The sequence below is a fragment of the Ruegeria sp. CJ3 genome, from assembly GCF_056536725.1.
On sequence record NZ_JBQFQE010000004.1, the window covers coordinates 167934 to 394961 of the forward strand.

The 227028-nt window shown below is 61.1% G+C and carries 214 protein-coding genes, 1 tRNA gene and 1 riboswitch (1 of these 216 cut by a window edge); of the genes, 113 read left to right on the forward strand and 102 right to left on the reverse strand.

Translation table 11 applies throughout. From position 1 onward, the window contains the following. The first annotated feature begins 60 nt into the window (after window positions 1-60). A complete protein-coding gene (locus ACR0J1_RS09160) occupies window positions 61-756 on the forward strand; it encodes a CDP-alcohol phosphatidyltransferase family protein (RefSeq protein WP_480732527.1) in 696 nt (231 codons plus the stop codon). Here the strand turns inward: ACR0J1_RS09160 and ACR0J1_RS09165 are convergent. From ACR0J1_RS09165 to ACR0J1_RS09200, 8 genes are all read right to left on the reverse strand, one after another. Next, complete coding sequence (locus ACR0J1_RS09165) at window positions 753-1220, reverse strand: hypothetical protein (RefSeq protein ID WP_480732526.1); 468 nt, start codon at window positions 1218-1220, stop codon at window positions 753-755. The two genes, ACR0J1_RS09160 and ACR0J1_RS09165, sit on opposite strands and share 4 nt — an antisense overlap. A gap of 76 nt (window positions 1221-1296) precedes the next feature. Beyond that, window positions 1297-1752 (reverse strand): methylated-DNA--[protein]-cysteine S-methyltransferase, encoded by a 456-nt coding sequence (locus ACR0J1_RS09170; protein ID WP_480732525.1) that lies wholly within the window; start codon window positions 1750-1752, stop codon window positions 1297-1299. A gap of 135 nt (window positions 1753-1887) precedes the next feature. Continuing rightward, window positions 1888-4797, reverse strand: a complete 2910-nt coding sequence (ileS, locus tag ACR0J1_RS09175) for an isoleucine--tRNA ligase (RefSeq protein WP_480732524.1) — start codon at window positions 4795-4797, stop codon at window positions 1888-1890. Window positions 4798-4962: 165 nt separating this feature from the next. Next, the gene (locus tag ACR0J1_RS09180) at window positions 4963-7650 is read right to left on the reverse strand and encodes a DUF2339 domain-containing protein (RefSeq protein WP_480732522.1); all 2688 of its coding nucleotides are present in this window, start codon (window positions 7648-7650) and stop codon (window positions 4963-4965) included. A 122-nt stretch (window positions 7651-7772) separates the two neighbouring features. Continuing rightward, the gene (locus tag ACR0J1_RS09185; protein WP_480732520.1) at window positions 7773-8483 is read right to left on the reverse strand and encodes a VIT1/CCC1 transporter family protein; all 711 of its coding nucleotides are present in this window, start codon (window positions 8481-8483) and stop codon (window positions 7773-7775) included. Between the two features lie 54 nt (window positions 8484-8537). Continuing rightward, window positions 8538-9527: a YcjF family protein gene (locus ACR0J1_RS09190; RefSeq protein WP_480732519.1), complete on the reverse strand. Its 990-nt coding sequence runs from the start codon at window positions 9525-9527 to the stop codon at window positions 8538-8540. Next, window positions 9520-9975, reverse strand: coding sequence for an N-acetyltransferase family protein (locus tag ACR0J1_RS09195; RefSeq protein WP_480732517.1), 456 nt, complete (start codon window positions 9973-9975; stop codon window positions 9520-9522). The genes ACR0J1_RS09190 and ACR0J1_RS09195 overlap by 8 nt, the downstream gene beginning before the upstream one ends. Further along, complete coding sequence (locus ACR0J1_RS09200) at window positions 9972-11387, reverse strand: YcjX family GTP-binding protein (RefSeq protein WP_480732515.1); 1416 nt, start codon at window positions 11385-11387, stop codon at window positions 9972-9974. The genes ACR0J1_RS09195 and ACR0J1_RS09200 overlap by 4 nt, the downstream gene beginning before the upstream one ends. Before the next feature lie 108 nt (window positions 11388-11495). Here ACR0J1_RS09200 and truA point away from each other — a divergent pair, with 108 nt between their 5' ends. Then, window positions 11496-12263: a tRNA pseudouridine(38-40) synthase TruA gene (gene truA / locus ACR0J1_RS09205; protein ID WP_480732513.1), complete on the forward strand. Its 768-nt coding sequence runs from the start codon at window positions 11496-11498 to the stop codon at window positions 12261-12263. A gap of 2 nt (window positions 12264-12265) precedes the next feature. Here truA and ACR0J1_RS09210 read toward each other — a convergent pair whose 3' ends face one another. The 4 genes from ACR0J1_RS09210 to ACR0J1_RS09225 all read right to left on the reverse strand — a co-directional run bounded on the left by ACR0J1_RS09210 (window position 12266) and on the right by ACR0J1_RS09225 (window position 15931). Next, window positions 12266-13177 carry a nickel/cobalt transporter gene (locus tag ACR0J1_RS09210; protein ID WP_480732511.1) on the reverse strand — a complete coding sequence of 304 codons (912 nt, stop codon included), beginning with the start codon at window positions 13175-13177 and terminating at the stop codon, window positions 12266-12268. Further along, entirely contained in the window at window positions 13162-13809 is a 648-nt protein-coding gene (locus ACR0J1_RS09215) for a DUF1007 family protein (RefSeq protein ID WP_480732509.1), read from the reverse strand. Before ACR0J1_RS09215 ends, ACR0J1_RS09210 begins: the two co-directional genes overlap by 16 nt. 70 nt (window positions 13810-13879) lie before the next feature. Then, complete coding sequence (locus ACR0J1_RS09220; protein ID WP_480732507.1) at window positions 13880-14680, reverse strand: thioesterase family protein; 801 nt, start codon at window positions 14678-14680, stop codon at window positions 13880-13882. A gap of 15 nt (window positions 14681-14695) precedes the next feature. Further along, on the reverse strand, window positions 14696-15931 hold the full coding sequence (locus tag ACR0J1_RS09225) for an acyl-CoA dehydrogenase family protein (RefSeq protein ID WP_480732505.1): 1236 nt from the start codon (window positions 15929-15931) through the stop codon (window positions 14696-14698). Between the two features lie 125 nt (window positions 15932-16056). Here ACR0J1_RS09225 and ACR0J1_RS09230 point away from each other — a divergent pair, with 125 nt between their 5' ends. After that, a complete protein-coding gene (locus ACR0J1_RS09230; protein ID WP_480732503.1) occupies window positions 16057-16992 on the forward strand; it encodes a 2-hydroxyacid dehydrogenase in 936 nt (311 codons plus the stop codon). 3 nt (window positions 16993-16995) lie between these two features. Here ACR0J1_RS09230 and ACR0J1_RS09235 read toward each other — a convergent pair whose 3' ends face one another. Beyond that, on the reverse strand, window positions 16996-17352 hold the full coding sequence (locus ACR0J1_RS09235; RefSeq protein WP_480732501.1) for a hypothetical protein: 357 nt from the start codon (window positions 17350-17352) through the stop codon (window positions 16996-16998). A 175-nt stretch (window positions 17353-17527) separates the two neighbouring features. Here ACR0J1_RS09235 and ACR0J1_RS09240 point away from each other — a divergent pair, with 175 nt between their 5' ends. The 3 genes from ACR0J1_RS09240 (at window position 17528) to ACR0J1_RS09250 (ending at window position 19830) form a co-directional block, all read left to right on the forward strand. Beyond that, window positions 17528-18361: a bifunctional allantoicase/(S)-ureidoglycine aminohydrolase gene (locus tag ACR0J1_RS09240; protein ID WP_480732499.1), complete on the forward strand. Its 834-nt coding sequence runs from the start codon at window positions 17528-17530 to the stop codon at window positions 18359-18361. A gap of 103 nt (window positions 18362-18464) precedes the next feature. After that, complete coding sequence (locus tag ACR0J1_RS09245) at window positions 18465-18788, forward strand: hypothetical protein (RefSeq protein ID WP_480732497.1); 324 nt, start codon at window positions 18465-18467, stop codon at window positions 18786-18788. 55 nt (window positions 18789-18843) lie between these two features. Then, on the forward strand, window positions 18844-19830 hold the full coding sequence (locus ACR0J1_RS09250; RefSeq protein ID WP_480732495.1) for a type I glyceraldehyde-3-phosphate dehydrogenase: 987 nt from the start codon (window positions 18844-18846) through the stop codon (window positions 19828-19830). 91 nt (window positions 19831-19921) lie between these two features. Here the strand turns inward: ACR0J1_RS09250 and ACR0J1_RS09255 are convergent, their stop codons facing one another. Both ACR0J1_RS09255 and puuE read right to left on the reverse strand, forming a co-directional pair. Continuing rightward, complete coding sequence (locus ACR0J1_RS09255; RefSeq protein WP_480732493.1) at window positions 19922-20407, reverse strand: ureidoglycolate lyase; 486 nt, start codon at window positions 20405-20407, stop codon at window positions 19922-19924. Beyond that, on the reverse strand, window positions 20404-21822 hold the full coding sequence (gene puuE / locus ACR0J1_RS09260; RefSeq protein WP_480732492.1) for an allantoinase PuuE: 1419 nt from the start codon (window positions 21820-21822) through the stop codon (window positions 20404-20406). Before puuE ends, ACR0J1_RS09255 begins: the two co-directional genes overlap by 4 nt. Window positions 21823-21987: 165 nt before the next feature. Between puuE and uraH the strand changes: the two genes are divergently transcribed. Further along, complete coding sequence (gene uraH / locus ACR0J1_RS09265; protein WP_480732490.1) at window positions 21988-22344, forward strand: hydroxyisourate hydrolase; 357 nt, start codon at window positions 21988-21990, stop codon at window positions 22342-22344. A 102-nt stretch (window positions 22345-22446) separates the two neighbouring features. On the opposite strand, the gene ACR0J1_RS09270 is transcribed toward uraH, so the two are convergent. After that, on the reverse strand, window positions 22447-23361 hold the full coding sequence (locus tag ACR0J1_RS09270) for a LysR family transcriptional regulator (RefSeq protein ID WP_480732488.1): 915 nt from the start codon (window positions 23359-23361) through the stop codon (window positions 22447-22449). A gap of 96 nt (window positions 23362-23457) precedes the next feature. Here ACR0J1_RS09270 and ACR0J1_RS09275 point away from each other — a divergent pair, with 96 nt between their 5' ends. From ACR0J1_RS09275 to ACR0J1_RS09285, 3 genes are all read left to right on the forward strand, one after another. Next, on the forward strand, window positions 23458-24681 hold the full coding sequence (locus ACR0J1_RS09275; protein WP_480732486.1) for a urate hydroxylase PuuD: 1224 nt from the start codon (window positions 23458-23460) through the stop codon (window positions 24679-24681). 124 nt (window positions 24682-24805) lie between these two features. Beyond that, window positions 24806-26611, forward strand: coding sequence for an autotransporter assembly complex protein TamA (locus ACR0J1_RS09280; protein ID WP_480732484.1), 1806 nt, complete (start codon window positions 24806-24808; stop codon window positions 26609-26611). After that, on the forward strand, window positions 26611-30690 hold the full coding sequence (locus tag ACR0J1_RS09285) for a translocation/assembly module TamB domain-containing protein (protein WP_480732482.1): 4080 nt from the start codon (window positions 26611-26613) through the stop codon (window positions 30688-30690). Before ACR0J1_RS09280 ends, ACR0J1_RS09285 begins: the two co-directional genes overlap by 1 nt. 17 nt (window positions 30691-30707) lie before the next feature. On the opposite strand, the gene ychF is transcribed toward ACR0J1_RS09285, so the two are convergent. Beyond that, window positions 30708-31805 carry a redox-regulated ATPase YchF gene (gene ychF / locus ACR0J1_RS09290; RefSeq protein WP_480732480.1) on the reverse strand — a complete coding sequence of 366 codons (1098 nt, stop codon included), beginning with the start codon at window positions 31803-31805 and terminating at the stop codon, window positions 30708-30710. A gap of 202 nt (window positions 31806-32007) precedes the next feature. Between ychF and ACR0J1_RS09295 the strand changes: the two genes are divergently transcribed. From ACR0J1_RS09295 to ACR0J1_RS09325, 7 genes are all read left to right on the forward strand, one after another. Next, the gene (locus tag ACR0J1_RS09295; RefSeq protein ID WP_480732478.1) at window positions 32008-32493 is read left to right on the forward strand and encodes an acyloxyacyl hydrolase; all 486 of its coding nucleotides are present in this window, start codon (window positions 32008-32010) and stop codon (window positions 32491-32493) included. A gap of 80 nt (window positions 32494-32573) precedes the next feature. After that, window positions 32574-33365 carry a tryptophan synthase subunit alpha gene (gene trpA / locus ACR0J1_RS09300; RefSeq protein WP_480732477.1) on the forward strand — a complete coding sequence of 264 codons (792 nt, stop codon included), beginning with the start codon at window positions 32574-32576 and terminating at the stop codon, window positions 33363-33365. 164 nt (window positions 33366-33529) lie between these two features. After that, window positions 33530-34696, forward strand: a complete 1167-nt coding sequence (locus tag ACR0J1_RS09305) for an alpha-hydroxy acid oxidase (RefSeq protein ID WP_480732476.1) — start codon at window positions 33530-33532, stop codon at window positions 34694-34696. A 255-nt stretch (window positions 34697-34951) separates the two neighbouring features. Then, window positions 34952-35611 (forward strand): 50S ribosomal protein L25/general stress protein Ctc, encoded by a 660-nt coding sequence (locus ACR0J1_RS09310; protein ID WP_480732474.1) that lies wholly within the window; start codon window positions 34952-34954, stop codon window positions 35609-35611. 131 nt (window positions 35612-35742) lie between these two features. Then, window positions 35743-36426 (forward strand): aminoacyl-tRNA hydrolase, encoded by a 684-nt coding sequence (pth, locus tag ACR0J1_RS09315; protein WP_480732472.1) that lies wholly within the window; start codon window positions 35743-35745, stop codon window positions 36424-36426. A 73-nt stretch (window positions 36427-36499) separates the two neighbouring features. Next, the gene (locus ACR0J1_RS09320; protein WP_480732470.1) at window positions 36500-37663 is read left to right on the forward strand and encodes a serine hydrolase domain-containing protein; all 1164 of its coding nucleotides are present in this window, start codon (window positions 36500-36502) and stop codon (window positions 37661-37663) included. Window positions 37664-37672: 9 nt separating this feature from the next. Then, window positions 37673-38041, forward strand: a complete 369-nt coding sequence (locus ACR0J1_RS09325) for a DUF2237 family protein (RefSeq protein ID WP_480732468.1) — start codon at window positions 37673-37675, stop codon at window positions 38039-38041. Here the strand turns inward: ACR0J1_RS09325 and ACR0J1_RS09330 are convergent. The 9 genes from ACR0J1_RS09330 to ACR0J1_RS09370 form a co-directional block, all read right to left on the reverse strand. Then, on the reverse strand, window positions 38038-38667 hold the full coding sequence (locus ACR0J1_RS09330; RefSeq protein WP_480732466.1) for a class I SAM-dependent methyltransferase: 630 nt from the start codon (window positions 38665-38667) through the stop codon (window positions 38038-38040). The two genes, ACR0J1_RS09325 and ACR0J1_RS09330, sit on opposite strands and share 4 nt — an antisense overlap. A gap of 48 nt (window positions 38668-38715) precedes the next feature. Further along, window positions 38716-39963, reverse strand: coding sequence for a tryptophan synthase subunit beta (trpB, locus tag ACR0J1_RS09335; protein WP_480732464.1), 1248 nt, complete (start codon window positions 39961-39963; stop codon window positions 38716-38718). Window positions 39964-40034: 71 nt separating this feature from the next. Beyond that, window positions 40035-40679, reverse strand: coding sequence for a phosphoribosylanthranilate isomerase (locus tag ACR0J1_RS09340; protein WP_480732462.1), 645 nt, complete (start codon window positions 40677-40679; stop codon window positions 40035-40037). Between the two features lie 9 nt (window positions 40680-40688). Then, the gene (locus ACR0J1_RS09345) at window positions 40689-41039 is read right to left on the reverse strand and encodes a lipopolysaccharide assembly protein LapA domain-containing protein (protein WP_480732736.1); all 351 of its coding nucleotides are present in this window, start codon (window positions 41037-41039) and stop codon (window positions 40689-40691) included. 7 nt (window positions 41040-41046) lie between these two features. Then, window positions 41047-41331: an integration host factor subunit beta gene (ihfB, locus tag ACR0J1_RS09350; RefSeq protein WP_008758048.1), complete on the reverse strand. Its 285-nt coding sequence runs from the start codon at window positions 41329-41331 to the stop codon at window positions 41047-41049. A 271-nt stretch (window positions 41332-41602) separates the two neighbouring features. Beyond that, on the reverse strand, window positions 41603-43279 hold the full coding sequence (rpsA, locus tag ACR0J1_RS09355; protein WP_480732460.1) for a 30S ribosomal protein S1: 1677 nt from the start codon (window positions 43277-43279) through the stop codon (window positions 41603-41605). Between the two features lie 267 nt (window positions 43280-43546). Next, window positions 43547-43837 (reverse strand): DUF6525 family protein, encoded by a 291-nt coding sequence (locus tag ACR0J1_RS09360; protein WP_480732458.1) that lies wholly within the window; start codon window positions 43835-43837, stop codon window positions 43547-43549. Window positions 43838-43990: 153 nt separating this feature from the next. Beyond that, on the reverse strand, window positions 43991-45673 hold the full coding sequence (locus tag ACR0J1_RS09365; RefSeq protein ID WP_480732457.1) for a tryptophan halogenase family protein: 1683 nt from the start codon (window positions 45671-45673) through the stop codon (window positions 43991-43993). A gap of 186 nt (window positions 45674-45859) precedes the next feature. After that, window positions 45860-46399, reverse strand: coding sequence for a hypothetical protein (locus ACR0J1_RS09370; RefSeq protein WP_480732455.1), 540 nt, complete (start codon window positions 46397-46399; stop codon window positions 45860-45862). 218 nt (window positions 46400-46617) lie between these two features. On the opposite strand from ACR0J1_RS09370, the gene ACR0J1_RS09375 reads away from it, so the two are divergent. Next, complete coding sequence (locus tag ACR0J1_RS09375; protein WP_480732454.1) at window positions 46618-47094, forward strand: YHS domain-containing (seleno)protein; 477 nt, start codon at window positions 46618-46620, stop codon at window positions 47092-47094. Window positions 47095-47124: 30 nt separating this feature from the next. On the opposite strand, the gene ACR0J1_RS09380 is transcribed toward ACR0J1_RS09375, so the two are convergent. The 4 genes from ACR0J1_RS09380 to ACR0J1_RS09395 all read right to left on the reverse strand — a co-directional run bounded on the left by ACR0J1_RS09380 (window position 47125) and on the right by ACR0J1_RS09395 (window position 50823). Further along, entirely contained in the window at window positions 47125-47739 is a 615-nt protein-coding gene (locus ACR0J1_RS09380) for a (d)CMP kinase (protein WP_480732452.1), read from the reverse strand. After that, entirely contained in the window at window positions 47736-49082 is a 1347-nt protein-coding gene (aroA, locus tag ACR0J1_RS09385; protein ID WP_480732450.1) for a 3-phosphoshikimate 1-carboxyvinyltransferase, read from the reverse strand. Before aroA ends, ACR0J1_RS09380 begins: the two co-directional genes overlap by 4 nt. Before the next feature lie 68 nt (window positions 49083-49150). Next, complete coding sequence (trmB, locus tag ACR0J1_RS09390; RefSeq protein WP_480732448.1) at window positions 49151-49861, reverse strand: tRNA (guanosine(46)-N7)-methyltransferase TrmB; 711 nt, start codon at window positions 49859-49861, stop codon at window positions 49151-49153. Between the two features lie 98 nt (window positions 49862-49959). Next, window positions 49960-50823 (reverse strand): hypothetical protein, encoded by an 864-nt coding sequence (locus ACR0J1_RS09395; RefSeq protein WP_480732447.1) that lies wholly within the window; start codon window positions 50821-50823, stop codon window positions 49960-49962. A 122-nt stretch (window positions 50824-50945) separates the two neighbouring features. Between ACR0J1_RS09395 and miaB the strand changes: the two genes are divergently transcribed. The 7 genes from miaB (at window position 50946) to metK (ending at window position 58579) form a co-directional block, all read left to right on the forward strand. Further along, a complete protein-coding gene (gene miaB, locus ACR0J1_RS09400) occupies window positions 50946-52265 on the forward strand; it encodes a tRNA (N6-isopentenyl adenosine(37)-C2)-methylthiotransferase MiaB (protein WP_480732445.1) in 1320 nt (439 codons plus the stop codon). Between the two features lie 210 nt (window positions 52266-52475). After that, window positions 52476-53189: an outer membrane protein gene (locus ACR0J1_RS09405; protein ID WP_480732444.1), complete on the forward strand. Its 714-nt coding sequence runs from the start codon at window positions 52476-52478 to the stop codon at window positions 53187-53189. Window positions 53190-53318: 129 nt separating this feature from the next. Then, entirely contained in the window at window positions 53319-54341 is a 1023-nt protein-coding gene (locus ACR0J1_RS09410; RefSeq protein ID WP_480732442.1) for a PhoH family protein, read from the forward strand. A gap of 42 nt (window positions 54342-54383) precedes the next feature. Next, the gene (ybeY, locus tag ACR0J1_RS09415; protein WP_480732440.1) at window positions 54384-54878 is read left to right on the forward strand and encodes an rRNA maturation RNase YbeY; all 495 of its coding nucleotides are present in this window, start codon (window positions 54384-54386) and stop codon (window positions 54876-54878) included. Window positions 54879-54914: 36 nt separating this feature from the next. After that, window positions 54915-55799: a hemolysin family protein gene (locus ACR0J1_RS09420; protein ID WP_480732439.1), complete on the forward strand. Its 885-nt coding sequence runs from the start codon at window positions 54915-54917 to the stop codon at window positions 55797-55799. Then, window positions 55796-57322 (forward strand): apolipoprotein N-acyltransferase, encoded by a 1527-nt coding sequence (gene lnt, locus ACR0J1_RS09425; RefSeq protein WP_480732437.1) that lies wholly within the window; start codon window positions 55796-55798, stop codon window positions 57320-57322. The genes ACR0J1_RS09420 and lnt overlap by 4 nt, the downstream gene beginning before the upstream one ends. A gap of 21 nt (window positions 57323-57343) precedes the next feature. Further along, window positions 57344-57392, forward strand: a riboswitch (SAM-SAH riboswitch). Between the two features lie 5 nt (window positions 57393-57397). After that, the gene (metK, locus tag ACR0J1_RS09430) at window positions 57398-58579 is read left to right on the forward strand and encodes a methionine adenosyltransferase (RefSeq protein WP_480732435.1); all 1182 of its coding nucleotides are present in this window, start codon (window positions 57398-57400) and stop codon (window positions 58577-58579) included. A 99-nt stretch (window positions 58580-58678) separates the two neighbouring features. On the opposite strand, the gene ACR0J1_RS09435 is transcribed toward metK, so the two are convergent. Both ACR0J1_RS09435 and irrA read right to left on the reverse strand, forming a co-directional pair. Beyond that, the gene (locus ACR0J1_RS09435; protein ID WP_480732433.1) at window positions 58679-59476 is read right to left on the reverse strand and encodes a phytanoyl-CoA dioxygenase family protein; all 798 of its coding nucleotides are present in this window, start codon (window positions 59474-59476) and stop codon (window positions 58679-58681) included. Between the two features lie 94 nt (window positions 59477-59570). After that, a complete protein-coding gene (gene irrA / locus ACR0J1_RS09440) occupies window positions 59571-59990 on the reverse strand; it encodes an iron response transcriptional regulator IrrA (RefSeq protein WP_480732432.1) in 420 nt (139 codons plus the stop codon). Window positions 59991-60178: 188 nt separating this feature from the next. Here irrA and fabA point away from each other — a divergent pair, with 188 nt between their 5' ends. The 4 genes from fabA to ACR0J1_RS09460 are packed head-to-tail and all read left to right on the forward strand — an operon-like array spanning window position 60179 to window position 63011. Beyond that, entirely contained in the window at window positions 60179-60688 is a 510-nt protein-coding gene (gene fabA / locus ACR0J1_RS09445; protein ID WP_480732430.1) for a bifunctional 3-hydroxydecanoyl-ACP dehydratase/trans-2-decenoyl-ACP isomerase, read from the forward strand. 48 nt (window positions 60689-60736) lie between these two features. Beyond that, complete coding sequence (fabB, locus tag ACR0J1_RS09450; RefSeq protein WP_480528332.1) at window positions 60737-61966, forward strand: beta-ketoacyl-ACP synthase I; 1230 nt, start codon at window positions 60737-60739, stop codon at window positions 61964-61966. A gap of 5 nt (window positions 61967-61971) precedes the next feature. Further along, the gene (locus tag ACR0J1_RS09455) at window positions 61972-62763 is read left to right on the forward strand and encodes an enoyl-ACP reductase FabI (protein ID WP_480732428.1); all 792 of its coding nucleotides are present in this window, start codon (window positions 61972-61974) and stop codon (window positions 62761-62763) included. 59 nt (window positions 62764-62822) lie between these two features. Next, on the forward strand, window positions 62823-63011 hold the full coding sequence (locus ACR0J1_RS09460; RefSeq protein WP_480732426.1) for a hypothetical protein: 189 nt from the start codon (window positions 62823-62825) through the stop codon (window positions 63009-63011). A 12-nt stretch (window positions 63012-63023) separates the two neighbouring features. On the opposite strand, the gene ACR0J1_RS09465 is transcribed toward ACR0J1_RS09460, so the two are convergent. Next, the gene (locus tag ACR0J1_RS09465; RefSeq protein WP_480732424.1) at window positions 63024-63452 is read right to left on the reverse strand and encodes an FKBP-type peptidyl-prolyl cis-trans isomerase; all 429 of its coding nucleotides are present in this window, start codon (window positions 63450-63452) and stop codon (window positions 63024-63026) included. Window positions 63453-63577: 125 nt separating this feature from the next. Here ACR0J1_RS09465 and ACR0J1_RS09470 point away from each other — a divergent pair, with 125 nt between their 5' ends. From ACR0J1_RS09470 to ACR0J1_RS09510, 9 genes are all read left to right on the forward strand, one after another. Further along, window positions 63578-64264 (forward strand): haloacid dehalogenase type II, encoded by a 687-nt coding sequence (locus ACR0J1_RS09470; protein WP_480732422.1) that lies wholly within the window; start codon window positions 63578-63580, stop codon window positions 64262-64264. Then, window positions 64264-65091 (forward strand): alpha/beta fold hydrolase, encoded by an 828-nt coding sequence (locus ACR0J1_RS09475; protein WP_480732421.1) that lies wholly within the window; start codon window positions 64264-64266, stop codon window positions 65089-65091. Before ACR0J1_RS09470 ends, ACR0J1_RS09475 begins: the two co-directional genes overlap by 1 nt. Next, window positions 65088-66062 carry a threonine ammonia-lyase gene (locus tag ACR0J1_RS09480; protein WP_480732420.1) on the forward strand — a complete coding sequence of 325 codons (975 nt, stop codon included), beginning with the start codon at window positions 65088-65090 and terminating at the stop codon, window positions 66060-66062. Before ACR0J1_RS09475 ends, ACR0J1_RS09480 begins: the two co-directional genes overlap by 4 nt. A 60-nt stretch (window positions 66063-66122) precedes the next feature. Beyond that, entirely contained in the window at window positions 66123-66920 is a 798-nt protein-coding gene (pcaD, locus tag ACR0J1_RS09485; protein ID WP_480732418.1) for a 3-oxoadipate enol-lactonase, read from the forward strand. Window positions 66921-66922: 2 nt separating this feature from the next. Next, the gene (locus ACR0J1_RS09490; protein ID WP_480732416.1) at window positions 66923-67636 is read left to right on the forward strand and encodes an alpha/beta fold hydrolase; all 714 of its coding nucleotides are present in this window, start codon (window positions 66923-66925) and stop codon (window positions 67634-67636) included. A 57-nt stretch (window positions 67637-67693) separates the two neighbouring features. Beyond that, on the forward strand, window positions 67694-68893 hold the full coding sequence (locus ACR0J1_RS09495) for a TCR/Tet family MFS transporter (RefSeq protein ID WP_480732415.1): 1200 nt from the start codon (window positions 67694-67696) through the stop codon (window positions 68891-68893). An 82-nt stretch (window positions 68894-68975) separates the two neighbouring features. After that, entirely contained in the window at window positions 68976-70070 is a 1095-nt protein-coding gene (locus tag ACR0J1_RS09500) for a Zn-dependent alcohol dehydrogenase (RefSeq protein WP_480732414.1), read from the forward strand. A gap of 18 nt (window positions 70071-70088) precedes the next feature. Beyond that, complete coding sequence (locus ACR0J1_RS09505; protein WP_480732412.1) at window positions 70089-71321, forward strand: mandelate racemase/muconate lactonizing enzyme family protein; 1233 nt, start codon at window positions 70089-70091, stop codon at window positions 71319-71321. 111 nt (window positions 71322-71432) lie between these two features. Further along, window positions 71433-71720 carry an ArsR/SmtB family transcription factor gene (locus ACR0J1_RS09510; RefSeq protein ID WP_480732735.1) on the forward strand — a complete coding sequence of 96 codons (288 nt, stop codon included), beginning with the start codon at window positions 71433-71435 and terminating at the stop codon, window positions 71718-71720. Window positions 71721-71725: 5 nt separating this feature from the next. Here the strand turns inward: ACR0J1_RS09510 and ACR0J1_RS09515 are convergent, their stop codons facing one another. Beyond that, window positions 71726-74722 (reverse strand): cyclic nucleotide-binding domain-containing protein, encoded by a 2997-nt coding sequence (locus ACR0J1_RS09515; protein ID WP_480732734.1) that lies wholly within the window; start codon window positions 74720-74722, stop codon window positions 71726-71728. Between the two features lie 213 nt (window positions 74723-74935). On the opposite strand from ACR0J1_RS09515, the gene ACR0J1_RS09520 reads away from it, so the two are divergent. Further along, entirely contained in the window at window positions 74936-75325 is a 390-nt protein-coding gene (locus ACR0J1_RS09520; RefSeq protein WP_480732733.1) for a DUF3307 domain-containing protein, read from the forward strand. Between the two features lie 3 nt (window positions 75326-75328). Here ACR0J1_RS09520 and ACR0J1_RS09525 read toward each other — a convergent pair whose 3' ends face one another. Further along, window positions 75329-75787: an Lrp/AsnC family transcriptional regulator gene (locus ACR0J1_RS09525; RefSeq protein WP_480732732.1), complete on the reverse strand. Its 459-nt coding sequence runs from the start codon at window positions 75785-75787 to the stop codon at window positions 75329-75331. Between the two features lie 145 nt (window positions 75788-75932). On the opposite strand from ACR0J1_RS09525, the gene ACR0J1_RS09530 reads away from it, so the two are divergent. After that, entirely contained in the window at window positions 75933-79313 is a 3381-nt protein-coding gene (locus tag ACR0J1_RS09530) for an indolepyruvate ferredoxin oxidoreductase family protein (protein ID WP_480732410.1), read from the forward strand. On the opposite strand, the gene ACR0J1_RS09535 is transcribed toward ACR0J1_RS09530, so the two are convergent. The 6 genes from ACR0J1_RS09535 to ACR0J1_RS09560 all read right to left on the reverse strand — a co-directional run bounded on the left by ACR0J1_RS09535 (window position 79310) and on the right by ACR0J1_RS09560 (window position 86503). After that, a complete protein-coding gene (locus tag ACR0J1_RS09535) occupies window positions 79310-80614 on the reverse strand; it encodes an NAD(P)/FAD-dependent oxidoreductase (RefSeq protein ID WP_480732408.1) in 1305 nt (434 codons plus the stop codon). The genes ACR0J1_RS09530 and ACR0J1_RS09535 overlap by 4 nt on opposite strands. Then, on the reverse strand, window positions 80601-81284 hold the full coding sequence (locus ACR0J1_RS09540) for a TetR/AcrR family transcriptional regulator (RefSeq protein WP_480732407.1): 684 nt from the start codon (window positions 81282-81284) through the stop codon (window positions 80601-80603). The genes ACR0J1_RS09535 and ACR0J1_RS09540 overlap by 14 nt, the downstream gene beginning before the upstream one ends. After that, window positions 81285-82826, reverse strand: coding sequence for a trimethylamine methyltransferase family protein (locus ACR0J1_RS09545; RefSeq protein WP_480732731.1), 1542 nt, complete (start codon window positions 82824-82826; stop codon window positions 81285-81287). It abuts the gene before it with no gap. Window positions 82827-82828: 2 nt separating this feature from the next. Next, window positions 82829-85231, reverse strand: coding sequence for a GcvT family protein (locus ACR0J1_RS09550; RefSeq protein WP_480732406.1), 2403 nt, complete (start codon window positions 85229-85231; stop codon window positions 82829-82831). 78 nt (window positions 85232-85309) lie between these two features. Then, the gene (locus ACR0J1_RS09555; RefSeq protein ID WP_480732404.1) at window positions 85310-85939 is read right to left on the reverse strand and encodes a glutathione S-transferase family protein; all 630 of its coding nucleotides are present in this window, start codon (window positions 85937-85939) and stop codon (window positions 85310-85312) included. A 66-nt stretch (window positions 85940-86005) separates the two neighbouring features. After that, complete coding sequence (locus ACR0J1_RS09560; RefSeq protein ID WP_480732402.1) at window positions 86006-86503, reverse strand: class I SAM-dependent methyltransferase; 498 nt, start codon at window positions 86501-86503, stop codon at window positions 86006-86008. A 232-nt stretch (window positions 86504-86735) separates the two neighbouring features. On the opposite strand from ACR0J1_RS09560, the gene ACR0J1_RS09565 reads away from it, so the two are divergent. From ACR0J1_RS09565 to ACR0J1_RS09585, 5 genes are read left to right on the forward strand one after another with little or no spacing between them, the layout of a single operon-like run. After that, window positions 86736-88508 carry an ABC transporter ATP-binding protein gene (locus tag ACR0J1_RS09565; protein ID WP_480732400.1) on the forward strand — a complete coding sequence of 591 codons (1773 nt, stop codon included), beginning with the start codon at window positions 86736-86738 and terminating at the stop codon, window positions 88506-88508. Then, a complete protein-coding gene (locus tag ACR0J1_RS09570) occupies window positions 88501-90414 on the forward strand; it encodes an ABC transporter substrate-binding protein (protein WP_480732398.1) in 1914 nt (637 codons plus the stop codon). Before ACR0J1_RS09565 ends, ACR0J1_RS09570 begins: the two co-directional genes overlap by 8 nt. 14 nt (window positions 90415-90428) lie before the next feature. Further along, window positions 90429-91457, forward strand: coding sequence for an ABC transporter permease (locus tag ACR0J1_RS09575; RefSeq protein WP_480732396.1), 1029 nt, complete (start codon window positions 90429-90431; stop codon window positions 91455-91457). Next, window positions 91454-92608 (forward strand): ABC transporter permease, encoded by a 1155-nt coding sequence (locus ACR0J1_RS09580; RefSeq protein WP_480732395.1) that lies wholly within the window; start codon window positions 91454-91456, stop codon window positions 92606-92608. The genes ACR0J1_RS09575 and ACR0J1_RS09580 overlap by 4 nt, the downstream gene beginning before the upstream one ends. Then, entirely contained in the window at window positions 92605-93960 is a 1356-nt protein-coding gene (locus ACR0J1_RS09585) for a CoA transferase (protein ID WP_480732394.1), read from the forward strand. Before ACR0J1_RS09580 ends, ACR0J1_RS09585 begins: the two co-directional genes overlap by 4 nt. An 86-nt stretch (window positions 93961-94046) precedes the next feature. Here ACR0J1_RS09585 and ACR0J1_RS09590 read toward each other — a convergent pair whose 3' ends face one another. Further along, a complete protein-coding gene (locus ACR0J1_RS09590; protein ID WP_480732392.1) occupies window positions 94047-96425 on the reverse strand; it encodes a mechanosensitive ion channel domain-containing protein in 2379 nt (792 codons plus the stop codon). A 352-nt stretch (window positions 96426-96777) separates the two neighbouring features. Here ACR0J1_RS09590 and ACR0J1_RS09595 point away from each other — a divergent pair, with 352 nt between their 5' ends. From ACR0J1_RS09595 to ACR0J1_RS09630, 8 genes are read left to right on the forward strand one after another with little or no spacing between them, the layout of a single operon-like run. Continuing rightward, entirely contained in the window at window positions 96778-97992 is a 1215-nt protein-coding gene (locus tag ACR0J1_RS09595) for a glycosyltransferase family protein (protein ID WP_480732390.1), read from the forward strand. Continuing rightward, on the forward strand, window positions 97989-99239 hold the full coding sequence (locus ACR0J1_RS09600; RefSeq protein WP_480732389.1) for a glycosyltransferase family 4 protein: 1251 nt from the start codon (window positions 97989-97991) through the stop codon (window positions 99237-99239). Before ACR0J1_RS09595 ends, ACR0J1_RS09600 begins: the two co-directional genes overlap by 4 nt. Further along, on the forward strand, window positions 99239-100315 hold the full coding sequence (locus ACR0J1_RS09605) for a glycosyltransferase family 4 protein (protein WP_480732387.1): 1077 nt from the start codon (window positions 99239-99241) through the stop codon (window positions 100313-100315). Before ACR0J1_RS09600 ends, ACR0J1_RS09605 begins: the two co-directional genes overlap by 1 nt. Further along, window positions 100312-100896 (forward strand): histidine phosphatase family protein, encoded by a 585-nt coding sequence (locus ACR0J1_RS09610; RefSeq protein WP_480732386.1) that lies wholly within the window; start codon window positions 100312-100314, stop codon window positions 100894-100896. The genes ACR0J1_RS09605 and ACR0J1_RS09610 overlap by 4 nt, the downstream gene beginning before the upstream one ends. Further along, window positions 100893-102035, forward strand: a complete 1143-nt coding sequence (locus ACR0J1_RS09615; RefSeq protein ID WP_480732384.1) for a glycosyltransferase family protein — start codon at window positions 100893-100895, stop codon at window positions 102033-102035. Before ACR0J1_RS09610 ends, ACR0J1_RS09615 begins: the two co-directional genes overlap by 4 nt. Beyond that, entirely contained in the window at window positions 102032-102799 is a 768-nt protein-coding gene (locus tag ACR0J1_RS09620) for a polysaccharide deacetylase family protein (RefSeq protein ID WP_480732382.1), read from the forward strand. Before ACR0J1_RS09615 ends, ACR0J1_RS09620 begins: the two co-directional genes overlap by 4 nt. Next, on the forward strand, window positions 102796-103272 hold the full coding sequence (locus ACR0J1_RS09625) for a class I SAM-dependent methyltransferase (RefSeq protein ID WP_480732380.1): 477 nt from the start codon (window positions 102796-102798) through the stop codon (window positions 103270-103272). The genes ACR0J1_RS09620 and ACR0J1_RS09625 overlap by 4 nt, the downstream gene beginning before the upstream one ends. Window positions 103273-103295: 23 nt before the next feature. After that, window positions 103296-103979 (forward strand): DUF1045 domain-containing protein, encoded by a 684-nt coding sequence (locus ACR0J1_RS09630; protein WP_480732378.1) that lies wholly within the window; start codon window positions 103296-103298, stop codon window positions 103977-103979. A gap of 145 nt (window positions 103980-104124) precedes the next feature. On the opposite strand, the gene ACR0J1_RS09635 is transcribed toward ACR0J1_RS09630, so the two are convergent. Beyond that, entirely contained in the window at window positions 104125-104529 is a 405-nt protein-coding gene (locus tag ACR0J1_RS09635) for a VOC family protein (RefSeq protein WP_480732376.1), read from the reverse strand. Between the two features lie 351 nt (window positions 104530-104880). Between ACR0J1_RS09635 and rpe the strand changes: the two genes are divergently transcribed. Beyond that, entirely contained in the window at window positions 104881-105570 is a 690-nt protein-coding gene (rpe, locus tag ACR0J1_RS09640; RefSeq protein WP_480732374.1) for a ribulose-phosphate 3-epimerase, read from the forward strand. Window positions 105571-105717: 147 nt separating this feature from the next. Here the strand turns inward: rpe and ACR0J1_RS09645 are convergent, their stop codons facing one another. Further along, the gene (locus tag ACR0J1_RS09645) at window positions 105718-107811 is read right to left on the reverse strand and encodes an FAD-dependent oxidoreductase (protein WP_480732372.1); all 2094 of its coding nucleotides are present in this window, start codon (window positions 107809-107811) and stop codon (window positions 105718-105720) included. Window positions 107812-108044: 233 nt separating this feature from the next. On the opposite strand from ACR0J1_RS09645, the gene ACR0J1_RS09650 reads away from it, so the two are divergent. From ACR0J1_RS09650 to ACR0J1_RS09690, 9 genes are all read left to right on the forward strand, one after another. Continuing rightward, window positions 108045-108863 (forward strand): cyclase family protein, encoded by an 819-nt coding sequence (locus ACR0J1_RS09650; protein WP_480732370.1) that lies wholly within the window; start codon window positions 108045-108047, stop codon window positions 108861-108863. Between the two features lie 191 nt (window positions 108864-109054). Continuing rightward, window positions 109055-109273, forward strand: a complete 219-nt coding sequence (locus tag ACR0J1_RS09655; RefSeq protein WP_480732368.1) for a hypothetical protein — start codon at window positions 109055-109057, stop codon at window positions 109271-109273. A gap of 191 nt (window positions 109274-109464) precedes the next feature. Further along, the gene (gene pcaF / locus ACR0J1_RS09660) at window positions 109465-110667 is read left to right on the forward strand and encodes a 3-oxoadipyl-CoA thiolase (protein ID WP_480732366.1); all 1203 of its coding nucleotides are present in this window, start codon (window positions 109465-109467) and stop codon (window positions 110665-110667) included. Window positions 110668-110682: 15 nt separating this feature from the next. Beyond that, on the forward strand, window positions 110683-111675 hold the full coding sequence (gene paaA, locus ACR0J1_RS09665; protein WP_480732365.1) for a 1,2-phenylacetyl-CoA epoxidase subunit PaaA: 993 nt from the start codon (window positions 110683-110685) through the stop codon (window positions 111673-111675). A gap of 18 nt (window positions 111676-111693) precedes the next feature. Beyond that, on the forward strand, window positions 111694-111978 hold the full coding sequence (gene paaB / locus ACR0J1_RS09670; RefSeq protein ID WP_480528288.1) for a 1,2-phenylacetyl-CoA epoxidase subunit PaaB: 285 nt from the start codon (window positions 111694-111696) through the stop codon (window positions 111976-111978). Further along, a complete protein-coding gene (paaC, locus tag ACR0J1_RS09675) occupies window positions 111978-112736 on the forward strand; it encodes a 1,2-phenylacetyl-CoA epoxidase subunit PaaC (protein ID WP_480732362.1) in 759 nt (252 codons plus the stop codon). The genes paaB and paaC overlap by 1 nt, the downstream gene beginning before the upstream one ends. Window positions 112737-112817: 81 nt before the next feature. Beyond that, entirely contained in the window at window positions 112818-113279 is a 462-nt protein-coding gene (paaD, locus tag ACR0J1_RS09680) for a 1,2-phenylacetyl-CoA epoxidase subunit PaaD (RefSeq protein ID WP_480732360.1), read from the forward strand. Between the two features lie 14 nt (window positions 113280-113293). Next, window positions 113294-114364: a 2Fe-2S iron-sulfur cluster-binding protein gene (locus ACR0J1_RS09685; protein WP_480732358.1), complete on the forward strand. Its 1071-nt coding sequence runs from the start codon at window positions 113294-113296 to the stop codon at window positions 114362-114364. Window positions 114365-114377: 13 nt separating this feature from the next. Further along, the gene (locus tag ACR0J1_RS09690; protein ID WP_480732356.1) at window positions 114378-115136 is read left to right on the forward strand and encodes a Phenylacetic acid catabolic protein; all 759 of its coding nucleotides are present in this window, start codon (window positions 114378-114380) and stop codon (window positions 115134-115136) included. Window positions 115137-115139: 3 nt separating this feature from the next. Here ACR0J1_RS09690 and ACR0J1_RS09695 read toward each other — a convergent pair whose 3' ends face one another. From ACR0J1_RS09695 to paaG, 5 genes are all read right to left on the reverse strand, one after another. Then, window positions 115140-115349 (reverse strand): hypothetical protein, encoded by a 210-nt coding sequence (locus tag ACR0J1_RS09695; RefSeq protein WP_480732355.1) that lies wholly within the window; start codon window positions 115347-115349, stop codon window positions 115140-115142. A 68-nt stretch (window positions 115350-115417) separates the two neighbouring features. Next, window positions 115418-116014 carry a TetR/AcrR family transcriptional regulator gene (locus ACR0J1_RS09700; protein ID WP_480732353.1) on the reverse strand — a complete coding sequence of 199 codons (597 nt, stop codon included), beginning with the start codon at window positions 116012-116014 and terminating at the stop codon, window positions 115418-115420. A gap of 22 nt (window positions 116015-116036) precedes the next feature. Further along, window positions 116037-117344 (reverse strand): phenylacetate--CoA ligase PaaK, encoded by a 1308-nt coding sequence (gene paaK, locus ACR0J1_RS09705; RefSeq protein WP_480732351.1) that lies wholly within the window; start codon window positions 117342-117344, stop codon window positions 116037-116039. A 17-nt stretch (window positions 117345-117361) separates the two neighbouring features. Continuing rightward, window positions 117362-117790, reverse strand: a complete 429-nt coding sequence (gene paaI, locus ACR0J1_RS09710) for a hydroxyphenylacetyl-CoA thioesterase PaaI (protein WP_480732349.1) — start codon at window positions 117788-117790, stop codon at window positions 117362-117364. Between the two features lies 1 nt (window position 117791). After that, entirely contained in the window at window positions 117792-118577 is a 786-nt protein-coding gene (gene paaG, locus ACR0J1_RS09715) for a 2-(1,2-epoxy-1,2-dihydrophenyl)acetyl-CoA isomerase PaaG (RefSeq protein WP_480732347.1), read from the reverse strand. Window positions 118578-118756: 179 nt separating this feature from the next. On the opposite strand from paaG, the gene ACR0J1_RS09720 reads away from it, so the two are divergent. The 9 genes from ACR0J1_RS09720 to ACR0J1_RS09760 all read left to right on the forward strand — a co-directional run bounded on the left by ACR0J1_RS09720 (window position 118757) and on the right by ACR0J1_RS09760 (window position 127679). Next, entirely contained in the window at window positions 118757-119776 is a 1020-nt protein-coding gene (locus tag ACR0J1_RS09720) for a TRAP transporter substrate-binding protein (RefSeq protein ID WP_480732346.1), read from the forward strand. Between the two features lie 55 nt (window positions 119777-119831). Continuing rightward, the gene (locus ACR0J1_RS09725; protein ID WP_480732344.1) at window positions 119832-120335 is read left to right on the forward strand and encodes a TRAP transporter small permease; all 504 of its coding nucleotides are present in this window, start codon (window positions 119832-119834) and stop codon (window positions 120333-120335) included. Then, window positions 120335-121687, forward strand: a complete 1353-nt coding sequence (locus tag ACR0J1_RS09730; RefSeq protein WP_480732342.1) for a TRAP transporter large permease — start codon at window positions 120335-120337, stop codon at window positions 121685-121687. Before ACR0J1_RS09725 ends, ACR0J1_RS09730 begins: the two co-directional genes overlap by 1 nt. Window positions 121688-121713: 26 nt before the next feature. After that, a complete protein-coding gene (gene paaZ / locus ACR0J1_RS09735) occupies window positions 121714-123738 on the forward strand; it encodes a phenylacetic acid degradation bifunctional protein PaaZ (protein ID WP_480732341.1) in 2025 nt (674 codons plus the stop codon). Window positions 123739-123781: 43 nt separating this feature from the next. After that, complete coding sequence (locus tag ACR0J1_RS09740) at window positions 123782-124585, forward strand: PaaX family transcriptional regulator C-terminal domain-containing protein (RefSeq protein ID WP_480732339.1); 804 nt, start codon at window positions 123782-123784, stop codon at window positions 124583-124585. Window positions 124586-124675: 90 nt separating this feature from the next. Next, entirely contained in the window at window positions 124676-126148 is a 1473-nt protein-coding gene (locus ACR0J1_RS09745; protein ID WP_480732337.1) for a flavin-containing monooxygenase, read from the forward strand. After that, entirely contained in the window at window positions 126148-127119 is a 972-nt protein-coding gene (locus tag ACR0J1_RS09750; protein WP_480732335.1) for an alpha/beta fold hydrolase, read from the forward strand. The genes ACR0J1_RS09745 and ACR0J1_RS09750 overlap by 1 nt, the downstream gene beginning before the upstream one ends. An 83-nt stretch (window positions 127120-127202) precedes the next feature. Then, window positions 127203-127279: transfer RNA gene (locus tag ACR0J1_RS09755), tRNA-Met, on the forward strand. A gap of 205 nt (window positions 127280-127484) precedes the next feature. Next, entirely contained in the window at window positions 127485-127679 is a 195-nt protein-coding gene (locus ACR0J1_RS09760) for a hypothetical protein (RefSeq protein WP_480732333.1), read from the forward strand. A 25-nt stretch (window positions 127680-127704) separates the two neighbouring features. Here the strand turns inward: ACR0J1_RS09760 and ACR0J1_RS09765 are convergent, their stop codons facing one another. From ACR0J1_RS09765 to ACR0J1_RS09785, 5 genes are all read right to left on the reverse strand, one after another. Further along, entirely contained in the window at window positions 127705-128511 is an 807-nt protein-coding gene (locus ACR0J1_RS09765) for a hypothetical protein (protein ID WP_480732331.1), read from the reverse strand. A gap of 216 nt (window positions 128512-128727) precedes the next feature. Next, window positions 128728-129855 carry a Hint domain-containing protein gene (locus ACR0J1_RS09770; protein WP_480732329.1) on the reverse strand — a complete coding sequence of 376 codons (1128 nt, stop codon included), beginning with the start codon at window positions 129853-129855 and terminating at the stop codon, window positions 128728-128730. Window positions 129856-130046: 191 nt separating this feature from the next. After that, on the reverse strand, window positions 130047-133349 hold the full coding sequence (locus ACR0J1_RS09775) for an error-prone DNA polymerase (RefSeq protein ID WP_480732327.1): 3303 nt from the start codon (window positions 133347-133349) through the stop codon (window positions 130047-130049). Next, on the reverse strand, window positions 133349-134881 hold the full coding sequence (locus ACR0J1_RS09780; protein ID WP_480732730.1) for a Y-family DNA polymerase: 1533 nt from the start codon (window positions 134879-134881) through the stop codon (window positions 133349-133351). The genes ACR0J1_RS09775 and ACR0J1_RS09780 overlap by 1 nt, the downstream gene beginning before the upstream one ends. Then, a complete protein-coding gene (locus ACR0J1_RS09785) occupies window positions 134784-135479 on the reverse strand; it encodes an ImuA family protein (RefSeq protein ID WP_480732325.1) in 696 nt (231 codons plus the stop codon). The genes ACR0J1_RS09780 and ACR0J1_RS09785 overlap by 98 nt, the downstream gene beginning before the upstream one ends. Before the next feature lie 215 nt (window positions 135480-135694). Between ACR0J1_RS09785 and ACR0J1_RS09790 the strand changes: the two genes are divergently transcribed. Continuing rightward, window positions 135695-136102, forward strand: coding sequence for a hypothetical protein (locus ACR0J1_RS09790; protein ID WP_480732324.1), 408 nt, complete (start codon window positions 135695-135697; stop codon window positions 136100-136102). 9 nt (window positions 136103-136111) lie between these two features. On the opposite strand, the gene ACR0J1_RS09795 is transcribed toward ACR0J1_RS09790, so the two are convergent. The 5 genes from ACR0J1_RS09795 to ACR0J1_RS09815 form a co-directional block, all read right to left on the reverse strand. Then, entirely contained in the window at window positions 136112-136357 is a 246-nt protein-coding gene (locus ACR0J1_RS09795) for a MoaD/ThiS family protein (protein WP_480732322.1), read from the reverse strand. Beyond that, the gene (locus tag ACR0J1_RS09800; protein ID WP_480732320.1) at window positions 136350-138605 is read right to left on the reverse strand and encodes a xanthine dehydrogenase family protein molybdopterin-binding subunit; all 2256 of its coding nucleotides are present in this window, start codon (window positions 138603-138605) and stop codon (window positions 136350-136352) included. Before ACR0J1_RS09800 ends, ACR0J1_RS09795 begins: the two co-directional genes overlap by 8 nt. Further along, complete coding sequence (locus ACR0J1_RS09805) at window positions 138605-139084, reverse strand: (2Fe-2S)-binding protein (protein WP_480732319.1); 480 nt, start codon at window positions 139082-139084, stop codon at window positions 138605-138607. Before ACR0J1_RS09805 ends, ACR0J1_RS09800 begins: the two co-directional genes overlap by 1 nt. Before the next feature lie 3 nt (window positions 139085-139087). Next, the gene (locus ACR0J1_RS09810; protein WP_480732317.1) at window positions 139088-139948 is read right to left on the reverse strand and encodes an FAD binding domain-containing protein; all 861 of its coding nucleotides are present in this window, start codon (window positions 139946-139948) and stop codon (window positions 139088-139090) included. Window positions 139949-140076: 128 nt separating this feature from the next. Then, window positions 140077-143289 carry a reductive dehalogenase gene (locus tag ACR0J1_RS09815; RefSeq protein ID WP_480732315.1) on the reverse strand — a complete coding sequence of 1071 codons (3213 nt, stop codon included), beginning with the start codon at window positions 143287-143289 and terminating at the stop codon, window positions 140077-140079. 77 nt (window positions 143290-143366) lie between these two features. On the opposite strand from ACR0J1_RS09815, the gene ACR0J1_RS09820 reads away from it, so the two are divergent. Next, window positions 143367-144269 carry a LysR family transcriptional regulator gene (locus tag ACR0J1_RS09820; RefSeq protein WP_480732313.1) on the forward strand — a complete coding sequence of 301 codons (903 nt, stop codon included), beginning with the start codon at window positions 143367-143369 and terminating at the stop codon, window positions 144267-144269. Here ACR0J1_RS09820 and ACR0J1_RS09825 read toward each other — a convergent pair. Further along, window positions 144260-145111, reverse strand: coding sequence for a LysR substrate-binding domain-containing protein (locus ACR0J1_RS09825; protein ID WP_480732312.1), 852 nt, complete (start codon window positions 145109-145111; stop codon window positions 144260-144262). The genes ACR0J1_RS09820 and ACR0J1_RS09825 overlap by 10 nt on opposite strands. 104 nt (window positions 145112-145215) lie before the next feature. Between ACR0J1_RS09825 and ACR0J1_RS09830 the strand changes: the two genes are divergently transcribed. After that, window positions 145216-145917, forward strand: a complete 702-nt coding sequence (locus tag ACR0J1_RS09830) for an SDR family oxidoreductase (RefSeq protein ID WP_480732310.1) — start codon at window positions 145216-145218, stop codon at window positions 145915-145917. A 3-nt stretch (window positions 145918-145920) separates the two neighbouring features. Here the strand turns inward: ACR0J1_RS09830 and ACR0J1_RS09835 are convergent, their stop codons facing one another. Genes ACR0J1_RS09835 through ACR0J1_RS09845 form a run of 3 tightly spaced genes read right to left on the reverse strand, consistent with a single transcriptional unit; the run spans window position 145921 to window position 150457 of the window. Continuing rightward, complete coding sequence (locus tag ACR0J1_RS09835; RefSeq protein WP_480732308.1) at window positions 145921-147192, reverse strand: NAD(P)/FAD-dependent oxidoreductase; 1272 nt, start codon at window positions 147190-147192, stop codon at window positions 145921-145923. A 41-nt stretch (window positions 147193-147233) separates the two neighbouring features. Continuing rightward, window positions 147234-148268: an ACP S-malonyltransferase gene (locus tag ACR0J1_RS09840; RefSeq protein ID WP_480732306.1), complete on the reverse strand. Its 1035-nt coding sequence runs from the start codon at window positions 148266-148268 to the stop codon at window positions 147234-147236. Further along, the gene (locus ACR0J1_RS09845) at window positions 148265-150457 is read right to left on the reverse strand and encodes a dehydrogenase E1 component subunit alpha/beta (protein ID WP_480732305.1); all 2193 of its coding nucleotides are present in this window, start codon (window positions 150455-150457) and stop codon (window positions 148265-148267) included. The genes ACR0J1_RS09840 and ACR0J1_RS09845 overlap by 4 nt, the downstream gene beginning before the upstream one ends. A gap of 171 nt (window positions 150458-150628) precedes the next feature. Between ACR0J1_RS09845 and ACR0J1_RS09850 the strand changes: the two genes are divergently transcribed. Further along, on the forward strand, window positions 150629-151519 hold the full coding sequence (locus ACR0J1_RS09850) for a LysR substrate-binding domain-containing protein (protein WP_480732303.1): 891 nt from the start codon (window positions 150629-150631) through the stop codon (window positions 151517-151519). A 1-nt stretch (window position 151520) separates the two neighbouring features. On the opposite strand, the gene ACR0J1_RS09855 is transcribed toward ACR0J1_RS09850, so the two are convergent. Continuing rightward, window positions 151521-152273: a nuclear transport factor 2 family protein gene (locus ACR0J1_RS09855; protein WP_480732301.1), complete on the reverse strand. Its 753-nt coding sequence runs from the start codon at window positions 152271-152273 to the stop codon at window positions 151521-151523. A 215-nt stretch (window positions 152274-152488) separates the two neighbouring features. Further along, entirely contained in the window at window positions 152489-153646 is a 1158-nt protein-coding gene (locus tag ACR0J1_RS09860; RefSeq protein ID WP_480732299.1) for an acyl-CoA dehydrogenase family protein, read from the reverse strand. Between the two features lie 194 nt (window positions 153647-153840). Here ACR0J1_RS09860 and ACR0J1_RS09865 point away from each other — a divergent pair, with 194 nt between their 5' ends. The 5 genes from ACR0J1_RS09865 to ACR0J1_RS09885 all read left to right on the forward strand — a co-directional run bounded on the left by ACR0J1_RS09865 (window position 153841) and on the right by ACR0J1_RS09885 (window position 161581). Further along, window positions 153841-154473 carry a pyridoxamine 5'-phosphate oxidase family protein gene (locus ACR0J1_RS09865; protein WP_480732297.1) on the forward strand — a complete coding sequence of 211 codons (633 nt, stop codon included), beginning with the start codon at window positions 153841-153843 and terminating at the stop codon, window positions 154471-154473. A gap of 105 nt (window positions 154474-154578) precedes the next feature. Next, window positions 154579-157053, forward strand: coding sequence for a heavy metal translocating P-type ATPase (locus ACR0J1_RS09870; protein WP_480732295.1), 2475 nt, complete (start codon window positions 154579-154581; stop codon window positions 157051-157053). Next, window positions 157050-157439 (forward strand): Cu(I)-responsive transcriptional regulator, encoded by a 390-nt coding sequence (cueR, locus tag ACR0J1_RS09875; protein ID WP_480732293.1) that lies wholly within the window; start codon window positions 157050-157052, stop codon window positions 157437-157439. Before ACR0J1_RS09870 ends, cueR begins: the two co-directional genes overlap by 4 nt. 93 nt (window positions 157440-157532) lie before the next feature. Next, a complete protein-coding gene (locus ACR0J1_RS09880; protein WP_480732291.1) occupies window positions 157533-158405 on the forward strand; it encodes an NAD(P)-dependent oxidoreductase in 873 nt (290 codons plus the stop codon). A gap of 110 nt (window positions 158406-158515) precedes the next feature. After that, window positions 158516-161581: an aminotransferase class III-fold pyridoxal phosphate-dependent enzyme gene (locus tag ACR0J1_RS09885; RefSeq protein ID WP_480732289.1), complete on the forward strand. Its 3066-nt coding sequence runs from the start codon at window positions 158516-158518 to the stop codon at window positions 161579-161581. A 46-nt stretch (window positions 161582-161627) separates the two neighbouring features. On the opposite strand, the gene ACR0J1_RS09890 is transcribed toward ACR0J1_RS09885, so the two are convergent. Together ACR0J1_RS09890 and hemP are read right to left on the reverse strand one after the other, a co-directional pair. Then, complete coding sequence (locus tag ACR0J1_RS09890; protein WP_480732287.1) at window positions 161628-162104, reverse strand: hypothetical protein; 477 nt, start codon at window positions 162102-162104, stop codon at window positions 161628-161630. Then, complete coding sequence (hemP, locus tag ACR0J1_RS09895; protein WP_480732285.1) at window positions 162101-162268, reverse strand: hemin uptake protein HemP; 168 nt, start codon at window positions 162266-162268, stop codon at window positions 162101-162103. The genes ACR0J1_RS09890 and hemP overlap by 4 nt, the downstream gene beginning before the upstream one ends. Before the next feature lie 216 nt (window positions 162269-162484). Here hemP and gph point away from each other — a divergent pair, with 216 nt between their 5' ends. Further along, window positions 162485-163156 carry a phosphoglycolate phosphatase gene (gene gph / locus ACR0J1_RS09900; protein WP_480732284.1) on the forward strand — a complete coding sequence of 224 codons (672 nt, stop codon included), beginning with the start codon at window positions 162485-162487 and terminating at the stop codon, window positions 163154-163156. Window positions 163157-163361: 205 nt separating this feature from the next. Here the strand turns inward: gph and ACR0J1_RS09905 are convergent, their stop codons facing one another. From ACR0J1_RS09905 to ACR0J1_RS09915, 3 genes are all read right to left on the reverse strand, one after another. Next, window positions 163362-164534 (reverse strand): acetate/propionate family kinase, encoded by a 1173-nt coding sequence (locus tag ACR0J1_RS09905; RefSeq protein WP_480732282.1) that lies wholly within the window; start codon window positions 164532-164534, stop codon window positions 163362-163364. After that, on the reverse strand, window positions 164534-165919 hold the full coding sequence (locus ACR0J1_RS09910) for a bifunctional enoyl-CoA hydratase/phosphate acetyltransferase (RefSeq protein WP_480732281.1): 1386 nt from the start codon (window positions 165917-165919) through the stop codon (window positions 164534-164536). Before ACR0J1_RS09910 ends, ACR0J1_RS09905 begins: the two co-directional genes overlap by 1 nt. A 77-nt stretch (window positions 165920-165996) precedes the next feature. Beyond that, complete coding sequence (locus ACR0J1_RS09915; protein ID WP_480732279.1) at window positions 165997-167265, reverse strand: cytochrome-c peroxidase; 1269 nt, start codon at window positions 167263-167265, stop codon at window positions 165997-165999. 15 nt (window positions 167266-167280) lie between these two features. Between ACR0J1_RS09915 and ACR0J1_RS09920 the strand changes: the two genes are divergently transcribed. Beyond that, window positions 167281-167751 (forward strand): tetratricopeptide repeat protein, encoded by a 471-nt coding sequence (locus tag ACR0J1_RS09920; protein WP_480732278.1) that lies wholly within the window; start codon window positions 167281-167283, stop codon window positions 167749-167751. A gap of 30 nt (window positions 167752-167781) precedes the next feature. Here the strand turns inward: ACR0J1_RS09920 and ACR0J1_RS09925 are convergent, their stop codons facing one another. From ACR0J1_RS09925 to ACR0J1_RS09950, 6 genes are read right to left on the reverse strand one after another with little or no spacing between them, the layout of a single operon-like run. Beyond that, a complete protein-coding gene (locus ACR0J1_RS09925; protein ID WP_480732277.1) occupies window positions 167782-168843 on the reverse strand; it encodes a TRAP transporter substrate-binding protein in 1062 nt (353 codons plus the stop codon). Window positions 168844-168863: 20 nt separating this feature from the next. Then, complete coding sequence (locus tag ACR0J1_RS09930) at window positions 168864-170153, reverse strand: TRAP transporter large permease (protein WP_480732276.1); 1290 nt, start codon at window positions 170151-170153, stop codon at window positions 168864-168866. Continuing rightward, window positions 170154-170741 carry a TRAP transporter small permease gene (locus ACR0J1_RS09935; protein WP_480732274.1) on the reverse strand — a complete coding sequence of 196 codons (588 nt, stop codon included), beginning with the start codon at window positions 170739-170741 and terminating at the stop codon, window positions 170154-170156. 53 nt (window positions 170742-170794) lie between these two features. After that, window positions 170795-171310, reverse strand: a complete 516-nt coding sequence (locus tag ACR0J1_RS09940; RefSeq protein WP_480732273.1) for a flavin reductase family protein — start codon at window positions 171308-171310, stop codon at window positions 170795-170797. Further along, a complete protein-coding gene (locus ACR0J1_RS09945) occupies window positions 171310-172200 on the reverse strand; it encodes an aldo/keto reductase (RefSeq protein WP_480732272.1) in 891 nt (296 codons plus the stop codon). The genes ACR0J1_RS09940 and ACR0J1_RS09945 overlap by 1 nt, the downstream gene beginning before the upstream one ends. Beyond that, complete coding sequence (locus tag ACR0J1_RS09950; RefSeq protein WP_480732270.1) at window positions 172200-173354, reverse strand: LLM class flavin-dependent oxidoreductase; 1155 nt, start codon at window positions 173352-173354, stop codon at window positions 172200-172202. Before ACR0J1_RS09950 ends, ACR0J1_RS09945 begins: the two co-directional genes overlap by 1 nt. 91 nt (window positions 173355-173445) lie before the next feature. Between ACR0J1_RS09950 and ACR0J1_RS09955 the strand changes: the two genes are divergently transcribed. Then, window positions 173446-174171: a GntR family transcriptional regulator gene (locus ACR0J1_RS09955; RefSeq protein ID WP_480732269.1), complete on the forward strand. Its 726-nt coding sequence runs from the start codon at window positions 173446-173448 to the stop codon at window positions 174169-174171. A gap of 12 nt (window positions 174172-174183) precedes the next feature. Continuing rightward, on the forward strand, window positions 174184-175281 hold the full coding sequence (locus ACR0J1_RS09960; protein ID WP_480732268.1) for a Gfo/Idh/MocA family protein: 1098 nt from the start codon (window positions 174184-174186) through the stop codon (window positions 175279-175281). Window positions 175282-175309: 28 nt separating this feature from the next. On the opposite strand, the gene xylB is transcribed toward ACR0J1_RS09960, so the two are convergent. Then, entirely contained in the window at window positions 175310-176746 is a 1437-nt protein-coding gene (gene xylB, locus ACR0J1_RS09965) for a xylulokinase (RefSeq protein WP_480732266.1), read from the reverse strand. A 119-nt stretch (window positions 176747-176865) separates the two neighbouring features. Here xylB and ACR0J1_RS09970 point away from each other — a divergent pair, with 119 nt between their 5' ends. From ACR0J1_RS09970 to ACR0J1_RS10005, 8 genes are all read left to right on the forward strand, one after another. Beyond that, window positions 176866-177891: a LacI family DNA-binding transcriptional regulator gene (locus ACR0J1_RS09970; RefSeq protein WP_480732264.1), complete on the forward strand. Its 1026-nt coding sequence runs from the start codon at window positions 176866-176868 to the stop codon at window positions 177889-177891. Between the two features lie 95 nt (window positions 177892-177986). Further along, window positions 177987-179291, forward strand: a complete 1305-nt coding sequence (locus ACR0J1_RS09975; RefSeq protein WP_480732262.1) for an ABC transporter substrate-binding protein — start codon at window positions 177987-177989, stop codon at window positions 179289-179291. Window positions 179292-179399: 108 nt separating this feature from the next. Beyond that, window positions 179400-180266 carry a carbohydrate ABC transporter permease gene (locus ACR0J1_RS09980; RefSeq protein ID WP_480732261.1) on the forward strand — a complete coding sequence of 289 codons (867 nt, stop codon included), beginning with the start codon at window positions 179400-179402 and terminating at the stop codon, window positions 180264-180266. 12 nt (window positions 180267-180278) lie between these two features. Then, entirely contained in the window at window positions 180279-181109 is an 831-nt protein-coding gene (locus ACR0J1_RS09985; protein ID WP_480732259.1) for a carbohydrate ABC transporter permease, read from the forward strand. A gap of 12 nt (window positions 181110-181121) precedes the next feature. Further along, the gene (locus tag ACR0J1_RS09990) at window positions 181122-182126 is read left to right on the forward strand and encodes an ABC transporter ATP-binding protein (RefSeq protein ID WP_480732257.1); all 1005 of its coding nucleotides are present in this window, start codon (window positions 181122-181124) and stop codon (window positions 182124-182126) included. After that, a complete protein-coding gene (locus ACR0J1_RS09995) occupies window positions 182123-182896 on the forward strand; it encodes an L-iditol 2-dehydrogenase (RefSeq protein WP_480732255.1) in 774 nt (257 codons plus the stop codon). The genes ACR0J1_RS09990 and ACR0J1_RS09995 overlap by 4 nt, the downstream gene beginning before the upstream one ends. Beyond that, complete coding sequence (locus tag ACR0J1_RS10000) at window positions 182896-184410, forward strand: mannitol dehydrogenase family protein (protein ID WP_480732253.1); 1515 nt, start codon at window positions 182896-182898, stop codon at window positions 184408-184410. The genes ACR0J1_RS09995 and ACR0J1_RS10000 overlap by 1 nt, the downstream gene beginning before the upstream one ends. A gap of 256 nt (window positions 184411-184666) precedes the next feature. Next, window positions 184667-185281 (forward strand): HEAT repeat domain-containing protein, encoded by a 615-nt coding sequence (locus ACR0J1_RS10005; RefSeq protein ID WP_480732251.1) that lies wholly within the window; start codon window positions 184667-184669, stop codon window positions 185279-185281. 6 nt (window positions 185282-185287) lie between these two features. On the opposite strand, the gene ACR0J1_RS10010 is transcribed toward ACR0J1_RS10005, so the two are convergent. Next, a complete protein-coding gene (locus ACR0J1_RS10010; protein WP_480732249.1) occupies window positions 185288-186361 on the reverse strand; it encodes a hypothetical protein in 1074 nt (357 codons plus the stop codon). Between the two features lie 75 nt (window positions 186362-186436). Between ACR0J1_RS10010 and ACR0J1_RS10015 the strand changes: the two genes are divergently transcribed. Together ACR0J1_RS10015 and ACR0J1_RS10020 are read left to right on the forward strand one after the other, a co-directional pair. Next, window positions 186437-187138 (forward strand): hypothetical protein, encoded by a 702-nt coding sequence (locus ACR0J1_RS10015; RefSeq protein WP_480732248.1) that lies wholly within the window; start codon window positions 186437-186439, stop codon window positions 187136-187138. Beyond that, window positions 187135-188193, forward strand: coding sequence for a hypothetical protein (locus ACR0J1_RS10020; RefSeq protein WP_480732246.1), 1059 nt, complete (start codon window positions 187135-187137; stop codon window positions 188191-188193). Before ACR0J1_RS10015 ends, ACR0J1_RS10020 begins: the two co-directional genes overlap by 4 nt. 379 nt (window positions 188194-188572) lie before the next feature. On the opposite strand, the gene ACR0J1_RS10025 is transcribed toward ACR0J1_RS10020, so the two are convergent. From ACR0J1_RS10025 to ACR0J1_RS10060, 8 genes are all read right to left on the reverse strand, one after another. Beyond that, window positions 188573-189082: a nuclear transport factor 2 family protein gene (locus tag ACR0J1_RS10025; protein WP_480732245.1), complete on the reverse strand. Its 510-nt coding sequence runs from the start codon at window positions 189080-189082 to the stop codon at window positions 188573-188575. A gap of 60 nt (window positions 189083-189142) precedes the next feature. Next, window positions 189143-190096 carry an alpha/beta hydrolase gene (locus tag ACR0J1_RS10030; protein ID WP_480732244.1) on the reverse strand — a complete coding sequence of 318 codons (954 nt, stop codon included), beginning with the start codon at window positions 190094-190096 and terminating at the stop codon, window positions 189143-189145. A 113-nt stretch (window positions 190097-190209) separates the two neighbouring features. Then, window positions 190210-191013, reverse strand: coding sequence for a helix-turn-helix transcriptional regulator (locus ACR0J1_RS10035; protein WP_480732242.1), 804 nt, complete (start codon window positions 191011-191013; stop codon window positions 190210-190212). Window positions 191014-191295: 282 nt separating this feature from the next. After that, window positions 191296-192774 carry an aldehyde dehydrogenase gene (locus ACR0J1_RS10040; protein WP_480732241.1) on the reverse strand — a complete coding sequence of 493 codons (1479 nt, stop codon included), beginning with the start codon at window positions 192772-192774 and terminating at the stop codon, window positions 191296-191298. 8 nt (window positions 192775-192782) lie between these two features. Further along, complete coding sequence (locus ACR0J1_RS10045; RefSeq protein ID WP_480732239.1) at window positions 192783-193817, reverse strand: LLM class flavin-dependent oxidoreductase; 1035 nt, start codon at window positions 193815-193817, stop codon at window positions 192783-192785. A gap of 3 nt (window positions 193818-193820) precedes the next feature. After that, window positions 193821-194741, reverse strand: coding sequence for a flavin reductase family protein (locus ACR0J1_RS10050; protein WP_480732238.1), 921 nt, complete (start codon window positions 194739-194741; stop codon window positions 193821-193823). Then, window positions 194738-195517, reverse strand: a complete 780-nt coding sequence (locus ACR0J1_RS10055) for an alpha/beta fold hydrolase (protein WP_480732236.1) — start codon at window positions 195515-195517, stop codon at window positions 194738-194740. Before ACR0J1_RS10055 ends, ACR0J1_RS10050 begins: the two co-directional genes overlap by 4 nt. After that, a complete protein-coding gene (locus ACR0J1_RS10060; protein WP_480732235.1) occupies window positions 195489-196091 on the reverse strand; it encodes an amino acid synthesis family protein in 603 nt (200 codons plus the stop codon). The genes ACR0J1_RS10055 and ACR0J1_RS10060 overlap by 29 nt, the downstream gene beginning before the upstream one ends. Window positions 196092-196197: 106 nt before the next feature. Between ACR0J1_RS10060 and ACR0J1_RS10065 the strand changes: the two genes are divergently transcribed. Beyond that, window positions 196198-197043, forward strand: a complete 846-nt coding sequence (locus tag ACR0J1_RS10065) for a LysR family transcriptional regulator (protein WP_480732233.1) — start codon at window positions 196198-196200, stop codon at window positions 197041-197043. Between the two features lie 93 nt (window positions 197044-197136). Here ACR0J1_RS10065 and ACR0J1_RS10070 read toward each other — a convergent pair whose 3' ends face one another. The 8 genes from ACR0J1_RS10070 to ACR0J1_RS10105 form a co-directional block, all read right to left on the reverse strand. After that, window positions 197137-197571 (reverse strand): hypothetical protein, encoded by a 435-nt coding sequence (locus ACR0J1_RS10070; RefSeq protein ID WP_480732231.1) that lies wholly within the window; start codon window positions 197569-197571, stop codon window positions 197137-197139. Window positions 197572-197674: 103 nt separating this feature from the next. Next, window positions 197675-197965 (reverse strand): hypothetical protein, encoded by a 291-nt coding sequence (locus tag ACR0J1_RS10075; RefSeq protein WP_480732229.1) that lies wholly within the window; start codon window positions 197963-197965, stop codon window positions 197675-197677. A 142-nt stretch (window positions 197966-198107) separates the two neighbouring features. Beyond that, window positions 198108-198272, reverse strand: coding sequence for a hypothetical protein (locus ACR0J1_RS10080; protein ID WP_480732228.1), 165 nt, complete (start codon window positions 198270-198272; stop codon window positions 198108-198110). 431 nt (window positions 198273-198703) lie between these two features. Next, on the reverse strand, window positions 198704-199849 hold the full coding sequence (locus ACR0J1_RS10085) for an ABC transporter permease (RefSeq protein WP_480732227.1): 1146 nt from the start codon (window positions 199847-199849) through the stop codon (window positions 198704-198706). Continuing rightward, complete coding sequence (locus ACR0J1_RS10090; RefSeq protein WP_480732225.1) at window positions 199846-200772, reverse strand: ABC transporter ATP-binding protein; 927 nt, start codon at window positions 200770-200772, stop codon at window positions 199846-199848. The genes ACR0J1_RS10085 and ACR0J1_RS10090 overlap by 4 nt, the downstream gene beginning before the upstream one ends. Beyond that, the gene (locus ACR0J1_RS10095; protein ID WP_480734517.1) at window positions 200769-201731 is read right to left on the reverse strand and encodes an HlyD family secretion protein; all 963 of its coding nucleotides are present in this window, start codon (window positions 201729-201731) and stop codon (window positions 200769-200771) included. The genes ACR0J1_RS10090 and ACR0J1_RS10095 overlap by 4 nt, the downstream gene beginning before the upstream one ends. Window positions 201732-201841: 110 nt before the next feature. Beyond that, window positions 201842-202732 carry a haloalkane dehalogenase gene (locus ACR0J1_RS10100; RefSeq protein WP_480732221.1) on the reverse strand — a complete coding sequence of 297 codons (891 nt, stop codon included), beginning with the start codon at window positions 202730-202732 and terminating at the stop codon, window positions 201842-201844. Beyond that, window positions 202692-203126 (reverse strand): GFA family protein, encoded by a 435-nt coding sequence (locus tag ACR0J1_RS10105; RefSeq protein WP_480732219.1) that lies wholly within the window; start codon window positions 203124-203126, stop codon window positions 202692-202694. The genes ACR0J1_RS10100 and ACR0J1_RS10105 overlap by 41 nt, the downstream gene beginning before the upstream one ends. On the opposite strand from ACR0J1_RS10105, the gene ACR0J1_RS10110 reads away from it, so the two are divergent. Next, entirely contained in the window at window positions 203075-203386 is a 312-nt protein-coding gene (locus ACR0J1_RS10110) for a TetR family transcriptional regulator C-terminal domain-containing protein (RefSeq protein ID WP_480732217.1), read from the forward strand. The two genes, ACR0J1_RS10105 and ACR0J1_RS10110, sit on opposite strands and share 52 nt — an antisense overlap. A gap of 320 nt (window positions 203387-203706) precedes the next feature. Here ACR0J1_RS10110 and ACR0J1_RS10115 read toward each other — a convergent pair whose 3' ends face one another. From ACR0J1_RS10115 to ACR0J1_RS10125, 3 genes are read right to left on the reverse strand one after another with little or no spacing between them, the layout of a single operon-like run. Then, on the reverse strand, window positions 203707-204303 hold the full coding sequence (locus ACR0J1_RS10115) for an amidohydrolase family protein (RefSeq protein WP_480732729.1): 597 nt from the start codon (window positions 204301-204303) through the stop codon (window positions 203707-203709). 3 nt (window positions 204304-204306) lie between these two features. Next, window positions 204307-204579 carry a hypothetical protein gene (locus ACR0J1_RS10120; protein ID WP_480732215.1) on the reverse strand — a complete coding sequence of 91 codons (273 nt, stop codon included), beginning with the start codon at window positions 204577-204579 and terminating at the stop codon, window positions 204307-204309. Next, window positions 204576-205589 carry a nuclear transport factor 2 family protein gene (locus ACR0J1_RS10125; RefSeq protein WP_480732214.1) on the reverse strand — a complete coding sequence of 338 codons (1014 nt, stop codon included), beginning with the start codon at window positions 205587-205589 and terminating at the stop codon, window positions 204576-204578. The genes ACR0J1_RS10120 and ACR0J1_RS10125 overlap by 4 nt, the downstream gene beginning before the upstream one ends. A gap of 153 nt (window positions 205590-205742) precedes the next feature. On the opposite strand from ACR0J1_RS10125, the gene ACR0J1_RS10130 reads away from it, so the two are divergent. The 16 genes from ACR0J1_RS10130 (at window position 205743) to ACR0J1_RS10205 (ending at window position 221257) form a co-directional block, all read left to right on the forward strand. Next, entirely contained in the window at window positions 205743-206789 is a 1047-nt protein-coding gene (locus ACR0J1_RS10130; protein WP_480732213.1) for an ABC transporter ATP-binding protein, read from the forward strand. Between the two features lie 75 nt (window positions 206790-206864). Beyond that, window positions 206865-208076, forward strand: coding sequence for an ABC transporter substrate-binding protein (locus tag ACR0J1_RS10135; protein WP_480732211.1), 1212 nt, complete (start codon window positions 206865-206867; stop codon window positions 208074-208076). Between the two features lie 66 nt (window positions 208077-208142). After that, on the forward strand, window positions 208143-209165 hold the full coding sequence (locus tag ACR0J1_RS10140) for a carbohydrate ABC transporter permease (protein WP_480732210.1): 1023 nt from the start codon (window positions 208143-208145) through the stop codon (window positions 209163-209165). 1 nt (window position 209166) lies between these two features. Continuing rightward, complete coding sequence (locus ACR0J1_RS10145) at window positions 209167-210321, forward strand: carbohydrate ABC transporter permease (RefSeq protein ID WP_480732209.1); 1155 nt, start codon at window positions 209167-209169, stop codon at window positions 210319-210321. A 4-nt stretch (window positions 210322-210325) separates the two neighbouring features. Beyond that, on the forward strand, window positions 210326-210856 hold the full coding sequence (locus ACR0J1_RS10150) for an ester cyclase (RefSeq protein WP_480732207.1): 531 nt from the start codon (window positions 210326-210328) through the stop codon (window positions 210854-210856). A gap of 11 nt (window positions 210857-210867) precedes the next feature. Next, entirely contained in the window at window positions 210868-212199 is a 1332-nt protein-coding gene (gene hisD / locus ACR0J1_RS10155) for a histidinol dehydrogenase (RefSeq protein ID WP_480732206.1), read from the forward strand. Continuing rightward, window positions 212196-213248, forward strand: a complete 1053-nt coding sequence (locus tag ACR0J1_RS10160; RefSeq protein ID WP_480732204.1) for an ester cyclase — start codon at window positions 212196-212198, stop codon at window positions 213246-213248. Before hisD ends, ACR0J1_RS10160 begins: the two co-directional genes overlap by 4 nt. Continuing rightward, a complete protein-coding gene (locus ACR0J1_RS10165) occupies window positions 213248-214012 on the forward strand; it encodes an SDR family NAD(P)-dependent oxidoreductase (RefSeq protein ID WP_480732202.1) in 765 nt (254 codons plus the stop codon). Before ACR0J1_RS10160 ends, ACR0J1_RS10165 begins: the two co-directional genes overlap by 1 nt. Then, window positions 214012-215055 carry a LacI family DNA-binding transcriptional regulator gene (locus ACR0J1_RS10170; RefSeq protein WP_480732200.1) on the forward strand — a complete coding sequence of 348 codons (1044 nt, stop codon included), beginning with the start codon at window positions 214012-214014 and terminating at the stop codon, window positions 215053-215055. The genes ACR0J1_RS10165 and ACR0J1_RS10170 overlap by 1 nt, the downstream gene beginning before the upstream one ends. Continuing rightward, the gene (locus tag ACR0J1_RS10175) at window positions 215052-216041 is read left to right on the forward strand and encodes a nuclear transport factor 2 family protein (protein WP_480732198.1); all 990 of its coding nucleotides are present in this window, start codon (window positions 215052-215054) and stop codon (window positions 216039-216041) included. The genes ACR0J1_RS10170 and ACR0J1_RS10175 overlap by 4 nt, the downstream gene beginning before the upstream one ends. Before the next feature lie 144 nt (window positions 216042-216185). After that, on the forward strand, window positions 216186-217145 hold the full coding sequence (locus ACR0J1_RS10180; protein WP_480732196.1) for a cupin domain-containing protein: 960 nt from the start codon (window positions 216186-216188) through the stop codon (window positions 217143-217145). Then, a complete protein-coding gene (locus ACR0J1_RS10185) occupies window positions 217142-217744 on the forward strand; it encodes a class I SAM-dependent DNA methyltransferase (RefSeq protein ID WP_480732194.1) in 603 nt (200 codons plus the stop codon). Before ACR0J1_RS10180 ends, ACR0J1_RS10185 begins: the two co-directional genes overlap by 4 nt. 10 nt (window positions 217745-217754) lie before the next feature. Then, complete coding sequence (locus ACR0J1_RS10190) at window positions 217755-218879, forward strand: cobalamin-independent methionine synthase II family protein (RefSeq protein ID WP_480732192.1); 1125 nt, start codon at window positions 217755-217757, stop codon at window positions 218877-218879. Continuing rightward, a complete protein-coding gene (locus ACR0J1_RS10195; protein WP_480732190.1) occupies window positions 218876-219571 on the forward strand; it encodes an alpha/beta fold hydrolase in 696 nt (231 codons plus the stop codon). Before ACR0J1_RS10190 ends, ACR0J1_RS10195 begins: the two co-directional genes overlap by 4 nt. Next, the gene (locus ACR0J1_RS10200) at window positions 219568-220263 is read left to right on the forward strand and encodes an RraA family protein (protein ID WP_480732188.1); all 696 of its coding nucleotides are present in this window, start codon (window positions 219568-219570) and stop codon (window positions 220261-220263) included. Before ACR0J1_RS10195 ends, ACR0J1_RS10200 begins: the two co-directional genes overlap by 4 nt. Window positions 220264-220924: 661 nt before the next feature. Further along, window positions 220925-221257: a hypothetical protein gene (locus tag ACR0J1_RS10205; RefSeq protein WP_480732186.1), complete on the forward strand. Its 333-nt coding sequence runs from the start codon at window positions 220925-220927 to the stop codon at window positions 221255-221257. A 205-nt stretch (window positions 221258-221462) separates the two neighbouring features. On the opposite strand, the gene ACR0J1_RS10210 is transcribed toward ACR0J1_RS10205, so the two are convergent. From ACR0J1_RS10210 to ACR0J1_RS10230, 5 genes are all read right to left on the reverse strand, one after another. Beyond that, window positions 221463-221903, reverse strand: a complete 441-nt coding sequence (locus ACR0J1_RS10210; protein WP_480732184.1) for a VOC family protein — start codon at window positions 221901-221903, stop codon at window positions 221463-221465. A gap of 437 nt (window positions 221904-222340) precedes the next feature. After that, window positions 222341-224155, reverse strand: coding sequence for a BCCT family transporter (locus tag ACR0J1_RS10215; protein WP_480732182.1), 1815 nt, complete (start codon window positions 224153-224155; stop codon window positions 222341-222343). A 78-nt stretch (window positions 224156-224233) separates the two neighbouring features. Further along, entirely contained in the window at window positions 224234-225244 is a 1011-nt protein-coding gene (locus tag ACR0J1_RS10220; protein ID WP_480732180.1) for an Ldh family oxidoreductase, read from the reverse strand. A 12-nt stretch (window positions 225245-225256) separates the two neighbouring features. Further along, complete coding sequence (locus tag ACR0J1_RS10225) at window positions 225257-225886, reverse strand: DUF3726 domain-containing protein (RefSeq protein ID WP_480732178.1); 630 nt, start codon at window positions 225884-225886, stop codon at window positions 225257-225259. Beyond that, window positions 225883-227028: the 3' portion of a hypothetical protein gene (locus ACR0J1_RS10230; protein ID WP_480732176.1), read on the reverse strand. Its footprint extends 540 nt past the window's final position; 1146 of the gene's 1686 nt are visible here — the last part of the coding sequence; the start codon falls outside the window, past its right edge — the gene reads right to left on this strand; its stop codon occupies window positions 225883-225885. Before ACR0J1_RS10230 ends, ACR0J1_RS10225 begins: the two co-directional genes overlap by 4 nt.

The following is a 227028-nucleotide window of genomic DNA, read 5'->3' on the forward strand; positions in this document are numbered from 1 at the left end:
AATGTCCCATCCCGGCCTTTTTACTTTGCATCTGCGGCGCGCTTGGGTCATGACACGCCCATGACACTCCGCTTCAAAGCTCTTTCCGTTCATCTCTTTACCGCCACGGGCGCTGTCTTTGCCATGCTGGCCATGCTGGCCGCCGTCGAGGAAAAGTGGAGCCTGATGTATCTCTGGCTGGTGGTCTCATTCGTGGTTGACGGCATCGACGGGCCACTGGCGCGGCACTATCACGTCAAGCAAAACGCCCCCGAGTTCGATGGCGTGCTACTGGACCTGATCATCGACTATCTGACCTATGTGTTCATTCCCGCCTTTGCCCTGTTCAAATCGGGCCTGATGGATGGCTGGACGGGCTGGTTCGCCATCATCGTCATCACCTTTGCCAGCGCCATGTATTTCGCAGATACGCGAATGAAAACAAAGGACAACTCATTCTCAGGCTTCCCCGGCTGCTGGAATATGTTCGTGATCGTGATCTTCGCGCTCGAGCCCAATTTCTGGGTCATCCTGCTGCTGGTGACGTTGCTGTCGCTGGCGATGTTCCTGCCCCTCAAGTTCATCCACCCGGTTCGCACCGAACGCTGGCGCACATTGTCGCTTCCGGTGGCCTTCGCCTGGACGTTCTTCGCTGGATGGGCCGCTTGGGTGGATTTCCATCCCGAAAGCTGGGCCCATTGGGGGCTGGTCGTCACCAGCCTTTATCTGGTCTCCGCCGGCATCGCGCAGCAGCTGATCCCAGTACGCCGAGCCTAGAGGACTTCTTCGACCTCGAACTCGGTCCCGTTATGGGTGAAGACATCCCCCTCCTGCAGACCGGCCATCGCCAGATAGATGGGGCTCTGGGTTGAAATGCCCATATATGTCTTGCCGTCCACCTCAAACCGCGAGGTCGAGACACAGACCACAAAGCGGCGGTTGTTGAACCTGATCACCGCACCGGGCTGCACGGTGTCGGTCAGACTGAAATCCGTGTTCTCGATCACATCGATCTTGGCGTGATGCGCCTGCACGGGCGCGTCGAACGCTGCTGCCAGATCGGCATTTTCGCGCGACGCGGCGATATCGTCCTTGTCATGCCCTTCCCGGTCGTCCAACTGGGAATCCCTCAAAAACGCATCATAATGCGCTTGCGCAGTTGCCAGTTCCTGTTCTTCCAAAGACATCAAACGATCAATGATGGTTTTCTTGCGGGCGGCGGAGGCGGTCTGACCGGTCATGCAATCTGGTCCTTCAAATTCTGTATTTTGTATAGGTTGGGGCTGCGCCCGGCCGATTGCAACAGCTATTTGCGGATCAGATCAACAGGCCAGCGGCTCCTTCATGGCGCAACAGGGCCACCTTCGTCTCGACCCCGCCCGCCCCTGAAAACCCGCCAAGACCCGTGGCAGACAACACCCGATGGCACGGGATGATCACGGGGATCGGATTTGCGCCACAGGCTTGCCCGACCGGCTGCGCGGGCTGGCCCAACTGCTTCGCGATATCCCCATAAGTCAGCGTGTCGCCGAAGGGGATGGCATACATGATATCGCAGACCCGTTGCTGAAACGCGGAACCCGCAACGCGATATGGCAGATCGAACCGCTGCAGCCGCCCTGCGTCATAGGCGCCCAACTGCGCCGCCGCCTCACGCAACAAAGCCGTCGCGCGCCCCTCATCCCGGCCATTCCAGACCAAGCGGGTGATGGCACCGTCATTTTCCTCGACGCCAAGACGTCCGAACTGCGTATCCACCGCGATCATAGGCATGAAAGCACGGTGGCAGATGCATCACGGCCCCTGCAACCCGAATCCTGACGATCCATCCTTCATCTGGCCAAAAATATCCCGGAGCGCGAGGCAGAGCCTCGCAAAAGCCCAGCCACACGCGCTCCCGGCGGCGATTTACCCCAATGCCTCATCGCAACGCCCGCACACCCCGTCATGTGCATGGCGGCCCACGTCGGGCAGGATTTTCCAGCACCGCTGGCACTTCGCACCTTCGGCCTTCTCGAACACCACAGCAATGCCTTCGATCTCGGGCACGCGGAACGCTTCGGCCGGAGCCGGGTCGCCGGTGACCGTTAGACCCGAGGTGATACACAGATCATCCACATCAAACGTCGCCAGCAGATCGCGGGTCTCGACATCCTCGACATGGACGATCGGGGCTGCTTCAAGGCTGGACCCGATCACCTTGTCCTGACGCTGCACCTCCAACGCGGCAGTCACAGCGCGACGAACGCGGCGCACTTTGGCAACGGCCTCTTCCATCTGGTGATGACGCCAGTCGGCGGGCGTCTCAGGGAAGTCCACCAGATGCACCGAACTGTCATCGCCGGGGAACCGCTCAAGCCAGACCTCTTCCATGGTGAAGACCAGAACCGGCGCCAGCCATGTGGTCAGCCGGTGGAACAGGATGTCCAGCACGGTCCGTGCCGCGCGGCGGCGCAGGCTGTCACCATCGCAATACAACGCATCCTTGCGGACGTCGAAATAGAACGACGACAGATCGACCGTGGCAAAAGTGAACACGGCGCTGAACACGCCTTGGAAATCGAACGAGGCATAGCCTTTGCGCACCTGCTCATCCAACTCGGCCAGACGGCTGAGGACCCAGCGTTCCAGACGCGGCATATCCTCGGGCGCAACCCGGTCTTCCTCGGTGAAGTCGGCCAGCGAGCCCAGCATGAACCGCATGGTGTTACGCAGACGGCGATAACTGTCAGCGGTGCCTTTCAGAATCTCCGGCCCGATCCGCTGGTCGGCGGTATAGTCGGTCTGCGCCACCCACAGCCGCAGGATATCAGCGCCGTATTGCTTGACGACCTCTTCCGGCACGATGGTATTGCCCAGCGATTTGGACATCTTGTTGCCCTTGGCATCCAGCGTGAAGCCATGGGTCACCACGTTGCGATAGGGCGCACGGCCCTTGGTGCCACAGGCCTGCAGCATGGACGAATGGAACCACCCGCGATGCTGGTCGGTGCCTTCCATGTAGACGTCGGCGATGCCGTCCTCGGTCCCGTCTTCACGGTCGCGCAGAACAAAGGCATGGGTGGAGCCTGAGTCGAACCACACGTCCAGCACGTCAAACACCTGATCGTAGTCCTCTGGGTTGACGATACCGTCGAGGATCGTTTCCTTGAACCCATCGGTGTACCAGATATCCGCGCCGTCCTTTTCGAACGCCGCCTTGATGCGCGCGTTCAACTCCTCATTGCACAGCAGGTAATCTGCGTCGGTCGGCAGAGCGCCTTTCTTGGTGAAACACGTCAGCGGCACACCCCAGGCGCGCTGGCGCGACAGGACCCAGTCCGGGCGCGTTTCGATCATCGAATACAGACGGTTGCGACCGGTCTGCGGCGTCCACTTGACCAGCTCGTCGATGGACCGCAGGGCACGTTCGCGGATGGTGTCCCCCATCTCGCCCATGCCATCGTCCAGCTTGCGGTCCACGGATGCAAACCACTGCGGCGTATTGCGGTAGATGATCGGAGCTTTCGAGCGCCACGAATGCGGATAGCTGTGCTTGATCTTGCCCCGCGCGAGCAGTCCGCCAACCTCGGCCAGCTTGTCGATGATCGCCTTATTCGCGTCACCCTCGCCACCCTTTCGGGACAGGATGTATTTGCCACCAAAGAACGGCAGATCAGCGCGGAACGAGCCATCGTCCATCACATTGTAGGTGATGACCTGCTCCAGCATCCCCAGATCACGATAAAGCTCGAATTCCTCCATCCCGTGCGACGGCGCACAGTGAACGAAGCCGGTGCCTTCGGTGTCGGTCACAAACTCAGCGGCGCGGAAGTCGCGGATATCGTCCCATTCGCCATTGCCACCTTCGGCCCCGGCCAGCGGGTGGGTCAGCTGGATCTTGGCCAGATCCTCCTGCGTGACGTCACACAGGCGTCGGTACATGGAGTCGTCCAGACGCGCGCGGGCAAACACATCCGCCGCGCGGTCATCGGCCAGCAGATAGCGTTCACCGATCCGCGCCCAGCATTCCTCGGGGCGGCCGGTAACTTCATAGAGTCCGTAGGAAATATCCTCGCCATAGACCACAGCCTTGTTCGAGGGCATGGTCCACGGAGTCGTCGTCCAGATCACCACATAGGCATTGTCCAGTGTCACATCGCCAGTGTTCACAACCTTGAACTTTACCCAAACGGTAAAGCTTTCCTTGTCGTGATACTCGACCTCAGCCTCGGCCAGAGCGGTCTTTTCAATGGGCGACCACATCACAGGCTTTGAGCCCTGATACAAAGTCCCGTTCATCAGGAACTTCATGAACTCATCCGCGATCACCGCCTCGGCGTGATAGTCCATGGTGATGTAGGGATCGGGCCAGTTGCCAGTGATGCCCAGACGCTTGAACTCTTCGCGCTGGATATCGATCCAACCCTCGGCGAATTTGCGGCATTCCTGACGGAAATCGACGATGTTCACCTCGTCCTTGTTCTTGCCCTTCTTGCGGTATTGTTCCTCGATCTTCCACTCGATGGGCAGACCGTGGCAGTCCCAGCCCGGCACGTAACGCGCGTCGTGGCCCATCATCTGGTGGGAGCGTACGATCATGTCCTTGATGGTCTTGTTCAGCGCGTGGCCGATATGCAGGTGACCGTTCGCATAGGGCGGGCCGTCATGCAGGGTAAAGGGCGTGCGGCCCTCTTTCTCGCGCAGGCGGTCGTAAACGCCGATCTTTTCCCAGCGCTCCAGCCATGCAGGTTCGCGCTTGGGCAGGCCCGCGCGCATGGGGAAATCGGTTTTGGGCAAGTTCAGCGTGTCTTTGTAGTCAGGTGTCTCGGCGCACATTGGGGGCGTCCTCAGGATGGTCTTGTCGTCATGTGGATCGAAGCGGTCAGTGCGATATCTCAAGCACCTTTGCCCGGCGTCTCGTGGTATCAGAGCGCCGGGGATATAATTCGAATAATGATGGCCAAACGGTCATGCATGGCCGCGCTTATAGGACGCCCGCCCCTAATGGTCCAGAGGTTCTGACCCTTGCGGCAAATGGCGCAGCTTGGCCCAACGGTTGAGCCACGCCAGACCCGCCAATGCCAGCCCCAATGCCAATAGTGAGAATACTCGGATCAGCCCGCCCAGACCCGCAATGTCGATCAAAAACACCTTGGCCACCGCCAGCCCGATCACCGCCAGTCCGGCCTTTCGCATCAGATCGGACCGACGGGCCAGCGACTGATAGAACAGCGCGGCCCCGATGACCAAAAGGGTAAGGGTATATGTGTAAAGCTCGGGCTGGGTGACGCCGTTGCCTTCGAACATTCCGCCCGCGCCCTGCCAGACATGCCGGATCGCCAGACCAAGCCAGACAGCGGCCAGGGTTGCGGCGACTGCATAACTGATCCGCCGCAGCAATACCGGCATCGAACCGATGCGCCATGCCGAGAAACCGATGGCCAATGCGGGCAGAAGATAGGCCACCGCAAGCGTGTTCACGACCGGCGGCCCCAGCACCGGGTCGGTGAGCGGATTGATCAGCGGATTGGCTTCGGACAGGGCCTGCGCCAACCGGGCGATACCGTGTGCCGCGAAGAACCCGGCCAGCAGATAGCGCGCATAGTTCAGCTTGCCGCCGAGTTCGAACCTCTGGACCTGCGCATAGGCCAGCAGCAGCCAGATGACCGCCAGCAGGCCCAACCCCCAATGGCTGTCCTTGGCCCCGCCTTCGCCGAACCCTTCAAGCCACCGCAGCAACAGCAACGACAGCAGGATGCCCGCCGTCGCCCACGCAGCACTTTCCAAGAGCAGCGTGGCGATGGGGCGAGTCAGCGGTTTCAGAAGCATCCAGCCCGCGACGAATCCAATCACGGCAGCGGCATAGACCAGCACCATCTCGGCCAGAGGCGCGTCATTGGCCCAGTCCAAGCCCGGATCCAGAACCAGCCGAACGGTTACGGTGAACACTCCGGCCCAAATGAACCAGCTCATCGGTGGCAGATCAAAGCGCCGATCCAGCGCGGCGGCCACGACGATCATCACAGTCAAAGCCACGGTCAGGGCCGCCGAACTGAGCAAGATGATGCAAGCAAAGCTGAGGCAGGACAGCGCCGACAGCGTCGCCAGCGAGGGCCTCATTCGGTCGTCGCCATCCACACGCGCAAACCGTTCAGCCAGAACCACCATCATCGCCCCAAGCGCCACGGCATGCAGCGCCCAAGGGTAAGCCCCGATCACCGCTGCCGGATGCCAGCCGACCTCAAGCGCGATGGCAAGCAGCGGCGCGAACAGGGCCGAGGCCCCGGCCCAGACCACGCCATAGCGCCCGCCTTGAAACGCGCGCCACGCAGCAAGCAAAGAGATCAGTGCGCCCAGCGCCACCAGCATCGTGACGATCATGGGGAAATCCGCCTCGGCCGTTTCGGCGTAGGTGTCTGCGAAGGCGCGCACCGCCGCGCCATAGTCCAACCCGTGCACCAGTACGAACCAGATCAGGCCCAGCGCAGGCATCACCGCCACATCCTGCAGCGCCTGCGCGTCCTTCGCCCAGATGATCAGCGCCAGCGTCAGCCCGGCCAGCAGCGCAACGCCCAGCCAGAATTCGCTTGTCGAATCCGCCCAGTGAATCGACAGGATCACCGAACTGGCCGCAACGGCTGCAAAGGCCAGCCGTGCTGGGAATTCGGGCCAAGGGTCGCCTTTCTTCCGACGGATCATCTGCGTGATCGTCGGACCAGACTGGTCGGGCAAGATACGCCGCACCGGGATCGCGATGGCGATCAGCGCGAAGGCCGTGATGCAGGTCAGATACGCGGGCTCGGTCAGCGGCGAGGACAGCACCAGCAGAAACGCCGCGCTGTAAGCTCCGACAAGGGTCAGGACGGAAATCCACGCCCAGCGCCGAACCGTGTCGATGCCCAGCCCCAGTACCGCGATCACGAAGAAATAGCCGTAAAGCCACGTCGGATCGTCCGAGGACCCACCCACGACGAACGGAGCAGCGAAGGCTCCTATCAGGCCCACCGCCGCCAAAAGCGGGCCGTGGAACCAGCCCAGAACCAGTCCAAACAGGGCCACCAGAGCCATGCCGCTCAGAGCCACCTCAGGGCCGATCAGGCCGTATAGCTGGCGCGCGGCCAGAATGGCCCCGAACAGGGTCACCAGCCCCGCCCCCGAGAAGACCGAGGGTAAATAGGCCGTGGCCGCGTCTTGGTCATCACCGAAGCGGCGGCGCACGATTTCTCCGGCAACGATCAGCGCCGCACCAAATCCCAGCGCCGCAAGCACCCGAGCGGTCGGCGGCAGCAAGCCGTTTTCGACCCCGTATTGCACCAGAAAAATCCCCGCCAGAGCCAGCGACAGCGCAGAGACCGCATAAAACCAGTTTTCGCGCAGCCACGCGGCCAGCGCGGCGAACCGATCCTCGCGCAGGACGATGGCGGCGGGCGGATCGTCGGGGGTGGTCTGTGGCTCTTCGACCGGGGCCTCGACCTTGGGTCGCGACGCCCACGGCCCCTGCTTGGGCTCTGCGGCCACGGGCTCTACCGGGGCGGTGTCGTTGGCGGGGGCCTCGGGCGCTTGCCCCGCCAGCTGACGCTCAAGCTGTTCCACGCGTTTGCGCAGGCGCGACTGGCCGACCAGCAACACAACGATCGAGACGGGAATGGCCAGCACAATGAGGCCGACGAGGACAAGCAAGGATTCCAACCGAAACCTCCGGACAGTGATGGGTTAGAAATACGCCCCTCAAGCGCAGGTTAACAGTCTGGAAATCCAGATGGATATCGTGTGTTGCCGGGATCGTTCTCAATGGGGTTTGGGACGGTTCATCAGGGATGGAATAGAGACCCGACCCAATAGGCGATGGCCGCCGCGGCACCTCCGATCAGCAGGGTTTCTCCGCCCGACCGCCACCACGGCGCAAGAGACCAGCGGCTTTTCATCGCGCCGATGGCGAAGAACACACCTGCGGTCATCCAGGCCGACAGGGTGAACGCATTCTCCATCGACAACAGGAACGGCAGCAACGGGATCATTCCGGCAACCAGAAAGGCAAAAAACGTCGCGAGCGCAGCCTTCAACGGGTGTGGATCGACGCTGCCCAGCCCGTATTCGCCCTCGATCATCAGGTCGATCCAGTTGTCGTGGTTCGAGGTGATCTCATCCGTCGCCTCGTCCAGAACGTTGCCCGACAGGCCTTTTTGGGCAAGGATTTCGCGCACTTCGTCGCGCTCACCGTCCGGATACAGGCGGATATGCCTCTCTTCGATGGCGCGGATACGGTGGATGTTGTCCAGTTCAGCCTTAGTGCCGGAATAATTGCCAGCCGCCATCGAAAACCCGTCGGCCAGCACATTGGCCAGCCCCAGCGCCACGATGATGAAGGGAGACAGACCTGCCCCGGCCACCCCGGCAACGATCGCGAAGGTCGTGACCGAGCCGTCGATGCCGCCATAGACCACGTCGCGCAGAACACCGCGCCCGGGCGGGGCGTTGATCCGTTGTAGGATCTCCTGCTGGCTGTGGCCGTGATCGGTCATGGCTGGCTCCGCCCTGTTTATGCAGGACGGGGCCAGTTGGCGCTTTGTGCCAGATCAAGTCTTGGAGAACAGCCCGCTGAGCGCCCGTTTGATCATACCCCGGGTCGAGGGCTTGTGGCGTTTCGAAAACGGCAGGGGCCGGCAGACCTCCATCGCGGCAACACCGACCCGGGCGGTGAGCGCGCCATTCACCAGCCCCTCGCCAAAACGGCGCGACAGCTTGCTGAGGACCGAACCGCCCAGAATGGGTTCCAACAGATCGTCGCCGACAGCCACGGCACCGGTGGCAACCAGATGCACGAACACAGCGCGGGTCAGGCGCCAACTGCCCAGAAAACCCGCGCGTCCGCCGTAGATTTCCGCGATGCGCCGGATCATCCGCAGCGAACTTGCCAGCGCCGTCGCGACATCCGCCAGCGCCAGCGGGACCAGAGCCGTCACCGTCGCGACCTGCCGGGCTGCTGCCTCGACCTCGCGGCTGGCGGCGGCGTCCAGCGGGGCCAGAAGCTCGTCTTCGGCCAGAGTAAGAAGCGTCGAGGCGTCGAATTGTTCGCCCATCCGTTCTTTCAGGCGGTCACGGCCCCAGCGGGTTTCGTCGCGCCCCTGATAGAAGGCAATCAGGCGGTTTGTGACGGTGCGGGCCTGTGACAGGTCTTCGCCCGCCAAGGCAGTATCGGCCGCGCGGCGCAAGCCGTCGACACGGGACAGACGGCTGATCGCGGCCAGTTCACGCAGCGCAATGATCAGGACAACCAGCAACAGCGCGGCGATCAGACCGGTGACAATCCATCCCAGAATGGGTGCACGCTCCAGCAGAGATATCGCGAAATCCCAAGCCGCGACTGAGACCACCGCTCCAACAACCGCCAGCGCCAGACCCCAAAACCAGCGCGACAGCGCAGAGGGTTTGCGGGCCGCAAACCGAACCGCCGCTTGCATCGCCTGCCCCTGCGGTGGCGCAACATCCGGCACGGGCGGCGCAGTCGACACGTCAGCTGCGGGCGCGTCGTCTTCCAGATCAATCAGCACAGGGCCTTTAGCCATCGACCGCCTCCTCGCGCGTCCAGATATATTTGATATCCGGCAGGTTTTCGTCATTCTCGGACCCGTCGCCTCGGGCGACCTCGACAAAGCCGTTGCGTTCATAGAACCGGCAGGCGGGGTGATTGGCCTGAAACGCAAACAGGCTCAGCTCGGACCGCCGCCCTTTGGCATGATCCAGCAAACGCCGCCCGATCCCCTGCCCGCGCGCCGGGGCCGCCAGATAGAGCGAATGCACCTCATCCCCGTTCAGCGCCAGAAATCCTATCACCTGACCCGGCATCTCGGCCACGGTTACCCAGCCGAGATCGATCATCCGGCCACAAAACGCGATGGTTTCAGCCTCGGTATGCAGTTCCGGCATCCACTCGTTTTCGCGGGCGAACCCATGCAGAATTGCCCCCGTGGTTCCGGCATCGGTACTGCGCGCAGGGCGAAGGATCACTGTCACAGCCGATCTCCGATCAGAAACTGCGCGGCCCGATCCAGCCTAATATGCGGGGGGCCGTCGCCGGGGTTCAGCGTCAGATGCGCCGGTGCGAATGCCATGTTGCCATAGTCCTCACCCAGCCAACCATCAGCCCCGTTGCGCGCGGGGCCCAGCAAATGAGCGGGGTCCTCCGGCAGCTCGCCGGGATAAAAGGCCGCCTGTTTGCCGCCGTCCAACAGAGTGCCGCGCACACAGGGCAAATCGACCCCGCCATGGCTGCGCATCTCTTCGGTGGTGGTGCGCAGCGAGGCCAGCGACAGGGCCGCCGTTTCCGCCCCGGCAAAGCTGGCGCGGTCGCGCGCGTCGCGAGTCAGCGCTTCGATGATCGCCGTCAACCGCGGGTGCTGCAGGTGGTGCAGGTGGTCGGCTTTGGTGGCGGCGAACAGGATACGCTCGACCCGTTTGCCCAGCAGCAGCCTGTTCAGCCACGCGTTGCGGCCCGGGCGGAAGGCCGACAGGATATCACCCATCGCGCGGCGCATATCCTCGACCGCTTGCGGGCCTTTGTGGATCGCACCCAGCGCATCGACCAGAACGATTTGCCGGTCGATCCGGGCAAAGTGATCGCGGAAGAAGGGTTTGACCACTTGTGATTTATAGGCCTCATACCGCCGCTCCATCTCGCGGTGCAGCGAGCGACGGTGCGATGCCTCGGACACCGCCAACGGCGCAAAGGTCAAGACGGGAGACCCGGCGAGGTCCCCCGGCAGAAGGAACCGACCGGGGGTGCAATCGTAGAACCCGGCCTCACGCGCGGCGTTCAGATAGTCGGTAAAGCTGCGGGCAAGATTTTGGGCCAGCGGTTCATCATGTGCGGCGGTTGGATCCGCCGACTGCGCCTGCGCCAGATACGCCTCGGCCTCTGGACGCTTCGCAATATGTTCGAGCGTGCCCCGCGACCAGTCGTCGTAAGATTTGTCCAGCAAGGCCAGATCCAGCAGCCATTCACCGGGATAGTCCACAATGTCCAGATGCAGCGTGCGCGGACCCTGCAGACCTGACAGCAAGCCCGCAGGCTGCACCTTGAAGGAAAGGCGCAGCTCGGACACCGCGCGCGTGCTGTCCGGCCAATGCGGTGCGGGACCGGTCAGCGCGGACAGGTGCGTTTCGAAATCGAACCGGGGCACGGTGTCGTCGGGCTGCGGCTGCAGAAAGCTGGCGGTGATCCGCCCCTCTTGCTGCGCCACCAATCCGGTCATACGCCCTCGGTCCAGCAGGTTGGCGACCAGAGACGTGATGAACACGGTCTTGCCCGACCGCGCCAATCCGGTGACGCCCAGCCGGATGACCGGCTCAAAAAACGTCTCGGACACGCGGTCGCCCACGGATTCGACCCCGCGCACCAGACTGTCTGCCAAGGATGAGATGACCAAGCTGTCGCCCCGCTTTTGTCGTTTGACCCAAGATAGGTAGCGGTCGCAGGACATGCCAGCGTTTTCGCCCCTCTTGCCCGCCCGCCCAAGGCGCGATACCAGCGACCCATGCCCAGATACGCGCTGAAAGTCGAATACCAAGGGGAACCGTTCGCCGGGTGGCAGCGGCAGAAAGAGCTGCCCTCAGTCCAGGGCGCGATCGAGGCTGCGTTGTCGCGGATCGAGCCCGGAGACCATACCATCGCCGCCGCCGGTCGCACCGATGCGGGCGTACACGCGCTGGGGCAAGTGGCGCATTGCGATCTGGTCAAGGACTGGGACCCGTTCCGCCTGTCCGAGGCGTTGAACTATCACCTCAAGCCGCAGCCTGTCGCCATCGTCAAAGCCGCACGGGTCGACGATGACTGGCACGCCCGCTTTTCAGCGCTGGAGCGGCAGTATCTATTCCGCATCCTGATGCGCCGCGCGCCTGCGACCCATGATCAGGGGCAGGTCTGGCAGATCAATCATAGGCTCGATGTTGCGGCAATGCAGGCCGGGGCCAATATGCTGATCGGGCGGCATGATTTCACCGCCTTCCGTTCATCCATCTGTCAGGCCGCCAGCCCGGTCAAAACGCTGGATGAATTGCGGGTGGAACAGGTTCAGGGCTTCTCGGGCCCCGAGATCCATTTCCACGTTCGCGCCCGGTCGTTCCTGCACAATCAGGTGCGCAGCTTTGTCGGCACGTTAGAACGCGTCGGTGCCGGGGCATGGACGCCAGAGGATGTGCGAGACGCGCTTGAGGCGGCCAACCGCGCGGCCTGCGGGCCGGTCTGCCCGCCGCAGGGGCTCTATCTGGCGCGGGTCGGGTATCCTGAACCGGTGTTTGGCTAAAGTCACACTGCCCGCAGCAACAGGCCGCTTGCGATCACCGCAATGATGAGGCCGGCGACAAGTTCGATGGTCGGGGCCAGTACCGAGGCAAAGCGCGTGGCCGAGGCCGAGGCCAGCAATCCGCCGCGCAAACCGAAGGACGTCCAACCGACCAGAGTGGTTACGGTTGCCGTGCCCAGCGCCATGGCGAAGGCTCCAGCGATGCCGACCATGGCGATGCCCATCTGCCAAGTCAGGATCAGGACGAACAACGCCCCGGTGCAGGGGCGTGCGGCGATGCCTGCGATCAGGATCAGCGCCTCACGCAGGCTGCCGACCTGAGCGGCCTCTTCGGCGGTCGGACCGTGCCGGTGGCCACAGTCTGAGCAGGTTCCGTGGTCGTGATCATGGTGGTGATGTGCATGCGATGTCTGGCTTTTGTGACGCCGCGCGAAGCTGCGCAGCGCGCGAAAGATCAGCCAAAGGCCGATGGCAGCAATCGCACCATAGCTGATCGGGGCCATGACCTGTTCGGTCGTGCCCACCAACGCCTCGCGCGACATCTGGAACACCAGAACCCCCGCATAGACCAGCACAACCGCAGTCACGGCCTGCCCGAGGCTGGACAGGACGCTGATCGCAGACAAGCGCCAGAACGCGACGCGGCGGCCCAGACCGTAGCCGCCGATCAGAACCTTGCCATGGCCGGGGCCGATGGCGTGGAAGAACCCATAGGCGAAACAGACGGTCAGCAGGGTCGCGATGGCCTCGGGCTGTTGGGCGCGGGCGGCGCGCAGGGACCGGGCGATCTGGTTTTGGAATTCTCGTTGCTCGCCGGCCGCCCATGCGGCCAGATGGTCAAACCCGCCGCTGCCCCAGAACCACAGCAGCAAACCACAGGCAATGGCGACGGGAACGATCAGGTACCGGGACATGAAAGCCTGATCTCGGTTGCAAATTTCTCACCGACCAGAGGGATATCGTTTTCCTCAAGGTCATAGTCCGCGTCCAGCGTCCGCAGGAAGGCCTGCATCTGTGCCAGTTCGGCGTCAATATCCGGGTCGCTCCGCTCGATCTGACAGACAGCGGGTCCCGAAACGGTCACGGGGCGGGTCACCTCATAGGCGGTGTAAAAGCTTTCATCGAAGGCTTTAATCGACAGGGCGTTGGCGGGGATCGGTGCGCCCTCGACCGCGCGCAGATGGGTGGTCACGATGCGCGCGTCCTCGGTTGTGGCCTGTGGCTCCAACGGACCCGAGAGGGGGACCACCGTATCGCCCATGCGAATGACCAGATCGCCGTTATACCCTTCGACCCATTGGGCGTCGAAACCGCCCAGAAACTGCTCTTCCGAGGCGGTCAGGACACCATCGCCATCCTGATCCAGACGCATGTCTTCCAGAACCAGCAACGAGTAGAACTCATCATACGCCCAAGTCACACGGACATGGGTCAGGTTGCCTGCGTCGTCGACGATGAACTCCAACCCGGTGTCGATGAACACATGGGGGTGGGCCAGAGCCGGAAGCGGCAGGCAGCAGGCAAGCAAAGGGACAATCCAGCGCATGACGCGAAGATAGGGTGCGCGGCGTGTGTCGGCAATCCAATTGCACGCGATCTTGCAGAAACCTGCCGCCTTAGCCCGGCGGGAACAGAACCAGCGTCTGCAGCGCCGTCCCCACTGGCCCCCGCGTATCAAACAGCACCGACTGGGACATCCCGATCCCCGAGGGCTGCCAGTGCGAAATCGACTCCGAGGCAAGCCAGTCTGAGACCGGCTCACGGTGAATTTGCACCGTCAGGTCGGTGTTCATGAACCCCATCTCACGGGTCGGCGCATTCCACGAAATGCCATTGCCGCAATCCGCCAGTGGGCAAAGCGCCTGTATCGGCGATGGCTCTTCGCCTTCCAGCAAGGCAGGCGTGCGCATCCAGACCGTCTTGGGACCCGCGCCCTGATTGCCCCCCTTGGGATATGCGATCTGCGAATGATGAGCGAAGCCGGGCAGATCGTGGCGCATCTCGCCGATGGGAAACGGGCCGTCGACCACATCCTCAATCCGTGGCGCTGGCAGATCGACATTGGGCACATTACCAAGGGTCTTGCGCACCATGTGCATCGTCGTGGCCGTGGCGCAGAGCGTATCATCCAGATCATGCACAGTGACCCGCGTGGTGGCGAGCGTCTTGGTGTGGCGGGTGGTCTCTGCCGCGACCCGCAGTCCGGCCAGCGGCAGCGGGCGCAGCAGATCGACCGTCAAACGGGTCAGCATCTTGTCGGGGCCGACCTCGGTTTCTGCCGCCCGCACGATCAGGCCGCTAACCGGCCCTGCATGGCAGTGATCGGCAGACCAAGGTCCGCGCGCCGGATCATTGCCGACAAACACGCCTTGGGCGTTCTGATGGAAATAGGCCTGCCCCAATACATCTGGTGTCATCCTGATTCCGTCGCCTCAGACCTTTTCCTGCGTGTATTTTTTCAACTCGGCCCGCGCGATTTGACGGCGGTGCACCGCATCCGGCCCATCCGCCAGCCGCAAGGTGCGCACATGGGTCCACGCAATCGCCAGCGGGGTGTCCTGACTGATCCCCTGAGCACCGAACATCTGCACCGCCTCGTCGATCACTTTCAGCGCCACCCGAGGGGCCACGGTCTTGATCTGACTGATCCACGGGGCCGCCGCCCGTGCATCGCCCTGATCCATGTACCACGCCGCCTTCAGGCACAGCAGACGGGCCATTTCGATCTCCATCCGGCATTCGGCGATGATGTCGTAATTTGCGCCCAGCTGCGCCAGCTTCTTGCCGAAGGCCTCGCGCTGCAGCGATCGCTTGCACATCTGCTCCAACGCAGCTTCGGCCTGTCCGATGGCGCGCATACAATGGTGGATGCGCCCCGGCCCCAATCGACCCTGCGCGATCTCAAACCCGCGCCCTTCGCCCAGCAGGATGTTTTCCGCCGGAACCCTGACGTCGGTGAAGCGGATGTGCATATGCCCATGAGGCGCGTCGTCATGACCATAGACCTCCATCGGGCGAAGTACCTCGATCCCCGGCGTGTCTGCAGGCACCACGATCATCGACTGGCGCTGGTGCTTGGGCAGATCTTCTCCGCCCGTCTTGACCATCACGATATACACCTTGCAGCGCGGATCACCCGCCCCCGAAGCCCACCATTTCTCGCCGTTCAGAACGTAGTGCTCGCCATCCCGCACGCATGACATGGAGATATTGGTGGCATCAGACGAGGCCACATCCGGTTCGGTCATGAGATAGGCCGAGCGAATCTGACCCTCAAGCAGCGGCTTCAACCATTGCTCTTTCATGGCGTCCGACCCGTAGCGTTCGAACACTTCCATGTTGCCCGTGTCAGGGGCCGAGCAGTTGAACACCTCGGCCCCCAGCGGAGTCTTGCCCATCTCTTCTGCGAAATAGGCGTATTCAACGGTGCTGAGGCCAAAGCCCTTGTCGCTGTCGGTCAGCCAGAAGTTCCAAAGACCCGCCGCCTTGGCTTTGGTCTTGAGCCCCTCAAGGATTTCAGTCTGACGCGCGGTATATTGCCAGCGATCGCCTTTGTTGATCTCGGCCTGATATTCCGCCTCAAGCGGCATGACCTCATCGCGGATCATGTCGGTCACACGCTGCAGTAGGGCGCGGTTCTCTTCGCGCAGTCCGAATGTCATGGTCATGAAAATCCTCCCCGCCGTGACGCGCCGGCCTTTACCTTCGCGCAAAGGATGGCTTAGCTGCACGCAGGCTGTCCAGTTGCGTGACGGCACGTCACTTGGACAAAATCAACGAAGGAGCTGCGCATATGGCGTTGTTGGTGGATACGGGCCACTCGGGTTGGCTGACAAACGAAGACATAGCCAGCGAAATCCGAAAGCACGATCCTGCAGCCGATGTGCGCACGCCCGAGACCATTGGGGATGCTGGCCAGATCACGATGGTTGCGGTGTCGGCCCTGCGGGCGGACCTTCCCCAGCGGCTGCCCAATCTGCAGCTTGTCCAGAAACTCGGGGCCGGGGTCGAGACCATTGTCAGCCACCCCAACCTGCCCGATCATGTCCGCGTGGCCCGCCTGAAACCCGATGCCCCGGCGCAGGGTATTGCAGAATGGTTTGTCGCCTACATCCTGCGCGCCCAGCGCCACATGCCGCAATACGAGGCCGCGCAAGCCCGCGCCGAATGGGCCCCTCAGGCCCCTGTCTTCACGCCCGACACCGTGGTCGGCGTTCTGGGGCTCGGCCACATCGGCGGACGCACCGCCCAGATGCTGCGCGCTGTGGGATTTCAGGTCATGGGTTGGAGCCGGTCCCCCAAACACTTCGACGGGGTCACCTGCATGCACGGCGATGACGCGCTGCCCCAGATGCTGGGCCAATGCGACTATGTTTGCGCCATCCTGCCCTCAACCCCTGCAACGGTGAACCTGTTCGACGCGCCGATGCTTGCGGCGATGAAACCCGGCAGCCATTTGCTGAACGCCGGTCGCGGCGACCTGATTGATGAGGCCGCGCTGATCACGGCGCTGGACCAGGGCTCACCCGCGCATGCGGTTCTGGACGTCACCCGGCAGGAACCGCTGCCCGCGGACAGCCCGCTCTGGCAACATCCTGGCGTCACGATCACACCGCATGTCTCGGGCTGGCATCTGGGCGAAGCGCTGTCCGACGTGGCCGAGAATTTCCGCAGGCTGCAATCCGGTGCCGCACTGTTGCACGAGGTCAACCGGCAGCTCGGCTACTGATCCTTAGGGGGCCAGCAACCAATTGCCATCGGCAGTCTTGCATCGGCGCGTCCGGATATCGCGGCTTTCGCCGGAGCCCTCGGGCTGGATAACATGCTGCAGGATCACGCAATTCCCCTGCACCTCCTGCACCCGGATGGTCCCGTTCGAACCGGTATCGTCATTAACCCAGTCCCGCTGTTGCCCGACCGCGGGCGCACCCGCGCTCAGCAACGCATTGGACGCGGCGTTCACCACTTCGAAATCGGCGGGGGTCAGCCCCATCTCGGCAATGATTCGTGAAATCGGCTTGGCCTGAGCGACCCCGCTGACGCCAAGGGCCAGCGCGGTGGCCAAAATAACAGAAATCCGGGCTTTCATGAGCGCCTCTCTGAGCTGAAATACATTTGCTCTCAAGGATATACCTCTGCGCGACCGCGGCCAAGCCCCTGCCGTCCACCTTCAAAATATCCCGAACAAACCTATCGCAAGCCTGCCGCTAGGATGGCGCGCGCATTCGGAAGATAGTGACGCAAGACACGAGCAGAGGCATCCGATGACATATCCAAACTACTATGCGCCCAAAGGCGGGCATCCGGGGCAGGAACAGCTTCTGACCGACCGCGCCATGTTCACCGATGCCTATGCGGTGATCCCCAAAGGCACCATGCGGGACATCGTCACCAGCTTTCTGCCCTTCTGGGAGGGCACGCGGCTGTGGGTCCTGTCCCGCCCGCTCAGCGGGTTTGCCGAGACCTTCTCACAGTACATCATGGAGGTTCAGCCCGGCGGTGGCAGCGGCCAGCCCGAAACCGATCCGGGCGCGCAGGGCGTGATCTTCGTGGTGGAAGGTGGCGTGCGCCTGACGCTGGGCGAAACAATTCACGATCTGGAAACCGGCGGTTATGCTTATATCCCGCCGGGCAGCGATTGGACGCTGCACAACCGGTCCGAGGCAGTCGCCCGCTTCCATTGGGTCCGCAAGGCCTATCAGGCGGTACCGGGCCTATCTGCGCCCGATCCAATCATCACCAACGAGCGTGATATCGCCCCCATTGCAATGCCGGGAACCGAGGGGCGCTGGGCCACCACCCGCTTTGCCGATCCGCAGGATTTGCGCCACGACATGCATGTCAACATCGTCACCTTTGAGCCCGGCGGCGTGATTCCTTTTGCCGAAACCCATGTGATGGAGCATGGGCTTTATGTGCTTGAGGGCAAAGCCGTTTACCGCCTCAATCAAGACTGGGTGGAGGTCGAGGCGGGCGACTATATGTGGCTGCGCGCCTTCTGCCCGCAGGCTTGTTATGCTGGCGGTCCGGGGCGGTTCCGCTATCTGCTGTATAAAGATGTAAACCGTCACATGCCGCTTTCGCCACCCACCCGCTGACTCCGGGCGCAGCCTGCCGTTGGGTCAAATTGCCCTGCAGGGGTTCCCAGAATCGCTGGAATCTGATGAAATCATGTAAGATTTCAGCACTGGAGATAGTTCGATGTTACTGCGCGGAACGACGATTGCACTGGCAACCACCCTTGGCCTTACGGCATTTAACGCGGCCCCGGTCGCCGCCAAGGAGGAAACCAAATCCGTCTCCGTCATGAGCCGCACCTGGGCGGTCACGCAGGTCTCGGATGCTCCTGTGGTCTACAGGGCGACGCGGGACAATAACAATCTGAACCCCTTCGGCCCTCCGCCCCGTTTGCGCACGGTTCAAGCGATTGCCGCGATCCAGCAGGCGACCGGCTGCAAGGTGATCCGTTCCAGCATGTATCAGAACATCTCGGGCCAGTTTTTCTCGCAGGTCAGCTGCGGCTGAAAATTGGTACAATCCAATCATTGAGGTCGCATAACCGGCCTGCCATAGCTGGGCCATGAGAATTGCGATCAACGGATTCGGCCGTATTGGCCGCACGATTCTGCGTCAGGTCCTCAGCCTGCCGCAGCATTCGGACATCGAACTGGTGCTGATCAACGATATCGCGCCAATCGAGACCTGCGCCTATCTATTTCAATACGACAGCACCTTCGGCCCCTACCCCGGTTGCGTCACTTGCGGGGATGCCGCGCTGGTCATTGATCAACGCGTGATCCCGATGTCACACAGCACCGATCTGGCGCGGGTGGACCTGTCTGGCGTCGATGTCATGTTGGATTGCACCGGCATTGCGCGAACGTCGGATGTTGCCGGCCGGGGCCTGAGCGCAGGTGCTGGTAAGGTGTTGATCTCCGGCCCTTCTCCTGCAGCAGAAGTGACCGTGGTTCTGGGCGCAAACGAAGACCAGTTGGGTAATGCGCGGATCGTGTCCAACGCGTCATGCACCACCAATGGCCTCGCCCCGCTGGTCAAGCTGCTCGACACGATTGGCGGGCTGGTCTCGGCCCATATGACCACGATCCACTGCTATACCAACAGCCAGCCCATGGTCGACGCCCCACGCGGAGACCTCGCCCGTTCCCGCGCCGGTGCGCTGTCGATGGTGCCTACAACAACCAGCGCCACGCATCTGATCGATGTGGTCCTGCCCCATCTGGCCGGGCGCATCTCGGGGGCGGCGGTTCGGGTTCCGACTGCAAGCGTCTCGGCGGTTGACCTCGTGGCGACGCTTGAACGCGGCATGACCGCCGCACAGTTTGACCACGCGCTGCGCGCAGCAATCGCAACATCAGAGGTTCTGTGCTGGACGGATCAGCCCCTCGTCTCTTCCGACCTAAGGGCGCGGCCTGAATCCCTCATCATCGCAGGCCCCGAGACCCGCCAGATCGGACAGCATCAAGTCCGCATCTTCGGCTGGTACGACAATGAATGGGGCTTCTCAGCCCGGATGCTGGATGTGGCCCGCCTGATGGCCGACGCCTGACCGCAGCGGGCGGGCTTGCCCGCGCTCTGCCCGGCCCAGCGGGTCTTGGGGGCATCTTCGATGCACCCTGACCAGGCGGGAGCATCCCGGTTTAGCCTTCGGCCACTTCGTAAGGTTTTTCGAACCAGAATTCTTCCAGATTGTCGCCCACTCCAATCCGATCCACCACCGCAAACAGCCCCGGTCCATGCAAGGGCGTCAGAACCCCATGCCAGACGCCGCGATGATAGTTCACCGCCTGCCCCGGCTGCGTGACAAAGGCCCGAGGCCGCCCTGGTCGTCCGCCCTCATCCGGCGCTACAACCACGAGAAACGGCTGGTGTGTCATCGGGATAAAGGCCTGACTGCCCTCCGGATGCCGCTCGACCATGTCCAACAGAAGGGGCAGCGCGCGCGGATTGGCGTCAAACAGGCTGAGCCCCGCGCGACCGTCCGCAAATGCCAACGCTGCACGGTCGTGATACCGCCCGCATTGCCCTTGATTGATGATCTTGTCGGGCTCTCCCGCGACCTCGATCAGATCCCCAAACGGCGCGAATGCCTCGGCCGAGATCGGCTCAATCACGATCCGTATCATGACGGCAACAGGTCCCGCAGCCGGAACTCGGCGATGCGTTCAACCTGACGGCAGGCCTCAGCAAATTCCGCATCCCGATCCTGACCGATCCGCCGCTCAAAAGCTTGCAGGATCGAGGCTTTGTCATGGTCCCGCACCGCAATGATGAACGGGAACCCGAATTTATCTGTGTATTGCTGGTTCAGATCGGTAAACGCCGCACGCTCGGCATCCGTCAGCGCATCCAAGCCCGCCGAGGCCTGCTCGGACGTGCTTTCCTGCGTCAGCCGCTTGGCCTGCGCCAGCTTGCCCGCAAGGTCGGGATGCGCAGTCAACACGCCCAAGCGTTCCTCCTCCGAGGCCGAGCGGAACATCCGCGTCAGCGCGTTGTGCAGTCCGCCCGCCGTGTCATGGGTCGGGCCCAACTCCAGATCAAAGGCGCGTTCGGCGATCCACGCAGAATGCTCAAAGATACCTCCGTAGGTCGCAACAAACACCTCTCGATCCATCTTCGACGGCTTGGGATGCCGGGCGGCGGGATGCGTCTTAGCCCAATGCTCCGCAATCTGCAGGCGCGTGGCAAACCACACATCCGAGAACCCGCGCGCATAATCTAGAAAGCGTTTCAGCGCCATGACCCGCCCCGGTCGCCCGATGAGGCGGCAATGCAGGCCGATCGAGAGCATCTTCGGTGCACCGGCCTCGCCCTCAGCATAGAGCGCATCGAAGCTATCCTTGAGATAGGAATAGAACTGGTCGCCCGCGTTGAACCCCTGCGGCGTGGCAAAGCGCATGTCGTTGCAATCTAGCGTATAAGGCACGATCAACTGATCCCGGCCCCCGGTCTGCATCCAATAGGGCAGATCATCGGCGTAAGTGTCCGCGACATAGGCAAACCCACCCTCTTCCGCCACCAGCCGAACCGTATTCTCGGAGCAACGCCCCGTATACCACCCGCGCGGACGTTCCCCGACCACTTCGGTGTGCAGGCGGATAGCCTCGGCGATCTGCGCGCGCTCCTCGTCCTCGGGCATGTCCTTGTGTTCGACCCATTTCAGACCGTGGCTGGCAATCTCCCACCCGGCGGATTTCATCGCAGCAACCTGATCCGGAGATCGCGCCAGAGCGGTCGCGACGCCATAGACCGTGATCGGCAGGTCCTTCATCAACCTATGCAATCGCCAGAACCCGGCCCGCGCGCCGTATTCATAGATCGATTCCATGTTCAAATGCCGCTGTCCTTGCCATTGCGCGGCACCGACGATCTCGGACAAAAACGCCTCGGACGCCGCATCGCCATGCAGAACACAATTCTCGCCGCCCTCTTCGTAGTTCAGCACGATCTGCACCGCCAGTTTCGCGCCGCCCGGCCATTTGGCCTCAGGCGGGGTGGCTCCGTATCCGATCAGGTCCCGAGGGTAACGCGGCGGCTGCATGGTTCGTTCCAATTCCTTATCTGTTCCCGACAGCCTTAAACCAGAAAACCGCGTGGGATTATCAAATCAATCCGAACGCTGTTTCCGGTTCTTTCGGCATTTCCACTGTTTTCAACTTTGCGCCAGACTGTGACAAACCGAAAGGCAATTCAAAGGAGACACCCCGTGGCAGGTTATCTGACGACCCATGTTCTGGACACGGCGCGCGGCTGCCCGGCCGAGGGGCTGCGCATTGCGCTGTACCGGATTTCGGGCGACGCCCGTGACAAGATCGCTGAGGCCGAGACCAACGCGGACGGACGCACCAACAGCCCCATCCTGCCGCAGGATGTATTTGAAACTGGGACGTACGAGTTGATCTTCTTCGCCGGAGATTACCTGCGCGCCACCGGTCAGGACGGCGAAGCGCCCTTGTTTCTGGATCAGGTTCCGATCCGGTTCGGCATGTCCGACCCCGGTGCGCATTACCATGTGCCGCTGCTGCTATCGCCCTACGGCTACTCCACCTACCGCGGCAGCTGAGCCCGGGCAAAGGTACAACCGCGCTGCGGCAAAGCCGCAGCGCCCGGCCCAACGCTGTGCAGTGCCGGAACGGCACAAACAGGGGCGGGAGGACATCCCGGTTTAGTGTTCTGAGACGCGGACCACCTTGCCGATCCGCTCAATCATGAAATCCATGAACAGGCGTGCCTTGGGGTCCTGATGACGCCGATGCGTATAGAGGCACGCCATCTGCACCGATACCGGAGGCGTCTCGGTCGCTACGGCCACCAGACGGCCCGCTTTCAAATGATCTGACACTTCAAACACCGGTTTCATGGCGATGCCCTGCCCGGACAGCGCCCAATCCGTCAAGACGTCTCCGTCATCACATTCGAACCGACCGGACACGGCAAACCGCTTTGGGCCATCGGGTGTGTTCAGCATCCACTGAAACTCGGTCGCGCCGGGGAAGCGCAGGTTAAGGCATTCGTGGCTGTCGGCAATCAGGTCAGCCCCGGTCGTCGGCATCCCGCGCCGCGTAACATAGTCCGGCGCGGCGCACAGCACGCGCTGGCAGTCAGCGATCTTGCGGATGCGCAGCGTGCTGTCCTCGGGCTGACCGATGAAAAATGCCAGATCCAACCCCTCGGTCGTCAAATCAACCGACCGGTCTGTCAAGCGCAGACGCACATCGATCTCTGGGTATTCCGACAGGAAATCAGGTACATACGGAGCCAGAAGCCTCCGCCCCACCCCAAGCGGAGCCGCCACAAACAGCGACCCGCGCGGCGCTTCGGTCAGATGGGTGACCTGCGCCTCGGCCTCGTCCACCGCGTCCAGCACCGCCACCGCGCCCGGGTAAAAGGCCTTGCCCTGCTCGGTCGGGGACAGGTTCCGCGTGGTGCGTTGAAACAGACGGACGCCCAGATGATCCTCCAACTGAGAAATTCGTGCCGAGGTCACCGCAGGCGAAATCCGCAAGTCTCGCCCTGCGGCGGACATGCTGCCCAGATCGTAGACGCGGACGAAGGTTCGGATATTGTCGAGATAGGACATCTTATCGTTTTTTTTGATACAGTTTGACAATATACGGGAATACCGAAGAAAAGCCCCTTTGCCTAGTGTGACGGCAACTGATCGGAGAGAGCTTTCATGTACGACTTCGCCGTGTTCTGGGACTGGATGGCTTTTGGCGTGCGCTGGCTGCACGTCATCACCGCAATCGCCTGGATCGGATCATCGTTTTATTTCATCGCGCTGGACCTTGGCCTGAACCGCAATATCCCCGGACCGGCGGATGGCGAAGAATGGCAGGTGCATGGTGGTGGCTTCTATCACATCCAGAAATATCTGGTCGCGCCCGAGCGGATGCCGGAGCATTTGACCTGGTTCAAATGGGAAAGCTATGCCACCTGGCTGAGCGGTGCCGCGCTGCTGATGATCGTCTATTGGGTGGGCGGAGAGCTTTATCTGATCGACGCCCAAAAGGCCGATCTGGCGCTGTGGCAGGGTATTCTGATCTCAGCTGCCTCTCTGACCATCGGATGGCTAATCTATGACTTTCTGTGCAAATCCGGCTTGGGCGAGCGCCCGACCCTGCTGATGGTGCTGTTATTCGCACTGCTGGTGGTGATGGGCTGGGGCTACAACCAAATCTTCACTGGTCGCGCGATGATGCTTCATCTGGGCGCGTTCACCGCCACGATCATGACCGCGAACGTCTTCTTCATCATCATGCCGAACCAGCGGATCGTGGTCGATGACCTCAAGAACGGGCGCACGCCAGACCCGAAATACGGCAAGATCGCCAAGCTGCGGTCAACCCATAACAATTACCTGACACTGCCGGTCGTGTTCCTGATGCTGTCCAACCACTACCCGCTGGCTTTCGCGACCGAGTATAACTGGATCATCGCCGCGCTGGTGTTCCTGATGGGCGTCACCATCCGGCATTACTTCAACACCCGCCACGCCCGCGCCGGGAACCCCACCTGGACATGGGCCGTCACCGCACTGCTTTTCCTTGCGATCATGTGGCTTTCGACCGCCACGATGCACGAAACGCTGGACGAGGCCGAGGCTGCAGCGCTCACGCCTTACGAACAGAAATTCGCGGCCGCCGACGGGTTTGAAGACGCGCATGATATCGTGCTGGGCCGATGTTCGATGTGCCACGCGCGCGAGCCGGTTTGGGAAGGCATCCTCTGGGCACCCAAGGGCGTATTGCTGGAAACAGAAGCCGACATCGCCCGCAATGCACAGCAGATTTATCTGCAGTCCGGCGTCACCCACGCCATGCCCCCCGCCAACGTGACCTATATGGAGCCCGAAGACCGCGCAGCGATCATTCGCTGGTTCCGCAACGCCAACCTATAGGCCAAAAAACGCGTTTAGTGCTTCCCCTGCGCGCCATCAGATGCTCTAACAAGAACTTAACAAGCCGCGCGAACGCATGTTGCGGCCAAAGTGATTTCGACTTGGGGCAGTTGGAGCCAGTTTAATGACACCGAGCGGACCGCGCAGCGTTCTGAGATGCTGGCTCTACGGCACGCTGGTCGCCCTGTCCCCTACCCTTGCCTTTGCGCTTGAGACCACGCTTTCTGCTCCGGGGGCCTCAAAAGACCTGGTGGACCGGCTCGAGGAAACCTCTTCAGTCTTCACGTCGGAATCGCGCGGGCTGGACACCTCGCTGGAAATTCTGTCGGCGGCGCTGTCGGATTACCGCACCATCGTTCAGATCATGTATGACGAGGGGTATTTCAGCCCCGTTGTCAGTATCAAGCTGGACGGTCAGGAGGCGGCCAACATCAACTCGCTGAACGTCCCGGCACAGTTTCGCCGCGCAGCGATTTCCGTGCAGCCCGGACCCAAGTTCAAATTCGGCACGGCGGTCGTACAGCCGCTGGCTCCTGACACGGTGCTGCCCGAGGAATTTGCAACCGGCAAACTGGCCACAACAGGCGCAATTCGGAACGCGGCACTGGCCGGGGTGCAGGGCTGGCGCGACGATGGTCATGCCAAGGCAGATGTCGCGGATCAGAAGGTGATTGCCCGCCACGCGCAGGCCAGGCTGGATGCAACCGTTGATCTGGACCCAGGGCCGCGCCTGACCTTTGGCCGAATGATCATTCAGGGCGACACCAATGTTAAACACAAGTCGATCCGGGATATCGCGGGCTTCCCGAGCGGAGAGGTCTACTCTCCCGAGCAGGTCCAGAAGGTTGGCACTCGACTGCGCCGTACGGGTGCGTTCAGCTCGGTTTCGCTGAAGGAACGCGATACGCCCAACCCCGACGGCACGCTGGATTTCGACGCCACATTCGAGGACCTGCCCCCCCGCCGCCTGACCTTCGGCGCCGAGATCGCCTCGCGCGATGGCGTGGACCTTACGGCGACATGGACGCACAGGAACGTTTTCCGCCGCGCCGAGCGTCTGCGGTTCGAGGCCGCCATTCGCAATATCGGCGGGGCCGAGGACATTGACGGGCGCATCGGCCTGCGTCTGGATCAGCCCGACCGTCTGGGCCCCGATGACAACACGTTCTGGAGCGCCCTGCTGGAACGGCGCAATACTGAAAACTACAACGTCACCGTCGCCTCGTTGGCTTACGGTGCGCGGCGCACCTTCTCGGACCGGTTCTATGCCGAAGCTTCTGCCGGGTTTCAGTATTCCGACGCCGATGACGCCTTTGGCGACGGGCGCAAGTTCCGGTATTTCATCCTTCCGTTCCGGTCCGAATGGGACGAGCGCGACAGCAAGGTCAGCGCCACCCGCGGGTATTTCCTGGACGCTCAGGTTATGCCCTTCATCGGGTTTTCTGAAACAGATACCGGTTTGCGCATGTTCTTTGACGGGCGCGCGTATAACGATCTGGGCACCAACGGACGGCTGGTGCTGGCCGGCCGGGTGCAACTGGGATCGGTCATTGGGCCATCTCTGGATGGCGTGACACCGGACTTCCTGTTCTTCTCGGGCGGTGCGGGCACGGTACGGGGTCAACCCTTCGAAAGCCTCGGCATTCCCGTCGGGGATGGGGTCGCGGGCGGTAAGTCCTTTCTGGGACTTTCAGCCGAGGTGCGCGGGCGCGTAACCGATGCGATCTCGCTGGTGGGGTTTTACGATTACGGCGTGGTCGATACCTCGTCCTTCATCGGCAGCGGGTCCGAGGAACATTCTGGCGCGGGGCTGGGCATCCGCTATGATCTGGGTGGTTTCGGCCCCCTGCGCTTTGACCTTGCAGTGCCGGTTCAGGGCGACACCGGGACTGGGCTGCAATTCTATCTTGGGATCGGGCAGGCGTTTTGATGCGTCGTGTTACATATCCCCTGCTGCTGAGTTCGGTGGCTTTCGCCGCCCCCGTCGCCGCGCAGGACGAAGACGGCGGCAGCATGATCGAGCGGTTCCTGCAGGACACGCTTTCGGGCGACGACCAGAACGTGCGCGTGATCGGATTGGAAGGCGCGCTGAGTTCCCGCGCCACCATACAAGAGATCACGGTCGCCGATGACGAAGGCGTCTGGCTGACCATCAAAAACGCTGAACTGGACTGGAACCGGCTGGGGCTGCTGCGGGGGCGGTTCTCGGTCAATGCGCTGACAGCGCAAGAGATTGACGTTGCCCGCGCGCCCGGCACGACGACCAAAGAGGCCCCCGCGCCCTCGGCTGAAACACAACCGTTTCAACTGCCCGAATTGCCGGTTTCCATCGAGATCGGAGAGTTGCGCATTGACGACCTGTCGCTGGGGGAGCCGCTGATTGGGGTGGCCGCTGATCTGCAGGTGAACGGGAACCTGTCGCTGGCGGATGGTGCGCTGGACACGACGCTGGATATCGACCGGCTGGACCGGGCGGGTGATACCATCGACCTGACGGCGGGCTTCGACAATTCAAGCCGCCAGATCGATCTGGACCTGACCGTTGCCGAAGCTTCGGGCGGGTTAATCGCGACCGCGCTGGGAGTGCCCGACACGCCGCCCATCGAACTGACGGCCAAAGGGTCCGGCCCGGTCAGCGATTTCACCGCCGATATCGGCCTCAGCAGCGATCAGCAGCTTCGCGTCACCGGGCAGGTCCGGCTGCGCAGCGCCGAGGAGGGCGGCACCGCAGCAGATGGCATCGCTTTTACCGCAGATCTGGGCGGCGATCTGACCCCGTTTCTGGCCGAGAACATGGACACGTTCTTTGGCACCGACACCAAGCTGTTCGTCGATGGCCGCACCCATCCCGACGGCGCGCTGGATATCTCGGATATCGAAATCACCTCGCAGGCTTTGGAGTTGAAAAGCCAATTGAGCCTCGGCGCAGGCGGCGCACTGCAACTGGCCGCGCTGCAGGGTCGGATCACGCCGCCCGAGGGCGATAGTGTCGTGCTACCCGTCAGCGGTGGCGACACCTCAATCGGCGCTGCGCAGATCTCGGCGCTGTTCAATGCCGAGAATGGGAACCTGTGGGACCTTAGCCTAACCACAAATGCGGTCTCGACCCCCAATCTGAAACTGGAACACGCGCGCATCACCGGTCAGGGCGCGCTGGATCAGAGTAATGGGCTGTCGGTTGATGGCGACCTGCAGGCGGTTCTGGACGGGCTGGAGATGGCCGATCCGGCGCTTGGCGCGGCGATTGGCGATCAGATCACGCTGGATGGGCAGTTCGAATATGGCAGCGATCAGTCGCTGGAACTGTCGGGATTCGAACTGGTTGGCAGCGATTATACGCTGGGCGCAGATGCCGTGATCAGCGGGTTGGCGACCGGGCTGCAGGTGGATGGCAACGCCACGTTGCGGGCCAGCGACCTGTCGCGGTTCTCGGATCTGGCGCAGTTGCAGCTGGGCGGCGAGGCCTCAATCCGGGTGCAGGGCAACGGCTCACCGCTTGAGCGCAGCTTTGATGGCAAGGTGGTGGTCAGCGGGCGCGACCTGTCCACCGGGCGCGACGATATCGACCCGGTGATCTCGGGCGAGACCGAGATCACGCTGGATGCCAAGCGCGGCACGGACGGCGTGACCATACGCGAATTCGCCATCACCAGCGAGGCGGTGAACGCGCAGGCCAGCGGAACGGTCACAACGCCGGATGGCAATGTCTCAATCGACGGGCAGGCCAGCGTCAATGCCTCGGATCTGTCGGTGTTCTCTGGCCTCGCCAAGCGCGAACTGGCCGGTGCCATTCAGGCCCGGCTGGATGGCAAGGGCACTGTTCAAACCTTAGATTTCGACGGGCAGGCCAGCGTGATCGGCACCGATATCCAGACCGGGATGAGCGATATCGACCCCCTGCTGACAGGCCGCACCACGATCAGCTTCGACGGCGCGCGCTCGGACGATCAGATCGTCATTCGCAATGCGACAATCAACGGCAAAGCCCTGACCGCCGAGGTCGCGGCGACGATTGATGATCCCACGGGCGAGCTTGCCGTGGACGGCTCGGCCAAGGTGAACGCGCCCGATCTGTCGCTGTTTTCGGGGCTGGCAGGGCGTGAGCTGGCCGGATCAATCAAGGCCGATCTTACGGGTCAGGGCGCAAAAGGCAGCAAGACCTTCGACGTGAAGGGAAATGTCACGGCGGATGATATCGGCACCGGTATTGATCTGGTTGACGGGCTGGTGCAGGGCCGCACCACGCTAAACGTGGACGCGGTGAATGACGATCAGGGCCTGAACATCCGCACCTTCCAGCTGAACGGCACGGCACTGACCGCCGATGCGTCGGGTCAATTGGACCGCGACGCGGGCGGACTGACCTTTTCGGCGGCGCTGGACGATATGAACCGCCTCTCGCCCACCCTGTCCGGCCCACTTCGGCTTGAGGGAAACGTGGCCCCGACCGCCGCGGGGCTTGAGGGCACCGCGCGACTTTCGGGGCCCGAAAGCTCGTATGCCAGCCTGTCGGGCAGCGTCGACACGAACGGTGCCGCCGATCTGGATTTCGACGCCCGGCTCAACCGGATCGAACGGTTTGCCCCCGATTTCCCCGGCACTGTCTCGGCCACGGGCACCGCAAAACGGGACGCGGGCAAATGGACAATCGACGCCAAGGCCGAAGGCCCAGCCCAGATCAACAGCACCGTTGCGGGCACGTTCGACGAAACCAGCGGCACAGCCGATCTGAAAATGCAGGGTGGCGTCAATATCGGCATCGCCAACGCCTTTATTTCGCCCAATAGCCTGCAAGGTACGGCACGCTTCGATCTGGCCCTGAACGGAGCGCCGTCACTGAGCGCGCTCAGCGGAACGATCTCGACCTCAGGCACTTCGATGGCACTGCCAGAGGTGGGTCAAACCATCACCGGCATCTCGGGGGCCGTCACGCTGGCCCAAAGCCGCGCGACGATCGATCTGCGGGGCGGTGTCCGCGCGGGCGGAGGCTTTACGGTCAGCGGCCCGGTCGACCTGACGCCGCCATTCAATGCGCAGATCACCACCGCATTGAACAATCTGGTGCTGACCGACAAGCTGCTGTACGAAACCACACTCAACGGTCAGATCGCGTTGACCGGGGCTTTGGCGGGCAACAGCGCTATCGCGGGGCAGATCAATTTCGGCGAAACCAACATCAACCTCGCCGCCGCAGCAGGCGCCGTCGGCGCGGCCCCGATCCCACCGATGGAGCATCTGAACGAAAGCCGCGCGGGGTTTGTCACACGCGAGCGCGCCAATCTGGTCGAAAACGAAGAGGCCGAGAAAAGCAACTCTCGCATCACGCTGGATATCGGCCTTCTGGCCCCCAAGGCGGTTTTTGTGCGCGGGCGCGGGGTGAATGCGGAGCTGGGCGGGCGTATCCAGATCGGTGGCACCACAACGGCTGTGGTGCCCTCGGGGCAGATCGAGCTGATCCGCGGTAATATCGACATCCTGGGTCGGCGTCTGGCGCTGACCAAAGGTCTGGTGACCCTGCAGGGCGACCTGACCCCCTATATCGAGTTCGAATCCTCGACCAGCACCTCGGACGGCACGGCCACGATTGAGATCGCCGGACCATTGGACTCGCCCGAGGTCACCGTGTTCTCGGACCCTGAGCGGCCCACCGAAGAGGCGTTGGCCATGCTGCTTTTCGGTAACCGGTTCTCAGAGTTGTCGCCCTTTGTCATCGCGCAGATGGCGGCATCCCTGGCCCAGCTCAGCGGTGCCGGAGGGGACGCGACCAAGGGGTTGCGGGATTCAACAGGTCTGGACACTGTCGACATCGGCGCGACCGAGGGCGGCGCGGGCCGCCTGGGCGCGGGCGCATATCTCAGCGACAACCTCTATACCGATTTCACGGTCAATACCGAGGGCGACACCGAGGTGAACCTGAATCTGGACGTCACCGACAGCTTCACCTTGCGCGGCACTGTAGATGGCCGCGGAGAAACCGGGCTGGGCATCTTCTTCGAACGCGACTACTGACGGCCCTGACCGTCCCGTCAGGTGTTAAACAAGAAGTGCATCACGTCGCCATCGCGGACGATATAGCCCTTCCCCTCGGCCCGCATCTTGCCCGCCTCTTTCGCGCCCTGTTCGCCATTCGCCGCGATGTAGTCGTCATAGGCGATGGTTTCGGCACGGATGAAACCTTTTTCGAAATCCCCGTGGATGACACCCGCGGCCTGCGGCGCAGCGGTGCCGATCCGAATGGTCCAGGCGCGCGCTTCCTTCGGGCCGACGGTGAAATAGGTCTCGAGCTTCAGCAGGTCGTATCCCGCGCGGATCAGACGGTCCAGGCCCGCCTCTTCCAGACCCATTTCCTCGAGGAACATCTGCGCTTCGTCCTCTTCCAGCAGGCTGATCTCTTCTTCGATCTTGGCACTGATGATGACATGCGCGTTGCCCTGTTCGGCCGCCATCTCGGCCACGCGGGCTGAGTATTCATTGCCCTCGGCGGCTTCTTCCTCGGACACGTTACAGACATAGAGAACAGGCTTGGTGGTCAGAAGCTGCAGCATCTTCCACGCCTTTGCATCCTCGTCGCTAACCTCGACCAGACGCGCGGGCTTGCCGTTTTCCAGCATCTCTTGTGCCGTCGCCAGCAGGCGATCCTGCTGCTGCGCTTCCTTGTCGTTCCCCTTGAGCTTGCGCACCAGATTGGCGCGGCGCTTTTCGATGCTCTCCAGATCCGCCAGCATCAGCTCGGTCTCGATGGTGTCGGCATCGGCCACGGGATCGACACGGCCATCCACATGGGTCACATCGCCGTCTTCGAAACAACGCAACACATGGGCGATGGCATCCGTCTCGCGGATATTGGCCAGAAACTGATTGCCCAGCCCCTCACCCTTTGAAGCGCCTTTGACCAGACCTGCAATGTCCACAAAGGTCATCCGCGTCGGGATGATCTGTTTCGACGATGCAATCGCCGCCAGCTTGTCCAGCCGCGCATCAGGCACCGCCACATCGCCCACATTGGGCTCGATGGTGCAGAACGGGAAGTTTGCCGCCTGCGCAGCGGCGGTCTTGGTCAGCGCGTTGAAGAGGGTCGACTTACCAACATTCGGCAGACCCACGATTCCCATCTTAAAGCCCATTGCGGCCTCCTGAATACCGTACGAGCGCTGCTTCTATGCAGGTCCGGGTCGATGCGCAAGGCGCTGGGTTCCGATCGCGGGCCGGGTCCAATCTGCCACATCACGAAATCGGCATTACATTGTGTTCTTGCGTGCATTGAAAACACGCACTTATGGTCACCAATAGATAAAATCAGAATAAACGACGGACGTGGTAGTGACGATGAAATCCCTTCTTGTTTTGGCATTTACACTGGCGGCAGCAGGCGTCGCGCAGGCACAATCTGTGATCTTTGGCGCAGGGTATGCAGATTACTCGGCAGGCTCGGCCGATGATCAGGCAGTCTTTTCGCTGGAATACCAGCACCGCCCCTTTCATGAGGCGACCCGGTTCAGTGCAACCTGGGGCGCGGCCCTGACCGTAGACACAGACGGAGACACCCATCTGGGTGCCGGTCTGGTCGGTCTCTACAGCTTTGCGGACCGCTGGTTCGTCGAAGGCAGCGTGTTCCCGGGTTATTATAACGAATCGAACACCGCGAACGATTTGGGCGGCGAGTTCCAGATCCGCAGCCTTCTGGGGCTTGGATATGAGCTGGACAGCGGCAACAAGGTCTCGGTGGCGATCACCCATATCTCGAACGCCAGCACGCAGGATGATAACCCCGGCGTGAATGCCGTGTTCCTGCGTTATCACTACGCCTTCTGAAGCCGCACGCCCCAAGCGGGATTGATTTTCGTCGAAAGTTTCTGCACATCAGGTCGAAACCTCGTGTGCAAGGACTTCCGATGACCCGTATCGACGCCAAATTCGCCGCTTTGAAAGCCGAAGGAAAGAAGGCCTTTGTTGCCTATGTCATGGCGGGCGATCCAGATTACGAGACCTCGCTTGAGGTGGTAAAGGGGCTGCCCGGCGCAGGCGTCGACGTGATCGAACTGGGTCTGCCGTTCACCGACCCGATGGCCGATGGTCCGACCATTCAGGCTGCTGGTCAGCGCGCGCTGGATGGCGGCATGACGCTGCAGCGCACGCTGGATCTGGCCCGTACCTTTCGTGAGACCGACGATAAGACGCCGATCGTGCTAATGGGTTACTACAATCCGATCTACAGCCGGGGCGTCGACGCATTCCTCGACGACGCCAAGGCCGCTGGTATCGACGGGTTGATCGTCGTCGACCTGCCCCCCGAAGAGGACGCCGAGCTGTGCCTGCCCGCACAGGCCGCCGGGTTGAACTTCATCCGGCTGGCGACCCCCACCACCGATGACAAACGCCTGCCCCGCGTGCTGCAGAACACATCGGGCTTCGTCTATTATGTGTCGATCACCGGCATCACTGGCGCCGCCGAGGCGCAGGCCACCGATGTCGGCCCCGAGGTGTCGCGGATCAAGGCGCAAACCGATCTTCCGGTCATCGTCGGGTTTGGCATCAACACTCCCGACAAGTCGCGCGCGATTGCCAGAGTGGCCGATGGCGCGGTGGTCGGCTCGGCCATTGTCAGCCAGATCGGCGCAGGCAAGCCGGTGACCGAGGTGCTGGAGTTCGTCAAATCTCTGGCCGACGGCGCCCATTCCGCCTGACAACCCATCTAGATCCCGGGAAATTCTGACAAGCCCCAGCAGGCGATCTGCCTGCTGGGGTTTTCTGTTGCGCACGCGCGGCAACCGACCGCATCCAATCCATGTTGCGAAGGGTCGCATAAATTGGTAAAGAAACTTAACCAATTCAGCAGAGGCCCGATTTCATGCCCGTGATTACGAATATCGAAGATCTCAAACGCATCTACGAACGCCGCGTCCCGCGCATGTTCTACGACTACGCCGAAAGCGGCAGCTGGACAGAACAGACCTTCCGCGACAACAGCTCGGATTTCGACGACATCCGCCTGCGCCAACGGGTTGCGGTGGACATGACCGGGCGCACCACCGCGTCGCAAATGATCGGGCAGGACGTATCGATGCCGGTCGCACTGGCCCCCGTTGGCCTTACGGGCATGCAGCACGCGGATGGCGAGATCAAAGCAGCCAAAGCCGCCGAGGCCTTCGGTGTGCCCTTCACATTGTCCACGATGTCGATCAACTCCATCGAGGATGTAGCCGAAAGCACCTCGGCCCCGTTCTGGTTTCAACTCTACACGATGAAAGACCAGGACTATGTCGGGCGATTGATCCAGCGGGCCAAGGACGCCAAATGTTCTGCGCTGGTCATCACGCTTGACCTGCAGATTCTGGGCCAACGACATAAGGACCTGAAAAACGGCCTGTCGGCCCCGCCAAAGCTGACCCCCAAAACGATTGCCAACCTGATGACGAAATGGGCCTGGGGCATCGAGATGCTGGGAGCCAAACGGCGGGAATTCGGCAATATTGTGGGCCATGTCCACAATGTCACCGACACCAGATCGCTAGGCACCTGGACAGCCGAACAGTTCGACCCCAGCCTCGACTGGGGCAAAGTCGAGAGACTGATGGAGCAATGGGGCGGCAAGGTCATCCTCAAGGGCATTCTGGACGCCGAGGACGCCAAGATGGCAGCCAAGCTGGGGGCCGACGCGATTGTGGTGTCGAACCACGGCGGCCGGCAACTGGACGGGGCGCTCAGTTCGATCCGGGTGTTGCCCGAGATCATGGACGCGGTCGGCAGCGACGTCGAAGTACACCTGGACAGCGGCATCCGCTCTGGTCAGGACGTCTTGAAAGCCTTGGCGCTTGGGGCCAAGGGCACCTTCATCGGTCGCGCCTTTGTCTATGGCCTGGGCGCGATGGGCCAGAAAGGCGTGACAACCGCGCTGGAAGTAATCCAGAAGGAGCTTGATACGACCATGGCACTTTGCGGAGAACGCGACGTGGCCAATTTGGGGCGTCACAACCTTCTGATTCCCGAAGATTTCGGCGGCCGCTGGCAAGCCTGATCGCTTGCCGGACCCAAGGATGGGGGCGCTGCCCCCGCCGCCCTACGGGCGACTCCCCCGGGATATTTTTGGCCAGATGAAGCAGGGGATCCGCACTTCATCTGGCTATAAATATCCCGGAGCGCGAGGCAGAGCCTCGCAAACATCCAAGCTGGGCAAAAACCCCTTTCCAATCCGGATGAATCAAGCTAAGGACGCGGCTTCACGCGGGCATACAGCCTTGGAGGATGCCCGCCCTAACATTGGAGATATATCATGGCTGGTGAGATTCCTGATCTCGTAGCTCTGGAACGGACGGGGACAGGCAAGGGCGCCGCTCGTCAGGCACGCCGCGATGGCATGGTTCCGGGCATTGTATTTGGTGGCGACAAAGACCCGCTGCCGATTCAGATCCCGTTCAACGTCCTGTTCAAGCGTCTGAAAGCAGGCCGGTTCAAGTCGACCCTGTGGAACCTGAAGGTTGAAGGTCACGAAGACGTTCGCGTCATCTGCCGTGACGTTCAGCGTGACGTCGTCAAGGACCTGCCGACCCACCTGGACCTGATGCGTCTGCGCCGGACCACCAAGATCGCGCTGTTCATCCCCGTTGAATTCGTCAACGAAGAAGAAGCCCCCGGCATCAAGAAGGGCGGCGTTCTGACCGTTGTCCGCCCTGAGGTCGAGCTGGTTTGCACCGCGGGCGACATCCCCGAGAAAATCACCGTCGATCTGACCGGCATGGAGATCAACGACGTTGTCACCATTTCGTCGGTTGACCTGCCGGGCGGCACCAAGCCGACCATCGACCGTGACTTCGTGATCGCCAACGTCTCGGCCCCGACCGGTCTGGCGTCCAGCGACGATGAAGACGGCGAAGAGGGTGAAGTCGCTGCTGATGAAGTTGAAGTCATCGGCGAGGACCAGACCGAAGAATAAGTTCGGACCATATTAGGAATTTGAAACGGGGCCCTGACGTGGCCCCGTTTTTTTTGTGGCCGAGTTGGGCTGGAAAACAGGTGGCGTTTCATGTCATCACCCCAAGGTGCGATAGGACTGAGGACGAAATGATGAAACTGTTTGTCGGTTTGGGAAACCCGGGTCAGAAATACGCCCGCAACCGGCACAATATCGGCTTCATGGCGGTGGACCGCATCGCCGAGGACCACGGCTTCGGCCCCTGGAAATCCAAGTTTCAGGCTGAATTGTCAGAAGGCCGCCTTGGGGGCGAGAAAGTTCTGTTGCTGAAACCGCAGACCTTCATGAACAGGTCGGGCCAGTCGGTGGGTGAGGCGATGCGCTTCTACAAGCTGGATTCAACCGACGTCACCGTCTTTCATGATGAGCTGGATCTGGCGCCTGGAAAGGTACGCGTGAAGGCTGGCGGCGGCCATGCCGGGCACAATGGCCTGCGCTCGATCCACGAGCATATCAGCCCGGCCTATGACCGCGTGCGTCTGGGGATCGGCCATCCGGGGCGGAAAGAGATGGTCTCGCCCTATGTGCTCAGCGATTTTGCCAAGGCAGATGCCGAATGGCTAGAGGATGTTCTGCGCGGTGTCTCGGACGGGGCGGCCCATCTGGCCGCGGACGAGAGCGGCAAGTTCATGAATGCGGTCGCGCTGCGCACCGCACCGCCCCGGTCTTCGAAGTCGCCTGCCAAGGCCGACACCGCACCCAAGGCCGTACCAGACACCGAACCGGCGCCTGACGAGCGTTCTGCGATGCAGAAGCTTCTGGACAAGTTCAGATAGGCGTGCCGCCACGTAGCGATTGCGCCGCGGGCCGGACCGGGGTCCAATGGCTGGGATCATTGGGAGGCATCGTATGAGATCGGTTCTGAAATGGCTGTTGCGCATCACGCTGGCTTTGGTGCTGGCGGCAATTGTCGTCGGGGTTTGGAAGCGCGAAGAAATCCAGCGGCTGATGGCCGTGAACTCTTTGTTCTCCGAGGAAAAGATCGTTCACAACTTCTCCCATATGGATGAGGCCTTTCTGACTGTCGACCTGCCCCGTGGTTCTGGCCCGACATGGGAACTGCCCTATGGCCCCGGCTTTGATCTGCCAGCGGGTACGGATCAGTGGATCGACGATCGTGCGGTGACCTCTCTGCTGGTGATGCAGGGCGGCAAGATCCGGTTCGAAGAATACTATCTGGGCACCGGCCCTGAGGACCGTCGGATATCGTGGTCGGTTGCCAAAAGCTATCTGTCGGCCCTGTTCGGCATCCTGATGGCAGAAGGTGCGATTGCGTCGCTGGACGATCCGGTCGTGCAATATGCGCCTGCGCTGAAAGGCAGCGCCTATGAAACCGCGACGATCCGCAATGTGTTGAACATGGCCAGCGGTGTGACCTTTGACGAGGACTATCTGGACTATAACTCGGACATCAACCGGATGGGCCGGGTTGTGGCTTTGGGTGGAGAATTGGACGATTTCGCCGCCTCATTGCAGGACAGTTTCACGACACCGGGCGCGACATGGCAATATGTGTCGATCGACACTCATGTGATCGGGATGGTCATTCGCGGTGCCACCGGGCGCAGCGTGGCCGAGTTGCTGACCGAAAAGATCATCGAACCGCTGGGGTTGGAGCGGGACGGGTACTACATCACCGATGGCGCAGGCGTGGCCTTCGTGCTGGGTGGTCTGAACTTTACCACCCGCGATTTTGCCCGATTTGGGCAGATGATCCTGCAAAACGGGGTGCGCGACGGTGTGCAGGTGGTTCCTGCCGATTGGATTGCCGAATCGACCTGGCCCAGCGCGCCGACAGAACCGGGCAAGATCGGCTATGGTTATCAGTGGTGGATACCGGTTGGCGCGCATGAGGGCGAGTTTCTGGCTCGCGGCGTCTATGGTCAGTATATCTATTTCGATCAGGCGCGGGGCGTTCTGATCGTGACCACAGGTGCCGACCGCAAGTTCCGCGAACCGGGCGTCAGCGCCCAGAATGTCGAAATCTTCCGCAAGATCGCGCAAAGCCTGTAAGGTGAGGCCATGCAGAAGCAAGACAGTATCAACGTACTGGGCGGCGTGCTGGAGCCCTGCTCGCGCAATCCTCTGACCGGTTTTTTCCGTGATGGGGCCTGCAACACCTGCCCCGAGGATCAGGGGAGCCACACGGTCTGCGCGGTGATGACAGCCGAGTTTCTGGCCTTTTCCAAATATGTCGGCAACGACCTGAGCACGCCGCGCCCTGAATTCGACTTTCCGGGCCTGAAACCCGGCGACCGCTGGTGCCTGTGCGCCGGGCGGTTTCTGCAGGCCCATGACGAAGGTTGCGCACCGAAGGTGCGGTTAGAGGCCACCCATCAACGGGCGTTGGACATCGTTCCTCTGGCGGCACTGAAAACGCAGCAGGCCTAGGTCGCGCGGGCAAGATATCCTCGGGACGTGCGCGAGGGTGGTCCGGCGGAAAAGCTGTGTTCCGCCTGCAGGGCCCACCCGGCGCGGGTCAGCATGTCGGCCACCACATCCGGACGATAGGTGCGGTGCCGCCACTGAAACCAGATGATTGCATTGCACCAATGCGGCTTGCTGACGACCAGCCACAGCGCGGCCCCAGGTTCCGCCAGATCGCGCATCCGGCGCAGCGCAGCGACCGGATCGGCGCAATGTTCCAACACATGCGCGGCCAACAGGCAGTTGAAACGCGACGGGGGCTGAAACTCTTCCAGGCGGGTCTGCACCGTGTCGGCGGCGATGCCCCTGTGCTGCAGCGCCGACTGCGCCAGTTGCAGCATCCGGGCCGACGGCTCCAGCAATGTGATCCGCCCGTTGGGCTGCACCACCGCGCGCGCCTCGGCGAAAGCGCCGGTGCCGCAGCCGATATCCAGCGCATTTAAGCCCAGATCTGCCTGAGGTGCGGACGACAAAAAGCCCAGATAGGCATCGAAATACCCAAGCAGCCGCATCTTGTCCGCCCAGCCGGGGGCGGCCTTGTCGTATTTCCGGTCAAGATGCCCGGTGGCCTTTGAGGATGCGCTGCACATATCGGGCAGACTGGCACATTTCCCCAAAGGCGCAAAGCCCGGCAGCGATCAGTCGGCGGCGCGGCCTTCGGTGTCGGACATATCGAAGTTCAGATACCGTGCCACGGTCTGCACATCCTTGTCCCCTCGCCCGCACATATTCATGCAGATCAGATGATCTTTGGGCAGGTCGGGCGCAATCTTCATCACATGCGCCAGCGCATGGCTGGGCTCCAGCGCTGGGATGATGCCTTCGGTCGCGCAGCACAGTTGGAACGCCTCCAGCGCCTCTTTGTCGGTGATCGAGACATAGTTGGCGCGGCCAATATCGTTCAGCCAGGAATGTTCAGGCCCGATGCCGGGATAATCGAGTCCCGCCGAGATCGAATAGCCTTCCAGAATCTGCCCGTCATCGTCCTGCAGCAGATAGGTACGGTTGCCGTGCAGCACGCCCGGGCGGCCTCCGGTCAGCGAGGCGCAATGCTCCATCTTCTCGTTCACACCCTTGCCGCCCGCTTCGACACCGATGATGTTCACATCCTTGTCGTCGAGGAAGGGATAAAACAGACCCATCGCGTTCGAACCGCCTCCGATGGCGGCGATGATAGTATCGGGCAGACGGCCCTCGGCCTTCATCATCTGCTCTTTGGCTTCCTTGCCGATGATCGACTGGAAATCGCGGACCATCGCAGGATAGGGGTGCGGCCCGGCCACGGTGCCGATGCAGTAGAACGTGTCACGCACATTCGTTACCCAATCGCGCAGCGCATCATTCATGGCATCTTTCAACGTACCACGGCCCGAGGTCACAGGGATCACCTCAGCCCCCAGCAGGCGCATACGGAACACGTTGGGGGCCTGACGCTGCACGTCATGGGCACCCATATAGACGATGCATTTCAGACCGAACTTGGCACAGACGGTGGCGGTAGCCACACCGTGCTGCCCTGCCCCGGTTTCAGCGATAATCCGGGTCTTGCCCATGCGGCGCGCCAGAATGATTTGGCCCAGCACATTGTTGATCTTATGCGCGCCGGTATGGTTCAGCTCATCGCGCTTCAGATAGATCTTGGCACCGCCCAGATGCTCGGTCAGCCGTTCGGCGAAATACAGCGGCGAGGGGCGACCCACGTAATTCGCCCACAGATCGTCCATCTCGGCCCAGAAGGTCGGATCATCCTTCGCTTTGTCGTATTCCTCTTCCAGCGACAGGATCAGCGGCATCAGCGTTTCGCTGACGAACCGGCCACCGAAAATGCCGAAACGGCCCTGTTCATCGGGGCCGGACATGAAGGAATTGAAAAGATCGTTGGCCATTGGGGTCTCCGTCAGTCTGCCCGTTGTTCATATGGGGTGGCGGCGGGTTTTGCCATCGCAAACTGACCGGATCACCGGGCTGCTTCGATGAACGCCCGGATCATCCCCGCATCCTTGACCCCCGGCGCGCTTTCGACGCCCGAGGCCACGTCGACCTGACGCGCCCCTGTCATGCGGATCGCCTCGGCCACGTTGTCGGGGTTCAGGCCGCCCGCCAGCATCCAAGGCTTGCGCCAGTATTTGCGCCCGGCCAGCAAGCGCCAGTCGAACGCCAACCCGTTTCCGCCCGGCAGAACAGCGCCCTTGGGGGCCTTGGCGTCGATCAGAAGCTGGTCGGCCACCTCGCTATAGCTGTCAATCGCCGCCAGATCGGCGGCCTCGGCCACGCCGATCACCTTCATCACCGGCAGGCCATAGCGGCCCTTGATCTCGCGCACACGGTCGACGCTTTCACTGCCATGCAACTGCAACATATCGAACGGAGCCACGCCGGTGATACTGTCCAGCAAATCATCCGGGGCATTCACCACCAGCGCCACCTTGGCAACGCCAACCGGCACGGGTTCCATCAACACAGCCGCCTGTTCGGGCAACACGTAGCGCGGCGATTTCGGGAAGAAGTTGAACCCAAGATACCGCGCGCCCGCATCCGCTGCGGCGCGCACATGGTTCGGGGCCGTCAGCCCGCAGATTTTGACAGCAATGTCGTCCGGCATCGGGTGGTCTCAGCTTGCCTCGTCCAGCAGCGCCAGAACATCATCCTGATCCTTCTGCTGCTTTTTCTTGAGCTTCTTGACCTCACGCTCAAGCTTGCGCACCTCGCCGGTTTTGGCCGAGACATCGCGGCGGTGCTTGTGTTCCCGCAGCCATTCCCACAGGAAGCCTATGACCAGACCGGCCACAACACCGCCCAGAACCACCACAAACAGCGGCAGCGAGATGCTGAAGTTAAAGCCCACAAGCTCGGACAGCGTGTCGGGCATCAGCTTGAGTTCAACCATCTGCCGGTTGGCCAGCGAGATCGAGACGAGAACGATCCCCAGAACTCCAAGAAAAGCGTAGCGGATATAGCGCATCATGGGATCACGCTTTACCGTTCAAACGGTCCCTTAGCAACTTGCCGGTCTTGAAAAACGGCACACATTTTTCTTCGACCTGCACGGTCTCGCCGGTGCGGGGATTGCGACCGACGCGCGCGTCGCGCTTCTTCACCGAAAATGCGCCGAAACCGCGCAGCTCGACCCGGTCGCCGCGGGACATGGCATCGGTGACTTCCTCGAACACGGTGTTCACGATCCGCTCGACATCGCGCTGATAAAGATGCGGGTTCTCATCGGCGATTTTCTGAATCAGTTCTGAACGGATCATGCGTGTTACCCTCCCAGGCGACCGGTTTATCAAGCCTATTGTTCTGGACAGTATAAGAAAAAACCGGGTTCGGGGGAACGTAAACTCTGCGTGTCGAGCGGGCATTTTTTGGCAAAGCACCCGGATTTTAGGGGTTGCACCCCTGTTTCGGCGGGAAATGCGCCGCCAAAATGCCACCGCACCGGGATTTTCGGAACGCATTGATTCGCAACGAAAACGGCCCCGCGCATCCGCACGGGGCCGTTCTTTAGCTGTGTAGCAGAGCCGAGGCTTAGTCGCCAGATTTCAGCGCTGCACCCAGAATATCGCCCAACGACGCGCCCGAGTCGGAAGAACCATACTGTTCCACGGCCTCTTTCTCTTCGGCGATCTCGCGTGCCTTGATCGACAGACCCAGACGGCGGGTCTTGCTGTCGACATTGGTGACGCGAACGTCGACCTTGTCACCGACCGAGAAACGCTCGGGGCGCTGTTCGGCACGATCACGCGACAGGTCCGAACGGCGGATGAACGACTTCATGCCTTCGTACTCGACCTCGATGCCACCATCTTCGATCGCGGTCACTTCAACGGTCACGATCGAGCCACGCTTCACGCCGCCCACGGCTTCGGCGAACTTGTCACCGCCCAGGGCTTTGATCGACAGCGAGATACGTTCTTTGTCCACATCCACTTCCGAGACAACCGCCTGAACGACGTCGCCTTTGCGGTAGTTCTGGATCGCATCCTCGCCACGCTCGTCCCAGCTGAGGTCCGACAGGTGAACCATGCCGTCGATGTCGCCGTCGAGGCCAATGAACAGACCGAATTCGGTGATGTTCTTGACTTCGCCTTCGACCTCGGTGCCCTCGGGGTGCGTTTCTGCAAACACTTCCCACGGGTTGCGCATGGTCTGCTTCAGGCCCAGAGACACGCGACGCTTGGCGCCGTCGATTTCCAGAACCATGACGTCGACTTCCTGGCTGGTCGAAACAATCTTGCCGGGGTGGACGTTTTTCTTGGTCCAGGACATCTCGGACACGTGCACCAGACCTTCGACACCGGCTTCCAGCTCGACGAACGCGCCGTAGTCGGTGATGTTGGTGACGCGACCCTGATGGACCGAGCCCAGCGGGTACTTGGCAGCAACCAGATCCCACGGATCTTCCTGCAGCTGCTTCATGCCCAGGCTGATGCGGTGGGTCTCTTTGTTGATCTTGATGACCTGAACCTTGATGGTTTCACCGATCGTCAGGATCTCGGATGGGTGGTTCACACGGCGCCATGCCATGTCGGTGACGTGCAGCAGGCCATCAACGCCGCCTAGGTCAACAAATGCACCGTATTCGGTGATGTTCTTGACAACACCCTCGACGGTCTGACCTTCGGACAGGTTGCCGATAACTTCGGCACGCTGTTCGGCACGCGATTCTTCCAGGATTGCGCGGCGGGACACAACGATGTTGCCACGGCGGCGGTCCATTTTCAGAATCTGGAACGGCTGCTTCAGACCCATCAGCGGGCCAGCGTCGCGCACGGGGCGCACGTCAACCTGCGAGCCGGGCAGGAACGCAACTGCGCCACCCAGATCGACGGTGAAGCCACCTTTGACACGACCAAAGATCGCACCTTCGACACGCTGGTCGTCGGCATATGCTTTTTCCAGACGGTCCCATGCCTCTTCACGGCGGGCCATCTCGCGAGAGATGACGGCTTCGCCACGGGCGTTTTCTGCAGCGCGCAGGTAAACCTCGACCTCGTCGCCGACAGCGATTTCAGGGGCTTCACCGGGGCTTGCGAATTCTTTCAGATCAACGCGGCCTTCCATTTTGTAGCCGACGTCGATGATGGCCTGACCCGCTTCGACAGCGATGACCTTGCCTTTGACAACAGACCCTTCTTCGGGCGTGTCCATTTCGAAGCTTTCGTTCAGGAGGGCTTCGAATTCCTCCATGGATGCGTTAGCCATGTGGCGTTGTTTTCCTTTACAAGTACGTTTTTGCTGGCCGAGCGGTTGTCTCCGCCGGTCTTGTTTCATGATGTCGTTGGGCGTGACCCGGTGAGCCCCTGAGCAAACAAACACAAAGGGCCGAGGTAACCCGGCCCTGCTCAGAAACGTCATCCGGACGTTGACCGCCCTTGTATCGACAGCGCGCGTATAGGCGGATTCCCCATCTCGTGCAAGGGCAAAGCCCATATTTCCAAGGCATGGCCGGTTATCGAGGCTGCGTCGACATCACCTGCTAGCCGTCCAAAGCTTCGCATCCCTCTGCAGCATCACCTGCTCGATCGCATTCAGTCGCCCAATTGCTGCCGCAGCATCGTTTTTGCCGCCAGACTGTTTCCAGATTTTCAGGGCCGATGTCGGGCTCCACGGTAGGCAAGCCTGCGCCAACCACGCGCGCAACGGCTGCGGCAGCGTGTCGTAAGTCTTCATTGGAGAGACCTGTCGGCGGCAACGCTTCAGGTCACTGCGAAGATTGCGGGCCGTGGCTGATCGGCGCTGTTTGCCTGTAGAATTCTTCATGAATGATATGTTATCACATATCAATTCAAAAAGTGCAACCGAGATTGAACCAACGCCTGGCAAACTGCGCCGATCGCGAGGGCAAGGCAGAAGCTCAGCGCCATTGCCCGCCCGCTCTTTCAGGAAAACCGATTCTCGCGCAGATCGGACCGCCTAAAACAGCTGCAAATCCTTCGCGCCGCTTTGGATTTCAGCAAGGTTCGGCATGTTCTGAACCACCACCGGGGCGGGTTTCGCGCCGGGCATCGCCACGGTCGGCTGAGTCGCCGCCTTCTTAAAGGCAGGCCGATCCAGTTCACCTCGAATATCCATCAGCAGGGTCTTGTGATCCGGCATCGCCTTCAAGACCTGCGCCAGATGAGCCTTTGCGGATTTCATCCCTTGGAACCAGATCGGTTTTTTCAGCGGTCGCAGACGGTCGCGGATACCCGCGCCATAGCCGGTATCGTAAACCTGTTTGCCCAAAAGAACCGTCTGATAGACCCGGAAATTGAACAGGGTAGCGAACTCGATATCGTGTTCCATCGGCAGGCGGTTCTGCCACAGTTCAAGATTCTCGGCCAACCGGTCTGGTATCTTCATCTCGGTCCGCGCGTCGATCCAATACGGATCATCCGTGCGATTGCCCAAGCGGTAGTGCAGGCAGATGAAATCCAGAACCTCATCATACATCTTGTTCATCTGCCGGTTATATCGCGCCCGCAGGGACGGCTCGATATCGCGCGTGGGAAGATGCTCGGCGAACCAGCGGATGGCATGGTCGATCATGTGAATCGCGGTGCTTTCCAGCGGCTCGATGAACCCGCCGGACAAACCGATCGCCACACAGTTCTTGACCCACGCATTGCGTACACGCCCGATCCGCATCGGGATCACACGCGGCGTCAGACCTTTGCCGCTATCGCCCAGCCATTCAAGATATTCATCCGCCGCCTGATCATCCGTGCGATGCGCGGACGAAAAGACATAACCCGTACCCACCCGGTTATAGAGAGGCACCCGCCAAGTCCAACCGGCACCCAGCGCGGTGGACCGCGTGACGCTTTCGATCTTGTTTGGATCCGGATGCTCGACCTGCAACGCCATGGCGCGGTCGTTGGGCAGGTAGTCCGAATAGTCCATGAACGGCTCGCCCAAGGCCTTGTTGATGATCAACCCCCGGAACCCGGTGCAGTCGATGACCATCTCGATGTCATGGCGGCCCTTACCCTCAAGCATCAGATGGCTGACATTGCCCTGCTCATCCAGTTCAACCGCCTGCACTTCGTCCTGAATATGCTCGACACCGCGTTTGGTGCACAGCTTGGTCAGCATCCCCGCAAATTTCACCGCATCCAGATGATAGGCATAGCCAAACCGCTGCTCAAACTCAGGCTGGCCCAATTGCCGCGCGCCCTTGCACAGACGGGCCAGATCATCATGCGGCGAGATCGACTGTGTGAAATCCCGATCCCCGTTGCCAAAACGCAGAAAATACTCGGCAGCTTCCAACCCCTCCAGCATCTGACCATGGGCGAAGGGGTTCACATAGTCGATGCGATTGCCCTTGGCGTCCTTGTTCCAATTGCAAAACTTCACCCCCAGCTTGAACGAGGCGTTGGTTTCGCGGAAGAAATCCCGCTCGGAAATGCCAGCCTGACGCAGCGTGACCGGCATGCGCGGGACCGTGGCCTCGCCGACCCCGACAGTCGAGATATTTGGGCTTTCGATCAGACATATCCGCGGCCGATCCTTTGGGGCCGAGGTGCGGGAAAACACCATGTCCAGGATCAGCGCTGTCATCCAACCCGCTGTGCCACCACCTACGATGGTGATCTTACTCAAACGATTGTTCATTTAGTTTCGTCCCTGTTGGCTTGTGGGATTATGTAGCCGCCTGCCCCTTTTTTTGGTGTTGGGGTTCGTGCGACGGCCGTCCCTTTTTTGCTGGGTAGAAACTATATCAGCTTTCCTGCATTCAGCTAGGGGCTAAGGCGCCGTGGTCTGGCGCCTGTCACTAACCGGCTGCTTGCCAGCCGAAGCTCAGATCTCCTCGCCCTTTTTCAGCAGTTCTTCGATCAGATCGCGCTGCAGGTCCTGGCTATCGCCTCCTCCGAACTCTGCCGCGCCACCGGAATACAGCGTGCCATAGGTCTTGGCGATATTCACGGTCTGGGCCAGCCCCGAGATCAGTTGATCTCGTTGCAGCGACGATAGCGGATGGATGAACGCGGCCCACAAAGTACCGTTGGCGATGGCATAGCGCGCATCCAGGGTGCTGTCGAAATTCGCCTGCATCATGCGTTGCAGATCGGCAGGCGACAAATCGGCGGCGCTTCGGATCGCAATCATCGCACGCATCCGGTCGGCGTTGGTATCCGTGACGACCAGCACCGTCACATCCGAAACCGTCAATTCAAACCCGGGCCCGAACGGCTGCGCCTCGGGGTCGAGGGCGAAGATGATCTTGCCCAGACGTTCATAAGTCATCGGCGGTTCGGCCTCGGGCGGCCCATCTGGAGCGGTCTCTTGGGCGGCCAGAGGTCCGGCTGTGAAAATCAGAAAAAGGGCGAGACGGATCATGGGGCCACTCCTGCAAAGACCCTTTGACCATAGGCGCAGGGTGCAAGGCTGGCCAAACAAAGCTATGTGAACACATAGCGCCATTGATACGTCAGTTTGTACGATCTGCACGGTTTGGTGGTCTATCTGCGATTACACGTCCGAAATTCCTCGCCTACCTTTGTCACACCGGTCGACGTCCCCTCCGGCCTTGACCAAAGACAGAAAGGAAAACTGCCATGAAATCTCTCATTCTGACCGCTGTTGCTGCCACGCTGGCCCTGACCGCCCCGGCCTTTGCCGTGGATGAGATCAACGTGTCCAAGGGCATCTCGGCCGCTGGCGCGCCGCTGGCGGCGCATGGCGTCGATCTGGTGGCACTTGTCACCAGCGGCAATCCGGTGGAAGGCTTTGCCAACCACTCGGCCACCTATGACGGTGCATCCTACTATTTCACCAGCGCCGAAAACCTTGAGGCGTTCGAGGCCAACCCGGCAGCCTATCTGCCGCAGCATGGCGGGTACTGTTCGTTCGGCGTGTCGGTGGGCAAGAAGTTCGATGGCGACCCGGATCAGTACATCGTGGCCGACGGCAAGCTGTACCTGTTCCTGAACGCGGCGACCCGGGCCAAGTTCCTTGAGGACGTGACTGGAACAGCCAAAACCGCTGACGATCAGTGGACTAATATCCGCAGCATTGCGGTTGGCGAGCTGTAAGCTTTCGGACCGGGATGGCCCGCGGCGCCCCTAGGCCGCGGGCATTTTCCGTTTGATGACAGCAATGGCCTGCGCCAGCGCGTCATCGATGCTCAGGTCCGAGGTATCCAGCAGCACCGCGTCCTCCGCGGGCTTCATCGGGGCGGTGCTGCGCTCTGCATCCCGCGCGTCACGTTCGCGCACATCCGCCAGAACCTGCTTGCGCGCCACATCCGAACCCTTGGCACTGAGTTCCAGAAACCGCCGTTCAGCCCGCACCTCGGCCGACGCGGTGACGAAGAGCTTCACGTCAGCCTGCGGACAGATCACCGTACCGATGTCGCGCCCATCCAGAACCGCTCCGCCCGCGCGCCGGGCAAAGGCACGTTGGAAATCGACCAGCGCCGCGCGAACCTCGCCGATCACCGCCACTTTCGAGGCCGCCTGCGCGACCTCCGCCGTGCGCAGATCCCCGGTGGTCAGGTCCTCGGGCGTCAATGCCTGCGCCGCGTCGATTGGATCCGCCCCGTCCAGAGTGCGCCGCCCGACAGCCCGATAGAGCAGCCCGGTATCCAGATGTGCAAACCCGAAATGCGCCGCCACACCTTTTGAAATCGTACCCTTGCCCGCGGCAGCGGGACCGTCGATGGCGACCGTGAACTTCATGCGCGCTCGACCCGTGCGCCCAGCCCTGCCATTAGCGGCTCGAAAATCGGGAAAGATGTCGCGATCGGATTGCCGTCGTCGACCGAAACGGCGGCTTTCGCGCCCATACCCATCACCATGAACGACATGGCAATCCGGTGGTCCAGAAAGCTCTCGCAGGTGCTGCCGCCCGGAACGCCGCCGATGCCAAGGCCCTCGACAGACCACCAATCCTCGCCCTCGTCCACGGTTACACCATTGGCCCGCAGCCCGCGCGCCATGGCGTCGATGCGGTCACTTTCCTTGACGCGCAGTTCCTTGACGCCGCCCATCAGCGTGGTGCCGGTTGCGTTAGCGGCGACCACCGACAGAACCGGATATTCATCAATCATCGAGGCCGCACGGTCGGGCGGCACCGTGATCCCCTTCATATCGGGCGAATATCGCGCGCGCAGATCAGCAACGGGCTCGCCACCCTCTTCGCGTTCGTTTTCATAGGTCAGGTCTGCACCCATCTCGCGCAGGGTGGTGAACAGGCCCGCTCGGGTCGGGTTCAGGCCGATGCCGGGCACCAGCACGTCCGAGCCCGGTGTGATCAGCGCCGCGCAAACCGGGAAGGCCGCGCTGGAGGGATCGCGCGGCACAGCAATGACCTGAGGTTTCAGCTCGGGCTGCCCGGTCAGGTTGATGACGCGGCCCTCATCCGTGTCCTCGACCGTGATCTCGGCACCGAAACCGGCCAGCATCCGCTCGGAATGGTCGCGGGTGGCCTCTTTCTCGATCACCACGGTCTTGCCGGGGGCGTTCAGACCGGCCAGCAGAACGGCGGATTTGACCTGTGCCGAAGGCACCGGCACCTCGTACCGCACAGGAACCGGGTCCGCCGCACCCACGATGGTCATCGGCAAACGTCCCCCTTCGCGCCCCACCGATTGCGTGCCGAACAGCGCCAGCGGATCGGTCACGCGGGCCATCGGGCGTTTGTTCAGGCTGGCATCCCCGGTGAAGGTCGCGGTGATCGGAGAGGTCGCCATCGCACCCATGATCAACCGCACACCGGTGCCCGAGTTGCCGCAGTCGATCACTTGATCGGGCTCGGCAAAACCGCCGACGCCGACGCCGTGCACAGTCCATTCTCCGCCACCATGATCGGTCACTTCGGCCCCGAAGGCCCGCATGGCCTTGGCGGTGTCCAGAACATCCTCGCCTTCAAGCAAGCCGGAAATCCGGGTCTCACCCACGGCCATTGCGCCCAGGATCAGCGAGCGGTGCGAGATCGACTTGTCGCCCGGCACCTCTGCCGTGCCGGTCAGCGGACCGCAGGGATGCGAGGTCATCGGGATGGGCGTGCCGTGTCCGGACATGGGGGCTCCTGTTTTCGCTATCAGTTCAAGGCCGATTAGCGAATTGGGGCCGGTTGGTCCAGCGGCAATCAGTCTTTGCGGCGGAAGGTGAGGTAATGCGGCGTCCGGCCTTCACGCAGGGCTTTCTGCTCGTATCTGGTGGAAAGCCAGTCATCCCACGGCACGCGCCAGTCATCGGGGCGCTCGGCCAGCCATTCGAAACCGGCGCGCGGAACCTCTTCGAGCGTCTGGCGGACATAGTCCGGGATATCGGTCGCCACCCGAAAGATCGCGCCGGGTTTGAGAACGCAGGCCAGCGGGTCAAGATGCTCGGGCGTCACGAAGCGGCGGCGGTGGTGGCGTTTCTTGGGCCACGGGTCGGGATAAAGCAGGAAGGCGCGCGAGATGCTGGCCTCGGGCAGCACATCGAACAGGTCGCGCGCGTCACCGGGATGCACGGCGAGGTTTTCCACCCCTGCGCGGCGGATTTTGCCCAACAGCATCGCGACGCCATTGATAAAGGGCTCGGCCCCGATGATGCCGATATCGGGGTTCTGCTGCGCCTGATGCACCAGATGCTCGCCGCCGCCAAAGCCAATCTCCAGCCAGACATCCTTACCGCCGAACAGGGCGTTGAGATCCAGCGGGGTGCGGTCGGGGTTGGTGTCCCAGTCGACGGCACCGGGGGTCAGCGCGGCCAGATCCTCGGCCAGATAGGTCTTCTGGCTGGGTTTCAGGGTCTTGCCCTTGAAGCGGCCATAGAAGTTTCGGCGGGGGCGTTGTGGGGTCTGGGTGCTCATGATGGTGCCCATACTGCGGGCATCATCCTGTGGCAAGTGGTGGAGGTGGGGGCCAGCCCCCACACCCCCGAAGTATTTTTAAACAGAAGAAGGGTGAGTCAGAACCACTGGCCGGGTTCGATAAGACCGAGTTGCAGGAGTTGGGAAGAGTTCCATTCGAAGGGCACCGAGTGGGTCCAGCGGAAATCCGAGATGCCGAAGGCGGAGCCTGCGTTTGTTTTTAGCGCCTTGGCGGCGCGGAAGGAGCAGATCGCGGCGGTCAGGTTGTTGTGCCAGGGGCAGGCATAGGTGTTGTATTCGGCCTCGTTGAAGCTGTGATCGGGCAGCAGTTCGAGGCCGGGTTTCGGTCTGAACAGGGCGATGCGGTCGATGCGGCGCCGGGCATAGGGGATGTGATCCTCGAACCGCCAGCGCAGGCCGCCGGACATATCCAGTTGCCGTTCGAGCGAGGTGCCGTCGGCGTCATGGCGCGCGTGAGCGTAGTATCCGGTGCTGTCGAGCATGGCGCGATCCGGCGCGACCCCGTTGGGGAAGGCTGTCAGATCGTCGGCATAGAGGTCGATCACATGCGCAAGCATCGCGCGGCGGCGCTCCTCTGCATGGAAGGCCAGAAGTTCGGCGACCGTGCGAGTTTCGCAGAACGGGAAGAACAGATATTCGGCATTATAGCAGTAGTAGAGCCAGACCTCGGGCGCTGTCTGCACAATGCGGTTTATGGTGTCGAACACCACGCCACGCGGGGCGCAGGTCAGCGGAACGCGGTGGATCTGATCGCTCAGGTCATCGCTGAGCGTGAACTGGGGGGGCATGAAGGCGATCACTGACCTGAAGCCCAGCCGAAGGTGGTGGCGCAGGGTGCTGTCGAACTCGACATCGTCCTCGGCAAAGATCAGGGCGACGGGACCTTTGGCGAGCGCATCTCGGCCGGTTTTCAGGAAGTGATCGAGGGAATCGTATTGCATCGCCTGTCCGGGGTCTCGCGTCGCTGGAAATTCACGTCAAATTCGGGTAATTGCGCCAGCATTGCAAGCGGCGTTCGTTACGTATAGACGACGCCGATCCAGCGAGCGCAAAGGCCCGATCCATGTCCGAACCCAAGAAGCTGTTTATCAAGACCTATGGCTGTCAGATGAACGTCTATGACAGTGAACGCATGGCCGAAGCGCTGGGCGGGCAGGGCTATGTCGAGACCAAGTCTGCGGACGATGCGGATATGATCCTGCTGAACACCTGCCATATCCGCGAGAAAGCGGCTGAGAAGGTCTATTCTGAACTGGGCCGCTTCAAGGGATTGAAGGCCGAGAAACCTGATCTGAAGATCGGTGTCGCGGGTTGCGTGGCGCAGGCCGAGGGTGAAGAAATCATGCGCCGCCAGCCTCTGGTCGATCTGGTGGTGGGGCCGCAAAGCTATCACCGGTTGCCCGAGATGGAGGCGAAGACCCGTGCGGGTGAAAAGGCGCTGGATACCGATTTCCCCGAAGAGGATAAGTTCGAGAAGCTCAAGAACCGGCCCAAGGCCAAGCGTGGCCCGACGGCGTTTCTGACCGTGCAAGAGGGCTGTGACAAGTTCTGTGCCTTCTGCGTGGTGCCGTATACCCGCGGGGCCGAGGTCAGTCGCCCCGCCGACCGCATCATCCGCGAAGCGCAAGATCTGGTCGAACGCGGTGTGCGCGAGATCACTCTGCTGGGTCAGAACGTCAATGCCTATCATGGGGCGGGGCCGAATGGGGATATGACTCTGGCCGGTCTGATCTGGGAGTTGAACAAGGTTGATGGTTTGGAGCGTATCCGCTTTACCACCTCGCACCCCAATGACATGAGCGATGATCTGATCGAAGCACATGGCACCTGCGACAAGCTGATGCCCTATCTGCATCTGCCGGTGCAGTCAGGATCGGATCGGATTTTGAAGCGGATGAACCGCAGTCATACCGCCGAAAGCTACCTGCGGCTGATCGAGCGTATTCGCGAAGCGCGGCCCGATATCCTGATGTCGGGGGATTTCATCGTTGGCTTCCCAGAAGAAAGCGACGCGGACTTTCAGGCCACGCTGGATTTGGTGGAAGAGGTCCGGTACGGCTATGCCTATTCCTTCAAATACTCGACGCGGCCCGGCACCCCTGCGGCTGAACGGCCACAGGTTGACACGGAAGTGGCTGACGAGCGTCTGCAGCGCCTTCAGACCATGATCACCCGTCACCAGCGCGAGATTCAAGACGCGATGGTCGGTCAGACCGTCAACGTTCTGTTCGAAAAACCCGGGCGGCAACCGGGCCAGATGGTTGGAAAATCCGAGTATCTGCATGCAGTTCACGTGGCAGGCGCCGATGTCGAGGCCGGGGACTTACGTAAGGTCAGAATTTTGGATTCAGGGGCCAACTCGCTGGCGGGTGCTCTCGCCTGACCGTTGTGCGCAGACCATGACGGGTTTGTCGGGCAAAATTTAACCCTTGATTTATGACTTGGAACTATGTTCCGAGGTAGGCCAGATTTTTCAGGGCAGGTCTCTGAATGTACATGCGTTGGCCCGAAATATGGTCCACCGCGGCGGAGGGTGCGAGTAGTGAAGCGGATGTGTTCTTTCAGGTCAGAGCCTTTTCGGTTTTTGATCGCCATGGCGATTGCAATCACCTGTACCCTGCCCGCCTCTGCAGGCGATATTATCGGCGACGTGACTGAACCTGATGTGATCTCGCCCAATCGGTTTTCCCGCGATGTCAGTGCGTTTTATCTGGGCGTCAGCGGCGGGCGCGCATCGGGCGGGTCGGACGACTTTGGCTTGCGCGTTGCCGGTGTAGACGTCTTTGGCGTTGGCGATCTCAGCCCAAGCGGCAATTTCGGCGGTTTTCGCGGCGGCTGGCGGGGTGTCCTGCCGGCCATCGGCGGACGCGACTATGTCTACGGTCTTGAGCTAGGCTATGACACCGGCACGCTGGATGACAGTACATCAACGATGATTGGGGAAACGCTCGTCACCGGGCGATCGGCAATTTCCGACGTGTTTTCGGTGCGCCTTAAGAATGGTCTGACCAACCGCAGCGGCAGTGTTCTGTATTTCGTGACTGTTGGCTATGTGCGCGGCGATATCACCACCTCGACGTCGCTGACCGACAGCAGCCAGTCGACCCGGTTCGAGGATGTGGACCGGCGGCAGGGATTCTCGGCCAGCCTGGGTGCCGAGCACAAGCTGGACGACAACTGGTCGATCACCGGTGAGATCGAATATCTGCAGTTCGATTCGAAAACCGTCGATCTTGGCCCGCAGTTCAGCACCAAATCCACGCCAAAGTACCGCGGGTTGCGGTTCGGTCTGAACTATACGTTCTGATACGCCCCCAGGGATCACAGGGCAAATCGGCGCATTTGTCATCGGTCACGCAAAAATTGAAACTGCCGCTTGCGTCCCCCTCGGGATGTTGTCTACGCTCAGGGTGAAACGCCAAGACAGGAGAACGGATTGGCCATCGGTGCCCTGACCCCACCGCAAGATGACATGCCCCAGCGTGAGGCGCTTGTTGAATTTCCTGACAACAGATTACTGATTGATCTTTGCGGTGAATATGACCGCAACCTGACAGATATCGAACAAAAGCTCTCGGTGCAGATCGTGCGGCGCGGCAATCAGCTGGTCGTTCTGGGCGATGACGATTCGCAGAAGCAGGCGATCGAAGTTCTGCAGGCGCTTTACACACGGCTCGAAGGCGGGCGGGATGTGGAAGCGGCAGATGTAGATCGCGAGCTGCGCATGGGCAACTCCGAAGCCGGAACCGGCACGCGGGACGGCGATCAGCTTGAGATGTTCAAGGGCGGCACGGTTGAAATCAAGACCCGCAAAAAGCTGGTCGAGCCGCGCACCGACGCCCAGAAGGCCTATGTCCAGTCTCTGTTTAACAATGAACTGGCCTTTGGGATTGGTCCCGCCGGGACAGGCAAGACCTATCTAGCCGTCGCGGTCGGTGTCTCGATGTTCATCGGTGGCCATGTGGATCGCATCATCCTCAGCCGTCCGGCCGTCGAGGCCGGGGAAAAGCTGGGGTACCTGCCTGGTGATATGAAGGACAAGGTCGATCCCTATATGCAGCCGCTTTACGACGCGCTGAACGATTTCCTGCCGGGCAAGCAACTGGCCAAGCTGATCGAGGAAAAACGGATCGAGATTGCGCCGCTGGCCTTCATGCGCGGGCGCACTCTGGCCAATGCCTTTGTGGTGCTCGATGAGGCTCAGAACGCCACGACCATGCAGATGAAGATGTTCCTGACCCGCCTGGGTGAAGGTAGCCGTATGGTGATCACCGGCGACCGCTCGCAGGTCGATCTGCCGCGCGGCGTGCAGTCGGGTTTGGCGGATGCCGAACGTCTGTTGAAGACGATCCCCAATATCAGCTTCAACTATTTCACCTCAAAAGACGTCGTGCGCCACCCGCTTGTCGCCGCCATCATCGAAGCGTATGAGGCCGACTCGGGCCGTGAAACCGGATAACCTCCTGCGGCCCCCAACGTATCAGGGCCCGGGACTATTGGCATGAATCTGGAAGTCACCGTTGAGGACGACCGCTGGAGCGGGCTGCAGCCGCTGGCCATTCGCGCGATGGCGGCTGTTCTTAAGCATTGCGATCTTGACGCCGATCTGTGCGAGATCAGCCTGCTGGGCTGCGATGACGCACGTATCGCCGAACTGAACGCCCAGTTTCGGGAAAAGCCCACGCCGACCAACGTGCTCAGTTGGCCCGCCGAGGACCTTTCCACAGATGAGGCTGGCGCTAACCCCATGAAACCAAATTCAGATTTCACGGGTGAAATCGCGTTGGGCGATATCGCGATATCCTACGACACCTGTGCCCGCGAGGCGGCAGAGGCGGGCAAATCCATGGACGATCACGTCATCCATCTGATCGTTCACGGAACATTACATTTGCTGGGCTATGATCACATTCGTGACCCCGACGCCACTTTGATGGAGAGGGTTGAGGTCGAGATACTTGGCAAACTGGGTATAGATGACCCATATAATGTATGACAGGGGCAACTTTGCCCGATCATTTGGAACAGGATAATGGGCGAAACAGACGGCAGTTCTAGGGCGGCGCAGGGCGCGCAACCTCAGGACGGCAACAATGGCAGCGACGAAAAGGGCGGATTCTTGTCCCGCGTTTTCGGCGCTTTCTCCTCTCAGGGCCACGCGGCGGATCAGGTGAACGGCACCCAGATTAGCACCCCGCAGCCCCGAGGCATGATTAACCTGCGCAGGATGCGGGTCGAAGATGTTGCGATCCCGACGGCCGAAATCATCTCGGTCCCCTCGACAACACCCAAGGATGAGCTGGCGCAGATCTTCCGCGAAAGCGGGTTGTCGCGCATTCCGGTGTATGAGGGTACGCTTGATACGCCGCTGGGCTTCGTTCACCTCAAGGACTTTGCTCTGACCCATGGGTTCAATGGCAGCTCGGCTGAATTCGACCTGACCTCGATGCTGCGCACCTTGCTGTTTGTGCCGCCGTCGATGCCGATCGGCGTGCTGCTGACCAAGATGCAGACCGAGCGCCGCCATATGGCGCTGGTGATCGACGAATATGGTGGCGTAGACGGTCTGCTGACCATCGAGGACCTGATTGAACAGGTCGTGGGCGAGATCGCCGACGAACATGACGCCCACGAAGATCTGCTGTGGATACAGGAGAAACCCGGCTGCTACGTGGTGCAGGCCCGCGCACCGCTTGAAGACTTCGAGGCCGAGATCGGGCGCTCTCTGACCAGCCACGAGGATGTGGACGAGGAAGAGATCGACACGCTGGGCGGTCTGGTCTTCATGCTCTCGGGCCGGGTGCCCGCGCGTGGTGAGGTCGTGTGCCATCCAGAAGGGGCCGAGTTCGAAGTGATCGACGCCGACCCACGCCGAATCAAGCGGCTGCGGGTCATGTTGCCGGACATCGCTGCATGAACTCTGCCGGCGGGTGGCCCTTGTGGCTGCGATGCCTGCTGGCCGCCGGACTTGGGGCCGCTGGGGCGTCGGGGCTGGCACCCTTGGGCTATTGGTTCGCCACGCTGCTGGCGCTGATCCTGATCGCGCCGCTTCTTGTAGCCTGCGAAACACCGCGCCGCGCCGCCCTGCTGGGCTGGGCCTTTGCAACAGGGTATTTCGCCCATGCCCTCAGCTGGATTGTTGAGCCGTTTCTGGTCGACGCAGAGCGCCACGCCTGGATGGCCCCGTTTGCGCTGACCTGCATGTCGGGCGGTCTGGCCTTGTTCTGGGCGCTGGCGTTCGGCATCGCAAAACGGATCGGAGGATCCGCTTTGGCGCAAACCACAGTGCTGGCGGTCGCCTTGTCTTTGGCCGAGCTCGGTCGCGGCTATCTGTTGACGGGGTTTCCATGGGCGGGGATTGCGCAGGTTTGGGTCGGTACACCGGTTGCCCAATTGCTATCGCTTATGGGGCCCTATGGGCTGGGTGCGGTGACGCTGCTGGCCACCTTGCCGCTGGGGGCGGCGTTGTTCAGCAATCGTACGCTGCGCGGATTGATGGCTCCGGCGATCACCGCGATTGGGTTTGCCGCCTTGGCGCTCGGCTACGCAGCGACCCGGCCCCCGGTGACGCTGTCCGATCATGTCGTACGTCTGATCCAGCCCAACGCCCCGCAGCATCAGAAATGGGACCCGGCCTACGCCCCGCTCTTCTTCGCGCGGCAGCTGGAATTCACTGTGGCCGAGCCCCGCCCCGACCTGATCGTCTGGCCCGAGACCTCGGTTCCCGCATGGTTGGGCAGCGCACAGCCCTATCTGTCGGCCATCGCTGAGGCCGCGCAGGGCACCCCGGTTTTTCTGGGGATCCAGCGCGGAGACGGCCCGCAGATCTACAATTCGATGATCTATCTGAACGCCGACGGCCAGCAGCAGGGTCTTTATGACAAGCACCATCTGGCCCCCTTTGGCGAATATGTCCCGTTCGGCAATCTGATGGCCCGCTTCGGCATCCACGGCATGGCCTCCACGGCGGGCAGTGGCTTCAGTGCCGGACCCGGGGCCGCCTTGATCGAGGCTGGCCCGCTTGGCAAGGCCTTGCCGCTGATCTGTTACGAGGCCGTGTTCACACAAGACGTTCTGGCCGCACCGGGCCGCGCGGATTTCCTGCTTCAGATCACCAATGATGCGTGGTTCGGCACCTGGTCCGGCCCCTATCAGCATCTGGCGCAAGCACAGATGCGCGCGATCGAGCAAGGGCTGCCGATGATGCGTTCGGCCAATACCGGCGTGTCCGCGATGATTGATCCGTTGGGGCAGATCACCGCCTCCCTGCCTCTTGGACAGGCCGGGTATGTCGACGCCGAACTGCCCCTACCGCAGCACCCCACGCTCTATTCCCGGATCGGAGACAATCCGGTCCTTTTAGCCTTACTGGTGCTGCTTGCGCTGCTCTGGCACCACACCCGACGGGGCCGAACCCAAATACCGATTGACCCCGCCTGACAGGACGCGTATCCGGTCGCGTGCCCGTCACAACGGCTTCCTGGCGTGACGGGGAAATCTTAATGGAGCACTTTCATGTCCCGACAGAACTACACTTTCACTTCGGAGTCCGTTTCCGAAGGGCACCCGGATAAGGTCTGCGACCGCATCTCGGACGCCGTACTCGACGCTTTCTTGCGCGAAGAACCCGAAGCCCGCGTGGCGTGCGAAACCTTTGCCACGACCGACCGGGTCGTCATCGGCGGCGAGGTCGGCCTGTCGGATCAGGAAAAACTGCATGACTACATGGCGCATATCGACGATATCGCGCGCGCCTGTATCAAGGATATCGGCTACGAGCAGGACAAGTTCCACCATGAAACGGTGGAAGTGACGAACCTGCTGCACGAACAATCCGCCCATATCGCACAGGGCGTGGATGCGTCGGGCGACAAGGACGAGGGCGCTGGCGATCAGGGTATCATGTTCGGCTATGCCACAACTGAAACGCCCGCGCTGATGCCCGCTCCGATCCAATATTCGCACGCTATCCTGCGCCGACTGGCCGAAGTGCGCAAAAACGGTACCGAGCCCGCACTCGGTCCCGATGCCAAATCCCAGCTGTCGGTGGTCTATAGCGATGGCAAGCCGGTTGGCGTCAGCTCGATCGTGCTGTCGACCCAGCATCTGGACGCCGCGCTGACTTCGGACGATATCCGCGCTATTGTCGAGCCCTACATTCGCGAGACTCTGCCCGACGGCTGGTTGAGCAACGAGACCGAGTGGCATGTGAACCCCACCGGCAAATTCGTGATCGGCGGCCCCGATGGCGACGCGGGCCTGACCGGGCGCAAGATCATCGTTGACACCTATGGTGGAGCCGCTCCGCACGGCGGCGGCGCGTTCTCGGGCAAGGATCCGACCAAGGTGGACCGCTCTGCCGCCTATGCCGCGCGCTATCTGGCGAAAAACGTGGTCGCCGCAGGTATGGCCGAGCGTTGCACGATTCAGCTGAGCTATGCGATTGGCGTGTCCAAGCCGCTTTCGATCTACGCCGATACCCATGGCACCGGCCAGATCGCAGATGCGGTGATCGAAAAGGCTGTTGATCAGGTCATGGACCTGACCCCGCGCGGCATCCGCGAACACCTGCAACTGAACAAGCCGATCTATCAACGCACGGCCGCCTATGGTCATTTCGGTCGCGAACCTGACGCTGACGGCGGTTTCAGCTGGGAACGTACCGACCTTGCTGCCGCGCTGAAAGCAGCCGTCTAGGAAACGACGAACCGATGCGCCCGAACGGGCGCATCCTTCTTCTGTTCAGAAATACTTCGGGGGAGTCGCCAAGGGCGACGGGGGCAGCGCCCCCCAAGCTCAACGCCGCAACAGAATCGGGAACCAATCCTCTCGCAGCCGCTGCCCAGGCACCATGTCATGCCCCGGAAACGGAGGAGACGTGCGCCCCGGCCTCTCGACATATCGCGCATCATCCCCCACCAGACGCAGCGAAAACGCACGGCGACGGCTGTCGGACTGGTTGCCACGCGCGCCGTGCAGCGTGCGATAGTTGAAGGCCACAGCGTCGCCGGGCTGCATTTCGAACTCGACGACCCGCATACCCTCGGCGTCTGGATCGGGCACGGGGATGTACTGCCCCTCATCGGCAAAGAAACCCTCTTCAGAAACCCAGCGGGTTGGCAGCACTTCTTTCTCCCACCGATGCGACCCCGCCACGCAGCGCAAGGTCGCTCGTGTCACCGGGTCCAGCGGAGACCAGAAGCTGATCGTCTGCTGCCCTTCAACAAAGTAGTAAGGCCCGTCCTGGTGCCACGGCGTGGCCATCGAGGTGCCGGGCTCTTTGACCAGCACATGATCGTGGAACATCTGCACCATGTCCGATTGCATCAGATCGGCCGCAACCTCGGCGGCAGGCGAGGTCTCAATCACCGAGCGAAACTGCGGAATGCGGGACCAGTTGCAATAGTCGTCAAAGAACCGGCCCGTTTCGCCTTGTTTCTCGTTTTCAGACGCATAAGGACCCGGCTCGGCCATATTGGCCGCAACCCCGGCGCGCAGGGCGTCGACATGGTCGGCAAACAAACCTTTGACCAGAACAACCCCATCCGTCTGATAGCTGTCGATCATATCCTGCGAAACGAGAGGGTGCGGCATGTCGGTCTCCGTGAATCAGTCATGCCGATCTGCGCATATCTGACCGCCACGTTCAATCGCCCGCAACGCGCAGGCGAATCGCACGTGTAAATGGCTAGGTCTTCTTGCGCAGGCGGATCACCACATCGACCGAGGCGATCTCAACCCCCTCGGGGGCGTCGGGCAGTCGCTGGATGACCAGCTGATCCGAGGGTGCATCACTCAGACGACTTTCATCTTCCCAGAAGAAATGCGGATGATCATGGGTATTGGTGTCGAAATAGCTTTTCGATCCATCCACCGTGATTTCCTGCAGGACCCCCGCCTCGCAAAACGCGCGCAGGGTGTTGTAGACGGTGGCCAGTGACACCGCATCGCCATTCTTCTTGGCCGACTCGAACAGGCTTTCCGCCGTCACGTGACGATGCAGCCCGTCACCGACCAGTAGCTCGGCCAGCGCAACCCTCTGGCGTGTCGGTCGCAATGCCGCGCCGACCAACCAATTCGTAGCAATTTCCCGGCTCTGAGTTGTCATGAATCCGATGCCTGTGTTTAACTATCCCATATATAAGGGCGCGCGCGCCCCGATTTCAAATGAAATTCATTCGCAAAGAATGTCGTAAGCACAACATGATATGGCGTCACGCTCTTGCAGGACCTTGCATACGGGTGATAGACGAGGCCAAATGTTACAAACGGACCCCTGGCAGGAGAGGCGGCAGAATGGCCCAATTCCCGAGCAGCTTTGACAAGGACGATCTGCTGAAATGCGCCCGTGGCGAGTTATTCGGCCCCGGTAACGCCCAGTTGCCTGCTCCGCCGATGCTGATGATGGACCGGATCACCGAGGTGTCGGGTGATGGCGGCGCGCATGGCAAAGGCCATGTGGTGGCCGAATTCGATATCACTCCGGATCTGTGGTTCTTTGACTGCCATTTTCCCGGCAACCCGATCATGCCCGGCTGCCTTGGACTGGACGGCTTGTGGCAGCTGACCGGCTTCAACCTCGGCTGGCGCGGCTGGCAGGGGCGCGGTTACGCGCTGGGTGTGGGCGAGGTCAAGCTGACCGGCATGGTGCGCCCCGACCGCAAGATGCTGACCTATTACGTGGATTTTACCAAAGCCGTTCAAACCCGCCGCCTGACCATGGGTGTGGCGGATGGCCGGGTCGAGGCCGACGGCGAAGTGATCTATCAGGTCAAGGACATGAAGGTTGCATTGTCCGAAAGCTGACCCCAGTTGACGGACTAACAGCACTAAACGGAACACAGGAGTACGCTTATGCGTCGCGTCGTCGTCACCGGACTGGGGGTTGTGTCCTCCATCGGGAACAATGCCGAAGAGGTCTTGGCCTCACTCAAAGCAGGCAAATCCGGGATCGAGGCCAACGAGCAGATGGTCGAACATGGCTTCCGCAGCCAGATCGCCGGAACGCTCAAGATCGACGTGGCCGAGCATGTGGACAAGCGCACCCTGCGTTTCATGGGCCCCGGCGCGGCCTATGCCCACATCGCAATGAGCCAGGCGATTGCCGATTCCGGTCTGACCGAGGATCAGGTGGTGAACCCCCGCACCGGTCTGGTCGCAGGCTCGGGCGGACCGTCCACCAGCGCCATGCTGACCGCGCATCAGACGGTTCTGAAAAACGGCGCAACCAAGCGGATCGGGCCCTTTGCGGTACCGAAATGCATGTGCTCGACCATTTCCGCGAACCTTGCCACAGCCTTCAAAATCAAGGGCATCAACTATTCGATCACCTCTGCCTGCTCGACCTCGCTGCATTGCATCGGCAACGCGGCGGAGCAGATCATGCTGGGCAAGCAGGACGTGATGTTCGCTGGCGGTGGCGAGGAATTGGATTGGACCCTGTCCTGCCTGTTCGACGCGATGGGAGCGATGTCTTCGAAATATAACGACACGCCCGACAAAGCCTCGCGCGCCTTCGACCAGAACCGCGACGGGTTCGTGATCTCGGGCGGCGGCGGCATCGTGGTGCTGGAAGACCTCGACCACGCTCTGGCCCGCGGCGCCAAGATTTACGCCGAGGTCACCGGCTATGCCGCTACCTCGGACGGCCACGACATGGTTGCCCCGTCCGGTGAGGGTGGCGAACGTGCCATGCGTCTGGCCCTGTCCACCGTCCCCGAAGGCCGCAAGGTCGGATATATCAACGCCCACGGCACCTCGACCCCGGTCGGAGACGTGGGTGAGGTTGAGGCCGTGCGCCGCATCTTTGGCGAAGGCAACGTGCCGCCGATTTCTTCGACCAAGTCGATGACCGGCCACGCACAAGGTGCAGCAGGTGCGCTTGAGGCGATCTTCTGCCTGCTGATGCTGGACAATGATTTCATTACTCCGTCGATCAATGTCGACACACTTGCCGAAGGCATCCTGCCCGGTGAAATTGCAACTCAAGTAGTTGAAAACGCAGGCTTGGACAGCGTGATGACCAACAGCTTCGGCTTTGGCGGCACCAACGGGTCCATGGTTCTGTCGAAGTATAACGGGTGAAAAAGATGTCGGAACTTCTCAAGGGTAAACGCGGCCTGATCATGGGCGTGGCCAATGACCGCTCGATCGCGTGGGGCATTGCCAAGGCGATGCACGAAGCAGGCGCGGAACTGGCCTTCACCTATCAGGGCGAGGCGTTCGGCAAGCGGCTGGAACCGCTGGCCCAAAGCCTCGGCAGCGATTTCATGGTCGATGCCGACGTGACTGATGACGAATCCCTGGATCGTGCGTTCGATGAGTTGGGCAAGCGCTGGCCGACCATCGACTTTGTCGTTCATGCCATCGCCTATTCGGATAAGAACGAGCTGACGGGCCGCTTCCTGAACACCACCCGGGCGAACTTTAAGCATTCGATGGATGTGTCGGCCTATTCGTTTATCGAGGTCGCGCGCCGCGCCTATCCGCTGATGAAAGACAATGGCGGTACGCTGCTGACCCTGACCTATCAGGGCTCGAACAAGGTCGTGCCGAACTACAACGTCATGGGCGTGGCCAAGGCGGCGCTGGAATCAGCGACCCGTTATCTGGCAAACGATCTGGGCCCCGACGGCATCCGCGTCAACGCCATCTCGCCCGGCCCGATGAAGACGCTGGCCGGTGCCGCCATCGGCGGTGCGCGCAAGACCTACAAGTTCTGTGATCAGAACGCGCCGATGCGTTCGAACGCGACGCTTGAGGCGGTGGGCGGCACTGCCGTTTATCTGGCCTCGGACGCCGGAACCTACACCTCGGGCGAGATCATTCGCGTCGACGGAGGCTATCACATTCTGGGCATGCCGCAGCCCGAGGCAATGTGACCATTTCTTTCCCTGCTGGTGTCAAGATTTCACCATCTTTAGCCTGCAGGGATTGCAATATGAGCAAACTTGAACAGATCCTCGCCAGCAATGGGCGGGCACCTTCAATCCGGCGCAAAACCCCAGGTGGCCGCGCGCGCATTCTGCTGCTGGCGCTGACCGCGCTGCTGATTGCGGTCGTGTTTCTGACCCAACCGCAGGTTCTCGACGCGGTTGAGCCGATGCTTGGGATGATGCCGGGGCTCTGACCCCTGCGGCGGTCAGTTCACCGAAACGATCTCGATATCAAAGATCAGGTCTTGTCCTGCCAGCGGGTGATTGGCGTCCAGTGTCACGGTCGCCTCATCGACTCCGACAACAGTCACCGGCAAGGTCTGCCCATCGGGCGTCTGCATCTGCAGCTGCGTGCCGGGCTCCAGCGGGATATCGTCCGGGATACCTTCGCGCGGGATTTGCTGGCGCATGCCGGGGTTGATGGGACCGTAAGCTTCGGTGCAGGCGATCTCGACGCGCTTTTTCTCGCCGATCTCCATCCCCGGCAACGCCACGTCAAGACCGGGAATGATCTGGCCCGAGCCGACCTCAAACTCCAGCGGATCGCGCCCTTCGGAGCTGTCAAAGACTTTGCCGTCCAGCAGCGTTCCGGTGTAGTGGATGCGAACGGTGTCGCCTTGTTTGATAGCGGTCATTGGGGGCCTCCGGCCTCAAGGGGAATGAGCGGCGCAGCCTAGAGGCTGACACAGCATTGTAAACCCTGCCCTCTTTAACCTGTGAACCGGTTGTGCTTACCTGCGCGCGATCAGGGGAGGATCAGATGGCTATAACAACCTGCGTATTCGATGCCTACGGCACGCTGTTCGACGTCGCCGCGGCGGCGCGTCAGGCCGCGGCCGAGCCGGGGTTCGAGGCTTTGGCCGACAAATGGCCCGAGCTTGCCAACCATTGGCGTCTGAAACAGCTGCAATACACATGGCTGCGCGCCGTGGCCGATGCGCATGGCGATTTCTGGGATGTCACACAAGACGGGCTGGACTGGGCGCTTGAGGCCGTCGGACTGCAAGGCGACGACACCCTGCGCCAACGCCTGTTGGATTTGTATTGGGAATTGCAAGCCTACCCTGAGGTTCCCGAGATGCTGAAGGCGCTGAAGGCGGGCGGATTGCAGACCGCCATCCTGTCTAACGGCTCACCCCCAATGTTGGACGGGGCGGTGCAGTCCGCCGGGATCGGGGATGTTCTGGACGATGTACTATCGGTCGAAAGCGTCGGCGTCTTCAAACCGCACGCCCGCGTCTATGATCTGGTCCAAGGCCGGTTCGGCTGCGCCCGCGACGAGGTGCTGTTCGTCAGTTCCAATGGCTGGGATGCTGCCGGGGCCAGCGGCTATGGTTTCGTCACGGCCTGGGTCAACCGCGCGGGCGAGCCGATGGACCGTCTGCCATGGAAACCGGCGCATGTGCTGTCCGACCTGACAAGCATCCCGCAACTGGCGGGGCTTTGATGGCCTTCTTCACCACTTCGGATGGCAAACGTCTTTATTTTGAGGATACCGGAGCGGGACAGCCCCTGCTCTGCCTTGCTGGGCTCACCCGCAACAGCCGGGATTTCTCGTTCCTTGCCCCGCATATCAGCGATCTGCGCATGATCGCGATGGATTATCGCGGGCGCGGTCAGTCCGATTACGACCCTGATTTCATGAACTACAACATCCTGCGCGAAGGGCAGGATGCGATTGAATTACTGGACCATCTGGGGCTGGAAAAGGTCACGGTCCTCGGCACCTCGCGCGGCGGGCTGGTCGCCATGGCGCTGGCTGCGGGCCAACCGGATCGTCTGGCTGCTGTCATCCTGAACGATGTAGGGCCGGTGATCGAGGCCGAGGGCATCGCCAAGATCATGGATTATGTGGGTAAACTGCCCAACGCGAAAACCTATGACGAGGCCGCAGAGGCGTTGCACCAGATGATGGAGCCGCAATTCCCCGGCGTGCCCCGTGCTGTCTGGCGCCAGCAGGTTGAAAATCAATATCTGCAATCCGACACGGGCCTCGCCCTGCGCTACGACAGCGCCCTGCGCGAGGCGCTGCTCCAGCAGGCCGCCGCAGGCCCGCCGCCCGACCTTTGGCCGTTGTTCGACGCGCTTGGCGATATACCGACCGGTGTGATCCGGGGGGCGAATTCTGACCTGTTCGGGGCCGCTACGCTGGTTGAGATGCAAAACCGCCATCCCGGTCTGATCAGTGCCGAGATCGCAGATCGGGGGCATGTGCCTTTTCTGAATGAACCTCAATCATTGGACGTCATCCGCAAAACACTGGACGCGACATGAGCAGTATTGAAATGATCGAGGCCGCCGCACAGCGGCTGGCCGGGCATGCACGCGAGACTCCGCTGCTGTCTTCCCCGTTTCTGGATGAGATAGCCGGGCGCAGGGTGCTGGTGAAACCCGAATGCCTGCAGCACACCGGCAGCTTCAAATTTCGCGGCGCGTGGTCAGCGATTTCGGCACTGGATGAGGTCGCACGCCAGCGGGGCGTGATCGCTTATTCCTCGGGCAATCACGCGCAGGGGGTTGCCTATGCGGCCAGCCAGCACGGGATATCCTCGGTCATCATCATGCCCTCGGACGCGCCGCAACTGAAGATCGCGAACACCCGCGCCTTGGGGGCCGAGGTGGTTCTGTACGACCGTGCCAATGAAAGCCGCGAAGAGATCGGCGAGGCGCTGGCCGCGCAGCGCGGCCTGACCTTGATCCGGCCCTATGACGAACCGCAAGTGATCGCGGGTCAGGGCACGGTCGGGCTTGAGGTTGCCCGACAAGCCAAGGCGCAGGGCGTCACGCAGGCCGATGTGCTGGTCTGTTGCGGCGGCGGCGGGCTGACCTCGGGCATCGCGCTGGCGCTGGAAGAACACGCGCCGGGCCTGCGCGCCCGCCCGTGTGAGCCTGAGGGGTTTGATGACGTCAAACGCTCGCTGGCTTCAGGGAGCATCCAGAACAACAATGCCTCGTCGGGCAATATCTGCGACGCGATCCTGACGCCGCAGCCGGGGCAGATCACATTTCCGATCCTGCACCGGCTCTGTGGCCCCGGCCTGTCGGTGTCTGAACAAGAAGCGTTGCAAGCCATGGCGCAGGCCTTCCTGCGGCTCAAGATTGTGCTGGAACCCGGCGGCGCGGTCTCGCTGGCCTCGGCACTGTTTCGCAGGGACCAGATCGAGGGGGATGCGGTGATCGTTGTCGCCTCGGGCGGTAATGTGGACCCGCAGGTTTTTGAACAAGCGTTGGAATTCCTGACCTGACAACCGGCATGAACCGGTGCACTATTCCGCCGCAAACACATTTATGCGGACCCCTCACCGATGCACATCGCCGACCTTGGAGACGTTAAGCTACACTACCGCGTCGACGGAGACCCGGACGGCGCGCCGCTGGTCTTCGCCAATTCACTGGGCACGGATATGCGCCTGTGGGACCCGATCCTGCCATTGCTGCCCAAGGGCCTGCGCATTGTCCGTTTTGACAAACGCGGCCATGGCCTGTCTTCGCAACCCGAGGGACCATACTCGATGGGCGCGCTGGTGCGTGATACCGAACGGTTGCTGGACCATCTTGAGGTCAAAGACTGCATGTTCGTCGGCCTGTCGATCGGCGGGATGATCGCGCAAGGGCTGGCAGTGAAGCGCATGGATCAAATCCGCGCAGTGGTGCTGTCGAACACCGCCGCCAAGATCGGCACGCCCAATATCTGGCAGGACCGTATCGCCGCCGCCCGAGAAGGCGGGATCGAGGCGCTGGCGGATGCCACGATGGAGCGGTGGTTCTCGAAACCCTTCCGCGCCAGTGCCGATCTGGCGCTGTGGCGTAACATGATGGTCAGGCAACCTCTGGATGGCTATCTTGGCTGCTGTGCTGCGATTTCCGGCACCGATTTCTACACTCCAACCAGCGGTTTGCGCCTGCCCACGCTGGGGATTGCTGGCAGCGAGGATGGCTCGACCCCGCCCGATCTGGTGCGCGAAACGGTTGACCTGATCCCTGGCGCGCGATTTGCGCTTATCCGCAAGGCGGGCCACCTGCCCTGCGTCGAGCGGCCGGCCGAATACGCGGACCTCCTCAACGGGTTTCTGACCGAAACCGGACATCTGCAAGGAGCTTAGACGTGGCCGATTTCCTGCTGGTTCACGGCTCATGCCACGGCGCCTGGTGCTGGCGCGATCTGATCCCCGAACTGACCACATTCGGGCATGCGGCGCGCGCCATTGACATGCCCAGCCACGGATCAGACCCGACGCCGATTGCGGATGTCACGCTTGCGTCCTGCCGCGATGCGGTTCTTGCCGCCTGCACCCCCGATACCATCGTTGTCGGGCATTCGTGGGGCGGATATCCGATCAGCGCTGCCGCCGAAGCTGCACCCGACGCGTTGCGGGCATTGGTCTATCTATGCGCCTACGTTCCGCAATCCGGGCTGTCTATGATCGAGATGCGCAAACGTGCGCCCCGCCAGCTGATTGGGGACGCGGTCGAGAAATCCTCGGACGGGTTGTCCTACAGCGTCCTGCCGGACCGGGTGCAGGGGTTGTTCTATCACGACTGCCCGCGCGAGGTGGTGAGGTATGCCTTGGGCCGTCTCTGCCCGCAGGCCATCGCGCCACAAGCCACACCGCTGGATGTGGGTGAGAATTTCGACCGCGTGCCCAAGGCCTACATCCGCACCACCGATGACCGCACCGTTCCGACCGAATATCAGGCCCAGATGGCTGAGTGCGCAAATCCCGGCCTGAGCCTGACCATCGACAGCTCTCATTCGCCATTTTTCTCGCACCCCGAACACCTGGCCGGGCTGATGCACCAGATCTCGCAGCGGATCTAGGGCTTTGCACTGGACAGGCCTGCCGCTAGGGTCCGGTCAAACAAGTTTCGGACTCTCATGCGCCTGCCCTTTCTGTTTGTTCTTGGTACCGTGATGATCGACGCGATGGGCATCGGCCTGGTGCTGCCCATCATGCCGCAACTGATCGTCGAGGTGCAGGGCGGGACGCTGGCCACCGCCGCGATCTGGGGCGGCGTGCTCAGCACCGCCTTTGCGACCATGCAATTTCTGTTCGGTCCGGTTTTGGGCAATCTGTCGGATGCATATGGGCGACGCACGGTTCTGTTGGTCTCGCTTTTTGTTATGGCGCTGGATTATGTGGTGATGGCAGTGGCGGGCAGCATCTGGCTGCTGCTGGCGGGACGCATTATTGGAGGAATCACCGCAGCAACCCATTCGACCGCCGCCGCCTTCATGGCCGATGTGTCTAAACCCCATGAAAAGGCTGCGAATTTCGGCCTGCTGGGTGCGGCCTTCGGGCTGGGCTTTGTGCTGGGGCCGCTGATGGGCGGGTTGCTAAGCGAATTCGGCACCCGCGCTCCGTTCTGGGCCGCGGCGGGGCTGTCTGCCATAGGCTTCTTGCTGGGCCTGCTGGTGATGCCGGAAACCGTGACCGAAGAAAACCGTCGCCCCTTTCACTGGCGACGGGCCAACCCTGCGGGCTCGTTGCGCGCCATCGCAGCGCTGCCCGGTATCCGGCCGCTGCTGTGGGTCTATTTCCTCTACTCGATCTCGATCTATGTCTACCCGGCGATCTGGTCCTATTTCACACTCGAACGCTTCGGCTGGTCGCCACAGATGATCGGGCTGTCTCTGGCCGTTTACGGAATCGGTATGGCCGCCGTGCAAGGCGGCCTGATCCGCCCCGCCACCCGGTATCTGGGTGAGCGGGTCACCATCATCTGGGGCATGGCGTTCGAAATCGTCAGCTTCATCCTGCTGGCTTTTCTGACCAACGGCCTGATCGCACTGATGCTGATCCCCGTCACCGCCTTGGGCGCGGTGGTCACCCCTGCCCTGCAGGCCCTCATGTCCCGCGCCACACCTGACTCTCAACAAGGCGAGTTGCAGGGCGTGCTTGCGGCCCTGCACGCGCTGTCGATGATCATCTCGCCGTTGGTCATGACCAGTGTCTTCGCCCAGTTCGCGGGCCAGAACGCCCCGATCTATCTGCCCGGCGCGCCGTTCCTGCTGGCTTTGGTCCTGATGGCGGTCGGGTTGGTGATGTTCCTGCGGCCGCGCGCGGCTTTGGCATAACAACGACACTTTGATGGCGGATTCCGCCTTGCAGCTCTGGCGTTGACAGGTCACCGTGGCCTCAAACGGAACGGGGACAGACATGCAATCCATAAAAGCAGCCGTGTGCCGGGAGTTCGGCGCGCCTCTGGTGATCGAGGACATCCTGATCGCGCCACCCGGAATGGGCGAGGTCGAGGTCACGCTGGATGCCGTAGCGATCTGCCACTCGGACATTTCGTTCGCCAGCGGCGCATGGGGCGGCCACCTGCCCGCAGTATATGGGCATGAAGCCGCCGGGGTCATCTCGGCAGTCGGGGAAGGTGCCGAAGGGTTCAAGGTCGGTGATCCCGTCGTGGTAACCCTGATCCGCGCCTGCGGATCCTGTCCGTCTTGTGCGGGCGGCAAGCCAACCATTTGCGAGACACCCTACGACACGGTCAAAGGCCCCCTGCGCACCGCCGATGGCGGCGCACTGGAACAAGCCATGGCCTGCGGGGCCTTTGCCGAGAAGGTCGTAGTCAGCCATCGCCAGATCGTCAAAATCCCCGAAACCCTGCCCAAAGACCTCGCCAGCCTGCTGTCTTGCGGCGTGATCACCGGGGTGGGCGCTGCGGTGAACGCCGCCGGGCTACGCCCCGGGCAGGATGTGGTGGTGATCGGCGCGGGCGGCGTCGGGCTGAACGCCATTCAGGGCGCACGCATCGCCGGGGCCCGCCGCATCGTCGCCGTCGACATGACCGAGGACAAGCTGGAAATCGCCAAAGAATTCGGTGCAACCCACGGCGTTCTGGGCAGCCTCGACGCACCATGGAAGGCCGCCTATAAGGCCCTCGGAGGACGTGGCGCGGACGCAGTTCTGATCACCGTCGGCGCGATCCCTGCCTATGATCAGGCCCCGCGGTATCTGGGTCGGGGCGGCAAGGCGATCATGATCGGGATGCCGCATTCAGGGGATGTGTCCAGCTATGAACCCGTGGTGCTGGCCGCTTTGGGTCAGGGCATGGTCGGTTCCAAAATGGGCGACGTGGTGATTCAGCGGGATATTCCGTGGATGATCGACCTTTATGAACAGGGGCGGCTGAAGCTGGATGAGTTGATCTCGGGCCGCTGGTCGCTGTCACAGATCAACGAGGCAATCGAGGACACCAAATCCGGTTCCGCCAAACGCAATGTGATCATGTTCGACAGGGGCTGACCCCGAAAGGAGCGCCGCGTGAAACTGCAGGATCTCGATATCATCGTCACCGCGCCTCCGGCCCCCGGCTGGGGCGGGCGCTATTGGATATTGGTCAAGGTCACGACCGATACCGGCGTTATTGGATGGGGGGAATGCTATGCCTCGTCCGTTGGTCCCGAGGCGATGACCCATGTCATCCGCGACGTGTTCGAACGGCACATGCTGGGCGAAAACCCCGAAAACATCGAACTGATGTTCCGCCGCACCTATTCCAGCGGCTTCACCCAGCGCCCCGACCTGACGGTGATGGGCGCGTTTTCAGGGCTCGAGATCGCCTGTTGGGATATCCTCGGCAAGGACCGGGACCGCCCGGTCTATGCCCTGCTGGGCGGGCGGATGAACGACCGTATCCGGGCCTACACCTACCTCTACCCTCTGCCGCAGCATAATCTGACCGATTTCTGGACCTCGCCGGAACAGGCGGGGGACTGCGCCGCCGAGATGGTGCGGCGTGGCTATACCGCCGTCAAATTCGACCCTGCGGGGCCTTACACCATCCGCGGCGGGCATATGCCTGCGATGACCGATATCTCGCTGTCTGTGGCCTTCTGCAAAGCCATCCGCGAGGCCGTGGGCGACAAGGCCGATCTGTTGTTCGGCACCCACGGGCAGTTTAACACGGCGGGCGCGATCCGGCTGGGTCAGGCGCTGGAACCCTATTCACCGCTCTGGTTCGAGGAACCCACACCCCCCGACATGATCGAGGATATGGCCCGCGTCGCCCGCAACGTCCGCATCCCCGTGGCTACCGGCGAGCGGATGACCACCAAGGCCGAATTCGGCGCAGTTCTGCGCGCCGGAGCCGCCGAAATCCTGCAACCGGCACTGGGCCGTGCCGGCGGTATATGGGAGATGAAGAAGGTCGCCGCGATGGCAGAGGTTTTCAACGCCCAGATGGCCCCGCATCTTTATGCCGGGCCGGTGGAATGGGCCGCCAACACCCATCTGGCCGCCTCGATCCCTAACCTTCTGCTGCTGGAAACCATCGAAACGCCGTTCCACGATCAACTGATCAAGGGGGCGATCCGGGTCGAGAACGGGTTCGTCACCCCGCCGAGCGCCCCGGGTCTTGGTATCGAAGTCGACGAGGCGCTGGCCCGCGCCAACCCCTATACCGGTAAAGACCTGCACCTGCAGATGCAGGAGGAGCCCTGTGATTACGCCAACGGAAATGCCTTTCAGGGTGGTGCCCCGGCAACCGAGGGGTGACAATCTGCACCCCGATAGGGCATATTGATCAAACCCCTAAGTCATATTGGCTATTCCGTGACGACGCAAAACCTCGATACCAAGACCCCGCCCGACGACACCACGGCCGAGATGCAGGAAAGCGCGGCCCAAGCGACTGCGTTTCTGAAAGCACTGGCCCATGAGGGCCGCCTGATGATCCTGTGCCACCTTGGCGAAGGCGAGCGATCAGTCGGAGAGCTTGAGGCACTTCTGGGGATGCGGCAGGCGGCGGTTAGCCAGATGCTGGCCCGCCTGCGCGAAGAGGGGCTGGTGAAAGCGCGCCGCGAGGGCAAGGCGATCTACTACGCGCTGAATGATGGCAAGACCGCGCAGGTGATCGGCCTGCTTTACAGTCTGTTCTGCAAACCCGGCACTTAGCCCAGTCAGTTCGAGACGTAGCCCGAAATCACCTGCAACAGCTTGAACGCCGTGGCCGCATCGTTTTCGACCACCGCCAGGAATTCCTCTTCACCGATGCGCAGGCAGGACAGGTCGGTTTCGGCGATCATGCTCAGGGCGCGCGGTTCCTTGCGGATCAGCCCCAACTCGCCGACCAGCGCGCCCGGACCAACGGTCGTGATCAACTGATCCGCGCCGCCGGGCTGCGGCAGGTAAAGACCGGCCTCGCCTTCAAGAACAACATAGGCCCCATCGGTCGGCTGATCGTCCTTGAGGAACACCACCTGCCCCGGCTTGGCGTCAAACCAACGCGCGCCAAATGCCAGCAGACGAAGCTGGCGGCGATCCAGACCCGAGAACAGCGGCGTTTGTTCCAGCGCGCGCAGTTTGCGTACCAGATCGGCCGAGGCGGCACCGTCGCCTTCGATATCGGTGGGTCCTTCATCCGTCACCACCCGACCTTGCCGAATTTCCACATGCATGTCGAATACATCCGGGTTCTCGAACTGATCGTTCAGATAGATGACGGTGGCATCCGGCAACAGCTCGCGCAGGTTCTTGTAGACCGCCACCTGAGTCTGCATGTCATAGCTCGCCAGCGCGTTTTCCAGAATTAGAATGTCCGGCTTCTTGATGGTGGCCCGGGTGAAGGCCAGCGGTTCGGCAAAGACCGCAGGCAGGTTCTGGCCGCCCAGCGCGACGGGTACGTCGTAGATCAATTCGACCACCATCGGACGCGCGCCATGTTCGGCCAGCACGTCCACGATCAGCTTGCGTGCCTCGTCCGTGCGTGCGCCGCCGATCTGACTGACCTTGCCGAACAGGGCGTTTTCCATCACCGTCAGGCCGGGGGCACAGGCGGTCTCGTCCAGCGGTACAAAGACGTTGTGCAAACGCTCCAACAGCTTTTTCGAATGGCTGTGGCGCAGCTCCAATATGCGGTTCTTCAACTCGTCTGAGAAGGCCGGGCCGATCTGTTCTGCCGAGATCACAAAAGGCACCGCCAACAGAGTAGCCAACTGTTCGTCATCCAGCCCGCTGACGCCTTCTTTGCGGGTCCGCTCAACCAGTTCAACCGCGGTCTCGTAGGTCTGTGCCTCAAGCCCCAGCTTGCGGAACAGGGGATGGTCGGTGCCGTCCAGCCCGAAGATCTGGCGCAGCATTTCGATCACATCCCGGGTCAGATTTGCAAGGGTCTGGTCTAGCCCAAGTTCCCGCAACTGCCCCAGAAACACCGTCTGCTGCGCTAGCAGTTCCTGCGTGACTGGAACGCAAGGGGTGGCGAACAACAGGTTTTCAGCCACAGGCAAGGCCGGGTTATATGTGCACTGATCAAACACCAGCGCCTGTTGTTCCAGCCCTGCATCGCGGACCGCCTTTTGCACCAGCGGACGCAGTTCGATCAGCTTGGCCGCCAACTCGGGGCGCTCATCTGCGTTGAACACCTGCTCGGCCCCCCGCTGAAACAGCGCCGCCCCCGAGCCCATGCCGTCGATCAGTTGCAGCCACCATTCGCGCAGGCGGCTGGAATCATCGAAACCGGCAAGGCTGGGGTCCAGCCATTCGACGCTGAACGGGTCGCTGCTGTTGCCGGCGCGCAGGGTCTCGGGGAAGCCCGGATCTTCGGTCGAGGTCGATAGAGGTCGCGACCGCATCGGCATCATGACATTTTCCCCAAGAGTGCCCTGAAACATGACCGGTCGCGAGGTCGCCAGACCGATCCGCGCGGCCACGACGCTTTGGTGCAGCCCGGCCAGATTGACGCCACCCACCTCGACCCGGCCCGAGGTGGGCAGAATCTCGCGCGTCAGCAATTCGGTCAGCGCCAGGCGGTCTTCTTCGCTGGGGGCCGAGATGCCGATGGTCTTGCTGGCGGGGAAGGTCAGCTCCAGATCATCCAGCACCTGATTGCCGTCGATATCACGGACCGAGACGTGGTTCAGAACGATATCGCCGGTCAGATGTGGGCGGCTCTCGGGCTCGCCATCGAACAGGGTCTCGTCGATCATGCCATCGGGGGCGAAGCGTTCAATCACGACCTCCCACCGCAGCGACATATCCTGCGTCTGGTTGTAATAGGTCAGCAACTCCTTCCACGGAGAACTCAGGTCTTTATACGCCGCAAGCGCCGCGACCAGCGCCCCCAGCGAGACCGAGCCCTGCAGCACCAGAAACCCGCCCACCAGATAGAACATGAAAGGCGTCAGCTGCGAGATGAAGTTATTGATGAACTTCATGAAGAATTTTTTCTGGTAGATCTCGAACCGGATGCCAAACAGCCGTCCCAGCTGATCCGAGATCATCGCCCGACGATACCGCCACCCGCCATTGGCCCGCAGGGTCGAGGCACCGGCCGCGTTTTCTCCGATCTGCGCGGCTAGGATGCGGACCTCTTGAATGCGCTTCTTGTTCAGCAGGTTGATCTGGCGTTGCAGGCGCGGAATCAGCCAGGCCTGCAACGGGATCAGCGCCACCGCCGCCAGTCCGAACCAGACACTTTGCAGAAACAGGAAAGACAGGATGGTGATCATCTGCCCGGCCTGCAGCACCGGCTGGCTGATCGCATCGCCCATAAGCCCGCCCATTGGTTCGCTTTCGGCGGTGATCATCGACACCATCTCGCCCTGGCTCACCCGTTCGAAATAGGGTTGCGGAAAGCGCAGCGCGCGGCTGATCAGTTGATACCGGAACCGGCGCAACATCCGTTCGCTCAGCACACCTTTCATAGTGTTGATGCGCATCTTCATCAGACCATGGGCCAGCACCGCAGCCAGAAACGCAAAGCACAGGATCATCAGAAACGTGGTCTGCTGCAGGCTATAGCCCCAGACATTGACGATCTGGCTCGAGGCCCCGATCGCGTCGTTGATGATCCGCTTGGGCAGTTCCAGCGTCAGGTACAGCAACGGGAACAGCGTTGCCGTCACGGCCAGCAGGATCAACTGGTCGCGTTTGGAATATTTCCAGATGAACCGAAAAATCGTTCGTTCTATGGAACCCGCCCCGCTTTTGATCAGCTGCTCAAATTGATGTTTTTGCTGTGAATACAACGGCCCGAATTTACCGCAATCGTGTCGGGCGACGCAAATGAATTTCCAAACTACGCCCAATTCGCCTTGTGTGAACAAGTTCATTTGCGCGGCAGGCGATTACCCCCTAAGCTTCCGATTCAGGACGATATCGGGAGGATTCATTTGCCTGCCAGTTATGGCACTGTGTTTCTGTTGCTTTGCCTGCTTCAGATCAAACATATGTTTGCCGACTATTATTTGCAGACGCCCAAGATGCTTTCGGGGCGGGGCTCGTATCTCCATATGGGACGCGCACAACATGCAGCCGTGCATGTTGTGGGTTCCGTCATTATCTTTGCTTTGTTTCGGGCGCCGGTTGAATTCATCCTGATCATCGCCGCGCTGGAGTGGATCGTCCATTTCCACATTGATTTCGCAAAGGCCAACTATTCCGACCGTAAGAAACTGCAACCCAATCAACCAGCATTTTGGCGGGCAGCGGGTCTGGACCAGCTTTTTCACAATCTGACCTATATCGGCATGGCCTGGGCCTGGGTAGCGTTCGCCACCTGAACGTCATGGCACCACAGGCCGGTTCCGCTTGATCGTCCGCAATACCACATTGGTCTGCGCACTGGCGACCGCGGGCAAATGAAACAGGAAATCCTGCAAGAACACGTTATAGGCCGCAAGATCTCGGCACAGTACCCGCAGGTGGTAATCGGCCTGCCCAGTCGTGGCGTAACATTCCTGCACCTCAGGACTGGTTTCGACCGCCCGGATAAAATCGGCGATCTTCTCGCGGTCGTGCCGGGTCAGATGCACGTGAACGATGGCCTCGAACGTCAGACCCATTTCAACAGGGTTCACGACCGCGCCATAACGCTCGATAAGACCTGCTTCTTCCAGCGCGCGGACACGTCGCCACAGGGCCGAGGCCGACATGCCCACCACATCAGCGAGATCGGCATTCGAAATCCTGCTGTCCGTTTGCAGCAGGGCCAGTATGCGGCGGTCTCTGTCGTCCAGCTGCATCGCCACGGAAAATCCTTTCGATTTAGACCATCATAGTGAACAATAATTTCATCAAACCTGCAATGCATCGGTCAGACTGGCACAACTCTTCAACTGGATTGAATTATGCTTCCTCAAACCCACAGCCAATCCAACGGATCAAGCCATGAGCCAACACGAGACCCCCCGCACCTATCAGCTTGAAGACCGTTATGTGCTGGATCAGGGTCGGGTTTTTCTAACCGGAACGCAGGCGCTGGCGCGGATCATGATGGATCAGGCCCGGCGCGACCGGGACGCCGGATTGAACACGGCGGGGTTTGTTTCTGGATATCGTGGCTCGCCACTGGGCGGGCTGGATCTTGAGCTCTGGCGCGCCAAGGAACGGCTGAAAACCGACCGTATTACGTTCATGCCTGCGGTGAACGAAGACCTCGGCGCAACCGCCGTGCTGGGGGCGCAACAGGCCACGCTGGACCCGCATTGCGAGGTCGAGGGTATTTTCTCGATGTGGTACGGCAAGGGCCCGGGCGTCGACCGATCAGGTGACGCGCTGAAACACGGGAACGCCTACGGCTCGGCCCCGAAGGGCGGCGTGTTGGTCGTGGCCGGTGATGACCATGGCTGTGTTAGTTCCTCGATGCCGCACCAGTCGGATGTGGCCTTCATGGCGTGGTTCATGCCGACGCTGAACCCGGCCTCGGTCGAGGAATATCTGGAATTTGGCGAATACGGCTTTGCCCTGTCCCGCTTTTCCGGGACATGGGTCGGGTTCAAGGCGATCTCGGAAACGGTCGAAAGCGCCCGGTCGGTCGACCTGCGCCCCGACCGTGAATTCACCCTGCCCCAGATCGACCTTCCCGAACGCGGCTTGCATGTGCGCACCGCCGACCTGCCCTCGCCCGAGATCGAAACCCGCATCCAGCACAAGCTGCGCGCCGTGCGGGCCTTTGCCGAAGCCAACCCCATCGACCGGCGCATCTATGACATCGACAACGCCAAGTTCGGGTTTGTCACCACGGGCAAGGGGCATCTCGACCTGATGGAGGCCCTGCGTTTGCTGGGTCTGGATGAGGCCGCTTGCCGCCGTCTGGGCATCGACATCTACAAGGTTGGCATGGTCTGGCCTCTGGCCCGCCGCAACGCGCTGCGGTTCGTGAAGGGCAAGGCCGAGGTGCTGGTCGTCGAAGAAAAACGCGGCATCATCGAAAGCCAGTTCAAGGAATACTTCTATGACTGGCCCGGCGATAAGCCGCAGAAGATGGTGGGCAAATATGACAGCCATGGCGAGCCGCTGATCCCCTGGACCGGAGAGCTGAGCCCGCTGATGCTGGCCCCCATCGTGGCCGCGCGTCTGGACACCTTCTTTCCCGAAGAAAACCTGCCCGCCAAGGCACAGGCTTTGACCGAAACACCCCCGCCCCTAATCAACGTGCCGGGGGCCGTGCGAACGCCCTATTTCTGCTCGGGCTGCCCGCACAACACCTCAACCAAAGTGCCCGAAGGCTCTACCGCAGCCAGCGGGATCGGCTGTCATGTCATGGCCTCCTGGATGGACCGCGAGACGGTGGGTTATGCGCAGATGGGTGGCGAAGGTGTGCCGCAAGTGGTGGCCTCGCAATTCAACGGCGGCAAGCATATCTTCCAGAACCTTGGCGAAGGGACGTGGTACCATTCCGGCAGCCTCGCGATCCGGCAGGCCGTCGCGGCGGGGACGAATATCACCTACAAGATTCTCTACAACGATGCGGTGGCGATGACCGGAGGACAGCCGGTGGACGGGCCGGTCAGCGTCGCGGGCATTGCCCAGACCTGCCGTGCCGAAGGCGTGGACCGCATCGCGCTGGTCTCGGACGATATCACCAAGTTCCGCCGTTCTGACTTCCCCGCCCGCACCACATTTCACGACCGCGCCGAGATGGATACCCTGCAGCGCGAGTTGCGCGAGATCCCCGGCGTCACCGTTCTGATCTACGAACAAACCTGTGCCACCGAAAAGCGCCGCCGTCGCAAGCGTGGCACGCTTGAGGACCCGCAAAAATTCGTCTGGATCAACGATCTGGTCTGCGAAGGCTGCGGCGATTGCTCGGTCGCGTCGAACTGCCTGAGTGTCGAACCGCGCGAGACCCCTCTGGGCCGCAAGCGCAAGATCAACCTGAGCTCCTGCAACAAGGATTTTTCCTGCCTGAACGGGTTTTGCCCCAGCTTCGTGACCGTCGAAGGCGCGACGCGGCGCAAGCGGGTCGTCGAGTTGGATCTGCACGCGCTGGAGGCCGACCTGCCGCCCCCCGACCTGCCCGAGCTGAACACACCCTTCGATCTTCTGGTCACCGGCGTCGGCGGCACCGGTGTTGTCACGGTTGGCGCGCTGATCACCATGGCCGCGCATCTGGAAGGCAAAGGCGCCTCGGTTCTGGATTTCACCGGGTTCGCGCAGAAATTTGGAACTGTGCTGAGCTACATTCGTCTGGGCACCGCCCCCGATGCGCTCAATCAGGTGCGCATTGATCAAGGCGCTGCGGATGCGGTGATTGGCTGCGACGTGGTGGTCAGTTCGGCCCCCAAAGCCTCGGCCCACTACACTCATGGCACGCAGGTTGTGCTGAACCGGGCCGAGATGCCCACCGGCGATCTGGTGCTGCGACGCGACGCGCAATTGCGTGTCGACGCGCGGGAACAAGCCATCGCTGATGTGGTGGGGGCCGACAATCTGACCGGGCTTGACGCAAACTCCATTGCCGAGGCGCTGCTGGGCGATGCGGTGTTTGCCAATGTCATCCTACTGGGCTTTGCATGGCAGAAGGCGCTGGTTCCAGTCTCACACAGTGCGCTGGCGCAGGCCATCCTGCTGAACGGCGTCGCGGTTGAAAAGAACCGGCTGGCCTTTGCGCTTGGCCGCTGTCTGGCCGCCGATCCAGACCGGGTTCAGGGCCTGACCCGACCGACACCACCCGAGGAGACGCTGGACCAACGGATCGCCCGCCGCGTCGCCTTTCTGACCGATTATCAAGACGCCGCCTATGCAGAACGCTATTCCCGGCGGATCAAGAGCATCCGTGAGGCCCACCTGGAAACCTCCGATCAGATTGTCGATTCAGTCGCCCGCAACCTCTTCCGTTTCATGGCCTATAAGGATGAGTTCGAGGTTGCCCGGCTGCAGACCTCCTCGGCCTTCACCGATGAACTTGCGCAGCAGTTCGAGGGCGCGTTCAAAACGAAATACCATTTCGCCCCGCCGATGCTGAGCTTGCGCAAGGACGCGCGTGGCCGTCCGATCAAACACACATTCGGGCCGTGGATGCGCCCCGTGCTGACCGCACTGGCCCGCGCCAAGGGGCTGCGCGGCAAGGCTTGGAACCCGTTCGGCTACCATTCCGAGGCCCGGCTGCATCGTGATATTCTGGCTTGGTACGAAGCGATGCTCGACCGGCTCCTGACATACCCCGAGGGCGACTGGCTGGAGAAACTGGCGGCAGCCGACGAGATCAGAGGCTATGGTCCGGTGCGCGCAGACAGCTTTGCGGCTGCGCGTAAACAGGCGAGTTAACCCAGAACCGAGAAGCTGCTTTCGGAATTGATCGGGCGCTTGCGCGAATAAAAGCCCACGTCGATGCTGCGACCGATATAGGGCAGTTCGAACTGCAGCGGTTGTGCGTCGTGGTCTGACCCACCTTCGACATAGTCGATCAGCGCGGCCATCATCTTGCCCGCAATCGGCGCGTTCTTGTACTGGTTCCCGCTGGTGCCGCAGGCCATGTAAAACCCCGGCAGGCTGGATTTGTCATAGATCGGAATCCAGTCCGTCGACGCGTCATAGAGGTCCACCACCCCCCGCGTTTTCGACGGAATCCCGAGCGACGGCACCCGCTGCGCATAACGCATCGCCTGTGTCGTCCATTGGTCGGTGAAATCGCGGTTGTAGTGCATGTCATCCTCGCACCATTGATGCGGGTCGCAGTCGGGGTCCTCAGACCCTATCAGGATATGGTTGCCATGCTCGGGCCGGCAATAAAGCGCGATGTCGCTGTCGGATACGATGGTCCCCTGATTTTCGAAATCGAACCCCTCGGGTGCGGGCACATGCACGACCTCCTGTCGCAGTGGGCGGGTCTGGATAGTCATGTCATCCAACACGCCCGCCATCCGGTTGATGATGGCCGAGCCCGGCCCTGCGACGTTCACGACGACTTTGGAATGGATCTCCTCGCCCGAGGCCAGCCGTACGCCGGATACCCGGCCCCCTTCGGTCAGGATTTCGGTCACTTCGGCCCCAGTCCGCACCTGTGCCCCACGCAGTTTCGCCGCGTCGATCAGGTTTTGCGCCGACAAGGCCGGGTCCGTCACATAGCCCGCCTTGGGCCAGAACACCGCACCCTGCATCCGGCGGCCGTTGGGTTGACCAAAATCCGGGTCATCCATGCGTTTGGCCGGTGCAAAACTGTCGAGCGCATAGATCGGCAGGCGATCGGTGATCTGATCCGGGGTCCAGTCTTCGAAGGGACAATCCAGCTCAGCACTGTAAGCCTTGTGTTTGTCCAGAAACCCGTTGGCCTCGGTCTTCATCACTAGACAGCCGGTTTGCCGGAATTGCGCCAGATTGGCCCCGTCGGACAGGCCCAGATAGGCGGCCCAGTCGCGCCAGTAATGATAGCCCTCCCATGCGAACGCGGTGCCATCGAATGTCGAGTAATGCATCCGGATAATCGCGCAGGACCCCGCGGTCGAGCCGTGCCCGACCTGCGCGTTGCGGTCCAGCGACAGGGTTTTCCAGCCCGCCTTGGTCATCTCGAACGCGATGGCGGCGCCGATGACACCGGTGCCGATGATGATTGCGTCAGGTTGGCTCATGATCTTCCCCCTGCCAGAATTGCCGTACATAGATGCTGAACTCGTCGATCTCTTCGGGGCGCGGCTCAACCCCGGTGAAGACGTAGAGATAATGCGGCACCATCGCCAGACGCGCCGCCATCGGTTCGTTCAGCTGCGCAAGGTCGTACCCGATCTGCATGTAATACAGCACGCGCGCGCGGGTTTCGGCCTCGGTCTCGGCATATCCGAACCTGGTGAACATGGCGCGCAGGGCCGCAAGCCGCCGCGCATCGGACTGGTCCAGCATCCGCCGCACCTTGCCCGACCGCCGCGCCCAGTCGCGCACAGCGAAATCCAGCGCGGTGTCGAACAGCTCGGTGTTCACCACACAGCGATGCACATTGCAGACCGCCGCCGTGATCGTCTGCGCCGGGGCCTCGGCCTGCGCGATCAGCGCCGCCGTATTCGTCGCCTGCCAGCGCGCCAGCAGGGCATCCAGCAGCTCTTGCCGGGATTTGAAATACCAATAGAAGGACGACCGCGACACCGCCATCCGCGCAGCCAGATTCAGCACCTTGACCTGCTCGACCCCGTCCGAGATCAGTACGTCCATCGCCACGTTCAGCCAGTCGTCGCGCGTGACCTTGATGTTGCCCACCAGAGGTTCGGCATCGGGGTCGTCTCGGTGGAGGAGGGGTTTGCTGGTCATTCAACTCTCCGGCGGGGCGCCGCCCTCGGCGGTGCGTTTGGCGATGAAATCGTGCAGAGCACCAAGCCCGCTGGTTTGCGCTGGTGCTTCGAAGTTCGCCAGAATGTCCTTCCACACGCCCGTTGCCCGTCGATTAGCATCGACCGAACCACGTTCGGACCACGTACCGAAATTGGCATAGTCGTGCAGGTGAGGTTCATAGAAGGCCGTATTGTAGCGCTCCATCGTCTGCGGGGTCGCAAAGAAATGCCCGCTGGGCTCCACGGCGCGAAGCGCGGTTTCAAAGCCGATTTCGTCGGCCCCGGCTTGCGCGCCCGCACACAGCTCGGCCACCATGTTCAGCACTTCGGCATCGCAGACCAGCTTCTCGAACGAGACGGTCAGACCGCCCTCAAGCCACCCGGCTGAGTGGATGATCACGGTCGCTCCGGCCATCAGGCATCCCCACAGGCCGAACTGGTTTTCATTCGCTGCCTGCACGTCATTGGCGTTCGAGGCCGACCCCGCCGCCGATCGCCATGGCAACCCCAGATGCCGCGCCAGTTGCCCCGCAGCCAGCGAGGCCTGAAAATGCGAGGGCGTGCCGAAGGCGGGCGCACCGGACTTCATGTCCACATTGCTGGTGAAGGTGCCATAGCAGACCGGCGCGCCGGGTTTGGTCAACTGCGTCAGGGTCAACGCCGCCAGCGCCTCGGCATGAGACAGGGTGATGGCCCCGGCCACCGTGATCGGTGCCATAGCACCCATCAGCGTAAACGGCGTGATGATGGACATTTGCCCGTGACGGGCAAAGTCGATCAACCCCTGCGCCATCGGGATATCCAGCGTGCGCGGGCTGTTGGTGTTGATGATCGTGTAGCAGTGCGGATGGGCGCGGAAGTCCTCATCGCTGAGCCCCCGCGCAATGGACAGCATCTCAAAGCAGTCCGTCACCTGCGGGGTCCCACGCGAAAAGAAGAACGGGAACTTGTCCGTTAACTCCATCTGCGCCTGCGTGGTGAAATAGTGGCGCAGATTGGTCGGCACATCCTGCGGCTCGACCTGGGGCGAGATCATCTGAAAGACGTCGAAGTAGTGCGTGAGCTTCAGGAACTCCAGATAATCCTGCCCTGTCGCGGGTCGCCGCCCACGTTCCAGATCGGTCGCATTCGGGGCACCTGCCCCGGGCTGGAACACCAGACTGCCCAGTTCCAGCGTAAAATCACGTTTCCGAGCCCCTGCGCGGCAATTGATGGATTTCGGGGCCGAGGCCACGGCGACCTCGACGATGTCTCGACCCAGAAAGACCATCTGACTGTCTTCATCGACCTTTGCCCCGGCCTTGGCAAAAATCGCACGCGCCTCGGGCAGCAGGACCTTGATGCCTAGCTCTTGCAGCATCCGCAGGGCGGTTTCGTGCATGTCGGCGATCTGGTCTGCGGGGAACACCTCCATCTGCGGAAACGGGTTCCGCAATTGGCGGTAATTCACATCACGGTGGGGTTTAGGGGCATTTTCTGCCCCGCGCCCGCGTCGTCGACGTCGTCCACCCTCAGCGTCCATCATCAGCCCCGCATCGCCTTGCCCTGCGGGTCATAGGGCGACGCAGCAATGATCCGCGCGGGCCGTTCAACGCCCACCACATGCACCGACACCTCGGTCTCCGGCTCGGCCTTGTCGCGATTGACCAGAGCCATCGCAAGAGATTTGCCGGTGTAATGCCCGTACCCGCCCGAGGTCACAAAACCGACCCGCTCATCGCCAGCCCAGATCGGTTCATAACCGCTGGCATCCGCGTCCAACGCATCGACCTCCAACGTCACCTGTACCTGCGCGGGGCCATTGCCGTCGCGTTCGGCCAATGCCGCCTGCTTGCCGACGAAATCCTTGTCCCAGTCGATCCAGCGGTCCATACCCGTCATCCCGGGCGTATAGAGCTGCGTGAATTCCGCAGACCAGATGCCAAAGCTCTTTTCCAGCCGCGTCGATAGCATCGCGTTGAAGCCACATTCCCGGATGCCTTCGTCGGCCCCCGCCTCCAGCAGCATCCGGCGCAGTTTGACGTGGTCACCATAGCGGCAGTTGATCTCGTACCCTTTCTCACCGGTCACCGACATGCGGGCGACACGGGCGCGGACCAGACCGATATCGAAATCCCCGCAGCCCATGAATTTCAGGCCCGAGATGTCCTGTTCCGCCAGTTTCTCGACCACCGCCTGCGATTTCGGCCCGACCACGGCGAACCCACAGTATTCTTCGCCCAGATCACGAATGGCGACGCCGTCCATCATACGATCATCGAACCAACGCATGTGCCACGCCCGCAGGTAGTAGCTGCCCATGATCCACCAGGTGCCATCGCCCCAGTTCAGCACGGTCAGATCACCCTTGAGCCGCCCGTTCTCGCCCAGCATCGGGGCCAGCTTCGCCCGACCCGGCGTGGGCAGTTTCGAGGCCATCACCTTGTCCAACCACGCCTCGGCATTCGGGCCAGTGACCTCAAACCGCGAAAAGCCCGAGATATCCAGCAGGCCAACACCCTCGCGGATCACCTTGCATTCTTCGGCCACAATGTCGTGGGCGTTCGACCGCTTGAGCGTCGGCGTTTCCTCGAACCCTTTCGGCGCAAAGTACAGCGGTACTTCGAGGTCCCAGCTGACGCCCCATTTACATCCGGCCTCGGTCATCGCGTCATGCGCCGGGGCCATTTTCAGCGGGCGGCCTGCGGGGAGTTGCTCGTTCGGATAGGTCATCACGAAGCGGCGCGAATAGAACTGCCCTGTCGTCTCGCGAATATACCGCTTGTTCTGCGCGAAGTCGCCAAAGCGGGCCACGTCCATGGGCCAAGCATCGGCCTCTGGCTCACCATGGATCATCCACTCTGCCAGCGTCTTGCCAACGCCGCCGCCTTGCAAGAACCCGGCCATCACCGCACAGGCCGACCAATAGCCCCGCTTGCCCGGCACAGGCCCGACCAGAGGGTTCCCGTCCGGCGCAAAGGTAAACGCGCCGTTCACCCATGTCTTGATACCCACATTCTGAATCGACGGATACCGCTCAAAGCCCAACGTCAATTCGTTCTCGATCCGGTCAAGCTGTTCCTGAAACAGCTCCTCGCCATAGTTCCATGGCGCGCCGTCCATGGCCCAGTGTTCGTGTTCAACCTCGTAAATGCCGACCAGAACGCCCTTCTGATCCTGCCGCATATAGGTGAAGCCTTCCATATCCACAGTCATCGGCATCTCAAAATCCGCCGCTGCTACCTCGGGCACCGTATCGGTGATCAGATAGTGGTGCTTGAGTGGCGACACCGGCAGTTCGACCCCGGCCATACGCCCCACCTGTTTGGCCCAAAGGCCTGCAGCGTTGACCACATGCTCACAGGTGATGGTGCCCTTGTCGGTGACAACTTCCCACCCATCGGCCGTCTGCGTCAGGCTTTCGACCTTGGTTTCTTCATAGTATTCCGCGCCACGTTTCCGGGCCGCCGTGGCATAAGCCTGCACCGTTCCTGTGGTATCGATATACCCCTCGCGATCCGCCCACATCGCACCCAGCACGCCATCGGTAGACATGATCGGGCAGCGTTTCTGTGCTTCCTCCGGCGACAGCAACTCGCAATCATCAATGCCGATGGATTGGAAGATGCGATAGTTGGCCTGCAACCACTCCCACCGCTCGGGCGTGCCTGCCAGTGTCAAACCACCGGTCATGTGCAGGCCGATATTCTGGCCTGACTCTTTCTCGATCTCACTCAGCAAGTCGATCGTATAGGCCTGTAGCGACGCCATATTCGGATCAGCGTTCAGCGCATGGATCCCCCCAGCAGCGTGCCACGACGACCCCGATGCCAGACGCCGCCGCTCCAACATGACCACATCGGACCAGCCGAACTTGGCCAGATGATACAGAACCGAGGCGCCTACGACGCCGCCTCCGATAACAACAACGCGATACTGAGATTTCATCCCGACCTCCCCTCGGACGACATGGCAGGGACGCTAATCGTACTGTTCACTTCTGTCTAGACATTTCTGTCCAGCACTTCAGAGCTGCGCGCTGGGGCGCGCTTTGATAGCCTCGAACCACGCCTGTGTGGCAATGTTCTCGGCAGGAATACGCATCTTGATGACGCGGGCGAAATCCACGAACACAAAGGTCGAGATATCGGCAAGCGAGAACGCCTCGCCTGCGATAAACCGGGTTTCGCTGAGCCGGGTTTCCAGCAGATCGAAAAACGCCGCCACACGATCGCGCCCACGCTTTGCCAATTCCGGGATTTGCGCATAGCCCACAGGCCCGGGCAGTGCGCGGTTTTCAAACGATGGATGCGTGTTGCGCAACGCGTCGGCAATCGGTGCACCACCCTGTTGTTCAACGATAGCGTTCCACATCAGGACCGCGCCCTTCTCATCCGGTGTGCTGCCCATCAGCGTGGGTTCAGGGAAACGCGCCTCAAGATAGGCGGCGATACCGAGGTTTTCGGTCAGAACCGCGCCCTCATCCGTCACCAGAACCGGGATCGTGCCGCGCGGATTGACAGACCGGAACGCCGCACCCAATTGCTCGCCCTTGGCAATCGAGATGTCGCGGGTTTCGATCGTCAGCCCTTTTTCCGCGATGAACATCCGGGCCCGGCGCGGGTTCGGCGCGGTGGAGCAATCGTAAAACAGCATCTGGGGGTCCTTTCCTGCGGCTCAGGCCTCAGGCTAGACCACAATCCAGACCGGTGGAACCGGTGCCTAGCGGCGATAGATGAAACAACGCCCTTTAACCGCACCCTGCGGCAGGGGCAGTTCGGTCAGAGCGTCGAAATACATCCGGTCGCTGGACACCATCAACCCTCCGGGGGCCAGAAGCGGTTCGATAAGGGGTGAGACGAACCGGGCAAAGGCGTCGTTCTTTTCCCGATTGTGCCCGCCCAGATCAGCATGAATCAGGCTGGCCGAGGCTCCGAAACGGGCAACCGAGGCGGGCAGCGTTTCGCGCACATCGCCCAGAATCACCAAGTCCTCTGGCGGGGTCGAGTCGGGATGCGAAGCGACCGCGCGTTCGAACACATAGACCGGGCGGTCCTGAATATGCGTAACCATGTGGTGATAGGTCCGCCCGTTACCCAGCCCCAGTTCGAACACCGGGCCGGGCTGACCGGTCGTCTGCGCGATGGCGAAATCCAGGCAGGCGCGCTGCGACACCATACGGTCGATGAACAGGTCCAGACGGCTTTGCGTGTCGGTCACGGCGGGTTCTCTCCTTGATGGCGGCCTGAACCCCGGATGGGGCCAGTTGCGGCTTTGATGACAAAAACCCGGCGACTTGTGTAGGTGCAATGCCGCGTATTTCACGTTTCCGCGACAAATTCCCCTAAGAAGGTGTTTGACTAGCCCGCCCCAACCGCGCGAAACTGCGTCAAAAAAGTCAGGGAGATCAAAAGGCGATGCCAACCCACGGCCAACCGGGTGGAGAACCCGCATGACGGCGCTGTTGTCTGTCCGGGACCTGAGCATCGGCTTTGGCACGGGCGACTCTGTCGTCCGGAACGTCAGTTTCGATGTCGAGGCCGGGCAAACGCTTGCGCTGGTTGGCGAATCCGGGTCGGGCAAGACCATCTCGTGCCGGGCGGCGCTGCGCATTCTGCCGCGCACCGCGCAAATTCGCAGCGGCACTGTCCTGTTGAACGACTCGCATGGCACGGCGGACCTGACAAAGATCAGCGAACGTCAGATGCGGACCGTGCGTGGCAACCGGGTCTCGATGATCTTTCAGGAACCGATGCGGTCGCTGTCGCCGCTGCACAAGATCGGCAATCAGGTTTCCGAGGTCCTGTGGCTGCATCGCGGCGCATCCGAGGCGCAGGCCCGCAAAGAAGTTCTGACCCAGTTCGAACGCGTCGGTTTTCCCGATCCGCAGCGGGCGTATGACTCGTACCCGTTCGAGCTGTCGGGCGGGATGCGGCAGCGGGCGATGATCGCCATGGCCATGGTCGCCAAGCCCGAACTGCTGATCGCGGACGAGCCGACAACGGCGCTGGATGTGACCACACAGGCGCAGGTCCTGGGGCTGATCAAAGAGTTGCAGCGCGAAACCGGAATGGCACTGATCCTTGTGACCCATGATCTGGGCGTTGTGGCCAATATGGCCGAACAGGTCGTTGTCATGCACAAGGGCCGCGTGATGGAATCCGGGCCCGCCGCGCCCATCCTGAACGCCCCGGCCCATCCCTATACCAAACAATTGTTCGATGCCGCGCCCTCGATCCCTGATCAGGATACGGTCGGGCTGCCGATGCCCGACGAGGATCTGATCCTGCAGATGACCGGCGTGTCAAAAACCTATACCATGCGGTCCAGCAAGGGCTGGCAGGCCGACAAACTGATCCACGCCTGTCGCGGCGTCGACATGAAGCTGGCACGCGGCAAAACGCTGGCGATTGTCGGCGAGAGCGGCTCGGGCAAGACCACCGCCGCGCGCATCGCGTTGGGGGCCGAGCCTCCCGATCCGGGCGGCGAGGTTCTGTTTCGCCCCGCGCCCGACAGTGATCCGATCCGCGTTCATCAAATGACCCGCGCCGAGCGTACTGCCTTTCAGCGCAAAGCGCAGATGGTATTTCAGGACCCTTACAGCTCGCTCAGCCCGCGGATGCGCATTCAGGACGCGATGACCGAACCGCTGGAGATCCATCGGCTGGGCAATGCTGCCGAACAACGCGACAAAGCGGCCGAGATGCTGCAGCGGGTCGGCCTGAATGCCGATATGCTGAAACGCTATCCCCACGCGTTCTCGGGGGGTCAGCGTCAACGTCTGTCGATTGCGCGCGCCATGATGCTGGACCCGGCGCTGATTGTCTGTGACGAGCCGACCTCGGCGCTGGATGTGTCGGTGCAAGAGCAGATCCTGACCCTGCTGGAAAACCTGCAGGACAGTCTGAACCTGTCTTACCTGTTCATCTCGCACGATCTGGCCGTCGTGGCCCGCATCGCCGACGAGGTCGCAGTGATGCGGCAGGGTCTTGTCATCGAACAGGCCCCGCCCGAGACCCTATTCTACAATCCCCACCACCCCTACACCAAGGCACTGATCGCTGCCCAGCCAGAGCCCGACATCAATCGCCCGATCGACCTGAAACTGGTCGCTTTGGGCGCGGGTTCGCCAGACAGTTGGGATGATGCCTTCCGATTTTCCGACTCCGTGGTACCTTCACTGGTAGAGATGGAGCCCGGCCATAAGGTACGTTGCCATGTTTAAGACCACTCATCGCTTGTTTCTGGCCAGTTCGCTGGCCTTTGTGGGGATGCTGCCCGCCACGGCAGAGATACCCTCGAACCTGCAGGAAAGCCCCTTCTGGCAGTCCGAGGTCGACAGCGGCGCCCTGCCGCCAGCGGCTGAACGTGTACCGCAGGACCCGCTGATCGTCGATCTGGGTGCCAAGGGCCGCGACTTTGGCACACAGGGCGGCACATTGCGTACCATGGTCACCCGGTCCAAAGATATCCGCCAGATGGTGGTCTATGGCTATGCGCGGCTGGTCGGCTTTGACCATGACTACAACATCGTGCCCGACCTGCTGGCCTCCTACGAAGATGAAGATAACCGCAAGTTCACACTGAACTTACGCCCCGGGCATAAATGGTCGGACGGCACCGCCTTCACCTCGGAAGATTTCCGTTATTGGTGGGAGGATGTGGCCAATAACGAACTGCTCAGCCCCTCGGGTCCGCCGGATTTCCTGATGGTCGAGGGCAAGCCCCCGGTCGTCAGCTTCCCCGATGAAACCACGGTGATTTTCGAGTGGGAGGACCCCAACCCGAACTTCCTGCAATCGCTGGCGCAGGCCCGTCCGCCGTTCATTTACCGGCCGTCAGAGTTCCTCAAGCAATATCATGAGAAATTTGCCGACGCCGAAGAGCTGGCTTTTCAGGTCGAAGATGCCCGCGTCAAAAGCTGGGCGGCGCTGCATAACAAGTTGGATAACCTCTATAAGTTCGACAACCACGAATTGCCGACGCTGCAACCGTGGCTGAACGCAAGCTCGGGCAAGAAGATCCGGCATAATTTCGTGCGCAATCCATATTACCACCGCATCGATTCCAACGGCACGCAACTGCCCTATATCGATGTGGTCGAGATGGAGATCGTGGCCCCTGGCCTTGTCGCGGCCAAGACCAATGCGGGCGAAAGCGATCTGCAGGGGCGCGGGCTGGCCTTCCGCGATGCCTCGATCCTGAAGAAGGGTGAAGCGGGCGGTGACTATAAAACCCTGCTGTGGAAAACCGGGGTTGCCTCGCAAATCGCGATCTATCCGAACCTGAATTTTGAGGATGAGGCATGGCGCAATGTGCTGCGCGATGTGCGGGTCCGCCGCGCCCTGTCGCTGGCCATTGATCGCAACACGATCAATCAGGCGCTCTATTTCAAGCTGGCGCAGCCCGGCGCGATGTCGGTTCTGCCGGCCTCGCCCTTCTATGACGCAGAAAACGCGCAGGCCTGGGCGCAGTATGACGTCGACGCGGCCAACGCCCTGCTGGACGAGGCCGGGCTGACCCAGCGCGACAAGGACGGCATCCGGCTGTTGCCCGATGGCCGCCCGATGGAGCTGGTGATCGAAACCGCAGGCGAGCGGCAGGAGGTCGAGAATGCCCTGCAGATCGTCACCGATACCTGGCGCGAAATCGGGGTCGATCTGGTCATGCGACCTCTGGACCGGGATATCCTGCGCAACCGGGTGTTTTCCGGCAATACCATGGCCTCGGTCTGGTTTGGCTGGGATGATGGGATTCCGCAGAACCATACCTCTCCGGCCTATCTTGCCCCGACCGATCAGGTGTTTCTGGCCTGGCCCAAATGGGGGCAGTATTACCAGACCGGCGGAGACGCCGGTGAGCCGCCCGACATGCCCGAGGCCGAACGCCTTATGACGCTGGCCCATGACTGGGAGATCGCGACCACCGACGAAGAGCGTCAGGCAGCATGGGCTGAAATGCTGGATATCCACGCCCAGCAGCTTTACGCCATCGGCATTCTGAACGGCGCACCCCAACCCATCGTCGTCTCGAACCGTCTGCGTAACGTGCCCGAACAGGCCATGTGGGCGTGGGAACCCGGCGCGCATTTCGGCATCCACCGCCCGGACGAGTTCTTCTTCGCCGACTGATCAGGAGCAGCTAAATGGTCATGCTGCGCTATGCGGTGTATCGCTTTTTCACGATGCTGCTGACGTTGTTGGTGGTGTCGGTGCTGATCTTCGTGATCATCAACCTGCCGCCCGGCGATTACCTCAGCAACCAGATCGCGGAATTGCAGGCCTCGGGCCAGTCTGCGGGCGTGGCCAAGGCCGAATTTCTGCGCAAGGAATATTCGCTGGATCGGTCCCTCCCGGAACAATACCTGATCTGGATGGGCTTCTGGCCGGGGCCGCATGGCTTCGAGGGGCTGCTGCAGGGCAATTACGGCTGGTCCTTTGAATTCGATCGCCCCGTGCGCGAGATCGTCGGCGATACGCTCTGGCTGACCGTTGTGGTCAATCTGGCGGCGATCCTGTTTGTTTACGCGGTAGCCTTGCCATTAGGGGTTCTGGCCGCCGCGAAATCGCGCACCTGGATCGACTATACCTCAGCTTTCGTCGGCTATCTGGGGCTGGCCACCCCCAACTTTCTGCTGGCGCTGATCCTGTTCTACTATGGCCATCGCTATTTCAACCTGCCGATCGGCGGATTGATGGATCCGTCCTTCGAGGGCGAACCGATGAGCTGGGAGAAACTGAAATCAATCCTGATCCACCTGATCGTGCCGACCTTCGTGATCGGCACGTCCGGAGCCTCGGCCATGATGCAGCGCCTGCGCGCGAACATGCTGGACGAGCTGGGCAAGCCTTATGTGGAAACCGCCATCGCCAAGGGCATGGCCCCGTCGCGGATGCTGACCAAGTATCCCCTGCGCGTGGCCTTCAACCCTTTTGTGGCCGATATCGGCAATCTGCTGCCTTCGATGGTCTCGGGCTCGGTTCTGGTCTCGGTCGTGCTGGGCTTGCAAACCATCGGCCCGACCCTGCTGACCGCGTTGAAAACGCAGGACCAGTTCCTGTCGGCCTTCATCCTGATGTTCGTGGCCCTGCTGACGCTGATCGGCACCATGATCTCTGACATCCTGCTAGTCATGCTCGACCCGCGCATCCGGTACGAGGGGCGCGAAGCATGACCGACAGACCTGACGACAGATATGTTGACGACGCCCCGTTCGACCCCCAAGCCTCGATCCAGCAACTGGAACGCGCGGACCTCGACGCGCCCAACTGGGTGCTGGTCTGGCGTAAATTCCGCACTCACAAGCTGGGCCTGATCTCGGGCATCTTCCTGCTGCTGTGCTATCTGATGCTGCCCTTCGCGGGCTTCATCGCCCCCTACGGCCCCAATGATCGGAACGGAGAGCACCTTTACGCCCCGCCCCAATCCGTCAACTGGTTCCACGAAGGCAAGTTCATCGGCCCCTACGTCTACCCCATCGTGGCCGAGGCCGATCTGGAAACCTTTCAATGGAAGTTCGTCCCCGACACCGAAGACCCTCGCCCCATCCGGTTCTTCTGCGAGGGGTCCGAATACAAGCTGGCTGGGCTTATCAAGTCAGACACCCACCTGTTCTGCGCCCCCGAAGGCGCGACGCTGTTCCTGTGGGGCTCGGACCGTCTGGGCCGAGACGTATTCAGCCGCATCCTCTATGGCGCGCAATTGTCGCTGACCGTGGGTCTGATTGGCATCTCGGTGTCGTTCTTCCTCGGCATCCTGTTCGGGTCGATGGCCGGGTATTTCGGAGGCCGCATCGACTGGGTCATCAACCGCGTGATCGAGGTTCTGCGCTCGCTGCCCGAGTTACCCTTGTGGCTCGCGCTGTCCGCCGCCGTGCCATCAAACTGGAGCCCCGTTGCGGTGTTCTTCATCATCTCGATCATCCTCGGCATTCTCGATTGGCCCGGCCTCGCCCGATCCGTCCGCGCCAAGTTCCTGTCCTTGCGGGAAGAGGAATACGTGCGCGCCGCCGAGATGATGGGCGCAAGTTCCGGCCGGGTGATCCGCAAGCACCTGCTGCCGAACTTCATGTCCCACCTGATTGCATCGGCCACCCTATCGATCCCTGCGATGATCCTTGGGGAAACGGCGCTCAGCTTCCTCGGCCTTGGCCTGCGGGCCCCTGCGGTCAGTTGGGGCGTCATGCTGAACGACGCGCAGAACCTTGCGTCGATCGAGATCTACCCGTGGACCGCAATCCCGATGCTGCCGATCATCGTAGTGGTGCTCGCCTTCAACTTTCTTGGTGACGGGCTGCGCGACAGCCTTGATCCCTATCAGCAATGAGCCTGCTTTCCGCCCTGCCCGCAACCGACAGCTATCAGGTCACAGGGACCGGAGCCCGCCCCAGCGCCTTCGCAGTATCTGAACTGGCCACGGCCAGCTTTGCCGCTGTGGGTCAGGAATTGGCCCGGTTGATGGTGGCGACCAATCTGGCGGACAAACCACCAGAGATCACCGTCGACCACCGCCTCGCGTCTTTGTGGTACGGTTTCTCCTTCAAGCCCGACGGATGGGACATGCCCAGCCTGTGGGATGCGATCGCGGGCGACTACAAGGCCGCCGATGGCTGGATCAGGCTACACACCAACCTGCCCCATCACCGCGCAGCCGCCCTCAAGGTGCTACAAGTCGCGGCGGACCGAGATGCCGTGACGCGCGCAATCAAGGACTGGTCCGTCTTCGATCTGGAAACCGCCATCGTCGCCGAGGGTGGCGTGGCCGCCGCCATGCGCAGCCGGTCCGAATGGCAGGATCATCCGCAAGGTCGCGCCGTAACCCGCGAACCACTGATCGGCTGGCAAGGCCCGCGCCACGTCACGCTGCGTGACCGGCCCGAGGCCACGACGACACGCCCTCTGGCTGGGCTGCGCGTGCTCGACTTGACGCGGATTCTGGCAGGCCCTGTTTCGACCCGAACGCTCGCCGGGTTTGGGGCGGATGTGCTGCGCATCGATCCGCCCGACTGGGATGAACCCGGAGTGATCCCCGACATCTCACTGGGCAAGCGCTGCGCCTATCTGGACCTGAAAGCGGCCGATGGGTTAGCACAGTTGAAAGACTTGCTGGCCCAAGCCGACGTACTGGTGCACGGCTACCGCCCCGGCGCGCTGGACGCGATCGGGCTGGACAAAGCCACCCGCGATCAACTGGCCCCCAACCGGATCGAGGTCACCTTGGACGCCTATGGCTGGCAAGGCCCCTGGGCCACGCGGCGCGGGTTCGATAGCCTTGTCCAGATGAGCGCCGGAATCGCCCACGCCGGGATGGAATGGGCCGGGGCTGACAAACCCACCCCGCTGCCCGTACAAGCGCTGGATCACGCCACCGGCTACCTGATGGCCGCCGCCGTTCTCTCGGCGATGACCGAGGCCGCCTCGGGCCAAACCGTAATGGACGCCCGCCTGTCGCTTGCCCGCACGGCCGAACTGCTGGCAACCCTCGCCAAAGGCAGCGCAGGTGAAGACATCACCCATGCGAACCCAGCAGACTACGGTGAAGAAACTGAGGCCTCAGGATGGGGTCCGGGCCACCGCCTGCAACCCGCCCTGACGGTTGGGCCTGCGCAGATGATCTGGCCACTGCCCGCCAGCAAACTCGGAACCTCAGACGCAATCTGGGCCAACCCCTCAACCTAGTGCACCCGCCGCGCGGAGCGCGGCCCGGCCCAACGCTTTGGGCGGTGTCGCGTCAGCGACGCAGATCAAAGGGGCGGGAGACCGCCCTAGCGGTCGTCCCCTCCGGGTCCGATATCGTCCAGATAATCCTCGTCAATCGCCGCCTGAACCGCACCCGTCACGGCCTCGCGCTGCTTCGGCGTCAGGTCCTCGGCTTCCTTGTCATCGGCCAGACGCACGGTAACCTCGCGGTGCGCAAAACGGATGCCTTCGCGGGCAAACAGCTCGCGAATGTCCTGATAGACCTTCTTGCGCACCAGCCACTGATCGCCGGGTTTGGTCATGAACTTGACCCGGATGATCATCGCGGAATCCTGCATCTCGATCACGCCCTGAGACTTCAGAGGTTGGATGAAATTGTCCCCGATCACCGGATCACTCAGCAACTCCTGCCCCAACTTCTTGATCAGCTTGCGCACCTTCTCGACATCGGTGTCATAGGTCACCCGCAAAGGCAGCTTCATGATCACCCAGTCACGGGAATAGTTGGTCAGCACCTTGATCTCACCAAACGGAATGGTGTTCAGCGCCCCAAGGTGATGCCGCAGTTGGAAGGACCGGACCGAGATCTTCTCGACCGTGCCTTTCACGTCACCGATATCGATATATTCGCCTTTCCTGAACGCATCATCCATCAGGAAGAATGCGCCCGAGAAGATGTCTCGCACCAAGGTCTGCGACCCAAAGCCCACGGCCAGACCGACCACACCGGCACCGGCGAAAAGCGGGCTGACGTTGATCCCAAGCTCCATCAGCACGATCAGCGCAATGGTCACCACAACCACCGCCAATATCGCCCCGCGGAACAGCGGCAGCAACGTGGCCAGACGGCTCTGCCCGCCCTCGCCACCTTCATCGCCCAGCTCGGCCTCGGCACTGCCATCATCGGTCTCTTCGGCGATCTTGCTGTCGATCCAGACACGGAAGAAATGAAACAGGATATAGCCGATGAACAGGATCACCATCACGTCCAGCGCACGCCCGACCGGTAAATCCTCGCTCCAGCTGGCTTGAGGATTCCAGATCACCACCAGCGCATAGGCCCCGACCACAAAGGCCAGAATTCCAGCCACGCGGCGGGCGAGGTCCTCGTAGGTCAGGATCGCATATTTGCGCTTTTCGGCCTCGGGCGTGGCGGTCTCGGCCTGTTCCTCGGCTGCCATCTCGTCGGCTTCGGCGTTCAGCTCCTCAATCTTGCGGTTGCGGTCAAAATAGCGTTCCAGCAGATAGTTCATCGCGCCATAGGCCACCACGACGGACATGAAGATCGCATAGCTGCTGGCCACGATCGGGACCGAGTCCTGCACCTCGAGCACCAGATCCACCGCCAGCTTGAACCAGCTGAACACCATGTACAGGATCAGCACCGGGGCCCAGGCAAACGAGATAAAGCGCGAAATCCACGACACCTGATCCGGCGCACGACCGCCCCGGATTGCGTTGGAAATGGCACGCGCGTTGAACAGGATCATCAGCACATTGCCCAGCATCCCGATCAGGGTCAGCCCGCCATAAACCATCGCATAGACGTTATAGTTCAGCCCGAAATCCGCCACCCAGGTCGAGAACAGAACCACCGAAATATCATAGGTCGCCAGCGCCGACGCCCAGACATACAGCCGTTTTGCGTCACGGTCGGAAAAGGGCGGCAACCGGTACTGGCTGAGATAGGGCGACAGAACCATGCGCCACAGATCGGACACCGTGCGCGCCAGAAAGAACGCCGTGAAGATGGCCGTCACCGTGAACTGGATCGAGATATCCTCGGCCTCGCCAAAGAACAGGTACCCGACGATCAGCGCCATCAGCATGGCAAAGACCGTCCCGCCGATCCCCATCAGAAAACGGAACACCAGAAACGGCATCTTTTCCCGATAGCCGTGCGGCTGTTCCTTGATCCGCGCCACGACAAAGCGCTTGGCGATGCGTTTGCCGTAGATTTCCGTGGACAGCCAGCGCCCCAGCAACAGGAACAAAACATTCCAGAACAGGACTTCCACATAGGTCTGGATGCGCCCGTCCGGGCTTGTCTGCCGCAGCACATAGCGCACCTCGAAAACCGAATACGGCAACGCTTCAAGCCGCGAACGGACGGATTCTCGGAACTCGGAAAAACGCTCCTGCGCCTTCATAAGTTGCGAACCCCCGGCCATCGGGTCCGCCGCGGCCTGCTCGGCAGTTGCCCCACCCGAGCCGGGTGTCGAAACCACCTGCCCGGCGCTGTCGATCACGATGACGCTGGCCCCTGCCTCGGTCGCGGAACGAATGGCCGCCGCCACATCGCCGTCCGCGGGGGCCGTCTCGGTCTCTTCCGTGGCACCGGTGGGATAGCCCGGGATAAGCGATTGCGCTGTGGCTTGGGTCACCAAAACCAGCGTTGCAGCCCAGAATGCCAGAACCAGCCCGGCCAGAATAGTCTTGTTCATGATGCGCTTCATCCAATTCGCAGTTGCGCATAAGACTACAGAAGCCGCCCTGCGGGTTCAAATCTTCCCACACGCCTTCACAACATCCGGCTGGCCCCGTGTTCCCGGCGCAATGGTGGGATAAAGTGTTTCCAAGCCAATGAAAATTGAATATGACCGCGTCAGGCGCAAGGGGACGGTCCATGGTGAAACACTGCGCCCACGATTTACCGGGGAACCGGTTGTTGCCAATTGGCCATGAGCGACAGATTTGCGCAGCGACATTTGTCGCTTTTGGCAAGCGGGCACCGAACATATAGGATAACAGGGGCAAACGCGCGGATTTGCACCGGACTCTGGAACAGGCAAAGGCATGAGCCTAGGAACAGCACACGAAAAACAAGGCCGCGCCCCGCGCATCCTGCTTTACAGCCACGACACGTTCGGCTTGGGTCACCTGCGCCGGTCGCGGGCACTGGCCGCGGCGATCACGCAGGCCGATCAGCGGGCCTCGGCGCTGATTCTGACCGGCTCGCCGGTTGCAGGCCGCTTTACCTTTCCCCGCCGCGTCGACCACGTGCGCCTGCCCGGCGTCACCAAACGCGCCGATGGCTCTTATGCCGCGCGAACGATTGGGATGGGTATCGATGAGGTGACCGAACTGCGTTCGAGCCTGATCCAGACCGCGGTCGAGCAGTTCGACCCCGACGTGCTGATCGTCGACAAGGAACCCACCGGGTTTCGCGGAGAATTGCTGCCCACGCTGGAATATCTGGAACATTCGTGCTCGACCAAACTCGTGCTGGGCCTGCGCGACGTACTGGACGAGCCGGAAGTGCTGGCCGCCGAATGGCAGCGCAAGGATGCGGTCGCCGCGACCGAGCGGTTCTACGACGAGGTTTGGGTCTATGGCCTGCGTTCGGTCTATGACCCGACGCAGGGCCTGCCGCTCAGCCCCGCCGTACAGCAGCGCATTCACTGGACCGGCTATCTGCGGCGCGATCTGGGCCCGATCGGCGAGTCGCCCGAACAGCCCTATATCCTGATCACCCCTGGCGGCGGCGGCGATGGCAAGGCCATGGTCAACCTTGTCCTGTCGGCATACGAGAAAGACCCGACCCTGTCGCCCCGCGCCGTGCTGGTTTACGGCCCGTTCCTGTCGGGTGAACTGCGCGACGATTTCGAAACCCGCGTTGCCGCGCTGAACGGGCGGGTGACCGCGGTCGGCTTCGAATCCCAGATCGAGACCCTGTTTGCCGGTGCTGCTGGTGTCGTCTGCATGGGCGGCTACAACACGTTCTGCGAGGTCCTGTCCTTCGACAAGCGCGCCGTGATTGTCCCACGCACGACCCCGCGCCTTGAACAATGGATCCGCGCCTCGCGCGCCGAGGATCTGGGGCTTGTACGGATGCTGGACGAAACCCGTGATGGGCTGACGGCGGATGCAATGATCCGCGCGATCCGCGACCTGCCGGGGCAGCCGCTGCCATCGCAGGCCATTCGGGCCGGGTTGCTGGACGGGCTAAAATACGTCACTCACCGCGTCGATGCCCTGCTGGGTGCAGAACAAGAGCGCGCCACCGGATGACCGCCAAAAGCCCTAAGCTGGCGGTGTTGGTCAAGGGCTGGCCACGCCTGTCCGAGACGTTCATCGCACAGGAACTGGTGGCCCTGCAGGAGGCCGGGCACGCGTTCGACATCTGGTCTCTGCGTCATCCCACGGACATCAAGCGCCACCCGCTGCATGACCGCTTTCGCGGGCAGGTGCATTACCTGCCGGAATATCTGCACGACGAGCCCGAACGGGTCGCCGAAGCCCGCCGTGTCGCCGCCCGGTTGCCCGGCTATGATCAGGCCTATCAAATCTGGCGGCACGACCTGCGCCGCGAGCTCACGCATAACCGCGTTCGCCGCTTCGGGCAGGCCTGTGTTCTGGCCGCTGAGCTGCCTGCACAGACGCAGGCGCTCTATGCCCATTTCCTGCACACTCCCTCATCGGTCGCCCGCTATGCCGCCATCATGCGGGGCCTGCCGTGGAGCTTTTCGGCCCACGCCAAGGATATCTGGACCTCTCCCGACTGGGAAAAGCGCGAGAAATTGCAGGCCGCCACGCACGGTGCCGCCTTCGGTGCCACCTGCACAGCCATCGGGGCCGCGCATCTGCGCGATCTGGCGGATGACCCTGCACGGGTCGACCTGATCTATCACGGGCTGGACCTGTCGCGCTTTCCCGCCCCGCCCGACCGGGCGCCGCGCGCGACCGAGGGGCCGTTTCACATGCTCTCGGTCGGACGGCTGGTCGAGAAAAAGGGGTTTGACCGGCTTATCCAGGCTCTGGCCCTGTTGCCGGATTCCGTCAATTGGCACTGGACCCATATCGGCGGGGGCACGCTGAGCCAGACGCTGAAAGCACAGGCCGATGCTGTGGGACTGTCGCAGCGGATCAGCTGGAAAGGGGCCTGTGATCAGCCCGAGGTGATCGACGCCATGCGCGCCGCCGATCTGTTCGTCTTGCCCAGCCGCATCGCCGAAGACGGTGACCGTGACGGGCTGCCCAATGTGCTGATGGAGGCCGCATCCCAGCGCTTGCCCATCCTCTCGACACCTGTGTCGGCGATCCCGGAATTCATCGAAACCGGTGTGCATGGCCTTCTGTCTCAGGACGATCCTGTGTCGCTGGCAGCGGCGATGACTGACATTGCCCAAAACCCCGACCGGGCCGCGCAGATGGCTGCAGCAGCCCACGATCGCCTGATCGCCGAGTTCCGCATGGCCCCCGGGATCGATCGTCTGTCGGCCCGGCTAAGCGCCCTGTGCGATGGGGCCCTGTCCTGATGGCGCGGGTTGCCTTCTACGCTCCGATGAAGCCGCCCGACAGCCCCAAGCCCTCGGGCGACCGCGAAATGGCCCGGAACCTGATGACAGCTATCGGCGCGCAGGGCGATCTCGTCGAACTGGCCTCGCAGCTGCGGATCTATGACGGCGCGGGCGACAGCGCGGTGCAGGCCAACCTGCGGCAGCAGGCACAGGCCGAGGCGGCGCGGCTGATCGCCGACCTGCCCGACGATACCAACCTGTGGGTGACCTACCACAATTACTACAAGGCTCCCGATCTACTGGGGCCCGTGATCAGCCGGGCGCGCGGCATCCCTTACGTGCAGCTTGAAAGCACGCGGGCCACCAGCCGACTGACGGGGCCATGGTCCGGGTTTGCCCGCGATGCGCATCAGGCCAGCGATGCGGCGCTGGTGATCTTTTATCACACCGCCAACGACCTGATCACCCTTGAACGCGAGCGCTGCGGCACGCAAATCCTTACCGAACTTCCCCCCTTCCTGCCGACAGCCGACTTGCCCCCCGCCTCGACTGGAACCGGCCCGATGCTGGCGGTCGGCATGATGCGGCCGGGCGACAAGCTGGCGTCTTATGCCATTCTGGCCGAGACGCTGGCCAGCCTGAGCGGAGCGTGGCAGCTGAACATCGCCGGGGACGGCCCCGCCCGCCCGCAGGTCGAGGCGCTGATGGCCCCCTTCGGTGGCCGGGTCCGGTTTCTGGGTCAGCTTGACCGGGCTGCGCTGCAGATCGTCTATCGTGACGCCTCGGTCTTGATCTGGCCCGGCGTCAACGAGGCATACGGGATGGTCTATCTTGAGGCGCAGGCCAGCGGCGTGCCGGTCGCCGCTCAGGACCGCCCCGGCGTGCGCGACGTGCTGATGCCATCGGACCACCCGAGCGCCGACGCTGGCCCCAAGGCGATGGCTGCGCGTATCCAAACCTTGCTGACCGATCCCGACCTGCGTCAGAGCGAGGGCGGTCGCGCCCGCGACTACGTCGCCCGCCGTCATCTGATGCCCGCCGCCACCGAACGCTTCTGGACTACCGTTCGCCCCCTATTGGAGACTGCCCAATGACCCGGCTCGCCCTGTTGCGCCATGGCCATACCAGTTGGAACCGCGCGGGCCGCATTCAGGGCCGCAGCGATATTCCGCTTGACTCCGAGGCGCAGGCCGAACTTGCGGGCTATTGCCTGCCGCCGCCCTGGGACAACGCATCCCTCTGGTCCAGCCCCCTTGGCCGGGCGGTCGAGACGGCACGGTTGGTCTCGGGTCAGGACCCGCAGACATCGGCTGCGCTGACCGAAATGAACTGGGGCGAATGGGAAGGACAGCGCGGGGTCGACCTGATTGCCGAGGCCGACAGCGGCTATCGCCATATCGAGGAGTGGGGTTGGGATTTCCGCCCACCGGGCGGTGAAAGCCCCGCCGACCTCTGGACCCGTATCGCGCCTTGGCTGGCAGGGCTGAAGGGGGACAATCTTGCCGTCTGCCACATCGGCATCATGCGCGTCATCCTCGCAAAAGCCTGGGGATGGGAGTTCTCGGGCCCCGCCCCGTTCAAGATTAAGCGAAACCGGTTCTATGTGGTGGAGCTTGAGGCCATGAAACCGGCCGCCGACCCTATCCGCCTGATCCCGCGCGAGGTCACGCGATGAAGGTCATGATCGTGGTCACGCATCTGCTGGGCACCGGCCATCTGAGCCGGGCTCTGACGCTGGGCCGGGCGTTTGCGCAGGAAAACCACGATGTGTTTGTCGTTTCAGGCGGAATGCCGGCGCCGCAGCTTGATACACGCGGCCTGACCGTGCTGGGGCTGCCGCCGCTGCGTTCGGACGGCACCAACTTCACACGGCTGCTGGATCAGTCGGGCGCGGTGGCCGGTCCAGACCACATGGCCGCCCGGTTGATGGCCTTGACGCAGGCGGTACGCCGGTTTGAACCCGATGTTCTGATTACCGAACTTTATCCTTTTGGCAGGCGTGTGCTGGCCGACGAGTTCTTGGCCGCACTAAAGACGGCTCGGGACCTGCCACGCTCGCCCGTCATCCTGAGTTCAATCCGCGATATTCTGGCCCCTCCGTCGAAACCCGAGAAAGCTGCCCGTGCTGACGCTGTCGTGGCGCAGTTCTATGACGGCGTTCTGGTCCATTCTGATCCAACCATAGCACCGCTCGAGGTCAGCTGGCCCGTCTCTCAGGCGCTTGCCACGCGTCTTCATTACACCGGATTCGTGGCCCCAGCGGCCCCGCTGCCGCATCCCGACGGCATTGGGCGCGATGAGGTATTGGTCAGCGCGGGCGGTGGCTCGGTGGGGCAGCCGATCTTCCGCGCGGCCATCGAGGCCGCCCGGAAGATGCCCAGCCGGCGCTGGCGCCTGCTGGTCGGTGGACAGGATGCAACCGCACGCATTGCCGAACTCTGGGAACTGGCCGAAGGTGCCCCGGTGACGCTGGACCCCGTGCGCCCCGATTTCCGGCAGATGCTGCCTCTGGCTGCCGCGTCGGTCAGCATGTGCGGTTACAACACCGCGATGGACCTGTTGCAAAGCGGCACTCCGGCCGTTCTGATCCCGTTCGATGATGGCAACGAGGTGGAACAGAGCCTGCGCGGGCAAAGCCTGTCGCACCTGCCCGCGATTGAGGTTTTGCCGAGCCGGGATCTGACCGGCGCGACCCTTGCAAACGCGTTGACGCGGGTCATCAAAGACGGGCCGCGCGACCCGCTGACCAATGCCTCCGACGGTGCGCGGCAAACAGTCCGGATTGCCACGGATTTGCTGGAGGCCAAGCGATGACGCCCGACTGGCAACCCTTGCTGAACGAACTGGATCGCTGGCGCGCCGAAGGCCTGTCGTTACCTCTGTGGTGGCGCGACGACGATGCCGTCACCGTCACACCGCATCTGGAGCGGCTGACTGCCTTGTCGGAAACGCTTGGACTGCCGGTGCATCTGGCCGTGATCCCTCGGGATGCGGACGCAACCCTTGCAGCATATGTGGCAGATAACCCGCACCTGGTCCCGGTTGTACATGGCTGGGCACATCGCAACCATGCGCCGACCGGCGAGAAAAGCTCGGAGTTTCGCCTGCATCGTCCCATCGCCGCCATCGTTGATGAGGCCCGCTCGGGTCTCTCGCGTCTGCAAGGCCTGTTTGGCGCACGGCTGCGCCCGATGTTTGTGCCTCCGTGGAACCGGATCGCGCCCGAGGTGGCCGCGCATCTGCCCCGCCTCGGGTTTCGCATGCTGTCCACCGCCACACCGCGCGCGGCAGCTGAGGCTGCACCGGGGCTGCAGCAGATCAACACGCATCTGGACCCAATCAACTGGCGCGGGACGCGCGGATTGGCCAATCCTGCGCGCCTGATCGATCAGACGGCGGACCTGCTGCGCGACCGACGCGAAGGCCGTGCCGACAACACCGAGCCCTTCGGCATATTGACCCACCACCTTGTCCATGATGAAGACATCTGGACCTTTACCCATGACCTGCTGCGCCGATTGCTGGACGGCCCTACGACCGTCTGGACCGCGCCCACGACCCCAAGGAGTGCCCCATGAGCCGACTGGATTCCATGCTACGCCGCCTGACCGCGCAACGCGACGGGCTGAACTGGGCCGCACGGCAGATTGATGGCCAAGACGGCGACGTTCTGGACATGGGGCTGGGCAACGGTCGCACCTATGACCATCTGCGCGAGATCCTGCCTCAGCGCCGGATCTGGGTGATGGACCGGGTGCTGCAATGCCACCCGGACAGCACCCCTCCGCCCGAAGACTTTCTGCAGGGCGAGGCCGAGCCCATGCTGCAAAAGCTGGCGGAACGTGGCCCTACAATCGCCCTGGCGCATTATGATTTCGGGCGGGGGATCAAGCATGAAGACGTGGCCGAAGCCGCCCGCCTCAGTCCCTTGATCGCGCAGGTGATGCGGCCCGGCGCGTTGCTGATCTCGGGTCAGCCACTGGAAGGGTTCGCCCAGATCAAGGGCCCCGAGACCATCGCCCCCGACCGCTATCTGTTCTACCGCGCATAGAGGCGGCCAAGCAGGAGGCCAATGTGACGTTCAAGCGATACGCGATCTATTTCGCACCGCCCGCGGGCGCTGAGTGGACGGTCTTCGGCGCGCATTGGCTGGGCTGGAACATGGAACACGGCCAACCTGCAGCGCATCCCGATATCGAGGGCGTGGATCTCCCTGTCGTCACCGAAGCTCCGCGCAGATACGGCCTGCACGCCACGCTGAAGCCGCCGTTCCCTCTGGCCCGCGACCAGACGCTTGCCGCTTTGCAGAGCGCCTGCGCCCGGCTGGCCGCGCGGCAGGCCCCGGTGGTGTTGGACGGGTTGGAAATCGCCCGGATGGGCCGCTTTCTGGCGCTACGCCCGCTGGGTGATACACATGCGTTGAACGCGCTGGCCGCTGCCTGCGTACGCGATCTGGATCCGTTCCGCGCACCCGCGTCCAAGGCCGAATTGGACCGCCGCCGCACCCCCGGTCTGACGCAGGTGCAAGAGGCCAACCTTGCCCAATGGGGTTATCCTTACGTGCTGGAGGCGTTCCGCTTTCACATCACACTCAGCAGCCGGCTGGACAAGCCGAGCCTGACGCGGGTGCAGCAGGTATTGGAAACCCGGCTCGCCCCGCTGCTACCTGCGCCCTTCCGCATCCCCGATCTGGCCTTGACGGGCGAGGCACCGGACGGGCGGTTTCACCTGATCCATCGCTACGCCCTGTCTGGCTGACGGCGCATCTGCCGGAGTTCAGCTTCTGGCACAGCCAAAACCCTCGCCGCCCTCGCTCTGGGGTCGGGTGAGGGCGCGGCGCGCGGGCTTGGGCATGGCAACCGGAGGCCGGATAGACGTCCAAGCCGACGGCCGCCATGTGTCTCTATCTGGGGTCGTAGGCAAATTCGATCCGGTTGCCGCCGGGTTCGCGAATCATGAAATGGATCTTGGGCCCTCCGCCCGAGGGTTCGGGGCTGAACTCGACCTCCACGCCGGGCCAGTTGCTGACCGTCTCGAACACCTTATCCAACGACTCGGCCGAGGGGATTTTGAACGCGACATGATGCAGGCCCACATTGGCGTGACGGTCAAATGCGCGCTGATCCTCGCCCTTTTGCTGCCACAAGGTCAGCACCGCCGACCCGTTGCTGATAAAGACCGACGGGTATTCGGGCCGCCCGCCGACCACCTCCCAACCCAGCGCATCGACAAAGAACCCTTTGGTCTCATCGAGATCCGCAACCGTCAGGCCCAAGTGATCGATTCCCAGAACGTGTTCACGCATCATAAAAGCATCCTCCTTGCTTAAACGCCCTTCGCACCCCGCCGCACGGCGGGACCGGCAATGATCGGCATCTGAGCACACCTGCAAACGCTTGCCCACGCCATCCGCGATAACTTCATCGAGATAATTTCACCGCCGGGAACCGAGCATCCAAATGACGAGCCGTGGTGACCTCGGGCTCAAGCCAGCAGTCGCGCCACTGATCCTTCTGACAAACAGCATGTTGACTGCCATCCGCCGCCGCAGGCCGGTACCAGATCGGCAAATTCCGCAGCACAGCCGTCGGGTCTACACTTTGGCCACCATCACCGTTATACGCGCCAAACAGACTCACCTTCTGCCATGAGGCCCACCATGAGCTTTGACCGCACCATCAAGATCGCGCCATCCATCCTGTCCGCCGATTTCGCCAATTTCGGGCAGGAAATTCAAGCCATCGAAGCGCAGGGGGCCGATTGGGTCCATATCGACGTAATGGACGGGCATTTCGTGCCGAACCTGACCTTTGGCCCTCCGGCGCTGAAGGCCTTCCGTCCGCATGTGAAAACGGTAATGGATGTGCACCTGATGATTACTCCGGTCGATCCGTATATTCAGGCCTATGCCGATGCCGGGGCCGATGTGCTGACCGCCCATGTCGAGGCTGGCCCACACACCCACCGTACCCTGCAGGCAATCCGCGCCGCCGGGATGAAGGCAGGTGTGGCGCTGAACCCGGGCACTCCGGCTGAGGCGGTCGAGCATCTGCTGGATCTGACCGATCTGGTCTGCGTGATGACCGTCAACCCCGGCTTTGGCGGGCAGAAATTCATCGACATGACCGCCAAGATCCGTCGCCTGCGTCAGATGATCGGAGACCGCCCGGTGCATATCGAAATCGACGGGGGCGTCGACCCGCAGACCGCACCGTTGGTGGTGGCCGCAGGGGCCGACGTTCTGGTTGCCGGGTCTGCGGTATTCAAGGGCGGATCGGTGTCCAATCCCGAGGTCTATGGCGAGAACATCGGCGCCGTGCGGGCGGCAGCTGAAGGTGCGCGAACATAAACGGGGACCCTCCCGCCAGTCGTCGATGTTCCTGACGGAACACCTCCTCCTGTTGGGCCCGGCATCGCGCCTTGCGCGATGCCGGGCCCAAGGCCGCAAGCGGTATTGGCGCAGCCAATGTCGCGCGGGCGCGGGAGTATCCCCGTCTCAGACCTGTTTGTTCAGATCGTCGAACGTACGACCCTCGGCCACCAGTTGCTCGAGCAGCGGCGCGGGTTGCCAGAAATAGGCATCCTCGGCGGACCAAGCCCGGATATCCGCCAGCACCTCGGGCAGCCCCCGGATGTCAGCCCATTTCAGCGGCCCACCCCAATAGCGCGGAAAGCCGTAGCCATAGAGCAGCACCACATCCACATCCAGCGGACGGCGGGCGATGCCCTCGCCAACTACCCGGGCGGCCTCGTTGACCATCGCCGTCATATAGCGGCGCACGATCTCTTTATCCTTGAACGCCCGGGGTGTGATGCCCTGCGTCGCGCGATCGGCCTCGATCAAAGGCATCACTTCGGGGTTCGGCACACCGCCGCGCTTGCCGGGCTCGTAGACGTAATACCCTTTGCCGGTCTTCTGACCGAAATGCCCCGCCTCGCACAGCTTGTCGGCATAAGAGCTGTCGCGCACGCGCGGGTCCTGCCCCGCCGCCCGCTTGCGCTTGCGCGTGGCCCAGCCGATATCCAGCCCCGCCAGATCCGAGACCGCAAACGGCCCCATCGCAAAGCCGAACCCGGTCAGCGCCGCGTCGATCTGATAGGGGCTGGCCCCGTCCAGAACCATGTGGTCGGCGCAGGCGCGATAAGCGCTGAGGATACGGTTGCCGATAAACCCGTCGCAGACGCCCGCGCGCACGGACACTTTGCCCAGTCGCTTGCCCAGCGCGAACCCCGTCGCCACAACTTCGGGCGCGGTCTTGTCAGCCACGACAACCTCGAGCAGCTTCATCACGTGCGCGGGAGAGAAAAAGTGCAGCCCGATCACGTCGTCGGGTCGCCCGGTCGCCCGCGCGATCTCGTCGATATCCAGATAAGACGTGTTCGTGGCCAGTACCGCGCCGGGTTTGCAGACCTCGTCCAACCGTGAGAATACCTGTTTCTTAATGTCCATATCCTCGAACACCGCCTCGACCACCAAATCGGCAGTTCCGAGCGCGCTGTAGTCAACCGCAAGTGTTAGCTTGTTTTCAAGGATATCATCGTGATCGGCTTGGCTCAGCTTGCCGCGCTTCACCGCGCCGCTGAGGTTACCTGCGATCCGCCCTTTGGCCGCGTGGGCCGCGTCAGACGACATCTCGAGCATCACCACCGGAAGCCCCGCCAGCAGCGCGGCGGTGGCGATGCCCGCACCCATCGTGCCGCCACCGATCACGGCGATCTGATGTGCCGGGCGCGGCTCGATCCCCTGCAATTCAGGCAGTTTTCCAACCGCCCGTTCCGAGAAAAACGCGTGGATCAGCCCCTTGCGCTGGTCCGAGGCCATAAGCTCCATGAACAGCTCACGTTCGCGCGCCTGACCGGCGGAGAAGCTGTCGGCTTCGCATGCGGCCTGAACCGCGCGTACTGCCATGGCCGGGGAAAGCTGGCCCCGGCCCTTCCTCAGCACGGCCTCATAGGTGGCATCGAAATCCATCGGCGCGGGTGCGGGCATATCACAGACCGGGCGACGCGTGGCTCCGCCCGCCAGCAGCTCACGCACATAGGCCAACCCGACCTCGCGCGGGTCGCCGTCCTGCACCTTGTCCAGAATGCCCAGTTGATGCGCCTCGGGCGCGGTCACGTGACGGCCCGTCGTGATGATGTCCAGCGCCGGCGCCACCCCGGTCACGCGCGGCAGGCGCTGCGTGCCTCCGGCGCCGGGGATGATCCCCAGATTGACCTCGGGCAGCCCCACTTTGGCCGAGGGCACCGCAATGCGGTAGTGGCAGGCCAGCGCCACCTCAAGCCCACCGCCCAGCGCGGTACCGTGCAGGGCCGAGACCACCAGCAGCGGCGAAGCCTCGATCCGGTCACACAGCGCTGGCAGCAAGGGGTGTTGAGGGGTCTTGCCGAACTCGCGAATATCAGCCCCAGCGAAATAGGTCCGGCCTTCGCCATAGATCAGAACGGCCTGCGCGCCTTCGGTCTCGGCCCGTTCGATCCCGTCCAGCAACCCCTGCCGGACCGCGATCCCCAGCGCGTTGACCGGCGGGTTCTGCGCCGCGAGCACGGCAATATCACCGATTTTTTCATAGCTGATCACCTGGGACATCCGGCTGCCTCTCTCCCCGATTGACATATGCGGGTGAGACTGGCCCGGTCCGCGCCCGTATTCAACCCTATTTCCGACCATGCGTTCGGTTTTTCGGCAATCGTGTTAACGGATATGTGAGCGCCGCTGTCGGGCGCGCACGATAGGGTGCTGAAATTGAGCCAAGTGGACCGGGCGGCAAAGCCCGGGCAAAGCCGCACTGCCAGAAACACAGAAGACAGGGAGTAATTCGAATGTGCGATATATGCGTAATGAACGCCGTAAAGGACCGGATGCTATCGCGGCGGTCGTTCTTCAAGGCCGGGGCTGCGGTCGCCGCCGGAGCCGCATTGGGAACCGCCAGCACCCCGCCCGCCATGGCGGCCGGGCATGGTGAGGTCGTCGATATGACCCATATCTATGACGCCGATTTCCCCACCTATTTCGGACAGCCCGGGATTGAGGCCAACCAGTCGTTCAACTTCAAAGACAACGGCTTTAACCTGTTCAATCTGGCTGTGAACGAACATACCGGAACCCATATCGACGCGCCCCTGCACTTCTCGGCGGATGGTCAGTCGGTCGATGAAATCCCGGTGTCGAATCTGGTCTGCCCGCTCTGCGTTGTCGATATCGCCGCCCGCGCGGCGGAAGACGCTGATGCGCAGGTCACGCCGGATGACCTGAAGGCTTGGATCGCCTCGAACGGGCCGATACCCGATGGGGCCTGCGTGGCGATGCATTCAGGCTGGGGCGCGAAAACGGCCACCGCCGGGTTCCGCAATGCGGATGATGAAGGAAAAATGCACTTCCCCGGGTTCCACGTCGAAGCCGCACAGATGCTGATGGACGAAACCCAAGCCGTCGCGCTGGCCGTGGATTCACTGTCGCTGGATCATGGGCCGTCGGCGGATTTCGCCACCCACTACGCCTGGTTGCCCACCAACCGCTACGGTATCGAGAACCTCGCCAATCTGGACAAGGTCCCGGCCAGCGGCGCCACGCTGATCGTCGGTGCGCCGGCCCATCGCGGTGGCTCGGGCGGACCGGCGCGCATCTTTGCGATGGTCTGAACCCGACCGCCGACATTTTGACGCAGCATCCGGGCGGGAGTCGACCCTGCCCGGTTTTTTTGTTTCTTTTCAATGAACCTGCGCCAGCGATGCAAATGCTGCACAGCTGCTATGCAGCGGGCACGCTAGCCGGGGCCAGCCCCCGGGCGTAAAGAGCAGCCGCGTTCAACAGCTCAGACGGGCCCTGATTTATGCGACATTCAACGGCACAACAATCCTCTCTGCAGGCGGTATTTGCGGCGGTAGCCGATATCGCCAAAGGCATCTGCCAGGCCGTGGCCCAGATCGGCTCGGCTCGCGCGAAGGTCCGCAAGATCTCGGCCCTGTGGTCTCTGACCGATGCCGAACTTGCCGTACGCGGTTTGCGGCGCGAGGATATCATTCGTCTGGTCATGGCAGACGCGATCTAAACCCGAAAGTCAGACCAACAGATGCAGCCCGCGCCCGTCGCGGGCTTTTCTTTGCGCTCACATAATATGTTACCGAAATTCTCTCAACTGTAGCTTTGCGTTACATTTCCCTTGCCGCGAATCAATCCAAAGCGTATTAACCGACCCATCGGTCACTTAATCCGTGACGCTAAGTTGGGAGTTCACGACCCATGGACGCATTCATCTGCGACGCCCAGCGCACCCCCATCGGGCGCTACGGAGGCAGCCTGAGCCAGGTGCGCACCGATGATCTGGCTGCAATCCCGCTGGCCGCGCTGATGGCGCGCAATCCGCAGGTGAACTGGGCCGCAATTGACGATGTGATCTATGGCGACGCGAACCAGGCGGGTGAAAGCAACCGCAACGTGGCGCGGATGGCCGCCCTGCTGGCCGGGTTGCCGGTTGATGTGCCGGGCACGACGATCAACAGGCTCTGCGCCAGTGGTATGGATGCGGTTGGTATGGCGGCACGCGCAATCAGGGCGGGCGACTATGACATGGCACTTGCGGGCGGCGTTGAAAGCATGTCCCGCGCGCCGTTTGTGATGCCCAAGTCGACCGGCGCCTTTTCCCGGTCGAACGCGGTCTACGACACCACCATCGGCTGGCGGTTTGTAAACCGAAAGATGCAGCAGGAGTTTGGGATCGACTCCATGCCCGAAACGGCAGATAACGTAGCGGAAGATTACGGCATCAACCGCGCGGATCAGGATGTTTTTGCCGCACGCAGCCAGGCCCGCTGGGCCGCGGCGCACCAGGCCGGGGTGTTTCAGGAGGAGATCACCCCGGTCACAATCTCCCAGCGCAAGGGCGACCCGGTCATCGTCGATCAGGACGAACACCCCCGCCCGGGCACAACCGCCGACAAGCTGGCCGGGTTGAAAGCGATCAACGGACCGGACAAGACGGTCACTGCGGGGAATGCCTCGGGCGTAAATGACGGCGCGGCGGCGATCCTGATGGCGAATGAGGCGGCGGCTGCGCAAAACGGCCTGACACCAATTGCCCGCGTGGTCGGCATGTCGGTCGCGGGGGTCGAGCCGCGCGTGATGGGCATCGGCCCGGTGCCCGCCAGCCGCAAGGTGCTGGCCCGCGCGGGCCTGACCATCGACCAGATGGATGTGATAGAATTGAACGAGGCCTTCGCCTCGCAAGGGCTGGCCACGCTGCGCGAGCTGGGTGTTGCCGATGATGCGCCGCATGTGAACCCGAATGGCGGAGCCATTGCCATCGGCCATCCGCTGGGCATGTCGGGCGCGCGGCTGGTGATGACCGCCGCCTATCAGTTGCGCCGCACGGGCGGGCGCTATGCGCTGTGTACCATGTGCGTTGGTGTCGGTCAGGGGGCCGCACTAATTCTTGAACGCGTGTAAGGGAGGAGACCTCGCATGTATGCTCAGATGATCAAGACCGCCGGAACCGGTGTGAAAACCCGCGATGAGATGTCCGAACAGGAACGCGCCTTTCAGGACAAGATCGACGCAGGAATCAAGATCGAGCCCAAGGACTGGATGCCCGACGATTACCGCGCGACGCTGATCCGCCAGATCGGCCAGCATGCCCATTCCGAGATCGTCGGCCAACTGCCCGAGGGCAACTGGATCACCCGCGCGCCCACCCTGCAGCGCAAGGCGATCCTGCTGGCCAAGGTGCAGGACGAGGCCGGGCATGGGCTGTATCTGTATTGCGCGGCCGAAACACTGGGCGTCAGCCGGGACGAGATCACCGAGATGCTGCTGGATGGTCGCATGAAGTATTCCTCGATCTTCAACTATCCGACGCTGAACTGGGCCGATATTGGTGCGGTGGGCTGGCTGGTCGATGGCGCCGCGATCATGAATCAGGTTCCACTGCAGCGGACGTCTTTCGGGCCCTACTCGCGGGCCATGATCCGCATCTGCAAAGAGGAATCGTTCCACCAGCGGCAGGGCTATGACGCCATCCGCAAGATGGCCGAAGGCACGCCCGAGCAACGCCGGATGGCGCAGGATGCGATGAACCGGCTGTGGTACCCGTCGCTGATGATGTTCGGGCCGTCGGACAAGGACAGCGTGCATTCGGCACAGTCGATGGCTTGGAAGATCAAGATCAACACCAATGACGAGCTGCGCCAGAAATTTGTCGATCAGACCGTGCCGCAGGCCGAGTATCTGGGCCTGACCATCCCCGACCCCGACCTGAAATGGAACGAAGAGCGCGGGCATTACGATTTCACCGAGCCGGACTGGGCCGAGTTCTTCGACGTCATCAAGGGCAACGGCCCCTGCAACGTCGACCGTCTGGCCGCGCGTAACAAGGCCTGGGACGATGGCCAGTGGGTCCGCGACGGGCTGCTGGCCCATGCCCGCAAGAAACGCGCCGCCGATATGGCCGCAGAATAACCCGAAGGAGGAACCAGCATGAACACCGAATGGCCCCTGTGGGAAGTCTTCATCCGCGGCCAACATGGCATGAGCCACCGCCATGTCGGCTCGCTGCACGCACCTGACGCGGAAATGGCGATCAAGAACGCCCGCGACGTCTATACCCGCCGCAACGAGGGCGTCTCGATCTGGGTGGTCGAAGCGAACAACATCGCAGCCTCCTCGCCCGGTGACAAAGGGCCACTATATGAGCCCAGCGAAAGCAAGGTCTACCGCCACCCGACGTTCTTCGACATCCCCGAAGAAGTGGGGGCGATGTGATGACCCGGGACGAGGCATTTCACCAATTCCTGCTGCGGATGGGGGACAACACCCTGATCCTGGGCCACCGCGTCAGCGAATGGTGCGGTCATGCGCCGGTGCTGGAGGAAGATATTGCGCTGGCCAACACCGCGCTGGACCTGATTGGGCAAACCCAGATGTGGCTAGGCCTGGCGGGCGAGATCGACGGCGGCAAAAGCGCCGATGATCTGGCCTTTCTGCGCGACGCGTGGGATTTCCGCAATGTGCTGCTGGTCGAAGTCCCCAACGGCGATTTCGGCCGCACCCTGATGCGACAGTTCCTGTTCGATGCGTGGCATTCGATCATGCTGGGGCGGTTGATGACCTCTTCCGACGAACGTGTTGCGGCCATCGCCGCCAAGGCCAGCAAAGAGGTCGCCTATCACCTCGAACGCTCGGGCGATACGGTCGTCGGACTTGGTGACGGGACCGAAGAAAGCCATGCCCGGATGCAGGAGGCGCTGGATTATCTGTGGCCCTATGTGGGCGAGATGTTCGCCAGCGACGCGGTCGACGCCGAGATGGTCAAGGCGGGCATCGCGCCCAATCCGGCTGATCTGCGCGCTGAATATGACGCGCTGGTCGGGCGGGTTCTGGCCGAGGCGACGCTGACCGTTCCCGACAGCCGCTTTGCACACAAGGGTGGGCGCGACGGGCGGATGCATACCGAACATCTGGGCCACCTTTTGACACAGATGCAATGGCTGCAACGCGCCTATCCCGGCGCTGAATGGTGACGCCGGATTGATTTCTTTTGAAGAAATCAATCCGGAATTTTTTCAAAATTCCGCCCGCCTTAGCGGTAAGGGACGCACAAGATGACACCTGCGCGCATAGACCAGATCTGGGAGTGGCTGGACGCCGTCCCCGACCCCGAGATCCCGGTGATCTCGGTCGTCGATCTGGGCATCGTGCGCGATGTTCGTTGGGAAAACGACACGCTGAACGTCACGGTCACCCCAACCTATTCCGGCTGCCCGGCCACATCCGTCATCAGCATAGATATCGAGACCGCCCTGCGCGACCACGGGATCGACAAGCTGCGGATCGAAACCAGCATCTCGCCCGCCTGGACGACCGATTGGCTCAGCACCAAGGGCCGTGCGAAACTTGAGGAATTCGGCATCGCCCCGCCCCAGCCCGCAGGCGGCCCCGAGCGCTGCCCGCGCTGCGGCAGCACGGCGGTGGAAAAGGTCAGCCAGTTCGGCTCGACCCCGTGTAAGGCGCATTGGCGCTGCACCGACTGCCTGGAACCTTTCGACTATTTCAAGTGTATCTGACACAGGAGCACCGGATGGCACGCTTTCACGATCTGGAAGTCACCGACATTCACAAAACCATCCGCGACGCGGTGGTCGTCACGCTGAAACCGGTCAACGGCGCAGCGGACGCGTTCGATTTCACCCAAGGTCAATACCTGACCTTCCGGCGCGATTTCGACGGAGAGGAGTTGCGGCGGTCCTATTCGATCTGCGCGGGCAAGGATGACGGCGTGCTGCAGGTGGGCATCAAGCGGGTCGAGGGCGGTGCATTCTCGACCTGGGCGAATACCGACCTCAAAGTCGGCGACGTGGTGCAGGCGATGCCGCCGATGGGCGGTTTCTTCACCCCGCTCGAGTCCGAAGCCGAAAAGCACTATCTGGGCTTTGCCGGCGGATCGGGTATCACGCCGGTGCTGTCGATCCTCAGAACCACGCTGGCGCGCGAGCCGGGGTCACGCTTCACGCTGGTTTACGCCAACAAGGGCGTCAACACGATCATGTTCCGTGAAGAGCTTGAGGACCTCAAGAACCTGCATATGGGCCGCCTCACCGTGATCCATGTGCTTGAGGCCGACGCGCAGGAAATCGACCTGTTCACCGGACTGGTCACGCAGGAAAAATGCGCCGCGCTGTTCGAGCACTGGATCGACGTTGAAACCGTCGACACCGCGTTCATTTGCGGCCCCGAGCCGATGATGCTGGGCATCGCGGCGGCGCTGCGGGGGCATGGGCTGGACGACAGCCAGATCCGGTTCGAGCTATTCGCCAGCGCCCAGCCCGGGCGTGCTGCACTAAAAGTGACGACCCAGACCGCAACGCAGGGCAACCAGACCAGTGCCTCGGTGACACTGGACGGCGCGACCCAGACCCTGACCATGCCCAAGGACCAGACCATTCTGGATGCGGCGCTGGACAACGCCATGGACGCGCCGTTTGCCTGCAAGGCCGGGGTCTGCTCGACCTGCCGCTGCCGCGTGATCGAGGGCGAGGTCGAGATGGTCGCCAACCATGCGCTTGAGGACTACGAGGTTGAAAAGGGATATGTCCTGAGCTGTCAGGCCTATCCTCTGACCGACCGCGTTGTCGTGGATTACGACCAGTAAGAGGGGCCCGAACATGACCGATACGATGACAATCGAAGAGTATCTGGCCGCAGGCGGCGTTCTGACCAACCCGGCCAACGTGCCCCCGCGCTATCGCGCCGAGGTGCTGAAGCTGATGGCGACCTTCGTTGACAGCGAACTGGCCGGGGCCGCCGGGTTTGCCGACGCGATCAATCTGGGCCCGGGCATCAAGGAACGTATCGCCGCTGCCCGGATCGTGCTGGAAAAGACCGACAATGCCGACCGCGTTCTGAAGGTCATGGGAGAGTTCGGGGCCGACACCGAACGCTATGCCACCCACCACCCCTGGACCGCCCGCCTGAGCCGTGACGCCGATATTGGTGCCTCGCGGTCCGAACATGACATGCGCCTTGCGGTGTTCAACTATCCGATCGACGGCTGGGTCGACGCTGTGGTGATGAACCTGTTGATGAGCCGCGCCGTGGCCGAGCAACTGGCCGAACTGTCGATGGTCTCGTACCAGCCGCTGGCCGAGGCCTTCCGCACCATTGCTCCTATCGAGGCGCACCATGGCGCACTGGCGCTGGAAGGGGCCGAAAAGCTGGCTGAACAGGGCATGGGGCCGCAGATGCAGGCCTCGGTCGACTACTGGTGGCCGCGGGTGGCCGCCAGCTTTGGCGCGGCGGATGCGGACAAGACCGAGCGTTTGCGCAAGATGGGTTTGCGCCGCATGACCGGGGCGGAGCTCAAGGCGCGGTGGATGGCAGAGGCCGCAAAGGTTATAGAGACGCTGGGGTTGAAGACGCCCTGACCGTCAACGCGGACGGCTGATCAGCCCAAACTTCAACGCCAGAGACCGCAGCGTTCTGCGCCTGCGTTTAATCGCAGGCACGCCGCGCTTGCCGGGCGCGCCGCCCTGACGGTTGAACTCGTACACGTCAATGACCCGCTCGGCGCAGCCACAGGCTTCACCCATGCCGACCTTGGCGAAATAGAATTTCTCGAAACGTTCCGGGGTTTGCATGATGATCCTCCGGCGTCAGTAAACCCCGGCGGGCGGCAAAATGCCAAATCAACTCTGCGAAAGCGCGGTCAGAGCCCCCGCACCCCGGTCAGCGTCAGATTGCTGACCAGCGCGGCATAATCCTTGCGTGCTTGGGCATCGGCGCCTGGGTTCCACATATAGTACCAGTTCAGCATCCCGAACACCGACATCGTGGCCGCGCGCAGCTTGGCGGCGTCGTTCTGAAACACCTCGGGTGCGATTTCGGCGATGATATCGCTGAGGAACACGACCATGTCCCGCTGATACCCGCGCAGCAGCTTTTGCTGATCGGCGGGCAGCGCCGATATGCCGCCGGTTTGCACCCGATGCTCATCATCCACACCCTGATAGGCCAGCAGGATTTCTCGCACCGTCACCCGCAGCCGGTCCGCTGCGCCGAGCCCCTGCATGTCCAGCCCGCAGATCGCATCGCGCAACTGCCGCAGATAGGTGTCGAGCATGTCGAACAGGATCGCGTCCTTGCTGTCGTAGTAGTGATAGATATTGGCCTTCGAGATCCCGCACTCGCTGGCCAGTTGCGACATCGAGGCCCGGTCGAACCCTTCGCGCGCAAAGACGCGAGCAGCCGATTTCAGGATGCGGGCGCGCTTGTGATCATGGTCTTTTGCTATCGTGCGGGCCAAAGCGTTGCTCTCCGTTTGTGGGTCATGCGTCCCGGTTGTCGATCACACGGCGAGCCTTACCCTGGCTGCGCTCGACCTCGCCGGGTTCGCCGACATCTATCTCGGTGGAAATGCCGACTACTTCCTTGATCCGGCGCGACAGCATCCGCGCGGCGGCAGTCTTGCTGAGTTCATCCGCAGCATCCGGCGCGGCCTCGACGTGAATGCGCATCGCGTCCATACGTCCCGCGCGGAACAGTTCGATCTGGTAATAGGGCGCAAGACCGCCGGTGGCCAGAACCTGTTCTTCGATCTGGCTGGGGAACACGTTGACGCCACGCAGGATGATCATGTCGTCCGAGCGTCCGGTGATCTTCTCCATCCGCCGCATCGACCGCGCCGTGCCCGGCAGCAGCCGTGTCAGATCGCGGGTGCGGTACCGGATCATCGGCAGGCCCTGTTTGGTAAGCGTGGTGAACACGAGTTCCCCCATCTCGCCATCTGGCAAAACCTCGCCCGTCGCGGGGTCGATGATTTCGGGATAGAAGTGATCTTCCCAGATCACCGGCCCGTCTTTGGTTTCGACGCATTCATTCGCCACGCCGGGTCCCATGATCTCGGACAGGCCGTAGATGTCGACAGCGTGCATGTCGAACGCCTGCTCGACCTCGGAGCGCATCGAATCCGTCCACGGCTCGGCCCCGAATACGCCGACAGACAGCGAGCACTCGCGCGGATCGAGACCAACCTTATGATACTGTTCAAGAATGTTGAGCATATAGGACGGCGTCACCATGATCCCGTCCGGCTTGAAATCGGTAATCAGATCCACCTGTTTGGCGGTCTGGCCACCGCTCATGGGCACGACCGTGGCCCCCAGACGTTCAATCCCGTAATGCGCGCCCAACCCGCCGGTGAACAGGCCATAGCCATAGGCGTTGTGCACCATGTCGCCGCGCCGCAGCCCGCTGGCGCGCAGGGATCGCGCCACCAGATCGGCCCAGTTGTCGATATCGCCCTGGGTATATCCCACCACCGTCGGCTTGCCGGTGGTCCCCGACGAGGCATGAACACGGACGATGTCCTCGCGCGAGACGGCGAACAGTCCAAAGGGATAGTGGTCACGCAGATCGTTTTTGTAGGTAAACGGGAACCGCGCCAGATCGCTCAGCGATTGCAGATCGTCGGGATGCACACCGGCCTGCTCGCAGCGCTGGCGGTACATCGGTACGTTGTCATAGGCATGGCGCAGCGACCATTTCAGCCGGTCCAGTTGCAGGCTGCGAATCTCATCAATCGACGCGATCTCAATCGGATCGAGATCCGCCTTGTTCGGTGTCAGATCCTTCATGCCATCCCTCTTCGTCTTCAGGTCTCGTCAAACACCGGGCCTTTGACCGCGCGGGAAAAACCCCGGAACTCTGCGATCTTCTGGTCGGTTTGGTTGGTTACGGTCACGTCATAAATGCCACTGCGCCCGGTCAGGCTTTGTTCCGTCGCGCGAGCGGTCAGGAGGTCACCCGCATGGGCAGGGGCGACAAAGCTGATAACATTGTGCTGCGCCACCGTGGACTGGTTGCGGCTGTTGCAGGCAAAGGCAAAGGCGCTGTCGGCCAGCATGAAAGTCACGCCGCCATGGCAGATGCCATGCCCGTTGCAATGGTGGTCCTGTACCGTCAGCGTCAGGGTGGCGCGGCCCTCGTCAACCTCGCCCAACTCCATCCCCGCCCATTTCGAGGCGTTGTCCCGCCCCCACATGGCCGCGGCGGCCTTTTCAGCGCGTTCCTTCGGCGTCATCCTAGTTCCCCCGAAATACCGGCGCGCGCTTTTCCAGAAACGCGGTCACGCCCTCGGCATAGTCCGCGCTTTCGCCGCAGGTCTTCATCGCGTCGGCCTCAAGTTCCAGATGATCGGTCAGAGTGTCCGTCGCGGCAGCCTGAATGGTTTGCTTGGTCAGCCCAAGGCCCAGCGTCGGCCCGCTGGCGAACTGCGTGCACATCGCGCGGGCCTCGGTCATCAGATCGGCGTCGGGGATCGCCTTCCAGATCAGCCCCCAATCGGCGGCCTGTTGCGCGTGCAAGGGCTGCCCGGTCAGCGCCAGCCCTTTGGCGCGCGCTTCACCCAGAAGGCGCGGCAGGTGCCAACTGCCGCCGGTATCGGGGATCAGGCCGACCTTGGAAAACGACTGAATGAACTTCGCCGATTCAGCGGCCAGCACCACATCGCAGGCCAGCGCCAGATTCGCCCCAGCCCCCGCTGCAACGCCATTGACGGCGCAGACAACCGGAAACTCAAGCGACCGGATCAGCCGCACCAGAGGCGCATAGAAGGTGCGTACAGTGTATCCCAGATCGGGCGGGCCTTCCATCGTCGCGGGATTCCGGTCGCCCAGATCCTGCCCGGCACAGAAACCGCGCCCGGCGCCAGTCAGTAGCACGGCACGCGCCCCGCCGTCCCGCGCGGCCTCAAGCGCGGCGCGCAGGGCATAGTGCATCTCATCAGTAAAACTGTTCAGGCGATCCGGGCGGTTCAGAGTGATTTCAACCCATTGACCATGATTTTGCGAAAGAATTGTATCAGACATACCCGGTTCGCTTTGCATAAGTTACAACAAACTTCTTGCATAAACCGAACGGTTGGTCAATAAATTCTCCAAGCTTTTGTGACTCGGTGGATCGGCAGGACCATCTGCGGCCCGTTGATAGTTACAAAACGCACTATTAGCACGTTCACGACTTGCGCTTTTGAGGAGGAGACCCGGTCATGAAATTCACCAAGCTCACCACCCTTTTGGCTTCTGCAACGCTGGCGGTGTCTGGCACCATCGCCTTTGCTGCCGACTACACCCTGACGATTTCCAGCTGGGCCCCGCCGACCCATGGCATCAACGCGAAGATGTGGCCCAAATTCGTCGAGATGGTCGAAGAGGCAACTGACGGCAAAGTCACTGCCGAGCTGAAGCTGGGCATCGCACCGCCGCCCGCGCAGATGGACCTGATCATGGATGGCGCGGCAGATGCCTCGATCATCTTCCATGGCTATCAGCCGGGTCGCTTCGTCACCACTAAGCTGATCGAACTGCCGGGCTACGAAGGGTCCGCCGAGGAAGCATCGGTCGCCTATTGGCGCGCCTATGATGCCCATCTGAAAGCCGCTGACGAGCATCGCGGCGTGAAGGTCATTGCCCTGCACACCCACGGCCCGGCACAGCTGCATTCCAGCACGCCTGTTACTTCGCTTGATGAGGTCTCGGGCCTCAAGGTCCGCATCCCCGGCGGTGTCGGTGGTGACGTTGGCGCAGCGCTTGGTGCGACCGGCATTCAGGTGCCCGCGCCGAAGGTATACGAAACCTTGGCCTCGAAGGCCGCTGATGGTGTCGTCATGCCTCTGGAATCGCGCAAAGGCTTCAAACTGACCGAAGTGGCGCAGAACGTCTATGAAATGCCCGGCGGTCTGTATCGTGGTTCCTTCGCCTTCATCATGAACGAAGACACCTTTGCCGATCTTCCGGCGGACCTGCAGGCCGCACTGGACGAAAACGTGTTCGGCGAACCGCTGAGCCGTGAAATCGGCAAGATCTGGGATGAGATCGATGCCACCGGTCGCGAAGCCACGGAAGCCGCAGAAGGCAACGCCATCAACGCCGCCACCGATGCAGATCTGGAAAAGTTCTCGAGCATCGCCGAAGATATTCGCGGCAAGGTCATCGCCGAGGTTGACGCGACCGGTGTCGACGCACAGGCGGCCTACGACATGATTAAGTCGGAAATGTCCTCGAACTGATCCGATTGCGGGGCGGCCAGATGCGCCGCCCTGCCCCACCCTGCGTGAGTTTCCCATGACCCCGATAATTCAGCTTGTGCGCCGTGCCAGCGCCCTTCCCGTGATTGTGGCCTGCATTGCCCTGTTCATCCTGATGGTGATGACCTTTTGCGATGTCATCCTGCGCTCGGTCTTTAATGCTCCGATTGAGGCAGCGACCGAGCTGACGCGCATTCTGATGGCCGTTCTGGTGTTTTCGGTGCTGCCCATTGTCTCGACCACAAACGGGCATATCGCGGTCGATCTGACGGACGGGTTCTTCAACCGCCTACACCTGTCACGCGCCCGCGACGTTGTGATCTATGTGGCCAGCGGCATCATGCTGTTCTGGCCTGTGCAACGCGTCTGGGTTCTGGCCGAACGCGCGCGGGATTATGGGGATGTGACTGAATACCTGTCGATCCCGACCTACCTGATCGGCTGGTTTATCGCGCTGTCGGTCGCCATCACCGCGCTGGTGATGATCGCCACCGGCCTGCTGAAAGCCTTCGCCCCCAATGCCCTGTCGGAGCCCCTGTAATGACCGCTGCGCTGATCGGATTTGCGATTGTCCTGATACTGGTGCTGATGCGCCTGCCCATCGTCTTTGCCATGGGCCTCGTCGGCACGCTGGGCTTTGCCTATGAACGCGGCGGGTCGATCCTGTCCGAGCGGGGCCTCAAGGCCGCCATGTCCATGGTGGGCCGCCAGATCACCGACACGGCACAGGATTACGGCCTGTCGGTGGTGCCGCTGTTCATCCTAATGGGCCTGTTTGTGAACAAGGGCGGCATGGCGCGCGAGCTTTATGCGGTGTCCAACGCCTTTCTCGGCCATATGCGTGGCGGCATCGCCATGGCAACCGTCGCGGCCTGCGGCGGATTCTCGGCCATTTGCGGCTCGTCGCTGGCCACGGCGGCCACCATGTCCAAGGTCGCAATGCCACAGATGCGGCGCTATGGCTATTCGGATGAACTGTCGACCGCGTCGATTGCGGCTGGCGGCACGCTGGGCATCCTGATCCCGCCCTCGGTCATCCTTGTCATCTACGGGCTGCTGACCGAAACCTCGATCGGCAAACTGTTCATGGCGGGAATCATCCCCGGCATCCTCGGCATTCTGTTTTACCTCTTCGCCGTGCGCTGGACCGTCTGGCGCAACCCCGAGTCTGGCCCAGCCGGAGAACGCGCCACATGGTCCGAACGCATCCGCGCGCTGGGCTCGGTCTGGGCGGTGCTGCTGCTGTTCTTTCTGGTCATCGGCGGGCTTTACGGAGCCTTCGATTTTGAACCCCTGAACCTGACCTTCTCGCCCACCGAGGCCGCAGGCATGGGCGCTGCCGGGGCTTTCCTGATCGCCCTGTTCCGGGGCGGCCTGACCGTCGGTTCGACCTTCGAAGTGTTGAAAGAAACCTGCTTTACCGCTTCGGCCCTGTTCGCGGTGCTGATCGGAGCGCAGATTTTCTCGAACTTCATCAATCTGGCCGGGTTGCCCGAAGCCCTGATCGCCATGGTCACCGCCTATGACGTTGCGCCCTTTATGGTGATCCTGATGATCCTGGGCATCTACATCATTCTGGGCTGTGTGTTCGAGTCGCTCTCAATGCTGCTGCTGACCGTTCCGATCTTCTTCCCGCTGGTCACATCGCTGGGCTATGACCCGATCTGGTTCGGCATCGTCGTCGTGGTGGTCACGGAAATCTCGCTAATCACGCCGCCCGTTGGGCTGAACGTCTTCATCCTGAAAGGGGTGGTCGGAGACGTTTCGACCGGCACTATCTTTCGCGGCGTCACCCCGTTCTGGGTCGCCGATATCTTCCGCCTCGCGCTGATCGTGCTGGTGCCCATCGTGGTTCTGTACCTGCCGCAGCAAATGGGCGCGTTGGGGCACTAGGCCCCCGCTAAAAACAGGAGAACACCATGTCCCTGCATCAAATTTCCAGCTTTGCCGCAGGCCAATGGCTCGCACCCGGAGACGGCGCACGCACCATTGCCTCGGCCATCACCGGCGCACCTTTTGCCAGCGCCGGAAACGCGGCGCTCGACGTGCAGGCGATGCTGGACTACGCCCGCAATACTGGCGGCCCGGCCCTGCGCAGGCTGACGTTCCACGACCGCGCCCGAATGTTGAAGGCTTTGGCGCAGGCGCTTTCAGCGCACAAACAGGCGCTCTATGACCTGAGTTTTGAGACCGGCGCGACGCAGAAAGACCACCTGATCGATATCGATGGCGGCATCGGCACGATGTTTGTCTTCGCCTCCAAGGGCAGGCGCGAAATGCCGGATGCGCAGGTCTATCTGGACGGCGACACCGAGCAACTGTCGCGCAACGGCACGTTTCTGGGCCAGCACATCTGCATGCCCCTGCAGGGTGTGGCGGTTCACATCAACGCCTTCAACTTCCCGATCTGGGGGATGTTGGAGAAACTGGCCCCGACCCTGCTGGCAGGCGTCCCGGCCATCGTGAAGCCCGCGACCAACAGCTGCTATGTCACTGAACTGGCGGTGCGGATCATGCTGGACAGCGGCATCCTGCCTGCGGGCGCGCTGCAACTGGTGTCCGGCGGGTTGGGCGACATGCTGGACCATCTGGGCTGTCAGGATGTGGTCAGCTTTACCGGCTCGGCCAATACCGCGCTCAAGCTGCGGCAGACGCCTGCGATCCTGCAGAACTCGGTCCGGTTCGTGGCCGAGCAGGACAGCCTGAACGCCTCGATCCTTGGCCCGGATGCCGCACCCGGAACGCCCGAGTTTAACCTGTTCGTCAAGGAAGTCAGCCGCGAGATGACCACCAAGGCGGGCCAGAAGTGCACCGCCATCCGCCGGATCATCGCGCCCGAGACGCATGTCGATGCGGTGATCGCCGCGCTGTCGGACCAGCTGGCAAAGATCACCATCGGCGACCCTCGGGCCGAAACCACGCGCATGGGCGCGCTGGTGTCGAACGGGCAAAAGGCCGACGTGTTGGAAAAGGCCGCCCTGATCGGGCAGGAGGCCGAGCGCGTCTTCGGCAACCCCGATACCTTCGACCTGCAAGGCCCCGAAACCGGAGCCTTCGTGCCCCCGATGCTGTTCCACTGTGCCGATCCTGACAACGCCCAGCGCGTGCATGATACCGAGGCGTTCGGGCCCGTCTCAACCCTGATGGGCTATCGCGATCTGGATCATGCCGTGGAGTTGGTCAATCGCGGTCAGGGGTCGCTGGTGACGTCGCTGATCACCCATGACACCGATGTTGCCCGCGAGGTAGTGATGGGCTCAGCGGCCTATAACGGGCGGATCTACATCAACGACCGCGACTCGATGGGGGAATCGACCGGCCATGGCTCTCCTCTACCGCATATGGTGCATGGCGGGCCGGGCCGCGCGGGCGGGGGCGAGGAACTGGGCGGCGTGCGCGGCGTAAAACACTACATGCAGCGCACCGCGATTCAGGGCTCACCCCGAATGCTCAGCAGCATCGGCCCCAAATGGGTGCCCGGAGCGCCCGAGATCAAAGGCCCTGCGCACCCCTTCACCCGCAAGTTCGGCGAGCTGCAGATCGGTGAGACGCTGCACACCAATCCGCGGACTATCACGCTCGACGATATCGAACATTTCGCCCATTTCACCGGCGACACATTCTATGCCCATATGGACGAGGACGCCGCCGCGCGGAACCCGTTCTTCCCGGGCCGCGTGGCGCATGGCTACCTGCTGCTCAGCTTTGCGGCGGGCATGTTTGTCGAACCGAACGAAGGGCCGGTGCTGGCAAACACAGGCCTCGACGGGCTGCGCTTCATGAAGCCCGTGGTTGCCGGAGACAGCATCAAGGTGCGTCTGACCGTAAAACAGAAGACCCCGCGCAATGATGAATATGGTGAGGTGCGCTGGCACGTGTCGCTGACCAATCAGGATGACGAACCGGTCGCGGAGTACGAACTTCTGACCATGAACGCGCGCTGAATACCTGTTTTTCTTATTCACCCTAATGGGTTAAACTGGTCGTATGACCAAACAGAGCTCGTGGTTCGAAACGGCTGTGGCCGAGCTGACGGACCCGCAGGACCAGCGGGTGTGGTCGATCATTGTCTCGCTGTTCGGCGACATGGCACAGGAACCCGGCGCGCAGATCTCGGGCGGGGCCTTGACCCGGATCATCGAACCGATGGGGATCAAGCCCGAAGCGATCCGTGTCGCCCTGCACCGCCTGCGCAAGGATGGCTGGATCGAAAGCGACCGGATCGGCCGCGTCTCGCGCCATGTGCTGACCGAGTTTGGGCGCACACAATCCGCCGCCGTCACGCCACGCATCTACGCGCGCGGCCCTGTTACCGTTGAACATTGGCACCTGCTGATCGCCGAGGACGGCGCAGGCACACACGTGCTGGAAGACCTGATGCTCAGTCGCGACTATTCGCCAATCGGGCGGACCGTTGCCCTGGGCCCGGGCCCGATGCCGGATCAGGCGGACGGGATTCTGGCGCTTGAGATTTCACCACAGGACGCACCCAAATGGGTGCAGGACCGTCTCTGCCCGCAGAACCTGCGCCTTTCGTGCCGGGCATTGCACCGGGCGGCCCAGAGCGCTTTGAAGACCCGCCCCGACGGCTGGTCGCCGACGCCGTTGCAAAGCGCCACGCTGCGCACTTTGCTGGTGCATCGGTGGCGGCGTGTCGTCTTAAGGCAACCGGACCTGCCCGCAGGGTTCTACCCGGCAGATTGGGACGGGCCTGCCTGCCGCGAGGCTGTGTTTGGCCTGCTTGACGCCCTGCCCCGCCCCCCGGTCAGCGTGCTGAACGCCACCGGTTGACCCAAGGGCGGCCTGTTCAGGACCCGGCCCTACCCCATATGATGATAGAGTTCTGTCGACAGACAGCCCGCGGAAAGGGATGGAACTGATATGCCAACCAAGACCGACATGCTGATCATCGGGGCCGGGTTTTCCGGCCTGACCATGGCGCTTGAGGCCCGAAAGCGGGGTGTCAAACATATCGCGGTACTGGAAAAGGCCGATGACATCGGCGGCACCTGGCGCGAAAACACCTATCCGGGCGTTGCCTGCGATGTGCCCTCGCACCTCTATTCAATGGCGACCCATCTGAACCCGCACTGGACCCGCGCCTATGCGGGCGGGGCCGAGATTCAGTCTTATCTTCAGCGCATTGCCCGGGAAGAAGGGCTGTATGACCTCTGCCACTTTGGCCAAAAGCTGAAATCCGCCCGCTGGGATGGTGCCCGCTGGCAGGTCGACACCACCAACGGTGAGCGCTGGTCGGCCCGGTTCCTAATCTCGGCCATCGGCGCGCTGCACCTGCCGCGCATCCCGGCCATTCCGGGGGCTGAGAGTTTCCCCGGCCCCAGTTTCCATTCCGCCCAATGGGATCACACCACCCCGCTGAACGGTAAGCGGATCGCGGTGATCGGAACCGGAGCCTCGGCCGTTCAGTTCGTGCCCGAGATCGCAAAGACCGCCGGGCACGTCACCATCTTTCAGCGCAGCGCACCTTACGTGCTGCCCCGACCTGACGGTCCGATCGCGCCATGGGTGCGGCAGCTTTATCAGCGCGTCCCGCTGCTGCCCCGCATTCGCCGTCAGCTGATCTATATGCTGTACGAGTTTCGTCACCGCGTTTTCCGACACGAACCCGGGGCGGTTGATTTTGCCATGAAAATGTGGCGCAAGGCGCTGGATCAGGCCATCACCGATCCCGCACTGAAGGCCGCACTGACTCCGGACTACGACATCGGCTGCAAACGCATCCTCAGTTCGAACGACTGGTATCCGGCGCTGGCACGCGACACCGTGGATGTTGTGCCTCATGGCGTTGCCAGGATCGAACAGAACCGCATCATCGCGACGGATGGCACCGAGGTCGAGGCCGATGTTCTGATCTGGGGCACCGGGTTTCGCGTCACTGACATGGGCGACGCGCTGGACATCACCGGAGCAAACGGCCTGACCCTGCAGCAGGCTTGGTCCGATGGGATGGAGGCCAATCTGGGCACCGCCATTGCCGGGTTTCCGAATTTCTTCATACTGCTCGGCCCACATACCGGGTTGGGCCACAACTCGGTCGTTTTGATGATCGAGGCGCAGGTCGAACACATCGGCCGGGTCCTGAGCGCGATGCGGGATCGCGGGGTTGATATCGTGGGACCCGACGCCGACCGGCAGGCGGCGTTCACCCGGGAAATGCAGGACCGCCATGCCGACAGCATCTGGCAATCCGGCGGCTGTACCTCGTGGTACCAGGACGCCAATGGGCGCAACACGACGCTCTGGCCCGGCACCGTGTCCGAGTTCAGAAAACGCATGGCACGATCCGGGCTGGAGCAGTACCATCCGGTGACCGAAACAAGCGGAGAAAACTGATGTGGACACTGATGGTGATTGCCGGTCTTCTGGCCGCCTTCCTGCTGGGCATGAACCTCTGGACCCGTCGGCTGACCCGGCAGGGGATGGAAATGGTGCCGCAACTGGGCCAGATCACCCCTGTCGAAGGGGGCGCAATCCACTATGTCGAGAAAGGCGACCCGTCGAAGCCCACGATCGTCATGATCCACGGCCTGTCCGGGCAATTACAGCACTTCACCTATGCGCTGATGGAGGACCTCGCCAGCGATTATCACGTTCTGGCCGTCGACCGCCCCGGCTGTGGCTACTCCGCCCGCGACTCGGCACAGCGCGCGACGCTGCCCGAGCAGGCGCGCATGATCCATGCGTTTCTTGAGGCCAAGGGCGTGCGCGATCCCATTCTGGTCGGGCATTCGCTGGGCGGTGCGGTTGCGCTGGCGATGGCCCTTGATTACCCCGACCAAATCCGGGCGCTGGCGCTGCTGGCGCCGCTGACACAGCAGATGCCCGCAACGCCTGCGGTCTTCAAACCGCTTGAGATCCGCACCGAATGGCTGCGCAACCTGATCGGTCACACCATTGCGGTGCCGATGGCCCGCAAGACCGCCCCGCTGGTTCTAAGGGACGTTTTCGCGCCCGAACCTGCCCCGTCAGATTTTCTGGATCGTGCCGGCGGTGCCCTGGGGCTGCGCCCGTCAGCTTTCATCACGGCCTCGCAGGACGTGATCGGAGTTGAAGCCAGTATCGGCCCCCAGTGTCAGCGCTATGATGATCTGCACGTCCCCGGTGGCATTCTGTTCGGCGCGCAGGACCCGATCCTGTCGGCGGAGTTCCATGGCGCACCCATGGCGCAATACGGCCTGAGCGTCGAGACACTGGAGGATCGCGGCCACATGATCCTGATCACGGTGCCCGACGCCTGCAGCAGCTTCATCCGCAAGATCGCCGACGCTTCAAAGGTCTCGCCAACACGGGCCGACACGCCCTGAACCGGGCTTTCAAAGAATCCCGGTCCGGGCGCTTTTCCCTCTTGACCCTCCCCGGCCCCTCGCTTACATCGCCTCTCACTTACGGCGGAGTAGCTCAGTTGGTTAGAGCAGCGGAATCATAATCCGCGTGTCGGGGGTTCAAGTCCCTCCTCCGCTACCAAAATTCATTTAACCCATTGATTTTAAAGAATAAAACGAGGTTTTGCGCACATGCCGCACAGACTCGTGTATTTTTAAGGTATTGATTTTGAACGATTATAATTTGGGGAAATCCACTACGGGTTCCGTTTCGTACCCCCCAAATCACAATAGCAAACCTCGTTGTCGGCTTTTACAATCGTCGCACATTGCTGAACTTTCGGACGATGCAAATCAAAATCGTTTACCGAATTCCGAAATCTGACGAGATCAAGCCAACTAGCCAAGTCATCGACTTGAATGATACTCGTTTGAAATTAGTTCAAGCGATGGCTAAAGATGCAGCGCGTCGCGCTTCAAAGAACAGCATGAGGCAAAGTGCGCGAAAACGCATCCTGCAGGCATCAAAGAAGAAGAAATGAACTACGTTTAGGATTTTGGGTTCAGTCAAAATAACTGCGTCGCCTGAAACAGCTGCTGCTCTAGGTCGTTCAAACGCTCTGTTTCAGATTTTAAGCTTAAGACAACGTCTTTCGTTTTCGCCACGAAACTGGAGAAAGACGCTTCGCCGTCGAAGTCGACGTTAAGCTCTATCGTATCGATGATGAGGTCAAACTCCACGTGTACACCCTGACCTTGCTCAACCTTACCGGACGCAAGGGTTAGTTCACGTTCTATGTTCATGACCGGCATTGGGCGATCACCCGAGAGATCAATTCCGTCTTCAATGAACATCCATTTGACGACGGGTTTTAGGATCAGTGGTCCTTTGTGCTTTCCCTTCCCGGACAGCTTTGTGATCAGCCAAAGCAACTCACTCATTCCAGATTTGAATGGCTCAAGGGAGCGAACAAAAGCAAGTAACCGATCATCAACGCCTCTACACCGCCTCCGAATCTCGTTCTCCAAATCATCGGGACTATGCGCTATGGGAAATGAATATTGCTTTCTCAAGTCGCCACCAAGCTGCACTGAGGCGTCATTGAATGCGTAATCCAAAGCGTTTCGTAAGTCGGAGAAAGCTTGCGTTGCTAGGAAACGAGTTTCCTTGGAAACGTAGTCAGACAGCTTAATGACGAGATCTTCAGGCTTGGTACCATGATTTTTGCGGGTAAACGTTCTTGATCCTGAAACCAACCTTCTAATCTCTTCACCACCCTCAACCTCTCGAAGCTTTGTTTCGGCTTCGATAATCGAATGAAGAGCGTTTTCGAAAGGCGCTGAACTTTCAAAGTGACTGTTCTCGTAATTCATGAAAGTAGACTATCGCAGGCATGCAGCCGAACAAGTGTTTATGTTTGGGATGGAATATTCTTCCAAATCAATATCTAGCCGCCTTGAAATACCATTGACTACAACACGTTTCCAAAAAGCAAAATGTTGTAATTATGCAATAATTTCAGATAGATATAGCAATGGGGGTGAAGCTCAACAACGGACCTCCGCTACCACCAATCCCCAAATCCCGGACTATGCCGCTGCGTGAGCCGCAGGGTCTGATGACGGCACTGCTGTGGCACAAAGCGGTTTGTGATTGGCCTGATGCCGTTGCGCGAATGCGGTCATGCGCCGGCCTTTGACGGGCACATCCCGCGCGGGCAGAGGGTGGAAATCCGGCCGGGCGATTTCGGGGAACAGGGCGTGGATTTCGGCCAGCGCCGCGGGCGACAACGACTTGAGCGCTTCGGGTCCAGTAAACAGACTTTCGGTCGGAGATCCGTTCGAAAAGACGATCTCATGCCGGTCGAACAGGATGTGATAGTACTCGATACCTTCCGCCGGGGTGTCGATATGCACCCCCTCCAGCGGCAGTAGTTTTTTGGCCGGGATAAGCACCTCGTCAACACCGAACATGCGTCGGGCGATTTTGGAACGCGCAAGGATACGGTGCTGTGGCGAGACACGCAGATCCCGGGACGGCAGGCCCGGGCCCAGCGCCCCGGCGTCGATGCAAATGGGCCGAAGTTTGGGGTTTACCGCAAGCTCAACCCCATCGAGCCGCCGCCGCCCGATCCAGCGGATCTTCTGGTATCCATGATCGAGGGTTCGCACGCTGTCACCAACGGCGAGATCCTCGACGGCACGTGCGCCATCGCGCGTTTCGATCTGAACACCGCCGGCAAAACACACCAGCGCATCAAAGCCCAGCAAGCCGCTCCCGCCGCTCAGATAGTTCAGCGTGATTTCCGAAATCGGTATTTTGAACTGAATCCGAAACCCTTCGTTCTGAGCCCCGGGCGTGCCATCCAATATGGTGCCGTTGACCACATCGAGCCCATTGTTCGGAAGCGGCGTTCCGTTCCCCTGGGTCACGATCACATCACCATTTATAATCGCCTGTTCAAGGTTGAACGTCGTGCCATTCACCTCAAATTGCGCTTCTTCTCTGAAAGCGGCGTCGAGGTCCCCGACCCGGATGATCAGACCGGGCAGCGGGTCATCAAAGCTGATGGTGGCGGACTCGCCATCGTCCAGCCTAAGATTTCCACCCGCGCCGGCGGTGCCGGATGACGAGATCTCATAATTCGTGGTTACGCCATTATAGGTGATGGAGCCCGTTGCCCCATCGCTCCAGTCGTTGATTGCGTCTTGTATCATCTTGACCTTCCAGAACCGCCCGTGCCGTCGGTTATGGCACCACCGGATTAAGCAATTGAAAACGCGGATGTATGAGGGCTGGCGGTTGAGTCTTGCTTGCAGATTTCGCGTCGTTCATCGTCACTTGCGGCGGCGCTGTCAATCGCTTGTTTGTGGACAATTTGTCCTGCCCTGTTCACCAGTTGCACCCTTTAGTGAAAATCTCGCGATTTGGGGATGACCCGTACATCCCGCGGGTGTCTGTGCGTGTGTCGCGGCATGGGTTTGCGAACCTCATCGCTGTGGGCCAGCGGTACGTCCAGAACGTCGTTTGACAGGCGCTCTAACGCATCGCTGCGATCCAGCAGATGATGGGCGACCACATGAATCACATCCGCATCGCGCTGTACGATGCCTCGCACCTCTAACAGCCGCGCCTGCATGATCGCCTTGCGATAGGTCTGCATCACTCGGGACCAGATCACCAGATTGGCAATACCGGTTTCGTCTTCCAACGTGATGAAACAGACGCCCTTGGCGCTGCCCGGGCGTTGCCTGACGAGGACCAGCCCGGCCAGCGAAACCGCCTGCCCGTTGCGCATCTGCAGCAGATCACCGGCGCGGCGATAGCCCTGCCGCGTCATGCTAGCCCGCAGAAAGGACATCGGATGCGCCTTGAGCGACAGGCGCAGCGTCTGATAATCGGCCACCACATGCTCGCACCGCGGCATTTGCGGCAACGTGAACACAGGTTCAGGGCCTTCATCGCGGCGATCCGCGAAAAGAGGCAGGTCAGGCGCGTCGCGCAAGGCCCTTGTATCCCACAAAGCCTGCCTGCGATCCCGCCCGACCGAGCGGAAACTGTCCGCCGCCGCCAGCTTGCGCATCGTGCCCGCATCGATCTTTGCCCGCCGCTTGAGATCTTCAATGTCCTCAAAAGGGTTGTCACGGGCCTGCAATACCCGCCCCATCACCTCGTGCGAGAGCCCGTCCACCTGCCGAAACCCAAGACGCACTGCAAAGGCTCCGGGACCGTTGGGTTCCAGACTATTGTCCCAGTTGCTGTAGTTCACATCGGGCGCGCGCACCTCGACCCCATGTTCGCGCGCGTCGCGGACGATCTGGGCGGGGGCATAAAACCCCATGGGCTGAGAATTCAGCAACGCAGCGCAGAAGACATCCGGGTAATGGCATTTGATCCAGCTTGAGATGTAAACCAGCAGGGCAAAGCTGGCCGCGTGGCTTTCGGGAAAGCCATAATCTCCGAACCCCTTGATCTGGTTGAAACATCGCGCGGCAAACGTGGGGTCATAACCACGCCGGATCATGCGGCTGACCATCTTGTCCTCAAGCTCTCCGATCGTGCCGCGGGACCGGAACGTGGCCATGGCCTTGCGCAGATCATTGGCCTCTTGCGGGGAAAATTCGGCCGCAACCATGGCGATCTTCATTGCCTGTTCCTGAAAGATCGGCACGCCATTGGTGCGCCCCAGAATGTTGCGCAGCTCATCCGGGTCATGGTCCGGCCCCGGGCTGGGATACTCCACCGGCTCGGCCCCGCTGCGGCGGCGCAGATAGGGATGCACCATGTCGCCCTGAATCGGACCGGGGCGCACGATGGCCACCTGAATGACAAGATCATAGAATTTCCGTGGCTTCAGCCGGGGCAGCATGTTCATCTGTGCCCGGCTTTCCACCTGAAACGTGCCAAGGCTGTCGCCCTTGCAGAGCATGTCATAGACCGCCGGATCCTCTTGCGGCACGGTGGCCAGATCGAACCGTTTTCCATAATGCGCAGCGATCAGATCAAAGGCCTTGCGGATACAGGTCAGCATCCCCAGCGCCAGCACATCGATCTTCAGAATGCGCAGCTCGTCAATGTCATCCTTGTCCCATTCGATAAAGCTGCGATCGGCCATGGCGCCATTGCCGATGGGCACGGTCCGGGTCAGCAGGGTCTGGGTCAGGATGAACCCGCCCACATGCTGGCTGAGATGGCGCGGCATCCCGATCATCTGGTCCGCCAGCTTGATGGTGCGCGCCATCAGCGGATCGCGCAGGTCGATACCGGCCTCGCGGGCCTCGCGCTCGCCCACTTCACGGCCCCAACTGCCCCAGATGGTTTTCGCAAGTGCCGAGGTCACATCCTCGGACAGCCCCATGACCTTGCCCACCTCGCGCACGGCCATGCGCGGGCGATAATGGATCACGGTGGCGCACAACCCCGCCCGGTCGCGGCCGTATTTTTCATAGACATGCTGTATGACCTCTTCGCGCCGCTCATGTTCGAAATCGACGTCGATATCGGGCGGCTCAATCCGTTCCTCAGAGATGAAGCGTTCGAACAGCAGATCGTTTTTGTCGGGGTCCACGGCGGTAATGCCCAGCACGTAACACACAGCCGAATTGGCCGCCGACCCCCGGCCCTGGCACAAAATGGGCGGCTGGGTCTGATGCCGGGCAAACTGTATGATGTCGTAGATGGTCAGAAAATACTGGGCGATCTGCATCTTGCCAATCAAAGCAAGCTCTTTCTCCAGCGCCGCTCGGACCTTGTCCGGCACCCCCGCGGGATAACGCTGGTCTGCGCCTTTCCACGTCAATTCGGCCAGATACCCCTGCGGGGTTTTGCCTTTCGGGATGGTTTCCTGCGGGTATTCGTAAGACAGTTCCCGCAGGTCGAACCGGCAGGCATCCGCAACCTCGCGCGCCGCGCGGATCGCATGGGGCCAGTCGGCAAACAGCTGCGCCATCTGGGCCGGAGATTTCAGGTGCCGCTCGGCATTGGCCTGCAGCAGGAATCCCGCCTGCGTGATGGTCGTCTTGTGCAGGATACAGGTCATCACATCCTGCAGCGGACGCCGGTCGGGCGCGTGGTAATGCACATCATTGGTCGCCAGTATCGACAGTCCATGCGCCCGCGCCAGCCGGTCCAGCGCGTTGATCCGCGCCCGGTCATCGCCGCGATACAGATAGCTGGCCGCGATATGGCGCAAACCGGGCAGAGCACGAGTCAGACGCGGCAGGCCCGCTGCAAACAGGCCCGTATCCTCGCCGGGTATGGCGATCAGTTGCACACCCTCGGCATGGGCGGCCAGATCGTCCAGCGTGATATGGCAAAGCCCTTTCTGCTGCCAGGCCCCCTCTGCATCCTGCATTTTCCCCTTGGACAGCAACATGCAGAGCCGCCCATAAGCGTCGCGGTCGCGCGGATAGGCCAGAAATTCTTCGCCACTGACAAGGCGCAGGCGGCAACCGATGACGGGCCGCATTCGCGCCTTGGACGCTTCGGCATACAGGCGCACAACCCCGGCCATGGTGTTTAGGTCCGCCACCCCAATCGCATCATACCCCTGCGCCCAGGCCGTCGCCGCCAGATCCACTGCATCCGAGGCCCCACGCAGGAATGAAAAACAGGTGGTCAGGCCCAGCTCGACAAAATCCGCACGCGGGTTGGGAGTGAACCCCTCATGTGTCAGGGTCCGCCGGGGGCGCTGATGATCCATCTCGGGCATCAGGCAAACATCCCGTGCACGAACCAGCGCGGCGCACCACCGCGCCCATCCTCATGCAGCCCTTCGCGGTAAAGCCACAGGCGCGCGCCGTGCTGATCCTCGACCCTGAAATAGTCGCGCAGCCTTGTGCCGGCGCGGTCGCACCACCATTCCGGCGCGATCCGCTCCGGCCCCGCATACCGGGCAACCTTATGGGGCCTCCTGCGCCAGATGAACTGTACGGGTGGGCCTTCGGGCACGGCATAGAGAACCCGCACCTCTTCGGGCACGCGCAGCAGGCGGACGGGGCGTTCGGCGCGCGCCGACACGGTCTCGGCCCCGGTTGCGTGCAGGGCCGGGACCGTGACTTCGGCGCGTTCCGGGATATGGCTGGCCTGCAGCACAGGGCGCTTGACAGCCGCAGCCCCGAACCGAGCGACCAGACGGTCCACAAGCCGGGGCAGTTCGACATCCTGCGCGTCTGAGCCATCCAGATTGTGCTGACTCAGCGCGATAGGTTCGACCACACGCGCCTCAAGCGTGATCAGGTCGAAGCCAAAACCGGGGTTGATCCGTTCCAGCCGGTCGTCGAACAGGCGGCGCAGATGATCGGCATCGCGCGTGGGGGCCGAGGTGGCAGCGCCAACCTCGCTGACCTCGCCATCGGTCCGGTAGACGGTCAGGGTCAGACGGCGGCAGCCCAGACCGTGATGGGCCAGCTGACCGCATAAGGCGCTGCAAAGCTGCGGCAGATAGGCGGTTGGGTCCTGTATCGGTTCGGGCAGCCGGGCCTGCGATGTGATCCGGGGGGCGGCGTCCTGGCTGGCGACGGGCTCTGCCAGATGGCCCATCGCCTGATCCAGCCGGATCAGCGGATTGGCCTGCATTTCAGCCCGGGTAAAACGCCGGGCCAGTGACAGGCGGGGCACCTGAGCCAGCGCGCCGATGGTTTTCAGACCAAGGCGCCGCAAAAGCAGCAGGGTCGCCGCAGTCAGTCGTAACCCGTCAATCGGCACAGGCGCCAGCATCGGTGCAAGCTGATCCTCCCGGCAAACCGCGCGCACCGGCCCGTAACGGGCCAACGCCCAGGCCGCGCCCCATGTGGGGGCCACGGCCAGTTGCGCGCTGAGGCCCAGCCCGGACAGGCGGGCCTCTATCTCGGCCAGCATCGCGGCTTCGCCCCCCAGAAGATGATCGCTGCCTGTGGTTTCGAGGATCAGACCATCCGGCCCGTCCACCACCGTCCACGGGCACCAGCGCCGTGCCCAAAACATAAGACGGTCCAGCGCCGCGCTGTCGCCTGCCACATCCGCATATTCGACCCGCAGATCGGGACAGGCCGCGCGAACATCCACAACCCGTGCCCCCACCGAGGCCCCGGCCAGACAGGCGGCGCGATTGGCGGCATGGATCACCGGGCCGTGCGGGCCTTCGGTCACCAGAACAACGGGAACATCATCCGGCGGCGCCGCGCCGGTACGCTCCATCGTGATCTGCCATCGTTCGATCGCGAACCGGGGCAGACAGATCGACACGATCCGCCGCCCGGTCATACGTCGCAACCCATGTGCCGGGCCGCTGATGACGCGAGCGGAAAAGTTCGACCTTCCAGCGCGGCGCGCCCGGGGATTTGGGGTCGTCCGGATGCGGCAGCGAGGGCAGCGACATCACCCGCCAGCGGTTGCGCGCAGCACTCAGATCCGGCGACGCGGCCCGGCGCATCATCCAGCACGGAACGCCATGGCGCTCGGCCCGCAGGGCCAGCCGCTTGGTTGCCGTAAAATCCAGCACTGGCGGCGCGCCCCACACTTCGCCGATCACCGCCTTCAGCGCCCGGCAGCGCAGCCCCTCTTCCAGCGCCCAAAGCACATCGGCGGGCCGGTTTATATCGACCCGGATCACCGACCGGCCTGCCAGCCCCGGCAGATACGGCTGACCTGCCTCGGTGCGCGACAACCGGTCCTGCACCCACAAGACCGACCCCGGCCCCTTGGGCAGAGCAGTCAGCACAAACCCGACCGCCCCCGCATCCGTCGCCGCGTCCGGGAAGACTTCGGACAGTGTCGCCTCCTGCCCTTTCGACGCTGCAAACCATCGTTTCCGACGGTGCGCCAGGGTGAAATTCGTGTCGCACAGCACAAGTGATTCCAATATTTGTTCACTATATGTTCTACACAATTTGGCCGCTTTCTGGCAACTCCATATCGGGCGAGCTGACGTTCTCTGAAATCCGCACGACATCATGAAGGCCCGGGCCCATGCTGATACGTTCTCGCCCCGCCGTGAGCAGGGTTTATTGGGCAAGGCGCATCCGCATCCCCATCTGACACTCGAGCCCACCTATCGGGCAGCAGTCAGGAGGTACGATGAAACGGCCTAGAAATACCTATCTTTCCGCCATCGCGGTGCTGGTTGCCGCTGGCCTTGCCGGACATTCCGCACAGGCGCAAAGCGGCTTTGGCCCAGCACCGGCGATTGCGTTTGAATCCGCAGACCGCGCGTTCACTGCACCGGGCAGCGGCCCATATACCGGGCAGGCTGCAGTGTACCAGCCGACGGTTTCAGACGATGTGCCGGTGGTTCAAGTCAAAAGCTTCAAAAAGAAGCTCAAGCTTCACTACAAATACCGGTCTTACAAGAAGCCCAAGGTGGTGAAGAAGGTCAAACGACATCCGGGCTATTACGCACCGCATCACGGGCTGCATCCGAAGAAATACAAAGCCCATCGCGGTCATCACTATCGCTTTAAGCCGAAATTCCGCGGACGGTACTAAGCTGCAGGATCACCCCCCGCGCAGGCGCTGCATCAGGTAAACCTCGGCACCTTCGGGGATGGGTTCGGTCAGGCCGCTGGCGATGACGCGGCCGTTGATGGCAATCGAGACGCCCGCGTCTATCGGGGCCTGCAGTCGCGGATAGGCCAGCACCAGCGCATGCAGCAGCTCTCCGGTGGTTTTGGCCTGAACCTCGACCACCTCGCAGCCCCCGGTCAATGACCGGAGGCCGGACCAAAGGTGGACCTCAACCATTGTCCTTGAGCGCAGCCAGAATGCGCGGTGGGGACATCGGCAGTTGCTTCATCCGCACGCCCGCCGCGTTGGACACCGCGTTGGCGATGGCCGCCAAGGGGGGCACGATACCGGTTTCACCGACGCCGCGCACACCGAACGGGTGGCCGGGGTTGGGGACCTCGACGATCACCGTGTCGATCATCGGCAGGTCGCTGGCCACCGGGATGCGATAATCGAGGAAGATCGAGTTCTGCAGGCGACCATCGTCGCCATAGATATATTCCTCGTTCAGTGCCCAGCCGATGCCCTGCGCGGCACCGCCCTGATACTGACCCTCGACATAGGTCGGGTGGATCGCCTTGCCGGCGTCCTGAATGACCGTGTAGCGGGTGATCGAGGTTTTGCCGGTTTCCGGGTCAACCTCGGCATCCACGATATGGGTGCCGAAGGACACGCCTGCGCCTTCGGGTGTTGCCTCGAAATGGCCCGAGATCGGGCCTCCGGTACGGCCCATATTGGCGGTGATGTCGGCCAGCGGCAGCGGGTCGAAATCGCCTGCATTGGGGCCCGAAGGCACCGCGCAGCCGTTTTCCCATTTCACCGCGTCGACCGGGATGCCCCATTTGGCGGCCGCACGTTCACACAGCCGTTCAACCGCGTGTTTGGCCGCCTTGATGGTCGCCAGCCCCGAGGCATAGGTCACGCGGCTGCCGTGGCTCACGTCGTTGTAGCCCAGCGTTGCGGTGTCAGCGACGGTGACGCGGATGTTCTCATAGGGAATGCCCAACACTTCGGCCGCCATCAACGCCATCGACGCGCGCGAGCCGCCGATATCCGGCGTGCCGACCATGACCTGCGCCGAGCCGTCCTCTGACAAGGCCAGCGATACGGATGTTTCGCCACCATGATTAAACCAGAAGCCGCAGGAAATCCCGCGCCCCTGTCCCGGTTTCAGCGGGGCCGCGTAATGCGGATGCGCCTTGGCGGCCTCAAGCGTTTCGACCAGACCGATGCGTTCATAGGTGGGCCCATAGCTGGCCTTGGTTCCCTCATGCGCCGCGTTTTTCAGGCGCACATCCACCGGGTCGAGGCCCAGCTTATTGCACAGCTCATCCAGCACGGATTCGACCGCGAAGGCCCCCATCGGCGCGCCGGGTGCGCGATAGGCGGCTTGTTTCGGGCGGTTGGCCAGCACGTCATAGCCCACCTGCCGCACATTGGTCAGGTTATAGGGCGCAAAGGCGCACATGGCAGTCATGTCGCCGGGGGCACCCGGGAAAGCCCCGCCTTGCAGGCGGAAAATGCCCTGCGCGGCGGTGATCGTGCCATCCTTCTTCATGCCGATCTTGATGTCCATCGACGCGGATGAGGTCGGCCCTGTGGCCCGGAACACCTCGGACCGGGTCATCACGATCTTCACCGGACGGTTGGCCTTGCGGCTCAGCGCCAACGCCACCGGCTCGATGAAAACGGTAGTCTTGCCGCCGAACCCGCCGCCGATCTCGGATGCGGTGACCCGCAGTTGCGAGGTTTCAATGCCCAGCAGCGCCGCGCAGGTTTTTTGCGCGATCCAGTGGCCTTGTGTGGTGCACCACAGCTCACCCTTGCCGTCCGCGCCCAACGAGCCCAGACAGGCGTGGGGTTCGATGTAACCCTGATGGGTGGCCTCGGTCGCAAAGCTGTCTTCGATGACCAGATCAGCCTCGGCGAACCCGGCCTCGACATCGCCGTGTCCGCTTTCGTGATAGCGCACGACGTTGGGGTGCATCCCTTCGGGGACGGAGTAATCTGCCGCGCCCTCGCGGATCACTGGCGCATCCGGGGCCATTGCCTTGTCCACGTCGGTGACGTGGGGCAGGACTTCGTATTCGACCTTGATCAGTTTCAGCGCGTCGCGGGCAGCCAGCGCCGAAGTTGCAGCCACGGCGGCAATCGCGTGACCGTCATACAGAGCCTTTTCGCCCGCCATGACGTTTTCCAGAACGTTCCAGAATTCGCCATCCAGACCGGGAAAGAACGGCACATCGGCGAAATCGGCGCGGGTGACGACGGCTTTGACGTCCTTGTGCGCCTCGGCTTTTGACGTATCGATCTTTACGATCCGCGCATGGGCATGCGGCGAGCGCAGGATGGCACCGTGCAACATTCCGGGCGCATAGGCATCGGCCCCGAATTTGGCGCGGCCTGTGACCTTGTCCAGACCGTCGGGGCGGTCGGGGCGTGTGCCGACAAAGGTGAATTCGGATTTGCGATCGTCCAGAGCCATTATGACGCCTCCCGCATTTCAGCCGCCGTATCCATCACGGCGCGAATGATCTTGTCGTAGCCGGTGCAGCGGCACAGGTTGCCCGCCAGCCAATACCGGGTTTCCTCTTCGGTCGGGTTCGGGTTCTTCTCCAGCAGCGACTTGGCCGCCACCAGAATGCCCGGCGTGCAGATGCCGCATTGCAGGGCGGCATATTCGATCATCTTTTTCTGCAGCGGATGCAGGACGTCGCCGTCTGCGATCCCTTCAACCGTTTCGATCTGCTTGCCCTCGGCCTCGACGCCCAGCATCAGGCACGAGCACACCAGACGGCCATCGACGCTGACCGAGCAGGCACCGCAATCGCCGGTGCCGCAGCCCTCTTTCGCGCCGGTCAGGTTCAGCTTGTCACGAAGACAGTCCAGCAGGGTTTCGCGCGGATCACACAGATATTCGACCGTGTCACCATTGACTGTGGTGGATACGTGGAACTTGCTCATGGCTTATTCTCCCTTCGCGCGGGCATAGGCGATTTTCGCGGCGCGTTTGGCCAGAACACCGGCCACTTCGGTACGGAACGCGATGGTGCCGCGCTTGTCGTCGATCGGGTTGCAGGCAGCCGAGGCCGCGGCGGCCAGCGCATCCAGTGCGGCGTCATCGAACGTGCTGCCGATGATGGCTTTGGCACAGTCTTCGACCAGCAGGACGGTCGGGGCCACTGCGCCCAACGACACGCGTGCCTCGGTGATGGTATCGCCATCCAACCGCAGGTTCACGCCGACGCCGACGACGGCAATGTCCATCTCGGTGCGCGGGATGAAGCGCAGATAGGCGTCACCCGCATTGTCGCCGCGTGCAGGGATATGTACCGCCGAAACCACCTCGCCCTTGGCCAGGGACGTCTTGCCGGGGCCGGTCGGGATATCTTCGACCGCGACCTTCCGATCCCCGTCGGGGCCGGTCACGGCGACGGTCACGCCTGCCGCGACCATCGCAGGCACCGAATCCGCTGCCGGAGAGCCATTGCACAGGTTGCCGGTCAGCGTCGCGCGCCCCTGCACTTGGGTCGATCCGATCAGGTCCATCGCCTCGACCACGCCGGGCCAGTCGCGGCCCAGTTCCGGGTGTTCGCTCATCTCGGCACCTGTGACGGCGACACCCAGCGTCCAGCTGCCATCGGCGTTGCGGGTGATATCGCTGACGCCGTCGATCTTCTTGATGTCGATCAGCGTGTCCGGCGTCACCAGGTCCGAGCGCAGCTGCACCAGAACATCGGTGCCACCCGCCAGAAACCGCGTGATGCCCGTTGCGTCTGCGGCCAGCGCCGAGGCTTCGGCAAAACTGGCAGGGCTGTGATAATTCATGAGTATACCTCGCACCTGTTTTTCAGGATCACTGGGATTTGGAGGGGACGTTAGTGCAGCAACCCGCCCGCGTCCATGGCTGCCGCGACGTATTTTTCAGGTTGGAAATGTCGGCTTCAGACCTCGGATCACAGGTCGATTTCGATCACGCCGTCCTTTTCCGCCGCGCGGCTTTGGCACAGGATGATCGCGCCCTCGCGCTGTTTGTTCGACAAGACAAAGTCGCGATGTTCGATCTCGCCCGCAATCACGCCGCATTTGCAGACCCCGCAGATACCGTCGGAACATTTCACATCTACGTGTATCCCGGCCTCGTTCAGCACCTGCGCGGCATCCTTGTCGGCGGGCACGGGCAGGTCACGCCCCGATTTCGCCAGCCGCAGGGTGAACGGGTGGTTTTCGTATTCGGGCTGTTCGGGGACCGAGAAATATTCCAGATGCCGCGCCTCCTCGGGGAAACCCTGCGCCTCGGCGGCTTGCATCACGCCATCCATGAATCGGTCCGGGCCGCAGGTATAGACGTGCCAGCCGTCCTGATACCCCGACAGAATCGCGTCCAGATCGGCGCGGGTGCCTTCATCGGAGAAGTGATAGTGCACATGCTCGGCCCATGGCATCGCAGCCAGATCGTCCAGATACCCGGCTCCGGCGCGGGTGCTGGTGGAATAGTGTAGTTGGAACGGTTTGCCCAAGGCGTGCAGTCGGTGGGCAAAGGCGATCATCGGGGTGATGCCGATGCCGCCGCCCATCAGGAAGGTTTTGGTGGCGGTCTCATCCAGTTCGAAATGGTTGATCGGCTTCGAGATGAAGACCTTGCGCCCTTCGTTGAAGATACGATGCAGCAGGGCCGAACCGCCGCGCCCTTCATCCTCGCGCAGCACCCCGATCTGATAGGTGCTTCGGTCGGACGGATCGCCCGACATCGAATATTGCCGCAGGAATTCAGGCGACACCAGCACGTCCAGATGCGCGCCAGCGGTCCATTCGGGCAGCGGCGCGCCGTCTAAAGTGGTGAATTCGTATTTAGTGACATCCGCGGTCATCTTGTCGACCTTGGTCAGTTCCACCCGCATCACCGGCGCGTCGCCCGCGACCTGATAGCGGTGGACGACCGACCAATCGCCCGCAGCCTTGCGGGCCTTGTAGTCTGCGGCTGTGACCATCGCCTCATAGGCCGCAATCCCGGCTTCGCGGTCCATGTGGAACGGGTAAGGCCACGGGTGCGGCGCAAGCGGGGCGGGATAGACAGCCAGCGTTTGATCCTCGTATTTCAGATCAAGGTCGCGCTGCAGATCGCGCCGGTTGAGTGCGTGTTTGGAAGGGCGGTAGGCCCCATCGGGGTCCAGTTCGATATCCCACCACCATTTCTTGACGTCATTGAGCCCACCATTGCCCACGGCATCATCCAGCTTAGCCAAAGCCGGCGCGGCTTGGGGAATATTCATCGCGGCCCAGCGGAAGGGGCGCTCCTTGAAGATACCTTCCAGATTCCACGGGCAGGTCTTCATGCAGCGCCCACACATGGCGCCTCCGGGCGTGGTGATCCGGTAGGTCGCGCATTTCTGGCTGTCGGATTTCCAGATCTCATAGCCGTTGAACATCAGCTTCGGCCCGGCCGTGATCGCCCCCGAGGGGCATTCGCGGGCGCATTTGTTGCAGGACTCGCAGAAGGTCTGAAGGCCGAAATCAATGGGCTTGTCATGCGCCATCGGCATGTCGGTGGTCACAACGCCGGATTTCAGGCGGGGACCAAGGTAAGGGTTCAGGATCACCTCTCCGATCCGGCTGACCTCGCCCAAGCCGGACAGCAGTAACAGCGGAGGCTGCAGCACCTCGCCATCCATCACCGTATGCGCCTTGGCCTTGTAACCGAGATTGCGGATCTGCTGCGCGATCACGCCGCCCAGCAGCGAGAACCGCAGATAGGCGCGCATCGACTGCGCCACGCTGATCCAGTCGTCGCCGCTGGCACCTTCCATCGTCTCATAGCCCTGATCGATGATCATGCTGATGGCCTGATCATGGGGTGGGACGATCTCTTCCCCGGTGGCGTCGTGGGAATACCAGCTCCACTCGGGACACCGGCTGAGGCCCACCGCATCGACCCCAAGGAAATAGGTCGCGGCCTTGATATTTGCGGCGTTGCGTTCTGCATCCGTTGGACGTTCAACCGCAGCGCTGTCGCCATCTTGCAGCAGAACAAACGCGCCCAGCGCGCGGCGTTGGGCAAAGCTGGGGGCGGATTTGCGCACGTAATGCCCGCCCTTGGTCGCGTCCTGAAGCGACTTGCCCATGTCACCAAACTGCGCCCGCGCGAACATATCCGCACGCTTGGGCACGCGGGCGACGTTCTCCTCGTCGATATAGGTGGTGGGGCTCTCGACCCGCTTAAGATTTTCAAACGGGTGCGCCCCGTCCACATAGCGGCGTTTGGCAAAAGGATCCCGGTTCAACGCGTTCTTGGCAAAGCCCGCGCCCAGCCACCATGCGGGGCCTTGGGTGCGCATCCACGGCTGGTCGGCCATCGGGCACAGGGGGCGATCATGGGCGATCTCCATCTCGGTGGTCACGGCGGCCAGACCGAACCGCTTGCCCAGCCACGGGGTGATCACTTCGCCCCCCTCAACCGAGGCCAGCCCCGCCGCTACTGCCAGCTTGCCCAGATCAACCTCGGAGGACATCGCTGTATGCGCCCGCGCATCAAAGCCCAACAGGCGGATATAGTTGGCGATCACCACCGCATTCTCGGTCGCCAGCAGACAGGCACGGTGGTCCTGAGCGTGGCCGATCCAATCGGCTCCGGGTTCGCTCGGATCAGGGTCGCGGTTATGTTCATAGAGGAACACAATCGCATGGCGGTGATTGTCCATCGCCCGCGGCGCGGCCTCCATGCTTTCCTTCAGGTCCGCCATGATCACGTCGATGCCCGAGGCCAGCGTCTTGGTCTGGCGCGTTTTCAGCGCATGGGCCAGCCGGTCGATATCGGGGTTGCGCCGAGGCTCGGCCAGCACCACATCGACCGGGAGAGGTCCACAGCCCATCATCGACGCATCATTGAAATAACCAAACGCTTTCAGGTGGTTGGCCCGCTCGGTCGGATCGACAGGAACCTCTGAAGCGACCGGGTTCACAAACCCGTCCCGGATCGCATCCATCATCGCCTGAAACTCGCCCATCGCATTAACGATGCTCTCGGGCTGTTCCGACCGGTGAAAGCTGAGCGCGCGCATCGGGACGACCTGCGCCAGATCGGGCATCTGATCCTGCCGCGCCAGTCGCTCCAGCGGGTATGGCCCCATATGAACCGGTCGGTTCTTGTCCGAGAAAAAGCGGATCCCCATCGCGCGCCCTCCTGCTTGCTAACGACCATCTAAACCTGCATGGACACCAAAACCATTCATGAATAATCATAGATGGTATGAGCAATATTGATTTCACCGATCTCGACGGCAAGGTCCTGCGCGTGTTCCTGACGATCCTCGAGGAAAGCTCGGTTTCAAAAGCCGCTGACCGGCTGGGCGTGACGCAATCGGCGATCAGCCACACGCTGGCCAAGCTGCGGCAAGTGTTGGGTGATCCGCTGTTCGTCCGATCCGGTCAGGGCCTGACCCCAACCGAGCGTGCGTTGTCGTTGAAAGAACCCGCGCAACAGGTTCTGGACGGGATGCGGGCGCTGACGCAAGGGCGGCCCTTTGATCCGCTATCAGAACAGATCGATGTTCAGATCGCCACCAATGACATGCCGCGTGAGTTGATCTTTCCCGATCTGTTGCGCACAACCCGCGCCGAAGGTGTGCGCCTGGGGCTAGAGTTCATCCCATCGGGCGTACCAGACCCTGACCTGCTGCGCAGCGACCGGTGTCAGTTGATGTTGACGCCGCTGCCGCCTGACGGGCCGGATATCTTTCAGAAACGGCTAGTCACCAGCCCCTTGATGGTGTTCTACGACGCAGCACGGCGCAATCCACCGGCGGATTGGCAGGCCTATTGCAACAGCGACCATGTCGAGGTGCGCTTTGCCGACGGCCGCAATGCCCGCGCCGTGATGCGCGGCGTGGATCAAAGCCAGATCAGGCCGCCCGTCGTGACCCTGCCCCATTTCAACGCCATCCCTCCTTTTGTGAAAGGCAGCGACCTAATCTCAACCGACACGGCGTTGATGAAACGCGGGCCGCTGGCCGCGCTGGACTGCGCGCCGCTACCGTTCAAATGCGAGCCGGTATCGATCTATATGGTCTGGCACCAACGCCTGGCCAACGATCCGGCCCATCGGTGGTTGCGGAACCGGATCGAGACCATCGCCAGCACGCTTCAGGACTGAGACAGCAGCCAATCGCGCATCTGATTCACCAGCTCGGGCTGACGGGGCTTCTGCGGCGTGACGATGTAAAAGCTCAGGTCGTCAACCAGTACCTCGGACAGAGGTTGAACCAACCGCCCCGAAGCCAGTTCCGATGACACCAGCGGCGCATGAGCCAGAGCGAACCCCTGCCCCGAAACGGCAGCGTCAATTGCAAGGCTGGTCTGACTGAAGCTCATCATTCTCGGCCGCCCTTCGACGCCGGCACGGTCCAGAAACAGCGGCCATAGCCCATGAGTGTCGCTGAGCAGGACGTGCCGCATAAGGTCGCTCGGCTCTTTGATTTGCGAGGCCAGCTCAGGGCCGCCAACTACAACGAACTCGGTCGAAAACAACGGAACGAAGTCCAGCCCTTGCGCCAGCGGCGACCGGCTTTGGCGCACCGCGATATCGACGCCGTCCGACTGGAAATCAGCCAACCGCTCGCGCGCGTCGACCTGCACCGAGATATCGGGATAGCGCGTAACAAAATCATTCAGACGCGGCACCAGCCATTTTGAGGCAAAACTGGGCGTGACCGAGATGGTGATCTGCCGCTGATCCGATAGATCATCGACAGCCTCTTCAATCAGTCGGAATGCTCGGCGCAGGGGCGCATGGAACCTGCGTCCAGCCTCGGTCAAACGCAAACCGCGCGGCAAACGCTCGAACAAAGCTGTGCCCAGCCGTGCCTCAAGGCCACGTACCTGTTGGGCGACAGCACCTTGGGTAACGCCCAGCTCCTCGGCGGCGAGGCGGAAATTCAGATGTCGGGCCGAGGCCTCAAAGGCGCGTAGCGCGTTGAGTGGCGGGAGTGCTGGCATCGCAATAGCTGTAGATTTTCTATACCATTAGTGCAGCAGAACTGATTGGTCAAACGGGCCGCGTCACCCCATCTTAGCGCCAGACAACACAAGGAATCACAGATATGGGAAAAGTAGCACTGATCACCGCAGGCGGCAGCGGCATGGGGGCGGACAGCGCGCGCAGACTGGCCGCTGATGGGTTCAAGGTCGGCATACTGTCCTCGTCCGGCAAGGGCGAGGCGCTTGCCCATGAACTGGGCGGCGTGGGCATCACGGGGTCGAACCAGTCCACGGATGACCTGCAAAAGCTGGTCGATGCAGCAATGGCCCATTGGGGGAGAGTCGATGTGCTGGTGAACTCGGCGGGCCACGGACCGCGTGCGCCGGTGCTGGAGTTGACCGATGAGGACTGGCACACCGGCTTGGACGTCTATTTCATGAACGCCGTGCGCCCCACCCGGCTGGTCACGCCGATCATGCAGGCGCAGGGCGGCGGGTCGATCATCAACATCTCGACCTTCGCCGCGTTCGAGCCCGATCCGGTGTTTCCGACCTCGGGCGTGTTCCGCGCGGGGCTGGCGGCGTTCACCAAGCTGTTCTCGGACAGATACGCCGCTGACAACATCCGCATGAACAACGTCCTGCCCGGCTTCATTGACAGCCTGCCCGAGAAAGAGGAATTCCGCGCCCGCATCCCGATGGGTCGCTATGGGCGTAGCTATGATGAGATCGCCTCGGTCGTGGCAATGCTAGCCTCGGACGGCGGCGGGTATATCACCGGGCAGAACATTCGGGTTGATGGTGGCATCACCCGGTCGGTCTGAGGTTCAGAACCGTGCCTTGACGAAATGCGTCAGCGTCGCGCCGGTTTCGAAATAGGCGCGGCGCAGGCCGGTCCAGCGTTCGCTGTAACCCTCGACCGCCGGAAGGGGTAGCAGGGCAGGGTCGTCCTGCAACAGGCTCTGCGCGCATAGGCGGCCAAACACTGTGCCCGGCCCGATGCCACGGCCGGAATAGCCGTGGACCGACAGCGCGTTCGGCCCAATCGTTGTGATTTTGGGGATATGGTCCGAGGTCATGGCGATGCGCCCATGCCAGCCATGCTCAAAGGGCTGATCGGCGAGTTGAGGATAAAGCGCGGCCAGCTTGCGTTTGATCCACGCGGTATGCGCCACGGCACCCACGTGGCCCAAATCCCCCATCGCGCCCAGAATGAAGCGACCCTGCTGATCCATACGGAACGAAGTCATGATCAGGCCGGTGTCCCAGCAGCCCTCACCCTTCGGCAGGATGGTAGCCCGCAGGTTTTCGGTTATCGGAGCGGTTGCGTATTGGAAGTAATAGACCGGCACATAGGCGGGGGCCGTTTCTGGTAGTTTCCGGTGATAGGCATTGGTCGCCTGGAGCACCGCTCTGGCCCGCACTTTGCCCTGCGGGGTCGTCAGAACCCAATCCTCGCCGTCGCGTTGCATGGCCTGAACCGGGCTGTGCCCACATATCCGCGCCCCGGCCTGTTGCGCCGCGCGCGCCAGACCGCGCACATAGCCCAACGGCTGGATTGTGCCTGCGCGCGGGTCGAACAGAGCCCCATGAAACGCCGCACTGCCTGTCCGCCCGGCGGTCTGATCCGACGACAGCAACTCAACCGGAGCCCCCGCTGCACTGAGTTGTGCGTGTCTGGTCTGCAGGTCACTAAACCCTGCGGCGGAATGCGCGCAGTGCAGTGTGCCGTTTCGCAAGGGTTCGCACGCGATCCCGTGCGCGTCGATCAGGTCAAACACCTCGGTCGGGGCGGCGGCCAAAAGGTCGATCAGCCGGTTTCCGACCTCATTCCCCAGATGTGCCCGTATATCAGCCGGGGGCAGCCAAAGACCCGCATTGACCAGCCCGACATTGCGGCCCGATCCCCCGTGCCCGATCTCGTCGGCTTCCAGCAGGCAAACCGATGCCCCGGCCTGCGCTGCGGTCAGAGCGGCGGAACAACCGGTATAGCCGCCGCCGATGACGGCTAGATCGACGGTTACGTCTCGGGTCAGAGGAGGGCTGTCGACCTGCTCGTGACAGGTATCCAGCCAAAGGGATTGATTGTGGTCGCTCACGTCAGGCTCTCTGCAGGGTCAAAGTCCATTAGGGCCAGCGATCAGGCGGTTGCAAGCGCGCGCTGGTCGTCTCGGCCCATGGCGATGAGGAACGGCTGCGCCTCCTGCCGCGCCTGAAAAGCGGCTTTGTCACTCATGCCGCGCCAGTCCGACAAGACCAGAGACTGCGCCACCGCACCGCCCAGCGTTGCACCGGGACCGGTGACGATGAACAGATCGGGCGCGAACTCGCGGGCTGCGGTCTGGATGGCGCGGGTAAAATCGTAAGGTTCAGTCACTTGATGGCCCAGAGTGTAGTCCCATAAAGCCTGCGTGTTTGTCGCGCCCGGCCACCAGATCTTGCCGCGACCGTCGATCAGGGGGAGTTCGGGCTGGCCAAAGAGGTCCGCCCCCAGCCGCGCCCGGCCCTCTGCCGCGACCGGTGCCTGCAGGGCAGTGTGAAACGCAGCGTGGTTGGCCAGTCGCATGGGAAAGCGGTCCTGCACTGTTGGCTGAGACGCCTCGAAAGCTTTGAGCCCGTCCTCGTTGCCCGCCAGAACCAGCATCCCGCCCAGATCAATCGACAGCGCCAGAGCGTGGCCTTCGGTCTGATTGATCCTGTCCACTTCGGCCAGCAGGTCGGCCTTATGAGCAGGATCACTGACCCAGTTGTCGCCCGTGAAGGGATAGACCAACTGCCCGCCGATCAGATGCTCCTGCATCAACGTTCCCATGGCGTTCACTACCCGGAAACCGTTCTCGGGGCTCAGCGCGCCCCCGGCAGCCAATGCGATGTACCAGCCCATCGAGTTCCCGGTGACGGCGACCACCTCGATATCATCGGCCAGCGCCTGCGCATCGGCCAGGGATGCCGCGTAGATCAGGGGCGAGGCCACATCGCCACGCGAATACTTGCTGACAGTATAGCGGCTCGCACTGTCCAGAGCAGTGACGGTCTCTTGCCCGACTTCCGCGCGGAGAGCATCGAAGCTGCGGAACATCTGCATCTTGTCGGCGTGGTGACGGTGCAGATAGCCCAACTCGGGCTTGTTATAGGTGCCACGGCCCGGGCAGATGACAACGGCGGTACGGGTCATGAGGCGCCTCCAGTCAGTTCGAGCGCAGCGGCAACGATGCCGTCTTTCGACGGCAACGGCGCGGCATAGGCCGGGCCGGTTGCGATGAAACAATCCTCGGCCACCACGCGGGCGGTCGGGGTGGCGAGACTTTCTTCGTCGAAGAAAGTCATCAACGCCTCGGACTGACTGCCGGTGCGGCGGCATTCGTCTACAATCAAAACATGCGCGCATGTTTTGGTGGCCGCGCGTAGAGCCTCGACCGGCATAGGGGCCAGCCAACGCAGGTCGATGATCCGCGTCTTCAGCCCCGCCGCATGCAACTGGGGCAGCGCCTTTTGTGACAGGTAATGCCCGTTGCCATAGGTCACGATGGCCAGATCGGTGCCGTCCCCATGCACCCCGACCTCGCCCAAAGAGATGCGCTGATCCGGCGAGGGATACTTCGTCATCCACCCCGCATCCTGAGGCGCGTGCAGATCGCGCATCGGATAAAGCGCGATGGGTTCCAGAAACACCACCACCCGTTGCTCCTCACGCGCCAGCCGCACGCATTCGCGCAGCATCTGCGCTGCATCCGACCCGGTCGACGGGCAGGCGATGATCACCCCGGGAATATCCCGCAGAACGGCCAGAGAATTGTCGTTGTGGAAATGCCCGCCAAAGCCCTTTTGATATCCCAACCCCGCGATCCGCAGCACCATCGGGTTGGAGAACTGGCCGTTCGAGAAGAAGGGCAACGTCGCGGCTTCGCCCCGGATCTGGTCCTCGGCATTGTGCAAATAGGCAAGGAACTGGATCTCGGGGATCGGAATGAACCCGTTATGGCCCATGCCGATAGCAAGGCCCAGAATGGACTGTTCGTCCAGCAAGGTATCGATCACCCGGTCCGCACCAAAGCGCTGCTGCAGCTTTTGCGTCACGCCATAGACGCCGCCCTTGCGGCCCACGTCTTCGCCCATGCAGACGATCTCGCCATGTTCCAACATCAGATCGGTCAGCGCCCAGTTGATCAGGCGGCTCATGGGCTGCGGCTCATCCATCGCGCGCATATCGCCGCCAAAGGCTTTGGCCCGCGCCTCGGCGCTGGGGCCGTTGGTCGAGCGGCAAGCGCGTTTGGGCGGGATCAGGCTCGCCATAACCTCTGTCGCCGAGGCCAGATGAGGACGCGAGGCAGCCTCAGCCGCAACGCGGTCGGTACGAGCACAGGTCTCTTCGTAGATTTTCAGCGCCTGATCCGGAGCCAAAGCCCCCGCCTGATCCAGCAGGCGCACCGAATGCAGCAGGGGATCATTGGCCTCATCCGCCTCGACCTCGGATTTCGGAAGATAGGTCGTAGGCACATCCGCCCCGGCATGGCCATAAAGGCGCACGGTTTTCAGGTGCAGGAAGGCCGGTTTGCGGCGCGTGCGGACGTAATCGGCAGCCTGCTGCGCCACGGCAAACGTCTCATAGATATCCAGACCGTTGGCCTGAAAGTACTTGATCCCCGGCCGATGTTCCATCGAGCCCTGTATCCACCCTTTGGGCGTCTTGACCGAAATCCCGATTCCGTTGTCTTCGCAGACAAACAGCAGGGGCAGCGGCGTCGATTGCACGCTGGTCCAGCCCGCCGTATTGATCGCCCCCTGCGCGGTGGAATGGTTGGCCGAGGCATCGCCGAAGGAACACATCGCAATCCCGTCTTCGGGCAATTCGCGATGCTCTGGATCGTGCCGCCGTGCCGCACCCAGACTATAGGCCGCACCGACGGCCTTGGGCAGATGGCTGGCGATGGTCGAAGTCTGCGGCGGGATCATCAGCGCCTTTGAGCCCAGAACCTTGTGTCGCCCGCCCGAGGTCGGGTCCTCTTTCGAACAGGCAAAACTCAGCAGCATGTCCCAGGCGATCTGCTGACCGGGAACCTGTTCAGCGCGGGCGATCTGGAAGGCGGCATCGCGGTAGTGCAGAAACGCGATATCCGTCGGGCGCAGCGCGTGCGCCACGGCAGCCATGCCTTCGTGCCCCGAGGAACCAATCGTGTAGAATCCCTGCCCCTCCTTCTGCATGGCGCGGCTGGTCCGGTCCAGCGCCCGGCTCAGCACCTGCGAGCGAAACAGCGATACGGCATCTGTATCGCTCAACCCCGGGCGCGGCGGCACACCTTCGGGTAAGTCGCGGCGCGCCACGCGGGTCAGGAAGTTCTCATGTACGATCTGGGCACGGTCCATGGGTCTTGCCTTGTCTGGTCTGTGTCATCGGCCAATGACGGATTTGTCACGTGCCCAGTCACGGATTTCAAGGTCGCCAGAGGCTTGGGCAAAGAGGCCATTTGCACTCATGTCTCTGGTCGCTGGAAAAAACCAGTGCTATTGCATGTAAAAGGTATGAGGATTTGTCATATGATCGCGCCACGCCGGTTCTTGCCCTCGATCTCGTCCCTGCTGGCGCTTGAGGCGGTGGACAGACTCGGCAGCGCCTCAGCTGCGGCAGAGGAATTGTCTTTGACGCAAAGCGCAATCAGCCGCCAGCTGAAAACCATGGAGGATCAGCTCGGCGTACAGCTGATCGAGCGCAGCCAGATGCGGTTGCACCTGACACCGGCGGCCAAGGACTATGTGCAAATCGCAAGGTCTGCGGTGCAGGATTTGGCGCAGGCGGCGCTGAAGCTCAAGGCGAACCCGGCGGGCGGATCACTTGATCTGTCGATCCTGCCCGCCTTCGGGATGCACTGGCTGGCCCCCAGGCTGCAGGATTTCGCGCGCCGCCACCCCGAGGTCACGGTCAATCTGGGTACCCGATTAAAACCATTCGATTTCGCGACGGAACCCTTCGATGCAGCGATCCATTTCGGTCAGAAAGATTGGGCCGGAGTCCACTACCTGCCGATCATGCGGGAAGACGTTCTGCCGGTTTGCGCCCCAGCGCTGAAAGAAGCCGCGCATGAAACGCTGGATGCCCTGCGCAGCACCCCGCTGCTGCATCTGGAATCGCGCCCCGACGCTTGGGAAAGATGGTTTGAGATGCAGGGCGCACAGGTCTCAGGCCTGCGCGGAATGCTGTTCGATCAGTTCTCGACCATGATACAGGCCACCATCCACGGGATGGGCGTGGGTTTGCTGCCCTCGTATCTGGTGCGCGATGATCTGAAGGCGGGGCGCCTGGTCCCCGCCTGGCAGGGGCCGCCCGTCAGTCTGGGCGCCTATTATCTGGTCTGGCCTACCGACCGCGCCATGCCCGAGCCGCTGAAATCCTTCAAAGATTGGCTTCAGGACCAACTGGCATCAGGATAGGTCAGAATTTGCCGTTGTCGTTTTTCCATTGCGCGCGCGGGGCGATGGTCTCAACCGTGTCCCAATGCTCGACGATCTTGCCATCCGCGACGCGGAACAGATCATAGAATGCACTGTGCTTGCCCTGAAACGCGCCTTCGCAGACGGTCAGGACAAAGTCCCCCTCGGCCAGCACCCGATGCAGACGCTGGTAGTTCACCGTTTTGGCATCGGACAATTCAGCACGCAGGGCGCTGATGTCATCAGACAGGCGCGGGTTATGCTCGACATAGGTCTCCGCATTAATGCAGGCCGCGATCTGATCCAGATCACCCGCGATCAGAGCCGTTTCGACAAACGACCGCACGAAGGCCCGGTTTTGCTCGGTCAGGGCAAGATCGCCCACGTCCGTCACGCCATCAACCATGCTGTGGCCCGAGGCATTGGGGCCTTGGCGTGGCTGAATATTGTCCCAATGCTCCACCGCCTGACCATCCTCAAACCGGAACACCTCGAACCCGATATTGCGGCGCGAGAAATCATACTCGGTATGGGCAAAGACAAAGGCCCCGTCTTCGAACGCGCGGACAATGTTCACGCGGGGAGAGGTCTCGGACAGGCGCTTGAACAGCGCCGCCAAGCCTTCGCTGCCTTCATGGGTCTGTGGGTTATGCTGGATGTAACGCGCCTCGTTCACCACCGAGACAGGGCCCGGATCACCGGTTTCAATGCTCTTGAGCAGGGCGCATATGCGGGACTTGTTTGACGCAGCCATGAGCGAGGAGCCTTTCTGCCGAACTAATCTACGGCGATCATGGCAGGCGGAACCCGCCCCGGCAACGGTGGTATGCAAAAGGCTGCGCGGCCTTCGGCCTTGCGTCCTGCGGACGGCAGGGGGCCGGGCAGGCGCGGGCTGCGCCCGCGCCTGCCCGGCCCAACGGGAGGAGACGTTCCGCAAGGAATGTCGACGACGGGCGGGAGCGTTTTGCCTCAGACGTCCAGCGAACGGGCGATGAGCTCTTTCATCACCTCATTGGTGCCGCCATAGATCATCTGTACCCGCGCATCCGCATAGAGCCGCGCGATCGGATACTCCATCATGAAGCCATAACCGCCAAAGAGCTGCAGGCATTCGTGCATGATCTCGTTTTGCACCTCGGACCCCCAGTACTTCACCATCGAGGCTGTCGCCGCATCCAGCTCACCGGCCTCCAGCTTGCCGATGCAGTCATTGACGAAACTGCGCAGGACCTCAGCCTTGGTCTTGCATTCGGCCAGCTTGAACCGCGTGTTCTGAAAGTCCATCACCCGCTGCCCGAAGGCCTTGCGTTCCTGCACGTACTTCACCGTCTCGGCGATGGCGAAGTCAATCGCGCCCAATGCCATGATGCCGATAGTCAGCCGCTCCCACGGCAATTGCTTCATCAACTGATAGAACCCCTGCCCCTCTTCCGGGCCCAGCAGGTTGGTCATCGGTACTTTGACGTCTTCGAAGAACAGCTCGGCGGTATCGTTGCCCTTCATCCCCAGCTTTTTGAGGTTGCGCCCACGACGGAACCCTTCGGCCCCTTCGGTTTCCACCGCAATCAGCGACACCCCCTTGGCCCCCAGCGATCTGTCGGTCTTGGCTGCTACGATCACCAAATCGGCAGTCTGGCCATTGGTGATGAATATCTTGGACCCGTTCAGCCGATAGGAATTGCCGTCCTTCTCGGCACTCGTCTTGACCGCTTGCACATCCGATCCGGTGCCCGGTTCGGTCATGGCCAGCGCCCCGATCATCTCGCCTGAAGCAAGCTTGGGCAGCCAGCGCGCCTTCTGATCGTCGCTGCCATAGGCGGCGATGTAATGGGTCACAATGGACTGGATTCCATAGCCCCAACCGGCATCCCCCCGAGCGGTCTGTTCATACAGCGTCACGGAATCGAACCCCATGCCGCCGCCCACGCCGCCATATTCCTCGGCAATCGAGCCCGCCATCAGACCCGCCTGCCCGGCCTGCAGCCAGAACGCTCGATCCACGACACCGTTCTCGATCCAGGTTTCGGCATTCGGCACCAGCGCATCATCCATGAACCGACCGGCCATATCGGCAAACATCCGGTGTTCATCCGTAACCCAAGCGGCGGTGCTGGTAAAAAGCGACATCAAAAGCTCTCCAGATCAGGTGTTTGCCCAAGGCTAGCTGCGCAAACGCGCCCTGCCAATCCATGTGACGTGGCGTCTGTAAGTTGCGCTACGCCACGTCCCGACCGATTTAGGATCACATCTGCGTTGGGTGAGGTGACAGGCACGGCGACAGCGGCTTGTATCTCGGGGATTCTTTGCTGAAAGGATATCCAATGCCCCGCGCCTTTTCCGAACTGACCTTCACGCCCGCAGTTCGCGCCCATCAGGACCGCATGGGATCGGCAGAGGCCTATGCGAAATTCATCGAATCCGGGCCGCAACAGGGCCATTTGATCGGCCCCTCCGAAAAGGCATTCATCGAGGCGCGGGATGGGTTCTATCAGGCCACCACCTCGGAAACCGGTTGGCCCTATGTGCAGTTTCGTGGCGGGCCGGCAGGGTTTCTCAGGGTGCTGGACGAACGCACCGTCGGGTACGCGGATTTCTCGGGCAACCGGCAGTATATCTCGCGCGGGAATCTGGACAGCAATGACCGGGTCGCGCTGATCCTGATGGACTATGCGAACAGCCGACGCCTGAAGATACTCGGGCGGATGGCGTTCACCGAAGGGGCCGAGGCCGCCGCCGACCTGTTCCCCGACGGGGCCGAGGCCGAGGCTGAACGTGCGGCGATCCTGCATGTCGAGGCGCTGGACTGGAACTGCCCCCGCCACATCACCCCGCGCTTCACCGAGGCCGAGCTGCGCCCGCATCTGAACAAGCTGGGGCAGGAACTGGCAGTGCTGCAGGCGGAAAACGAGCGGCTGCAGCAGGAACTGGCCGCGTTGAAATCCGGCTCCAGCTGACCCGCGCCAAACCGACGCGGGGCGGCAGAAGCGCGGCTTTTCCCTTGACCTTCCAGTGACTGGAGCCCCTATGTCAGGGGTGAAATCCACAGCCGGACGACTCGGATGGCCGAACCACAGCACATTCAGATCAAAATTACAGGCATGGGCTGCGCGTCTTGCGTGGGCCGGGTCGAGGGGGCGCTGCGCGCACTGCCCGGCATCAACAAGGCTGCGGTCAATTTCGCGACCGGAACGGCGGATGTGACCCATGACGCGGCCCTGCCCGACATCCTAAGCGCGCTGGATGCGGCGGGATATCCGGCGGCAACCCGTCAGGCCGTTCTGCAGATCGAAGGGATAAGCTGCGCCTCCTGCGTGGGTCGGATCGAACGGACCTTGTGCGCCGCGCCCGGAGTAACAGAGGCTGCGGTGAACCTCGCCACCGGCAGCGCGACGGTGACATATGTCGAGGGCGCGACCGATCCGGCGCAGTTGGCCCGGGCCGTGACTGCAGCAGGGTACCCGGCGCGCCCCTCGGCCCCGGAAGTCGAGAATCGGGACCGCAAGGCCGAAGACCTTGCCAAGCTGCGCCGTGCGACGTTGATCGCGGCAGCGCTGGCCGTGCCCGTCTTCCTGCTTGAGATGGGTGGGCACATGATTCCGGCCTTTCATCATTGGGTGATGGCGACGATTGGAACGCAAACCAGTCATCTGATCCAGTTTGCACTGACCTCGGCCCTGCTGATCGGGCCCGGGCGTGTGTTTTACGCCAAAGGCATCCCCGCCCTGCTGCGCGGTGCGCCGGATATGAACGCGCTGGTGGCGCTGGGAACCGGGGCCGCTTATCTGTATTCGGTCCTTGCGACCTTTGCGCCCGGGCTGTTGCCGCAGGGCACCGCCAATGTCTATTTCGAGGCTGCCGCCGTGATCGTCGTCCTGATCCTGTTGGGCCGCCTGATGGAAGCCCGCGCCAAAGGCCGAACCGGGGCGGCCATCCGCAAACTGGTGGGCCTGCAACCCAAAACCGCGCGGATCGAGGACAATGGCGCGCTGATCGACCGTCCCATCGCCGAGATCCTGGTCGGCGACATCATACAAATCCGCCCCGGAGAACGCGTGCCCGTGGATGGCGAGGTGCTGGACGGCAGCTCTTATGTCGACGAAAGCATGATCACGGGTGAGCCGGTGCCCGTTGGCAAGGCCATCGGCGCCTCGGTGGTCGGCGGCACAGTGAACGGCACCGGGGCCCTGCGCATCCGGGCGACCCATGTGGGTGCCGATACGGTGCTGGCGCAGGTCATCGGCATGGTCGAACAGGCACAGGGGGCGAAGCTGCCCATTCAGGGGCTTGTCGACCGGATCACCTACTATTTTGTGCCCGCCGTGATGGCCGCTGCCGTGTTGACGGTTGCCGTCTGGCTGATCTTTGGCCCCGCCCCGGCGTTGCCATTGGCTTTGGTGGCCGGGGTATCGGTGCTGATCATCGCCTGCCCCTGCGCCATGGGTCTGGCCACGCCGACCTCGATCATGGTCGGCACGGGCCGCGCGGCAGAACTGGGCGTCCTGTTCCGCAAGGGCGATGCGCTGCAGCAGTTGCAGCAGGCCAAAGTCATCGCGCTGGACAAGACCGGGACGCTGACGCTTGGGCGACCCGAACTGGACGAGGTCATCACCACCAACGGCTTTGACCGCGCCGAGGTGTTGCGCCTTGCTGCCGCCGCCGAGGCCCAATCCGAACACCCGATTGCCACCGCAATCACCCGCGCAGGGCCCCAAGTTTTGCCCGAGGTTGAGATGTTCGAGTCGCTCACAGGTCTTGGCCTGCGCGCGACGATTGAGGGGCGCGCCGTGCTGGTCGGCGCGGATCGGCTGATGGCACAGAACGGCATTGATCTGAGCGATCTGCGCCCCGAGGCGCAGAAGCGCGCCGCAGAAGGGGCGACTCCGATCTATGTCGCGGTCGACGGTCGGGCTGCGGTGGCGCTCACGGTGTCTGACCCGATCAAACCCGGCACGCCCGAGGCTCTGGCCCGCTTACATGACATGGGGGTGACGCTGGCGATGATCACCGGCGACAACGCGCGGACGGCGCAGGCTTTGGCTGATCGTCTGGGCATCGACCATGTCACAGCCGAGGTACTGCCCGACGGCAAGGTCGCCGCAATCTCGGCCCTGCAGCAGCAATTCGGTACGCTTGCTTTCGTGGGCGACGGGATCAACGACGCCCCGGCGCTGGCCTCGGCGGATATCGGGGTCGCAATTGGCACCGGCACCGATGTGGCGATTGAAACCGCCGATGTGGTGCTGATGTCCGGTGATCTGCGCGGCGTGGCCAATGCGGTCGAGATCAGTCGCCGGACCATGCGCAACATCCGACAGAACCTCGGCTGGGCGTTTGGCTATAACACGCTGCTGATCCCGGTTGCGGCGGGCGTGCTCTATCCGTTTGGCGGGCATCTTCTGTCGCCTGCGCTGGCCGCCGGGGCGATGGCGCTGTCCAGCGTCTTTGTCGTCTCGAACGCGCTACGCTTGCGCCGCATACGGGCCAGCCTGCCAGAGGCACAAGTCAACACAACCCCACAAGAGGTGACGGCATGAATATCGGCGATGTCTCGACCCGCACCGGCCTGCCCGCCAAGACCATCCGGTATTACGAGGATATCAACCTGATCAAACCGCTGCGCGATGACAACGGATATCGGCGTTTTCGTGATCAGGACATTCACAAGCTGAACTTTCTGGGCCGCGCCCGTGCGCTGGGGTTCACGATCGAGGACTGCCGCACTCTGATGGCGCTTTATGAAGACGAATCCCGCGCCAGCGCGGATGTGAAACGCGTGGCGCGTGATCATCTGGCGCAGATCGATGCAAAAATCGCTGACCTGAAGGGGATGCGAGATACGCTGAGTCATCTGGTTGACGCCTGCGCCGGGGATGATCGTCCGGATTGTCCGATACTGAAAGACCTCGGCAGCAAAGCGTGACACGGGGTTGCCCTTTGGGCTCAGCTTTGCTTTGTCTTCGCTGAACACTCCGGCGCGTTCTGCGCAGCCGGTCAGCGGAGGGGATTTCGGAAAATGGCAAAAGTCGCGTTTCTTGGCCTTGGCGTCATGGGCTATCCAATGGCGGGGCATCTGCAGGCCGCCGGACATCAAGTAACGGTTTACAACCGCACCAGCACCAAGGCCGAGGCCTGGGTGAATGAGCATGGCGGCGCGATGGCGGCCACGCCCCGCGCGGCGGCAGAGGGCGCGGATTTCGTGATGGCCTGCGTGGGAAATGATGATGATCTACGCATGATTTGCACCGGCGAAGATGGTGCTTTTCACGGCATGACCAAGGGTTCCGTTTTTGTGGATCACACCACCGTCTCGGCCAAAGTGACGCGCGAGTTGTGCGAAGCGGGCCGGGCGGAGGGCATTGCCTTCGTCGATGCTCCGATATCGGGTGGTCAGGCTGGGGCTGAGAACGGCGTGCTGTCGATCATGTGCGGCGGGGATCAGGCGGCGTATGACACGGCCGAGCCCGTGATGCAGGTCTATTCGAAAATCTGCCGCCGGATTGGCGAGAGTGGTGCAGGCCAGATGACCAAGATGTGCAACCAGATCGCCATCGCCGGGCTGGTTCAGGGTCTCAGCGAGGCGCTGCATTTTGCCGAGCAAGCCGGGCTGGACGGGCGCGCGGTGGTCGAGGTGATCAGTCAGGGCGCTGCGGGCAGCTGGCAGATGGCCAACCGCTATGAGACCATGCTGGACGATCATTTCGAGCATGGGTTTGCCGTGGACTGGATGCGGAAAGATTTGGGAATTTGTCTGGCGACGGCGGATGAAACCGGGGCTTCTCTACCGGTGACGGCTTTGGTGGATCAGTTCTATAAGGACGTGCAGAAGCTAGGTGGCGGGCGTTGGGATACGTCCTCTTTGATCAAACGGTTGCGCGCGTTGGGGTGAGCGTAAGGGGGGCTGTCTGCCCCCCATCGCGCCTGTGGGCGCGATTCCCCCCGAGGATATTTTTGGCCAGATGAAGAAGATCCCCTTTGGGGAGAGCTATGGGGTGTCGCATGGGCGATTTGAACGCGTATTGGGCCGGGAAGCTGCGGCAGCATTGGGGGCTGGAGGCGCGGTTGACGCGGTTGGATGGGGAGTATGACCTCAACTTTCTGGTGCGGGCGACCAATGGGCAGGACTATGTGCTGAAGGTGATGCGGGCGGGGTGCGCGCCGGGGCTGGTCGATTTGCAGATCAAGGCGCTGGAGCATATTGCCTCGGCCGCGCCCGGGCTGCCGTTTCCGAAGGTCTTTGCTGACCTTTCGGGGACGATGTTGCCCGTGATCGAGGATGACGGTGGCGCCGAGCGGCTGGTCTGGTTGCTGGAGCGGATGCCCGGAGAATGCTATGCCCGCAGCTTGCCCAAGACCGAAGATCTGATCCTGAAACTGGGCCGCGTGCTGGGCGCGACCGATCGGGCGTTGGAGGGGTTTGAGCATCCCGGCCTGCACCGTGAAGGATTCAAGTGGGACCTGATGCAGGCGGGTTGGATTGCCGATCAGTTGGGCGCGATTGCGGATCCCGCGCGGCGGGCCTTGTTGCAGGATGTTGTGACGGGTTTTGATGCGGTTCGCAGCCAGTTGGATGATCTGCCCCGGCAGGCGATCCACAATGACGTCAACGACTATAACATTCTGGTCGAGGGTCAGCTGAGCGACCGCCGCAGCGTCTCGGGTCTGATCGATCTGGGCGATATGTGTGCCGCGCCGCGGATTTGTGATCTGGCGATTGCCGGGGCTTATGTGGTGCTGGATCATCCAAAACCCGAACGGGCGCTGGCGGCGCTGGTGCGCGGGTATCATGCGGCCAACCGGTTGCGCGCGGAGGAGGTCGATCTGATCTGGCTGCTGCTGCGGATGCGGTTGGCGGTGTCTGTGGTGAACTCAACCCTGATGGCGGCGGAGAACCCGGATGATCCGTATGTGACGATCAGTCAGGCCCCCGCGTGGCGGTTTCTTGAGAACGCCTCGGTCAATGGCGATCTGATGGCGGCGCGGCTGCGCGCGGCCTGCGGTCTGCCGGTGGTTGATGGGGCCGAACGTATCCACGCCTACTTGAACAACCATCGCGGGCAGTTCACCCAGATGTTCGGGCAGGATCTGAGCGAGGTGCCGATGGGTTCGCTGTCTGTTGAAAACTCGACATGGCCCCAGAACCCGTTTCACATGCCGCTGGACGAGGCCGCACGGGTGGGTGAGGAATTCGGGGAAGGTCTCTGGCTGGGATATTACAACGAGCCCCGCCTGATCTATGCCGAGCCGGGGTTTCGCAAGGGGCCGTGGAAGGCCTCGGACCGGCGGACCGTGCATCTGGCGGTGGATGTGTTTGCTCCCGCCGGGACAGTGCTGCATGCACCGCTCAGCGGTCGGGTCGAAGCGGTTGAGAACCGCGATGCGCATCTGGACTATGGTGGCGTCGTGATCCTGCATCATGAGACGCCCGAGGGTGATGCGTTCTATACGCTCTACGGCCATCTTGACCCTGAGGTTTGCGACCGTCTGAAACCCGGTGATCCGGTGGCGCAGGGGGCGGCTTTTGCGCGGCTGGGGGATCCGACGCAGAATGGTGGCTGGGCGCCGCACGTACATTTCCAACTGGCGCTGACCACGCAAGGCATGCAGGCCGACTGGCCCGGTGTGGCCGATCCGGATGAGTTGGAATTGTGGAATGCCGTCTGCCCGAACCCCGCGGCCTTGCTGAACCTGCCGGATTACAAGGTGGCGTATCAGCCGACGAACAAACAAGCGATCCTGCAGGGGCGGCGCGATCATTTTGGGGGCAACCTCAGCCTGACTTACGATGATCCGGTCATGCTGGTGCGGGGGTGGAAACACCACCTGTTCGACGAATGGGGCCGCCCTTATCTGGACGCCTATAACAACGTGCCCCATGTGGGCCACGCGCATCCGCGCATCCAAGCGGTTGCCGCGGATCAACTGAAGCGGATGAACTCGAACACCCGCTATCTGCACCCCGCCCAGACGGCCTTTGCCGAGAAGGTTTTGTCGAAACTGCCTGATCATTTCGAGGTCTGCTTCTTTGTCAATTCCGGCACCGAGGCCAACGAACTGGCGTTGCGTCTGGCCCGCGCGCATACCGGGGCGAAGGGGATCGTGACGCCGGATCACGGGTATCACGGCAATACCAACGCGGCGGTGGCGATCTCGGCCTATAAGTTCAACAAGCCCGGCGGCATCGGCAAGGCGGATTGGGTCGAGCTGGTTGAGGTCGCAGACGACTATCGCGGGTCGTTCAAACGCGACGATCCCGACCGCGCCACAAAATTCGCGGATTTTGTGGATCCCGCGATTTCTGCTTTGCAGGACCGTGGTCATGGGATTGCCGGGTTCATCGCCGAGACCTTCCCCTCGGTCGGGGGACAGATCATTCCGCCCAAAGGCTATCTGCCTGCGGTTTATGAAAAAATACGCGCCGCAGGCGGTGTTTGCATCGCCGATGAGGTGCAGACAGGGCTTGGTCGTTTGGGTGAGTATTATTTCGGCTTCGAACATCAGGGCGCGCTGCCCGATATTGTGGTGATGGGTAAGCCCATCGGCAACGGGCACCCTCTGGGCGTGCTGGTCACCACCAAAGAGATCGCGCAGAGTTTCGACAACGGGATCGAATTTTTCTCGACCTTCGGAGGATCAACGCTGTCCTGCCGCATTGGCAAAGAGGTGCTGGATATCGTCGATGACGAAGGCCTGCAGGACAATGCGCGGCTCATGGGTGCGCGCCTGATGGACGGGTTGCGGCGGATCGAGGCCGATTTCCCTCAGGTCGGAGATGTGCGGGGCATCGGGCTGTTTCTTGGGGTCGAGCTGATCAATCCCGATGGTTCCGAGGGCACCGAGATTTGCAGCTATGTCAAAAACCGAATGCGGGATCATCGCATCCTGATCGGTAGCGAGGGGCCGAAGGACAACATTCTGAAAATCCGCCCGCCGCTTACGATTGAGGCTGAGGATGTGGATATGATCCTCTGGGCCTTGCGCGATGTGTTGTCCGAGGTGGGTGATTATGCGCCCGAAGCTGCCTGCGATCACGATCATCATCACGCGGGCTGCGGCTGCTGCTGAGACAAACAAAACCCCGGCGAAATGGCCGGGGTTTTGTGTCTGCCAATCAGTGAAGCACCGAAGGTGGGGGTTGGTGCCCGGTCGTCGGCAAGGGGACTGATGCGGTCATGCGGCGCAGGGCCAGACCAAGCTCTTCGGACAGTGATGTCAGCGCGGGGGCGAAATCAGGCCGCACGATCAGCGAGGCCATCATCATCGCATCCTCGCGCGCACCCTCGGAGGCTGCGGCGATCATCTGGGCAAAGCAGTTCTCATCCGCGCCCAAGCAGCCACATCCAAGCCCGTGCCGCACCAGTGGCCGCCGCCCGTGATGAGCACAGAGCGAACACAAGCGATCCAGCGTCATCATCGCCGCGCGCCCGTGATCAGCACCCAACGCGATATCGAAATCGCTGGCCGCGTTGGCCCGGCCACCGGCACCATCGCCCCAGAGGCGCAGGTACATCACCGCGCCCGCTTCAATCGGGGTCAGGTCGGACAAACGCCCGACCGCGGCACCGCCGCGCGATGCAGGCGCGCTCATTTCGTCAGAATCAATTTACCCGCGCGGGTGATGCGCAGGGTATACAGCTGATCGCCCAGCTCGATATGGGCCAGGTTTCCGCCTGCGGTCAGTTCTTCGGCCTTATGGGCGGGCAGCATCGAGACAGCATAGCTTTGGGTCGGGTTGGGGGTCTGCGCGTTCATCGGGGCATCTCCAGAGCGTTTTTGGCACATGGCCTTATCTGTTCGTGGTTCGCTTGATCTGGCTGACCCGGAATCGGGTTGGCTGACTGTTTCTGAGCTTTAATCTGATAAAAATAGTAAGATTTGTCAACCCTCGGTTTTTCGACCCCACCCTGTTGCGCGGATCGCGGCTGCGGCTTAGGCCTTGGACGACATAAAACACAGGTGGATTCGGGAATGGTTGCAGTTGTTGTCTTTGATCTGGACGGAACTTTGGTGGACAGCATTGCCGATATCGCAAATGCGGCGAACCGGATGCTGCAGGGGCAAGAGGTCCCACCCCTGCCCCATGACACCATCCGGCAATTCGTCGGCAACGGCCTGCCCAGACTGGTCGAGCGAGTGATGCACCATTGCGGCATCGACCCGGATCGCCACACGGAACTGGCTCAGATCACATTGGCCCATTACAACGCTGCCGCCTGCGACCAGACCACCGCCTATCCCGGCGTGCCCGAGGCGCTGGATCAACTGCGCGCCATGGGCTGCGCCCTGGGCGTGTGCACCAACAAGCCCGAAGAGCCCGCGCGCCATGTGCTGGACGCGCTGGACCTGTCCCAGCATTTCGACACCGTCTTTGGCGGAGACACCCTGACCACCCGCAAACCCGACCCCGCACATCTGCACGCAAGCTTTAATGCCCTGCCCAATGCAGGCCCGCGAATCTTTGTCGGCGACAGCGAGGTGGATGCGGAAACCGCACAACGGGCGCAGGTGCCGTTTCTGTTATTCACCGAAGGCTATCGCAAATCCCCGGTGGACCAGATGCACCATACACTCAGCTATGGTGACAGTCGGGACCTGCCCGGTCTGGTGCAGCAGATCCTACAGGACACGGCGCGATCCTGATACCCGTAAAAGGGGTTGAGGGGCCGGCCAAGGGGGTAAAGAGCCAGCCCCTCATCGGGGGAAATTTGTGAGAGTGGTATGGGCACACCGGCCCGGTGGTTAACCAATAGTTAACGCACAGCTGCCAGGAGCAAAATTGGGGGTTTCCCGTAGAAGCACGCATTTTTCGTCAAAAACCCAGCAAAATAAGGCCAAAACATGGCAATCAGGCCGACAGTCCGGCCGCGGCCTGAGCAATCACAAGTTCTTCGTTGGTTGGTAGGACCATCACACGCGCAGCGGACGCGTCGGTCGAGATCACGCGCGCGTTGCCTTCATTGGCCTGAGCGTTCAATTCAACCCCGAGCCAGCCCATATTGGCGCAGATTTGCGCGCGCACCAGGGCCGAGTTCTCTCCGATCCCGCCCGTGAACACGATGGCATCCAGCCCCCCCAACACAGCCGCCAGCGCGCCCAACTCGCGACGGGCGCGGAAGGTGAAGTATTCGATGGCGCGGCGAGCCTCGGGTGTGTCCGACTGTTCAAGCGTCCGCATGTCGTTCGACAGTCCCGACAGCCCCAACAAGCCCGACTTGCGATAGAGCAGGTCCGAGATCTCCCCGGGCCCCATGCCTTTCTGCTCCATCAGATATAGCATCACACCCGGATCAAGCTGACCGCAGCGCGTGCCCATGGCCAGCCCGTCCAGCGCCGAAAAGCCCATGGTCGAGCCCACCGACTGGCCGCCGCGCATGGCACACATGGACGCGCCGTTGCCCAGATGGGCGACGATGACGCGCCCCGCATGGACCTCGGGCATGGTCTGGGCCAGATGTCCCGCGATATAGTCATAGCTGAGCCCGTGAAAGCCATAACGCCGGACGCCCATGTCGTAATACTCGGTCGGCAGCGCGAATGTATCATTGACCCACGGGTGATGGCGGTGAAACGCGGTGTCGAAACAGGCGATCTGCGTGGCGTCGGGGAACCGGGCCATCGCGGCGCGCGCGCCCGCCAGATTGTATGGCTGGTGCAGCGGTGCGAAGGGTTCAAGCGTTTCAAGGCTGCGCAGAACCTCGCGAGTGATGACGACAGGGCGGTCGTTATCCGGCCCGCCATGTACGATCCGGTGTCCGACCGCGGTAATCCGGGCCGCCGGGAACCGGGCTTGCAGCAGGCCCAGAACCCGATCCAGCGCGCTGTCGTGATCCTGTATCGTGTCCGATATCTCATCGGACAATTTGCCGCCATCCGCGCCGCGCAGGCTGACCGAGGCCCCGATGCTGCCGATCCGGTCGACCATGCCGGTGCAGACCGGGTTGGGCTCGGGTCCCTCAAGGGCAAACAGACCGAATTTCAACGAGGAAGACCCGGCATTCAGCGTAACGATATGATCCATCAGACCTTTCCAGACAGGCGCGCCGCATGCAGCGCGGCCACGGCGCAAGAGGCGAGCCGCGCCTTGTCATCATCTGCCCGGCTGTTCAGGATGATCGGCACCCGCGCCCCCAGCACCACCCCGGCACCTTCGGCATGGGCAATATAGGTCAGCTGTTTGGCCAGCATATTGCCAGCGTCCAGATTGGGTACGACCAGAATATCGGCCCGCCCCGCAACTTCGGAGACAATCCCCTTGGTCCGCGCCGCCGCCAGACTGACAGCGTTGTCCATGGCCAGAGGGCCATCGACCAAACCGCCCTTGATCTGACCGCGCTCGGCCATCTTCGACAACAGTGCCGCGTCGATAGACGAGCGGATCGCCGGGTTCACCGTTTCAACCGCTGACAGCACACCGACCTTGGGCGCACCAATCCCGATCGAGATCGCCAGATCGATGGCGTTCTGGGTGATGTCGATCTTGGTTTCCAGATTTGGCTCGATATTGATGGCTGCATCCGTGACCAGCAGCGGATGGGGCTGGCCCGGCACATCCATGACGAACACGTGGGTAAAGCGCCGCCCGACCTTCAGGCCGCGATCCCGCCGCAGGGCTGCGCGCAGCAGGTCATCGGTGTGCAGGTGACCTTTCATCAGCGCCTCGGCATGGCCTTCGACAACCAGATCGACGGCTTTATTGGCAGCGTCAAAATGGCCCTCAACCGGAATGATCTCGGCATCCCCAAGCAAAAGACCAGCCTCTTGCGCCGTTGCGGCAATCTTGTCCGGGTCGCCGATCAGGATCGGACGGATGATGGTTTCGCGCGCCGCCAGCAGCGCCCCGCCCAACGAGTTGGGGTCTTCCGGCGCAACAACTGCCGTGGGGATAGGCGGCAGGGGCCGCGAGCGGGCGAGCAGCGCGTCGAAATGCCGGTGGCGCTGTACCACAAGGCCGGGAACCTCGATCTCGTGGAACGACAGCTCTTTTTCCGGCGCGATCACCACCGCCGTGCCGGACACGATCAGCGCATCATCGGCGGGTCGGGTCACCTGGGTTTCCAGCAACACTTCGCGATTCTCGCGTTTTTCGATCACCGTAACCCGCGCCATCAACTCCTCGCCGGCATGGGCACGATCACAGAAATCAAAGCTCTGCGATCTATAAAGCGTCCCCGCACCGGGCAGGATGTTCCCCAGCACCGCCGAGATCAGCGCGCCGACGAACATCGCGGGTGCGATCGCCTCGTTCACGCTGTCGCCATCGCCGTCCTCAGTGGACAGGTGCAGGGGATTGTGATTGCCCGAATTCGATGCGAAGGCAAAGAAATCATCCTCGGTACAAATCCGTGTCAGCTCGGCCGTGTCGCCAATCTGAAGCTGATCATAGGTTTTGTTGTGATACTGCATGGGACCTCTCGGCGGCTGCTTTGGGCCGAGCATTATGGGATTTGTGATGAATATCCAATGCCGCTAGCGGGACTTTTCTAAGGTTTGAAGTCCTCGGGCACACCAAAGAGGGGTGTGTCGAGGGTTGTGCCTGTCAGCGCACCCATGAAGGCCACGAGGTCCGCGATCTGGGCGTCGGTCAGGGTCAGCGGCACGATATCGATCTTGGAACGCTGACGGGCCATCTCGAACCGATCCTGCCAAACGATGAAATCCACCTTTGCCAACCACGGAACGTCAGGTAACTCGGCCATAGCGGGCGTCCACCCGGCAAGGCTTTCGGATGGGTTCAGGTGGTGGCGAATGATGCTTTCGAGGTCGGGAAAGGCACCGTTGTGGCCGTAAGGTGCCGTCTCGGTCACATTGCGCAGCATCGGGGTGCGAAAGCGATAGGCGTCCTCAAGCCGGTTGCTCTCGCCCATGCGGCCCACATCGCGGGCATAAGGGTCCCACTGACGGGTCTTGCCGGGGCCAAAAGGCGGCAAGCCCAGCGCGTGGAATTTTTGATCCGATAACAACGGGCCGGTATGGCAGTTTGCGCATCCTGCCTCTCCGAAGAACAGCATCATGCCGTCTTTCTGTTGCGGTGTCAGGGCCGTGTGATCGCCGGCAAGATATTGGTCGAACGGGCTATCGGTGCTGCGCCATTCCAACGCCATGAACGCGGCCAGAGCGTTGGCAATCTGGGTGATCGTGATGTCCTCGGTCGTGTCGATGTCATCGAACGCCTTGACGATGGCGGGACCATAGCGCGGATCGGTACGCACCCGTTTGGCAAGGATCGGCCAGCCCTTGTCGATCCGGTCATGCACCGCGCCGGTCACCTGATTTTCGGCCACATTCCCGGCCATTTCGAACTGCGAAGTCAGCGGGAACAGCGCCTGCGCCGCCAGCAGCGAGTTCAGACCTTCGGGCAGCCATTCCTGTGCGGGGGAATTGAAGCCATTGCCGTAGACGTCCGAAAGGCTCAGGCGGCCATCATGGAAAAGGGTGTGAAGGTCCTTGGCCCCAAGGTTCCAAAGCCCCGGCGAGTTGCGCGGGATACGTTTGCGGATCATGTCCGCCCCAATACCCGGCGTGCGGTCCGGCCCCAACCCCTGCCCGCCTTCTCCGATGCCCAAAGACAGCCCATCCGAAGTGCCAAAATCCGGGTGGTGGCAATGGGCGCAGGTGATATTTTGGTTGCCCGACAGGATCGGGTCGTAAAACAGTTGATGACCGATGGCGGCCTGTTCCATATCAAAGGGAATGAAATCGTCATCGGTCAGCGGACGCGGCAGGTCCTGCGCTACCGCAGTCCCGGCCAATAGGAAAACAGCCCCATGCGCCAGCTTATATTTGCCCTTTGCCTGCTTGCCACCCCAGCGCTGGCCGAGTTGGAAGAGGCGCGTGATCTGATGGAGGCAGGAGAGTTTGAGGCCGCGCGCGAGGAGCTTCTGCCAGCGGCGCGGTCCGGCAATGCTGAGGCCGAAGAACTGATCGGCGTGATGTACGGGCTGGGTCTTGGGGTTGAGCAGGATTACGAACGAGCGTTCGAATGGTACCTGCGTGCCTCGCTTAAGGGGCACCCGGGGGCGCAATCCGGGATCGGCTGGTACTACGAGTTGGGGCTGGGGATGCCCGCGCCCGATCTCGTACGGGCCTATATGTGGTATACGCTCAGCGCGATTGGCGGCGATCCCGACGCGGCGATCAGCCTTGAGGAAGTGGTCAAGAAAATGTCGCCGGAGCAGATCGAAAGGGCGCATATTCTGGTCAACGATTACAAAGGGTGGATGTATCCGTTTCGGTGAGGGCCGGGCGCGACGCCCGGCCCCAGTTGCTTAATTCAGATCCGCATCACGCGAGGCATTTACATCTGCCTCGGCCGCTGCGACGGCCTCTGTCAGTGCCATGAATACTTCGTCCCCACGGCCAACATTGGTCTGGAACCACTCGTAAACCGGGGTTGCCGCCTCTTTGAAGGCCGCTTTCTGCTCGGGTGTGGGCACATAGAGGTCACCGCCACCGGCGACGAAATCCTCATAAGCCTGGATCGACTTGCGCTTGGGCGAAGCAAAAGTGGCCTGCTGCAACGCATAGAACCCGTCGACCACGACGCGGCGCATCTCCTCAGGCATCTCCTGGAACTTGGCGTTGTTCATCCACCATAGCGCGCCCATATAGGCGTGACCGTCCAGCGTGACATATTGCAGACCTGCGTCGGGGAATTTCATGCCCATGATGTCAGTAATGCCGTTTTTTGAACCCTCGACAACACCGGTCTGGAAGCTGGTGAACAGTTCTGGCCACGGGATCGGAGTGGGCGACGCGCCCAGTGCCTTGACCAGTTCCTGCGGCAGGTCGGCGACCACGGTGCGGATTTTCAGACCTTCCATATCTGCAGGCTCGGCCACCCGACGCTGCGTGTTGGCAAAGTTGCGCCAGCCGCCGGTGTTCCCGATGGTCATCAGACGGATCGCGCCGCCGGAATCCTCCAGCGCCATGTCACGGACCTTGCGGGTGAAATCGCCCGACAGGACATGCTCGGCAATCCGGTCGTCTGCCATCAGGTAAGGCAAGTCCAGAACCTGCACGTAAGGAAAGATGCCCGAGGCCCCGCCCGAGGTGGAGATATAGATGTCGATTGTGCCATCCGCCACGCCCTGCAGGCATTCGGCCCCGTTCGAGCACAGCTGAGTGCCGATGAACAATTCGACCTCAATCGCGCCGTTCGATGCGGCCTCGACATAGTTCTTGAAGACGATCAGGCCGTCATAATCCTCATCGTTTTCATTCGAGTTGGCGGTTGCGCGCAATGTGTAATCGGCGGCCGTCGCGGCAATCGCGGACGCGGCCACCAGCGATGTCGCCACCGCTGCGGTTTTGATGAAGTCTCTGAGCATGCGTTTCCTCCCTGTGATACTCAGTTGGCAAATCCCGTTATCCTCGGGATCGTCATGGATAGTGCGGGGATGTAGGTGATCAAAAAGATCACAATGATTTCGACCGCCAGAAACGGCAGGATCGCCTTGGCGATGGTTTCAACCCGTTCCCGCGACACGGCAGCGGCCACGAACAGCACCAGCCCCATAGGCGGCGTGGCCAGACCGACGGTTAGGTTGACGCTCATGATAATGGCAAAATGGATCGGGTCCACGCCGAGGCTGGTGAAGATGGGGCCAAGGATCGGACCAAGGATGATGATCGCCGGGCCCGCGTCCAGAAACATGCCCACGATGAACAGCAGCAGGTTGATCAGGAACAGCAGGATCAGCGGGTTCTCGGACAGGCTGAGGATCAGCGAGGCCAGTTGTTCGGGCGCATGGCTCAGGCTGACCACGGTCTTGAACGCCATCGCCGCCCCAACCAAAAGCAAGACGACAGCCGAGGTCATGCCCGCATTGCTGAGAATCTCGGGCACCTCTTTCAGGGTCAGCGTCCGCAGGACAAAGAACCCGATGATGAAAGCATATCCCACGGCCACCGCAGCGGCCTCGGTTGGGGTGAAGATACCGCCCAAAATGCCGCCCAGAATGATCACTGGCGTCATCAGCGGGAAGAACGCCTTGAGGCTGGCCTGACGGCGCTCGCCCCAGGTGTATTTGCGGCTGGCGACCGGAAAATCGTACTTGTCGGCCATGAATTTGATCATCAGCATCAGCCCGACGCCCACCATCACGCCAGGTACGATGCCCGCAAGGAACAGGGCCGCGACGCTTTCACCCATCACATAGGCATAGATGATCATGATGCCCGAGGGCGGAATGATCGGCCCGATCACCGAACTGGCCGCCGTGATCGCAGCGGCGAATTTGCGGGAATAGCCCTGCTTTTCCATCGCCGGGATCAGCATCGAGCCCAGCGCCGAGGTATCCGCCACGGCGGACCCCGAAAGCCCGGCGAACAGGATGGAACTCAGCACGTTCACATGCGCAAGGCCGCCCCGCAGGTGGCCCATCAGGGCCTGGCTGAACTCGACAAGGCGAATGGTGATTCCGCCCCGGTTCATCAACTCGCCTGCCAGCATGAAGAACGGGATTGCCATCAGCGGAAAGCTGTCCATGCCGTTATAGACATTGCGATAGAGCAGCGTGATGTCGTTGGTCTGACCGCTGAGCCACAGCAGAATGCCGGGAGCCGCCAGCAGCGCGAAAAACACCGGCAGGCCGATCAGCAGGAATATCAGGAATGTGGGCAGGAACCAGATCAGCATCTATTCAGCCCCCATCGCCGCATCCGGTATGATGGGCAGCAGGTGCCCTCCGCCCATCAGGGTGACGACCGACCGCAGGATCAGTTCGATGTTTACCGAGATCAGCAGGATGATCCCCACCAACAGCGACGCCATCATCCAACTGCGCGGAATGCGATACCATTCATCAAACCCGAAAGAGGTCGGCAGATACAGCGCGGCGGTTGCGAACCGACCGCCAAAGCCCGTGACCTCGGACCAGCCGATATTGACCGCGACCAGCAGTACGCTCAGCGAGATCAGAAGCAGGACCAGATAAAGCGCCTGTCCGACAATGCGTGGCAGCAGACGTTGCAGCATGTCGATAGCCACGAACCCGCCGCGCCGGAAGGCGGTTGGGGCCATCAGGCCGGTCATCCACAACATGCAGAACCGGGCGGCCTCGTCCGGCCAGGGCAGCGCGTTGTCCAGAACATAGCGAAAGAACACCTGAATCAGGATCGCGACCACCATGACCGCAATCGCAACGACACCAACCGCACGGCCCAGTCGCAGCGCGGTTTCGTTCACAAATGCAATCGGCGCAAGCACCGATGCCAGTCCGCCCATGCGGATCCTCCCTTGTTCAGCCGCAGGTTTTTCCTGCGATCATAATAGCGCGCTTAAGACTGCGCGAATTGGCCGAGTTTTCCGGCGTAAAAGGTCAGTGCGTCTCCATCCGCCATGCTGGCCTTCAGAACTTTGCCCACCACGATCACATGATCGCCTGCATCGTGATAGGCGTGCTGCTCGCATTCGAACCGCGCAAGGCTGCCGGTCAGCAAAGGTGTGCCGTTTTCACAGCGGTCATGTTCGATGTCCCGCAACGCGTGGGCGTCTTTTGAACAGCCAAAGCACAGTTCGGCCTGTTCGGCAGACAGGACATGCACGCTGAAATGGCGCGCTGCGTGGAAATAGCGGAACCGGCGCGAGTTGCGATCGCCCGCCCACATCACCAGCGGCGGGTCCAGCGACAGGGATGAAAAGCTGTTGGCGGTTATGCAGATCGGTCCATCTTCGCTGTCGCAGGTGACCACCGTGACACCTGTTGCGAACCGGCCAAACGCGTCACGCAGGGTGCGCGTGTCGTCTTTATGCGGCACAAAAGTATGGGTCATGTCACGTGAGATTGCATTCATCATAGCACCTCATGTCCCAGCGCCGCCTCATACAGGCGGAACCAGCTTTCACGATCCAGTTTGACCTTGAACGCGTCCGAGGCGCGCTTGATCCGGCCCAGATTGTTTGTCCCCAGAACCGGCAGGATATGCGTCGGGTGCGCGAGCAGGAAAGCCACCGCGACTGCGGCACGGTCGACACCGAACTCTGCGGCAATCTCATCGGCGACCGCCCCCACCGGAGGGTTCCCGGCCATCAGCAACCCTCCTCCCAGAGGTGACCACGCCATCAAGGGGTGCCCATGCTGCTGATGAAAGGCCAGATCACCATTGGTGAAGGGGCTGATTTCGCTCAGAGAAATCTCGATCTGGTTGGTGACCAGTTGCGTTTTCATAGCCGATTGTAGCAGCGACCAGTCCCACGGGCGAAAGTTCGACACGCCCACCGCACCAACCTTGCCGCTGGCCACGACCTCATCCAGCGCCGCACCGGTTTCATGATGATCCATGAACGGATCGGGGCGGTGGATCAGCAGCAGGTCGATATGGTCAATTGCCATCTCGGTCAGCGAGGTCTCGACCGATTTAAGGATATGCGCGCGTGAGGTGTCGTAGTATTTGACCTTGGCATGCGAGTAGCGCCCACAAGGGGCAACGATATCGCATTTGGTGACGATCTCCATCTTCTGGCGCAACGCAGGATTTTCGCGCAGGGCCGCACCCAACACGGCCTCGGCATTGTAGTCGCCGTAGATATCAGCCTGATCGAAGGTGGTGATGCCCTGATCCAGACAGGCCTGTATCTTGGCCTCGACATGCGCTGCCGAGGTATCGTCGTCATCGCCCAGCCGCCACATGCCATAGACAAGGCGGCTCATGTTCAGCGTGTCGGATAGTTTCACACGTTGCATTAGCGACGAACTCCGTTGCCCAGCGGGGTCGCCGGGGTGGTTGCAGGCACGCGCCCATAGGCTTCGGGCAGCGAGCAGGTTTTCAGGTTGGGCATCACGCGGGCACCAAAATGCTTGGCCTCATCCATGTGCGGATATCCCGAGAAGATGAAGGCGCGAATACCCATCTTCTGATATTCCTCGATCTTGGACATGACCTGATCGGTGGACCCGACCAGCGCGGCACCACAGCCCGACCGCGCGCGGCCAACGCCGGTCCACAGACCCGGTTCGACATAGCCATATTCATCCGCCAGATCGCGGTTCTTGGCCTGATGCGCCACCCCCAGCGAGGTCGCATCCAGCGCCCGTTCCCGGATCGCGCGGCCATATTCATCATCCAGTTTCGAGACGATATAGTCCGCGTATTCCTGCGCCTCGGCCTCGGTATCGCGGACGATCATGTGAACGCGCAGGCCGTAGTCCAGAGTCCGGTTGTAGTTCTCGGCTACGGCATGAACCGCCTTCATCCGTTCAGCCAGTTGGTCCTTCGTTTCGGGCCACATCAGGTAGACATCGCAATGTTCGCCGCACAGGTCCAAAGCAGATGGGGAATAGCCCCCGAAATAAAGCAGAGGGCCACCGATCTGGTAAGGCCGCGCCGGGTCGGTGGTCAGACCCGAGAAGTTATAGACCTCACCCGCATGATTGATCTCATCCTGCGTCCAAGCCTGTTTCAGGATCTCCACCACTTCGCGCGAGCGTTGGTAACGGTACGCACTATCGGCTTTCTCACCGGGGAAGTCGGACGAGATGATGTTTACCGTCAACCGCCCCTTCAGCATGTGATCCAGCGTCGCGATGGTGCGGGCCAGCATGATGGGCTGCATCTCGCCACAGCGCACGGCGGCCAGCAGATTGATCTTGTCGGTGATCGGCGCGCAACCGGCGACAAAGCTCAGCGTGTCCTGACCGACCTGATAAGACGAAGGACACAGGATGTTGCGAAACCCTTGCGCCTCGGCCTCTTTCACGATGCCGGAACAGTGATCCCAACTGGACCGCAGATCGCCATCGGGCACACCAAGGAACTGATAATCGTCCGAGCAAAGCGCGGAAAACCACGAGACCTCGGCCGCATCCAGATCGGGGGATGTGATGGGGACGATGGTCATTTGATTCGCGCTCCGTACATCTTTTACTTTTCTCTTGCGTAGCAACCACATTGATGTAGATCAATAGTGTATCAATTTTTCCTGCGACCGAATGAAGCGCGCGACAGTGACCCCAAACAGCCGCAATCCCAACGCCCTGCCGATCTATGTGCAGATATCCGAGCTGCTGATCCGTGATATCGCGGCGGGTCGATTGATCGATGGCGAGCGTCTGCCGCCTGAACGGGACATGGCCGCCAGCCTGAACGTCTCGGTCGGGACCTTGCGAAAATCGCTGGCTGAGCTTGAGAAAAAAGGCATGTTGGAGCGTATTCAGGGCTCGGGCAATTACATCCGTGAGACCGGAACGCAGAACAGCGTCTATGCGATGTTCCGGCTGGAGCTGCCCGAGGGTGGTGGCTTGCCGCGCGCCGATATTCTGTCGGTCGATCATCTGGAGAAGCCATTCGACCTGCCCGATTTCGGCCAATCGAAGCGGGGATCGCGGGTGCGGCGGATGCGCTATCTGAATGACACAATCATCGCGGTCGAGGAAATCTGGCTGGACGAATCAGCCGGAACCATCGACCAAAGCCTGCTGTCGGACTCGCTCTATCGCTACTACCAGCAACAGCTCGGCTTCTGGATTACGCGGGCCGAAGATCGCGTTTCGGTCGGTGCCTTACCCGACTGGACGCCGGAAGGCTTCACCAAACCCGCAGGACAAACCGCAGGGTATATCGAACGGTTCAGCTGGTCCGAGAGGGCCGAACCTGTCGAGTTTTCAAAAACATGGTTCGATCCCGATCGGGCCACCTATGTCCAACGCCTGAAGTAAAAGGAACTGCGCATGACCCGGACCATCCATTACGGGCTGATCGGATGCGGCATGATGGGGCAGGAACATCTGCACAATATCGCGTTGCTCGAAGGCACGCGCGTCGCCGCAATTCTCGAACCCGACCCGGAGATGGCGAAAAAGGCGCAGGCTATCGCGCCCGAGGCAAAGATGGTCGCATCTATCCAAGACATGCTAGCGGTCGATGATCTCGATTGTCTCGTGATTGCCAGCCCCAATCACCTGCATGTCGAGCAGCTGGTCGAGATCGCACAGACCCGCCCTCTGCCATTGTTGGTGGAGAAGCCGCTTTTCACCGACCCCGCCGATCTGGACCGGCTTGAGGAGTTGGAGCGCACCTACCCGCACCCGATCTGGGTGGCGATGGAGTATCGCTATATGCCACCCATCGCGGCGCTGATTGATGAGGCGCAGGCGACTGGTGGCATCAAGATGCTGTCGATCCGGGAACACCGCTTTCCGTTCCTTGAGAAAGTAGGGAACTGGAACCGGTTCAACCGCAACACCGGCGGAACCTTTGTCGAAAAATGCTGCCATTTCTTCGACCTCATGCGCCTGATCCTGCAATCAGACCCGGTACGCGTCTCGGCTAGCGGCGGGCAATCGGTGAACCACCTGGATGAGACCTATGCGGGCGAGACCCCGGACATTCTGGACAACGGCTATGTCATCGTCGATTTTGCCTCGGGCGCGAGGGCAATGCTCGAGCTATGCATGTTCGCCGAAGGATCACGTTATCAGGAAGAGATCTGCGCCATCGGCCCCGCCGCCAAACTCGAGGCCCTGATCCCCGGACCGGGCCGTTTCTGGCCAGAGCACCTGGGCGAGGCTCCAGTACCTCAACTGATCGTCAGCCCGCGCGATCCCAAGGGCCCGGTCGTGCGCGATATCCCGGTCGACCCCGAATTGCTGGCGGCTGGGGATCACAACGGATCGACATATTACCAGCACAAGGGCTTTCTGGAACTGATCCGCGGCGAACGCACGGCCCCCGCCGTATCACTGCGCGACGGTATCTGGGCGGTACGCATCGGGTTGGCTGCCCATCAGGCCGCAGAACAGGGCCGAGCGATCGATCTTGCGGGCTGAGGTGCTCGGGGGGGCCGTTTGGCGGTCGCTAGCTGACCCCTCTGACCGCCGCATAGAGTTGACGAAACCGCGTCAACCGCTCGAAAAGCGGCGTCATTTCGACGGGGTCAAACCTGTCTGATGTCATCGGTTGAAACGCAAGGTCGGCCCTGGTGAGGGCACCTTCACCCAAAGCGGCCAACCGCGCCGCGCCATAGGCTGGGCCGGAATTCGCCCCGCCCGAGCGCACTATTGGCTTATCAATCACCGTTGCGATCAGCTTTAGCAGCAGGTCTGACTGACTGCCCCCTCCGATGGCGGCAAGTTCCGGCAACCCATCGGTAGTATCACCGAAACTCAGCGCTGCATCCGCAAAGCAAAATGCGATGGCCTCGACCACCGAACGACAGATGTCTGCACGGGTCGTGGAATCCTCAAGACCAAAGAAACCGGCGCGGATATGCGGATCACCATGCGGGCTGCGTTCACCTGTCAGATAGGGAAGAAAGATCGGCACACGATCACCGCTAACCGTTTCGGCAAGGGCTACGACTTCGGCAGCGGAAAGTCCCAATTGGCCGCCGATCCACGAAATGGGCCTGGCACCGTTCAACATCGCCGCCATCTGATACCAGCGGTCGGGCACGGTATGTGCAAACGCATGAACATACCGTTCCGGATTGGGCCTGTATTCACGATCCGCCACGAACAACTGGCCAGAGGTTCCCAATGAGATAAACCCACGCCCCGGTTCGGTCGCGCCCAATGACACCGCGCCGGTTGCGGCATCCCCTCCTCCGGCCACGACCGGCACGCCGGGCCTTAAGCCTGTCTCGACCGCGGCTTTCGCTGTCACAGCCCCGACGACCTCGTGACCGCCGAAGATCTGCGGCAGCCAATTGAGGTCTGCATCCGTGGCATCAACGATTCCGTCATGCCAGTTGCGCGAGACCTGATCGAACCAGAGCGTCCCGGCGGCATCGGACGTATCAGTTGCCAACTCGCCGTGCAGGCACAAACCGATGTAGTCTTTGGGCATTAGAATATGGGCAATTCTGGAATAGTCCGCCGGGTCATGCTTTTTGAGCCATGTAATCTTGGGTGCCGTAAACCCCGGCAGAGGAAGGACCCCCGCAATCTGTCCGATCTGCGGCTGGGCCATGTGCAGCTCGTCACACTCACGTGTAGCCCTGCTGTCATTCCAAAGGATCGCCGGTCGGATTGGGCGCAGATCACGATCCAGCAGCACAGCGCCATGCATTTGACCGGACAACCCTACCGCCTTCACCTCTGACAGCGTGATGTGCCCTGCGATCTGTCCGAGTGCCTTGCATGTCGCCTGCCACCAAAGATCGGGGTGCTGCTCGGACCAGCCGGGTTGTGGCGAGGTCGTATTGATCTCGACCGAAGATGTGGCAAGAATTCGATCCGTATCCGCGCAAACAAGCTTGACCGCTGACGTTCCGATATCAATCCCGAGATACATTCAAACCCCTTGCCCGCACAAACGCGTCGAATTCGACTGGTCATTGATATTTATCGCGCGCAAAGAATATGTAAAAACATGATAAGATCAAGGCAGTTGATATCCGCAGGCAGGCTGGAATGACCAAGATAAAAAATATGGAAGAATTTGCGGCCCTCAGCGGGATCTCGCGGCCAACGGTATCCAAGTACTTCCACGATCCTGACAGCGTTCGCCCAACCACAAGGGCCCGCATCGAAGAAGCGCTCGAACGGTTCGACTATCGCCCGAATATCTATGCGGTGAATCAGAACCGGAAGCTGACCAAGAATATCGGCATCGTCGTGCCCTATCTGGCTGATCCGTTCTTTGCCGAAATCGCCCGGTATCTGGAACAATCCTGCATCGCTGCGGGCTATCGCCCGTCCCTGTTCAGCTCACATGGTGAACAGAAGCTTGAGGTCGAGATTCTGGACGGCCTGCAATCCCTGAAGCCCGCCGGAGTCCTGTTGGCTCCGTTGGGGCGTATCTCGGACCGGACCGTGATCGAAAAGTTCTGCACCAATGTGCCCACGGTCCTGTTTGACAGCAACCTCGAGGGTCTGGGTGCTGCCTTTGTTGGTTCGGATAACTTTAGCTTTGTGTCGCAGACCGTCGAATACATGATCCGGACGGGCGAACCCCCTTCCTTCTTTGAAATGCGCACACCGGCAAACCCGAATGCGAACAAACGACGGAAAGCTTATGTCAAAGTAATGGAGCGGCTGGGGTTCGAGCCGCACATCATCAAGATCGACGGCAAAGGTTGGGCCTTTGAAGAGATCGGCCACAAGGGTGCGCTGAAAGTTCTGGAGGAGCGCGCGTTGAGAACGGATTCGGTCCTGTGCAGTAATGACCGGCTTGCCATCGGGTTTCTGGCAGCCTGCTTCGAACAAGGGATTCGCGTCGGTCGGAAGGCAGACTGCACGCTGCGCGTTGCCTCAAATGATGACCACCCCTTCGCCAAGTTTACGTGCCCCTCGTTGACGACGGCGGCGCATGACTATGACAACGTGGCCGGGCGGAGCGCCGAGACGCTGTTCGAACTCATTGAAAGTGGTGGAAAATTTGACAATCGCACCGAGACACTCTTCCCCGCACGGCTTGTTCTGAGGGACTCCGCGTGATTTCATATTTTTAACGCGCGTAAAGTTTTTATTGACGGCGCGACAATTTAACTACTAGGCTCTCTGCACGACATCCAAGCTCAGGGAGGACAGGGATGTATCTGAAACACGCACTTCGTGCGGCGACTGCGTTGACATTCGTCGCCACGGCAGCGGCCCACGCGCAATCCATAACGATCGCCACGGTAAACAATGGCGACATGATCCGGATGCAGGGCTACACCGACAAATTCACCGAAGCGACCGGCATTGATGTGGAATGGGTGACGCTTGAGGAAAACGTGCTGCGTCAGCGCGTAACCACCGACATCACCACCAAAGGCGGTCAGTTCGACATCATGACCATCGGCATGTACGAAACCCCGATCTGGGGTGCCAATGGCTGGCTGGTGCCGCTGGATGGCCTGTCCGAAGGCTACGACGAAGATGATCTTCTGCCTGCCATGGCGGGCGGTCTGAGCAACGACGGCACACTGTATGCCGCGCCGTTCTACGGCGAAAGCTCGATGATCATGTATCGCACCGACCTGATGGAACAGGTCGGAATGGAGATGCCAAAGGCACCGACATGGCAGTTCATCCGCGAAGCGGCCGCCGCAATGACAGACCGTGACAACGACATCAACGGCATTTGCCTGCGCGGCAAGGCCGGTTGGGGTGAGGGCGGTGCCTTTATCACCGTGACTGCAAACTCCTTCGGCGCGCGCTGGTTCGATGAGGATTGGAAGCCCCAGTTCGATCAGCCGGAATGGAAAGAGGCGCTGACCTTCTTCGTCGACATGATGAATGAATCCGGTCCGGCCGGGTACGCCACCAATGGGTTCAACGAAAACCTGTCGCTGTTCCAGCAGGGCAAGTGCGGCATGTGGATCGACGCCACGGTTGCGGCATCCTTCGTGACGAACCCCGATGACTCGACCGTGGCGGATAAGGTCGGCTTTGCTCTGGCCCCGAACTCGGAAGGTGTGGACAAGCGCGCAAACTGGCTTTGGGCCTGGGCGCTGGCGATCCCTGCGGGTACGCAGCAAGAAGATGCCGCCAAGCAGTTCATCGAATGGGCAACCTCGAAGGAATATATCGAGTTGGTTGCCGAAAACGAAGGCTGGGCAAACGTACCTCCGGGCGCGCGGACCTCATTGTATGAGAACCCAAACTATCAAGAGGTCCCCTTTGCAGCGATGACGCTGGAATCGATTCTTGCGGCTGATCCACAGAACTGCTGTGCGCAGCCGACGCCCTATACAGGCATCCAGTTCGTTGCGATCCCCGAGTTTGCAGGCATCGCCACACAGGTCAGCCAAGAGTTCTCGGCGGTTTACGCCGGACAGCAATCGGTGGATGAAGCCCTTGCCAAAGCGCAGGCCTTTACCGCCGAAGAGATGGAAGCCGCAGGGTACTAAGGCATCCTCCCTAGTGGGGGACAGGAGATCTGTCCCCCGCTTCTTACTTGGACAACTCATGTTTTTCTCGCAGGCTTGCATTACGCCTGAACAGAGAGGGTTTGCGTCATGGCAACTCAACATTCCCGATCCGTTGCGCGCCTGATGATGGCACCTGCAGTGGTCCTGCTACTTGGCTGGATGCTGGTGCCGCTGACGATGACGCTGTATTTTTCCTTCAAGAAATACCTGCCCCTGCGCGGTGGTGATCTGGGCTGGGTTGGCTTTGACAACTATATCCGGTTCGTCTCGTCCAGCACGTTCTGGCCTGCGGTTCAGGCGACATTGATGATCGTCGGCGGCGTGCTGGCCATCACGGTGGTTCTGGGCATCCTGCTGGCGATGTTGCTGGATCAGCCGATGTGGGGGCAAGGCGTCGTCCGCATCCTCGTCATCGCGCCCTTCTTTGTCATGCCGACCGTATCCGCGCTGGTCTGGAAGAATATGTTCATGGACCCGGTGAACGGCTTGCTGGCGCATCTGTGGCGCTTTTTCGGGGCCGAGCCGATCTCGTGGCTATCCGAGGCCTCGATGACCTCGATCATCATGATCGTATCATGGCAGTGGCTGCCTTTCGCGACGCTGATCCTGCTGACCGCAATCCAGTCGCTGGACAGCGAGCAGTTGGAAGCCGCCGAAATGGACGGCGCGCCGCCGCTGAAGCGCTTCTATCACATCGTCCTGCCCCATCTGGGCCGCGCGATCACCATCGTGATCCTGATCCAGACGATCTTCCTTCTGTCGATCTTCGCGGAGATCTTCGTGACCACCGGCGGCGCCTTCGGCACCCGCACCCTCACCTACCTGATCTTCCAGCGCGTGCTGGAAAGCCAGAATGTCGGCCTTGGATCAGCCGGAGGTGTCTACGCCATCATCCTTGCCAATATCGTTGCCATCTTCCTGATGCGCATCGTCGGCAAGAACCTGGACGCGTGAGGAGGTAAGATCATGGCCCGCACCGTCACAACCCGCCGTAAATCGCTGAACACTGTCCTTGCATGGGCTGTTGGACTGCTGATCTTTTTCCCGATCCTGTGGACCATCCTGACCAGTTTCAAGACCGAGGCGCAGGCGATTGCCAGCCCGCCGATCTTTCTGAACTTCGAATGGACGCTGGAAAACTATGCCATCGTACAGGAACGCTCGGACTATATGCGGTTCCTTTGGAACTCGGTCATCATCGCAGGTGGTTCGACCATCTTGGGCGTGATCATCGCGGTCCCTGCCGCATGGGCGATGGCCTTCGTACCTTCGAAACGCACCAAGGACATTCTGCTGTGGATGCTGTCCACCAAGATGTTGCCTGCAGTTGGCGTGCTCTATCCGATCTACCTGCTGTTCATCCAGCTGGGCCTGCTGGACAGCCGCGGAGGACTGGTGGTCGTCCTGATGCTGATCAACCTGCCGATCATCGTCTGGATGCTGTACACCTATTTCCGCGAAATTCCTGGTGAAATCTTGGAAGCCGCGCGGATGGATGGGGCGACATTGAAAGAGGAAATCCTCTATGTCCTCACGCCCATGGCCATTCCTGGCATCGCCTCGACTGTGCTGTTGAACTTCATCCTGGCGTGGAACGAGGCGTTCTGGACGCTAAACCTAACCGCCGTCGATGCGGCGCCGCTGACCGCCTTCATCGCCAGCTATTCCAGCCCCGAAGGTCTGTTCTTTGCCAAGCTCAGCGCGGCCTCGACCATGGCAATTGCGCCAATCCTAATCCTTGGCTGGTTCAGCCAGAAACAACTTGTCCGCGGCCTGACCTTCGGCGCTGTGAAATAAGGAACACGACACATGGGACGCATTCAACTCAAGTCCGTGACCAAAAGCTTCGGCGACGTGCAGGTCATTCCTCCGCTGGATCTGACCATCGAAGATGGCGAGTTCACCGTCTTCGTCGGCCCCTCGGGTTGCGGCAAATCCACCCTGCTGCGTCTGATCGCGGGATTGGAGGACATCACCAGCGGCCATATCGAAATCGACGGGGCGGATGCTACCGATGTGCCTCCCGCCAAACGTGGCCTCGCGATGGTGTTTCAGTCCTATGCACTCTATCCGCATATGTCGGTGCGCAAGAACATCGCCTTTCCGTTGCGCATGGCAAAGCTGGAACAGGCCGAGATCGACCGGCGCGTCGAAGGTGCGGCAAGCGTTCTGAACCTTGCCGACTATCTTGATCGTCGCCCCGGGCAGCTGTCAGGAGGCCAGCGGCAAAGGGTTGCCATCGGGCGGGCCATCGTCCGTGAACCGGCGGCCTTTCTATTCGACGAGCCGCTCTCGAACCTTGACGCCGCTCTGCGCGTCGGAATGCGGCTGGAGATAAGCGAGCTGCACGAACGCCTTGAAACCACGATGATCTACGTCACCCATGATCAGGTTGAGGCGATGACCATGGCGGACAAAATCGTCGTGCTTCAGGCCGGTGTGATCGAACAGGTGGGCAGCCCGCTGGAATTGTACCGCGCGCCGCGCAACCTGTTCGTGGCTGGATTTATCGGGTCGCCCAAGATGAACTTCATCCAAGGCGACGAAGCGGGCAAGCACGGTGCCCACACCATCGGCATCCGTCCGGAACATATCGCTGTTTCTGAAAGCGAAGGCCTATGGTCTGGCGTGGTCAGCGTCTCGGAACATCTGGGCTCGGACACGTTCTTCCACGTCCACGACACCGGCCTGGCCGAGACAATCACTGTCCGCGCAGACGGTGAGGTCGGCTTTCGCCACGGGGATCGCATTCACCTGACGCCACGTGCCGATGTGATCCACCGGTTTGACGCGAAAGGCTTGCGGATCGAATGAAGCGTCTGGCAGGCAAAACCGCCCTTATCACCGGGGCTGCGCGCGGCATCGGGCTGGCCTTTGCCAAGGCGTACGTGGCCGAGGGCGCGCGTGTCGCCATCGCTGACATCGACATCCAGCGCGCGCAGGACGCAGCTGCTGAAATCGGTAACGCCGCCTTGGCGGTCGAAATGGACGTGACCCAGCAACGCAGCATCGACAAGGCCGTCGCGACGACAGCAGCTCATTTCGGGCCCATCGACATCTTGATCAACAACGCAGCCATATTCTCGGCGGCTCCGATCATCGAGATCGAGCGCGCCGACTATGACCGCGTCTTCAAGATTAACGTGGCCGGAGCGTTGTTCACAATGCAAACCGTCGCACGCCACATGATCGAACATGGAACCAAGGGCCGGATCATCAACATGGCGTCACAGGCCGGACGAAGGGGGGAACCTCTGGTCGCGGTATACTGCGCCAGCAAGGCCGCGATTATCTCGCTGACGCAATCCGCGGGATTGAACCTGATCTCTCATGGGATCAACGTAAACGCCATCGCGCCCGGCGTCGTCGACGGAGAGCATTGGGACGGCGTTGATGCGTTCTTCGCAAAGCATGAGGGCAAACCACCCGGTCAGAAGAAACGCGAAGTGGCCGCAGGCGTTCCCTATGGCCGAATGGGCCGCGCCCAAGACCTGACCGGGATGGCCGTCTTTCTCGCCTCGGACGAGGCTGAATACATCGTCGCGCAAACCTACAATGTCGATGGCGGAAACTGGATGAACTGATGACCCCAGCAGCGAATGCCAACCCGCCGGTGCGGCTGTGCCAAGGCAGCCTTTCAGACCTGTCCGCAACGGTCAGGATCCCGTCATATGCACCGTCGGACCTCACGCCCGGCATCGTCCACATCGGACTTGGCAATTTTCACCGCGCGCATCAGGCCTGGTACATTCACCGGCTCATGCAACAGGGTCAGGCCCATGACTGGGCAATCGTCGGGGCGGGCGTGCGCGACTACGACGCCGCCATGCGAGAGCGGCTGCTGGCACAGGATTGCCTGACGACCTTGATCGAACTGGACCCGAACGGGATATCCGCCGAGGTGATCGGACCGATGGTCGATTACCTGCCGATCGAAACCGGAAATGGCGCATTGATCCAAAAGATGGCCGACCGATCCATCAGGATCGTTTCGCTGACGATCACCGAGGGCGGGTATTATCTGGATGCCAACACCGGGGCCTTCGACACAGATCACGACGATATTCGCCACGATGCGAAAAACCCCGATCACCCTCGAACGGCCTTTGGGGCCATCGTTTCAGCCCTCGGGCTGCGTCGTAAGAACGGAGCCCCGCCCTTTACCGCGCTAAGCTGCGACAACCTTCAGGGCAATGGTGAAATCCTGCGAAACTGTGTTGTTGGCCTGGCACGTCTGTCCGACCCCGGTCTGGCCGACTGGATCGACCAGAACGGCGCGTTCCCCAACTCGATGGTCGACTGCATCGTACCCGCGACGACCGACCAAGTGGTATCGCAATGCCAAACCCTTGGCGTCGACGATCATGCACCGGTCTCTCACGAGAACTTTCGCCAATGGGTGATCGAGGATGATTTCTGTGCCGGGCGACCGCCGCTCGAACAGGTCGGGGTAACGCTGACCCATGATGTTCATAGCTATGAGACGATGAAGCTGAGGGTCTTGAACGGCGGACACCAATTGCTTGCGAATGCAGGGGAAATCTTGAACGTCCCGACGATTTCGGAATGCATGCAGGACCCCGACATCAAGATGTTTTTCAGCAAGGTTCAGGCCGATGAAATCCTGCCTCATGTGCGGCCTGTCCCCGGCATAACGGTGCGAGAATATCTTGGGTTGGTCGAAAGGCGTTTTGCAAATACGGCAATTCATGACACCACGCGCAGGGTCGCCTTCGACGGATCAGCACGCCATCCTGGGTTCCTGCTGCCGTCGTTGCGAGATGCGCTTGCGGCGGGGTCTTCTGTCGATGGTCTTGCGTTGGCCGAGGCCTTCTGGTGCCGGATGTGCGCGGGTTTTCGCGAAGATGGTTCTGAAATCGCCCCCAACGATCCACAATGGCACAACCTGCGAAATACCGCGCTGGCCTCGAAAGCTGACCCGCAGCTGTGGCTGGAACAACGTCAGTATTACGGCGCCTTTGGCCGCGACAGGCGGTTTTCCGACAGGTTCACCGCGTTGCTGACCGCGATCTGGCAGAAGGGCAGCCGGGCAGTCCTTGCTGAATTTGCTGCTAACGGCTCGGCAACTCGCCGGTAGCACTAGCAGCGCTTGGCCCGGTCGCAAACCGATCTTGCCGCTTTTGGCGGTCGAGGCCCCAACATCGGACAAAGATGCTCAGCCCTCCGGCAAAGTGCCAGCTGCGGGTTTTTGTGGCCCGGGTAGCCATACATCCGGCAACGCCATTTCACTGCATCGTGACGCTTTTCGATCGGAAACCGAAGATATCATTGCAAATGTCAGACTGCCCGGGGCAATGTCATGGCAGCATAGGATTGTTAACGAGAGAAGAATTATGAAGAATCTACTAATATCCTGCCTGTTTCTGGCACTCGTCCCTGGTGCCCTTGCTGCTCAGAAGATTGATATTGAAGCCATCAAATCCACCGCCAAGAGCGATGCCAGCGAGTTTTCCGAACTTCGGGCATTGATGCGAGACGACGACCCGAATGTCAGGCTTGCTGCATTCGATGCCCTGGTGGCACATGGTGACCCATCGCTCTATGAGATCGCTGTCTCGATGGGTATTGCGGACATTGACGAAATTGTCCGCGCGCGCGCGCTTTGGGAGATGTTAAGCCGAACGCGAACTCTTGCAATTCTGGTTGACCCTGGCTCCGAGGTGACCTCGCAAGAGGATCAAAAAAAGCTTGCGGACAAATATCAAGGGCGAATGAGCCTGCAAGTGGCCACCGCAATCAAGCAGGAAAACTGCATCAATCTTTACTATGAACGTGAGAACTGCGCCGCCGGACACAACTTGTCGATAAACGGGACCAGAGTGAGTTTTGTTTACAGCAACCAAAGCCTCGACGGTACGCTTAAACTTGATAGTGACGGAACACTTCGGGGAACATTCCGCGATACCCGTTTAAAGATTGACTTCCCCGTCGAGATTCCTCTGCGTTGATCACGCTTAATTGGGAGAGACCACGCGGACGCTCGACAGTTCGATAGGCTGGCCAGTGCTCCACGCCGATAGGATCCGAACTCGTATCCTGCGCACCAGGGTATTCATCTTGACTGAAATCCGACCGTCCTGAGTCATTTCCACCGTGGTAAAAAGCTTAAAGTCGGCTGGTCCTCTGCGGGACCGGTCCACTTCAATGGCAATCTTTTTGGGTATCGCAACTTCGGCGTCAGAGGTTGGACCAGACAGAACCAGTTCTCGAACGCCGATCGGATCACTCTCGGCCAGTTCCATGACAAAGGAGGCTGCACCTTCTGACGGATAGGCCCGAAATGGTGCGGACCCGCTCGATAAACCAGTTGGAAGTAGGTTTTCATCCGCGAGTCGGCCCGCCCATTCAGTTATCTTGAATGGCAAACCGCCCACTTCCGCAACCACCGGGCTGTCCTCTTGCAGCGCCCCAAAGCTTCCGCTGGCCAGCCAGCGCGCCAGTGGAACGGATATCTCTTCGATCCGCAGGGCGCGAACCGTTTTCGCATCGGGGGCAGTAACGACCATCGCAACCGGCGTGTCTTCGATATAAAGGATTGAGCCGCTCGTGCCCTGATAGACTTCTCTGGTTTCACCGGCCGTCTCGTCGACTGATGCAAAGACATATTGATAGAGTCCACTTGGCTTGCCATCGGTTGCCGCCATCCACGCAATCCGTTCGATCCGCATCGCCAACCGCTCGAGGCCGCCCTGCGGATTAACACGCTCCAGAGTGGCGCTGCGCGATTTGCTCAAAAGAGCCGAACTATCGCGAGGAAGCAGGCTCAGTGATTCAGAGCAGCGGTCTCGGGCGCTGCCACTTACGACCCCGACCGCTATGTCTGGTTCGGTTCGCCGAAAGTACACGGTTGCAATGCCGCCGGCCTGCGGGGACGGCGTGAAAAGGTTCAGGACCGGCCCCGCTTCATGAACATGCGAGGGAAAGATGACGTAGCAGTTCCCGCTGTGCCGTAGCAAGAGCCCCTGACCCAGCCCCTCTTTCAGCGCAACGGGCTGGGCAAACAAGGCGCCGGGAAACAACAAAAGCAATATAATAGCACGACAGGTTAACACTTTATTTCCAATCAGATATAGTTGGCAGAATGATACATAAGGCGCTGTTTGATGGATAACTTTAGAGCGATAGTCCTCAGTTCTGCAATTGCCGTTTGCGCCTTGCCCGTGTCAGCGGCTGACAAGCTAAAGCTTTTGGACCTGAACGACGAAATTCTTTCCGAACCACGCGTTACAGCCGAGGCCGTATTTGTCGGGTTGGTCCGATTGAAACGCAAGGCTGAGACCCAGGCCCCAAGCGATACGATACTGGCCGCTCTGCCACCGGCAGACAGGCCCGCCGAAGTCTGCGTCCGGGTGACGACCGAAGATGGCCTCTACTCGGGAAATGCACGCTACCTCTCTGGTGAAACAGGTGAAAGCGCGATGACGCTCATGGACTACGTGTCAGACAAGCAGGAACTTAGAGACTATTCCGATACAGAAGTTGCCGTGCTGACGTTCCCATGCGACACGGACCCTGCTTTGACAAACGTTGCTGTTGCGACCTGGCGCGCGAACGATGCAAGCGCCTTGGGCGAGGTCGTAACGGTCTACGTCAATTCTTTCCGGGCAGATGCAGCGTTTCTGGTCGTCAACGACACCGAGCAGGTAGACTGCAGCCCCAGAGAAGGAGGCGCGCGCGCTGCATTCGACTACAGCTGCCCGTTGAACGCATCCCAGGTAACCGGCGGAGCACGTGTCACGCTATATCGAATGCGGGGAGCGAGCATTGATCCTGCAGTTTCGATCAACATCGTTGGATGGGAATGAGCGAAGAAACCACAACCGGGGTAAGCGGACGCGTGACTCTGCGACGCCTATCATCGCTGCTCCGGGTCTTCAGGAGGCGATTGCCTTTTATACTAACCCTAGTCGGCGTGCCCGCCCTTGTTATTGTCAGCTATTCAATCCCGTTGGGTCAGATTAACCTGGTGGAAGCAAGAACCCTTGGTGCACAAATAACCACGGCGGGCCCGGACACCATCTGGAAACTACCTGCATCGACGGTTTGCCAAACTCTCGGTTCAAACAAAAACTTGAACACAGCCGCCTCCTGGACCGGACAGGGATGTAACCCCGGACTGTACGAGATATCAAATATAAAACAGGCCGAAATTCGAATTCCGGACGGCGTACGGATAAGTTTGCGGACGGAATCGGGTGGCGGTGTTCTGTTGCGCCGACTCCCGGAAGCCGGCGATCAGGCGACGACGTCGCCGCCGGTCATTCGGCTGAACAGCACACTTCAATGGGAGCCCGGCTCTCTGCTGCGTATCAGGGCTGAGGACTGGAAAGACGTCGCCCTTCTGGAATTTGCAGGTAATGTCGTGGTCGGTCAGGAGGCGGGGTCAGGGGCAGACGCCTATCTGATCGAGGGTCGCTATGAAGTGCGTGAGCACTTTCTGCACCAATTCCGCCCTTGGAGCCATACGGATGCAGACCCCACACCGGTGATATCGGGAACGCTGTATCGAGGTGACAAAGTCAGCTTTGATCAAAAAAGCGCAGGAGACCAGGCGTCTGCTTCCGTTCTGGTAACAGGTTTTATCGCACCAGTTTTGCAACAAAACCTACGCGGCTTCGAAATTGTGGTTTCAAGCGGCTTCGGTCAGGCTCAACCTCGTTTTACGGTCAAAAGTTACGGAACGCGTGAGACACATATCAAACCGACATGGGTTGCACGGGCACTGCGTGATCCGGTTTTACTTGCAATGACCGCAATTCTCGGGTTCGCGGTAACGGCCTTAACCTTCGCGATTGAAGTCAAGAAGCTGGCCTCGAGGGAGACATCACAAAAAGCAGACCAAACGGGTTCCAAGAAGTAAGTTAGGCTTGGTTCGCTGTCATAAACACTCCAAAGACTGCCTTCATTGCGAGTACAAACGACGGATGCCTTTTGCGTGCGTTACCGGAACCCGCCCGTTCTTCACTGGGACCGGTCAGCTCGACACCACTGGCAAAGCCCGCCCCACGGCCCAAAACGTCGAATATTTCCAACCCAACAGGAACGCCGTGCCTTTGAGGCGGGGGCCGTACGCCCCAGTCCTCTCATTTGGTCAGCACGGGTGAGGAAGCTGATAAGCTTAATGGAGCAGACATCGGCTTATCTCGTTATCTCGCGCCAATTGGCGGGAAACTTCCTTACCGATGTCGCGATTGGGTCCGGTCACGAGTATTGTACGCCGACTGGTCATGGTTCTTCTCTCAATTCGCCTCTGCAGCGCGCTGTCCAGCAAGAGCCACAAGACCACGGTCACCAGTTTCCCAGAGCGCCGTCATCGTCATCGACGTGACAACCCAGCGATCGTTCGATTTCTCAAGCTCATATTCGTAGCGACCACCAAGAACCCACAAGCCATCATCAAGACGATGGGTCGCCGTGAAATCAGCTTGTGCCGTAGCGGATGTATCGGACAGAGAGGTGATCGCATGATTAGTTACCATGTGGTGCGTCGCGTCGAAACCGGGCAGGAATGCGGACCATCCCGCCACAAGCTCGTCGGCAGGTTGCGTGACCGGGTCTCCGCCCCAGAGGCTGGTGTAATCCGTTGTGACGGCATCGGCAAATGCGTCACGCACGCGGGTCCAGTCGTGGCGGTCTGCACCTGCCGCGATGTCGATGATTGCGGTCGAGATATCGGCCTGTTGTTCAGCAAAAGCTGCGGTTCCGATCATGGATACAGCAGCAAGCGTGGAAGTGGGGTTTCTGCGCATGAGGATGCTCCGGGTAGGTGCGGGTGGACGCCGAAAGATCATTCGGCGTCCGGACAGGGCTTACTTGCTTGATCCAGCGCGGAAGTGGTCCGCGACGGTATCGGCAGCGCGAGTCACATCCTCGGGGTTGTCGTAGAAATCGAACTGCGTGACATCCTCCAACCATTGCGCTGTCGCCTCTCCTGCAAAACCAGAGAGGAAAGCCTGCACACCCTGTGGGATCGCCGCGCTTTCCGAGTGCACAATGGCCAGTGGCTTATCCAAACGCTGCGGATTATCGGCGGGATGATAGGTCAGCCAGCCTTCCCAGCCCGCATTGTTCCACTTGTCGTCATATTCGGGGATCGCGCCACGGTCGGCCTCATAGTAGTATCCGCCGATCGGCATCAGCACGCCCTCGGCACCCTCGGGGCCCGCGGCAGGGATGATCTGACCCCCTGCAGCCTCGGCTGCGTGGGACACCTCAATCAGCCCGGCGACACCTTCTGCGCCGCCATAAACCGCCTCGACAATCTCTTCATTCTGCAACCATGGCGCAACCAGCCCCAGCCGCTGAACCAGCGGATTGCCGGAGACCGCATCGACCATGTAACCGGCCGAGGCGCAGATCCCCAGACCGTTGATGTGATCGGCGTCCACTTCGGGCAGGGTCGCGACAAATGCTATGGCAGCTTGGATGTCAGATGTCTTGGCCTCGGGGCTTTCGACAAATCGCACGTTGTTCGGCAGATCACCCGATTTACCCCAACCGCGGAAATCAAAGGTGAAGGCGGCAAAGCCACGCACGGCCATCTCGCGGGCATAATTCGCGGGCATTTGTTCCTGAACCGAGGTCCAAGCACCGGTTACAACGACCGTCGGCAGAGGCTCGGCTCCGCGCTCTTCTGGCAGGTACAGCGTGCCGGTCAGGGTGGCGCCCTCGTTCTCAAAGGTGACGATGCGGGTTTCAACCTGCGCAACGGCGGCTGTCGAGGCCATCAGCGCGGCGGCAGTGTTCAAAGCGAGTGTTTTCATGGCGGTATCTCCCAAAATCTGTCTGGATGGGCACAAGCCCGACGACACCCGAGATACGTTGTCGGCAACAGGGATACTTGCACCGGACTGCCGCGTTTTTGAAAGATTCTGCTTTAGACGAAATTCGCTGCGCGGAACGCGCGCGGGGTCTCGCCCATCACCTGTTTAAAACTGCGCGTGAAATGCGCCTGATCCGAGAACCCACAAGCCAAGGCGATATCGCCCAGAAGACGGGCGGGATCCTTCATCATCTTCATCGACTGTTCGACCCGGTAGACCATGACATATTGCATCGGAGTCGAGCCCAGTGTCTCCTTGAATACCCGCGCAAAATGCGAGGGGCTCATGCCCGTTTCAGAGGCCAGTTGGTCGACTGTGATCGTCTGATCCAGACGGTTCTGCACATAGGCCAGCACTCGTTGGTAGTGTCGAGATGTAAAACGTGCGGACAGCTCGATCTCTTCAGCACGGCGCTTTCCGTATTTCTGCAGCAGCTTGACCAGAAACACCCGGCTCATGGCTTCGAACATCACGGCCGAGGACATATCGTCGGTTGCAAGCGCGTCACGCAGGATGACGCCTGCCGCACATAGGTCAGGATCAGAAAACTGCGGCTGATCATGAAACTGTTCCGCCGCCAGCAACATGCCAAGTTCCGACTGCGCAAAGTACCGGACCTTGTCCGGGTGCAAAGTGACCACAATAACGTCGGACTGCCCGTACCACCGCCAACCCGACCGCATACCTGCTGGGGTCACGATGACCTCGTCCTTGCAAAAAGTGAAATCCCGCAACATGCCATCCCGCCAATTCTGAACGCGATGCCCCTTTTCCTGCAGGTTCAGAAGGACATGATGTTCCGCAAAAACCTCCTCCGGCATCCGGTCAGGCTCGGCCCGGAAATACCGTACCGACATCAAGCCCGCCGCCGAAGGGCGCTGTACCGCATCACTGTTCAGCAACGGTTCTGACGGGTAGATATCAGCGTATCTTAAGGGCAATGAGCGGCTCCGGCTGGCGACGTAGAGAGATTTGCAGGTCTCATCTTCGCAGGCAACGGTAGATGGACCAACAGGTGCACGGCCAAACGCGCCCAGCGCGGATCGGATCGCATAGGCAATCTCTTCTTAGGCGAGAAGACGGCCTTCGAAGGATACCGTCACCGGTTTTTTGGAGTGCCTATGCGAACTAGAATACCCTCAGCGCATAACGAATGGGTTTGCCATCGGTTCCCGGGACGTGCTGATCCAGGTCGTCTTGGTTCGCGTATAGTCGTGGATCGCCTCGATCCCTGCTTCGCGGCCATAGCCGGACTGTCCATACCCTCCGAACGGCGCGATCGGTGATACGGCCCGGTATGTGTTGATCCAGCACATGCCCGCCTTGAGCCGTGACGACACGCGGTGCGCGCGGGCGACGTTCTGCGTGAAAATCCCAGAGCCGAGGCCAAAGGGGGAAGCGTTAGCGATTGCGATCGCTTCTTCCTCGGTGTCGAACGGCAAAAGCGACATGACCGGGCCAAACATTTCAACCTCAAGGGTTTCCGTATGCGCATCGGCGCATTCGACGAGTGTCGGGGCCATGTAATTGCCGGGGCGGTCTATCGGGGCTCCGCCAAAGCGGATCGCGGCGCCGGAGGCTTGGGCCTTGGCCAGCGTCTCTTTGATCTTGACCACCTGTGCCTTGGTACAAAGCGGTCCGATATCGGTTGCGGCCTCAAGCGGGTCACCAATGGTGACCCCAGCCATTTTCTCTTCGATCCGGGTGATCAGCTCTTGCAGGATAGGGCGATGGATCAGCCCCCGCGACCCGGCCGCGCAGCTTTGCCCCGAGGCACCGAAATTACCGGCGATCAACCCATTGGCCGCGCCGTCCATATCTGCGTCGTCAAACACGAGGATCGGGGATTTGCCACCCAGCTCAAGCGAGGTAACCGCGAAGTTTTCAGCCGAGTTGCGCACCACGTGGCGCGCGGTTTCGGGCCCTCCGGTAAAGGCTATGCGGTCCACATCGGCATGGCGCGTCAGCGGGATGGCGCAGTTTTCCGCATCGCCGGTTATGACAGACACAACGCCCGGCGGAAAGCCCGCCCGTTCGATCAGGCGCGCAAATTCCAGCATGGGCGCAGGGGCCGCTTCCGAGGCTTTCAGAACCACCGTGCAGCCAGCGGCCAAGGCAGGGCCAAGCTTGGTCGCAGCAAGAAACATCTGCGCATTCCACGGCACGATGGCAGCGACAACGCCAATCGGTTCGCGACGGGTGAAGACATGCATGTCCGGCTTGTCGATCGGCAGAACGGCACCTTCGATCTTGTCGGCCAACCCGGCATAATAACGATAGTAGTCGCCGACATAGGCCGACTGGCTTGCGGTTTCCGCCAAGAGCTTGCCGCTGTCGGTGGTTTCTATCCGCCCCAACTCGGTGGCGTGTTCTTCCACCAGCTCTGCCAGGCGATAAAGCAGTTTGCCCCGGGCGGTTTGTGTCATGTCGCGCCATGCAGGATCACCGAGGGCGCGCCGGGCGGCGGCGATGGCGCGGTCAACATCCGACGGCGCTGCGCAGGCGAATGTGGCCCAATCTGCGCCGGTAGCGGGGTTTTCCGACGCCATGACCTGACCCTCGGCGCCTTCGACCCACTCCCCGTCGATGAAAAGCTGATAATGCGGTTTGGTGTCCATCCGGTCCCTCATTGGAATGCTGGCATGACGTCGTTGATGAACCGCGCCAGCGAGTCGCGCTTGCGCTCGAAGCTCATGCCGCTATCGATCCAGAACGCGTATTCATCATAACCCAGATCTTCATATCGCCTGATCTGATCAATGACCTCTTGGGCCGTGCCGATGGTCAGATCGCGGCGCATGTTTTCCGGGGCCATAGTAGTGTTGGCGGCCAACTCCTCGGTCGTAAGTTCCTGAATCAGGCCCTGCTTGACCCGGCGTTTGTTTTGGAACCACGCGCCAAAGTAGCAGTAGAACGTGGACAGTTCGCGGGCGGCCCGCGCCACGTCGGCCTCATCGGTCCCGACATAGGTGTGATGCAACAGCATGATCTTGGGCCGAGGGCCGTCATAGGTTTCGCAGGCCGCGTTGAACCGTTGCATCAGGCTCTCGATCTCTTTGATGCCCTGCCAGAGGGGCGTGACCTGTATGTTGAAACCGCTATGTACGCCGAACTCGTGGCTGTTGGGGTCGCGGGCAGCGATCCAGATCGGCGGGCCGCCATCCTGCAACGGTTTCGGGGCCGAGGTCGTGGCCGGGAAGGCAAAGAATTCGCCATCATGGGCGCAATCGCCTTCCCAGAGCTTTGGGATCAGGGGGGCCATCTCACGCATCCGCTGCCCGGCCTCCCAGGCATCCATACCCGGCATCAGGCGCTCGTATTCATAAGAGTAAGCACCGCGGGCAATCCCCAGTTCAATCCGCCCTCCGGTGATCAGATCTGCAGAGGCAACCTCCCCGGCCAGTTTGATCGGATGCCAGAAGGGCGCAATCACCGTGCCGGTACCCAGGCGTAAATTCCGGGTATGATTGGCGACATTGACCAGCGCCAACAGGGGGTTCGGCGTAATGGTGAAATCCATTCCGTGATGTTCGCCAGTCCAGATCGCTCGCATTCCGCCCTCGTCAGCCATTTTGCAGAGCTGAAGAAACTCGGTATTGAGTTGTTCGTGCGAGGCTTCGGGCGACACGCGCTCCATGTGCGCGAACAGGGAAAACTCCATGAATCAGGTCCTTTCGTTCAGGCTGTGGACATCGCCGCGTTGGGTGTCACCGAGATAGAGCGCAAAGCTGCGCGTACGGGCCTCGATCGCAAAGCGAGTCATCATTTCACCGATGGCGGGAGTAAAATACTTGAGCGACGGCAGGTCTTGGATCGCCACTGCGTGGATATTGCCAGCGGCCTCGGTCCTGCCGGAGGCCAGGAAATAGGCATAGTGCGTGTGGCTTCGCGGATCGTCAAAAACCGAATAGGCCGGGCCAAGCCTTACGGCGACGCCGCGACGGCCCATCTCGTCAATCAAATCCTGCCGCAACCGTCCCCGACCCGGGCGGGTGATCTGCGGCGGGCGAAAACCATCCGGTGTTTGCTCCAACAATACGGTATCGCCCTGTTCGATGATCGCGCCGCAGACGGCGGTACCTGTCGCATCTTCAAGCGCGGCACGTTCGAGGCCCAGACTGAAATATCGACCGCTCGCATAGCCCAACCCCCTTTCCGCGCGATGGGTAAAGTCCTGCACCTCACCGATCAGGACCAAGTGATCGCCGGCCGGCAGAGCCTCGTGCGTTCTGCACGAGAACTGCGTGATTGCGCCATCGATCAGCGGGATGCCATTGTGATCGAGCGTGTGCGGCACGGCGGCAAAGCGGTCGCCTTTGAAGCCGGCAAAGGTGTTGGACACCTCCTGCTGCCCTTCGCCAAGGATGCTGACGGCAAAATGCCCGCATGTTGCGAAGGCGCGGTAAGATGAGAGGAATTTGCCCGGACACACCAGCAAGAGAGGCGGATCAAGCGAAACCGAGGAAAAGGAATTGGCCGTAAAGCCCACCGGAGCACCTTGCGGGTCGCGGCTGGTCACGACCGTCACGCCGGTCATGAAACTGCCAAAGGCGTTGCGCAGGGCGCGCGGATCGAGCGGTGTCATGCGAACACGCCCTCGGCAAAGCGCAGCAGCTGTTCATTGACGTCGTCGGCATGGGTCATCGGCATCATATGTGCCGCGTGCTCCACAATATGCGCGTGTCCATACGGTGCCAGCGTGGCCATGTGGCGGGACATCTCGGGCGTCGAGTTCGGTTCCACGCTGCCGGTCATGAACAGAGCAGGACGGGCAAAGCCCAATAGCGCCCGCGCGCTGGGGCCGTTCTCTTGCGCGAAGACCTCATATGCCATCTTGTAACCTGCCGGAGACACGGATTTGAGCCACGTCCGGCAAGCTTCGCGCTCAGGCGACGGCGTGCTGCCAAACCAACGGTGCAGCGGAGCCACGGGATCGGCAATCGCAACACCATCGAGGCTGGCGGCCCGCACCTTTACGGCTGCAGCAGCCTCGGGGCTGCGCCGATAGATGGCGTTCAGCGCCGCCACGCCACAAACTCGTTCGGGATACCGGATCGCCAGGTCCAAGGCGATCATGGCCCCCATCGAGTGCCCGATGACCAAGGTCGGCGCATCCAGCGTCTTGGATATGGCGTCCGTGTATCCAGAAAGGCCAAGACGCTTGGACAACACAGCACTCTGTCCGTGGCCCGGCAGATCGACAGCGATCACGCGGTGCTGCATCGCAAGCGCATCGATCTGACTGTTCCAAGCTTCGGCTTGCAGACCAACGCCATGGATCAGCAAGACGTTTGGCCCGGCCCCCGCCATGATCGCGGCGAGGCCCGAGACCTCAGACCGCGGCCGGGTTGTCCAGATCATGGCCCAAGTCCTTCAGATCCTGATAGCGATCACCGATGCGATGATGCGGGCGACCTCCGGTTGCGGCGCCCAGCGCCACAACGATCTCGTCGTCGCGGGGCGCATCGGGAATGGCAAATTGGATTGTCAGATAGTGGGAGCGGCGACCGGCGTCGTTCTTGTCCATCAGCGGCACCATGATCGGCGCATTCGCGGTTCCGCGCGTGTTGGTAAAGGCCAGATAGGACTTCGCACCGACCGCCTCGCGATAGAAGTTGCCGAACCGCAGGGTGTGGATCAGGCCCGAAGCGTGCTCGATCTCTCCATTCAGACCGACAACAGCGGCCTTGCCATAGGCCTCGATAGCGTCGCCAGAGCCGCCCACCAGAGCAATCATGCGATCCGCAAGCATCTGCCCCAGCACTGGACCATAGGCCTGAATCTCGGGTTTCAGGTCTTCAACATAGCGACCAGCCCATGGGTTTCGAACCACAGCGGCCACCGCAAACATGCGCCATGGCAAGTCAGCGGCACGAAATCCCTCGATCAGGACTTCTTCGTCATAGGTTACAATTTTCCGGATATCTGGCCGCATATTCTTCCCCTGTCCGCTAGGGATCGATTATTCGGAAGGTGGATTTTTTGACAAACGAATGATTTATACGCATAGGCATTAAAAAGACTAATAGGTAACTTGATCAATGCCCAAGTCGTTGCCCCCGCTGACCTGGTTTCGCGCCTTCGAAGCCGCAGCGCGCCACCTGAGTTTCACTGCCGCTGCCGATGAAATCAGGCTGACCCAATCCGCCGTCAGTCAACAGGTGAAATCGCTTGAAATGCGCCTGCATGTGACACTTTTTGTGCGCCGAGCGCGGGGATTGTCTCTGACGGATGACGGGCGCAGGCTGTTGCCGCAGGTCGGGGCTGCGCTCGAAAAACTGGCGACCGCGACCGAGTTGTTTGATGCCGGGCCCTCGGAAAACACATTGACCGTCGCAACCTCGGTCAGTGTGGCGCATTGGATCCTATCGCCCTATCTGCACGAGTTTTCCACCCAGCATCCCAGCGTTCAGGTGAGATTTCTAAGTGCCATCTGGCCGGATGATTTTCACTCTGCCCGGGCAGATGTCGAAATCCGTTTTGGTTCCGAGAAACAAGTAGGCTGCGATGCCGAGTTGTTGATGCCGAACCGGCTCGTCGCACTCAAATCGCCGCGCCTGCCCGGAACGCTTGCACAATTGCCGTTGATTGAAGCCGTGGGCACCTCTGCCGGGTGGCGGGCCTGGGGCAAGCAGGTGGAAACCGTTCAATCTCCCAGCCTTTTCGCTGACTCGTTCGGCATGGCCCTCCAACTGGCGGCTCACGGCAACGGCGTGGCTCTTGTGAGTGAATTACTTGCCACCCACGCGATCCAAAGCGGCCTGTTGGAACGCGCGCATAGGGCATCGATCCCCAGCCAGGAAGGCTACTTCTTGTCGATAGATGAGGGTAATCCGATGGCAGTCAGTTTTCGCAAGTGGGTTCTGGCCACGCTGGATGGTCAATGAAAGACCGGAAAACCAAGCGTTCTCAAACCAGCCAGAACTGCAAGCAGATCGGGAGACGTCCGGCAGAGATATATCCCTCCTAAATCGGACAGATCAAAGGTAATTCAGCTTTTTGGTGAGCCAGAACAGAATTTCTGCCAACACTGAAATCGCACCTGCATCCTCGGTGATAACCAAACCGGTGCCCGACGCACCCAGTTTGGTCACTTTTGCGCTCTGCTCCTCCGGAATATCTGCAACAACGACATAGTCCGTCGCCCCGGCCAGTTCGCGCAGCGAAGGCAGACCGCTTCTGGCGTCCAACGCGCCTTCCCTGGTGGCAGGCGGGATATCCGAAATCGTGGCTTCAAATTCCTCGCCGGGCATACTCCGCAGGGCGACACAAATTGTATCGCTGGTTGAGATGTTTTGCAGGCTGCTCAGAGGCAGCGTTGCGACCAGCACCCGGTCATTCGGCACAACGAAATTGATGGCCTCCTGCAAGGTCATCATGCGGTTTCCAGGGCGCAGGGTCAATGCGGCGACCATGCCATCCGCCGGCGCGCGGATAACGGTCTATGCTAAAGCCCAGCGCGCCTGAACCAACAAGTTCTCGACTTCGACACCACCGACCTGGGCGGCGATACGCCGTTCAAGACCTGCCTTCCACGCGTTTGCGGCGCAGATCGGCCTCCAGTTGCTCTATCGTTGAAACGGCATGCTGAAGCTGGAACTCGGTGGATGCTCCGCGTTCGGTCAGTCGAATAATATCATCGCGTCGCGCCACCCCGAATTCCAGTTGCGCGGTCAACCAGGCGGTGTCTGCCGCGGCCAAAGATGCTTCAAGCGGCGCTACCTCGGCGGTGAATTCCGTATCATCGAGGCGAAACAGAACATCCCCTTTGGACACTGGCTCATTGGGACCGACCGCAGCTTCTGTCATTGGTCCCGCGACATCGGGCAACGCTAATCACCGCACCCTGAACCGAAATCGTTCCGCTTGAGGTGGTGTGATTCAGCGCACCGATCACCACCAGCGCAAGAATGATGGCCCCACCATAGATCGTTGTCTCGGAGGTGGCATTCTAGGGCAAAAGCTTGAGTTCTGAAAACACAAGCCACGCGACACCAACATACAGCCCGAGGATGATCAGCTTATCGAAGGTCAGGCCCGCCTGCCATGTCAAGCCGCTATCGCCGCCGCCGGTATCCGTGATGAAAGACAGCGCCCAGCGGTCTGCCAGAGGCACTACGCCCCGAACACCGACGATAGCATCGGTGCTGGAGATATACCCGAGATGGTCGGAAATGTGTGTTTGGAGGGGCCAAACTGAACCGGCTGTTCGGGGCGGGCACCAGTAGCCTCTATGCGGTCGACCTAAATGTAAACAATGCCTCACCGGTTTGAATTTACTTGCCACCTGGTTTTGCAGGCAGCAGAGGCACCTGCGAAATCTGGCGCTTGTCCCAAGCGTGCGGTTTTGGAATAGGTTACGAGACAAGCCTATTGAAAGGCCGGCGTTCCCTTAAAGGAACTGTTTGAATGTTCATTTTGTATTTGCTGCGGAAAGCTTCGCGTCCATGTCAGAAGAACATCACGGCTGAGCGCGCTGAATGCCCTCAATGCGAACGGCGACGGCAGCATTTGGGTATCGGACTGGATGTCGGCTTTGGGCCATCTTCAACCCAACCGTTTCTTGAACCTCAGAGTGGCCGCCAGCAATCCAAATGCCGCAAATCCGATCATCCAGAGAATTCCCCAGCGCAGCTCGTATAGCGACGCGTCACGCAGGACCACACCGCGGATCATTTCCATAAAATGAGTGGCAGGCAAAACCTGAGCAATCATCTGGACGGGTTGTGGCATTCCGTCGAAGGGAAACATGAAGCCCGACATCAGGATAGAGGGCAGCAGGACAAAGATGGTCATCTGCATCGACTGAAGTTGGTTCTGCGCAAGCGTGGAAATCACCAGCCCCAGCGAGAGGCTGGCGACGATGAACAGCAACGTGACTACAAGCAGCACGCCCAATCCGCCGTTGATTGGGACATCAAACAGGACGTGCCCGAGGCCGAGGATGATTGCGACCTGTATCAGGCCCAGAAAAATGTAGGGGATGATCTTACCGATCATCAGCTCGATCGATTTGATCGGAGTGTTGATCAGCATTTCCATGTTGCCCCGCTCGCGTTCGCGGACGATGGCGGCTGAGGTGAACAGGATCATTGTCATGGTCAGGATCACACCGACAAGACCAGGCACGATATTGACCGCCGACCGCTGCTCAGGGTTGAAATAAAGCGTCACCTCGAACGTGGGCACTTGCCGGTTTGGCGGCTGTTTAAGCAATTCGGTCAAAGGCATCGTGCGCAGGGATTTGATCGCGCTGGCCACCATCGTGTCCGAACCATCGACGATCCAATGGGCAACAGGCCGGCTGCTGGTCTGGTCGGTTGCGTCGGGCAAGCCCAGCCCGACCGAAGGGCTGCGGGCAAGTCGCTGGCTGACATCCGGCGGGATGATCAGCGCGGCGCGCACGCGGGATTCAGTGATCGCGCGTTCGGCCTCTTGCGGGGTGGTCAGCTGTTCGGTGATGGTCACGACCTGCGTGGCCTGAACGATCTGCGCCAGTGTGCGGGACAGTTCGGTTCCGGACTGATCCACCACCGCGACGGGCACATGGCGCAGGTTGGTGTTGATCGCATAGCCAAACAGCAGCAGTTGGATCAGCGGGATCATGATCACCATGGCGAACGTCATCCGGTCTCGCCGCAGTTGCAGCAGCTCTTTCTTCAGTACAGCGGCGATGCGACGAGGAGAGATCACTGTTCCGGGCCCCGTGTGGCGCTGACGAACACGTCTTCCAGATTTGGCCGCTGCGGGGTCAGCGACAGGTTGGCAAACACAGCAAGCTGGCTGCGTAGCATATCCACCGGCTGAGGCTCGGATTTGTCCACCAGCACACGCAGCCGCGACCCGACTTGCGCAGTCGACAGAATCTTGGGCTGACCGTCCAACGCGTGTTTAACCTTGCGCAGGTCCGGGCCTTCAACTTCGACAACATCGGCTTGCAGATCATTCATCAACTGGCGTGGAGACCCGTCGGCCTTTTTCACACCGTGTTGCAGGATCGCCAGCCGGTGACAGCGCTCGGCTTCGTCCATGAAATGGGTCGAGACGATCATCGTCGCGCCCTGATCGACCAGATCGAACAATTGCTCCCAGAATGTGCGGCGGGTTTCGGGATCAACGGCCGAGGTCGGCTCGTCCAGAAACAGCAATTTGGGTCGATGCATGACCGTCGCCGCAAGGGCGAGTTTTTGTCGTTGTCCGCCGCTCATACTGCCGCTGAGTTGATTGATGTTCGTTGTCAGATCATAGGTCTGAAGTAACTCGTCAATCCGATCCTTAGCCGTTCTCACGGGAATGCCATAAATCTCTGCCGCGAAACTAAGGTTCTCCAGCACGGTCAGGTCTCGGTAGTACGAGAAGATCTGGGTCATATACCCGATCTCATTCTTCAACGGCTCTGCCGCCTCGGGCATCGACCGACCCAGAACCGATATCTTACCGATGCTGGGGGTCAGCAGCCCCGTCAGCATGCGCATCGTCGTGGTCTTGCCGCAGCCATTGGGGCCGAGAAAGCCGTAGATCTGGCCAGTGCGGATTTCGAGGTCAAGATTGTTCACGGCAATATTGTCCCCGAACCGGCGGGTCAGACCTTTCGTCGAGACGACGACATCGTTCATGGCATGGGGACCTGCACGGGCACTCCGGCGGGCAGGTCCGGGGATGCGGTGGGCAGGTCAATTTCGGCCAGATAAACAAGCCGGGTCCGGTCATCCTGGTTCAAACCGTAATAGGGCGTGAACGACGCATCGTCGCTGATCCAGCGGATCACCCCGTCCAGCGGATCGGCCAGCCCGTCAACCCGCACGTCCAGCCTGTCGCCGGGTTTCAGTTTGACGCGATGCGGCTCTGGCACATAGACGCGCGCGTACGGCGTCTGGCCCGTGACCATCACGGCAACCGGGCTGCCGGAGGTTACACGTTCGCCCAAATTCCACGGCAGGGAATCCAACACGCCGTCGCGGGTGGCCGTGACCGTCAAATCGTCCAACACGGTCTGTTCGGCGGCGACTGAGGCTTCTGCCGCCCGCACATTGGCCTCGGCAACCGCAAGGTCTTCAGGGCGGGTGCCGTTTTGTAGCTCTTTCAGGGACTCCTGAGCGCTGGCCAGTTCAGCCCGCGCGGAATCGCGCAGGGCCAGATCATTTGCCACCTGCGCCTCGGTCACGACCGAGTTTTCGACCAGTCTGGCGTTTCGGTCATAGATGGCCTCGGCATCGGCAAGGCGCGCAACAGCGCCTGCAACCTTGGCCTCGGCATTCGCAATCTCTTCCTCGCGCGGGCCCACCTGCAGTTTCAGAAGCGTGGCCTGCGCCCTTTCCAGTTCAGCCTGCGCCAGTGCCAGCTTTGCGCTTTGCAGGGTGGGGTCAAGCTGAACCAGCGTGTCGCCAGCCTTCACCACAGCACCTTCGGCAATCGGCAAATCGACAACGATTTCGCTGGCCGTCGCGGTCAAAGCCACCCGGTCGCGCGCCAATACGCCCAAAGCGACGCCGGTATCGGACCCAGAGCACCGGTCCAGAAAGGCGGGCAGGACAGCCGCCAGGATCAAAGTTAAGGGGATCGTCAGATTCAACAAGGCTTCCCTCCGGTGCTTGGCCTTTGAACGCATTGGGCGATCGTCAAAGCATAAAATCAGGAAATCCGATTTATGTATACGGTTCAGCCACCGCAGATGGCAGGACAGGGTCATGCGGGCAGCCGCGCCAGCCAGTCCTCCAGCTTTTCTCCGATCAGATGGGGGTTATCTTCCTGCAGGAAATGAATGCCTTCGCCGATATCCACCACGTCGAGATTCTGGATGGTTTGGCGGCACCAGGCGACCTCTTTTGGCCCGATGATGCCTCCGGGTTTCGCATGGAACATCAGCATCGGGATCTGAGTTTCTCTCAGCCAACGGCTGTAGGCGTCGACAATGTCGTGAACGTCCGAAGGTGTGCCGTCGAACGGTATTTCACAAGGCCACACCCGAACCGGCTTGCGACTGCGCGCGGTGGGGAATGGCGCTCGATAGCGCTCCATTTCCTGCGGTGTCAGGTCGCGCACAACGGCGCTTGGCAGAATTTTCTCGACGAACATATTTAGACCCGAGATCATCATACACCCCAGCCCGGGCGTCCGCATCATGCGAAACCCGGTACGGAAGTCGGGTGGGAACCCGCCCCAGCTCATCGAGCGAATGACGCCCTCCATGAACGCGATGCCGCGGATGTTTTCAGGATGCCGATGCGCATAGTGGAACCCTAATGCCGAGCCCCGGTCATGGATGACCAGCGTCATGTCCTTCAGCCCCAGCGCCTTGATGAAGCCGTCAGAGTAGGGAACGTGGTCGACAAAGCGACAGGGAATATCCGGCTTATCCGATTTGCCCAGGCCGATCAGATCCATCGCGATAGCGCGGCCCTGCCTGGCGGCATAGGGGATGATGTTACGCCACAGATAGGACGAGGTCGGATTGCCGTGCAGAAACAGAACCGGTGCGCCTTCGCCTTCGTCGACATAGTGGATGCGCTGCCCGTTCACCTCGACATATTTCGAGTCAAACGGGAAGTCGGGTGAAATCCCCTTTTTGATGCTCATTAGGCTGCTTTTCTGCGTTGCGAGTCTCTTCGATCAATCCCAGCACCTCATCATACCACGCAGGCCGGGACACCCATCCGACAATCGCGTTGGCGGTTCCTGAGAGCGGGCGGGACAGACTGCCAACGGGGACAACCAAAAACTTTCCGTTCTGTGTCTCGAATGGCAGCGTCTTCCCACAAGCCCGGCAAAACACCCGGCGCACCTGAGAATTGGGTGCGTCGAAGCTGGTCAGCATGTCCTGTCCGTCCAGCCATTCGATCTGCCCGGGCGTGGTGAAGGCATTTGCAACATGGGCCGAGCGTGAAGCCTTTTGGTAGGGGCATCGCTTCGGCCGAGCGGATGCCAAAGATCGAAGATGCCGGGTGTCTTGCCTATAACTCGACCAGTTCATTCGACCGCTCTGACCCCGAGGTCAACGCGCGAATCGAGCGGTACCTGATCGCGTTGGAAGGGCGGTTTGCGGCAATCCTCAACCATGCCAAATCACAGGGCGCGGTGCGCGCCGATGTTGACCCTGTGGGAAGTGCGAGGCTGCTGATCGGACTATTGCTGGGGCTTCACGCGATCATGAAAGCCCGGACATCGGACCAGTTTCCGCAGAGCTGCGCCGAAGCGGCGGCTGGGTTGATTGAAGGGTGGAAAAATCGGTAGGTCATGAGATATTCAAGCGTGACTGGCTGCTCCAAGCTAACTTCAAAAGACTACTGCCCAAACGACGTGAGAACTACCGCGTAACAGTCGGCTTCATGGGATCTATTCGTCCATTAATGTGAGTTGCGCAGTTCTCATCTCTTGCAGCGTGAACATTACATGCCCATAGCAAATGTCAGGATTGTCGGCTGCCACTGCAGCATTTCGTTCTCAACTCCAGTGGCGGCTAGGGGCCAATCTGACTCGGAGCGGTGACACGCGGCTCAATTGGCTTCGACGCTCCAAGGCCGACGGAGAAACTTCGCGCACCGCTTCAAGGCTCACTCGATACGGTAGTATCTAATTGCTGTATCGTGGAACACGCTGTTCTGCTGCGCTGCGGGGATCAGCTTTTGAAGACGCAAAACCAAATCTTCATAAGTTGAAGAGAGACTATCGACCGGAAAGTTCGATCCGAACATGCAACGATGGACACCGAATTGCGACAAGCAGGTTGAAACGATTGGCGCGGCGCTTTCCACGCTCCAGTTGTGATCAAACATGCCGAGGCCGGAGAGTTTGCAATAGACGTGCGGCAACGTCGAAAGGGAACTAAGCGCCTCGTGCCAGTGGCTTAACCCCTCGGCACTGCGGTCATGTGGTGAGCCAGCGTGACAAAGCACGACAGACGTACTCGGTATCTGAGAAAGCACTTCGGCTGTTTGCTCCATCAGTTCGGGAAGCAATTGCAGATCAAAGGAAAGACCCCGCTCGCCCAAGGTTTTCAGGCCAGTTCGGAAATCCGGGTTTTGAAGCAGTCTGTTTGTACCGGTCTTGGCATCTTCGCCGGGCGCGCGTCCGACGATCTGACGAACACCACGGACCAAGGGTAGCGATTGGAAGCGGTCGAGTTGTTCCTCAAGATCATTGGCCGTCAGATCTCAGAATACGACCTGAACCAGTGGCCAGTCCGAATATCGGTCGGCCACGGATTGCACCCACTGCGCCTCGGCCCAGGGATCCGCGGCACCGACCTGGATATGGACCGAAGCAGAGAAACCTTGTGCCGACGCATCCGCACGATACTCTGGCAACAAGTAGTCCCGCTGGATCGGCGTGGGATCGCCAAAGAAACGGACGGCGCCCTTTTCCATCAACCAAGGATAGTCGACCGCGTTCAGGTCCCACAGATGGTGATGGGCGTCTATCTTCATGGCGCTTCAATCCCTGTTGTACGACCCAGAATGTCGACACCCTGCTGTTTCCAGAAATGCAATAGGTCGATGAATACCCAGTTTTCGGCCAGCTTGTCCTGTGCGCGTCGATAGATGTCGATCACCCTGAACTCGCCGGGTCTGCCCGTGGCCGGCATACCCATGAACCCCCCTGAGGGTGTGGCCGTGAAGTTGGGCCAGCCAAAGAATCCGCCATAGTGCCCCTCGGCCAGACGGCAGATATGGTTGGTCTTTGAGCGGTCTTTGAAAGCGGCGCGGAACGGTCCCGAGTGTTGCTTGGCATAGCGTTCGATCGTGTAGGTCGCGCCGATCCCCTCGGGCCCCCACCAGATCATGTCGTGGTGCCAGGTTCGGGCCAACTCTTCTTCAAGCGGCAACCTGCCTTGCCACTGGCCAAGGTCCGTGATCATCGCGTTGATCACTGCCAGTGTTTTTTCTCCGTCTGCAACGGGCTGTTCTGCCAACAGCAGGCCGTCATGTGGCCTTGGGCCGGGCTGGACCAGATGCGCGGCTGTTTGCGGAGGAAACGGATTCTGTCCGGCTTGCATCATCAGGTGGGGTATGTCGAAATACATTGCCGTTTCCGTGATCTTTCCGTCGGCGACTTTGTAGAATGCACAATAGCGCAGAAACGCCAGCCTACTGGTCGGACGAATGCCCAGCCAGGGATGGTCGAAAAGCCCCATCAGATGCCCCATGGTGACGACCCAAACATCCGCCTCATCCCGCAGCGAATTCTGCCCGGCGAACAGGACATCGACCCGGTTCTGCAATTGGGTCAGGCTGGATTTCAGAGGCGTCCAGAACCGCAGGGCGACCTGTTCGGAGCCTTCGACAAGGTTGAATGGATGAAAGCCGCGCCACACCATATCCGGTGTGCAGAAACGGCCCAACACACTGGAAACATCTTGAACTGACACTGACTCCAAGGCCGCGTGAAAGTCGGAGACAACTTTTTTCTCTTTCTGGAAGGTCACGGTATTTCCCATTTTTGTCAGGGTGTTGCGAGTGTGGTGCAGTAGGCATGAATCGGGCGACCGCTGCATTCTTGCATACGTATGCAAAAAAGTCTTGCCTGATTTGATACATGCGAATTACAGTTTTGCAAACGTATGCAAAACCGAATCCTTGTTGGGGGCACCATGGCGGAAATTCAGTTGCGGAACGTCGGCAAGCGATGGGGTGCGTTTGTTGGGGTGCATAATTTCGACCTGACGATCGCGGATCGCGAGTTTCTGGTGCTGCTCGGGCCATCGGGTTGCGGCAAGACTACCACCATGCGGATGATCGCAGGGCTGGAGGATGTAACCGAGGGCGACATTCTGATCGACGGCAACGTTGTCAACGATCTGGAGCCCAAAGACCGCGATGTGGCGATGGTGTTTCAGAGCTATGCGCTTTATCCCAACATGAACGTCTATGAAAACATCCGCTTCCCGCTGAAAGTGCGCGGCATCGACCCTGCAACCCATGACGACAAGGTGCGCCGCGCGAGCGCGATGGTCGAGCTGGACGATTTCCTGCATCGCAAACCCGCTGAACTGTCGGGCGGGCAGCGACAGCGCGTGGCGCTGGCCCGCGCCATCGTGCGTGAGCCGAATGTGTTCCTGATGGACGAGCCTCTGTCGAACCTTGATGCCAAGCTGCGCGTCTCGACCCGGGCGCAGATCAAGAACCTCAGCCATGAGCTGGCTGTGACCACGATCTATGTGACCCACGACCAGATCGAGGCCATGACACTGGCCGACCGCGTGGTCGTTATGAAACAGGGCGTGGTGCAGCAGGTCGGCAGCCCGACCGAGATCTATGACCGTCCGGCGAACACGTTTGTGGCCAGCTTTATCGGCTCACCCGCCATGAACCTGATGGACGGCGAGGTATCGGGCGGCGTGTTCCGCGCCGAGCATGTCGAAATTCCGGTCGATGCGCCGGACGGTCCGATGACGCTGGGCTTCAGGGCCGAAGATGCCAGCCTTGCCGAAGGCGCGGGGCAGATCACCGCGCCGATCTACACGCTGGAGCTGCTGGGCGACGCAACCATGATCTCGGTCCGGGTCGGCGGTGCCTTGGTTTCGGTCAAGGCCGACAAAGCTTTCCGCGCCGAGATCGGAGATGATGTCTCGTTCTCGGTGCCAACAGAAATCTGTCACCTCTTCGAAGCTGGAAGCGGTGCGCGGATCGGGGAGTAACCCCCACAACAGCCCATAGGGGCGCAACAGCGGTCCGGACGTCGACGACGGACCCATCCTGACAGGGAGAAACGCATGAAACTCAAGACAATCCTAATGGCAGGGGCCATGGCCATCGCAGCAAGCGGTGCATCGGCAGCCTGTTCTTATGAAAACGAAGTGCCGCTGAAATCGTTGTCAGCCGGTTTCGAGGCTTGGAAAGCGGTAACGGATGCGATGGCCGAATGCGGCAATTTCAGCGCCTCGCTGGACCAGGAATTCCGCGAGAAGCAGCCCGAAGCCTTTGCGGCCAACCCTTCGCTCTATCAGATTGGCGGCGTTGCGAATGAAACCATGATCCCGCTGCTGAACGCGGGCTCGATCCGTCCGCTGGATGATCTGGTTGCAAAATACGGGCAAGACCTGCTGCCCAACCAGTTGATCAAGGTGGATGGTCAGGTGATGGCGATCGCTATGATGGTGAACGCGCAGCACCTGATGTACCGTTCGGACGTTCTGGCCGATCTGGGCATCGAAGAGCCCAAGACCTATGACGACGTTCTGGCCGCCGCGGCCAAGATCAAAGAGGCCGGTGTGATGGAATATCCCATCGGCGGCACCTTCAAAACCGGTTGGAACCTCGCACAGGAATTCGTCAATATGTATATGGGCGAAGGCGGCACGTTCATCGGCGAAGGCAACATGCCTGCGATCAACAATGAAAAGGGCGTTAAAGCGCTTGAGACGATGAAGGCCATGACCGAGTTCATGGATCCCGAATACCTCGTGTCCGATTCCACCTATGTTCAGCAGCAGTTCCAGCAGGGCAAGATCGCCATGGCAAACCTGTGGGCCAGCCGCGCCGCTGCCATGAATGACGAGGCCGAAAGCCAGGTGGTCGGCAAGGTCACCATGGCCTCGGCCCCGATGGGCTCCGAGCGTCCCTCGACCACGATCTGGTGGGACGGCATCGTGCTGGCCTCGAACATGAGCGACGAAGAGGCCGACGCTGCCTTCCGTCTGGTCATGGAAGGGATCGACGGTGACATGGTCAGCGCCAACAATGACACTGCTGTCTGGCTGAACGCAGCCTACCAGCCCGGCGAACTGGCTGCGGGCGCTGCTGCCTCGGCGGAAAACGGTGCGGGGGCCTACCCGGCCAGCGCCGCAATGGGTGTTCTGCACAGCGCGTTGGGCAACGGTCTGGCCGACTACCTGACAGGTGCCAAAGACGCGCAGACCGCGCTAGCCGATATCGAGGCGGACTACATCACCGCCGCGAAAGAAGCCGGTCTGATCAGCAACTGATCCTCTCTGGGGAGGGCCCCGGCCCTCCCTAACTCTCCACCTGAGAACCATGAGAAAGGCAGAGCCATGAATTTCCGGACATTTGCCGCCTTTGTTGGCCCCTCTGTCTTTATGATGCTTCTCTTTATCGCGTTCCCACTGGTCAGCGTGTTCAAGCAGAGCTTTTACATCACCCAACCCATTTATGAGACGGTCGAGGTCGAAACCTGTACCCCCGGCTTCCTGACCCAGACTTGCGTCACCGAAGAAAAGTCGCAGCCCAAGCTGGATGAACATGGCGAGGTGATCACCCAAACCGAATATGTCGGCCTGCAAAGCTATCGCAACGTGCTAGAGCCGGAACGGGCCTGGCGCGCGATCACCGAGGGCAACTGGTCGGTCCTGTCCACGATCAACTTCTGGAAGGCACTGCGATTCACGCTGACATTCACGCTCATCACGCTGCCTCTGGTCATTGGGTTCGGGCTGGGTATCGCGGTTCTGATAAACAACGCTGCGCGGTCGATCCGCGGGCCGGTGATCTTTATCTCGCTGCTGCCCTTCATCATCACGCCAGTGATTGGCGCGCTGTCGATCAACTGGCTGTTCCGTGGTGACGGCATCCTGACCGCGCTGCTGGAGTGGTGGTTGAACCGAGACATCGCGCTGTTTGCGCAGGCGTGGACGATAGAAATACTGATGATGTTCTACCGCGTCTGGCACGTGGCCCCGTTTGCGGCGGTGGTGTTCTATGCCGGGCTTCAGACCGTCAATCAGGACAGTCTGGAAAGCGCCGTGATCGATGGGGCGACTCGTTGGCAGCGCATGAAATACATCGTCATTCCGCATCTGATGCCGCTGATCATCTTCGTGTCGATGATTCACTTGATGGACGCCTACCGGGTGTTCGAAGAGATCGTCGGTTTCTCAAGCCAGGCTTATGTCATCTCGCTGCAATGGCTGACCTTTGACTTCCTCGTTCCGGATCAGGCGGGCAACCGGTCGATCAGCCGGGCCTCGGCCAGCGCGATGCTGACCATGATCGGGATCGTCCTTCTGCTGATCCTGCCGCTGCGTCGTACCTGGCGCGACCATAAAGGAGGCCACTGATATGTCCTCGCGCGCGCTTCGCCAACCTCTCAGCCTGCGGCTGACCTCGAACATCTTCCTTGCTTTCTGGTGTCTGGTTGCCGCCTTCCCGATCGTCTGGATCGCGATCATGAGCGTCAAATCCCCAGTGGACGCCTATGACAGCAACGCGCTGAATGTGATCTTTGGCCCGGCGACGCTGGCCACAGGGAACGGGTTGTCGGTTCTGGATATTTTATTCGGGATCGCGGTGATCTGGGGTGCGGCCATGGTCGTGACAAAGGTGCTGCCCGCGAAGATCAAGGAATACACCGCTCCGGGTCAGGCGTGGTTCGGTTGGGTGGTCGGAGTGCTTGTCGCCCTGATCGCTTTCCTGCTGGTGTTCTTTGTGGTCCTGCCCGCGGTTCTGAACCTGCTGAACCCGCTGCTCGGCCCTCTGGGTCGCGACGTGTTGGGCGTCACGACCGAGCACTACAAGACCGTCTGGGTCGATCGGGGCTTTTCCAACAACTTCAAAAACTCGCTGATCGTGACCGCCGGGGTTGTGACCGTATCGCTGACCGTGGGCACGCTGGCGGGTTACGGTCTGGCGCGGTCGGGCTCGACACTGGCCTTCTGGATTTTGCTGATCGCGCTGATCTTCCGCGCGCTGCCGCATTCGGTTCTGGTGGCAGGCTATCTGCCGGTCTTCATCAACTCAGCCGAATGGCTGGCGCCCATTCTGGGTGAGAATGCACCGACGCTGTATGGCAAGCCTTTCGCTGTGATCGCGGTGTTGGTGGCGATCAACCAGCCGTTCACGATCTGGATGCTGCGCTCGTTCTTCCAGAACATCCCGGCCGAACTGGACGAGGCCGCGCGGGTTGATGGCTGCAACCACTTTCAGGCCTTCCGCCGCGTGATCATGCCGGTGATGTGGCCGGGAGTGATCACGACCGGGCTGTTCAGCTTCCTGCTGGCCTATAACGACTTTCTTGTGACCTCGCTTCTGCTCGATGCGCAGAACCAGACGATGGTCCCCGCCATTGCGGGCATGTTCAACCGCGAGACAACGACGACCGATCAGGTGGTCGCCGTGGCCGCTGCGGTGTCGATCATCGCCCCGCTGTTCTTCCTTGTGATGATCTTCCAACGCCAAATCGTAAGCGGACTGACCGCAGGCGCAGTAAAAGGATAAAGAAATGAAGGGTTCCCGCCCGGAACAAGCAGTTCTGACCCGTGATACGGATCTGAGCAAAACCGAAGACACGCGCCGCGTGATCGAAACCATGGTGGATGGTCTGAACGACCACCGTATTGACGATATCGGCGAGTTCTTCTCAAAGGGGTTCCGCTGGATGGGCAATCAGGGCTGCGGCACCAAGACCGGCCTGAAAGAGTTCCAGGACAACTGGCAGCGCCCCTTCCAGGCGGCGTTTTCCGACAAGACCTGCATCGACGAGGCACGCCTCTATATGGGCGAATGGGCCGCCGCCTTTGGCCGGCAAGAGGCCACCCATTCCGGCGAGTTTCTGGGAATCGCTCCCACCGGCAAACGGGTTGAAATTCGTTACATGGATTTCTGGAAAGTGGTCGATGGCAAGATCGTCGACAACTGGGTGAATGTGGATTTCGCCCACGTGGCTGCACAGCTGGGGGTCGATCTGTTCAATGGCGAGGGCTGGGAAGCCTATGACCGTGGTGAGAAAATCGCCCCCCGCCCCGACAAGTAAGGATCAGGACTATGGCAATCGAGTATCTCAAACGCGGCAAGTCCGACGCTGACCGGGCCGAGGATGACGCCAAGACCCGCGCCGTGGTCGAGGCCACACTGAAAGACATCGAAACCCGTGGTGACGCCGCCGTGCGCGAGCTGAGCGAGAAGTTCGACAACTATTCCCCCGCCTCGTTCCGCTTGTCGCAGGAGCAGATCGACGATCTGATCGGCCAGCTGACCGACCGCGAGCTGGACGATATTAAATTCGCCCAGGAACAGGTGCGCAATTTTGCGCAGGCGCAACGGGACTCGATGCTGGATATCGAGGTTGAAACCCTGCCGGGCGTCATTCTGGGCCACAAAAACATCCCCGTGCAATCGGTGGGCTGCTACGTGCCCGGCGGCAAGTTCCCGATGGTGGCCTCGGCCCATATGTCGGTTGCGACGGCCAGCGTGGCGGGCGTGCCGCGCATCATCGCCTGCACACCTCCGTTTCAGGGCAAGCCGAACCCGGCGGTCATTGCCGCGATGCATCTGGGCGGGGCGCATGAGATTTACGTGATGGGCGGTATTCAGGCCATCGGCGCGATGGCGCTGGGGACCGAAACCATTGATCCCGTCCACATGCTGGTCGGCCCAGGCAACGCCTTTGTGGCCGAGGCCAAGCGCCAGCTGTTTGGCCGCGTGGGCATTGATCTGTTCGCCGGTCCGACCGAGACCATGGTGATCGCGGATGAAACCGCCGCCGATGCCGAGCTTTGCGCAACCGACCTGCTGGGTCAGGCCGAGCACGGATACAACAGCCCCTGCGTGCTGCTGACCAATTCACGCAAACTGGCCGAGGATACTCTGGCCGAGGTCGACCGCCTGCTGGGCATCCTGCCAACCGCCGATACTGCGAAAGTGTCCTGGGCCGAGTATGGCGAGGTGATTGTCTGTGACTCCTATGACGAGATGCTGAAAGTTGCCGACGACATCGCGTCCGAGCATGTGCAAGTCATGACCGACCGCGACGATTGGTTCCTTGAGAACATGACCTGCTACGGTGCGCTGTTCCTCGGGCCGCGCACCAATGTGTCGAACGGCGACAAGGTGATTGGCACCAACCACACACTGCCCACCAAAAAGGCCGGGCGCTATACCGGCGGGCTTTGGGTGGGTAAATACCTGAAAACCCACAGCTATCAGAAGGTTCTGACTGATGAGGCGGCGACGCTGATCGGCGAATACGGCTCGCGCCTGTGCATGCTGGAAGGCTTCGTGGGCCATGCCGAGCAATGCAATGTCCGCGTCCGCCGCTATGGCGGGATCAACGTCCCCTATGGTGAGGCCGCACCCTATCGGGACGCCGCCGAATGAGTGATATCCATACACAGCACAAGGCCCTGATCGCGCAGGTCAGGGCGGCTATGTATGATTTCACCGAAACGGGTGTGCGGCAGGCGTTGGCAAATGTCAGCGCTCCGGACGCCTTGTTTCGGTTGTGCCATCCGTTCGGCGACAGCACAGGCAGCGACGCGTTTTATGACACCGCTTACAAAGGTTTGCTGGACGCATGGCCTGACTTGGAGCGGCGCGACTACATCGTCACAGCCGGGCCGGATGAACACGGCGCGGATTGGGTCGGTTGCGGCGGCTACTATACCGGCACCTTCACCGGGCCGTGGCTGGATATCCCCCCGACCGGCCATCAGGTGACGATGCGGTTTCACGAATTCTATCGCTTCAGCGATGACAAGATCGTTGAGATGCAGGCGCTGTGGGACATCCCCGAAGTGATGATGCAGGCCAACGCCTGGCCCATGGCCCCTAGCCTTGGGCACGAATGGCATGTGCCGGGTCCCGCGACACAGGATGGTCTGGTGCCGGGGCCATATGATGCCGCCAAGGGCCAGCAGACATGCCAGCACATCATCGACATGCTGGATCACCTCAAGAAACACCCCTCGGAAGGCGGGCCAGAGGTGATGGGGATGGAGAAGTTCTGGCACCCCCGCATGAACTGGTACGGCCCCGCCGGGATCGGCACTGGGCGCGGTTATGCGGGGTTCCGCAACTGGCACCAGATTCCGTTTCTGAACGGGATGCCGGATCGCGGGCAGTATGTGGATGACATCACCTATCACTTCTTCGGCGATGGCGAGTATGCCGCAGTCACCGGGTGGCCGAACATGATCCAGACCGTGACTCATGACGGCTGGATGGGGATTGCGCCCTCGGGCCAGCGGATCACCATGCGCAGCCTTGATTTCTGGCGGCTCGAGAATGGCCTGATCCGCGAAAACTGGGTGCTGGTCGATCTTCTGGACGCATATCGCCAACTTGGCGTTGACGTGTTCGCCCGCCTGCGGGAATTCAACAAGGCCCGGAATATGGGCCGTATTGAGATACCGGATGGAATGAGCTGATGACTGACCTGCCCCGCACCCCCTCGTTTTCGCTAAGCGGTAAAACCGCGCTGGTCACCGGTGCCTCGTCGGGTATCGGTCAGGGTTGCGCCGTTGCGCTTGCCGAAGCCGGAGCGCATGTGGTTTGTGCTGCGCGCGGGGCGGATAGACTGGCAGAGACCGTCGCCGCGCTACAGGCGCAGGGCTGGTCGGCCGAGGCTGCGGTGCTGGATCAGGGTGACTTGCAGGCGCTGAAACAAGTGTTCGACGGCCGCGCCTTTGACGTGGTGGTCAATTCCGCCGGAACCGCCCGCCACGGCCCGGCAATCGACACCACGCCCGAGGATTTCGACGCGGTGACCGACGTCAACCTGCGGTCGGCCTATTTCCTATCATCCTACGCGGCCAAGGCGCTTCTGGCGGCGGGGCGGCCGGGGTCGATCATCCATATCTCTAGCCAGATGGGCCACGTAGGCGGTGTGGACCGAGCGCTGTACTGCGCCACCAAACATGGGCTTGAGGGCATGGTCAAAGCGATGGCGATCGAATGGGGCAAACAGCGCATCCGCATCAATACGGTCTGCCCGACCTTCATCCGCACACCGCTGACACAAGCCACCTTCGACAACCCCGAACGGGCCGCTTGGATCATGGACAAGATCAAGCTGGATCGTGTGGGCGAAGTCGAAGACATCATGGGCGCGGTCACCTATCTGGCCTCGGACGCCTCGGCGCTGGTGACGGGCACCTCGATGTTGATTGACGGCGGGTGGACGGCGGACTGATGGCTGAAAAGGTCACATCCCTTCAGGTTGCGCAACTGGCTGGTGTCAGCCAATCGGCGGTCAGCCGGGTCTTCACGCCCGGCGCGTCCGTGAGCAAAAAGACCGAAGACAAAGTGCGCAAAGCCGCCTCTGAACTGGGCTACAGACCCAATGTTCTGGCCCGCGCCATGGTCTCGGGCAAGAGCCGGATCATAGGTCTGGTGGTCGGGTATCTCGAGAATTACTTTTACCCTGAGGCGCTCGAGAAACTGTCCAATGCGCTGCAGGAACAGGGCTATCACGTGTTGATCTTCATGGCCTCCCGCTCGGCCGGGAATATTGACGACGTGATGGATGAGATTCTGGATTATCAGGTGGACGGGGTCATTCTGGCCTCGGTTCCGATGTCGTCGGATATCGCCACACGCTGCCAGCAGGCCGGCGTTCCCGTGGTGCTATTCAACCGTACGCAGGATCTTGACGGGATCACCACGGTAGCCTCGGACAACTATGCGGGCGGGCGCAAAGTGGCCGAGTTTCTGCTGGCCGGTGGGCATAGCCGTATCGCCTACATCGCGGGTTGGCAGGGCGCCTCGACCCAGCGCGACCGCGAGGCGGGGTTCCGTGCGGCCCTGGTCGAAGGCGGGCAGGATGTGTTCGCCCATGATGTCGGAGATTTCCACACCGAAAACGCGCGCGCCGCTGCCCGTCGGATGTTTGATGTTGCCCCCGACAAACGGCCCGACGCGGTGTTTGTCGCCAATGATCACATGGCTTTGGCCGTGATGGACGTGATCCGCTTCGAATTGGGCCTGCGCGTGCCCGAGGATGTCTCGGTCATCGGTTATGACGACGTGCCACCAGCCGGGTGGCCTGCCTATAACCTGACGACAATCCGCCAGCGCGCAAACCTGATGGTGGCTGAAACCGTAACCGCGTTGCTTGACCATATCGACACACCGGCCACGGCCGAACCGCGCAAAGTGGCCATTGACGGGCCGCTGATCGTTCGGACCTCCGCGCGTTTGCCGAAGGGGTGGAAACCACAAAGGACTGAGACATGAAGGGCTTTGATCCGAAATTCCGGGACTTCCCGGATTACATCATCGGCATCACAAAAGAGATCTGGGAGGATCGCGGCATCGCCACGCTGCACGAGTACTACGGCAAAGATATAGTGGTGCGGATGCCGGGCAGTGTCTCGACCGGCAATCAGGGTGTCATCGGCGCGACCATGGCGACGCTGGCTGAGTTCCCCGACCGCACCCTTCTGGGCGAGGATGTGATCTGGTCCGGCACGCCCGAGGACGGGATGCTGTCGAGCCACCGCATCATGTCCACCGCAACCCATCTGGGTGATGGTGCGTTTGGTAAGGCGACGGGTTCCAAACTGCGCTATCGCATTCTGGCCGACTGCCATGCGCGCAACAACGCGATCGACGATGAGTGGCTGATCCGCGACAACGGCGCGATCGTCCGGCAAATGGGGTGGGAGCCGAAAGAGTTTGCCCGCGACCTAATCGCGCGCGAGGGTGGGGCCGAGGCTTGCGCGAAACCTCTGACCCCTGCCAACGATCTTCCGGGGCCTTATACCGGGCGCGGCAATGACAATGAATGGGGCCAGCGCCATGCCGATCTGCTGACCCGGATGATGGGCGCGGATATGGGCGCGGTCGAACGCGACTATGACCGCGCGGTGCAAAGCGAATATCCGGGCGGGGCCATCGGCCATGGGCGCGACGCGGTAGACCGGTTCTGGATGTCCCTGCGCGCAGCACTGCCCAACGCCACTTTTACCATCCACCACCAGATCGGGCGCGATGATCCAAACATGCCGCCCCGGTCCGCAATTCGCTGGAGCCTGCATGGCAAACATGATGGCTGGGGGGCGTTTGGCATACCCACCGGGGCCGAGCTGTATGTGTTGGGTATCAGCCACGCAGAATGGGGGGAGCTGATCGGCGGCGATATCCGCCTGCGCCGCGAATGGACCTTGTTTGATGAAACGGCGATCTGGAAACAGCTTTTGCTGGCAACCGGAGACCTGTGATGCCCACCTGTCTGACAACTGGCGAAGAAGCGCGGCGTTTTCATGGCCATCGGGCCTCTTTGCGGGCTAGGCGACTGAACAACCGACCTCCGGGCGCAAGGGGTTCCTGATCCCTTTGTACGACCTCAAACAACGGAGACCCTCATGAGCACCATTCAGCAACGCATCGTCCGCTATGGCGAGTTGCAACCCTGCAAAACCGCTTTTATCGACGCTCACACGCCGGGCAGCGATCAGAAGGAAAACTTTACCATCGTCGGCGGCGGCGTATCGGAATCGCCCGACCAACACGTCCACATCACCGACAAGATCGGGTTCAACATAGGCGCGGCAGGGCAGCCGCCGAAATGCCGCAACTCTCTGCACAGCCACACCACGGCCGAGGTGTTCTTTGTCGCCAAGGGCCGCTGGCGGTTCTTCTGGGGCCGTTATGGCACGGCGGGAGAGTTCATCGCCGAGGAAGGCGATATCTTCAACATTCCCACCGGTATCTTCCGCGGGTTCGAGAATGTCGGTCAGGACTACGGTATGATCATGTCGATCCTCGGCGGAGACGATGCCGGGGGTGGGGTCACATGGGCCCCGCAGGTCATTCAGGACGCACAGGCCCACGGGCTGATGCTGGGCGACAATGGCGTTCTGTATGACAGCAAGAAAGGGCAAGAATTGCCCCACAACGTGCGCCCGATGCCGCTGCTGACCGAGGAGCAGTTGAAAGCCTATCCCGAGGTTCCGGTCGAAGATGTGGTGGGCAACCACGTCGCCCGCTACTGGGATTTGATGGCGCTGTCGGCCCAGAAACCGGCGAAGGTGATCGGAGAGGATGCTATCATCAAAGATAAACCGGGGTTCGAGGTCGACTTCCTCGGGCGCGGATCGAGCGTGAGTGATCCGGTTGTCGCTGAAAAGCCTGTTGTTCTCATGCCCGCCAGCGGTCACTGGCGCATCTCGATTGATGGGTATGAGGCCGCTCTGTCAAATGGAGACACTGCCTTGGTTCTGCCGGGAGAACGCTATAGCGTTGAACCGTCGATGACCGGACAGGCGGGTCTGTACCGGATCACCGCAACCGATGACCCGGCAGGAGCCACCTGGACAGGATGACCGCAGATCCAAACGACACCCACGCAATCTATGAACGGCAGGCGACTGACTATGACAAGCGCCGCTCAAAGGCCTTGTTTGAGGCGCGCTGGCTGGCGCGTTTCACCGCCAGTCTGAAGCCCGGCGATCGCGTTCTGGATTTAGGTTGCGGCACAGGCGATCCCATTGCGCGGTGGTTCAAGGCCGAAGGGTTTGACGTTACGGGTGTCGATTTCTCCGAAGCGATGTTGGCCATCGCCCGAACCCGATGGCCCGCTGGGGAATGGCATCATGGCGATATGCGCGATTTCGAACTGGATCAGAGTTTCGACGGCATCATTGCCTGGAACAGCTTTTTCCATCTGACGGCGGATGAACAAAGGGATTGCATCGACCGCATGGCTCGTCATTTGCGACCCGGTGGAATGCTGATGCTGACCGTCGGTCCCCGCGCGGGGGAGGTCAGCGGAACCGTTGGATCGGAACGTGTCTATCATGCCTCGCTGTCTCCGGCAGGTTATGCTGTTTGCCTTGAAGAGAACGGGCTGCAATTGACCGGGTTTCTGGCGGAAGACCCTGAAACCCAAAGCCACACAATCTTGATGGCTCGCAAAATCTAAGGAGGTCCCTATGACCATAAAGACCACGCATGTTGGATCTCTGCCCCGCTCGCAGGATGTGGTGGACTACATCTTCGCCCGTGAAAACGGCGAGCCCTATGATGCCGCAGCCTTTGATGCCTGCATGGCGGACGCGGTGTCCGAGACTGTGCGCAAACAGGTCGAGGCCGGGGTGGATATCTTCAGTGATGGCGAGACCTCGAAGATTTCCTACGCCACTTACGTCAAAGACCGCTATACTGGTTTTTCCGGTGACAGCCCGCGCAATGCACCCGCGGATCTGAAGATGTTTCCCAGTTTTTTGCAACGCCTGGCGGATGATGGCGGTACACCGAAATATGCGCGACCCATGTGTACGGGTGAGGTGCGTTCAAAAGGGCAAGGGGAGTTGCAGAAGGATATCGCCAACCTCAAGTCAGCGATGTCCCAGCACGGGATCGACCGAGGCTTTATGAATGCCGCGTCGCCGGGGGTGATTTCGCTGTTCCTGCAGAATGATCACTACCCAACGCGCGAGGCGTATCTGGCCGCGCTGGCCGATGCGATGAAAGAGGAATACGAAACTATTGTAACCGCCGGTCTGGACCTGCAATTGGATTGCCCCGATCTGGCCCTGTCACGGCATATGCTGTTCACCGATCTGTCGGACAACGCCTTCTTGAAGATCGCCAATATGCATGTCGAGGCCCTGAACCACGCGCTGCAGAACGTCCCGCAGGACCGTGTGCGCGTGCATATCTGTTGGGGCAACTACGAGGGCCCGCATTGTTGTGACATCCCCATGGACAAGGTGTTCTCCACGCTGATGGCGACCAAATCGCGTTATGTGCTGTTTGAAACCTCGAACCCGCGACACGCTCATGAATGGACCGTGTTCCGCGACCGGAAAAGCGAGATACCCGATGACAAGGTGCTGGTGCCCGGCGTTGTCGACACCACCACGAACTTCGTCGAACATCCCGAGCTTGTTGCGCAGCGCATCGACCGGTTCTCGGGCATCGTTGGGGCGGATCGGGTGATCGCAGGCAGCGATTGCGGTTTTGGCACCTTCGCGGGCTTCGGGGCGGTCGATCCGCAGATCGCTTATGCCAAGTTGGAGGCGCTGTCGGCTGGGGCAAAGTTGGCCGCGTCATGACGCCTTTGATCTTGTTGCCCGGCATGATGTGCGATGCGCGCCTTTTTGGTCCGCAGATCGACGCATTGTCAAACAGGGTGCCGTTGATGAGCTTTCCGCTAAGCCAGCAGGACAGCGTCGGGGCCATGGCCGCCGAGGTTCTGAACAACGCCCCTCCGCGCTTCGCTTTGGCGGGGCTGTCGATGGGCGGAATTGTTGCGATGGAAGTGCTGCGTCAGGCCCCGGATCGGGTGGAACGGCTGGCTTTGCTGGATACCAACCCGCTGGCGGAAACGCCCGAGGTTAAAGCGCGCCGTGCGCCGCAGATGGCCGCCGTGCGCAACGGACGCTTGCGGCAGGTGATGCGCGATGAGATGAAACCCAATTACCTCGCGGATGGTCCGCGACAGGGCGCTATTCTGGACCTGTGCATGTGTATGGCCACGGATCTGGGACCAGAGGTCTTTCTGCGCCAGTCGCAGGCGCTGATGGACCGGCCCGACCAGCGCGCGACCCTGTCAGCTTATACCGGCAAAACACTGGTTCTGTGCGGGCGCGCTGATGGCCTTTGCCCTGTCGAACGCCACCAGCTTATGCATGAATTACTACCAGACAGCGTACTGACAATCATCGAGGGCGCAGGACACTTGCCCACACTGGAACAACCAAAAGAAACCACGGCGGCCCTGACCCGCTGGCTGGAGGACACATGACCCCGTCGCTTCTATCCCTGCTTCGCAAGGTCGACACGCCCACCGTCTGCAACGCCATCGAAGTGGCGCAGGGCAAACGAGGCTTTGATCAGTTTACCCGGGGCACCATGCAGTGTTCTGCCCCTGATGAGCCAGCAATTGTTGGCTATGCACGCACCGCCAAGATCGCCGCCCTTAACCCGCCATCCGAGCCAGCAGATGTGATCCGGGCGCGGCGCATGGCCTATTACAAGTATATGGCCGAGGCCCCAGAGCCATCTGTCGCCGTGATTGAGGATGTAGATTTCCCGGACTGTATCGGCGCCTATTGGGGTGAGATCAACACGTCGGTCCACAAAGGGCTTGGTATGTCGGGGGTCGTCACCAATGGCGTGATGCGCGATCTTGGGGACTTACCCGATGGATTTCCAGTCATCGCCGGTTCGGTCGGCCCGAGCCATGGTTTCGTCCACATACGAGAGATTGATACACCAGTTTCCGTGTTTGGCCTGACTGTAAGCCCAGGTGATTTGGTGCACGCTGACCGTCATGGAGCACTGGTGATACCAGAGGATGTCATTGTGCATCTGGAAGCGGCGATCCAGAAGCTGCTGGTGACAGAACGTATCGTCTTGGATGCTGCGCGCCAATCCGGGTTTGATTTTGAAACCTTCGAAACCGCTTGGGCTGAGTTCGAAAAGGCCAGAGTTTGAGTGCAATCGGCACATGAACTGATCGCATGAAAAGTAAAAAGATAGCAGGAGCTTAAACCTGTCGCATCAAGCAAGGTTAGGAGAATTGCCGAGATCCTTCACGGTAGTTAAAGAGTGGTTTTGAACTGCCATTGTTCTAAGCAATACCTGAGTTGACCAGCGCCAAACTATTGCGCTCGTTGGGAACGCCCGAAAGTCTGGCTCGACCGCGCCGGCAAATTAACGCACCCAAGATCGTTCTTAACTTTGCCCCGATGACGGCTCGATTCGTCAGATTTCAATGACCTCCACGATGGCCAATGCGCCGTCCAATTCAATGCCAAGGCAGCGCACCGTACGGTCCATCTTGGTACGGTCGGGCGGTAGCTGAACCGCATGCAAATCGCCTGTCTTCTCATGTTGTCTGACGTCAGCCCTTATGGGTCCAAATAGGGTCATTTGCTAAGAGAGTGTTTGTCGCTCATCGTCACCACCGAGGAGTGGAAGATGAGAAAGCCAACGAAGAGCCCCGGCGAGAAGATCGTCAAAGACATCAAGCGCGCCGCTGCATCCAGAAGCGACAGATCACAACATCCTCGCTTTGCTTAAACAAAGTAAAACCCATAAGGAATTTGCCACGCGGCTCGGAATTAGCCCGTTGGTTGTGCGACGGCTCTTGGACTTGCTTGGCGTCGATTATGTTCAACGCCTCTATAGGCAATATAAAAAGGGAAAAACCTGCGCGGATATTGCCAACGCAAACGGGATGAAGCCTGCAACACTGTCCAAACTCTTTAAGGAACGAGGCTTTGAGGTACAGCGTGGGGTTCGCAGACCCAAAGTGCCAAAACATAAACTGCGCCGCATCTGGACAGAGACCCAAGTAATCAACAGGGTGGCGAAAAAATTCAAAATCCATTGGCAAACGGCGCTACATCTGCTTGAAGACGAGAAGCTGATCATGGATTATAAATGTCGACCGAGAAAACTCTCAAAATCATCACGGCCACCGTAGGTTTTTCGTATGCGCCTCAGGGGCATTCTAGAAAACCTAGATAAGTCACGGCACGGCCCGTTGTGGACCTTGGCCATTGGCTCCTTCCGCTGCGCTGCGGCCCTTGAGACCAGACTTTCGCTGCACGCGCAATATCAGAAACTCGCTGAACTGACCCTTGGCGGGACAAAACTACCGTTGATCGTAAGCAACCCAATGACCGCAATCAAAGTGCGTATGGCTGGTCTAATTCCAGTATGTTGCCCTCAGAATCGCGGACGTAGACTATCAGGTGTGGTTTTTCTTTTGTGCCAAAGTTGGTGACTTGGCCCTGTAAAGACCCACCATGCCGAAGCACGTCATCAACTGCCTTGTCCAAATCCGGAACCGAGATAGCCAGATGGCCGAATCCGGGTTCATTAACGGCAGGGATGCCTCTGTGGGGTGTTGCAGTGTATTCCATGATTTCTAAGAAGGTTTCGCTGTCATTGAGAAATTCCAGCCAGATGGAATAAATGCCCGTATCTGGTAGACCATTTCCGCGAGAGAACAGTTCGCCGGAAAGCTTTTTGGGCGGGCGCCTGTCAACAAGCCCGAATACCCCCCTGTAGAACGCAGACAGTTGGTCAGCATCCCGCGCAGTGAGGCTCACATGTGCCAATTTCAAAGTATACGCTCCTAATCTGCCTACAACCGATCCAGCAGTTTGAACGCTATACAAGACCGGACACTCGCGCAAAATATGCAGCATCCGTGACGTTGGGCTCCGAGCGGACCTCGGAGCAGACGCAGCAATTGCCCCTGCCCCGCTTGTCACGACCTAACCATCGGCCCATTCCCGACATTAAATGGGTCGTCACAATGCTGCGATGCAGCCCAACAAAGCGGCCATTTAGGCTCCCGCGCAGTACTGGAGGTGCCCAACCTCGGTTCAGCCACACCAAGCCTCTATTGGAAAAACTGTGTCTTCGACGAGTAGACCCGCTGCTACGGCGCGCGCTTTTCATTCAACCAAATGTGCGCAAGAGAGCCCCAGGAATTTCGAGAACAAAACCCATCGGGCAGAAATCCGGGCAGCCATGACACAGCTGCCCGGAATCGAGCCTACTCGGCCGGGGCTGTCAGTTTTTGGCGTAGGCTGTCGCGGTAAAGAGCCTTGGCGAGTGCCACGCACATCAGACCCATGACTATCGTGAAGGGCAGTGCGCCGATGATCATCGCGTTCCTCAAGGCGTCCATCGGGTTGTTTTCACCCGCAGCCAGAATCAGAGCGCCAATCACCGCTGTCAGGATCAGCCCCCAGATGATCTTGTGCTTGTTGCCGATGTTCTGATCGCCACCCGACATGATGGTGTTCATCACCAGAATGCCCGAGTCAGCCGATGTGACCAGGAAGGTCATGATCAGGACAACACACATCACCGTAATTCCCGACAGCAGACCGCCAGCAATCATCTCTTGTAGGGTGACAAAAAGCTTGGCGGTGTTAGACGCACCGATGATGGCGCCCTCGGCGGTGCCGTTCAGTTCAAGATCGATGGCAGTACCACCCAGAATAGTCATCCAAGCAAAACAGACGAGCGCCGGAGCAAACACGCAGCCGATGATGAACTCGCGGACCGAGCGACCTTTGGAGATGCGCGCCAGGAACAGGCCGACGAAGGGCGAGAACGCGATCCACCAGGCCCAGTAGAACGTGGTCCAACCAGCCTGCCAGCCGAACTGACGGCCCGGATCGCCTGCGGCGTAGACCGAAGCCAGAACCGATTCCGGCAGCGCTGCTGCGTCACCTTCAAGGCCCGACACGAACCCGTCGAACGACCCCCAAGGATTGGTCGCACCGGCATAAAGCGCGTCGGCAAACGGCGCGGCCTCGCTGGGCAGAGCCGCATCAAACGCTGCTGCCGATTGCGGGTTGAACGCGCCAAAGCTGAGCGAGATGAAGTGCAGGATGTAGTCTACAAACGCTGTTGCATAGGTGGTCATCGCAAATAGGAACGATCCAAAGACAACGAAGACCAGAAGCAAGATCAGCGACAGCACCAGGTTCAGGTTCGACAGGTACTTAACGCCACGACCGACACCCGAAACAGCTGAAACGATGGACAGTCCCATGATGACCATCAGGCCTGCCAGCAGGCCAACAGTGCTGGGGGCCGGAGTGTCACCAGTCAAGTCCATCATCCATTCCATTCCCGAAATGGCATAAAGGCCGTCAATGAACTGCGAGACACCGTATCCAATGGTGACCGACACGCCCAGAATGGTCGCAACCACGCCCAGTACATCAACCACATGGCCCAGGAAACCGTTCATCAGCTTGCCAAACAGTGGTGTGAGCGCGGTACGAATAGTCAGCGGCATGTCGCGCGTATAGGCGTAGTATGCCAGCGACAGACCTGTCACCACATAGATCGACCAAGCGTGAAACCCGTAATGCAGGAAGGTATACCGATACCCGGACTGCAACGCTTCGTCGGTGTTGCCGGCGACGTCTCCGGCAATAACGACCGGGTTTGATCCCCACAGGCCCAGAGGTTCCGCGGTCGCAAAGACCATCAGACCAACACCGAGGCCGGCACCAAACATCATCGAGAACCATGAAAAGTCCGAGAATTCCGGCTTTTCGCCTTCAGGCCCCATCAGCCGTTTACCGGTTTGCGGCAGTGCGGCTACGACAATCAGGAAAAAGGCAAATAGGCCTACGATAATGATGTAGAATGCATTGAAGTCTTCCAGCAGGCGCGAATTCAGGCTTCCCAGAACGCCATTTGCGTTTGCAGGCCAGACCAGGGCCCAGATGACCAGCGCAACCATGATCGACTTGCTGAGCAAGGCAATTTCGACGCTGTGACCTTCATAGAAGCCGCCCGAAGATCGCTTGATCTCCAGATCGGTAAAAGGATCTTTCATTGACATGTGTTACCTCCCTGTTCGCACGTGTCCTGATGTCCAGAAAAGACTTGGTAGGTGTCCCGGAACTTCACCATTTGGGCCCTAGGTGAGCAGGGCCTCAATTTTCTCCAGCGTTGCCACGTTGACGGCTACGCCTTCAGAATTTGCCGCCAAACGCTTTGCCCGGCGACCATCACCGGGCAAATGTGCGCCGTCCTGATATCGGATCGCTTCAACAAGATCGGCAATTCTGGTCGAAAAAGCGTCGTTTGCGGTCGCGGATGTGTCAATCGCGATAAAGAACTGGCCCGTCTTGGGAGGGCCACCGGCCGTTCCCGAAAAGGGTGAAGCATGAATTCCAAGCGTCGCACCGGTTAGCGCAGCGGCCAAAACCTCGGTCAGCAAAGCCACTCCGACGCCTTTATAGCCCCCCGAAGGGGCCATCGATCCTTTTAGCCCGACATTCGGGTCGGTTGTGGGGTTCCCATCGGGGTCCAGCGCCCAGCCAACCGGGATCGGCTTGCCTTCCCGGGCATGTTTCATGACTTCGCTCTTTGCAATGGTGCTGGCGCTCTGGTCGATCAGCAGGGCGGGTTGCCCATCGGTTCCAGGAGCGGCGATTGAGAACGGGTTGGTCCCAACCACTGGCTTAGAGCCTCCTGAAGGTGCAATTGAAGCCGGAGCGTTGGTGAAGCCCAGACCGACCAAGCCGGCCTGTGCCAGCCGGTGAGTGTGATACCCCAAAACTCCGCAATTATAACTGTTTCGGATCGCCAGCGCGGCAATCCCCTGCGTCCGGGCAGCTGGGATCAGCGCTTCGAACCCGGCTTCGATGGCTGCATGCGCAAACCCGGTGGCAGCATCGACAGTGATAACACCGGGGCGTGGCTTCGCCAGAACCGGTCGGGCCTGCCCATCGACCTTGCCGCATTGAACATGCTCGCAGTAGATCGGGATATAAGCCAGGCCATGGCTGGCTACCCCGTCAGCTTCGGTCGCGGCGGTTGCCACCGCCAGAGGCCGCGCGTTTTCCTCGCTTGTGCCCGCGGCGACCAATGCCCGGAAAGACAGCTCTTCGATTTCAGCAAGTGACAGGGTGCGGGTCTGGATCATGGCGGTCTCTTTTCAGTCGTTGTCGGAAAGCCCGGCACCAGCGCCAAGTAAACGGGATTCTTCCGTTGCCGGGGCGTAGGTGCGGTGTGCAAAACGGTTAAGCATGTTCCATGCCGACGGATCGGGCGTCGCGCGTGTCTTTTGCGCGCGCGGGTTGGTCAGGATATCACCCAGTGCAATCTCGATCACGCTCGCCTGGGCAGGGCACTCGTTTTTCAGTGCCAATTGCGTTCCGTCAGTCGTAGCAATGAAATCACCCGTTACGACGGTAACAATTGCAGATTGATGGCGCGCGGCTTGAGCCGCAAATGGCAGCAAGACAGCAGGCGTGGCCAAATTTCTGATCCGGCTCGGGCCGGATTGCAGCACATTCGAGCAATCCGACAGCAACGCCCCGGTCATTAGCGGACACAAGTCCATACCCCCGGCCCAGTCAGGTTCCATTTGCTTAGGAACGTGTTCATCCAAATTACTGGCAAACCCGCGCTCCAGCACGCGCGCCAATTCGGCCACCCCATCAAGACCCTGTGCGCAGAGCCAGCGCGTCGCCTTTGCTGCCTCTTCCGCCACACCCCAGTCATAGCCTGCACCGCGCGTTGCACGTTTGGCGGTGGCTTCGACCTCATTAAGGGAAAAGTTCATCGCGCAAGCTCCGGGTAGACCCACAGATCGGCATTGTCGGGGTCCAGCTCTTCGGGATAGGGCGCGCCTGCATACATACAGATGCGAACCCAGCGGTCTGAACGCGGGTCGAAATGGGTTGCGCCAAAAAACGAGAGTTTGGCGCGCAGCATATCGATGGGCATAACTTCTGAGCTGATCGTATTGTCCCGGATTTCACCATACGGGGCGACGCGGCTCATTTGCGCACGGCGTACCGTGTGGCGATGTTCCGGGTGGCGCAGCAGGAATTCTGCGACCGGGGCTTCGCCTGGCCATTTGTCCAGCGCGTCAAACGCACGCGTGGCATCACGCGCCGGCGCAAGAGGTTGCTCATAATCCGCGATTGGTTCGTCGAACCGTTCACCCAGGCGGGGTTCAAGCTTTTCTTCGGACACATACCAGGCGCGCGCGCAATGTTTGGCCGCGTTCCAGTCCAGATCAAGCGCCCAGCCAAAGCTCGTGCGGATGAGCTCGCGCACCTGGGTGACCGGCATCGCGCCTTCGATTGCAAAGGCCGCGCTGTTGCTATCCGCCATGCAGCTGCACAACCCGTCCACCAGATCGCCATATGGCTCAAGGATCAAAGAGGCCAGCAACTCTTGTCCTTCTTCGCTAAGGGCGGTCTGAGACCATTTGATCAGGTGATCCCAGGGCTGGTTCTTCGTCAGATCTGTTTGATCGAGATGCGCGGCTATCGTATTCAGATCGGCATTCAGGGCGACAAGTTTCTCGATCTGGATCGGGTGTTCAGACAACCACCACGAGACGGACAATTTGCTGCGTTCGAACACCTCGCAGAACATGGCTACTTCGGCGTCTGTTGCGGTCTCAATGGACCGAACGCGCGCGATGGCCTCTTCCCGTGCCATGATCCAATTGTTGAATAAGATGGAGTGATTGACGATGAAGGGCGCCATGCCCAGTCCGGTCGAGTTGCCAATCCCCAGCCAGCGGGCGATATTCGGGTCAAGCTGCGCGGTCTGTGCACCGCCCTTGGCCTGCGCCATATGCTGCACCAGATCCCGCACGAATATCCGGGTCAGATAGACAGAAAGCATCTCGGCCTGAAACGGGCCGCTGACCTCGGGGCGGTCGGCGATCTTTTCCCGGTCCGCCGCGCC

Excerpts from the sequence above, each read along its gene's own strand:
- ACR0J1_RS09160 (WP_480732527.1), top strand. The coding sequence starts at position 61 with ATGACACTCCGCTTCAAAGCTCTTTCCGTTCATCTCTTTACCGCCACG.
- ACR0J1_RS09165 (WP_480732526.1), bottom strand. The coding sequence starts at position 1,220 with ATGACCGGTCAGACCGCCTCCGCCGCCCGCAAGAAAACCATCATTGAT.
- ACR0J1_RS09170 (WP_480732525.1), bottom strand. The coding sequence starts at position 1,752 with ATGCCTATGATCGCGGTGGATACGCAGTTCGGACGTCTTGGCGTCGAG.
- ileS (WP_480732524.1), bottom strand. The coding sequence starts at position 4,797 with ATGTGCGCCGAGACACCTGACTACAAAGACACGCTGAACTTGCCCAAA.
- ACR0J1_RS09185 (WP_480732520.1), bottom strand. The coding sequence starts at position 8,483 with ATGACCGATCACGGCCACAGCCAGCAGGAGATCCTACAACGGATCAAC.
- ACR0J1_RS09190 (WP_480732519.1), bottom strand. The coding sequence starts at position 9,527 with ATGGCTAAAGGCCCTGTGCTGATTGATCTGGAAGACGACGCGCCCGCA.
- truA (WP_480732513.1), top strand. The coding sequence starts at position 11,496 with ATGCCCAGATACGCGCTGAAAGTCGAATACCAAGGGGAACCGTTCGCC.
- ACR0J1_RS09210 (WP_480732511.1), bottom strand. The coding sequence starts at position 13,177 with ATGTCCCGGTACCTGATCGTTCCCGTCGCCATTGCCTGTGGTTTGCTG.
- ACR0J1_RS09215 (WP_480732509.1), bottom strand. The coding sequence starts at position 13,809 with ATGCGCTGGATTGTCCCTTTGCTTGCCTGCTGCCTGCCGCTTCCGGCT.
- ACR0J1_RS09220 (WP_480732507.1), bottom strand. The coding sequence starts at position 14,680 with ATGACACCAGATGTATTGGGGCAGGCCTATTTCCATCAGAACGCCCAA.
- ACR0J1_RS09225 (WP_480732505.1), bottom strand. The coding sequence starts at position 15,931 with ATGACCATGACATTCGGACTGCGCGAAGAGAACCGCGCCCTACTGCAG.
- ACR0J1_RS09230 (WP_480732503.1), top strand. The coding sequence starts at position 16,057 with ATGGCGTTGTTGGTGGATACGGGCCACTCGGGTTGGCTGACAAACGAA.
- ACR0J1_RS09235 (WP_480732501.1), bottom strand. The coding sequence starts at position 17,352 with ATGAAAGCCCGGATTTCTGTTATTTTGGCCACCGCGCTGGCCCTTGGC.
- ACR0J1_RS09240 (WP_480732499.1), top strand. The coding sequence starts at position 17,528 with ATGACATATCCAAACTACTATGCGCCCAAAGGCGGGCATCCGGGGCAG.
- ACR0J1_RS09245 (WP_480732497.1), top strand. The coding sequence starts at position 18,465 with ATGTTACTGCGCGGAACGACGATTGCACTGGCAACCACCCTTGGCCTT.
- ACR0J1_RS09250 (WP_480732495.1), top strand. The coding sequence starts at position 18,844 with ATGAGAATTGCGATCAACGGATTCGGCCGTATTGGCCGCACGATTCTG.
- ACR0J1_RS09255 (WP_480732493.1), bottom strand. The coding sequence starts at position 20,407 with ATGATACGGATCGTGATTGAGCCGATCTCGGCCGAGGCATTCGCGCCG.
- puuE (WP_480732492.1), bottom strand. The coding sequence starts at position 21,822 with ATGCAGCCGCCGCGTTACCCTCGGGACCTGATCGGATACGGAGCCACC.
- ACR0J1_RS09270 (WP_480732488.1), bottom strand. The coding sequence starts at position 23,361 with ATGTCCTATCTCGACAATATCCGAACCTTCGTCCGCGTCTACGATCTG.
- ACR0J1_RS09275 (WP_480732486.1), top strand. The coding sequence starts at position 23,458 with ATGTACGACTTCGCCGTGTTCTGGGACTGGATGGCTTTTGGCGTGCGC.
- ACR0J1_RS09280 (WP_480732484.1), top strand. The coding sequence starts at position 24,806 with ATGACACCGAGCGGACCGCGCAGCGTTCTGAGATGCTGGCTCTACGGC.
- ACR0J1_RS09285 (WP_480732482.1), top strand. The coding sequence starts at position 26,611 with ATGCGTCGTGTTACATATCCCCTGCTGCTGAGTTCGGTGGCTTTCGCC.
- ychF (WP_480732480.1), bottom strand. The coding sequence starts at position 31,805 with ATGGGCTTTAAGATGGGAATCGTGGGTCTGCCGAATGTTGGTAAGTCG.
- ACR0J1_RS09295 (WP_480732478.1), top strand. The coding sequence starts at position 32,008 with ATGAAATCCCTTCTTGTTTTGGCATTTACACTGGCGGCAGCAGGCGTC.
- trpA (WP_480732477.1), top strand. The coding sequence starts at position 32,574 with ATGACCCGTATCGACGCCAAATTCGCCGCTTTGAAAGCCGAAGGAAAG.
- ACR0J1_RS09305 (WP_480732476.1), top strand. The coding sequence starts at position 33,530 with ATGCCCGTGATTACGAATATCGAAGATCTCAAACGCATCTACGAACGC.
- ACR0J1_RS09310 (WP_480732474.1), top strand. The coding sequence starts at position 34,952 with ATGGCTGGTGAGATTCCTGATCTCGTAGCTCTGGAACGGACGGGGACA.
- pth (WP_480732472.1), top strand. The coding sequence starts at position 35,743 with ATGAAACTGTTTGTCGGTTTGGGAAACCCGGGTCAGAAATACGCCCGC.
- ACR0J1_RS09320 (WP_480732470.1), top strand. The coding sequence starts at position 36,500 with ATGAGATCGGTTCTGAAATGGCTGTTGCGCATCACGCTGGCTTTGGTG.
- ACR0J1_RS09325 (WP_480732468.1), top strand. The coding sequence starts at position 37,673 with ATGCAGAAGCAAGACAGTATCAACGTACTGGGCGGCGTGCTGGAGCCC.
- ACR0J1_RS09330 (WP_480732466.1), bottom strand. The coding sequence starts at position 38,667 with ATGTGCAGCGCATCCTCAAAGGCCACCGGGCATCTTGACCGGAAATAC.
- trpB (WP_480732464.1), bottom strand. The coding sequence starts at position 39,963 with ATGGCCAACGATCTTTTCAATTCCTTCATGTCCGGCCCCGATGAACAG.
- ACR0J1_RS09340 (WP_480732462.1), bottom strand. The coding sequence starts at position 40,679 with ATGCCGGACGACATTGCTGTCAAAATCTGCGGGCTGACGGCCCCGAAC.
- ACR0J1_RS09345 (WP_480732736.1), bottom strand. The coding sequence starts at position 41,039 with ATGCGCTATATCCGCTACGCTTTTCTTGGAGTTCTGGGGATCGTTCTC.
- ihfB (WP_008758048.1), bottom strand. The coding sequence starts at position 41,331 with ATGATCCGTTCAGAACTGATTCAGAAAATCGCCGATGAGAACCCGCAT.
- rpsA (WP_480732460.1), bottom strand. The coding sequence starts at position 43,279 with ATGGCTAACGCATCCATGGAGGAATTCGAAGCCCTCCTGAACGAAAGC.
- ACR0J1_RS09360 (WP_480732458.1), bottom strand. The coding sequence starts at position 43,837 with ATGAAGAATTCTACAGGCAAACAGCGCCGATCAGCCACGGCCCGCAAT.
- ACR0J1_RS09365 (WP_480732457.1), bottom strand. The coding sequence starts at position 45,673 with ATGAACAATCGTTTGAGTAAGATCACCATCGTAGGTGGTGGCACAGCG.
- ACR0J1_RS09370 (WP_480732455.1), bottom strand. The coding sequence starts at position 46,399 with ATGATCCGTCTCGCCCTTTTTCTGATTTTCACAGCCGGACCTCTGGCC.
- ACR0J1_RS09375 (WP_480732454.1), top strand. The coding sequence starts at position 46,618 with ATGAAATCTCTCATTCTGACCGCTGTTGCTGCCACGCTGGCCCTGACC.
- ACR0J1_RS09380 (WP_480732452.1), bottom strand. The coding sequence starts at position 47,739 with ATGAAGTTCACGGTCGCCATCGACGGTCCCGCTGCCGCGGGCAAGGGT.
- aroA (WP_480732450.1), bottom strand. The coding sequence starts at position 49,082 with ATGTCCGGACACGGCACGCCCATCCCGATGACCTCGCATCCCTGCGGT.
- trmB (WP_480732448.1), bottom strand. The coding sequence starts at position 49,861 with ATGAGCACCCAGACCCCACAACGCCCCCGCCGAAACTTCTATGGCCGC.
- ACR0J1_RS09395 (WP_480732447.1), bottom strand. The coding sequence starts at position 50,823 with ATGCAATACGATTCCCTCGATCACTTCCTGAAAACCGGCCGAGATGCG.
- miaB (WP_480732445.1), top strand. The coding sequence starts at position 50,946 with ATGTCCGAACCCAAGAAGCTGTTTATCAAGACCTATGGCTGTCAGATG.
- ACR0J1_RS09405 (WP_480732444.1), top strand. The coding sequence starts at position 52,476 with ATGGCGATTGCAATCACCTGTACCCTGCCCGCCTCTGCAGGCGATATT.
- ybeY (WP_480732440.1), top strand. The coding sequence starts at position 54,384 with ATGAATCTGGAAGTCACCGTTGAGGACGACCGCTGGAGCGGGCTGCAG.
- ACR0J1_RS09420 (WP_480732439.1), top strand. The coding sequence starts at position 54,915 with ATGGGCGAAACAGACGGCAGTTCTAGGGCGGCGCAGGGCGCGCAACCT.
- lnt (WP_480732437.1), top strand. The coding sequence starts at position 55,796 with ATGAACTCTGCCGGCGGGTGGCCCTTGTGGCTGCGATGCCTGCTGGCC.
- metK (WP_480732435.1), top strand. The coding sequence starts at position 57,398 with ATGTCCCGACAGAACTACACTTTCACTTCGGAGTCCGTTTCCGAAGGG.
- ACR0J1_RS09435 (WP_480732433.1), bottom strand. The coding sequence starts at position 59,476 with ATGCCGCACCCTCTCGTTTCGCAGGATATGATCGACAGCTATCAGACG.
- irrA (WP_480732432.1), bottom strand. The coding sequence starts at position 59,990 with ATGACAACTCAGAGCCGGGAAATTGCTACGAATTGGTTGGTCGGCGCG.
- fabA (WP_480732430.1), top strand. The coding sequence starts at position 60,179 with ATGGCCCAATTCCCGAGCAGCTTTGACAAGGACGATCTGCTGAAATGC.
- fabB (WP_480528332.1), top strand. The coding sequence starts at position 60,737 with ATGCGTCGCGTCGTCGTCACCGGACTGGGGGTTGTGTCCTCCATCGGG.
- ACR0J1_RS09455 (WP_480732428.1), top strand. The coding sequence starts at position 61,972 with ATGTCGGAACTTCTCAAGGGTAAACGCGGCCTGATCATGGGCGTGGCC.
- ACR0J1_RS09460 (WP_480732426.1), top strand. The coding sequence starts at position 62,823 with ATGAGCAAACTTGAACAGATCCTCGCCAGCAATGGGCGGGCACCTTCA.
- ACR0J1_RS09465 (WP_480732424.1), bottom strand. The coding sequence starts at position 63,452 with ATGACCGCTATCAAACAAGGCGACACCGTTCGCATCCACTACACCGGA.
- ACR0J1_RS09470 (WP_480732422.1), top strand. The coding sequence starts at position 63,578 with ATGGCTATAACAACCTGCGTATTCGATGCCTACGGCACGCTGTTCGAC.
- ACR0J1_RS09475 (WP_480732421.1), top strand. The coding sequence starts at position 64,264 with ATGGCCTTCTTCACCACTTCGGATGGCAAACGTCTTTATTTTGAGGAT.
- ACR0J1_RS09480 (WP_480732420.1), top strand. The coding sequence starts at position 65,088 with ATGAGCAGTATTGAAATGATCGAGGCCGCCGCACAGCGGCTGGCCGGG.
- pcaD (WP_480732418.1), top strand. The coding sequence starts at position 66,123 with ATGCACATCGCCGACCTTGGAGACGTTAAGCTACACTACCGCGTCGAC.
- ACR0J1_RS09495 (WP_480732415.1), top strand. The coding sequence starts at position 67,694 with ATGCGCCTGCCCTTTCTGTTTGTTCTTGGTACCGTGATGATCGACGCG.
- ACR0J1_RS09500 (WP_480732414.1), top strand. The coding sequence starts at position 68,976 with ATGCAATCCATAAAAGCAGCCGTGTGCCGGGAGTTCGGCGCGCCTCTG.
- ACR0J1_RS09510 (WP_480732735.1), top strand. The coding sequence starts at position 71,433 with ATGCAGGAAAGCGCGGCCCAAGCGACTGCGTTTCTGAAAGCACTGGCC.
- ACR0J1_RS09525 (WP_480732732.1), bottom strand. The coding sequence starts at position 75,787 with ATGCAGCTGGACGACAGAGACCGCCGCATACTGGCCCTGCTGCAAACG.
- ACR0J1_RS09530 (WP_480732410.1), top strand. The coding sequence starts at position 75,933 with ATGAGCCAACACGAGACCCCCCGCACCTATCAGCTTGAAGACCGTTAT.
- ACR0J1_RS09535 (WP_480732408.1), bottom strand. The coding sequence starts at position 80,614 with ATGAGCCAACCTGACGCAATCATCATCGGCACCGGTGTCATCGGCGCC.
- ACR0J1_RS09540 (WP_480732407.1), bottom strand. The coding sequence starts at position 81,284 with ATGACCAGCAAACCCCTCCTCCACCGAGACGACCCCGATGCCGAACCT.
- ACR0J1_RS09545 (WP_480732731.1), bottom strand. The coding sequence starts at position 82,826 with ATGGACGCTGAGGGTGGACGACGTCGACGACGCGGGCGCGGGGCAGAA.
- ACR0J1_RS09550 (WP_480732406.1), bottom strand. The coding sequence starts at position 85,231 with ATGAAATCTCAGTATCGCGTTGTTGTTATCGGAGGCGGCGTCGTAGGC.
- ACR0J1_RS09555 (WP_480732404.1), bottom strand. The coding sequence starts at position 85,939 with ATGCTGTTTTACGATTGCTCCACCGCGCCGAACCCGCGCCGGGCCCGG.
- ACR0J1_RS09565 (WP_480732400.1), top strand. The coding sequence starts at position 86,736 with ATGACGGCGCTGTTGTCTGTCCGGGACCTGAGCATCGGCTTTGGCACG.
- ACR0J1_RS09570 (WP_480732398.1), top strand. The coding sequence starts at position 88,501 with ATGTTTAAGACCACTCATCGCTTGTTTCTGGCCAGTTCGCTGGCCTTT.
- ACR0J1_RS09575 (WP_480732396.1), top strand. The coding sequence starts at position 90,429 with ATGGTCATGCTGCGCTATGCGGTGTATCGCTTTTTCACGATGCTGCTG.
- ACR0J1_RS09580 (WP_480732395.1), top strand. The coding sequence starts at position 91,454 with ATGACCGACAGACCTGACGACAGATATGTTGACGACGCCCCGTTCGAC.
- ACR0J1_RS09585 (WP_480732394.1), top strand. The coding sequence starts at position 92,605 with ATGAGCCTGCTTTCCGCCCTGCCCGCAACCGACAGCTATCAGGTCACA.
- ACR0J1_RS09590 (WP_480732392.1), bottom strand. The coding sequence starts at position 96,425 with ATGAACAAGACTATTCTGGCCGGGCTGGTTCTGGCATTCTGGGCTGCA.
- ACR0J1_RS09595 (WP_480732390.1), top strand. The coding sequence starts at position 96,778 with ATGAGCCTAGGAACAGCACACGAAAAACAAGGCCGCGCCCCGCGCATC.
- ACR0J1_RS09600 (WP_480732389.1), top strand. The coding sequence starts at position 97,989 with ATGACCGCCAAAAGCCCTAAGCTGGCGGTGTTGGTCAAGGGCTGGCCA.
- ACR0J1_RS09605 (WP_480732387.1), top strand. The coding sequence starts at position 99,239 with ATGGCGCGGGTTGCCTTCTACGCTCCGATGAAGCCGCCCGACAGCCCC.
- ACR0J1_RS09610 (WP_480732386.1), top strand. The coding sequence starts at position 100,312 with ATGACCCGGCTCGCCCTGTTGCGCCATGGCCATACCAGTTGGAACCGC.
- ACR0J1_RS09615 (WP_480732384.1), top strand. The coding sequence starts at position 100,893 with ATGAAGGTCATGATCGTGGTCACGCATCTGCTGGGCACCGGCCATCTG.
- ACR0J1_RS09620 (WP_480732382.1), top strand. The coding sequence starts at position 102,032 with ATGACGCCCGACTGGCAACCCTTGCTGAACGAACTGGATCGCTGGCGC.
- ACR0J1_RS09625 (WP_480732380.1), top strand. The coding sequence starts at position 102,796 with ATGAGCCGACTGGATTCCATGCTACGCCGCCTGACCGCGCAACGCGAC.
- ACR0J1_RS09635 (WP_480732376.1), bottom strand. The coding sequence starts at position 104,529 with ATGATGCGTGAACACGTTCTGGGAATCGATCACTTGGGCCTGACGGTT.
- rpe (WP_480732374.1), top strand. The coding sequence starts at position 104,881 with ATGAGCTTTGACCGCACCATCAAGATCGCGCCATCCATCCTGTCCGCC.
- ACR0J1_RS09645 (WP_480732372.1), bottom strand. The coding sequence starts at position 107,811 with ATGTCCCAGGTGATCAGCTATGAAAAAATCGGTGATATTGCCGTGCTC.
- ACR0J1_RS09650 (WP_480732370.1), top strand. The coding sequence starts at position 108,045 with ATGTGCGATATATGCGTAATGAACGCCGTAAAGGACCGGATGCTATCG.
- ACR0J1_RS09655 (WP_480732368.1), top strand. The coding sequence starts at position 109,055 with ATGCGACATTCAACGGCACAACAATCCTCTCTGCAGGCGGTATTTGCG.
- pcaF (WP_480732366.1), top strand. The coding sequence starts at position 109,465 with ATGGACGCATTCATCTGCGACGCCCAGCGCACCCCCATCGGGCGCTAC.
- paaA (WP_480732365.1), top strand. The coding sequence starts at position 110,683 with ATGTATGCTCAGATGATCAAGACCGCCGGAACCGGTGTGAAAACCCGC.
- paaB (WP_480528288.1), top strand. The coding sequence starts at position 111,694 with ATGAACACCGAATGGCCCCTGTGGGAAGTCTTCATCCGCGGCCAACAT.
- paaC (WP_480732362.1), top strand. The coding sequence starts at position 111,978 with ATGACCCGGGACGAGGCATTTCACCAATTCCTGCTGCGGATGGGGGAC.
- paaD (WP_480732360.1), top strand. The coding sequence starts at position 112,818 with ATGACACCTGCGCGCATAGACCAGATCTGGGAGTGGCTGGACGCCGTC.
- ACR0J1_RS09685 (WP_480732358.1), top strand. The coding sequence starts at position 113,294 with ATGGCACGCTTTCACGATCTGGAAGTCACCGACATTCACAAAACCATC.
- ACR0J1_RS09690 (WP_480732356.1), top strand. The coding sequence starts at position 114,378 with ATGACCGATACGATGACAATCGAAGAGTATCTGGCCGCAGGCGGCGTT.
- ACR0J1_RS09695 (WP_480732355.1), bottom strand. The coding sequence starts at position 115,349 with ATGCAAACCCCGGAACGTTTCGAGAAATTCTATTTCGCCAAGGTCGGC.
- paaK (WP_480732351.1), bottom strand. The coding sequence starts at position 117,344 with ATGAAGGATCTGACACCGAACAAGGCGGATCTCGATCCGATTGAGATC.
- paaI (WP_480732349.1), bottom strand. The coding sequence starts at position 117,790 with ATGACGCCGAAGGAACGCGCTGAAAAGGCCGCCGCGGCCATGTGGGGG.
- paaG (WP_480732347.1), bottom strand. The coding sequence starts at position 118,577 with ATGTCTGATACAATTCTTTCGCAAAATCATGGTCAATGGGTTGAAATC.
- ACR0J1_RS09720 (WP_480732346.1), top strand. The coding sequence starts at position 118,757 with ATGAAATTCACCAAGCTCACCACCCTTTTGGCTTCTGCAACGCTGGCG.
- ACR0J1_RS09725 (WP_480732344.1), top strand. The coding sequence starts at position 119,832 with ATGACCCCGATAATTCAGCTTGTGCGCCGTGCCAGCGCCCTTCCCGTG.
- ACR0J1_RS09730 (WP_480732342.1), top strand. The coding sequence starts at position 120,335 with ATGACCGCTGCGCTGATCGGATTTGCGATTGTCCTGATACTGGTGCTG.
- paaZ (WP_480732341.1), top strand. The coding sequence starts at position 121,714 with ATGTCCCTGCATCAAATTTCCAGCTTTGCCGCAGGCCAATGGCTCGCA.
- ACR0J1_RS09740 (WP_480732339.1), top strand. The coding sequence starts at position 123,782 with ATGACCAAACAGAGCTCGTGGTTCGAAACGGCTGTGGCCGAGCTGACG.
- ACR0J1_RS09745 (WP_480732337.1), top strand. The coding sequence starts at position 124,676 with ATGCCAACCAAGACCGACATGCTGATCATCGGGGCCGGGTTTTCCGGC.
- ACR0J1_RS09750 (WP_480732335.1), top strand. The coding sequence starts at position 126,148 with ATGTGGACACTGATGGTGATTGCCGGTCTTCTGGCCGCCTTCCTGCTG.
- ACR0J1_RS09760 (WP_480732333.1), top strand. The coding sequence starts at position 127,485 with ATGCAAATCAAAATCGTTTACCGAATTCCGAAATCTGACGAGATCAAG.
- ACR0J1_RS09765 (WP_480732331.1), bottom strand. The coding sequence starts at position 128,511 with ATGAATTACGAGAACAGTCACTTTGAAAGTTCAGCGCCTTTCGAAAAC.
- ACR0J1_RS09770 (WP_480732329.1), bottom strand. The coding sequence starts at position 129,855 with ATGATACAAGACGCAATCAACGACTGGAGCGATGGGGCAACGGGCTCC.
- ACR0J1_RS09775 (WP_480732327.1), bottom strand. The coding sequence starts at position 133,349 with ATGCCCGAGATGGATCATCAGCGCCCCCGGCGGACCCTGACACATGAG.
- ACR0J1_RS09780 (WP_480732730.1), bottom strand. The coding sequence starts at position 134,881 with ATGACCGGGCGGCGGATCGTGTCGATCTGTCTGCCCCGGTTCGCGATC.
- ACR0J1_RS09790 (WP_480732324.1), top strand. The coding sequence starts at position 135,695 with ATGAAACGGCCTAGAAATACCTATCTTTCCGCCATCGCGGTGCTGGTT.
- ACR0J1_RS09795 (WP_480732322.1), bottom strand. The coding sequence starts at position 136,357 with ATGGTTGAGGTCCACCTTTGGTCCGGCCTCCGGTCATTGACCGGGGGC.
- ACR0J1_RS09800 (WP_480732320.1), bottom strand. The coding sequence starts at position 138,605 with ATGGCTCTGGACGATCGCAAATCCGAATTCACCTTTGTCGGCACACGC.
- ACR0J1_RS09805 (WP_480732319.1), bottom strand. The coding sequence starts at position 139,084 with ATGAGCAAGTTCCACGTATCCACCACAGTCAATGGTGACACGGTCGAA.
- ACR0J1_RS09810 (WP_480732317.1), bottom strand. The coding sequence starts at position 139,948 with ATGAATTATCACAGCCCTGCCAGTTTTGCCGAAGCCTCGGCGCTGGCC.
- ACR0J1_RS09815 (WP_480732315.1), bottom strand. The coding sequence starts at position 143,289 with ATGGGGATCCGCTTTTTCTCGGACAAGAACCGACCGGTTCATATGGGG.
- ACR0J1_RS09820 (WP_480732313.1), top strand. The coding sequence starts at position 143,367 with ATGAGCAATATTGATTTCACCGATCTCGACGGCAAGGTCCTGCGCGTG.
- ACR0J1_RS09825 (WP_480732312.1), bottom strand. The coding sequence starts at position 145,111 with ATGCCAGCACTCCCGCCACTCAACGCGCTACGCGCCTTTGAGGCCTCG.
- ACR0J1_RS09830 (WP_480732310.1), top strand. The coding sequence starts at position 145,216 with ATGGGAAAAGTAGCACTGATCACCGCAGGCGGCAGCGGCATGGGGGCG.
- ACR0J1_RS09840 (WP_480732306.1), bottom strand. The coding sequence starts at position 148,268 with ATGACCCGTACCGCCGTTGTCATCTGCCCGGGCCGTGGCACCTATAAC.
- ACR0J1_RS09845 (WP_480732305.1), bottom strand. The coding sequence starts at position 150,457 with ATGGACCGTGCCCAGATCGTACATGAGAACTTCCTGACCCGCGTGGCG.
- ACR0J1_RS09850 (WP_480732303.1), top strand. The coding sequence starts at position 150,629 with ATGATCGCGCCACGCCGGTTCTTGCCCTCGATCTCGTCCCTGCTGGCG.
- ACR0J1_RS09855 (WP_480732301.1), bottom strand. The coding sequence starts at position 152,273 with ATGGCTGCGTCAAACAAGTCCCGCATATGCGCCCTGCTCAAGAGCATT.
- ACR0J1_RS09860 (WP_480732299.1), bottom strand. The coding sequence starts at position 153,646 with ATGTCGCTTTTTACCAGCACCGCCGCTTGGGTTACGGATGAACACCGG.
- ACR0J1_RS09865 (WP_480732297.1), top strand. The coding sequence starts at position 153,841 with ATGCCCCGCGCCTTTTCCGAACTGACCTTCACGCCCGCAGTTCGCGCC.
- ACR0J1_RS09870 (WP_480732295.1), top strand. The coding sequence starts at position 154,579 with ATGGCCGAACCACAGCACATTCAGATCAAAATTACAGGCATGGGCTGC.
- cueR (WP_480732293.1), top strand. The coding sequence starts at position 157,050 with ATGAATATCGGCGATGTCTCGACCCGCACCGGCCTGCCCGCCAAGACC.
- ACR0J1_RS09880 (WP_480732291.1), top strand. The coding sequence starts at position 157,533 with ATGGCAAAAGTCGCGTTTCTTGGCCTTGGCGTCATGGGCTATCCAATG.
- ACR0J1_RS09885 (WP_480732289.1), top strand. The coding sequence starts at position 158,516 with ATGGGCGATTTGAACGCGTATTGGGCCGGGAAGCTGCGGCAGCATTGG.
- ACR0J1_RS09890 (WP_480732287.1), bottom strand. The coding sequence starts at position 162,104 with ATGAGCGCGCCTGCATCGCGCGGCGGTGCCGCGGTCGGGCGTTTGTCC.
- hemP (WP_480732285.1), bottom strand. The coding sequence starts at position 162,268 with ATGAACGCGCAGACCCCCAACCCGACCCAAAGCTATGCTGTCTCGATG.
- gph (WP_480732284.1), top strand. The coding sequence starts at position 162,485 with ATGGTTGCAGTTGTTGTCTTTGATCTGGACGGAACTTTGGTGGACAGC.
- ACR0J1_RS09905 (WP_480732282.1), bottom strand. The coding sequence starts at position 164,534 with ATGGATCATATCGTTACGCTGAATGCCGGGTCTTCCTCGTTGAAATTC.
- ACR0J1_RS09910 (WP_480732281.1), bottom strand. The coding sequence starts at position 165,919 with ATGCAGTATCACAACAAAACCTATGATCAGCTTCAGATTGGCGACACG.
- ACR0J1_RS09920 (WP_480732278.1), top strand. The coding sequence starts at position 167,281 with ATGCGCCAGCTTATATTTGCCCTTTGCCTGCTTGCCACCCCAGCGCTG.
- ACR0J1_RS09925 (WP_480732277.1), bottom strand. The coding sequence starts at position 168,843 with ATGCTCAGAGACTTCATCAAAACCGCAGCGGTGGCGACATCGCTGGTG.
- ACR0J1_RS09930 (WP_480732276.1), bottom strand. The coding sequence starts at position 170,153 with ATGCTGATCTGGTTCCTGCCCACATTCCTGATATTCCTGCTGATCGGC.
- ACR0J1_RS09935 (WP_480732274.1), bottom strand. The coding sequence starts at position 170,741 with ATGGGCGGACTGGCATCGGTGCTTGCGCCGATTGCATTTGTGAACGAA.
- ACR0J1_RS09940 (WP_480732273.1), bottom strand. The coding sequence starts at position 171,310 with ATGAATGCAATCTCACGTGACATGACCCATACTTTTGTGCCGCATAAA.
- ACR0J1_RS09945 (WP_480732272.1), bottom strand. The coding sequence starts at position 172,200 with ATGCAACGTGTGAAACTATCCGACACGCTGAACATGAGCCGCCTTGTC.
- ACR0J1_RS09950 (WP_480732270.1), bottom strand. The coding sequence starts at position 173,354 with ATGACCATCGTCCCCATCACATCCCCCGATCTGGATGCGGCCGAGGTC.
- ACR0J1_RS09955 (WP_480732269.1), top strand. The coding sequence starts at position 173,446 with ATGAAGCGCGCGACAGTGACCCCAAACAGCCGCAATCCCAACGCCCTG.
- ACR0J1_RS09960 (WP_480732268.1), top strand. The coding sequence starts at position 174,184 with ATGACCCGGACCATCCATTACGGGCTGATCGGATGCGGCATGATGGGG.
- xylB (WP_480732266.1), bottom strand. The coding sequence starts at position 176,746 with ATGTATCTCGGGATTGATATCGGAACGTCAGCGGTCAAGCTTGTTTGC.
- ACR0J1_RS09970 (WP_480732264.1), top strand. The coding sequence starts at position 176,866 with ATGACCAAGATAAAAAATATGGAAGAATTTGCGGCCCTCAGCGGGATC.
- ACR0J1_RS09975 (WP_480732262.1), top strand. The coding sequence starts at position 177,987 with ATGTATCTGAAACACGCACTTCGTGCGGCGACTGCGTTGACATTCGTC.
- ACR0J1_RS09980 (WP_480732261.1), top strand. The coding sequence starts at position 179,400 with ATGGCAACTCAACATTCCCGATCCGTTGCGCGCCTGATGATGGCACCT.
- ACR0J1_RS09985 (WP_480732259.1), top strand. The coding sequence starts at position 180,279 with ATGGCCCGCACCGTCACAACCCGCCGTAAATCGCTGAACACTGTCCTT.
- ACR0J1_RS09990 (WP_480732257.1), top strand. The coding sequence starts at position 181,122 with ATGGGACGCATTCAACTCAAGTCCGTGACCAAAAGCTTCGGCGACGTG.
- ACR0J1_RS09995 (WP_480732255.1), top strand. The coding sequence starts at position 182,123 with ATGAAGCGTCTGGCAGGCAAAACCGCCCTTATCACCGGGGCTGCGCGC.
- ACR0J1_RS10000 (WP_480732253.1), top strand. The coding sequence starts at position 182,896 with ATGACCCCAGCAGCGAATGCCAACCCGCCGGTGCGGCTGTGCCAAGGC.
- ACR0J1_RS10005 (WP_480732251.1), top strand. The coding sequence starts at position 184,667 with ATGAAGAATCTACTAATATCCTGCCTGTTTCTGGCACTCGTCCCTGGT.
- ACR0J1_RS10015 (WP_480732248.1), top strand. The coding sequence starts at position 186,437 with ATGGATAACTTTAGAGCGATAGTCCTCAGTTCTGCAATTGCCGTTTGC.
- ACR0J1_RS10020 (WP_480732246.1), top strand. The coding sequence starts at position 187,135 with ATGAGCGAAGAAACCACAACCGGGGTAAGCGGACGCGTGACTCTGCGA.
- ACR0J1_RS10025 (WP_480732245.1), bottom strand. The coding sequence starts at position 189,082 with ATGCGCAGAAACCCCACTTCCACGCTTGCTGCTGTATCCATGATCGGA.
- ACR0J1_RS10030 (WP_480732244.1), bottom strand. The coding sequence starts at position 190,096 with ATGAAAACACTCGCTTTGAACACTGCCGCCGCGCTGATGGCCTCGACA.
- ACR0J1_RS10035 (WP_480732242.1), bottom strand. The coding sequence starts at position 191,013 with ATGTCGGTACGGTATTTCCGGGCCGAGCCTGACCGGATGCCGGAGGAG.
- ACR0J1_RS10040 (WP_480732241.1), bottom strand. The coding sequence starts at position 192,774 with ATGGACACCAAACCGCATTATCAGCTTTTCATCGACGGGGAGTGGGTC.
- ACR0J1_RS10045 (WP_480732239.1), bottom strand. The coding sequence starts at position 193,817 with ATGGAGTTTTCCCTGTTCGCGCACATGGAGCGCGTGTCGCCCGAAGCC.
- ACR0J1_RS10050 (WP_480732238.1), bottom strand. The coding sequence starts at position 194,741 with ATGACACCGCTCGATCCGCGCGCCCTGCGCAACGCCTTTGGCAGTTTC.
- ACR0J1_RS10055 (WP_480732236.1), bottom strand. The coding sequence starts at position 195,517 with ATGATCTGGACAACCCGGCCGCGGTCTGAGGTCTCGGGCCTCGCCGCG.
- ACR0J1_RS10060 (WP_480732235.1), bottom strand. The coding sequence starts at position 196,091 with ATGCGGCCAGATATCCGGAAAATTGTAACCTATGACGAAGAAGTCCTG.
- ACR0J1_RS10065 (WP_480732233.1), top strand. The coding sequence starts at position 196,198 with ATGCCCAAGTCGTTGCCCCCGCTGACCTGGTTTCGCGCCTTCGAAGCC.
- ACR0J1_RS10070 (WP_480732231.1), bottom strand. The coding sequence starts at position 197,571 with ATGGTCGCCGCATTGACCCTGCGCCCTGGAAACCGCATGATGACCTTG.
- ACR0J1_RS10075 (WP_480732229.1), bottom strand. The coding sequence starts at position 197,965 with ATGACAGAAGCTGCGGTCGGTCCCAATGAGCCAGTGTCCAAAGGGGAT.
- ACR0J1_RS10090 (WP_480732225.1), bottom strand. The coding sequence starts at position 200,772 with ATGAACGATGTCGTCGTCTCGACGAAAGGTCTGACCCGCCGGTTCGGG.
- ACR0J1_RS10100 (WP_480732221.1), bottom strand. The coding sequence starts at position 202,732 with ATGAGCATCAAAAAGGGGATTTCACCCGACTTCCCGTTTGACTCGAAA.
- ACR0J1_RS10110 (WP_480732217.1), top strand. The coding sequence starts at position 203,075 with ATGCCAAAGATCGAAGATGCCGGGTGTCTTGCCTATAACTCGACCAGT.
- ACR0J1_RS10105 (WP_480732219.1), bottom strand. The coding sequence starts at position 203,126 with ATGAACTGGTCGAGTTATAGGCAAGACACCCGGCATCTTCGATCTTTG.
- ACR0J1_RS10120 (WP_480732215.1), bottom strand. The coding sequence starts at position 204,579 with ATGAAGATAGACGCCCATCACCATCTGTGGGACCTGAACGCGGTCGAC.
- ACR0J1_RS10125 (WP_480732214.1), bottom strand. The coding sequence starts at position 205,589 with ATGGGAAATACCGTGACCTTCCAGAAAGAGAAAAAAGTTGTCTCCGAC.
- ACR0J1_RS10130 (WP_480732213.1), top strand. The coding sequence starts at position 205,743 with ATGGCGGAAATTCAGTTGCGGAACGTCGGCAAGCGATGGGGTGCGTTT.
- ACR0J1_RS10135 (WP_480732211.1), top strand. The coding sequence starts at position 206,865 with ATGAAACTCAAGACAATCCTAATGGCAGGGGCCATGGCCATCGCAGCA.
- ACR0J1_RS10140 (WP_480732210.1), top strand. The coding sequence starts at position 208,143 with ATGAATTTCCGGACATTTGCCGCCTTTGTTGGCCCCTCTGTCTTTATG.
- ACR0J1_RS10145 (WP_480732209.1), top strand. The coding sequence starts at position 209,167 with ATGTCCTCGCGCGCGCTTCGCCAACCTCTCAGCCTGCGGCTGACCTCG.
- ACR0J1_RS10150 (WP_480732207.1), top strand. The coding sequence starts at position 210,326 with ATGAAGGGTTCCCGCCCGGAACAAGCAGTTCTGACCCGTGATACGGAT.
- hisD (WP_480732206.1), top strand. The coding sequence starts at position 210,868 with ATGGCAATCGAGTATCTCAAACGCGGCAAGTCCGACGCTGACCGGGCC.
- ACR0J1_RS10160 (WP_480732204.1), top strand. The coding sequence starts at position 212,196 with ATGAGTGATATCCATACACAGCACAAGGCCCTGATCGCGCAGGTCAGG.
- ACR0J1_RS10165 (WP_480732202.1), top strand. The coding sequence starts at position 213,248 with ATGACTGACCTGCCCCGCACCCCCTCGTTTTCGCTAAGCGGTAAAACC.
- ACR0J1_RS10170 (WP_480732200.1), top strand. The coding sequence starts at position 214,012 with ATGGCTGAAAAGGTCACATCCCTTCAGGTTGCGCAACTGGCTGGTGTC.
- ACR0J1_RS10175 (WP_480732198.1), top strand. The coding sequence starts at position 215,052 with ATGAAGGGCTTTGATCCGAAATTCCGGGACTTCCCGGATTACATCATC.
- ACR0J1_RS10180 (WP_480732196.1), top strand. The coding sequence starts at position 216,186 with ATGAGCACCATTCAGCAACGCATCGTCCGCTATGGCGAGTTGCAACCC.
- ACR0J1_RS10185 (WP_480732194.1), top strand. The coding sequence starts at position 217,142 with ATGACCGCAGATCCAAACGACACCCACGCAATCTATGAACGGCAGGCG.
- ACR0J1_RS10190 (WP_480732192.1), top strand. The coding sequence starts at position 217,755 with ATGACCATAAAGACCACGCATGTTGGATCTCTGCCCCGCTCGCAGGAT.
- ACR0J1_RS10195 (WP_480732190.1), top strand. The coding sequence starts at position 218,876 with ATGACGCCTTTGATCTTGTTGCCCGGCATGATGTGCGATGCGCGCCTT.
- ACR0J1_RS10200 (WP_480732188.1), top strand. The coding sequence starts at position 219,568 with ATGACCCCGTCGCTTCTATCCCTGCTTCGCAAGGTCGACACGCCCACC.
- ACR0J1_RS10215 (WP_480732182.1), bottom strand. The coding sequence starts at position 224,155 with ATGTCAATGAAAGATCCTTTTACCGATCTGGAGATCAAGCGATCTTCG.
- ACR0J1_RS10220 (WP_480732180.1), bottom strand. The coding sequence starts at position 225,244 with ATGATCCAGACCCGCACCCTGTCACTTGCTGAAATCGAAGAGCTGTCT.
- ACR0J1_RS10225 (WP_480732178.1), bottom strand. The coding sequence starts at position 225,886 with ATGAACTTTTCCCTTAATGAGGTCGAAGCCACCGCCAAACGTGCAACG.